Consider the following 187353-nt stretch of genomic DNA (forward strand, 5'->3'; position numbering starts at 1 on the left):
GATCGCGCAACTGGAGCAGAGCCCCTCACTGAAGGCCGAAAAATTTTTCGGATAAGTAATCTACTGTTTTGCGAGATTATTTAGGGTTCCGAGTATTTTTTCTAAGCATTATTCATAGGGAAGCAATACTGTAATAGCGCATATAGTGTCGACATTAACCCGGCCCCATGTCCCGAAGATCTCTGCAATTTTCCATGTTTCATCACTATCACATTGGTCATTACCTGTATTGCACATATTGGTTGTGATAGTAATATTATGATCACCACACGATGTTGAAACGTTCGCGTTAGCTAATATTTGACCACAAATACTATCTGCCGTTTGCGGCTGGCAATGCTGTAGTCCATAGTTTAGATAGATTTCTGCCAGTAGTTCATTATTACCAGAACCCGTAAATTCTTTGCTGGCAGATGTGATGGAAAATTCTGTTTTCGAAAAAGAGGCATCAAGTTGTTCAGGATATAAAGAAACTGTGGTCGCTACGTTCCCGTTCAGATTGAGGCGTCCCGGCAGGGCGCCCGTCGCCGGGCCTGTCTGTGTACCAAAGCTTGATTGGACGATATTGTATTTAGCATAAAAATTAACGTAGGCTAAGACGTCAGGAGTATATCCTTGATTATACACTGCGTAGTCAGAAGGCTGGTAGATTAAGTCGCCGCTGATATTGATTTGCTGTAGAGAAGGTGATGCATTATTCGTAGGCTCGATATGGAGAGTCAGAGATTGTCTTTCAATTGAGGAGATGTTTGTAGAAGGTGAAAAAAACAAGTTAATGTCGAAGTTACTTTCCCAAATACAATCCATCGTATTACTATTTTTCGCTGTACAGCGAGCACGCCTTTTTTCCTGAAATGCAGAAGAACTCAAATTGCCCATATTTGTCAAATTCATGAACGTATGACTGTCCGCAGATATTACAACTTCGATATCTACCCATTGACCGGCAACGCAATCAGCCTGGCTTGCACTGAATTTTCCTCCTGAACATACCATATAAAGCGTCTTTGGCATTATCCCTCCGTTAGAGCGGAGATCGCCATTTAATTCATAATCTGTGTTGGGAGTTCCTTGAAGTGCAATATTGATAGCGCTTGCTTTTACCGGGGAAGAGTCAGATACAGCATCAAACGTGCTGATTAAAAGTATGGTTAAAATGAGCATGTCAATGATGATTCCTGACAAGCGTATATTTTTTCTAACCAAGATGCTTTTTTTTATTTCCATTGCGTTGTAACTCCTTTTTATTCTGGCCAGAGCATCAATGCCTTTTTGTTAAATAACATTATTGGTATTCAAAATTAACCATTGCGCTGGCGTTAAATTCCCCAGGCATAATATTTTCCCCTGATGTTTTTTGTAGCCATGCCTGGAGATTGATAATGGTATTTCCCTCTGCCAACATAAATTCCGTACCTTGAGAAGCGTTGATAATTAACGGGTGCTGATCTGCGGTCTCAATCCCTATAGCAAAACCGTTAGCAATAGAAGACGATTCGAGCGCCAGCAGTCCGGGCAGGGTACTGTCTTCAACACCCTGAAAGGTCACCACCACGCCGTTGGCTAGCGCTGTTTTGCAATCCTGGAGGCTAAGTGTGAATGGAACAGGAGTCGTTTGCCCGCTGGCGTCGAAATTGTCACTGCCAATAGTATGAAAATCCACCGTCGCCATCGTGTCATTATCCACTACCAGGTTACAGGCTCCGGCAACCAGCTTACCGCTGTAGTGCACATTAGGCGTGGCAGCAGGTAGCGTATTGCAAACCGCCCATAACATTACGCCTCCGATCAAATGCCCGGTAGTTTGAAAAATACGGTTCATTGGTAATCCACCTGTAACGTGGCAAAAGCTTCAAAATCGCCTTCGGCAGGCTCTTTACCGGGCTGTTTTACCGGCACGGCTTTTAGTGTGGGAAGCGATGACTCATTGATGGTTAGCGACGTGCCGGGAGGAAACACCGTGCCGTTCTGCTGAAGTTCAATGCCCAGCCCAGGGACATTGGTGGTTAAGGCTTTTGCGGAGTAAGGCGTCGCCGTGCCCAGATAGCTCAACGTAAAAGTTAATGCGTCATCGCGAAAGCTGCTGTCGCAGGTAAGGGTCCACGGGATCTCGGTCAGGTAATTGACGCCGTCAATATTATCAATAATCACGCTACCAAAACTGACCTCCAGCGTTTCACCATTATTGATAGTACAGGCGGGCGGGTTTATCAGTTTGCCGTGAAAGGTCAAATTGTCGGCGCAGGCAAACCGGGTGATTAAAAGCGTCAGGATAAGCACCCTTTTCACTATGAATCTCTCCATCACTGGTAATCCACGACTAACGTCGCACTGGCGTTAAAATCGCCACCCGCTAACTGCGTGGTGGGCTCTTTAACCGGTACGGCTTCCAGCTCCGGCCCATTGCTGCCGCTCAGGGTGAAGTTCAGCCAATCCGTTATGCCAACCGGAACCAGTTGCTTATTGCCCGCCTGCTGAATACGGATGCCTAACCCCTGCACCGAAGTTTGCAGAACCTGCTCCCCGCTGATGGTGGTGGTGGTCCCCTGAATTTGTAGCTTCAGATAGTCACTCGCTCTGCCATCGCAGTTCAGGCTGTAGCCCACAGGTTTCGTTTGAGAAACATCGCCAACTTTGGTGGTCAGGACATCGCCAAACTCTACGGAAGCGCCGCCTACCGTACAGGGCGGTGGTTGAGTGACGACCAGATGCAGCTCCAGTTGCACGGTTTTTGTGCCGGCAGCCTCGGTGCCGGTAACGAATCCACCGCACAGCAGCACCAGTATTTTCCAGCGAGTCAACATCGTCATAGATCTCTTTCGCACAGGATTACTTATTCGCTTTCTTCTCAGCGTCACGGGTTTTTTCCTCATTGACCTTGCAGGTATTCCCTGAGCAGGTAAAAACCAGCAGGCGATGGCCGCCGTAATCATCGACGTAGCCCACCACCGGTGAGCTGCCGAGCGAGGCACCTTTGATGGGAGAGGTCACTTTTTCACGCGGGGCAATCAGCAGGTTTTTAAAGCCGGAGGCGGTCTCGTTCTCTTTGCTACCGGCATTGCTGATGACGAGGTAAAACGGTGTGGGGTTGTCGAAGATCACACCATCGCCCTGGTAGGTCAGCGTGAGCTTCGTCTGCCACGGGTGCGTCTTATCCACCTGCCGGGCTACGGCTACCGGGCGGTAGAAAAACTTAATACGCGTTTGCAGCGCCAGCTGGAGCGTATTAGGCTTATCGCTTTTCGGCGGAATTTCTCGCACGTTGAAATAAAACAGACTTTCCCGGTCCTGCGGTAGGCCAGCCGCGGCTGGTAACGGCTGGACTTTAACCTGCCCGTCGGATTTTGGCTCAATACGCTGCAGCGGCGGCAGGGCGGTAAAATAGCGGGTATCTTTGGCGAACTTATCGTCTTCCAGCCACGCCTGAGCGAGATAGGGCAGAGTGGCGTTGCCGTTTTTCAGCGTGACGGTGATTGAATTTTCATTGCCGTTAAAAATAACGCGGGTACGATCCGGCACAATCGCGCTGTGTGACACCAGCGGCGCAGCCAGTAATACCGTGGCAATAAGCGCCTGGCGATTAAAATGGTTGGTCTTGTTCATTACAGGTTCCCTTTATTCCATATCCTTGCGATTCACCGCATGGTTGTCAGCCAGCGGTATGGGCGGGGTTTGAGTGGTTGTCGCCACCGGCGCGGCCGGTTGGCCATCGGTTTGCGTATGTTCCTGGATTAGCGGTTGCGCAGGCAGCGGAGAACTTTTCTGCGGTGCGGTGGGGGGCTGACCTTCCAGCATTTTGCACGGCAGCAATAGCGCGTTGGCCAATAGCTCTGGTGTAAACGTGGGCGGGAGTGATGCTTCACACTGCGCCGTGCCATCCCAGAAGACTTTCAATGTTTCCCCGGCTTTTACGCCCGCCAGCCAGGCGTTGCCGTCATCGGCCACCAGGCCCAACTGCTGCTGGCGCTCGTTTTTCACTTCGGCGCCGAAAGGTGGGAAGTCGCCGTCTGCTAGCCGGAAAACCGCCATCATTTTCTCGCCGCTGACCACGTCAAAGTGACGGTAGCCGATGGCGCCTTCGGTGAGCGTGATCTGCACAACCGACTTAGTAGCTTCCGCCTTCTCCGGCAATTTGTTCAGATCGATACGCGCCAGGCTGCGCGAATAGCTTCCGACATCCGCAATCACGGCCTTGCCGAAAATGTTGGTTGAGGTTGGCGAGCCGTTACCGCTAACGGGGACGTCCGCAATGCCGTCGGTATCAACCAGCAAACGTGTGCTGCCCGCTAAACTTCCCCGGTGTAGCGCGCCGCCCTGGGTGGTCAGCGTCATGCCGCCGCGCAGCGACATACTCAGCGAACGGTACGATCCTTCTTCATAATCCGCGCTCAGATCGATGTCCGTCAGCGCGCCCTGATGGCTGTAATAACCGTCTGCCTGCGCGCTTTGTTCATCCTGCCCGACGTGAAGCTGCCAGTTATCGCCGTTCTGGCTGTGGCCGGAATAGCCGAGCTGATTACGGTGTTGACTACCGTTAAACGTACCGTTGTAGCTGATGGAATCATTGCCCCAGGGAACAGACAGCGAGATATAGACGCCATCATCTTTATCACCGTTATATTCGCTGCGATAGCCGTTCAGCGACGCACTGAGATTTTTTATCGACCCTAAGTCGAAGTACCAGGAAAGAGACAGGTTATAGTTACTCTGATCCGGGCTGTCCCAGAAGGTACTGCGTGAGTAGCTGAAATAGGCGCTCATGCCCTGTTCACGGAAGTTCTGGTTATAGGTGACCGTATAGCGTTCTTTTTCGTGACCGGCATTGAGATGATGATAGGTTTTCGCATCCAGATAGTCGCTCATGCTCATAAAGTTCTTTTCTGAGAAGCGGTATCCGGCAAAGGTTAGTCGGCTGTCGATTTCATCAAAGTCACGGGAGTAGCTGATGCGATATGAGTTACCCTGCAGCGTTTCGCCGTCAAACCCGTCGTCTTGCGGCATGTGGGCGATGGAGTGCGTAATGTCCACCGCCACCGCGCCCACCACGCCAAGATCCTTACCGCTTCCCAGCGCCACGGCCTGATAGTTGCTTTCTCCAATTGCGCCGCCATAGAGCGACCAGCCGTTGGTGACCCCCCACGAAGCCTCCGCCGAGGCGAATGTGCCGGTAATAGGGTGATGATCCCAGTCCTGCGGGCGGCCCAGCGCCATCTTGTAGCGCACCATGCCGGGGCGCGTCAGGAAGGGAACCGATGCGGTGTTAACGTCAAACTCCTGGGTCTGACCGTTCTGCTCTTCCACGGTGACGTGCAACGTACCGGAAACGGACTGGTTGAGATCCTGAATACGGAACGGTCCTGCGGGCACCTGCGTTTCATACAGTACGCGCCCCTGCCAGGAGACTTTGACTTTTGCATTAGAGCGCGCAATGCCCACGATCTCCGGCGCATAGCCGCGCAGTTTCGGCGGCAGCATCTGATCGTCAGAAACGACGCTGGCACCGATATAGTTAAAGCTGTCGAAAACATCGGACTGGAGATAGCTTTCGCCCAGCGTAAGTTTGGCCCCGAGCGTCGGTAGTGCGCGATAGGCGTAGTAGCGGCTCCAGCTCTGATCGTGGAGGGTGGAAGTGCTCTCGTCATCGTCACGATGGTCGTAGCTGGCCTGCCAGTCGGCCCGTAGTCGCCATGCGCCCAGGTTCGCGCCTAACGTCCCGTTGCCGCTGATGCTTTGCTCTTCGCTGCCGCTTTCTTGATCGTGGCGGAGCTGATTATTAATGTTGTAATCCAGAATGATGCCGGGAATACCATTATCCCAGCGGGCGGGTGGGTCCCAGTCGACATCGCTGTATTCCATATACGCCTGGGGTAAATTCACCAGCAGCGTGGAGTGTCCCAGGTCAGCCTGAAAATCCATGCCTTTCAGTGAATCTGGCGCCAGACATTGTCGTTCACCGTGCGTTATCCAGACGAGTTTTTCCGCGAGTTCCGGCTTTATACCCAATTGCGTAACTAATTCTGGTTCTGCGCAAACCTCACTTCCTTGTGGATCATGTTCTGGAATAACCCAGTTAACAGGAAATTCCTGCGGCAGAGTCTGTCCGTTAATTTTAATTTGTAAAAGGTAGACGCCTGGCAGGATAAAACCCTTACGAGAAAACTGTGCAATGTTGACGTTATCGCGATTTTTTACATCGAGGAAATCGGTATTAAATTCGATGTCTTTGCCTGACGCGCTATAAGGGGAGGCGCTTAGAAGCATTCCCACTCCACACGCTATTGGGCAAAGAACACTTTTCCATGTGTTATTCATCAAATATATTCCGCAATAAAACTCAACAGGAATACCCTACCTAAAGCGGCAGGGTATTTATCGTCGTGACTCTGTTATCTGAATTACAGGTAAGAGATAGTGACGTTGGCGGCGCTGCTGAATTCACCTGTGCCTACGGTGCCGGTTGCTGCGCCAACCAGCCAGGCGGTGAAATTCAGGCTTTGCTTCTCATCAAGGATGGTATCTCTGTCCAGGTCCGCAATGGCCTGTGTATAGGTATCGCCCAGTTTGATATTGTTTTTGCCTGCATCGCCGATTGCCAGGCTTATGTTGCTAATAGCGCCAGTGCCGTCAGTCTTCATCAGCGCGAGATTATCCGTGGCGCCTGTAGCCGCTGTGGTTCCACTACCTGTAGTGAATACCACATTCATATTTTTCTCGGTAGCCTAGGTACAACCCTCAAGATCGATATGAAAGGTACGGGCATTGTTGATGGTCGTTTTACCATTACTCAGCGTGCCATTACCGATACTTGAGCCCATATTGACTGTTTGATCTTCCGTATCCAATGTGACAGAGCAGGGGGAATCAACAATATTACCAAGGAAAGTAACCTTTGCTGTGTTGCTACCCGCGGCTTGAGCGCCGGAGACAATTCCCATAACTAAAGATGCAGTTACTGCCAGTTTACAAAAATGAGATGACTTCATCGTGTTATCCTTAATTAACGTGTTTTATGGCAGCATTTTGTACGCGTATATCAAGGGATATGCGGCATAGAGCCATGCTGCGGGCTTTGGGTAAAAAATATGTAATAATAAAATATTATATTTCTACATTTTTATGAGTATATTCTTATGAACAGAATGGTCGTACAGGTTCATAGAATATTATATGTAATACTTTCAATATATTTATTTCATGTATGTTTCAGAAAAAACAAAAAAGCGGTCTTTTTTGAATATTAAACTGGCGTGCATGCTACTCGTTTTTCCGTAAAAGTGAAATAATTTATTTTTTTTTGAAAGGGAAGGCTCTTTTGGGTGGGGGGCTTATAGTGTTTGCATAATTTTTTTACTTAATTGATGTTATTTATAATGCCTAGTGCAAATATCTGTTTTTTTTTAATAAATTAGTTATATGATTATTATATTGTTGTGTATCGATTAATAATTTTAAAGTTATACGGGAAAGGTAGCATTCAACACCTGTTAACAATATATTTTATTATATAGGCGTTGTCGTAGTGTCTCTGTGCGTGAATGGTTAAGAATAATACGTTACAATTGTCGCTAGTATTTACAACCGATTAAAGACCATGACAACTAACCATCAAATTGACCGTCTTCTCACCCTCATGCAGCGCCTGCGCGACCCGGAAAACGGCTGCCCGTGGGATAAAGAGCAGACCTTCGCCAGCATCGCGCCTTATACACTGGAAGAAACCTATGAAGTACTGGATGCGATTGCGCGTGAGGATTTTGACGATTTGCGCGGCGAACTGGGCGACCTGTTGTTCCAGGTGGTGTTTTACGCGCAGATGGCGCAGGAAGAAGGCCGCTTCGATTTTAATGATATTTGCGCTGCCATCAGCGACAAGCTGGAGCGCCGCCATCCGCATGTTTTTGGCGAGCTTTCCGCGGATAATAGCGAAGAAGCATTAGTTCGCTGGGAGCAAATCAAAACGGAAGAGCGCGCGCAAAAAGCGCAGCATTCCGCGCTGGACGATATTCCGCGCAGCTTACCGGCCTTAATGCGCGCGCAAAAAATCCAGAAACGGTGTTCAAACGTGGGCTTCGACTGGACGACGCTGGGGCCGGTCGTCGATAAGGTCTATGAAGAGATCGATGAGGTGATGTTCGAGGCGCGGCAGGCGGTTGTTGATCAGGCTAAACTGGAAGAGGAAATGGGCGATTTGCTCTTTGCCACGGTCAACATGGCGCGTCATTTAGGTACGAAAGCGGAGATCGCTTTGCAAAAAGCGAACGATAAATTTGAACGTCGTTTTCGCGAAGTTGAACGTATTGTCGCAGCCAGAGGCCTGGAAATGACCGGGGTAGACCTGGAAACAATGGAAGAAGTTTGGCAGGAAGTAAAACGCCAGGAAATTGATCTCTAAAGGTTTTAGGCGGTCAAGAGCGATTTGTGTGATTTTTTAAATAACAAGCGCTTGATTTACGTCAAAAACATTTACCTCAAAGGGGCTATTTTCTCCCTCCCTGTGTGAATGTCAGCCTGGCGAAGAGGAGGAATAATGAAAGTTTGTGGCGTAGGTCATGTTCGGGTATACTGCTTTCCCGTCCTGGTTATTCCATCGTCTTTTAAACCTAACTTCTCAGGTTCCGCATGACAACGAACTATATTTTTGTGACCGGCGGGGTCGTATCCTCTCTGGGTAAAGGCATTGCCGCAGCCTCCCTCGCAGCCATTCTGGAAGCCCGTGGTCTCAACGTGACCATCATGAAACTGGATCCGTACATCAACGTCGATCCGGGTACTATGAGCCCAATCCAACACGGGGAAGTGTTCGTTACTGAAGACGGCGCTGAAACCGACCTGGACCTGGGGCACTACGAGCGTTTCATCCGCACCAAGATGTCTCGCCGCAACAACTTCACGACTGGCCGTATCTACTCCGACGTTCTGCGTAAAGAACGCCGTGGCGACTATCTGGGCGCAACCGTACAGGTCATCCCTCACATCACTAACGCGATTAAAGAGCGCGTGCTGGAAGGTGGCGAAGGCCACGATGTGGTGCTGGTGGAAATCGGCGGTACCGTCGGTGATATCGAATCGCTGCCGTTTCTTGAGGCGATTCGTCAATTGGCGGTAGATATCGGTCGTGAACACGCGCTGTTTATGCACCTGACGCTGGTACCTTACCTGGCGGCTGCGGGCGAAGTGAAAACTAAACCGACTCAGCACTCCGTGAAAGAGCTGCTGTCTATCGGTATTCAGCCCGATATTCTGATTTGTCGTTCCGACCGTGCGGTTCCTGCCAACGAGCGTGCAAAAATTGCATTGTTCTGTAATGTGCCGGAAAAAGCCGTTATTTCAATGAAAGATGTCGATTCCATTTATAAAATTCCAGGCCTGTTGAAATCTCAGGGGCTTGATGATTATATTTGTAAACGATTCAGCTTGAACTGTCCGGAAGCTAACCTGTCTGAATGGGAACAGGTCATTTACGAAGAAGCGAACCCGGCAGGCGAAGTGACTATCGGCATGGTCGGCAAATATATTGAACTGCCGGATGCCTATAAGTCGGTGATCGAAGCGCTGAAACACGGTGGTCTGAAAAACCGCGTTACCGTCAACATCAAATTGATCGATTCGCAAGATGTTGAAACGCGCGGCGTCGAAATTCTGAAAGATTTGGACGCTATCCTGATCCCCGGCGGCTTCGGCTATCGTGGCGTTGAAGGTAAAATCGCCACTGCGCGCTATGCGCGTGAAAACAATATTCCTTATCTGGGCATTTGCCTGGGGATGCAGGTTGCGTTGATTGAGTTCGCTCGTAACGTGGCCGGCATGGACAACGCCAACTCAACGGAATTTGTGCCAGACTGTAAGTACCCGGTTGTGGCGTTAATTACCGAGTGGCGCGATGAAGACGGTAACGTTGAAGTCCGTAGCGAGAAAAGCGATCTGGGCGGCACCATGCGCCTGGGCGCGCAGCAGTGCCAGCTTAGCGATGACAGCCTGGTACGTCAGTTGTACGGCGCGTCGACGATTGTTGAACGTCATCGCCATCGTTACGAAGTCAACAATATGTTGTTGAAACAAATTGAAGCAGCGGGTCTGCGTGTCGCAGGCCGTTCCGGTGATGATCAGTTAGTCGAGATCATTGAGGTACCGAATCATCCGTGGTTCGTGGCCTGTCAGTTCCATCCGGAATTTACTTCCACGCCGCGTGATGGACATCCGTTGTTCGCCGGCTTTGTTAAAGCCGCCAACGAGCATCAGAAACGTCAGGCGAAGTAAAAAAGTTAGAACGGCGGTGCACCCTCAGCGGTGCACCGTTTGTCTGAAGTTTTAGTTTAACTAGTGACTTGAGGAAAACCTAATGTCCAAAATCGTTAAAGTCATCGGTCGTGAAATCATCGACTCCCGTGGTAACCCGACTGTTGAAGCTGAAGTACACCTGGAAGGTGGTTTCGTAGGTATGGCGGCGGCTCCGTCAGGTGCTTCTACTGGTTCCCGCGAAGCGCTGGAACTGCGCGATGGCGACAAATCCCGTTTCCTGGGTAAAGGCGTAACCAAAGCTGTTGGCGCGGTTAACGGCCCGATCGCTCAGGCTATTCTTGGCAAAGACGCTAAAGACCAGGCTGGCATCGACAAAATCATGATCGACCTGGACGGTACTGAAAACAAATCTAACTTCGGTGCAAACGCCATTCTGGCTGTCTCTCTGGCTAACGCCAAAGCTGCTGCTGCCGCTAAAGGTATGCCGCTGTACGAGCACATTGCTGAACTGAACGGCACGCCGGGCAAATACTCCATGCCGGTTCCGATGATGAACATCATCAACGGCGGCGAGCACGCTGACAACAACGTCGACATCCAGGAATTCATGATCCAGCCGGTTGGCGCGAAAACGGTTAAAGAAGCCATCCGTATGGGTTCTGAAGTTTTCCATCACCTGGCAAAAGTGCTGAAAGGCAAAGGCATGAACACCGCTGTGGGTGACGAAGGCGGCTATGCGCCGAACCTGGGTTCCAACGCTGAAGCGCTGGCTGTTATCGCTGAAGCGGTTAAAGCGGCTGGTTACGAGCTGGGTAAAGACATCACCCTGGCGATGGACTGCGCAGCATCTGAATTCTACAAAGACGGTAAATACGTTCTGGCTGGCGAAGGCAACAAAGCATTCACCTCCGAAGAATTCACCCACTTCCTGGAAGAACTGACCAAACAGTACCCGATCGTTTCCATCGAAGATGGTCTGGACGAGTCTGACTGGGACGGTTTTGCATACCAGACCAAAGTACTGGGCGACAAAATCCAGCTGGTTGGTGACGACCTGTTCGTAACCAACACCAAAATCCTGAAAGAAGGCATCGAGAAAGGCATCGCTAACTCCATCCTGATCAAATTCAACCAGATCGGTTCTCTGACCGAAACTCTGGCTGCAATCAAGATGGCGAAAGACGCTGGCTACACTGCTGTCATCTCTCACCGTTCTGGTGAAACTGAAGACGCTACCATTGCTGACCTGGCTGTTGGTACCGCTGCAGGCCAGATCAAAACCGGTTCTATGAGCCGTTCTGACCGTGTTGCTAAATACAACCAGCTGATTCGTATCGAAGAAGCTCTGGGCGAAAAAGCACCGTACAACGGTCGTAAAGAGATCAAAGGCCAGGCGTAATCCTGCTTTTACCTCTTAACGTATAAACCCGCTTCGGCGGGTTTTTTTGTATCTGTTCAATAGCGCAGCCGCTGTGCATGACCGGGCAGACGAAATCTGCAATAATTAACGATTATCCCCTTAACAGAGAACGCTATGCAGTACCCGATTAACGAGATGTTCCAGACCCTACAAGGCGAGGGTTATTTTACCGGCGTCCCCGCTATTTTTATTCGTTTACAGGGATGTCCGGTCGGCTGTGCCTGGTGTGATACTAAGCATACCTGGGATAAACTGAGCGATCGGGAAGTGTCTCTGTTCAGCATTCTGGCAAAAACCAAAGAGAGCGACAAATGGGGTGCTGCGAGCAGTGAAGACTTGCTGGCAGTAATTAATCGTCAGGGCTATACCGCGCGTCACGTTGTCATCACCGGTGGCGAACCCTGTATTCACGACCTCATGCCGCTCACCGATCTGCTTGAAAAGAGTGGTTTTAGTTGCCAGATTGAAACCAGCGGGACGCACGAAGTGCGCTGTACGCCCAATACCTGGGTCACGGTTTCACCAAAAGTGAATATGCGCGGGGGATATGACGTGCTTTCCCAGGCGCTGGAGCGCGCCAATGAAATCAAGCATCCCGTTGGGCGAGTTCGTGATATTGAGGCGCTGGATGAACTGTTAGCCACGTTGAGCGATGATAAACCGCGCGTGATTGCTTTGCAGCCCATTAGCCAGAAAGAAGACGCGACGCGTCTGTGTATTGAAACGTGTATTGCGCGTAACTGGCGGCTGTCTATGCAAACGCATAAATATTTAAATATCGCCTGAGGCATTATTAATCTTACGGACGGCCTGCCGTTGCCGTCTGTGACTCATCCATTACCTTGCATTGTTTATTTTCTCTATGTGAATTTCGATGAGTGTATAAAAGCGCTGATAAATTTTTCCATAGCGATGCACGGATCACGTTATTTTGGTAAATTTAAAGAAAAAATCATTCTATGAACTTTTTTGCATCAAAATCAGCAAATTAGCTGTTCTTTAATAATTTAAATTGTTGCTATTATGTTGGTAGAATGTGGTGCTAATAAAAAGTAGTTTATAAACAATGATATACGTTTAGTGTGTTCCCCGCGCCAGCGGGGATAAACCGTGCGCCAACGACTGGAATTTTTGCGTGTAGCAGTATTCCCCACGTCAACAAGGATAGCCGTTGCATAATCATAATCTGTGTACCAGTAATGGCTGCTACAAACCTGTAAAGTAAAAAGGCCGCGTTTTCCCGGGGAGGCTTTTATACAGGAGAAGGCCATGGCGTTAAGGATCAGGGTATTGCTCGAAAATCATAAGGGAGCTGGAACGGATAAATCGTTGAAGGCCCGGCCAGGATTAAGCCTGTTGGTCGAGGATGAGTCTACGTCGATCTTGTTCGATACCGGCCCTGATGGCAGTTTTATGCAAAACGCGTCGGCGATGGGGATCGACCTGTCCGATGTGTCTGCTGTGGTGCTTTCGCATGGTCATTACGATCATTGCGGCGGCGTGCCGTGGCTTCCTGATAACAGTCGAATCATCTGCCATCCCAATATTGCGCGCGAACGTTATGCGGCAATAACTTTTCTCGGTATTACCCGGAAAATAAAAAAATTGTCGTGTGAGGTGGACTATTCACGCTACCGAATGATGTACACGTGTGGCCCCCTGCCGATTGGCGAAAACTTTATCTGGTCAGGGGAAATACCGGTGGTCGCGCCTGAAGCCTACGGCATTTTTGGCGGCCACGATGCGGAGCCGGACTCTATTTTGGATGAGGGCGTACTGATTTACCAATCGACAAAAGGATTAGTCATCATTATGGGATGCGGGCATCGGGGGATCGCAAATATTGTCCGGCACTGTCAGAACATTACCGGTATAAAGCGGATTTACGCGCTTATCGGCGGATTTCATCTCCGCTGCGCATCACCGTTCACGCTGTGGCGAGTCAGGCGCTTTCTGCAAGAACAAAAACCTGAAAAACTATGCGGTTGTCACTGTACCGGGGCCTGGGGGCGGTTGTGGCTACCGGAAATAACCGCACCTGCAACCGGTGATGTGCTGCGCTTTTAACACCGCGCGCTGGGCAATGTTTTCACTGATAAAACGTCGTGTGGATAGGCTGGAATCAATTTACCATCCAGCCCACGCGTTAATAAACCTTATTCGCCGCGATAGACGCAGCCGGCTGTACAGGTCTCTTTCACCATCACGGCGCTCAGTAGCGGCACGACGGGCTTAACCTGATCCCAAATCCATTTTGCCAGCACTTCGCTGGTGGGATTGGACAGTCCTGGAATATCATTCAGATAGTAGTGATCAAGACGATCGTAAGTAGGTTTAAACGCCGCTTTGAGATCCGCGAAATCCATAATCCAACCGGTATGCGGATCGACTTCACCGGTAATCTCGAGACGCACCATAAATGAGTGTCCGTGCAGGCGGCCGCACTTATGCCCTTCAGGCACGTGAGGCAGGCGGTGAGCGGCTTCAAAGGTGAAATCTTTATACAACGTGGTGGACATGATGAACTCTCAGGCAATAAAAAAACCGCTGTAGGGTACCGGAAAGCGCATTTTTTATCATTAACTAAAACCATTCTCCGCCTTGTAACGGGCAATTAATTTAAGAATTTCCAGAAAATTTAATAATTATCAATCAATTATGAAATCGATTTTGGCGTTAATAACGATAACTAAAACAGGTTAGTTCATTTGGTTATTTGTTATTTCCAACCCTTCTTTAATTGTTATTCCTCTCACCGTTACCCTTATCCTTAGTTTGGGATTTATCGCTTATACACTTCATCCTTCAAGCCGCATTTGTGTTGACTGCGTTTACTCGCCCCAGTCACGTATTTATGTACGCTCCTGGGGCGCGATCAGCTTACAGTCTGGGCTACAGCGAACTTGAATGATTTTGTGTATAGATCCGCTTTGCTTACTGGAACATAACGACGCATGACGACACCGGCTCCACTGACTGGGTTGCTTCCGCTTAATCCGGAGCAACTGGCGCGCCTTCAGGCCGCGACAACCGACCTTACTCCCGAACAGCTTGCCTGGGTCTCCGGCTTTTTTTGGGGCGTACTGAACCCGCGCTCAGGCGCTGTTGCCGTCACGCCTGCTCCTGATGGGAAGATGCCGGGAGTTACGCTTATCTCCGCTTCGCAAACCGGCAATGCGCGTCGTGTGGCGGAAGCGCTGCGTGATGATCTGCTGGCGGCCAACCTTAATGTGACTCTGGTGAACGCCGGCGACTACAAATTCAAACAGATTGCCAGTGAAAAACTGTTGGTGATAGTGACGTCCACCCAGGGAGAAGGCGAGCCGCCGGAAGAGGCTGTCGCGCTGCATAAGTTCCTGTTCTCGAAAAAAGCGCCGAAACTAGAAAACACCGCTTTTGCCGTGTTTAGCCTCGGCGACACCTCTTATGAATTTTTCTGCCAGTCCGGAAAAGATTTCGACAGCAAACTGGCGGAACTGGGCGGTGAGCGTCTGCTCGACCGTGTCGATGCTGACGTTGAATATCAGGCAGCTGCCAGCGAATGGCGCGCCTGCGTGGTTGATGTTCTGAAGTCCCGTGCACCTGTCGCGGTACCTTCGCAATCCGTCGCTACTGGCGCGGTAAACGACATCCACACCAGCCCCTATACCAAAGACGCGCCGCTGACCGCGACCCTCTCCGTGAATCAGAAAATCACCGGTCGCAACTCGGAAAAAGACGTTCGTCATATTGAGATTGATTTAGGCGACTCCGGTCTGCGTTACCAGCCGGGCGATGCGCTGGGCGTCTGGTATCAGAACGATCCGGCTCTGGTGAAGGAACTGGTTGAGTTGCTGTGGCTGAAAGGCGATGAGCCGGTGATGGTTGATGGTAAAACCCTGCCGCTCGCCGAAGCGCTGGAGTGGCACTTCGAGCTGACGGTGAATACCGCCAACATTGTTGAGAACTACGCGACCCTGACGCGCAGTGAGTCGCTGTTGCCATTAGTGGGTGACAAAGCGCAGCTCCAGCATTACGCCGCGACCACGCCGATCGTTGATATGGTGCGTTTCTCTCCGGCGCAGCTGGATGCTCAGGCGCTAATCGACCTGCTGCGCCCGCTGACGCCGCGTCTGTACTCCATCGCCTCCGCACAGGCTGAAGTGGAGAGTGAAGTGCATATCACCGTTGGCGTGGTTCGCTATGATATCGAAGGCCGCGCCCGCGCGGGTGGCGCTTCCAGCTTCCTCGCCGACCGCGTGGAAGAAGAGGGCGAAGTTCGCGTCTTTATTGAGCATAACGATAACTTCCGCCTGCCAGCGAACCCGCAAACGCCGGTGATCATGATTGGCCCCGGCACCGGCATCGCGCCGTTCCGCGCCTTTATGCAACAGCGTGCCGCCGATGGCGCGGAAGGCAAGAACTGGCTGTTCTTCGGCAACCCGCACTTTACCGAAGATTTCCTCTATCAGGTGGAGTGGCAGCGCTACGTGAAAGAGGGACTGTTAAGCCGTATCGATCTCGCCTGGTCCCGCGATCAAAAAGAAAAAATTTACGTACAAGACAAGCTGCGTGAACAGGGCGCGGAGCTGTGGCGCTGGATCAATGATGGCGCCCACATTTATGTCTGCGGCGACGCCAGGCGCATGGCCGCAGATGTCGAAAAAGCATTGCTGGAAGTGATCGCTGAATTCGGCGGTATGGACCTCGAATCGGCAGATGAATATTTAAGTGAGCTGCGCGTAGAGCGCCGTTATCAGCGAGATGTCTACTAATGAGCGAAAAATATCCAGGCCCACTGGTGGTCGAAGGTAAACTGTCCGATGCCGAGCGCATGAAGCTGGAAAGCAACTACCTGCGCGGTACCATTGCGGAAGATCTGAACGACGGTCTCACCGGCGGTTTTAAAGGCGACAACTTCCTGCTAATACGCTTTCATGGCATGTATCAGCAGGATGACCGCGATATTCGCGCCGAGCGTGCGGCGCAGAAGCTGGAGCCGCGCCACGCCATGCTGCTGCGCTGCCGCCTGCCGGGCGGGGTGATTACTACGACGCAATGGCAGGCGATCGATAAATTCGCGGCGGATAACACGATTTATGGCAGTATCCGTCTGACCAACCGTCAGACCTTCCAGTTCCACGGTATTCTGAAGAAGAACGTTAAGCCGGTGCACCAGATGCTGCATTCGGTGGGGCTGGACGCGCTGGCGACCGCCAACGATATGAACCGTAACGTGCTGTGTACCTCTAACCCGTATGAGTCCGAGCTGCACGCGGAAGCCTACGAATGGGCGAAGAAGATCTCCGAACATCTGCTGCCGCGCACTCGTGCGTATGCGGAGATCTGGCTCGATCAGGAGAAGGTGGCGACCACCGATGAAGAGCCGATCCTCGGACAGACCTATCTGCCGCGTAAGTTCAAAACCACGGTAGTGATCCCGCCGCAAAACGATATCGATCTGCACGCCAACGACATGAACTTCGTGGCGATTGCCGAGAACGGCAAGCTGGTCGGCTTTAACCTGCTGGTGGGCGGCGGTCTGTCTATTGAGCACGGTAATAAGAAAACCTACGCTCGTACCGCGAGCGAGTTTGGCTATCTGCCGCTGGAGCACACCCTGGCGGTGGCGGAAGCGGTGGTGACTACGCAGCGCGACTGGGGTAACCGTACCGACCGTAAAAACGCCAAAACCAAATACACCCTTGAGCGTGTGGGACTGGAGACGTTTAAAGCGGAAGTCGAGCGTCGCGCGGGGATCACATTTGAACCCATTCGTCCGTATGAATTTACCGGGCGTGGCGACAGGATTGGCTGGGTGAAAGGCATTGATGATAAATGGCACCTGACGCTGTTTATCGAAAACGGTCGTATCCTGGACTATCCGGGGCGTCCGCTGAAAACCGGCCTGCTGGAGATCGCGAAGATTCATCAGGGCGAGTTCCGTATTACCGCTAACCAGAACCTGATTATTGCCAGCGTGCCGGAAAGCCAGAAAGCGAAGATCGAGAAACTGGCGCGCGATCATGGGCTGATGAATGCGGTGAGCGCGCAGCGTGAAAACTCAATGGCCTGCGTGTCGTTCCCGACCTGCCCGCTGGCGATGGCGGAAGCCGAGCGTTTCCTACCGTCGTTTACTGACAAAGTGGAAGCGATTCTGGAAAAACACGGCATTCCTGATGAGCATATCGTGATGCGCGTGACCGGCTGCCCGAACGGCTGTGGTCGCGCGATGCTGGCGGAAATTGGCTTAGTAGGGAAAGCGCCTGGTCGTTATAACCTGCATCTTGGCGGCAACCGCATCGGGAGTCGTATTCCACGGATGTATCAAGAAAATATCACCGAGCCGGATATTCAGGCTTCGCTGGATGAACTGATTGGGCGCTGGGCGAAAGAGCGTGAAGCGGGTGAAGGCTTCGGCGACTTTACGGTGCGTGCGGGCATCATTCGCCCGGTGCTCGATCCCGCGCGTGATTTCTGGGAATAACCTGAATTGCCGGATGGCGTCTGTGTAGGCCTGATAAGCACAGCGCCATCAGGCAAGGCAAACAGTGAGGAACTTATGTCCCAACTCGATCTCAACGCATTGAATGAACTGCCAAAAGTCGATCGCGTACTGGCGTTGGCGGAAACCAACGCTCAACTGGAAACGCTGACTGCCGAAGAACGCGTGGCTTGGGCGCTGGAAAATCTGCCCGGCGAATACGTGCTCTCCTCAAGCTTTGGTATCCAGGCGGCGGTGAGCCTGCACCTGGTGAACCAGATTCGCCCGGATATCCCGGTGATCCTCACCGATACCGGCTATTTGTTCCCGGAAACCTATCAGTTTATTGATGAGCTAACGGACAAACTCAAACTCAACCTGAAAGTTTACCGCGCGGGCGAAAGTCCGGCCTGGCAGGAAGCGCGCTACGGCAAGCTGTGGGAGCAGGGCGTTGAGGGCATTGAGAAATACAATGAGATCAACAAAGTCGAGCCGATGAACCGGGCGCTCAAAGAGTTAAACGCGCAGACCTGGTTTGCGGGTCTGCGTCGCGAGCAGTCCGGTAGCCGCGCGCATTTACCCGTTCTCGCTATCCAGCGCGGCGTGTTTAAAGTGCTACCGATTATCGACTGGGATAACCGCACGGTTTACCAGTATCTGCAAAAGCACGGTCTGAAATACCATCCGCTGTGGGCTCAGGGCTATCTGTCGGTGGGCGATACGCACACCACCCGCAAATGGGAGCCGGGTATGGCGGAAGAAGAGACACGCTTCTTCGGACTGAAACGTGAGTGCGGGCTGCATGAAGGGTAATTGTCCTTACGCGGTATGATTATACTTGCTGCTATGTAAAATCCGGCAGGCAGCCGGATTTTAAATTGGTTATATTACTGGCTATCTTTATGTCAGTAATATATTACGACTGCACCCATCTTTACCAATGTGCAAAGAACGTTCATGCGTTAGATATAGCTTTTCAAGAATTACATCAATAAACATTTTTTTTGCATGGTAGTCGTTATAATCCTGATTAAGTTTTTTTAAAAAACCGGAATTTGTTGGTTTAAACTCTGCAAACGGTGAATAGGTATGTAGTAAATAGGAGATGCACGGATGCATCATGCTAAAAGCGACTTCACCTTGTACCTCCTGATAACCTATTTTGCAAAACTGAGTTGTAGGCTCAAAGTTACCGGCATTAATACAGGCCAGCATCGATTTTTCATCTTCAGTAAGCGAGTCCTGCCATTCGACAAGCGGGTGGTCTGGAGCCTCTGCGGGACGCATCATCTCATAAACCGCCGCTTTGATTTGTGCATTGCCCGTCACTTCTTTTCGTAGAGTAGAAATCGACTCCTGAAGTAATTCCGGGTGCCAGGTCATCTTCGCACCAATCACCTCGCATATTTGTAAAAATAACTGTCTCTCTTCTCTACTCATAGATTCTATCACTGCATCATCTGATATATTGAGGATGTCCTTAATATTGCTTTGGCTGATCACCGTGTCGCCGACCATAAGTAAAAATTGTGTCTGAGAAGCGTCCATCTTGATAGTAAACAGATCCTGATGAGCCGGGCAGGCCAGATGTTGTAGCCGTTTAAAGGCGTAAATTTTATTGATATCCTCTACGTTAACTTCCATCTCTCCAGGTTCACCACGGCCCTGCCCGTGAATGATGGAGTGTAACACTTCCAGCGCATGGTCCTTTTTTTCCGCTCTAAAATGATCCTGGACTTTATCCCAGCCCCCCATATGGATTGCTTTTTCTTTATCTGCGCTTAACAGATGAGCAAGCCGACTTTCATTAAGCGTATAATTTTGATGATTACCGAAGCTTAAAGTGACTGGCATAATATTTTCCTTCAAATTTATATTATTCAATATCCGGAGTAAAATATATCGTTCAATTCGCTCTTTTTTATTAAACAGACAAGGTTTACTACAGGAGAGAATGTGAACGGCATTATCAATACAGCACATTTATGGTTGGTAATCCTTTGTGGTGACGATAATTCAGACAAAAGGTAGATGATTCGCCGCAAATGGTCGTTTTTTTAAAATTTTGGTTTGTCATGGATGGTGTTGATGCTGAGAGATAAAGTATGATGAAATGAAGTAGTTAAATTTAATTAAGGGTATTCATGGAAATGGATATAGATAGAGAAGCTACAAAGATTTTAGTGAATCTAATGTAATAACTTCTCTATACAACGGAGTTAGAATAATACCCGTTATCCAACCAATCCAAAACGTTTACTGTAATAGCTAGCTTCTCCGGTATCAGATACCAGCACAATCTGTCCGGAAGGGCGATGGTGGCGTTTTCTGAAACAGGCTAATGTTTCCTCATCTGGACATTGGAATGTACCAGAATTTTTTTGCCACCATGATTTTCGGACGGATAAGCGACTTTTTTCCCAGCAGAAATCTATTTCATCAACTAAAGGGCGTAGCTGTCCATCAATGTCTTTTCTGGCGAGATAAACATCAACACTCTCTTCACCCAGACGGGTAGAAAATTCTCTATCTTTATCCCATAAAAAGTCGCTGGCTTCTCGATCGTAACCGAGATCGTAACGTAATAAATTTTGCGCAGCCACTGAACGTTGGCTAAGGACTTTGCCAAAGGCAACGTCAGAGATCGTCTGCAAGCCTGCTGGCGCAGCAATTTTCTGCTCGTATACGCCGTCAACGAGTGCTCTGGCATTATCCGGCATACGGATCTCACCATGTTGACGCAGCAGCGCCTGGGTACGCCACAGGCAGGCATGATCGGTGTAAACAAAGCCGGTACCTTTTAGCTCTTGCCCCAACCAGCCCTCTTCTGCCTGCTCCTGCCAGTGAGGGGCCAGAAATATGCAATACTGGTGGCTGGCGTTCATCCGGAAGCGTAGATTTTCGTTGCCCATGGGCATCGCGGATATGGCGTTGCAGGCGACCGGCGCGCTGGATCAATAAATCAATCGGCGCCAGATCGGTGATCATCCAGTCAAAGTCCAGATCGAGACTTTGTTCAACGACTTGTGTGGCGATTAATACCTTACCACGTCGTTCAGAAACGGGGGCATTGTTACCAAACCAGTTTAACGTTTTATTTTCAATAGCAATACGATCGATAAAAGCAAAACGGCTGTGGAAAAGCAAAAGATCCTGCTCTGGAACGATTCCCTCGTGTAGCAACTGCTGGTAAGTGTCCAGCGCATCATCAACCGTGTTGCGGATCCAACAAATGCACTGTCCGGTTGCCACAACGCGATAAATAATGTCCAGTGCTTCCTGGCGCTGCTGTATCCAATTAACGGCTACAGTCCTTTGGACTTCGGGACGTGTGGCCAGTGGTTGCTCTAACAGACCGGAGGAAGTGAGGTGGCTTAACCATGGATAACCCGCGTTATCGCTACCACCAGCGCTCATAAATTCCGCGCCATCGCTAAACGCATTAAGTAATTTTTCCCGTAAAGCGGCGGGAAGAGTGGCGCTCAGAATAATAGCGCTACCGCCCTGGGCGGCATGGAAGCGCAATAAACCTTCCAGCAATTTAACCATATAACCATCATAGGCGTGCACTTCATCCAGCAGCAGGATTTTGTCGCGCATCCCTAGCAATCGGAGCGATTGATGGCGAAAAGGCATCACCGCCATTAAGAGTTGATCCAGCGTACCTACGCCGACTTCCGCCAGCAGCGCTTTTTTGCGTGAATCTGCAAACCAGGTATGGCACTCAGTAGTCGCGTTGCCATCATCACGGGCATAATCTTCAGCTATATTTTCTGTTGGCTGCCAGATGGATTGTCGGAAAGAGTCCGACATTTCTCGCCCACCGTGTGCCAGGATGAGCGATGGCCTGGACTCATCGGTAAATAGCGCATGATAAGCCGATGCCAGGCGCTGATACATGGCGTTTGCGGTGGCCATTGTCGGCAACCCAACGTAGAGACCGTGGCCTTTATTGGCTGACATTAAGCGGTGAGTCAGAATCAGTGCGGCCTCTGTTTTGCCTGCTCCGGTAACGTCTTCCAGGACAACCAGCTGTGCACCGGGTGCTGAAATATCCAGTTCGCTTGCTCGTTGCTGAAGAGGGGTGAGCGTCTGAATGAACGGAAATAATGCCCGGTGATCTTGATAATGGCTGTGCTGAGATAACGGCGGCATTCGGAGGATGGCCTGTTGGGCTTTTTCACAAGCGAGAGGCCAATAATCTTTCAATGGCATGGCGCTGCTGAGCAGTGGAAACTGGCTTTCATCCGAGCCCATCCAGTCGGCGAGGGTGACAAGCCCAGCGAAAAACCAACTGTGCTGTTTTAAACATTTTCTCCCTGCTTTGGTTTTCCATTCCTGAGGTAGAGTGAAAGGGAATAATTCACTTAATGCTTCCAGATAATGCGTTGCTGCGACAATGTCTTCATCGGTGAATGCCAGCGAGCTTCTATTTTTCATGGTGTCCGGCGGGATGCCATGGTGCCCGGTGCTAATAAGCATCCAGCTATTTAAAGCGCTTTCAAACCTAGCGCGATTTTCTGGTTCAATGCCTGCGATAATTTCATTACTACCTGAACTCCACGCTTCAAATAATTTACCCCATAAATAGAAGCCTAAGGAATCATGTCTCTCAAATGCGGAAACACCGCTAATGGGAGAGACTAAGGGAGAGTCTGGGAATTCGGCGTATTTTTGAAATCCTCTGGCGAATTTTCCGATATCGTGGCTGGCAAGAAACCAGATTATCCAGTTTTCTGCATTTGTACCTGAGATATTACATTCTTTTAATATATTACATGAATTGAATGTATTGTTTTTTATTATGTATTCCCCGCATGCAGCAACGTCCAGGCAATGGTATGCCAGTAAATGATAATTACAGGTTATGTTTTCTGTTGATTTATCTGTTTTCCCCCAATAGCAGAGGTAGTCCAGATATTCTATCTGTGTCATCTTTTTTCTGTAGGAGGGGGATTACAATGAAATCGATAATAAATTGGGATACGGGTAATTGGCCAGTTTTTTTGTCTGGATTAGGTTATCCCCACTGGCGCGGGGAACGCTGCGCTATTAAGACTGCATCTACGGTTTATCCCATAATTTTAGGGAACGTATTAAAGATAACAGATAACTATAAAAAATACATAGTCTGATTTAAGACTGTATCTACTTTTTATTTATATTTTCGTCTTCGAGAAAATGTAGTATAACTCCGATGACAGTATTTAAGAGATACCTCAGGACGGAATCTACCTATAGGTAGGTAATATTCCAAATTGGCTTAATAAATAGCCCTGCAGGAGTAAAGGTATGGATTTAACCAAAGAGAAATGGCTTCCCGTCATATTCTCAAACGGCGATAAAAAGAAAATATCATTACGCGATCTTCTGGATAACCGCATTCAGGATCTTGCCTATCCTCGGGCTGACTTTCAGGGGGCGGCATGGCAAATGCTGATTGGTATTTTACAATGTACCGTCGCGCCGGAAGATAAAGAAGAATGGGCAGATATCTGGCATGAAAGTATCGAATTCGAACAATGGGAGAAGGCGTTAAATACGATTTCTCTGGCTCTACAGTTCGGCGAGCAAAAACCTTCCTTCCTGCAAAGTTTTGATCCTCTCGATAGTGAATATGGTTCTATTGCCGGGCTGCTGGTGGATGCGCCGGGCGGGAATGCGCTCAAGCTCAATAAAGATCATTTTGTAAAACGTGGCAACGTAGAACAAATATGTCCTCACTGCGCGGCGATAGCGCTATTTGCGATTCAAACCAATTCACCTGCCGGCGGGGCGGGTTACCGGGTAGGGATGCGCGGCGGTGGTCCGCTGACTACGCTGGTGGTACCGCAGGAAGAAGATAAATATCCACTATGGAAAAAACTTTGGCTTAACGTTTTGCCGCAGGAAGAGCCGCCGAATGTTACACAGCATCCACTCATTTTTCCCTGGCTTGCGCCGACGAAAACCAGCGAAAAAGCGGGGAATGTGGTCACACCGGATAATGCGCACCCCTTGCAAGCCTACTGGGGGATGCCGCGGCGCATAGAACTGGATTTCACCCACACTGTGGCAGGTATCTGCGATTTGTGCGGGGAGCATCACGAATCACTGCTACTGCAAATGCGTAGTAAAAATTATGGCGTTCAGTACGACAGTTGGCTACATCCCTTCTCCCCATATCGGCAGGCATTGAAAGATCCATCCGCACCCTGGCTGGCGTTTAAAGGGCAGCCGGGCGGGTTAAGTTATAAAGACTGGTTGGGGCTGATGCTCAATCGTGAGGATAAGTTCAACAAAATGCAGCCTGCAAAGGTCGTTCGTGCCGCTGGTCAGCGGAACAAAATGAGCCTGTGGTGCTTTGCCTGGGATATGAATAAGGCCAAGGTCCGCTGCTGGTATCAGCACCGAATTCCGCTCATTAGCGTTTCGCACGAAGAGCAATTTCTCGCTGCGCTTAACATTGTGCTGGTGCTGGCTAGTGAGTCGCTGTCGCTGTTACGGAACGCGTTAAAGAGCGCCAAATTCGATTGTCCGAAAGAAGCCAAAATGGATTTTAGTATGGTGGATATCGCCTTCTGGCAGGAAACCGAACCCGCTTTTCGGACGTTGCAAGAGGCGCTGGCTGTCGATCCGCTTCGGCAGGATACACAGACTCGTCACGCAGTAAGTCAGTGGGAGGCGGAATTAGCACACTATCTATTTCACGTTTTTGACCGTGATGCCCTGACCAACCCCGACTGCCCGGACGATATCCTGCAGCGCCAGCTGACGGCCCGACAGGATTTAGCCAGCAGCTATCGTAAACATAAAGCGCGCAAGGATGTGTTGGCGCTGGTCGAATAACAGAAGGAAGCCAAATATGCTGAATAGCAATACAGCAGTGTTATGCAGAATTCTCCACCCCGATGCGCAGAAGGCACTACTTGACTGGTTTGCTACGCTGTCTGAGCGTTATGAGCGCAAGGATGGTAAACGAGTCAACGGTCGCGCCTGGCGGGCTGAGTTGAAAAGAATGGCGCCGCCATATGGCGTAATGATATGTGAAGGACATGACGCTCTCCGCCAGGCTCTGCTTAAACATATGCGACTGCAACCTCTTGATGAGATGGCTCTGGCTCTGTTTGTCAGCGTCGCTGTGCATATTAAGAGTCATAAGGAGAATATTAGTTTCGCTGCGCAGTTAGGGGAAAAGCTTAAAGGTTCCACGTCGTGCGTTTCTGGTCTGCGTTTTGAACGTTTGCAAAAAGCGTCCGACCCGGAAACATTTTGCCAGTTGTTGATTCAGGCAGTGAAGATTCGCGGTACGGAGGGGGTGAATGTTCTTTCACTTGCCGATGGCATTTTCCTGTGGATGGAAGAGTGGCAACGACGCGAAAACCATCAGCCGGAATTCCGTAACCCCTTTGAACGAAGTCGCATCCGTTGGGCGAACGAATATCTTTCCACGTCGCGTGGCAAATAATCATTTTTAGAAGGATTTGATAATGACAACTTTTATTCAACTGCATTTATTGACTGCTTATGCGCCCGCTAACCTGAATCGTGATGAGTCTGGCAGACCGAAGACCGCGTTTATGGGAGGAGTTGAGCGTTTACGCGTATCGTCGCAAAGTCTGAAGCGTGCCTGGCGGGTGTCGGAAACTTTTGAAGCGGCAATGGATGGCTTTATGGGTAAGCGTACTCGTCGAATTGGCGTGGATTATGTTTATCGTCCGATGAAAGATGCCGGAATTGAAGAAAAAATTGCTAAGAGTTCGTCTGAGTTAATCGCTAAGCAATTTGGCAAGCTTAAAAGTGATAAAGATGCGAAACCGGAAAAAAATCTCGAAATTGAGCAGATCGTTCACGTCAGTAACCATGAAATTAGTTTGATTAAACAACTGGTTGATACGCTAATTGCCGACAAACGCGAACCTAACGATGAAGAAGTGAAGCTTCTGCGCAAAGAACAGCGTAGCGTAGATATGGCGCTGTTTGACCGTATGCTGGCGTCATCGCCTGAGTTCAACGTCGAGGCTGCTTGTCAGGTATCCCATGCGTTGGGCGTAAGTGCCGTGACCGTTGAGTCTGATTTTTTCACCGCCGTTGACGATCTGAATAATAAAGAGGAAGACGCAGGTTCCGGGCATATGGGCGAGCAGGGTTTTGCCTCGGCGCTTTTCTATACCTATGTCTGTATCAGCCGCGATCTGCTGGTGGAAAACCTGGGTGGTAACGAAGAACTGGCGAAGCGTACTATCGCGGCACTCACTGAAACAGCGTTAACCGTCTCGCCAACCGGTAAACAAAACAGCTTCGCTTCTCGTGCCTATGCCACCTATGCGTTGGCCGAAGTCGGGCAAAAACAACCGCGTTCTCTGGCGGCGGCATTTTTCCAGCCGGTACGCGATACCGATCAAATTCCTGCGGCAATAACCCGTTTAAAACAGCAGCGCGCCAGCTTCGATAGCGTATATGGAAACTGTGCAGACGATTATCGTGAGTTGAACGTTCAGGAAGGTACGGGATCTCTGGCGGAATTACTGGCCTTTGTTAGCCAGTAAGGATGAATAATGAAGGAATATCTGGTTTTTCAGCTTTATGCGCCGCTGGCGTCGTGGGGGGAGGAAGCGTCTGGCGAGATTCGCCACTCAGCTACGGTTCCCACGCGCTCTGCGCTATTGGGTCTGCTTGCCGCAGCGTTAGGAATTCGTCGCGACGAAGAAGCGCGGCTGAATAACTTTAACCGGCACTATCATCTGGCGGTGCACGCGTTGGCTTCACAAGATCGCTGGTTGCGGGATTATCACACGGTTAGCGCGCCGCGAGAAAACAAAAAGTATCGTTATTACACGCGCCGGGATGAACTGACTCTCGCGTCGGATGAAGTGGGAACGCTTATCTCGCAGCGAGAGTATCGCTGCGATGGCTACTGGCATGTGGCAATAAGCGCCACGCCTGATGCACCATATTCGCTTAGCGAATTGCGAGAGGCGCTGCTGACACCGCATTTTCCGCTCTATCTGGGGAGAAAATCCTGCCCGCTGGCGTTACCGTTAGCGGCGCGTTTAATGACCGGCACCTTAAAAGAGGTATTCACTCATGCTGTGGAGGAGATTTCCGCAGCGGAATTAAGTGGATTTACCCTGCGTGAGGGTATTTGTTATTGGGATGATCCTGATGAGGAGAGTCTGGTCTGGCAACAAAAGCAGCATAGCAATAACCAGCCAGTTAGCCGCCAACGCTGGCAGTTTGGCGGCTACACCCGCTTCAATGGGCCGTTGCAGGAGAGAACATAATGTATCTTTCTCGTATTCAACTCCGGTTTAATAATTTGCGACCGGAGATGTTGGCAAAGTGGAATTCAGCCAGGCCTTATGCCAGCCACCAGTGGTTATGGCAGCTCTTTCCGGAACAGGAATTGCGTCAGTTTCTGTTTCGCGAAGAGGCGCATGGCGGCTTTTTTATGCTCTCGGCAATACCGCCGTTATTGCAGCACTCCCTGTTTCTTATTGAAACCAAACTATTTAATCCGCAACTGACAAATGGTCTTGAGCTTGATTTTCAACTACGAGCTAACCCGGTGATAACCCGTAACGGTAAGCGCAGTGACGTGATGATGAACGCGAAACATCAGGCGAAGGCGAATGGTGTGGAGAAAGAACGGTGGTGGGAGCTTCAACAGCAGGCCGCGCAGGCGTGGCTGGAACAACAAGGGCAGCAGCATGGTTTCCGGTTGATTGCACCGGAACCTGATGATTTCGCTATGTGGGCTGGTGACGAGTACAGTGAATTGCAGGCGCATTGTGGATGCGTGCAAGCGTATCAGCAACATCGTTTTGTCCGTAAAGACCAGGAAACCCCAATCACTTTCAGTAGCGTTGATTTTAGCGGTGCGCTCTGTATCACCGATGCAGCACTGTTTAAACAGGCTTTATTTTCCGGATTAGGTAAAAGTAAAGCGCTGGGCTGCGGAATGCTGATGGTAAAAAGGAAACGCTGATGAGCTGGCTGCCGCTGAATCCCATCCCGTTGAAAGACCGTGTTTCGATGATATTTCTCCAGTACGGACAAATTGATGTGATCGACGGTGCGTTTGTGCTTATCGATAAAACGGGTGTACGTACCCATATTCCTGTTGGATCGGTGGCCTGCATCATGCTGGAACCGGGGACGCGGGTTTCCCATGCCGCCGTGCGACTTGCGGCAACGGTGGGTACGTTACTGGTGTGGGGGGGGGAAGCGGGCGTACGCGTTTACGCTTCGGGGCAGCCTGGTGGTGCCCGTTCCGACAAATTGCTTTATCAGGCGAAACTTGCACTGGATGAAGATTTGCGGCTGAAGGTCGTGCGTAAAATGTTTGAATTACGTTTTGGCGAACCCGCGCCGAGCCGTCGTTCTGTAGATCAATTGCGTGGTATTGAGGGGAGCCGTGTGCGGGCAACCTATGCACTACTTGCTAAGCAGTATGGCGTGAAATGGCAGGGACGTCGCTACGATCCGAAAGACTGGGAGAAAGGCGATGTCATTAATCAGTGTATCAGCTCGGCAACCTCCTGCCTCTATGGCGTAACGGAGGCGGCAATACTGGCTGCCGGATATGCGCCCGCGATTGGATTTGTGCACACCGGCAAGCCGCTTTCTTTTGTCTATGATATTGCCGATATCATTAAATTTGAGATCGTTGTACCGAAAGCATTTGAAATTGCGCGACGTAATCCTGCCGAGCCCGATCGTGATGTCCGTATTGCCTGCCGGGATATCTTCCGCAGTGGAAAAACATTGGCGAAATTGATTCCTCTTATTGAAGATGTTCTCGCGGCAGGGGAAATTCAACCGCCGTTACCTCCTGAAGATTCACACCCCATAGCGATCCCTCTTCCTGTTGCGTTGGGAGATTCCGGTCATCGGAGTACCTAACGATGAGTATGCTGGTTGTCGTTACCGAAAATGTTCCTCCTCGTCTGCGGGGGAGGCTGGCCGTCTGGTTACTGGAAATTCGAGCTGGTGTGTATGTTGGTGATGTTTCCGCAAAGATCCGCGAGATGATATGGCAACAGGTTTCCGTTCTGGCAGATGAGGGAAATGTTGTTATGGCGTGGGCGACAAATACAGAATCAGGTTTTGAGTTTCAGACTTTTGGTGTAAATCGACGTATTCCGGTAGATCTTGATGGACTGCGATTGGTGTCGTTTCTACCTGTTGAAAATCAATAAGTTAGAGATCTTTAAAAATTAGGAAAAGTTGGTGGGTTTTTTGTGCGCTAAAAAAGTATTTAAATTCAATTGGGTAGATTTAGAGTGTTCCCCGCGCCAGCGGGGATAAACCGATCCCCGCGCCAGCGGGGATAAACCGATCCCCGCGGAGGTTGCGCAACCGGTGTTTTAGTGTTCCCCGCACCAGCGGGGATAAACCGTAAAACTATAACCAACATTAATCTTTTTTAATGTGTTCCCCGCGCCAGCGGGGATAAACCGCGCGCCAAAGAGGGCGACGTAAAGGCGTATCTGTGTTCCCCGCGCCAGCGGGGATAAACCGGCGGTAAAAATCACGGTCGGCATACATCGTGGGTGTTCCCCGCGCCAGCGGGGATAAACCGCAATTCACGCGGCGGCGATTGGCGATTCGCGTGTGTTCCCCGCGCCAGCGGGGATAAACCGATCTGTCTGATATCCGACACGGGTTGCTGTCCGTGTTCCCCGCGCCAGCGGGGATAAACACGTTTCACCAGCATATCAGGACGTTTTTTCCGCCTTCGCCAGCTCTTTTACCAACGGCAGCATTATCCGCACTACATCGCGGCTACGGCGCTCAATCCGCCCTGGCAGCGCCTTGTCTATATGCTGTTGATTATCAAGCCGTACGTCGTGCCAGCTATTGCCGTTCGGGAAGGATGCATTTTTCACACGTTGCTGGTATCCGTCTTTTTTACCCAGATTCCAGTTCGTCGCCTCAACAGAAAGCACCGATATTCCCGCTTTATCGAAAACCTCCGCATCATTACAGCAACCCGTTCCTTTGGGGTAGGATGGATTGCGTCCCGGATTGGTGTTGGCGGCGATGCCATAACGGCGCGCAATCGCTAATGCCCGATCGCGGGTCAGTGTACGCACCGCTTCCGGCGTATTTTTCCCGCTATTAAAATAGAGCTTGTCCCCAACAATCAGGTTATTGAGATTAATCACCAGCAGCGTATTTTTCTTCTCAGCGTCACTCATTCGTTTGAGTAAATTTTCCGCGCCTAGCTTTCCCTCTTCTTCCCCGCTGGTGGCGATAAAACGAATCCCATAATGGGTCGGTATATCTTTCAGACGCGCCGCCAGTTCCAGCATAACGCCTAATCCCGCGGCATTATCATCCATTCCCTGTAACGTTAAACCGCCCAGATTGGCATCGACATCAGCATCGCTCTGCGGAGCGTAGGTATCCAGATGCGCCATAATGATGATCTGCTGCGGCACGCGCCCTTCATGGGCGGCGATGACCGTACTGCCCGTCACGTTATGCCAGTTTTTGCGATTATCCTTCGTGGTATAAATAAATCGGCTATTAAACGTTCGAATATCGCTTTGGTATCCCATCTGGGTAAATTGTTGGCGTAAATAATCGGCAGACAACATCTCGGCGGGGGAGCCAGTCATTCTCCCGGGAAAAAAGGTGGCGATATGTCGTGCCTGAGTATTCGCTATTTCACCAGGCCCTGGTGATGCTGCTTGTGCAGGAAGGATAAAGCCTACGCCGAGCGCCAGAATGACGGCAAAGCGGCGCGTTGCGGAAAACATAATGAGTCCTTAAATACAGAACAAAATTTTACGGGGCTAGTATGAAACCGCGATCGTGTTAATACAATTTCATTTGCTCCTAAATGCTGGCAATCCGGTACGTTAAGCATTTTTTGATATTGGTTTTTGGGCCGCGTTATTCCTTTGAGGAACTACTCATTCCAATTCGTCATTTCATTCACTCTCCCGCGCTCCCTATAGTCGTGTAATCGAAATGTTTAGCAAAAAACGGTATTGCAAAGGAACGGTTATGGATCAAAAACGACTCACCCACCTGCGGCAACTGGAGGCGGAAAGTATCCACATTATCCGTGAAGTAGCAGCGGAATTCGCTAATCCGGTCATGCTGTACTCCATTGGTAAAGACTCCAGCGTCATGCTGCATCTGGCGCGTAAGGCGTTTTATCCGGGTACGTTACCGTTCCCGCTATTGCACGTTGATACCGGTTGGAAATTCCGTGAGATGTACGCCTTTCGCGATCGTACCGCCAACGCATACGGCTGCGAATTGCTGGTACATAAAAATCCAGAAGGCGTGGCGATGGGCATCAATCCGTTCGTTCACGGTAGCGCTAAACACACTGACATTATGAAAACCGAAGGGTTAAAGCAGGCGCTGAATAAGTACGGTTTTGATGCCGCGTTCGGCGGCGCACGGCGCGATGAGGAAAAATCCCGCGCGAAAGAACGTATTTACTCCTTTCGTGACCGTTTCCATCGCTGGGACCCGAAAAATCAGCGGCCAGAGTTGTGGCGTAACTATAACGGTCAGATTAATAAAGGCGAAAGTATACGCGTCTTCCCGCTCTCCAACTGGACAGAGCAGGATATCTGGCAATACATCTGGCTGGAAAACATCGACATCGTGCCGCTGTATTTGGCTGCTGAACGCCCGGTTCTGGAACGTGATGGCATGTTGATGATGGTGGATGACGATCGTATCGACCTCCAACCTGGCGAAGTCATCAAAAAAAGGATGGTGCGCTTCCGTACACTTGGCTGTTGGCCGCTCACCGGGGCGGTGGAATCCCACGCGCAAACGCTGCCGGAAATTATCGAAGAGATGCTGGTTTCTACCACCAGCGAGCGCCAGGGGAGGATGATTGACCGCGATCAGGCGGGGTCGATGGAGCTTAAAAAACGTCAGGGGTATTTCTAAGGAGCCGCCATGAACACCATACTTGCACAACAAATCGCCAGTGAAGGCGGCGTCGAAGCCTGGATGATTGCCCAACAACACAAAAGCCTGCTGCGTTTTTTAACCTGTGGCAGCGTTGATGACGGTAAAAGTACGCTGATAGGTCGTTTGCTGCACGATACCCTGCAAATTTATGAAGATCAGCTCTCTTCTCTGCATAATGACAGTAAACGTCATGGCACGCAGGGAGAAAAACTCGATCTGGCGCTGCTGGTAGATGGGCTGCAGGCCGAGCGTGAGCAGGGCATTACTATTGACGTCGCGTACCGCTATTTCTCCACGGAAAAACGAAAATTTATTATCGCCGACACGCCGGGCCATGAACAATATACCCGTAATATGGCGACCGGAGCGTCCACCTGCGATCTGGCGATCCTACTGATCGACGCGCGTAAAGGCGTGCTGGATCAGACGCGTCGCCATAGCTTTATCTCCACTCTGTTGGGGATCAAACACCTGGTGGTGGCAATCAACAAAATGGATCTCGTTGACTACCGCGAAGAGACCTTCGCCCGTATTCGCGAAGATTACCTGACCTTTGCTGAACAGTTGCCGGGCGATCTGGACATTCGCTTTGTCCCGCTTTCGGCGTTGGAAGGGGATAATGTCGCCGCGCAGAGCGCCAATATGCGCTGGTACAGCGGCCCGACGCTGTTGGAAGTCCTGGAAACGGTAGACATACAGCGTGCGGTAGACCGTCAGCCGATGCGCTTTCCAGTACAATACGTCAATCGCCCGAACCCTGATTTTCGGGGGTATGCCGGCACTCTGGCGTCTGGTAGCGTCAAAGTCGGAGAGCGCATTAAAGTGCTGCCGTCCGGCGTGGAATCCAGCGTGGCGCGTATCGTCACTTTTGATGGCGACAAAGAAGAAGTCTGTGCGGGCGAAGCCATTACCCTGGTACTCAACGACGACATTGATATTAGCCGCGGCGATCTGCTGCTGGCGGCAAACGAGACGCTGGCACCTGCGCGGCACGCCGCGATCGATGTGGTATGGATGGCGGAACAGCCGCTGGCGCCGGGCCAAAGCTACGACGTTAAACTTGCGGGTAAGAAAACCCGCGCGCGTATCGAGGCTATTTGCTATCAGATTGATATCAACAATCTGACTCAACGAGACGTCGAGAGCCTGCCGTTAAACGGTATTGGTCTGGTAGAGATGACATTCGATGAGCCGCTCGCGCTGGATATTTATCAGCAAAATCCGGTGACGGGCGGGCTGATTTTTATCGACCGACTTTCTAACGTTACCGTGGGTGCTGGCATGGTGCGGGAACTGGATGAACGCGGAGCGACGCCGCCCGTGGAATACAGTGCGTTTGAGCTGGAGCTGAATGCGCTGGTACGCCGTCATTTTCCGCACTGGGACGCCCGAGATTTGCTGGGAGATAAACATGGCGCTGCATGATGAGAACGTGGTCTGGCACTCTCATCCCGTTACTGTCGCCGCTCGTGAACAGCTCCACGGCCACCGTGGCGTGGTGCTGTGGTTTACCGGACTCTCCGGTTCGGGAAAATCAACGGTGGCCGGCGCGCTGGAAGAGGCGTTACATCAGCGTGGCGTCAGTACCTACCTGTTGGATGGCGATAATGTGCGCCACGGTTTGTGCCGTGATTTAGGCTTTAGCGATGCCGATCGCCAGGAAAATATTCGGCGGGTAGGCGAAGTGGCCAGTCTGATGGCGGACGCTGGCCTGATTGTTTTGACGGCATTTATTTCTCCGCACCGCGCCGAGCGGCAACTGGTAAAAGAGCGCGTCGGCCACGATCGTTTTATCGAGATTTATGTCAATACGCCGCTGGCTATCTGTGAACAGCGCGATCCTAAAGGATTGTATAAAAAAGCGCGCGCGGGCGAGTTGCGTAACTTTACCGGTATCGACGCCATTTACGAAGCGCCTGACTCGCCCCAGGTTCATCTTAATGGTGAACAATTAGTAACAAATTTGGTTTCCCAATTATTAGACCTGCTGAGACGGCGCGATATTATCAGATCCTGAGACACCACCGGGCTTGTATGCCCGGTATGGTCAAGGTTACAGGATTTAATATGCGTAATAGCCATAACATTACTTTCACAAGGTCAGACGCCTTCATGGTCGACGATGACGCCACCAGTGCATTTCCGGGGGCGGTGGTCGGCTTTGTGTCATGGCTGCTGGCGTTGGGGATCCCTTTTCTGCTTTATGGCCCTAACACGCTGTTTTTTTTCCTCTATACTTGGCCCTTTTTCCTCGCGTTAATGCCGGTATCGGTGATTATCGGCATTGCGTTGCATCTGTTGGTAAAGGGCAAAATACTTTTTAGCATCATGTTTACTCTACTGGCCGTAGGCGCGCTGTTCGGCGCGTTATTCATATGGCTATTAGGGTAGACGGGTTATCACTGCGCCTCCGGTCATAATTCAAACCGTAACCAACAATGAGATTATGTTCTCCTTACTCGGGTATACGTAACATCCGGCAAATGTGGTACATTTGCCGGCGTTGTCGCGGCAATCCCGTCCTGAATGTGGAGTCACAGAGGACGTTATGGGATGATGATGCCGTTTTTCAGGGGGCAGGATGGGTAAACTAACGCTGCTGTTGCTGGCTTTACTGGTCTGGCTACAGTACTCGCTGTGGTTCGGTAAGAACGGCATACATGACTATAGCCGCGTCAACGATGATGTGGTCGCGCAGCAGGCGACAAACGCCAAACTTAAAGCGCGTAACGATCAGCTTTTTGCCGAAATTGACGATCTCAATGGCGGCCAGGAAGCGATTGAGGAGCGCGCGCGCAACGAACTTAGCATGACCAAACCGGGCGAAACCTTCTATCGTCTGGTGCCTGACGCCTCAAAACGCGCGGCAACGGCGGGGCAAACTCATCGATAAACCATCCAGGGATTTAACATGGCAGCCACTTTATTGGACGTTTGCGCCGTGGTGCCGGCGGCCGGATTTGGCCGCCGAATGCAAACAGAATGTCCTAAGCAGTATCTCTCAATCGGTAATAAAACCATTCTGGAGCACTCAGTTCATGCGCTGCTGGCGCATCCTCGGGTGACACGCGTTGTTATTGCTATCAGCCCTGGCGATCATCGCTTTGCCCAACTTCCGCTGGCGAATCATCCGCAAATCACCGTTGTGGATGGCGGCAACGAACGCGCTGATTCCGTTTTGGCCGGGTTACAGGCCGTTGCAAAGGCGCAGTGGGTGCTGGTGCACGACGCGGCAAGACCCTGTTTGCATCAGGATGACCTTGCGCGGTTACTGGCCATCAGCGAAAACAGCCGGGTCGGCGGTATTCTCGCCAGTCCGGTGCGCGACACCATGAAACGCGGCGAACCGGGGAAAAACGCTATTGCCCATACCGTAGAGCGCGCCGATTTATGGCACGCGCTCACCCCGCAGTTTTTCCCCCGCGAACTCTTGCACGATTGTCTGACGCGTGCGCTGAATGAAGGCGCGACCATCACCGACGAGGCGTCAGCGCTGGAGTATTGTGGTTTTCATCCGGCGCTGGTAGAAGGTCGCGCGGATAACATCAAGGTCACCCGTCCGGAAGATCTGGCGCTGGCGGAATTTTATCTGACCCGAACCATCCACCAGGAGAAAGCATAATGCGAATTGGACACGGTTTTGACGTACACGCGTTTGGCGGAGAAGGGCCGATTATTATTGGCGGCGTGCGTATCCCTTATGAAAAAGGGCTATTGGCGCATTCCGATGGCGATGTGGCGTTACATGCGCTGACCGATGCGCTGCTGGGCGCGGCGGCGCTTGGCGATATCGGCAAGCTCTTCCCGGATACCGATCCGGCATTTAAGGGAGCGGATAGCCGCGAACTACTGCGTGAAGCCTGGCGTCGTATTCAGGCCAAGGGATACACCCTCGGCAACGTGGATGTCACCATTATTGCGCAGGCGCCGAAAATGCTGCCGCATATTCCGCAAATGCGCGTCTTTATCGCCGAAGATCTCGGCTGCCATATGGATGATGTTAACGTGAAGGCGACGACGACGGAAAAGCTCGGATTTACCGGACGCGGAGAAGGCATTGCCTGCGAAGCGGTGGCGTTGCTGATGAAGGCGGCGAAATGACAGAGTTTGACAATCTCACCTGGCTGCACGGAAAACCACAAGGTAGCGGATTGCTGAAAGCGAATCCGGAAGATTTTGTGGTGGTTGAAGATTTAGGCTTTACGCCGGATGGTGAAGGCGAGCACATTCTGCTGCGTATTTTGAAAAACGGTTGCAATACCCGTTTTGTCGCTGACGTGCTGGCGAAATTCCTGAAAATTCACGCTCGCGAAGTGAGCTTTGCCGGGCAAAAAGATAAACACGCCGTTACCGAGCAGTGGCTGTGCGCGCGCGTGCCGGGGAAAGAGATGCCCGATTTCAGCGCCTTTCAGCTGGAAGGTTGTAAAGTACTGGAATACGCGCGTCACAAGCGTAAGCTGCGTTTAGGCGCGCTGAAAGGCAATGCCTTTACGCTGGTATTGCGTGAAATAAGCGATCGCCGCGATGTCGAAACACGATTGCAGGCGATTCGCGATGGCGGCGTGCCGAACTATTTTGGCGCACAACGATTCGGCATTGGCGGCAGCAACTTGCAGGGCGCGCTGCGCTGGGCGCAAAGTAACGCGCCGGTGCGCGATCGCAATAAACGCAGTTTTTGGTTGTCGGCGGCGCGTAGCGCGTTGTTTAATCAAATTGTTCACCAGCGGCTGAAGAAACCAGACTTTAATCAAGTTGTTGACGGCGATGCGCTACAATTAGCGGGGCGTGGAAGCTGGTTCGTCGCGACATCTGAAGAACTGCCTGAATTGCAGCGCCGGGTAGACGAAAAAGAGCTGATGATTACAGCGTCGTTGCCGGGCAGCGGAGAGTGGGGAACACAGCGTGCGGCGCTGGCGTTTGAGCAAGATGCCATTGCCCAGGAAACGGTGTTGCAATCGCTGTTGCTGCGCGAAAAAGTAGAGGCGTCGCGCAGAGCGATGCTGCTTTATCCGCAACAATTAAGCTGGAACTGGTGGGATGACGTTACCGTCGAGTTACGTTTCTGGCTGCCCGCAGGCAGTTTTGCCACCAGCGTAGTAAGGGAACTGATCAACACAATGGGTGATTATGCGCATATTGCTGAGTAACGATGACGGGGTTCACGCGCCCGGTATACAAACGCTGGCGAAAGCGCTGCGTGAGTTTGCTGATGTACAGGTCGTAGCCCCGGATCGTAACCGCAGCGGCGCGTCTAATTCCCTCACGCTGGAATCTTCGCTTCGTACTTTTACCTTTGATAATGGCGATATCGCTGTACAGATGGGGACGCCGACCGATTGCGTCTATCTGGGCGTTAATGCCTTAATGCGTCCGCGTCCGGATATTGTCGTTTCCGGTATTAACGCGGGTCCGAATCTGGGCGATGATGTGATCTATTCCGGTACTGTCGCCGCGGCGATGGAAGGTCGTCATCTCGGCTTTCCGGCATTAGCGGTCTCCCTTAACGGCTATCAGCATTATGATACGGCTGCAGCCGTGACTTGCGCGCTTTTGCGAGGGTTAAGCCGGGAGCCGTTGCGTACCGGGCGTATTCTCAACGTGAATGTCCCGGATCTACCGTTAGCGCAGGTTAAAGGCATCCGCGTGACTCGCTGCGGTAGCCGCCATCCAGCGGATAAAGTGATCCCGCAGGAAGATCCACGCGGTAATACATTGTACTGGATTGGCCCGCCGGGTGATAAATACGATGCCGGGCCGGATACCGATTTCGCGGCGGTGGATGAAGGCTACGTCTCCGTCACGCCGTTGCATGTGGATTTAACCGCGCACAGCGCGCATGATGTGGTTTCAGACTGGTTAGACAGCGTGGGAGTTGGCACGCAATGGTAAGTGGACGTGTACAGGCTCTTCTTGAACAATTGCGCGCGCAGGGCATCAGAGATGAGCTGGTGCTTAATGCGCTTGCCGCAGTGCCGCGCGAGAAATTTATTGATGAAGCGTTTGAACATAAGGCCTGGGAAAATATCGCTTTGCCGATAGGCCAGGGTCAGACGATTTCGCAGCCCTATATGGTGGCGCGAATGACGGAACTGCTCGAACTGACGCCGCAATCCAGGGTGTTGGAAATTGGCACCGGTTCCGGCTATCAGACGGCGATTCTAGCGCATCTGGTACATCACGTTTGCTCCGTTGAGCGGATTAAGGGGCTGCAATGGCAGGCGCGCCGCCGCCTGAAGCAGCTCGATTTACATAATGTTTCTACCCGTCATGGCGATGGCTGGCAAGGCTGGCAGGCGCGTGCGCCGTTTGACGCTATCATTGTGACGGCCGCGCCGCCGGAAATTCCTACCGCGCTCATGGCACAGTTGGATGAAGGCGGCATTCTTGTTCTGCCTGTGGGCGATGAGCAGCAGTTTTTGAAACGCGTGCGTCGCCGGGGCGGCGAATTTATTATCGATACCGTGGAGGCCGTTCGCTTCGTCCCGTTAGTCAAGGGAGAGCTGGCCTAGTTTGCCCTGCAAACAGCCACTATTACGCCTGATGAAGCCGAAACGAATACCTGGAGTTTTCCTGGTTATTCCCGGTGGGTTAAGCGTATCGTGAACACATTTTCCCGTGTTCACTTAATGCGTTGCACGGTTCTTACGTCACTGGTTGTTAACCAAATTTTTTCCTGGGGGATAAATGAGCGCGGGAAGCCCAAAATTCACCGTTAGTCGCATTGCGGCACTATCACTGGTTTCACTATGGCTGGCAGGTTGTACCAGTTCGTCAAACCCTCCGGCGCCGGTCACGTCTGTGGACAGTGGGTCGTCATCAAATACCAATTCCGGGATGTTGATCACACCGCCGCCAAAAATGGGCGCGACGCCGCAACAAGCGCCGCAAATTCAACCCGTTCAGCGTCCTGTAACGCAGCCCATGCAAACTCAACCGGTCACGGAACAACCCGTGCAGATGGAAAATGGGCGAATCGTATACAATCGCCAGTATGGGAATATTCCGAAAGGTAGCTATACGGGCGGCAGTACTTACACCGTGAAAAAGGGTGATACGCTTTTTTACATCGCCTGGATTACCGGGAATGATTTCCGCGATCTGGCCCAGAGAAACAGTATTTCTGCCCCGTATAGCCTGAATGTAGGGCAAACTTTGCAAGTTGGTAACGCATCCGGTACGCCAATTACTGGCGGAAATGCGATCACCCAGGCGGATGCAGCACAGCAAGGAGTTGTGACCAGGTCTGCACAAAATTCCACCGTTGCAGTTGCGTCTCAACCAACAATTACGTATTCTGAGGGCTCAGGTGAACAAAGTGCTAACAAAATGTTGCCAAACAACAAGCCTGCTGGGACGGTTGTCACAGCGCCTGTAACGGCACCAACGGTAAGCACGACCGAACCAAATGCAAGCAGTACGTCAACCAGCGCGCCGATTTCCGCATGGCGCTGGCCGACGGATGGCAAAGTGATCGAAAACTTTGGCGCTTCCGAAGGGGGCAATAAAGGGATCGACATTGCAGGCAGTAAGGGACAGGCTATCGTCGCAACCGCTGATGGGCGCGTCGTATATGCCGGTAACGCACTGCGTGGTTACGGTAATCTTATTATCATCAAACATAACGATGATTACCTGAGTGCCTACGCCCATAATGATACGATGCTGGTCCGGGAACAACAGGAAGTTAAGGCGGGGCAAAAAATCGCTACTATGGGTAGCACCGGCACCAGCTCTACACGCTTGCATTTTGAAATTCGTTACAAGGGGAAATCCGTAAACCCGCTGCGTTATTTACCGCAGCGATAAAGCGGCGGAACCAGGCTTTGACTTGCTAGTTCCGTCAAGGGATCACGGGTAGGAGCCACCTTATGAGTCAGAATACGCTGAAAGTTCATGATTTAAATGAAGACGCGGAATTTGATGAGAACGGAGTAGAGGCTTTTGACGAAAAAGCCTTGAGTGAAGAGGAACCCAGTGATAACGACCTGGCTGAAGAAGAGCTGTTATCGCAAGGGGCCACACAGCGTGTGTTGGACGCGACTCAGCTTTACCTTGGTGAGATTGGGTATTCACCACTGTTAACAGCCGAAGAAGAAGTCTATTTTGCGCGTCGCGCACTGCGTGGAGATGTCGCTTCTCGCCGTCGCATGATTGAGAGTAACCTGCGTCTGGTGGTAAAAATTGCCCGCCGTTATGGCAATCGTGGACTGGCGTTGCTGGACCTGATTGAAGAGGGCAACCTGGGGCTTATCCGTGCAGTCGAGAAGTTTGACCCGGAACGCGGGTTCCGCTTCTCAACATACGCAACCTGGTGGATTCGCCAGACAATCGAACGGGCGATTATGAACCAAACCCGTACGATTCGCTTGCCGATTCACATTGTTAAAGAGCTGAACGTATACCTGCGCACCGCACGTGAGTTGTCGCATAAACTGGACCACGAACCGAGTGCGGAAGAAATTGCAGAGCAACTGGATAAACCGGTTGATGACGTCAGCCGTATGCTTCGTCTCAACGAGCGCATTACCTCGGTAGACACCCCGCTGGGCGGTGATTCCGAAAAAGCGTTGCTGGACATCCTGGCCGATGAAAAAGAGAACGGTCCGGAAGACACCACGCAAGATGACGATATGAAACAGAGCATCGTCAAATGGTTGTTCGAACTGAACGCCAAACAGCGTGAAGTGCTGGCGCGCCGTTTCGGTCTGCTGGGATATGAAGCTGCGACACTGGAAGATGTAGGCCGTGAAATCGGTCTTACGCGTGAACGTGTTCGTCAGATTCAGGTTGAAGGCCTGCGCCGTCTGCGCGAAATTCTGCAGACGCAGGGGCTGAATATCGAAGCGCTGTTCCGCGAGTAAGTACCCTTGTCAAAAAAAGGCCAGTCGACAGACTGGCCTTTTTTTTACCGTTTGTCTTCTGCCAGCAACGGCGGGATACTCGGCACCATTGGCGCGTCATCAATATCTTTTTGCGTCATGCGAAACGCTTGTGGATAGTGTTCGCGGCTGGTACGGCGTAACGGTTCGGTATCGCGCCAGGTATACAGACAATGCTGACACTGATATACCGTCCAGACTCCTTTTACCGGCGAAGTCGCCATGAGTTCAATATGTGCATCGGCACAGCGTGGACAAATCATCGGTTACTCCTTATTTACGGTTGGCCAGCATGGCGGTCAGCTTTTCAGCCCAGGCTTTAGTTTCCGGTAAATCCACAACCGGCTGGCTATAGTGACCACGGTTATCTGGCGCAACCGGCGTGGTAGCGTCAATGATCAGTTTGTCGGTAATCCCCGCCGGGCTTGAACCCGGGTCCAGTTCCAGGACGGACATATTCGGTAGCTGTACCAGATCGCCTGCCGGATTCACTTTCGACGACAACGCCCACATCACCTGTGGCAGATTAAATGGATCGACATCTTCATCAACCATGATCACCATCTTCACATATCCCAGACCGTGCGGCGTCGTCATCGCGCGCAGGCCCACCGCACGGGCAAAGCCGCCGTAGCGTTTTTTGGTCGAGATGATGGCCAGCAAGCCGTGGGTGTACATAGCGTTTACCGCCTGCACTTCCGGAAATTCGGCTTTCAGCTGTTGATACAGTGGCACACAGGTCGCCGGCCCCATCAGGTAGTCGATTTCCGTCCACGGCATCCCCAAATAGAGCGATTCAAAAATGGGTTTGCTGTGGTAAGAGACCTTATCGATACGCACCACGGTCATGTTGCGACCGCCGGAATAGTGGCCGGTAAATTCGCCGAACGGCCCTTCAATTTCACGTTTACGGCTTTCGATGACCCCTTCAAGAATGACTTCAGATCCCCACGGTACATCAAAACCGGTCAGCGGCGCGGTGGCGATAGGATAGGGGCTTTCACGCAGCGCGCCTGCCATTTCATACTCTGACTGATCGTATTTCAGCGGCGTTGCGCCCATCAGGGTAATGATCGGATCGTTACCCAACGTGATCGCAATCGGCAGATCTTCCCCGCGCTCTTCGGCTTTGTGCAGGTGCAATGCGATATCATGCATCGGCACTGGTTGCAGACCCAGCTTACGCTTGCCTTTAACTTCCATACGGTAGATGCCGACATTCTGCTTGCCGAAGTTATCGGGATCGAGCGGATCGCGTGATACCACACAGGCTTTATCCAGATAGAATCCGCCGTCGCCGTCGTTCAGACGAAACAGCGGCAGGATATCAAACAGGTTGATCGCGTCGCCGTCGACGGTATTTTCCGCCCAGCCCGGATTCGCCCGTCGTTCCGGCGCTACCGGAAAATTGTCCCAGCGGCGAATAAATTCATCGATCTGTTTTTTAACCGGCGTGTTAGGCGGCAAACCCAGAGAGATGGCATGGTTCTGCCAGGAACCGATGGTATTCATCGCCACGCGGGCGTCGGTAAAACCACGAATATTGTCAAACCACAGCGCGGGCGCGCCATCGCCGATTCGTCCCGTTGCGTTGGCAGCGGCGGCGAGATCCGGCTCCGCATTCACTTCCTCGCTGATTTTCAGCAGTTGTCCCTGCTGATCCAGCGCATGTAAAAAACTGCGCAAATCATCAAATGCCATTATCCATTCTCCTGTGAAAAATTTGCTGCCTGTCGCAGTCCTTGCCAGCGGCGCGCGCGCGTATGCTCCAGACCAAACTGGTCGAGAACGCGCGCCACGATGTGCTGGATAATATCGTCAACGGTTTGCGGCAGGTTGTAGAACGCGGGCATGGGCGGCACTATCGCCACCCCCATACGAGAAAGCGCAAGCATGTTTTCCAGATGAATTGTGCTGAGCGGCATTTCCCGCGGCACAAGCACCAGCTTGCGACCCTCTTTCAACACGACATCGGCAGCGCGTCCCACCAGCCCATCGGCATAGCCGGCGCGAACCCCCGCCAGTGTTTTCATACTGCAGGGGATAATAATCATGCCGTCGGTACGAAATGAGCCGGAGGAAATGGTCGCCGCCTGATCGGCCGGGCTATGACAATAATCTGCCAGGGCGGCTACCTCAGCGGGCGTGTAGGGCGTCTCCAGTTCAATAGTGGTTTTCGCCCACTTTGACATTACCAGATGCGTTTCAACATCAGGTATCGCCCGCAATGCCTGGAGTAGCTCGACGCCAAGCGGCGCGCCGGTCGCACCGGTCATCCCCACAATCAATCTCATTTCTTACCTCAAATATCGTTCGTATACGAACATTTTGATCAAAATACGCCCACACGGCCTTTGCGACAAGATCGCTCCCGATGCCTGCGCACGTTTAGCTAAAGCATTCGTCATTAAAAAACCGTGCATAAGTCGTTATGATAGAAAAAGTTAATTTATCCGGAGCGCTCATGGAGTTACGAAACACCGCGTTTCATCTGTTACGCCAACTTTTTCAGCAACATACCGCACGCTGGCAGCATGAACTACCGGAGCTCACCAAACCTCAATATGCGGTGATGCGCGTTATTGCTGAACATCCGGGTATTGAACAGGTCGATCTGACCGAAGCGGCGGTCAGCACTAAAGCGACGCTGGCGGAGATGTTAAGCCGGATGGAAAATCGTGGGCTGGTAAAGCGAGAAAACGATCCGCTGGATAAACGTCGGCGTTTTGTCTATCTCACCGTTCAGGGCCAAACGTTGCTCGCCGCCGCGATACCACTGGGGGATCGCGTTGACGATGAGTTTTTGGGGCGACTGAGCGCTGAAGAACGCGAACAGTTTACGCAACTGGTTCGCAAGATGATGACGTAAGCGGCTTGCGCCGCTTCGCTATTGTTTGGCCATCAGCAGTGAGATATCCACTTTAGCCAGCGCCCGAATTGCGCTTTCCGGCAGGCCGTCATCGGTGACGATTTGGTTGAATTCCGCCAGCGATAACGCCAGCCACGTCGCGACCTGGCCGTATTTGGTCGCGTCGCACACCAGAATTTTTTGGCGGCTGGCGCTGGCGACGGCCCGTTTCACCGTGACTTTATCTTCTGCCGGCGTTGAAATACCGCGCACGCTCCAGGAAGAGGCGGAAATAAAGGCCTGGTCAATCATCAGCCCGCGCAAAAGCGTCGCCGCGGCTTCACCGACGCACGACCGGTTTTCCCGGCATACCGCCCCGCCAGTGTGAATAATTGTGCAACCGCTATTGTCCATCAGGTAATCGGCGATAACGAAATCATTGGTCACCACCGTAAGTTTATTCATCGTAACCAGCTGCCTGGCGATCGCCAGCGTGGTCGTACCTGCATCAAGGTAGATACAGCTTTCTGGCTGTACCAGGCTGGCGGCCAGTTTGCCAATCGCCGCTTTCTGCGGCGTCGCCAGTTCGGTTTTGATCTGATGCGAGGGTTCGTGCGCCACGCGAGTCGATGATTGCACGCCGCCAGAGACCTGGATTACCGCGCCTTGCTGCTCCAGTTTTTGTAAATCACGGCGGATAGTCATGTGGGATACATGCATGCGCTCGGTCAGTTCAGCGATACTGACGATGCCTTTCTCCGCCACCATATCAAGAATGATTTGTCGACGCTCAGTAGGTATCAACGTCTGCTCCTTTCTTTAGTCCTGTCGCGATTTTACGCGATTTCTCGTCACAGCGTGTGAAGTTCTATGAGGATTGCCTTCACAAAAAATAACATATTTTGTTATTTTTTGTGAAACAACTCACCGCAATTGTTTACAAAAACGCCTATATTCACATAACAAAACATAATATCACGTAAATTAACATGGAGTGATAATGACAACAGGAACTGATTTTCATGTCGGCATTGTGGGGCTTGGCTCAATGGGAATGGGCGCTGCGCGTTCATGCCTGCGCGCCGGGCTTTCCACATGGGGGGCCGATCTTAACCCGCAAGCGTGCGCGAATCTGCTCGCTGAAGGGGCTTGTGGGGCTGCCGCCAGCGCCAGGGAGTTCGCCGGCGTCGTGGATGCGTTAGTCATTCTGGTCGTCAATGCCGCCCAGGTCAGACAGGTGTTATTCGGTGAGGATGGCGTCGCCCATCTGATGAAACCCGGAAGCGCGGTGATGGTTTCGTCTACGATCTCAAGCGCCGACGCGCAAGAGATCGCCGCGGCGTTGACGGCATTGAATCTTAACATGCTGGATGCGCCGGTTTCCGGCGGCGCGGTAAAAGCGGCGCAGGGCGGACGGTGATGGCCTCCGGGCGCGAGGCGGCGTTTACCCGCCTGAAGCCTGTGCTGGACGCCGTTGCCAGCAACGTTTATCGCATCAGCGATACACCGGGCGCAGGCGCAAGGGCGCTGCGGCGTTATTCCGGCTCAGACGCTTGATGAAGGCGTTGCCGCGACCCGTGCGGCGCTGTCGCGTTTACAGCAGGAAGGATATCGCTACGCGGTACTTGACGCGCTCAATGAGCGGCACCTGGAAATCCAGGGCGAGGTTTTGCGTGATGCCCCGCTGGTGACCGGCGGTTCCGGGCTGGCAATGGGGCTGGCGCGTCAGTGGGCGAAGCACGGCGTTTCTCAGGCCCGTTCCGCAGGCTATCCGCTGAGCGGTCGCGCGGTAGTGCTTTCCGGTTCCTGTTCGCAAATGACGAATCAGCAGGTGGCTTTCTATCGACAACATGCTCCCACACGCGACGTTGACGTGGCGCGCTGCCTGTCATCCGAGGCGCGCGAGGCCTACGCCGAAGCGCTGGCGCAGTGGGTGTTCAGTCAGGACAGCGAACTGGCGCCAATGATTAGCGCCACCGCCTCCACGCAGGCGCTGGCTGCCATCCAGCAGCAATATGGCGCTACCGAAGCCAGCTATGCGGTAGAGGCGCTCTTTTCCCTGCTGGCCGCTCGCTTAGCGGAAGGCGGTATCACCCGGTTTATTGTGGCGGGCGGCGAAACCTCGGGCGTGGTGACGCAAAGCCTCGGTATTACCGGTTTCCACATTGGACCGTGCATTTCACCCGGCGTGCCGTGGGTCAACGCGCTCCATGCGCCAGTCTCGCTGGCGCTAAAGTCAGGTAATTTTGGCGATGAATCCTTTTTCATCCGCGCTCAAAGGGAGTTTCAGGTATGACGATACTGGCAAAAGAAGAGCACGCTTTGCGAGAAGAGATGGTCAGGATAGCCGCCTCGTTTTTCCAGCGCGGCTATGCCACCGGCTCGGCAGGCAACCTCTCGCTGTTACTGCCGGACGGCAATATTCTGGCGACGCCCACCGGTTCGTGTCTGGGTAATCTCGACCCGCAGCGGCTATCCAAAGTGGACCCGCAAGGCGAATGGCTCAGCGGCGATAAACCGTCTAAAGAGGTGCGTTTTCATCTGGCGTTGTATCGCAATAACCCTTGCTGCAAGGCCGTGGTACATCTGCACAGCACCTGGTCAACGGCGCTTTCCTGTCTCGAAGGGCTGGACCCGCAAAATGTGATTCGCCCGTTTACCCCCTATGTGGTGATGCGGATGGGAGACATTCCGCTGGTTCCCTACTATCGCCCGGGGGATGACCGAATTGCTCGCGATTTGGCTGCGCTGGCGGCCCGGCATCAGGCCTTTTTACTGGCTAATCATGGGCCGGTCGTGTGCGGGGAGAATTTGCAGGAAGCCGCTAATAATACCGAGGAGCTGGAAGAGACGGCAAAGCTGATTTTTATCCTTGGCGAACGCCCGATTCGTTATTTAACCACCGAAGAAATTGCGCAGTTAAGGAGATAACCCGATGCCGCGTTTTGCCGCCGATTTGTCGATGATGTTTACCGAAGTGCCGTTTATCGAGCGTTTTGCCGCTGCTGCCGAAGCCGGTTTTCAGGCCGTTGAGTTTCTGTTCCCCTACGGCTTTGCCGCCAGCGAGATTAAAGCCCAGCTATCGCGTCATGATCTGACGCTGGCGCTGTTTAATACTTCGGCGGGTGATACCGCGGCGGGCGAGTGGGGACGTGCCGCGCTACCGGGGCGCGAACACGACGCGCGCGCCGATATTGATCTGGCTCTGGAATACGCTCTGGCGCTGGAATGCGAGCAGGTTCACATCATGGCGGGCGTCGTGCCGGATGGCGCTGATGGCGCACGTTATCGCGCCACGTTTATCGATAATTTGCGTTATGCCGCCGGCCGGTTTGCCGCCCACGATAAACGTATTTTGATCGAAGCGCTGAGTCCCGGCGTTAAACCCGGCTACCTCTTTTCCAGCCAATATCAGGCGCTGGGCATCGCAGAAGAGGTTGACCGCCCAAATGTATTCATCCAGCTCGACACTTTCCACGCGCAAAAAGTGGATGGCAATTTGAGTCACCTGATTCGCGAGTACGCGGGCCGCTATGCCCATGTACAAATCGCCTCGCTACCGGACAGACATGAACCGGATGATGGCGAGATCAACTACCCGTGGCTGTTCCGGCTGTTCGATGACGTAGGTTATTGCGGCTGGATAGGCTGCGAATACCAACCACGGAATACCACTCAGGAGGGGCTTGGCTGGTTTAACGCCTGGCGCTAACCCTGAACTACCCTACACAACAATAAAGAGGACATCCGGATGCAGATTATCATTACCGGCGGGGGCGGCTTTTTAGGCCAGAAACTCGCAAGCGCCTTATTAAACTCATCGCTGGCGTTTAACGAACTGCTTCTTGTTGATTTAAAAATGCCTGCACGGTTATCAGATTCCCCTCGTTTACGCTGCCTGGAAGCTGACTTAACCCAGCCGGGCGTACTGGAGAATGTGATTACCGCTAATACCTCTGTTGTTTATCATCTCGCTGCGATTGTCAGCAGTCATGCGGAAGACGATTTCGATCTGGGATGGAAAGTTAACCTGGATCTTACCCGCCAGTTACTTGAGGCGTGTCGTCGGCAACCGCAGAAAATTCGTTTTGTCTTCTCCAGCTCGCTTGCCGTTTATGGCGGTACGCTGCCGGAATGCGTCACCGATACCACCGCGCTCACGCCGCGCTCGTCTTATGGCGCGCAGAAGGCCGCCTGTGAACTGTTGGTCAACGACTATACCCGCAAAGGCTATGTGGATGGGCTGGCGCTGCGTTTGCCGACGATCTGTGTTCGCCCGGGTAAACTAAACCGCGCCGCTTCTTCTTTTGTCAGCGCGATTATTCGTGAACCGTTGCAGGGCGAGACGACCATCTGTCCGGTGTCGGAAAGTTTGCGGCTGTGGATTTCCAGCCCGGCGACGGTGATCCATAACCTGTCGCTGGCCGCAACGTTACCCGCGCCTGGCGAGGCGAGCAGCATCAACTTACCCGGGATCAGCGTAACCGTGGGCGAGATGCTGGAAACGTTGCGTCAGGCGGGCGGTCAGGCGGCGCGCGATCGGGTTACGCATCAGCGCGACGAAGGCGTCGAGAAAATTGTCGCCTCCTGGCCGGGACGTATCGATAACCAGCGTGCGCTGGCGTTAGGTTTTGTCGCCGATAAACGCTTCGATGACATTATCGAACGCTTTCGACAAGATGATATGGAGGGGAGGTCATGACAAGTTTACCGACCCCAATTATCGGCCTGATCGTTGCCGTTTTCGTGCTGGTATGGCTGGTGTTACGCACCCGTGTTCATGCGCTGATCGCGATGCTGGCGGCGGCCTGCATCGCCGGTCTGTTGGGGGGAATGGGCATTGATAAAACGCTCTCTGTCATCACCAGCGGATTCGGTACGACGCTGGGCAGCATTGGCCTGGTGATTGGTCTCGGCGTAATGATGGGGCGCTTGCTGGAGGTTTCCGGCGCGGCGGAGCGTATCGCCTGGAGCTTTATCAAATGGCTGGGGAAACGCCGTGAAGAGTGGGCGCTGGCGATCACGGGTTATATTGTCAGCATCCCCATTTTCGTCGATTCCGCTTTTGTCATTCTTTATCCGGTGGCGAAAGCGCTGGCGAAAAGCGGTAAACGTTCGCTACTGACGCTGGGCGTCGCGCTGGCGGGCGGGCTGGTGGTCACTCACCATACGGTACCTCCCACGCCCGGTCCGCTGGGGGTAGCCGGGATTTTTAACGTCGACATCGGTGCAATGTTATTGACCGGGATGGCGCTGGCGGTGCCCTGTGTGATCGGCATTGTGTTCTATGCGCAGTGGCTGGATAAACGCTACCCTGATTTCGTGCCGCGCACGCTGAACGCCGATGAAGTTAATGCCGCGCTGGAGCAGTACAATAAAGAGAAAGAGCAAAAGGATCTGCCGAGCCTGACGCTCTCTCTGCTGCCTATTGTGGTGCCGATCGTGCTGATCTTCCTGAAGGCTATCTGTTCCACCCTCGCCACTGTAGAAGGATGGTCCGGCCTGGCGACGCATCCGGTGGTACAGGCAATCAACTTTGTGGGAAGTCCAGTGATCGCGTTGGCCATCAGCGTTCTGCTGGCGGTGTATACGCTGGTGCCGCGCATGGATAAACATACCACCGCAGAGCGTCTGGAAGAGGGCTTGCAAAGCGCCGGGATTATCTTACTGGTCACGGGCGCTGGCGGCGCGTTGGGCGCGATCCTGCGCGACAGCGGCGCGGGGCAACAGCTGGCGGAGCAGGTTGCCAACCTGCCGATCTCGCCGATCCTGATCCCGTTTATCGTGGCGACGCTGGTACGTCTGATTCAGGGATCGGGGACGGTGGCGATGATCACTGCCGCCTCGATTTCCGCGCCGATCCTGGCGCAGATCCCCGGCATCAATATGTTGCTTGCCGCTCAGGCCGCAACGATGGGGTCGCTGTTTTTCGGCTACTTCAACGATAGCCTGTTCTGGGTGGTTAACCGCATGATGGGCGTCTCTGATGTCAAACAGCAGATGGTGGTTTGGTCTGTACCGACGACCATTGCCTGGGCGATTGGCGGCACCGGCGTGGCGCTGATTAACCTGCTGTTTGGTTCCGGCGGCAGTTGGCTCGATCCGTTACTGCCAATCGTCGTTCTGGCGGCAATTATGCTGTGGGTGCGTTGGCAGGCGCAGGGGATCAAAGACAAACTGGTAGTTAAGGATTAAGACGGTATTATCCGTCCGGGAGCGCAATGCTCCCGGGCTGGCTACAATGATGGGGCGTGCTCCCCGCAATCCCATTGCGAACGTAAAAAATCAATAAATGCGCGTACTTTTGTCGATACATGGCGGGCGTCTGGATAAACGGCATAAATGCCCTGACGGGGAAAATGATAGTCGGGTAACACGTGAATTAACGTTCCATCCTCCAGTGCGGTGTTGACTAACCATTGCGGCAGTAATGCGACGCCGCTTCCCGCGAGAGCGAAGGCCATCAGCGAGCGCGCGCTGTCGACAGAAATTTTGCCGGCTTTGCTTATCTCCAGGCGTGAGTGTTGGCCATGATTATTCGTTACTGTCCACCGTAGCGGCGTAGGTAATCGCTCATGAATAATCCATTCCGCCTGGGCCAACGACTCCAGTGACGACACGGGGTGGCGGGCGAGCCACTGCGGCGCGGCGACCGGCAGAATGGTAAAGCGGGATATCAGCGCGGCGCGATAGCGGGAGTCCGCCAGCGAGCCAAGCCGAATCGCCACATCAAAGCGCTCGGCAATTAAATCGGCATGATGTGATGAGGACATATGCCGAATACGGAGATCGGGATGGCGCTGACTAAACTGCGCCAGTACCGGAATGACCACCTGTTCGCCAAACTCGGGCGTAGTGGTAATACGTAACTCGCCGCCCAGCCCACTATGGCTGGCACGCACTTCATCCTGCAAATTTTTCGCTGCATTGAGTAAATTCACGCCTTTTTGGTAAAAGAGGACGCCGGCGTCTGTGAGCGTCAGTCGTCGGGTGGAACGTAGCAGTAACGTTACGCCAAGCTCTTTTTCAAGCTGCCGAATATTAAAACTCACTACCGCTTTTGTTTGGCCCGATGCGGCGGCCGCCGCCGTGAAGCTGCCGCTATCTACCACGGCGACAAACAGCGACATACGCTGCAAATTGAGCATGGCGAGCTCCTTTACTGTCAAAATTATTTTGACAGTATATCGTTGAAGCGCGGACTTATCTGGCTTTCTCCGGACGGCTACATTAGCGCCTCTGACGGAGGATGCATAATGACGTATCGCAGTAAAGTGGCAGTGGTTTACCTGCTCGGCTTCTTTCTTGATCTGATTAATCTGTTTATTGCCAGCGTGGCTTTTCCTGCGATGTCCGTGGATCTGCATACGTCCATATCGGCGCTGGCATGGGTGAGTAACGGTTATATCGCAGGATTAACGCTGATCGTTCCGTTTAGCGCGTTTCTTTCACGTTATCTCGGCGCACGACGGCTGATCATATTTTCGCTCATTCTGTTTAGCGTTGCCGCCGCTGCCGCAGGTTTTGCCGATTCCTTACACAGCCTTGTTTTCTGGCGTATTGTGCAGGGGGCGGGCGGTGGCTTATTGATCCCGGTTGGTCAGGCGTTAACCTGGCAACAGTTTAAACCGCATGAACGCGCTGGCGTGTCATCGGTCGTCATGATGGTGGCGCTACTGGCGCCGGCATGTTCGCCTGCGATTGGCGGGCTGCTGGTGGAAACGTGCGGCTGGCGCTGGATATTTTTTGCCACGCTGCCGGTGGCCGTTCTCACTTTATTGCTCGCTTATCGTTGGCTGAACGTCGCTTCGACGACAATGGCGTCAGCAAGATTGCTCCATCTGCCGTTGTTGACGGACAAGCTGCTGCGTTTTGCCATGATCGTCTATCTGTGTGTGCCGGGTATGTTCATTGGTATCAGCGTGGTCGGGATGTTTTATCTACAGAACGTCGCGCAGCTATCGCCTGCGGCGGCGGGGTCGCTGATGCTCCCCTGGTCGATCGCTTCATTTGTCGCCATTATGCTTACCGGACGTTACTTCAATCGGCTTGGGCCGCGTCCGCTGATTATCGTCGGCTGTCTTCTTCAGGCTGCAGGGATACTGCTTTTAACTAACGTTACGCCTGCGACATCGCATCGTGTACTGATGATGATATTCGCCTTAATGGGCGCTGGCGGCAGTTTGTGCAGCAGTACCGCGCAGAGTGGCGCTTTCCTGACTATTGCTCGCCGGGACATGCCTGACGCCAGCGCGCTATGGAATCTTAATCGTCAGCTTAGCTTTTTCCTTGGCGCGACGCTGTTGACGCTGCTGTTAAACGCGCTCCAGCGCGTTATGTCGCTTGAGGTTGCTTATCGCTGGACCTTTATTGCCGCCGCCGGTATCACCCTGCTGCCCCTTATTTACGCTGTCTGTCTAAACAATAGACAGGCGCTTCTGTGCCTGAAAAAGGAAAGATCATGAATCCATATAAAGAAGAAATTATTCATGCCCATGCGGCGATTGAGAACTGGCTTAGTAAGGGGGGGGGGGTAGCCTGGAGGCGTTGATAGCGCGTTTTGCTGTTGATTTTACGATGATAACGCCAGGAGGTATTTGTCTGGATTATCCGGCGCTGGGCGCTTTTTTCCAGGCGCAGCGCGCGTGTCGCCCGGGGCTGGTTATCATGGTTGAGCACATTGATCTTGTGGCGGAGTGGCCGGAAGGCGCCGCGCTGCGTTATCGTGAGCGCCAGCAACTGCCGGGCCAGGCCGAGACGGTACGCTGGTCGACGGTCATTTTAAAAAGGGAAAGAGGACGGATAGTCTGGCGTCATTTACATGAAACGACAGCCACAGCCTGAAAAGCCTGTTCCGGCGCGCAGACCCGATAGCGCGGCGCTATCGGGTCTGACACGTTTACACCAGACTTTTCAGCCGATAGATCCACTCCAGCGCCTGGCGTGGCGTCAGGGAGTCCGGATCGAGATTCTCCAGCGCTTCAACGGCGGGCGATGTCTCCTCCGGGGCGGCAAGCAACGACATTTGCGTGCCGTCCACCTGCGTTGCCGCCGCATTGGGCGAGATGCTTTCCAGCTCGCGGAGTTTTTGGCGCGCGCGTTTGATGACTTCTTTAGGGACGCCCGCAAGCGCCGCGACCGCCAGGCCATAGCTCTTACTTGCCGCGCCGTCCTGCACGCTGTGCATAAACGCGATAGTATCGCCGTGTTCCAGCGCATCCAGGTGGACGTTCGCCACGCCTTCCATTTTCTCCGGTAATTGGGTCAGCTCGAAGTAGTGGGTAGCGAACAGCGTTAACGCTTTAATCTTATTCGCGAGATTCTCCGCGCAGGCCCAGGCCAATGACAGCCCGTCATACGTGGAGGTACCGCGCCCGATTTCATCCATCAATACCAGACTGTTTTCCGTCGCATTATGCAGAATGTTCGCGGTTTCGGTCATCTCCACCATAAAGGTCGAACGCCCGGAAGCCAGGTCGTCCGCTGCGCCGACGCGGGTAAAAATACGGTCGATGGGGCCGATTTCCACGTTTTGCGCCGGAACGTAACTGCCGATATAGGCCAGCAGGGCGATCAATGCCGTTTGTCGCATATAGGTACTTTTACCGCCCATATTGGGGCCGGTAATGATCAACATCCGGCGCTGCGGCGACAGATTGAGCGGGTTAGCGATAAACGGCTCATTCAGTACCTGTTCAACCACCGGGTGGCGACCTTCGGTAATACGGATACCGGGTTTATCGGTAAATGTTGGGCAGGTGTAATTCAGCGTCCAGGCGCGTTCGGCCAGGTTAACCAGCACATCCAGCTCCGCCAGAGCGTTGGCGCTCTGCTGTAAATCGGCCAGATGCGGCAACAGCAGATCAAACAATTCGTCATATAGCTGTTTTTCCAGCGCCAGTGCTTTGCCTTTCGAGGTCAGAACTTTATCTTCGTACTCTTTAAGCTCAGGAATAATGTAGCGTTCGGCATTTTTCAGCGTCTGGCGACGCACATAATTGATGGGCGCCAGATGGCTTTGACCACGGCTAATCTGAATGTAATAACCATGTACCGCGTTATAGCCGACTTTCAGCGTATCCAGCCCGGTACGCTCGCGTTCGCGAATTTCCAGACGATCGAGATAATCGGTGGCGCCGTCCGCCAGCGCGCGCCATTCATCCAGCTCTTCATGGTAGCCGGGCGCAATAACGCCGCCGTCGCGGACCAGTACCGGCGGCGCGTCAATAATGGCGCGCTCCAGGAGGTCGCGCAGTTCGGCGAAATCGCCCATTTTTTTACGCAACGCCTGTACCGGCGCGCTGTCAACGGTTTCAAGCTGAGCGTGCAATTCCGGCAGCTGCTGGAAGGCGTGACGCATTCGGGCGAGATCGCGCGGACGCGCGGTGCGCAGCGCCAGACGCGCAAGGATGCGCTCCAGATCGCCGACCTGACGCAGCACCGGTTGCAGTTCGCTGACGGTATCCTGCAAGGCGCCGATGGTCTGCTGGCGTTCACGTAATATGTCGGTATTTCGTACCGGCATATGCAGCCAGCGTTTAAGCATTCGGCTACCCATTGGCGTCACGGTACAGTCAAGCACCGCGGCGAGGGTATTTTCGACACCGCCGGCCAGGTTCTGGGTAATTTCCAGATTGCGGCGGGTCGCGGCATCCATAATGATGCTGTCCTGCTGGCGTTCCATCGTAATGGAACGAATATGCGGCAGGGAGGTGCGCTGGGTATCTTTTACGTACTGTAACAGGCAGCCTGCCGCACATAATCCACGCGAGGCATTTTCGACGCCGAAACCGACCAGATCCCGCGTACCGAATTGCAGATTTAACTGCTGGCGGGCGGTATCAATCTCAAACTCCCACAACGGGCGACGGCGCAGACCCCGGCGTCCCTCTATTAACGCCATTTCAGCAAAATCTTCGGCATACAACAGTTCGGCGGGATTGGTGCGCTGCAGCTCTGCGGCCATCGTTTCACGGTCGGCGGGTTCGCTCAGACGAAAGCGCCCGGAGCTGATATCCAGCGTGGCGTAACCGTAGCCTTTACCATCCTGCCAGATAGCCGCCAGCAGGTTATCCTGACGCTCCTGTAACAGGGCTTCATCGCTGATGGTGCCAGGCGTAACGATACGCACGACTTTACGTTCAACGGGACCTTTGCTGGTGGCCGGATCGCCAATCTGTTCGCAAATAGCGACGGATTCGCCCTGATTGACCAGTTTCGCGAGGTAGTTTTCTACGGCGTGGTGCGGGATACCCGCCATAGGGATAGGTTCGCCAGCCGATGCGCCGCGTTTGGTCAGCGAAATATCGAGCAACTGCGACGCACGCTTTGCGTCGTCATAAAACAGCTCGTAAAAGTCTCCCATACGATAAAAGAGCAGGATCTCCGGATGCTGGGCTTTCAGCTTGAGATACTGCTGCATCATGGGGGTGTGGTTGGAGAAGTCCTTATCAAATGACTCATTCATATTGATTTTACTCGTTTTTTATTCTTTCAAGTGCTCATGTGGCCATAGGTAAAACCCCTATAAACTCACATAAACCCATAAATTTGTAGCTCATCTGTAGCCTAAAATGTGACAGGTTACATTCTCATCATTCCTGGACTACAACAGGGGTGATACTTTGAAAACAACTCTCAGCCAGCCTTTCATTATCAACAAGTTAAGTATCAATGTTAAGTCTGCGCTCAGTCGCTCTGGAAAAATCGTTTTCGAAGCTAACCCAGCTCAAAAACTCTACATTGTTTTCGATGACCACAGACAAGCTCCTGCTGGTTTCGGGGTAAAAGCCAGTTTGACGAAAAAAACCTACGTAATCCAGCGAAGAGTAGCCTCGTCAGATCGTAATGTCAGTGAGGGTAGGAAGCCAAGTTCTGTCTTGAAAGTAAAAGTTGAAAATGTGTTCGATTTTCCAAATATTGACGAAACAAGGCAATCTGCAGGCAATTAGTTCAGACCATGTTCGCAACAAAGAGAAATCACAACAAAATTAAGAGGGAAACGGATGCTTCCGAACTCAAGACCGTAATCAAGATTGTGTTGCATGAAGGCAAGCCGATCCATTTCGCCACCACGGTTATTGTGCTTTATTCCGATAGGTATCTTGAGCTGTGCGATCTTTACTCTTCTCAGGCGATCGAGTAACTACCTGCGTCGGATTACGGCTTCGTTTTTTGGTCTGCGATCTTAATGATGAAATGGGCGGAAAAACGCGAAATTTAGACGCTATTACGAATGAGCAATGGTACTTATTGAAGGCTATATCATTGCCATAATGCAGGGAGGGTTAATATTATATAATTCTATTTCCAGACTACTTTATTTTAAAAAAAGACAGATTGCCTGAACAGAAAGAACCGGTGTCAATGTAGATTTGATTGGCGAATGTTGTTGTGTAATCAACAATCATATGGCCGAAGATGAAAGTATCCGCACCGCGTATTGGATGGATATTCCCCTGTAACGAACTAAGCAGACGATCGCGTGACCATAGAACGCTATCAATATCAACTTGCTTCCCATAATCGTAGCTGTCATCTGGATAATCGGCATGGGCAATCACGTACTTCTTTGAGGACGTTTTAACCTCTATGATGTGAGGACGCTGCTTAAAAGTTAGTAATAGCTCAGTGGCTTCTTGCCTGTCTTTTTGGGTGACCGAGTCGTACCAGTAACCACCGTTTACATACCAGAAATTGCCATCCTGTGTTTCAAAAGCGTCAAGCGCCATAGCTTCATGATTACCCACTACAGAAATAAACCATGAGGTATTTAACAGTCTCAGTGTTTCAAGGTTTTCTTTTCCTCGATCAATGTTATCTCCAGTGGAGATCAAGAGATCGGTATCAGGAGAGAAATTTAATTGAGCCAGTCTGGTTAACAATAAGGAGTAACATCCATGAATATCACCAACGACCCAAATGTGGCGATAGAGAACGCTGTTGATGTCAGCATAACGAATTAATTCCATGATGTTCCTATAGCACAATTTTGGAGGCTGGTATTATAACAAAGAAGTAGGGTAATATTAATTTTTATTGTTTAAAATACACAGTTATTAAAATAGCCTACAAGCTAGAAATGAACAGATAATATATATTTTATGAATCGGTTAATTAAAGTAGACGATGTGCTTGAAAGATGCGCTATTTCTCGCGCAACACTTTCCTGATTAATTGCAAAGGCATACTTTCCCGCTCAGCGGCACGACAGATGCGCAGGCACTGCCGGGGCTGATTAGCCAGACTCACCGTAAAATCAGGGAAGCCTCGGCTGACGGCGCTTATGACACGCGCTATTGCCATGATGTGTTATTAATCAGGCCGCTAATCCCGCCACGAAGCGGTGCGCGATACTGGCCGGGCAAGTACCATGAGCGTAACCACGCGGTGGCGAATCAACATCTGAGCGGCAGCAATGAGGTCTGGAAAAGAAAGTGGGCTATCACCGTTGTTCAGTAGTGGAAACAGCGATGTTCCGTCTCAAAACCTTGCTGGGCGGCCATCTGAGCCTGCGGAACTATGACGCGCAGGTGGGTGAAGCGATGGCGATGGCGATGGTCAAAGCGCTGAACCGGATGACGTTGTTGGCAATGCTGACCAGCGTCAGGCTCGTATAACGAGTGCTCCGGTGGGAGTCCTGTATCCTTATCGTTGGCCGATTCTGAATTATTCAACAAAGCCTCATGTTGTCATAACCTACCAGATGCAGATAAAGCAGCATAAAGCGTTTTAAACGACAGCAACAAGGAAAGGGGTTGATCGTTTAATGGTACTGCGCCAAATCCTTTGTACCAGTCGCAGACCTGTTTATTTTTGGCATCAATAAGCAGGGCTACGCCACCGACCTGCAAAGCCGCCTGTATGCAACGCTTTCCGGCAGATAACAAAAGTTGTGCTCCCAGCCCTTGCCCCTGCATAGATTTGTCTACGGCTAAACGACCCAGACGAAACACTGGCACATCATATCTCCCTAATCCTTTGCTGATTGCGCCGGGAACCTGTGCATATATCAGTGATGCAGGACTGACTGAGTAAAAGCCGTGGATACGTGTAACATCCGAATTATCAAGCGCAACGTAGGTTTTTGTTGTCCCTTTCTCATGATTTTGTCGTGCATGGCGTTGCAGGAATTGGTTCAGATCGGCATCCCCACAATCAAAATTCATTCGATTGTGGGTTTTCCCTATCGCGGCCTCATGCCAGTCTGTAAACATCATTTCTTCATGTCCGGCAGGGCGAAAGCAGCGGCAAGAAGCTTTTCATTCGGCGCTGGCGGGTTATCTAAAATTTCCATGATCATTTGAGTATCACGCTCCGTCAGATATACCCGTTCGGCGGCATCAACAATCTTCTGTGCGACAGGTAGTACGTTACTGACCACAAAATCCGTCAGGTTGGTTTGCTGGATTGCCGCAGCGCGGACTATCAACTTTTTGGCATCCGTCGATACACGTAACGACAATCTTTCGTTAGATTCTATAGCTATCTGAGGCATGGTTTTCATCCTCCTGTTTATGAACAATATGTACAATTATAATACATATCTGTACGCTTTCAAAGCGTACATGTGAGGCTGATATAGTCCAGACATGGCAAGAAGGTCGTTCACTGTCTTTAAACAGGGCATTAACTTCGGTTTATCGCGATTGCATTATTTTAATCTCACTGATTACGTATCATCAGGGAGTTTGCTAAATATATTCATGATTCTCTTTTTTGCCGTAACTGCTTGATTGATCCTACCCGCGTAGTATGGACACAACCCTAAGCGGCGGACATCTCCTGCTCACGTTCAGAAGAAGAGAGCTGAGTTTGCTGTTTGCTTCGCCAGCTGTAGAGCTGTGATTTATACAGGTTAAGCTCACGGGCGGCAGCGGGCACCCCAATGCGTTCCGCCAGTTTCAGGGCTTCCTGACGAAATTCAGGCGTGTGCTGCTTGCGTGGCTTTTTGGTGGTTGATGCTGGTTTTGTTATGTGAGTCACCTCTTGCTTGAGCGTTTACTCACTTAGTTGTGTGTCCACTATTGCTGGGTAAGTTCAAAAGAACGTTATCCGCGAAAAGTGGATGGGGTATCGTAAGAATGCCAACATGTGGGGCAAGAGGGGGATGTCAGTTTATCGCGATATACGAGACGATAGTTTATCAGTATAAGTTTCGGCTATTTTCCCGAGTTTGGGAGGCCGTTCTTTATCACAAATAAAAAAAGCAGCAGCGAGGTGCTGCTGTATCAAAAAGCAGATTGATAAATGCAACGTAAGAGACAAATGGCCAACCGTAAAAGTGACCATAGCTATAATAATTATATTGATATTAAGTGGCAATGCAAAGTATGGTCTTAATTATATCATGATGAGTTCAGTCAGCGGTGATATGGCCTTATAAGGCTTGCAGTCTTTCATGGGCAGCAAGTAACGTCTGATATATGCTTAAATTCTTACTTCCGGGTTCAAGTAGAACTTTTTTAAATTCGGTCATGAGTTGCTCTTCATCTTCTTTCGAACGCATGTATTGTGGATGTTCCTGGAAGAAGGTAAGCGCCTGTTCTTTGGTTTGTTTATATTTTTCGCAAAAAATGCTTGAGCTGATTGCGCTATTTTTTGATGCGGAATTATCAGCGTTCTGGTTTGATAATGATTTATTCTTCGCAAGGTCTGACGGCACATACGGAAGAGACTGACACTCATCAATACTATTTGCGTTGGCCAGTTGCTCTTTCTGAGCGCCAGGTTGCTGTACCGGTTTGCTCACGGAGGAAGGGAGGGGCACCTGGGCACAGCCGATCAGTAAAAAGACAGGAAGACAGCTATAAAATTTTTTCATATTAACTCCAACTACAGAAGAATGAGGCGCCATGTTTTTACACAACCGTCAGAATGTTATCTGACAATAGTGATAAGGGGCGAATGCGTTTCAGGAATGCTAGCAAAAAAAACTCCTGATATAAATAATTAATTCTCCATCCCGATGACAATATCTGAATTTTTGCTGCTGTAGAACAATAAGCCATAATTTGTATACTATGAGCTGATTTTCTATTTTAAATCAGCAAGCGCTGTGCAAGTTGGCTAATTTAATTAGCGGGTGGCATCAGTTTCATAATGATTGCATCAGGATTTTGCCACCCGCTCCTGGTATTGTTTACATATTAAAATGATTTTTAACTGGTGCTGACAACAATGCTAAATACGCAGGAAGTACTTAAAGAAGGAGAGAAGCGGAAAATCCGCAGCCCGGAAGCATGGTTTATACAGACGTGTTCCGCGCAAAAGCTGCATATGTCATTTTCTGAAAGCCGACACAATGAAAACTGCCTGATTCAGGAAGGCGCGCTGCTTTTTTGCGAGCAGGCCGTTGTCGCACCAGTATCAGGAGACCTGGTTTTTCGACCGTTAAAAATTGAAGTACTCAGCAAATTACTGGCATTTATCGATGGCGCAGGATTAGTGGACACGACATATGCTGAATCCGATAAATGGGTTTTGCTGAGTCCTGAGTTTCGCGCTATTTGGCAAGATCGTAAACGCTGCGAGTACTGGTTTTTGCAGCAAATTATTACGCCTTCTCCGGCCTTCAATAAGGTACTGGCGCTGTTACGAAAAAGCGAGAGTTACTGGTTGGTTGGCTATTTACTCGCTCAGTCAACCAGCGGCAACACGATGAGAATGCTGGGAGAAGACTATGGCGTTTCTTATACCCATTTTCGTCGTTTGTGCAGCAGAGCGTTGGGCGGAAAAGCGAAGAGTGAATTACGAAACTGGCGTATGGCGCAATCGCTGCTGAATAGTGTAGAAGGCCACGAGAACATCACCCAATTAGCCGTTAATCATGGTTACTCATCGCCTTCACATTTTTCTAGTGAGATCAAAGAGCTGATCGGCGTTTCGCCGCGGAAATTATCAAATATTATTCAATTGGCAGACAAATGAAGACACATATTCTTTTGGCCAGAGTGCTGGCATGTGCCGCGCTTGTTCTGGTTGCACCTGGTTATTCTAGTGAAAAAATACCTGTAACGGGAAGTGGGTTTGTTGCGAAAGACGATAGCCTGCGGACATTTTTCGATGCCATGGCGCTACAGCTAAAGGAGCCTGTCATTGTTAGCAAAATGGCGGCACGAAAAAAAATTACGGGCAACTTTGAGTTTCACGATCCTAACGCATTACTGGAGAAGCTTTCCCTACAACTGGGGCTGATTTGGTATTTCGATGGGCAGGCTATCTATATTTATGACGCCAGTGAAATGCGCAATGCCGTGGTTTCTTTACGCAACGTCTCACTCAATGAGTTCAACAATTTTCTAAAACGCTCAGGTTTATATAACAAAAATTACCCGCTACGTGGCGATAACCGTAAAGGAACATTCTATGTTTCAGGGCCACCCGTCTATGTTGATATGGTGGTCAACGCCGCCACCATGATGGACAAGCAAAACGATGGTATTGAGCTGGGACGCCAGAAAATAGGGGTGATGCGTCTGAACAATACCTTCGTGGGCGATCGTACCTACAATCTGCGCGATCAGAAAATGGTTATTCCCGGTATTGCTACGGCCATTGAAAGGTTATTGCAGGGAGAAGAGCAACCCTTAGGTAATATTGTCAGTAGCGAACCCCCGGCGATGCCAGCATTTTCAGCGAATGGAGAAAAAGGTAAAGCAGCAAATTATGCCGGTGGCATGAGTCTGCAGGAAGCTTTAAAGCAAAATGCCGCGGCGGGCAATATTAAAATCGTGGCCTATCCGGATACCAACAGTTTGTTAGTAAAGGGAACGGCTGGGCAGGTGCATTTTATCGAAATGCTGGTTAAAGCGCTGGATGTCGCCAAACGTCACGTAGAATTATCCCTGTGGATTGTCGATCTTAATAAAAGCGATCTGGAGCGTTTGGGCACTTCATGGAGCGGCAGCATAACTATTGGGGACAAACTTGGCGTGTCATTAAACCAGTCTTCAATAAGTACCCTCGATGGCAGTCGATTCATCGCCGCGGTCAATGCGTTAGAAGAGAAGAAACAGGCGACGGTGGTTTCGCGTCCGGTATTACTGACTCAGGAAAATGTTCCCGCTATTTTTGATAACAACAGAACGTTTTACACCAAGCTGATTGGGGAACGTAATGTGGCGCTTGAGCATGTAACATACGGAACAATGATCCGAGTGCTGCCCCGTTTTTCCGCAGATGGTCAGATAGAAATGTCGCTGGACATTGAAGATGGCAACGATAAGACGCCGCAATCCGATACTACCACCTCCGTAGATGCGTTACCCGAAGTCGGGCGAACGTTAATTAGCACTATTGCAAGAGTTCCGCACGGAAAAAGTTTGCTGGTCGGTGGTTATACACGGGATGCAAATACCGATACTGTCCAAAGTATTCCGGTTTTAGGCAAATTACCGCTTATTGGTAGCCTGTTCCGTTATTCCAGTAAGAATAAAAGTAATGTTGTTCGTGTGTTCATGATTGAACCAAAAGAAATTGTCGACCCGTTAACGCCGGATGCCAGCGAATCGGTAAACAATATTCTGAAGCAAAGCGGTGCCTGGAGTGGGGACGATAAGTTACAGAAATGGGTTCGTGTTTATCTGGATAGAGGTCAGGAGGTAATTAAATGATTCCTGGCTCAACCTCTGGTATTTCATTTTCCAGAATATTGTCCCGGCAGGCATCTCATCAGGATGCGACCCAACATACTGATGCGCAACAGGCGGAAATACAACAGGCCGCAGAGGATTCGTCTCCAGGGGCGGAAGTACAAAAATTTGTCCAGTCGACGGACGAAATGTCAGCGGCGCTGGCGCAATTTCGTAACCGTCGCGATTATGAAAAAAAATCCAGTAATTTATCTAACAGTTTTGAACGCGTGCTGGAGGATGAGGCTTTACCGAAGGCGAAGCAAATATTAAAGCTAATTAGCGTACATGGCGGCGCGTTAGAAGATTTTTTACGTCAGGCGCGTAGCTTATTTCCTGACCCCAGTGATTTAGTCCTTGTGTTACGCGAATTGCTTCGTCGTAAAGACCTGGAAGAGATCGTGCGGAAAAAGCTGGAGTCGTTACTTAAGCACGTTGAAGAGCAAACCGATCCGAAGACCCTCAAGGCAGGGATTAATTGTGCGTTGAAGGCCCGGCTTTTTGGGAAAACATTATCGTTAAAACCAGGCTTATTGCGCGCCAGCTATCGGCAATTTATCCAGAGTGAATCACATGAAGTGGAGATTTACTCTGACTGGATAGCCAGTTATGGCTATCAACGTCGACTGGTGGTACTGGATTTTATCGAGGGTTCGCTATTAACCGATATTGACGCGAATGACGCCAGCTGTTCGCGCCTGGAGTTTGGCCAGCTTTTACGACGCCTGACGCAACTTAAAATGTTGCGCTCCGCTGACCTACTGTTTGTGAGTACATTGTTGTCGTATTCGTTTACCAAAGCGTTTAATGCGGAGGAGTCGTCGTGGCTACTACTGATGCTTTCGCTATTGCAACAGCCACATGAAGTGGATTCGCTGTTAGCCGATATTATAGGTTTGAATGCGTTATTGCTTAGTCATAAAGAACATGCATCCTTTTTGCAGATATTTTATCAAGTATGTAAAGCCATACCCTCTTCACTCTTTTATGAAGAATATTGGCAGGAAGAATTGTTAATGGCGTTACGTAGTATGACCGATATTGCCTACAAGCATGAAATGGCAGAACAGCGTCGTACTATTGAAAAGCTGTCTTAATTTAATATTAACAGGATACCTATAGTGCTGCTTTCTCTACTTAACAGTGCTCGTTTACGACCTGAATTACTGATTCTGGTACTAATGGTGATGATCATTTCTATGTTCGTCATTCCATTACCTACCTATCTGGTTGATTTCCTGATCGCACTGAATATCGTACTGGCGATATTGGTGTTTATGGGGTCGTTCTACATTGACAGAATCCTCAGTTTTTCAACGTTTCCTGCGGTACTGTTAATTACCACGCTCTTTCGTCTGGCATTATCGATCAGTACCAGCCGTCTTATCTTGATTGAAGCCGATGCCGGTGAAATTATCGCCACGTTCGGGCAATTCGTTATTGGCGATAGCCTGGCGGTGGGTTTTGTTGTCTTCTCTATTGTCACCGTGGTCCAGTTTATCGTTATTACCAAAGGTTCAGAACGCGTCGCGGAAGTCGCGGCCCGATTTTCTCTGGATGGTATGCCCGGTAAACAGATGAGTATTGATGCCGATTTGAAGGCCGGTATTATTGATGCGGATGCTGCGCGCGAACGGCGAAGCGTACTGGAAAGGGAAAGCCAGCTTTACGGTTCCTTTGACGGTGCGATGAAGTTTATCAAAGGTGACGCTATTGCCGGCATCATTATCATCTTTGTGAACTTTATTGGCGGTATTTCGGTGGGGATGACCCGCCATGGTATGGATTTGTCCTCCGCTCTGTCTACTTATACCATGCTGACCATTGGTGATGGTCTTGTCGCCCAGATCCCCGCATTGTTGATTGCGATTAGTGCCGGTTTTATCGTGACTCGCGTAAATGGCGATAGCGATAATATGGGGCGGAATATCATGACGCAGCTGTTGAACAACCCATTTGTATTGGTTGTTACGGCTATTTTGACCATTTCAATGGGAACTCTGCCGGGATTCCCGCTGCCGGTATTTGTTATTTTATCGGTGGTTTTAAGCGTACTCTTCTATTTTAAATTCCGTGAAGCAAAACGTAGCGCCGCCAAACCTAAAACCAGCAAAGGCGAGCAGCCGCTCAGTATTGAGGAAAAAGAAGGGTCGTCGTTAGGACTGATTGGCGATCTCGATAAAGTCTCTACAGAGACTGTACCGTTGATATTACTTGTGCCGAAGAGCCGGCGTGAAGATCTGGAAAAAGCTCAACTTGCGGAGCGCCTACGTAGTCAGTTCTTTATTGATTATGGCGTGCGCCTGCCGGAAGTATTGTTACGCGATGGCGAGGGCCTGGACGATAACAGCATCGTATTGTTGATTAATGAGATCCGTGTTGAACAATTTACGGTCTATTTTGATTTGATGCGAGTGGTAAATTATTCCGATGAAGTTGTTTCCTTTGGCATTAATCCAACAATCCATCAGCAAGGTAGCAGTCAGTATTTCTGGGTAACGCATGAAGAGGGGGAGAAACTCCGGGAGCTTGGCTATGTGTTGCGGAACGCGCTTGATGAGCTTTACCACTGTCTGGCGGTGACGCTGGCGCGCAACGTCAATGAATATTTCGGTATTCAGGAAACAAAACATATGCTGGACCAACTGGAAGCGAAATTTCCTGATTTACTTAAAGAAGTGCTCAGACATGCCACGGTACAACGTATATCTGAAGTTTTGCAGCGTTTGTTAAGCGAACGTGTTTCCGTGCGTAATATGAAATTAATTATGGAAGCGCTCGCATTGTGGGCGCCAAGAGAAAAAGATGTCATTAACCTTGTGGAGCATATTCGTGGAGCAATGGCGCGTTATATTTGTCATAAATTCGCCAATGGCGGCGAATTACGAGCAGTAATGGTATCTGCTGAAGTTGAGGATGTTATTCGCAAAGGGATCCGTCAGACCTCTGGCAGTACCTTCCTCAGCCTTGACCCGGAAGCCTCCGCTAATTTGATGGATCTCATTACACTTAAGTTGGATGATTTATTGATTGCACATAAAGATCTTGTCCTCCTTACGTCTGTCGATGTCCGTCGATTTATTAAGAAAATGATTGAAGGTCGTTTTCCGGATCTGGAGGTTTTATCTTTCGGTGAGATAGCAGATAGCAAGTCAGTGAATGTTATAAAAACAATATAAGGGCTTAATTAAGGAAAAGATCTATGCAACATTTGGATATCGCTGAATTAGTTCGTTCCGCACTGGAAGTAAGTGGTTGCGATCCTTCATTAATTGGAGGAATAGATAGCCATTCAACAATTGTTCTGGATTTATTTGCATTGCCAAGTATCTGTATCAGCGTCAAGGACGATGATGTATGGATCTGGGCGCAATTGGGTGCTGACAGCATGGTGGTATTACAACAGCGGGCTTATGAAATCTTAATGACCATAATGGAAGGATGCCATTTTGCCCGCGGCGGGCAATTACTACTGGGGGAGCAGAATGGGGAGCTAACGCTTAAAGCCTTAGTGCATCCGGATTTTTTATCTGACGGTGAAAAGTTCTCTACTGCCTTGAATGGGTTTTACAACTATCTGGAAGTTTTTAGTCGGTCGCTAATGAGATGAAAACACCTCGTTTACTGCAATATCTGGCCTACCCACAAAAAATAACCGGCCCAATTATTGAGGCGGAATTGCGCGATGTGGCCATTGGCGAACTGTGTGAAATACGCCGTGGCTGGCACCAAAAACAGGTTGTTGCACGTGCGCAGGTGGTTGGCTTACAGCGGGAACGCACCGTGCTGAGCCTTATCGGCAATGCCCAGGGGCTGAGCCGCGATGTCGTGCTTTATCCCACTGGACGTGCGTTATCGGCGTGGGTGGGATACTCAGTATTAGGCGCGGTGTTGGATCCGACAGGGAAAATCGTTGAGCGTTTTACCCCTGAAGTGGCGCCGATTAGCGAAGAACGCGTTATTGATGTCGCACCGCCGTCTTACGCTTCGCGCGTTGGCGTCCGTGAACCGCTGATTACCGGTGTGCGCGCGATTGACGGGTTATTGACCTGTGGCGTAGGCCAGCGAATGGGCATTTTTGCCTCCGCAGGATGCGGTAAGACCATGCTGATGCATATGCTGATCGAGCAAACGGAGGCGGATGTCTTTGTTATCGGTCTTATCGGTGAACGAGGCCGTGAGGTCACTGAATTCGTGGATATGTTGCGCGCTTCGCATAAGAAAGAAAAATGCGTGCTGGTTTTTGCCACTTCCGATTTCCCCTCGGTCGATCGCTGCAATGCGGCGCAACTGGCGACAACCGTAGCGGAATATTTTCGCGACCAGGGAAAACGGGTCGTGCTTTTTATCGATTCCATGACCCGTTATGCGCGTGCTTTGCGAGATGTGGCACTGGCGTCGGGAGAGCGTCCGGCCCGTCGAGGTTATCCCGCCTCCGTATTCGATAATTTGCCCCGCTTGCTGGAACGCCCCGGGGCGACCAGCGAGGGAAGCATTACTGCCTTTTATACGGTACTGCTGGAAAGCGAGGAAGAGGCGGACCCGATGGCGGATGAAATTCGCTCTATCCTTGACGGTCACCTGTATCTGAGCAGAAAGCTGGCCGGGCAGGGACATTACCCGGCAATCGATGTACTGAAAAGCGTAAGCCGCGTTTTTGGACAAGTCACGACGCCGACACATGCTGAACAGGCATCTGCCGTGCGTAAATTAATGACGCGTCTGGAAGAGCTCCAGCTTTTCATTGACTTGGGAGAATATCGTCCTGGCGAAAATATCGATAACGATCGGGCGATGCAGATGCGGGATAGCCTGAAAGCCTGGTTATGCCAGCCGGTAGCGCAATATTCATCCTTTGATGACACGTTGAGCGGTATGAATGCATTCGCTGACCAGAATTAAAGTTTTACAGCGGCGCTGTACGGTATTTCATTCACAGTGTGAGTCAATATTACTTCGCTATCAGGATGAGGACCGCGGGCTGCAGGCCGAGGAGGAGGCGATCCTTGAACAAATAGCGGGTCTGAAATTGTTATTAGATACGCTGCGTGCAGAAAACAGACAGCTCAGTCGTGAGGAAATTTATACGTTATTACGTAAGCAGTCTATTGTTCGCCGGCAGATAAAAGATTTAGAACTCCAGATTATACAAATTCAGGAAAAACGGAGCGAGCTGGAAAAGAAAAGGGAAGAGTTTCAGAAAAAAAGTAAATATTGGTTGCGCAAAGAAGGGAACTATCAACGCTGGATAATTCGTCAGAAAAGACACTATATCCAGCGAGAGATACAGCAGGAAGAGGCCGAGTCAGAGGAGATAATTTAATGGGCGATGTGTCAGCTGTCAGTTCATCCGGGAACATTTTACTGCCGCAGCAGGATGAGGTTGGCGGTTTATCAGAAGCATTAAAAAAAACGGTGGAAAAACATAAGACAGAATATTCCGGTGATAAAAAAGATCGCGACTATGGCGATGCTTTCGTAATGCATAAAGAAACGGCTTTACCGGTATTACTGGCGGCATGGCGACATTGCGCGCCAGCGAAATCAGAACATCACAATGGCAACGTTTCTGGTCTGCATCATAACGGAAAAGGCGAACTCAGGATTGCTGAAAAACTGTTGAAAGTCACTGCTGAAAAATCTGTCGGTTTGATTTCTGCGGAGGCCAAAGTAGATAAATCCGCAGCGTTGCTATCGCCTAAAAATAGGCCGTTAGAAAGCGTAAGCGGTAAAAAATTATCTGCTGATTTAAAAGCCGTGGAATCCGTTAGTGAAGTAACCGATAATGCCACGGGAATCTCTGACGATAATATCAAGGCATTGCCTGGGGATAATAAAGCCATCGCGGGCGAAGGCGTTCGTAAAGAGGGCGCGCCGCTGGCGCGGGATGTCGCACCTGCCCGAATGGCCGCAGCCAATACCGGTAAGCCTGACGATAAAGATCATAAAAAGGTTAAAGATGTTTCTCAGCTTCCGCTGCAACCAACCACTATCGCCGATCTTAGCCAATTAACCGGCGGCGATGAAAAAATGCCTTTAGCGGCGCAATCAAAGCCGATGATGACTATTTTTCCCACTGCCGATGGCGTGAAAGGAGAGGATAGCTCGCTGACTTACCGTTTTCAGCGCTGGGGAAATGACTATTCCGTCAATATTCAGGCGCGGCAAGCAGGGGAGTTTTCGTTAATACCGTCAAATACGCAGGTTGAACATCGTTTGCATGATCAATGGCAAAACGGTAATCCCCAGCGCTGGCACCTGACGCGAGACGATCAACAAAATCCGCAGCAGCAACAGCACAGACAGCAATCTGGCGAGGAGGATGACGCCTGATGTCATTGCGTGTGAGACAGATTGATCGTCGCGAATGGCTATTGGCGCAAACCGCGACAGAATGCCAGCGCCATGGCCGGGAAGCGACGCTGGAATATCCGACGCGACAGGGAATGTGGGTTCGGTTGAGCGATGCAGAAAAACGGTGGTCGGCCTGGATTAAACCTGGGGGCTGGCTTGAGCATGTCTCTCCCGCTCTGGCGGGGGCGGCGGTTTCTGCCGGTGCTGAGCACCTGGTCGTTCCCTGGCTTGCTGCAACAGAGCGACCGTTTGAGTTGCCCGTGCCGCATTTGTCCTGTCGGCGTTTATGCGTAGAGAACCCCGTACCGGGAAGCGCGCTGCCGGAAGGGAAATTGTTGCACATTATGAGCGATCGGGGCGGCCTGTGGTTTGAGCATCTTCCTGAACTGCCTGCAGTCGGGGGCGGCAGGCCGAAAATGCTGCGTTGGCCGTTGCGCTTTGTAATCGGTAGCAGTGATACGCAGCGTTCTTTGCTGGGCCGAATCGGGATCGGAGATGTACTCCTGATTCGTACTTCCCGTGCGGAAGTTTATTGCTACGCGAAAAAGTTAGGTCATTTCAACCGTGTTGAAGGGGGAATTATTGTGGAAACGTTAGATATTCAACATATCGAAGAAGAAAATAATACAACTGAAACTGCAGAAACTCTGCCTGGCTTGAATCAATTGCCCGTCAAACTGGAATTTGTTTTGTATCGTAAGAACGTTACCCTCGCCGAACTCGAAGCCATGGGGCAGCAACAGCTATTATCACTGCCGACCAATGTTGAACTTAACGTTGAAATTATGGCGAATGGTGTTTTGCTTGGTAATGGCGAACTGGTACAGATGAATGACACCTTAGGCGTTGAGATCCATGAATGGCTGAGCGAGTCTGGTAATGGGGAATGATATCTCATTAATTGCCTTACTGGCATTTTCCACCCTGTTGCCATTTATTATTGCGTCAGGAACCTGTTTCGTTAAATTTTCTATTGTATTTGTCATGGTGCGTAACGCCCTGGGATTGCAGCAGATACCTTCAAATATGACGCTTAACAGCGTCGCATTGCTGCTTTCTATGTTTGTTATGTGGCCAATAATGCATGATGCCTACGTCTATTTTGAGGACGAAGATGTCACCTTTAATGATATTTCGTCATTAAGTAAACACGTTGATGAAGGTCTGGATGGTTATCGCGATTATCTGATCAAATATTCAGATCGCGAGTTAGTTCAGTTTTTTGAAAACGCGCAACTGAAGCGTCAGTATGGAGAAGAGACCGAGACGGTAAAGCGTGACAAAGATGAAATTGAAAAACCATCAATATTTGCGTTATTACCTGCTTATGCGCTGAGCGAAATAAAAAGCGCGTTTAAAATTGGTTTTTATCTCTATTTGCCCTTTGTTGTCGTCGACCTGGTGGTATCCAGCGTGCTACTGGCGCTGGGGATGATGATGATGAGTCCGGTGACGATATCTACACCTATTAAGCTGGTGCTTTTTGTCGCGCTTGATGGCTGGACCTTACTGTCTAAGGGATTGATATTACAGTATATGGACATTGCAACATGACATCATTACGAGACGGGATAGTTAAATGGATGATTTAGTGTTTGCAGGTAATAAGGCGCTCTATCTTGTTTTGATCCTGTCAGGGTGGCCGACGATTGTCGCAACGATTATCGGCCTCCTGGTAGGGTTATTCCAGACGGTAACGCAATTACAGGAACAGACGCTGCCTTTTGGCATTAAATTACTTGGCGTGTGTTTATGCTTGTTTTTACTGTCTGGCTGGTATGGCGAAGTTTTACTCTCTTACGGGCGTCAGGTGATATTCCTGGCGTTGGCTAAGGGGTAAAAAATGCTTTACGCGTTGTACTTTGAAATTCATCACCTGGTTGCGTCTGCGGCACTAGGGTTTGCTCGCGTAGCGCCGATTTTTTTCTTCCTGCCGTTTTTGAATAGCGGGGTATTAAGCGGCGCGCCGAGAAACGCCATTATCATCCTGGTGGCATTGGGAGTATGGCCGCATGCATTGAACGAGGCGCCGCCGTTTTTATCGGTGGCGATGATCCCGTTAGTTCTGCAAGAAGCGGCGGTAGGCGTCATGCTGGGCTGTCTGCTGTCATGGCCTTTTTGGGTTATGCATGCGCTGGGTTGTATTATCGATAACCAGCGAGGGGCAACGCTAAGTAGCAGTATCGATCCGGCAAACGGTATTGATACCTCGGAAATGGCTAATTTCCTGAATATGTTTGCCGCTGTCGTTTATTTACAAAACGGCGGTCTGGTCACGATGGTTGACGTGTTAAATAAAAGCTATCAGCTATGCGATCCGATGAACGAGTGCACGCCTTCATTACCGCCGCTATTAACGTTTATTAATCAGGTGGCTCAAAACGCCTTGGTTCTGGCCAGTCCGGTGGTATTAGTGCTGTTGCTGTCAGAAGTATTCCTGGGTTTATTGTCGCGCTTTGCTCCGCAAATGAACGCTTTTGCGATTTCACTGACGGTAAAAAGCGGCATTGCCGTTTTAATTATGCTGCTTTATTTCTCTCCGGTACTACCGGACAATGTACCGCGACTCTCTTTCCAGGCCACAGGGTTAAGCAGTTGGTTTTACGAGCGAGGGGCGACGCATGTCCTCGAATAAAACAGAAAAACCGACTAAAAAACGGCTGGAAGACTCCGCTAAAAAAGGCCAGTCATTTAAAAGTAAAGATCTCATTATCGCCTGTCTGACGCTGGGAGGAATTGCCTATCTGGTGTCGTATGGCTCATTTAATGAGTTTATGGGGATAATTAAGATCATTATTGCGGATAATTTTGATCAGAGCATGGCTGATTACAGTTTGGCCGTTTTTGGGATAGGATTAAAATATCTGATTCCATTTATGCTGCTCTGTTTAGTGTGTTCCGCATTACCGGCGTTATTACAGGCCGGTTTCGTGCTGGCGACAGAAGCATTAAAACCTAATTTATCGGCGTTAAACCCGGTAGAAGGGGCGAAAAAACTTTTTAGTATGCGCACGGTTAAAGATACGGTCAAAACCCTACTGTATCTCTCATCCTTTGTGGTGGCCGCCATCATTTGCTGGAAGAAATATAAGGTTGAAATCTTTTCTCAGTTAAATGGCAATGTTGTGGATATTGCCGTCATTTGGCGTGAACTTCTCCTCGCATTGGTATTAACTTGCCTTGCTTGCGCATTGATTGTCTTATTATTGGATGCTATTGCGGAATATTTCCTGACCATGAAAGATATGAAAATGGATAAGGAAGAAGTGAAGCGTGAAATGAAGGAGCAGGAAGGGAACCCAGAGGTTAAATCTAAAAGACGTGAAGTTCATATGGAAATTCTGTCTGAACAGGTGAAATCCGATATTGAAAACTCACGCCTGATTGTTGCCAACCCCACGCATATTACGATCGGGATTTATTTTAAACCCGAATTGATGCCGATTCCGATGATCTCGGTGTATGAAACGAATCAGCGCGCACTGGCCGTCCGCGCCTATGCGGAGAAGGTTGGCGTACCTGTGATCGTCGATATCAAACTGGCGCGCAGTCTTTTCAAAACCCATCGCCGTTATGATCTGGTGAGTCTGGAAGAAATTGATGAAGTTTTACGTCTTCTGGTTTGGCTGGAAGAGGTAGAAAACGCGGGCAAAGACGTTATTCAGCCACAAGAAAACGAGGTACGGCATTGAGCCGCGTAAAGCAGTAGCGATGTATTCATTGGGAGTTTTTTGAATGTTCACTAACCACCGTCGGGGTTTAATAACTGCATCAGATAAACGCAGTCGTTAAGTTCTACAAAGTCGGTGACAGATAACAGGAGTAAGTAATGGATTATCAAAATAATGTCAGCGAAGAACGTGTTGCGGAAATGATTTGGGATGCCGTTAGTGAAGGCGCCACGCTAAAAGACGTTCACGGGATCCCTCAAGATATGATGGACGGTTTATATGCTCATGCTTATGAGTTTTATAACCAGGGACGACTGGATGAAGCTGAGACATTCTTTCGTTTCTTATGCATTTATGATTTTTACAATCCCGATTACACCATGGGACTGGCGGCGGTATGCCAACTGAAAAAACAATTTCAGAAAGCATGTGACCTTTATGCAGTAGCGTTTACGTTACTTAAAAATGATTATCGCCCCGTTTTTTTTACCGGGCAGTGTCAATTATTAATGCGTAAGGCGGCAAAAGCCAGACAGTGTTTTGAACTTGTCAATGAACGTACTGAAGATGAGTCTCTGCGGGCAAAAGCGTTGGTCTATCTGGAGGCGCTAAAAACGGCGGAGACAGAGCAGCACAGTGAACAAGAAAAGGAATAATTATGGTAAATGACGCAAGTAGCATTAGCCGTAGCGGATATACCCAAAATCCGCGCCTCGCTGAGGCGGCTTTTGAAGGCGTTCGTAAGAACACGGACTTTTTAAAAGCGGCGGATAAAGCTTTTAAAGATGTGGTGGCAACGAAAGCGGGCGACCTTAAAGCCGGAACAAAGTCCGGCGAGAGCGCTATTAATACGGTGGGTCTAAAGCCGCCTACGGACGCCGCCCGGGAAAAACTCTCCAGCGAAGGGCAATTGACATTACTGCTTGGCAAGTTAATGACACTACTGGGCGATGTTTCGCTGTCTCAACTGGAGTCTCGTCTGGCGGTATGGCAGGCGATGATTGAGTCACAAAAAGAGATGGGGATTCAGGTATCGAAAGAATTCCAGACGGCTCTGGGAGAGGCTCAGGAGGCGACGGATCTCTATGAAGCCAGCATCAAAAAGACGGATACCGCCAAGAGTGTTTATGACGCTGCGGCCAAAAAACTGACGCAGGCGCAAAATAAATTGCAATCGCTGGACCCAGCTGACCCCGGCTATGCACAAGCTGAAGCCGCGGTAGAACAGGCCGGAAAAGAAGCGACAGAGGCGAAAGAGGCCTTAGATAAGGCCACGGATGCGACGGTTAAAGCAGGCACAGACGCCAAAGCGAAAGCCGAGAAAGCGGATAACATTCTGACCAAATTCCAGGGAACGGCTAATGCCGCCTCTCAGAATCAGGTTTCCCAGGGTGAGCAGGATAATCTGTCAAATGTCGCCCGCCTCACTATGCTCATGGCCATGTTTATTGAGATTGTGGGCAAAAATACGGAAGAAAGCCTGCAAAACGATCTTGCGCTTTTCAACGCCTTGCAGGAAGGGCGTCAGGCGGAGATGGAAAAGAAATCGGCTGAATTCCAGGAAGAGACGCGCAAAGCCGAGGAAACGAACCGCATTATGGGATGTATCGGGAAAGTCCTCGGCGCGCTGCTAACCATTGTCAGCGTTGTGGCCGCTGTTTTTACCGGTGGGGCGAGTCTGGCGCTGGCTGCGGTGGGACTTGCGGTAATGGTGGCCGATGAAATTGTGAAGGCGGCGACGGGGGTGTCGTTTATTCAGCAGGCGCTAAACCCGATTATGGAGCATGTGCTGAAGCCGTTAATGGAGCTGATTGGCAAGGCGATTACCAAAGCGCTGGAAGGATTAGGCGTCGATAAGAAAACGGCAGAGATGGCAGGCAGCATTGTTGGTGCGATTGTCGCCGCTATTGCCATGGTAGCGGTCATTGTGGTGGTCGCAGTTGTCGGGAAAGGCGCGGCGGCGAAACTGGGTAACGCGCTGAGCAAAATGATGGGCGAAACGATTAAGAAGTTGGTGCCTAACGTGCTGAAACAGTTGGCACAAAACGGCAGCAAACTCTTTACCCAGGGGATGCAACGTATTACTAGCGGCCTGGGTAATGTGGGTAGCAAGATGGGCCTGCAAACGAATGCCTTAAGTAAAGAGCTGGTAGGTAATACCCTAAATAAAGTGGCGTTGGGCATGGAAGTCACGAATACCGCAGCCCAGTCAGCCGGTGGGGTTGCCGAGGGGGTATTTATTAAAAATGCCAGCGAGGCGCTTGCTGATTTTATGCTCGCCCGTTTTGCCATGGATCAGATTCAGCAGTGGCTTAAACAATCCGTAGAAATATTTGGTGAAAACCAGAAGGTAACGGCGGAACTGCAAAAAGCCATGTCTTCTGCGGTACAGCAAAATGCGGATGCTTCGCGTTTTATTCTGCGCCAGAGTCGCGCATAAAAACTGCCAAAATAAAGGGAGAAAAATATGTTAATTAGTAATGTGGGAATAAATCCCGCCGCTTATTTAAATAATCATTCTGTTGAGAATAGTTCACAGACAGCTTCGCAATCCGTTAGCGCTAAAGATATTCTGAATAGTATTGGTATTAGCAGCAGTAAAGTCAGTGACCTGGGGTTGAGTCCTACACTGAGCGCGCCTGCGCCAGGGGTATTAACGCAAACCCCCGGAACGATCACGTCCTTTTTAAAAGCCAGTATTCAAAATACCGACATGAATCAGGATTTGAATGCCCTGGCAAATAATGTCACGACTAAAGCGAATGAGGTTGTGCAAACCCAGTTACGCGAGCAGCAGGCAGAAGTCGGAAAGTTTTTTGATATTAGCGGAATGTCTTCCAGTGCCGTTGCGCTGTTGGCTGCCGCGAATACGTTAATGCTGACGTTGAACCAGGCTGATAGCAAACTGTCTGGTAAGTTGTCATTAGTCAGTTTTGATGCAGCTAAAACGACGGCAAGCTCCATGATGCGCGAAGGGATGAATGCGTTGTCCGGTAGTATTTCCCAGAGCGCGCTTCAGTTGGGGATCACTGGCGTGGGCGCCAAACTGGAATATAAGGGGCTGCAGAATGAAAGAGGCGCGCTTAAACATAATGCCGCGAAGATCGATAAACTGACCACTGAAAGCCACAGTATTAAAAACGTGCTGAACGGGCAGAATAGCGTCAAACTTGGTGCTGAAGGCGTCGATTCTCTGAAATCGTTAAATATGAAGAAAACCGGTACCGATGCGACGAAAAATCTTAATGATGCGACGCTTAAATCTAATGCCGGAACCAGCGCCACGGAAAGTCTGGGTATTAAAAACAGTAATAAACAAATCTCCCCTGAACATCAGGCTATTCTGTCGAAACGTCTTGAGTCTGTCGAATCCGATATTCGTCTTGAGCAGAATACCATGGATATGACCCGAATCGATGCGCGCAAGATGCAGATGACGGGCGATCTGATTATGAAGAACTCAGTCACGGTCGGTGGTATTGCAGGGGCGTCCAGGCAGTACGCCGCTACTCAGGAACGTTCCGAGCAGCAAATTAGCCAGGTGAATAACCGGGTTGCCAGCACCGCATCGGACGAAGCCCGTGAAAGTTCACGTAAATCGACCAGCCTGATTCAGGAAATGCTGAAAACAATGGAGAGCATTAACCAGTCGAAAGCATCCGCACTCGCTGCTATCGCAGGCAATATTCGCGCTTAATCTGACAGATCAACTATACGCCATCAGGGGGGGATTTAATCGCCCTCCTGATGGCGAACTGGGGATATTATGCTTAATATTCAAAATTATTCCGCTTCTCCTCATCCGGGGATCGTTGCCGAACGGCCGCAGACTCCTTCGGCGAGCGAGCACGCCGAGATTGCCGTGGTACCGTCTACCACAGAACATCGCGGCACAGATATCATTTCATTATCGCAGGCGGCTACTAAAATCCAGCAGGCACAGCAGACGCTGCAGTCAACGCCACCGATTTCTGAAGAGAATAATGACGAGCGCACGCTGGCGCGCCAACAGTTGACCAGCAGCCTGAATGCGCTGGCGAAGTCCGGCGTGTCATTATCCGCAGAACAAAATGAGAACCTGCGGAGCACGTTTTCTGCGCCGACGTCGGCCTTATTTAGCGCTTCGCCTATGGCGCAGCCGAGAACAACCATTTCTGATGCTGAGATTTGGGATATGGTTTCCCAAAATATATCGGCGATAGGTGACAGCTACCTGGGCGTTTATGAAAACGTTGTCGCAGTCTATACCGATTTTTATCAGGCCTTCAGTGATATTCTTTCCAAAATGGGAGGCTGGTTATCGCCTGGTAAGGATGGAAATACCATTAAGCTAAATGTTGACTCACTTAAAAGTGAAATAAGTAGTTTAATTAATAAATACACTCAAATAAATAAAAATACGATTTTATTTCCCTCGCAAACTGGCAGCGGAATGACAACAGCAACGAAAGCGGAAGCTGAGCAGTGGATTAAAGAATTGAATTTACCGGACAGCTGTCTAAAGGCGTCTGGTTCTGGTTATGTCGTACTGGTGGATACGGGGCCACTGAGCAAAATGGTTAGCGATCTTAATGGAATAGGATCGGGTTCAGCCCTTGAACTGGATAACGCCAAATATCAAGCCTGGCAGTCGGGTTTTAAAGCACAGGAAGAAAATCTGAAAACCACATTACAGACGCTGACGCAAAAATATAGCAATGCCAATTCATTGTACGACAACCTGGTAAAAGTGCTGAGCAGTACGATAAGTAGCAGCCTGGAAACCGCCAAAAGCTTCCTGCAAGGATAACAGAAGAGGATATTAATAATGGTTACAAGTGTAAGAACTCAGCCCCCCGTCATAATGCCAGGTATGCAGACCGAGATCAAAACGCAGGCCACGAATCTTGCGGCGAATCTTTCCGCGGTCAGAGAAAGTGCCACAGCAACGCTGTCAGGGGAAATTAAAGGCCAGCAACTGGAAGATTTTCCCGCGCTGATCAAACAGGCGAGTCTGGATGCGTTGTTTAAATGCGGGAAAGACGCCGAGGCGTTAAAAGAAGTTTTTACCAATTCAAATAATGTCGCCGGTAAGAAAGCGATAATGGAGTTTGCCGGCCTCTTTCGTTCAGCGCTCAACGCCACCAGTGATTCTCCTGAGGCGAAGACGCTACTGATGAAGGTGGGGGCAGAGTATACCGCGCAAATCATAAAAGATGGCCTGAAAGAAAAGTCAGCTTTTGGGCCATGGCTGCCAGAAACAAAGAAAGCGGAAGCGAAGCTGGAAAACCTGGAAAAGCAGCTGTTAGATATCATCAAAAATAACACTGGCGGTGAATTAAGTAAATTATCGACGAATCTTGTTATGCAGGAGGTGATGCCCTATATTGCCAGCTGCATTGAACATAACTTTGGCTGTACGTTAGATCCGTTAACCCGCAGCAGTCTTACGCAGCTTGTTGACAAAGCGGCGGCGAAGGCGGTTGAGGCGCTTGATATGTGCCACCAAAAATTAACGCAAGAGCAGGGTACCAGCGTAGGACGGGAAGCCCGGCACCTTGAAATGCAAACGTTGATACCCCTGCTGCTACGTAATGTTTTTGCACAAATTCCTGCAGATAAACTGCCTGACCCTAAAATTCCGGAACCTGCGGCTGGACCAGTACCTGATGGTGGGAAAAAAGCAGAACCTACGGGTATTAATATCAATATTAATATTGATAGCAGTAACCATAGCGTGGATAACAGTAAGCATATTAACAATAGCCGAAGCCATGTCGATAATAGCCAGCGCCATATCGATAATAGCAACCATGATAATAGCCGGAAGACGATTGATAATAGCCGAACATTTATTGATAACAGCCAACGCCATGGCGAGTCACACCATTCGACTAACAGCAGCAACGTAAGTCATAGTCATTCGCGTGTGGATTCGACTACGCATCAAACGGAGACCGCACACAGCGCCAGCACAGGGACAATTGACCATGGCATCGCGGGTAAAATTGACGTCACGGCTCATGCGACGGCAGAGGCTGTGACCAACTCTTCATCCGAAAGTAAAGATGGAAAGGTGGTCACGTCAGAAAAGGGCACTACGGGTGAAACAACCTCTTTTGATGAAGTCGATGGCGTAACCAGCAAGAGCATTATCGGCAAGCCGTTACAGGCCACGGTGCACGGCGTTGATGATAATAAACAGCAAAGCCAGACGGCAGAGATTGTGAATGTGAAGCCGCTTGCCAGTCAACTGGCTGGCGTCGAGAATGTTAAAATCGATACCTTACAATCAGACTCGACGGTAATTACAGGTAATAAAGCCGGTACGACCGATAATGATAATAGCCAGACAGATAAGACTGGCCCATTTTCTGGTTTGAAGTTTAAGCAAAATAGTTTCCTCTCAACAGTACCGAGCGTTACGAATATGCATTCAATACATTTCAACGCCCGTGAGGCGTTTTTGGGTGTGATACGTAAAGCCCTGGAGCCGGATGCCTCTACACCGTTTCCTGTACGCAGAGCGTTTGACGGCTTGCGTGGGGAAATATTACCCAATGACACGATAAAGAGTGCAGCGTTGAAAGCGCAATGTAGCGATATTGACAAGCACCCAGAATTGAAAGCGAAAATGGAGACGCTCAAAGAGGTCATTACTCATCATCCACAAAAAGAAAAACTGGCTGAGATTGCATTGCAGTTTGCCAGAGAGGCGGGGTTGACCAGGCAAAAAGGGGAAACTGACTATGTGTTAAGTAATGTGCTGGACGGCCTTATCGGAGACGGTAGCTGGCGAGCTGGCCCGGCTTACGAGTCATACCTGAATAAACCTGGTGTGGATCGGGTTATTACTACCGTTGATGGCTTGCACATGCAGCGTTAATTAACTGGGAAAGATGCGATGAATATGGATATTGAAGCAAGAGTCAAAAAAGTGATCACCTCCTGTATTGCCGTTGATGTTGATAGTATCAATGGTCAGACCCATCTGGTTGAGGATCTTTACGCTGACTCATTGGATTTAATTGATATTGTATTTGGTCTTAGTGAGGAGTTTGACATTAGTTGTAATGAAAACGATCTTCCTGATATGACGACCTTTGCGGATATATGCCGTGTTGTTAAAAAAAGTCTTGAGTCCAGGGTGTAGTATTTTTCTCTCGCTCGACAACAATTGAACAAGATTAATTGTTATGAAAATCATCACACATGTAGTACCCGGTTCAGGCATGGCTGCAATATATGATGATATTGCTGACAGTTCGCGTTTTGTTATTAAAGGCAAGTTACGTCATGTTGAAAATGATCCGAAGGAACTGCTGATTTGTGTTCCGATGCGTAGTGAATGGCTATTCTACTGGATTAAAGGAGAGAAATATTGCGCTCGGCGATGGGCGCGAAAAAATATCAAGACATTGTGTAACCAGATTAAATTTGAAGAAGCAATCTTGTAAAAGATATAATTAAAGAGGAAAGTAAATTGCAAGCACACCAGGATATTATCGCTAATATTGGTGAGAAATTGGGTTTACCGCTCACTTTTGATGACAACAATCAGTGCTTATTACTACTCGATAGCGATATTTTTACGTCTATTGAAGCTAAAGATGATATCTGGTTATTGAACGGTATGATTATACCGCTATCGCCTGTTTGTGGCGATTCTATCTGGCGGCAGATTATGGTGATTAATGGTGAACTGGCTGCGAATAATGAAGGTACGTTAGCGTATATTGATGCCGCAGAGACGTTGTTGTTTATACATGCAATTACCGATCTGACAAATATTTATCATATCATATCGCAGCTTGAGTCATTTGTGAATAAGCAGGAAGCGCTCAAAAACATACTACAGGAATATGCTAAGGTATGATGAGAGGAAGTTGAATAATTTAACATTGTCTTCATTTTCAAAATCTGGCGTGTCGAGTGATACCCGGCTATATATTGCTAAGGAAAATACTGATAAGGCATATGTTGCGCCTGAAAAATTTTCGTCAAAAGTATTAACCTGGCTTGGAAAAATGCCCTTATTTAAAAACACTGAAGTGGTGCAAAAACACACGGAAAATATCAGAGTACAGAACCAAAAGATTTTACAGACATTTCTCCAGGCATTAACGGAAAAATATGGGGAAAAAGCGGTCAATAATGCTTTGTACATGTCCAGTATAAATATGAACAAACCCCTTACCCAACGTTTAGTAGTGCAGATCACGGAGTGTGTAAAAGGTGCTGACGGAGGGTTTATAAATCTTATTAAGAACAAGGATAATGTTGGTGTCATGAATGCCGCTTTAGTCATAAAAGGCGGCGATACAAAAGTGACAGAACAAAATAACGATGTTGGTGCAGAAAGTAAGCAACCTTTACTCGATATCGCGCTAAAGGGACTTAAGAGAACAATACCGTAACTGGAACAAATGGATGGAAATAGCCTGCGAGAAAACTTCCAGGAGATGGCTTCAGGTAACGGCCCGCTGCGTTCATTAATGACGAATTTACAGAGTTTAAATAAAATTCCAGAGGCTAAACAACTTAATGATTATGTTACAACGTTAAAAAATATTCAGATAGGAGCAGACAGGTTCTCACAATGGGGAACCTGTGGGGGAGAGGTTGAGAGGTGGATTGATAAAGCCTCTACTCATGAATTAACCCAAGCGGTAAAAAAAATTCACGTTATTGCTAAAGAACTGAAAAACGTTACAGCTGAACTTGAGAAAATAAAAGCCGGTGCGTCAATGCCACAGACGATGAGCGGACCGACACTGGGCCTGGCACGGTTTGCGGTCAGCAGCATTCCCATTAATCAGCAAACCCAGGTGAAACTGAGCGATGGAATGCCTGTGCCAGTGAATACGTTAACTTTTGACGGTAAGCCTGTGGCATTAGCCGGTTCGTGCCCAAAAAATACGCCGGATGCGCTGGAAGCGCATATGAAAATGCTTCTTGAAAAAGAATGTTCGTGCCTGGTGGTGTTAACGTCGGAAGATCAGATGCAGGCAAAACAATTACCAGCCTATTTCAGAGGGAGCTACACCTTTGGCGAGGTGCATACCAACAGCCAAAAAGTGAGCTCAGCCAGTCAGGGAGGAGCGATAGACCAATACAATATGCAACTGTCCTGCGGGGAAAAGCGGTATACAATCCCGGTATTGCATGTGAAAAATTGGCCAGATCACCAGCCGTTACCGTCTACTGATCAGTTAGAATACCTGGCGGATAGGGTGAAAAATAGTAACCAAAATGGCGCGCCGGGGCGTAGTTCATCAGATAAGCATTTACCGATGATTCATTGTCTGGGCGGAGTGGGAAGAACCGGAACGATGGCGGCGGCTCTTGTACTTAAGGATAATCCTCATAGTAATCTGGAGCAGGTACGTGCAGATTTCCGGAATTCACGGAACAATAGAATGCTGGAAGACGCCTCACAGTTTGTACAACTAAAAGCAATGCAAGCCCAGTTGCTTATGACGACGGCAAGCTGATAAAAACATAGCTTACTTTTAGAATTATCTGAAAGTAAGCTATTCCTGTATAATTATTTGTTTACCGCGATAGAAAGTCTTTTGTTTTTCTCTTCTGCTGACATCTCTTTTAATTTTCTGTAATTCTCCCAAATTTTTTTAGCATAACGTTTCCTTATATCCGATCGTTTCGGCGACGTCCCGGCATTATAAGCGCCAACGGCCTCCCAGCTAAAACCGTAGATTTTCATCATATCTGATAAAATGGATGCGCCCACAATGACAGAAATGCAGGGATCCTGTAACAACTGTTTTTCACTAATCCCCATTTTTTTCAGCCTTTTCATATGGAAGCTGTTAATTTGCATCAGGCCAAGATCGGTTGAACCATCTCGGTTATGACCAATGGCGCCAGGTTTCATCGCCGATTCCTGCTGGGCGATAGCGTAAAGTAGTTCGGATTCAATATTGAACATTTTTTCAGCCTGAAGCCAGCAATCAGCCCATGCCGTATTTATGCTAAGCAACCAGATTACGATGATAAAAAAATAATGCATATCTCCTCTCTCAGATTTTACCGTAATTTAATCAAGCGGGGATCCTGTTTCCATCTTTTGAACCAAATATTGTCTTCGTTTTTAAATTTATTCCACATTTTCTCGGCAATAGCTTCGCCGTGGGCAACCAGCACTAACGGTAATAATCCCGGATTATTATCTATACGCTGTTCACTTTCCAGAAATTCTCTTATCGTCGGTAAGGCACGCTCACTATTCTGACAATATTCAGCGTAAAGAAGATTAACAGCAATAAGTCCTGTTATTTCCTGCGTGGATATTTCTTTAGTTAATTTTCGTGCCAGTTCATGTTTACCTTTAAGCGAAAGAAACATAACCTGCATACTTAATAATATTGGATTATCCTGCAGGTGTTGTGAGCGTAATTCATCGCCTAAACGTATAGCATCATCAATACCGGTATGATAATAGGTAATCCACAGCTTAGTGATCCCTGCGGCTGCGCGCGTTGGGTCCAATTTTAAACACTCGTTAATCGTTTGTAAGGCCTCCTCCAACTGACCAGCCATGAAAAGATTCCAGCCATAATAATATTTAATATCTGCAGAAATGGGCGAAAGTAAGTTAGCTTGTTTGAATAGCAAACTCCCGACGATGTATTCTGAGTGAATCGTATTAATTAGCCCCAGTAATCCTAAAGCTTGTGGATTATTGTGGTCCAGCTCTGTCGCCTTAATCGCATGTTCTTTAGCTTTGATCATTGCGTTTTGTTTATCAAAAATCCCCATTTGCGCCATGCTGAGGTAGCATTCTGCCAGCGCACAGTAAGGCGCAATGCTGTTTGGCGACATATTAACGCATTGAGTCAGCAATTTAAGCGCTTGCTGTAAGCTATAGGGGGTGTATTGATTTAACTCATGCTTACCGCGTAAGTAGACCATGGTACTGTCAATCGAATTTAGCTCGCTAATTTGCTTTGTGTCCCAGCGAAGTCCGGGAATACATCTGAGCAAAAGATTCGCAATTTTGTTTTGCAAGAGAGAAGCGGGTTGGTGTTCTATCAACTTAATGCTTTCCTGGTGCAGCAGGTGATAACCTTTAACCCGAACTATCTCGATCTGTACAATATTATCATTACCATCGGGTATCATCTGCCCGGAGATATAATAATCGGGGCGTAATTGATCCATGAGCTCAAGAATATCCTTAACACTGCGGCAGTTCTTCGTAATGGTCACCGGCAGCACGCTCAGGCCAAAGGGCGCATACTGCGATAATCCCTTCACGATAGAGTAATGCAGACTCTCGGATTGAACCTGATCCTGCATCTGAAAAGGAAGTATCGCCAATGTATGAGTCGTAGGTTGCGGCGCTGGCGGAGACACCACTACGACCGGACGATTAAACCGATAACCCTGTCCGTACAGTGTTTCAATGTAACGATGCTCTTTATCTTCCGACAGAATACGTCGTAAGGCATAGATACAGCGGGTAAGAGATTCTTCGTTAACTTCCGCGTCGCCCCATACTTGGTCCAATAAGGTGTTTTTACTCACAATCTTGCCGGCGGCTTCGAGCAGGATGACCAGAACGGCATATTCTTTTGGCGGAATATTGACTTTCTTTTCTGAGCGTAGCAGGGAGCCGTCCATGTTGAGTATGAAATCATCAAAGACGAATTTTTTATTCGATACAGGAACAGGATTAAAATGTGGCATGATAATAGTGTATTCTCTTACAGGGTGAAAAGTTATAATAGCTAATACAAGTCGTTAGGATAGAATCTACTGTTTCAGTAATTCTGCTGCTAGTACTAACGGTCAGGTTGAGCTTTTATTATGAGCTTAATGTCATATTGTACGGGCTCGGGTTTATATGTTTTTAACATTTGATTATTTAGCTTATGCCTGTGCTTTAAATAACTGACATGTTGGTAATGATATTGTTATAACTAACCGTGATTGTCGAATGGACGCTGTCGTATATCCTGGTGCCGAGAGTCAGCGCCGGGCATCTAAATATTTACATATTTAACTTGGTCTCATTGCAATAGAGATTAGTTTTGTAGCTATCTTACTGCATTTTTTGGGGGTGTAAATGCTGCTTATTATATCTTCATGGTTAATGGTCTGATAATTACACCATCAGAACCATTTTTCTCGAAGATTTCCACTAAATGACCATTCGTTGAAAGTTTAAGAGTGTAATTTGTCTTAGGTGCCAAAATATAAATGCAAGACTGTTTTTAATGGTGCGCTTATTTTTATATTTTTTTGCAAAATAATGATATCGTCTTTTCTTTACTCCTTCAGCTATAGCGTCAAAAAGGCAGGGGTTTATGAGCAGTATCATCCTCAAGCTGGCCCCCAGGCATTATATCGATATCAGGATGAAGAGAAGATGTATGCCTGGCAGAAAGCTAACAAGCGTGACTGTTTCGGTGTAGACCGTTCAGGCAAATAGTTCTCAGAGGGAACGGATGATGTATAAATATGAATAAAATGCCGGCCTTAATCCATAGGGTTAAAGCCGGAAGGAGATAGTGTCATCTGGACGGATTCTTACGCTGTGAATAAGGCAATATCGGTTTACCAGTCATCATAGCGATGACAAGTTCACAAAAATCGTGTTATATAATCAGCCTTACTTTAAATTACCAGAGATATCAGTATAAGCTGTCTTCCGGACAGAACAATGATGTTGAATAGCCTCCCATCCTGATATAGCGTGTTAATGCACGGTCTGAATTTTAAATTATTAAAATTTTAATAAAAATCTTTACTTGAGTGACTGATACAAAAATGTTAATGGTTCGCCATTTTTATGAATGTCGATGGCGTAGTTTTAAAATATTTTTTGAAACATTGAATGAAGTAGGACGTGCTGTCATAACCACATTTTAATGCTACAGCATTAACATTATGGTTGCCTATGCGTAAAAGTTTTGCTGCCTGATTCATTCTTGCCGATAAGTAGATATCGCTAAAGCTGGTACCTTCTTCTGCAAGTTTCCGTTTGAGCGTTGACGTACTCATAAATATATGATCGGCAACATCCGTAAGCTTCCACTGTCTACTGGGTGACGAAGATATAATGTTGTAAACGCGCTTCTTTAACGTTATCTGAGCCGAGCTAAGGATGATCTCATAACTCTCAGGGAGTCGGAGAAAAGCAGTAAGCAGGAACAGCAGAAAATAAGGAATTAACTCTTCATTTTCAATACAACTTTTGTTGTTACAATTACTGCAACCTTTGCTTGTATCCTTCGTACAGGAGAACGCCGTTTTCAGATGTTCAAATACCTCTCTTCTGGCAGGAAAGTCAGGTGTATAGAAGATTTTCTGCGCTTTCTCTGTGGGTACCGCCATTTTGGTTTGCTGCTCGTTTGGGATAAGTGCATAGAGAGCGCCAAGTCGTTGCGTCGGTATCTCGAGTATATCGAAATCCATGTGGCCATTGACCTCTTCAAGCGTCACGTTAACTACCTGCTCTTTTTTGAGCACCAACATCCCAGGTTCGTCACAGTAAATCGTATCGTGATTATTGCTAATCGTCAGTTTACCGCTCCGAAAGCAAACTAAAGTGAAACTGCTTACATAAAGATTTTTGATGGTAACCTGCTGAGTCTGACTTTTAATTTGCTGCTGGGTATTTGTCAAAAGTGATTTTAATTTCTGTAAGTTATCTGCGGCAGGACGCTGATGACTATTACTTACAAAGGTTACATTTTCCATATTATCCCTTTGTTGATGTTATTTTAATGTTCCTTACTGGTATCCTACTGAAAAAATCTGAGTTGTAAATGCTCTTTATTAGCGTGTGTTGGCAATGGTCTGATTGTTACACCAAAAGAACCCAAATTTGGGTAATTTATCTACAGTAGTTTAAGCCCCAATGGGGATGATGGTTCTTTTAATATGTGTTGAGACGCATTATACAGAATAAATTGATTTTATTTCTCACTTTTCATTCTATTTTCATCAGGAATCCCTGTGTCCTGTGCGGTAATCTGCTGCTATCGAGAACGACAGATATCGCTAACAGTATATATGGAAACATCAAAAGAGAAGACGATAACAAGCCCAGGGCCATACATAGTTCGATTACTTAACAGCTCACTGAACGGCTGTGAGTTTCCATTGCTGACAGGCCGAACACTCTTTGTGGTAGGTCAGAGTGATGCGCTCACTGCTTCAGGCCAACTCCCTGATATACCTGCCGATAGCTTTTTTATCCCGCTGGACCATGGCGGAGTAAATTTTGAAATCCAGGTGGATACGGATGCGACCGAAATTATACTCCATGAGCTGAAAGAAGGAAATCCTGAATCTCGTTCGGTGCAATTAAATACGCCAATACAGGTCGGTGAATTGCTTATCCTGATTCGCCCGGAAAGCGAGCCGTGGGTGCCCGAGCAGCCTGAGAAGTTAGAAACGTCTGCAAAAAAGAACGAGCCGCGTTTTAAAAACGGAATTGTAGCAGCACTGGCCGGGTTTTTTATATTGGGAATTGGGACGGTGGGGACGTTATGGATACTTAACTCGCCGCAGCGGCAGGCCGCAGAGCTCGATTCGTTATTGGGGCAGGAGAAGGAGCGCTTTCAGGTGTTGCCAGGACGGGACAAAATGCTCTATGTCGCTGCGCAAAATGAAAGAGATACGCTGTGGGCTCGTCAGGTTTTAGCGAGGGGCGATTATGATAAAAATGCGCGAGTGATTAACGAAAACGAAGAAAATAAGCGTATCTCTACCTGGCTGGATACCTATTATCCGCAGCTGGCTTATTATCGGCTTCATTTCGATGAGCCGCGTAAACCCGTTTTCTGGCTAAGCCGCCAGCGAAACACGATGAGCAAGAAAGAGCTCGAGGTGTTAAGTCAAAAGCTGAGAGCGCTAATGCCTTACGCGGATTCGGTTAACATCACATTGATGGACGATGTTACCGCCGCAGGCCAGGCGGAAGCGGGGCTAAAACAGCAGGCGTTACCTTATTCCCGCAGGAATCATAAGGGGGGCGTAACGTTTGTTATTCAGGGGGCGCTCGATGATGTAGAAATACTCAGAGCCCGTCAATTTGTCGATAGCTATTACCGCACATGGGGAGGACGCTATGTGCAGTTTGCGATCGAATTAAAAGATGACTGGCTCAAGGGGCGCTCATTTCAGTACGGGGCGGAAGGTTATATCAAAATGAGCCCAGGCCATTGGTATTTCCCAAGCCCACTTTAATTTAACGCAAATAAGGAAGTCATTATGCCAACATCTTGGTCAGGCTATCTGGATGAAGTTTCAGCAAAATTTGATAAGGGCGTTGATAATCTACAAACGCAGGTAACAGAGGCGCTGGATAAATTAGCAGCAAAACCCTCCGATCCGGCGCTACTGGCGGCGTATCAGAGTAAGCTCTCGGAATATAACTTGTACCGTAACGCGCAATCGAACACGGTAAAAGTCTTTAAGGATATTGATGCTGCCATTATTCAGAACTTCCGTTAATCAGTTATAAGGTGGATTATGTCGATTGCAACTATTGTCCCTGAGAATGCCGTTATAGGGCAGGCGGTCAATATCAGGCCTATGGAAACGGACATTGTCTCGCTGGATGACCGGCTACTCCAGGCTTTTTCTGGTTCGGCGATTGCCACGGCTGTGGATAAACAGACGATTACCAACAGGATTGAGGACCCTAATCTGGTGACGGATCCTAATGAGCTGGCTATTTCGCAAGAGATGATTTCAGATTATAACCTGTATGTTTCTATGGTAAGTACCCTTACTCGTAAAGGAGTCGGGGCTGTTGAAACGCTATTACGCTCATGATTCGTCGATATCTATATACCTTTCTGCTGGTAATGACCCTTGCCGGCTGTAAGGATAAGGATCTTTTAAAAGGACTGGACCAGGAACAGGCTAATGAGGTCATTGCCGTTCTGCAAATGCACAATATAGAGGCGAATAAAATTGATAGCGGAAAATTGGGCTATAGCATTACCGTTGCTGAGCCTGATTTTACCGCTGCGGTGTACTGGATTAAAACTTATCAGCTTCCTCCCCGGCCACGGGTGGAAATAGCGCAGATGTTCCCGGCGGATTCGCTGGTATCGTCTCCGCGAGCTGAAAAGGCCAGGTTATATTCGGCTATTGAACAGCGACTGGAACAGTCATTACAGACGATGGAGGGCGTGCTCTCCGCCAGGGTCCATATTAGTTATGATATTGATGCTGGTGAAAATGGCCGTCCGCCAAAACCTGTTCATCTGTCGGCATTAGCCGTATATGAACGAGGTTCGCCGCTTGCGCATCAGATCAGCGATATCAAGCGTTTCTTAAAGAATAGTTTTGCCGATGTGGATTATGACAACATTTCTGTTGTGTTGTCAGAACGTTCTGATGCCCAATTACAGGCTCCCGGCACACCAGTAAAACGTAATTCTTTTGCAACCAGTTGGATTGTGTTGATTATTTTGTTATCCGTGATGTCAGCAGGCTCTGGCGTCTGGTATTACAAAAACCATTATGCCCGCAATAAGAAAGGCATAACGGCTGATGATAAGGCGAAATCGTCAAATGAATAGGCAGCCATTACCCATTATCTGGCAAAGAATCATTTTTGATCCGTTATCGTATATCCATCCTCAGCGGTTGCAGATAGCGCCGGAAATGATTGTCAGACCCGCCGCCAGGGCGGCGGCAAATGAGTTAATACTGGCGACATGGCGGCTTAAGAACGGAGAAAAGGAGTGTATTCAAAACTCACTGACGCAGCTGTGGCTGCGTCAGTGGCGCCGACTGCCGCAAGTAGCGTATTTACTCGGTTGCCATAAACTGAGAGCCGATCTGGCAAGGCAGGGAGCCTTGCTTGGCCTGCCGGATTGGGCGCAAGCATTTTTGGCAATGCATCAGGGAACAAGTTTATCCGTTTGCAATAAGGCGCCGAATCACAGGTTTTTACTTAGCGTCGGGTATGCACAGTTAAATGCCCTGAATGAATTTTTACCTGAATCTTTAGCACAGCGTTTTCCTTTGCTTTTTCCTCCATTTATTGAGGAGGCATTGAAGCAGGATGCTGTAGAAATGTCAATTTTGCTACTGGCCTTACAATATGCTCAAAAATATCCCAATTCCGTCCCCGCTTTCGCCTGTTGAGGGGATACTGATAAAGCGTAAAACGCTGGAACGTTATTTCTCTATTGAAAGATTAGAACAGCAGGCGCACCAACGGGCTAAGCGTATTTTGCGAGAGGCGGAAGAAGAGGCAAAGACCTTGCGGATGTACGCCTATCAGGAAGGTTACGAGCAGGGAATGATAGACGCGTTACAGCAGGTCGCCGCTTATCTTACTGATAATCAGACAATGGCCTGGAAGTGGATGGAAAAAATACAGATTTATGCCCGCGAGTTATTTTCAGCAGCGGTCGACCATCCCGAAACGCTTTTAACCGTCCTGGATGAGTGGCTAAGGGATTTCGATAAGCCGGAGGGGCAACTTTTTTTAACACTGCCAGTTAATGCGAAAAAAGAACACCAAAAACTGATGGTGTTGCTTATGGAGAACTGGCCTGGCACTTTTAATCTTAAATATCATCAGGAACAGCGCTTTATCATGAGTTGCGGCGATCAGATCGCAGAATTTTCACCTGAACAATTTGTTGAAACAGCAGTAGGCGTCATTAAGCATCATCTTGATGAACTTCCACAAGACTGCCGGACGATTTCTGATAACGCCATTAACGCACTTATTGATGAATGGAAGACAAAAACGCAAGCATTGTAAAATGGAGGTTATAAGGTGATACCGGGTACGATTCCGACTTCTTATTTGGTCCCGACAGCGGATACTGAAGTGACGGGTGTGGTTTCGTTGAGTGCCAGGGCCGCTATGCTGAATAATGTGGATAGCGCGCCTTTAAGCAATGGCGGCGACGTTGATCTTTATGATGCATTCTACCAACGACTTTTGGCGCTTCCTGAGTCAGCCTCTTCTGAAACGCTTAAAGATAGCATTTATCAAGAGATGAATGCCTTCAAAGATCCTAAAAGTGGTGATTCGGCTTTTGTTTCTTTTGAGCAGCAAACGGCTATGCTACAAAACATGTTAGCAAAAGTTGAACCGGGCACCCATTTATATGAGGCTTTAAACGGGGTATTAGTTGGTACAATGAATGCACAGTCACAAATGACCTCCTGGATGCAGGAGATTATTTTATCGGGCGGGGAAAACAAAGAGGCAATTGACTGGTGAACCCCCCATTGCTGGCGATTTGTGATAAGGTATGGTGTATATATCAGCAAATAATGCAGAAAATGCACCATGCCAGTGTATCTATCTTATTGATGTATATGGATTATTAAGGTATCTGCCAGGCGTTTTATTCTGAAAGGATTATATTAATATTGTAAGCTTTTATTACAAAATTGTGCATAAAGTTTGTAAGGGTATCTTTTTGTGACGAAATGAACGCGCTTTGGAATGTAATTATTGGCTATAATAATAAAAAAATCGGATTTAAATCATCTCTGTGAGTTTTAATTATTTGTTTATAAGAATATAACGATTTTGAGTTCCTTATAGCACACAGGATAAAATATGGTATTGCCTTCAATGAATAAATCAGTTGAGGCCATTAGCAATAATCACCTTCAACAACCGAACAAATTTCCATTAATAAATGGATTAGCTGACGTAAGAGACTATTATGTCGCAAACTGCTTATTGTTTAAACTTAATAAAGGCAGTTTGCGAATTGAAAACGAATTTGGGGAGTTCATCGAACAATCTGCGCTGTGTTTATTTTTATTGGAAAAAGATCAAACAATCACGCTTAGTATGAGCGAAATAGAAGGACATATTGATTTTTCTTCACTGGAAGTTTCCTATGACTTAATGCAAAAATTCTACAAAGTTTTTTACAGTACAAGAAACTATAATGATCGAGAGCTATCATTAAAAACGAAACCAAAGTATTTTTTTCATGCGGACTTGTTGCCAGGGATGAGTGATACTTTTGACTCTATTTTGCATGGTGTCGCATGTCCACGGGTTTGTAGTAATGTGAGTATTGATGATCATGATTATTCATATTTCTCATTGATGTATCTTATATCGGCATTTGTACGTAAGCCCGGTGGGTTTGATTTCCTTGAGCGAGCAATAAAAATTACAACAAAAGAGAAAGTTTATAACATTATTATCAGCGATCTCACCCGCAAATGGTCACAGGCTGAGGTGGCAGGAAAGCTGTTTATGAGCGTATCAAGTCTGAAGCGAAAACTGGCCGCTGAAGAGGTGAGTTTTAGCAAAATATACTTGGATGCTCGTATGAATCAGGCTATAAAATTATTACGTATGGGTGCTGGAAATATTTCACAAGTCGCGACGATGTGTGGCTATGATACGCCTTCTTATTTTATCGCTATTTTTAAACGGCATTTTAAGATTACACCGCTTAGCTTTATGCGTACAATGAACCATTGATTTGTGAAATTATTTTAAACGTTACTATCTGTTTGCGTTACAGATACCAAATATTTTTTTAATCGTAGTGTATATTTCAGTATCGCTACACCAGTGATATGTAGCTAATGAAAGGGAACCGAAAGCGTTCATTGTCAGACATACATGGCCACAAGGCGTCAGGCAATCGTTGTACTCTAAGAGATTACAGTAAAGTAAAACAGCAAATTTAATCATTATCAGATTTGTAAAAGGAATTCATTTCGGTAACGACATTGCGCATGTAATAACGTATCTGGTCTTATTACCTTTGTAGTAAGAGGGCGTTATCTACTTGCGCAGTAGTCGCCCAGGAAGAAAAATCATTACCGAAGCTGTGGTCAGTTTTCAAAAAAGGATAAATAAATGAGAAATGTAATTATATACGGTATTAACTGGACTAATTGTTATGCCCTACAGTCTATTTTTAAGCAAAAATATCCGGAAAAGTGCGTTAAAACGTGTAACTCATTAACCGCACTTTTGCATTCTCTATCCGATATGCCGGACGCCGGGCTGATTTTAGCTTTGAACCCGCATGAGCATGTTTATCTTTTTCATGCGTTGCAGGCGCGGTTGCAGAACCGTAAAGTTTTGGTAGTGGCAGATCGCTTGTATTATATCGATCGCTGTGTGCTGCAATATTTTGGCGTTATGGATTATGTTTTAAAAGACGAACTATCCTGCGCTATCCGCTCGGAGCGAGAGAAGCTCCGTCTTCCGGAAGCCTGGCTGCGTTTCTGCCACAGGCCACAAAAGAAAACCGTGGCTGCTACGTATGCTTTTAATGCCGGCGAGACGCCGGAAGAGGTATTGTTTAATATCAATCAATACGCCTGGTGGAATCTACCTCCCGGTGTCACGCAGGCGAAATATGCGCTGCTGATATTATTATCCTCCGGACATCCGGCAATTGAACTGGCGAAAAAATTTGGTCTGGGAACAAAAACCGTCAGTATTTATCGTAAGAAGGTTATGTATCGTTTGGGGATGGACTCTTCACCGCTATCTCTGTTTCGGGGACTGAAACTAGACGCGCATTTACAGCGCACTGCTTTTGCACATAACCCTGCTGTACCTGACGATAATTGCGCGTTACCGATTGCAGTAGGAATGAATTAAACTATTTTTTATGTGACAATCACTCTCTTGTATTACGTGTAGTTATAAATTTATTTTTTGCTGGGATATTACAGATCTTGTGAGTAATAATCACATTATGCTGGGTTAGCCAAACTCTGAAAAAATTTCGAAACAGGAAAAACATGGGGAGTAAAGCAGCTTATCTTTACGCTTGTTGTAAAGAAATTTAAAGATAGCTGCTTACCATACTGACCAACAACAGATATAGGGTGGCTTTCTACTACAACTGTCGTATTTATTTTCTGAACGCTGCTGTTAACCTTGCGCCTCTGGTACGATTTCATTACGCCTGTCGCGCCATGTTGCGTAAATAAATACCGCAATAAACACGATGGCAAATAATACCACGATGGTCGGCGCTGGCGCGCTATCAAGATAAAAAGACAGATAGACGCCCGCAAAAGCGGTAATAACTGACAGACTCACCGCTAATCCCAGCGCGCGCGCAAAGCGTCGCGTCAGCAAAATGGCAATTGCGCCGGGGGCGATAAGCAATGAAATCGACAGAATAATGCCCACCGATTTCAGCGTGGCGACGATAGTCAGCGCAATCATACATAGCAGGCCATAATGCAGTAGCGTCGTATTCAGCCCGCTGGCTTTCGCCTGGTGCGGGTCAAAAGCGTGTAGCAGGAGATCTTTCCATTTCAGCCCTATGATTAACGCAATACCCAGTGCAATAACCGACGTTTGTACGATATCCCCCAGCGATACGCCCAGCATATCCCCAAACAGGATGTGATCCAGATGCACTTCCGATTGAATAGAAACATAGAGCACCAGACCTGCGCCAAACATCCCGGAAAAGACGATGCCCATCACCGTATCACGTTTGATGCGGCTGTTATCGTCCAGATAACCGGTGGCGATAGCGCAAAATAATCCGGCAATGAAAGCGCCAATCGCCAGGGGAATCCCCACAATATATGCCAGCACGACCCCGGGGAATACCGCATGACTCATTGCGTCGCCCATTAACGCCCAGCCTTTTAACACTAAAAACACGGACAGCAAGGCGCAGGGAATCGCCACAATGACCGAAACCATAAGGGCGTTCACCATAAAATCAAACTGAAAGGGTTCCAGTAACGTTGCTAAGAACATGTCGGCTCCTTCTGCAGGCGGGCGCGTCGACGGTTGGCTAACAGACCGTGTTTCGGGGCGAAAATAAAGGCCGTGATGAACAGTAAGGTTTGCATGACGACAATAATTCCGCCAGTGGCGCCATCCAGCCAGTAGCTAAGCCATGCGCCCAGAAAACTGGTCAGGCTGCCAATCACGACGGCAATCATGAGCAGACGTGGAAAACGGTCGGTGAGTAACCAGGCCGTCGCGCCCGGCGTGACGACGAGACAGATCACCAGGAACGCCCCAACGGTTTGCAGGGCCGCCACGGTAGAGACGGACAATAGAGTGAAAAACAACAATTTTAGTCGACCCGGATTAAGCCCGATAGAACGCGCATGGGTCTCATCGAAAAAGACGACCATCAGATCTTTCCACTTTAACAGCAGAATCGTCAGCGAGACTGCGCCGATAATCGCCAGTTGCGTAATATCCGCTGGCGCGATCGCCAGCACGTTGCCGAGAATAATCGTCTGGATATTCACCGACATCGGATTGAGCGACACCATAAAAAGGCCGACGCCAAAAAAAGAGGAGAAGATAAGCCCGATAATCGCGTCTTCTTTCAGGCGTGAGCGTTGGTTAAGAAAGAGCATACTGCCTGCCGCCAGTCCGCCGGAAAGAAACGCGCCGAGCGAGAAGGGCAGCCCTAACATCCAGGCGCCAGCGACGCCAGGCACAATAGAGTGAGATAGCGCATCGCCAATGAGCGACCAGCCTTTGAGCATCAAATAGCAGGAGAGAAACGCGCAAAGACCGCCCACCATCGCGGAGACCCACATCGCGTTGAGCATATACTGGTAGCCAAACGGCTCAACAAGCCAGTTCATGACGATTTTCCTCCGCTGGCCACGCGTCGGGAAATAAAGGGGCGCTCGTCATCGGTGATGATGTGCTCTTCACCTCCGCTTAGCGCGATATGACGTAGAACGCCGCTAAACGCCAGTTCCAGATTCGCGGCGGTAAACGTGGTTTCGGTAGGGCCGCTGGCCAGTACGGTTCCTTTAATCATTACCGTATAGTCGCAAAATTCGGTGACGGAGCCGAGATTATGCGTTGAGACCAGCATCGTGCGGCCTTCATCGCGCAGTTCCCGCAGTAGATCGATGATTCGCGCTTCGGTTTTTACATCCACGCCGGTAAAAGGTTCATCCAGCAGGATTACCTGTCCATCCTGAGCGATGGCCCTGGCAAGAAACACACGTTTTTTCTGCCCGCCGGACAGCTCGCCAATCTGCCTGTGACGATATTCCTGCATATCCACCCGCGCCAGCGCGGCGTCAACACAGGCGTGATCATGCGCTGTGGGACGGCGTAGCCAGCCCATATGACCGTAGCGTCCCATCATCACCACATCTTCTACCAGTACCGGAAATGACCAGTCCACTTCTTCCGATTGTGGAACATAAGCAATGAGGTTTTTTTTCAGCGCCTGGTTGACTGACTGTTGCAGGATAGTGATATCGCCCCGCGCAAGATGCACAAAGCCCATTAACGCTTTAAATAACGTAGACTTACCGGAACCATTTACGCCTACCAGCGCGGCGATTGAACCGCCAGGCACCTGAAAAGTAGCGTCCCGTAGGGCGGTATGACCGTTGCGATACGTCACCGTGACTTGATCAACGGTAATCGCAGATTGACTCATTGTTGACTCCTCAGTCCGTCGTTAATGCCGTTGACGATGGTTTCGGTCGTGACGCGCAGCAGATCCAGATAGGTTGGCACAGGGCCGTCAGCGGCGCTCAGAGAATCGACATACAGTACGCCGCCATAATGCGCGCCGGATTCACGCGCGACCTGGCGGGCGGGTTTATCGGAAACCGTACTCTCGCTAAAGATGGCGGGAATATGGTGCTTTTTAATGGTATCAATCACTTTACGCACCTGTTTTGGCGTCCCCTGTTGATCGGCGTTAATTGGCCAGAGATAAAGCTCTTTCATGTCGTTATCGCGCGCCAGGTAAGAGAACGCGCCTTCACTGGTGACCAGCCAGCGCTGATCGGCGGGAATTTTTTCCAGCTCGGCACGCAACGGATCGGCCATCTGGCGAATTTTCGCTTTATAGCGTTCGGCATTTTGCTTATAGATCTGCGCATTATCCGGATCGTACTTCACCAGGGCGTCGCGAATGTTATCGACATAAATCAGCGCGTTTTCTGCCGACATCCAGGCGTGCGGGTTCGGTTTACCGTTATACGGGCCTTCGGTAATGCCCATCGGTTTGACGCCGGTGGAGACGACGACTTCCGGTACACCGGAAAGGTGCTGATAAAAGCGGGCGAACCATCGCTCCAGGTTCAGACCATTCGCGAGGATAAGCTGTGCCCCCTGCGCTCGTTTAATATCGCCGGGCGTTGGCTGATACTCATGGATTTCAGCGCCGGGCTTGGTAATCGAGCTGACTTCCGCTGCGTCGCCCGCCACGTTTTTCGCCATGTCGGCAATAACGGTAAACGTGGTGATGACTTTAAATTTCTCTTTTGCATAGGCTGGCGATAGCGCGAGTATCGCGACAATACCGGCAATCAGGAGTGTTTTTAGACGATGTAGATTCGTCATAGTATCCCTCGCAACAATGTGGTTAATTAATCATCGAATATAGCCTTTGCTATGTTATATAGCACAAGGCATGAATAAATGAAAATAATTCTTATTTGCGTAATGGCGACGATATGCAGTGATAGTGCTAAAGAGGGATAAGGTGTAAAATAAATGCATCTTAATGTTCGGAGAGAGCACGATGCCTGGTAAACGTATCGCTCGTGAAAAACTGACGATCAAAAAAATGATCGCGCTGTATGAAAGCCAGTGTCCACAGGCGTCAGCGGTGCAGGGGCATTACGACGCGCTGTTCGCCTACGCGCAAAAACGTCTTGATAAATGCGTATTTGGCGAGGAAAAACCCGCCTGTAAGCAGTGCCCGGTGCACTGCTATCAGCCGGCTAAACGCGAGGAGATGAAGCAGATTATGCGTTGGGCAGGTCCGCGAATGCTTTGGCGGCATCCTGTCCTGACCGTGCGGCACCTTATCGACGATAAGCGCCCCGTTCCAGAATTGCCGGAAAAATATCAGCGCAAGAAGTGAAGGGGAAGCGCCAGGCCTACGGCGCGCATCATCTCCAGGCCGGATCAGATCCGGCAACCCGTTACGCTAACGCGTCTTTATCAATACCCAATCGCTTCATACGCGACAGCAGGGGGGTTCGTTTAAGCCCCAGACGCTGCGCCGCGCCTTTTGGTCCAGCCACTACGCCATTGGTCTCTTTCAGCACGCGTATAATAAGCTGATATTCATCTTCGCCTTCTTTGGCGCTTTCAGTCGCAACAGGCGAGGTATCGGGCGTTACGGCAGTCATATCCGGCAGCGACAGTTGTAGCACATTGCCGCGCGTCAGCAGCACGGCGCGCTCGACGACATTCTCCAGTTCGCGAACGTTCCCCGGCCATTCCATACCGCTGAGCGTGCGCAGCGTTTCGGCGGGAATGCTGTCGATATTACGCCCCATTCGGCGGGCGATTTTGAAGGTAAACGCTTTGACCAGCAGTGGAATATCTTCCGGACGTTCGCGTAACGGAGGAAGCTGAATCGGAAAAACATTCAGCCGATAGTAGAGATCGTTATGGAATTCGCGATCGGCGACCATTTTTTTCAGATCGCGGTTAGTCGCGGCGATCAGCCGCACGTCGGTCTGGATCAGTTTATTGCTGCCGAGACGTTCAAACTCTTGCTCCTGAAGGACGCGCAGCAGCTTAGGCTGTAGCTCCAGCGGCATGTCGCCCACTTCATCCAGAAACAGCGAGCTTTTATCCGCCAGCTCGAAACGGCCAATCCGCTGCGCGCTGGCGCCGGTAAACGCGCCGCGCTCATGACCAAACAGATCGCTTTCCAGCAGCCCCGCCGGCATCGCGGCGCAGTTCATCTTTACCATTCTGCGCCCGCTACGTCCGCTCAGGTTGTGAATGGCGCGGGCAATCAACTCTTTACTGGTTCCCGTTTCGCCCAGAATCAGCACGGTACTGTCGCTCTGCGCCACCATCTCAACCTGCTTTAGCACGTTGTACATCGCTTCGCTGCGCCCGATGATCTCGCCAAACTCGCTGTCGACGTTATTAAGCTGCTCCGTGAGCGCCAGATTTTCGTCGACCAGGCGTTCCTTCAGACGGTGGATTTCCTGATAGGCCAGCGCATTATCCACGGCAATGGCTACCCGTTCGGCAATCTGACGTAGCAGCTTGAGGTTGGCGGTGGTAAACACTTTTTCTTCGCACTGGGCCAGTTTGAGCACGCCAAGCATCGTCTTGCCGGACATCAACGGCAGCAGGCAAAGCGTCTGGATCTGATTGCCCCAGGTATCGAACAGCATTCGTTCGTAGGGGGCAAGCGGATCGCGTTCGTTGAGGTTGATAAGCAGCATCTCTTTACTTTTAAAGACGCGCTCCGTGAGCGTGCCGGCTTCGTCGACTTCGCTCTGTTCGTGCGCCGGATGATGCTCATCAAGGTAGTGAGTGGAGTAGATATTCAGCTTATTTTTGCGATGGCTGCGCAACACGATGCTGATCGCGTCGATATTGAAATAGTGGTGGATCTCTTTTGCGACTTCGCTTACCAGCTCATTAATATCCAGACGCGACAGGACGGCGTTGGTAATCGCAACCAGAATACGGAAGTTATCGCGTTCGCGGCACAACAGATCATAATCGACATTATTGTTTACCCGGTTTTGAATTTGCTCGGCGACCACGCCGACAATTTGGGTAAACGTATGCAGACGGTCATATTCCTTTTCACTCCAGGGGCGATCTTCCTGACGGATGAATTCGCAGCCGCCGAAAATACGGCCCTCCGCGGCTAAAGGAAGCAGACAGTAATGACCAAATTCAGGGTAGAGGCCGCTCGCGGCAAGCTGCGGCCAGGTTTCGGTAAACTCATGGAAATTACAGTGCAATGCATCGGGGCGAGAAAGGATGCGACGTACCGGGCCGTGCGCCAGTACGGTTTCATCTTCATATTCAACAGGACGGCCATTTTCTCGCGTCGCATAATATTGTGCGCGTTGCGACTGCGCCTGCCATAGCACAATGCCGGCGCTGTCGGCGAGCGCTGAACGCTTTACCAGTTGCGAAAGCGCTTCACTGAGCGACGCCAAATCGGGCTGCTGCAATAAGGTACGAGTGATATCGAACAAGCCTTGCTGTCCAAGATCGCTCATGGGTGTATACGACATGTTGCTTTTCCAGGAAAATACCGCAAAACGGTGCGAAAACGGTAAATGAATTATAGGTATAAGTCGTAAGTTATTGCCGGATGGCTGACCGCAAACTCGCTGGTCACACACTCCGTAGGCCTGATAAGCAAAGCGCCATCAGGCGTTAATGCAGCGTTAATGCCGGATCTCGCCGCAAATGCGTCTTATCCGGCCTACAGTATGCTGCCAACAGGCTGCTAGCATATACGAGGTAATGGTTCGGCGTGTGGCAAATCAAGGGTTCGCTTCACGCCATAGAGTCCGGCTAAGCGAACGCCTTTGCGTTCCACGACTTCGCCAATCAGCGCCGCATCACGTCCCAGCGGATGCGCGCGTAATGCCGCCAACGCCCGATCTGCGGCCTGCCGTTCAACGGCAATCACCAGTTTTCCTTCGTTGGCAAAGTTCAGGGCATCCAGCCCCAACAGCTCGCAGACGCCGCGCACGGCAGGTTTGAGCGGCAGTGCGGATTCGGACAATTCAATACCGTAACCGCAGGACGCCGCAAACTCATGGGCGACCGCATTCACGCCGCCGCGCGTGGCGTCACGCAATGCCTTCACTCCGTCAATATGACGCAACGTCTGAATAAGCGGCGTTAATACTGCGCAGTCGCTCGCCAGCTCGCCATCCAGTCCCAGTTGCTCACGCAGGTTGAGGATAGTGGCGCCGTGATCGCCAAGCGTACCGCTGACTAACAGCACATCGCCAACGCTCAGCGTTTGCGCGCCCCAGTGAATATCGGCGGGAATCGCCCCCATGCCGGCAGTGTTGATAAACAATTTATCCGCCGCGCCGCGCTGCACAACTTTGGTGTCGCCGGTTACAATGGCGATACCCGCTTCCCGTGCGGTCGCCGCCATGCTATTGACCACGCTTTTTAACGTCTCCATCGGCAGCCCTTCTTCAAGGATAAAGCCGCAGGAGAGATAGCGGGGGATCGCGCCGCTCACCGCAACGTCGTTCGCCGTACCGCAAATCGCCAGTTTGCCGATATTGCCGCCGGGGAAAAAGAGCGGATCGATCACATAGCTATCGGTAGAAAACGCCAGACGGTCGCCCTCCGCCGTCAGTTGCGCCAGCTCCAGACGCGCCTGATCTTCTTGTTCCGCCAGCCACGGGTTGGCAAAGGCCTCCATAAACAGGCTATTAATCAACTGTTGCATAGCCTGGCCGCCGCTGCCGTGGGCGAGTTGTATATTGTTCAAACTTCACACTCCTGCTGACGATACTGATACCAGGCGGCGCATGCGCCTTCGGAAGAGACCATCAGCGCGCCGAACGCGGTCTCTGGATTACATGTTTTACCAAATAGCGGGCACTGATGCGGCTTGCATCTGCCGGTCAGCACTTCGCCGCAGCGGGCGCGCGGATCGTCATAGACCTGCTGTGGCGCTGGGCGGAAATGCGCTTCGGCGTCAAAGCGCTGATACTCCGGCGTCAGGTGGACGCCGGAGGATTCAATCACGCCCAGGCCGCGCCACTCGCTGTCGCCATTAACGCAGAACACATCGGCGATGGCCTGCTGCGCCAGCATGTTTCCGGCATCCGGCACCACGCGACGGTATTGGTTTTCAACCTGGCTTAGGGCCGCTATTTTCTGCTCAACCAGCATGACCACGCCTTGCAGTAGATCAAGCGGTTCGAATCCAGCCACCACCAGCGGGCGATGAAAATCGGCGGCGATAAACTGGTACGCCTCGGTGCCGATGACCATGCTGACGTGGCCTGGCGCAAGAAAGGCGTCAATGCCGTTGTCCGGCTGCTCCAGTAGGCTACGCAGCGTCGGGATCAGTGTAATGTGCTGGCAGAAAAAGTAGAAGTTTCGCACGTCACGCTGTTTTGCCTGCTGTAGCGTGATGGCGGTGGTCGGCATGGTGGTTTCAAAGCCCAGCCCGAAAAATACCACTTTGCGGGTCGGGTTATCCTGCGCCAGCTTCAGCGCGTCCATCGGAGAATAAACAATACGCACATCCGCGCCGCGCGCTTTAGCCTGCAACAGAGAACCCTGTTTCCCCGGCACGCGCATGGCATCGCCAAAGGTGCAGAAAATCACCTCCGGATGGCTGGCGATTTCCACGCAACTGTCGATGCGTCCCATTGGCAGCACGCAGACCGGACAACCGGGGCCGTGAATAAACTCCACGTTTTCGGGCAGTAACTGATCGAGACCAAATTTAAAAATCGCGTGGGTATGACCCCCGCAGACTTCCATAATGCGCAGCGGTCGTTCAGCAGTGTAAGGAAGAAGGGCGGCGCGTTCACGCAGGTGTTCAATGAGCTGCATTACCTGTTCCGGCGCACGGTACTCGTCAACAAAACGCATTATCTCTCCTCACCATACAGCAGTGCGCCGACGTCCGGCTCAACATCAAACATATTTTGTAGCGCGTCGAGCGTGTCGCGCGCTTCCGCTTCGTTAATGACGCTCATGGCGAATCCGACATGAACCAGCACCCACTGACCCAGACGCGGCTGACCGTTTTCATCACAACTGCCGACTAATGTGAGATCGACGTCGCGCTGAATGCCGCAGACGTCAACTTTTGCCTGATTGCCGTCAATGGCGCGGATTTGACCCGGAACGCCTATGCACATCGCTGCGCCTCCAGCCAGGCCAGCCACTGATCCATGCCTTCGCCGCTGGTGGCGGAAATCAGGATAATTTCAATCTCCGGGTTCACTTCACGCGCGCTGGCGATGCACTTCTCAACGTCAAAATTGAGGTAGGGCAGCAGATCGACTTTATTGAGCAGCATGAGCGACGCCGCGGCAAACATATGGGGATACTTCAGCGGCTTATCTTCACCTTCGGTCACGGAAAGCACTGCGACTTTATGCTTTTCGCCCAGATCGAAGCTGGCCGGGCAGACAAGATTTCCGACGTTTTCGATAAACAGAATACCGTGGTCATCCAGCGGCAGGCGCGGCGCGGCGTCGGCGATCATTTGCGCGTCAAGATGGCAGCCTTTACCGGTGTTGACCTGAATGGCGGGCGTGCCGGTAGCGCGGATGCGGGCGGCGTCGTTCACTGTCTGCTGGTCGCCTTCAATCACCGCGCACGGTACACGGTCTTTCAATTTCATCAGCGTTTCGGTCAGCAGAGTGGTTTTACCGGACCCGGGGCTGGACACCAGGTTGAGCACCAGTTGCTGGCGGGCGGCGAAACGGGCGCGGTTGCGCTCAGCCAGACGATTATTTTTGTCCAGCACGTCGATTTCAACCTCCAGCATCCGCCGCTGACTCATACCAGGCGCGTGGGTTCCGGCTTCGCCGTGGCCGTAATGCAGATCGCCTTCTGCGGTCTGACTTGGGGTAAAGTCAGGCGTTTTAATGCCGGTAATATTCAGCGCCGGGCGAGCCGCTGGGGCAAAGGGCGCGCTACGAAACGCTGAGTGCGGATTATGTTCATCGCCTTCTATATAAAGGTTGCCTTCAGCGCAACCGCAAGTCGTACACATCGCTTACTCCTGATCTTCTTCTTGTTACAGGCTTTCTGCCGGATGGCGACGCGAGCGTCTTATCCGGCATTAATCTTCAGTTTCATCAATCTCTATGCGCCGAATTTGTAAGCCGTCATCGGCCACAATTCGCAGCGTATCGCTATGACATTGCGGACAACGACGTACACGGTGGGTTAACAACGTGACATATTGTTGACAATGCTCACACCAGCATTCGGCTTCCTGTTCTTCGAGGTGCAGTTTACAACCTTCTGCTATCGTGCCGCGGCATACCAGATCAAAACAAAAGGAAAGAGCGCTGGTTTCCACGCAAGAAAATGCGCCAATTTTGATCCAGACGGCTGTCACACGTTTTGCACCGTATGCTGAAGCCTGTTGTTCAATCAATTCCAGTGCCCGTTGGCAGAGGGTGATTTCGTGCATATCGCCTCCCGTAGTGGTTGCCCCTGTAAAGCAATATTTATGCCAATATTTGTATCCCCTGGCAGGTTAATGTCGACGATGACGAAATGACATGTCGTCACCGCGTCGAAACGGCAGTAACTGTGCGCGTCTTCCATTAAAAACAATAAGTTAAAAATTGGCATGGAAAATGCTTAACGCAGGCATCTCTGTTAAACGGGTAACCTGACATGACTATTTGGGAAATAAGCGAAAAGGCCGATTACATCGCGCAACGGCATCGTCGCCTACAGGACCAGTGGCATATTTACTGCAACTCGCTGGTTCAGGGGATCACCCTCTCGAAAGCGCGCCTGCATCACGCAATGAGCTGCGCGCCGGAAAGGGATCTTTGCTTTGTCCTGTTTGAGCACTTTCGTATTTACGTTGCGTTGGCGGATGGTTTTAACAGCCACACCATTGAGTACTACGTTGAAACCAAAGATGGCGAAGATAAGCAATTGATTGCACAGGCGCAGCTCGATATCGACGGCAAGGTTGACGAACGGGTTAACAACCGCGATCGCGAGCAGGTGCTGGAGCACTATCTGGAAAAAATCGCCAGCGTTTACGACAGCCTCTATACCGCTGTAGAAACCAACTCGCCGGTTAATTTGCGCCAATTGGTAAAGGGACACAGCCCGGCTGTATAAGCCTGAGGCGTTGCCCGCTTTGATTCGCGATGTGGCGTTGCGCCATGTCATGAATGTTTTGGGGATGGGCGTGTCGATAAGTGTCGAAAATGACATTTCAACGGCATGTTTTCGTCAAAAATGACAATCACCTGAGGAATGCCTGGTGAATCGTTTTGTAATTGCTGACTCCACTCTCTGTATCGGCTGCCACACCTGTGAGGCCGCCTGTTCAGAGACGCATCGCCAGCATGGCCTGCAGTCAATGCCGCGCCTGAAAGTGATGCTGAATGAAAAAGAATCTGCGCCGCAGCTCTGTCACCACTGTGAAGATGCGCCATGCGCCACGGTATGCCCGGTTAACGCGATTAATCGCGTTGACGGCGCTGTCCAGCTTAATGAAAGCCTGTGCGTGAGCTGCAAACTGTGCGGTATTGCCTGTCCGTTTGGCGCTATTGAGTTTTCCGGCAGCCGTCCGCTGCATATTCCGGCGAACGCCAATACGCCGAAAGCGCCGCCCGCGCCGCCAGCGCCTGCGCGCGTCAGTACGTTGCTCGACTGGGTGCCGGGCGTGCGCGCTATCGCGGTGAAATGCGACCTGTGCAGCTTTGACGAGCAAGGCCCGGCCTGTGTGCGGATGTGCCCGACTAAAGCGCTACACCTGGTGGAGAACACGGATATCGCCCGCGCCAGCAAACGTAAACGTGAGCTGACGTTTAATACCGATTTTGGCGATCTCACCTTGTTTCAGCAGGCTCAGAGTGGGGATGCATAATGAGTTCACTTTCACTGATTACTAGCGGCGTCGCGTGGTTTGCCGCCGCCGCCGTTCTGGCGTTTCTGTTTTCGTTTCATAAAGCGCTGAGCGGCTGGATTGCCGGTATCGGCGGCGCGGTCGGCAGCCTGTGTACGGCAGGCGCGGGGTTCACCGCGCTGACCAGCGCCGTTACGGTTAGCGGCGTGATGCCGTTTACCGGTCACATGCTGCAAATTACGCCGCTGAATGCTATCTGGCTGATTACGCTGGGGCTGTGCGGTCTGTTCGTCAGCCTGTTCAATATCGACTGGCATCGCCATCCACAGGTAAAAGCCAACGGACTGTTGATCAACCTGCTGATGGCGGCAGCCGTCTGCGCTGTGGTCGCCAGTAATCTGGGGACGATGGTGGTGATGGCTGAAATCATGGCGCTCTGCGCCGTGTTCCTTACCGGCGGTAGCAAAGAGGGCAAACTGTGGTTTGCGCTGGGCCGTCTCGGTACGCTGCTGCTGGCAATCGCCTGCTGGCTGGTGTGGCAGCGCTACGGCACGCTGGATCTGGGGCTGCTGGATCAACGCGCTCAGCAACTGCCGCTGGGCTCCGATATCTGGCTGCTCGGCGTTATCGGTTTTGGTCTGCTGGCCGGGATTATCCCGCTACACGGTTGGGTGCCGCAGGCGCACGCCAACGCCAGCGCTCCCGCCGCCGCGCTGTTCTCGACCGTGGTGATGAAAATCGGGCTGCTGGGCATTCTCTCGCTATCTCTGCTTGGCGGCAATGCGCCACTGTGGTGGGGCGTGGCGCTGTTGGTGCTTGGGATGATCACCGCCTTTGTCGGCGGTCTGTACGCGCTGATGGAGCATAACATTCAGCGCCTGCTGGCCTATCACACGCTGGAAAATATCGGCATCATTTTGCTCGGTCTGGGCGCAGGCGTTACCGGGATTGCTCTCAATCAGCCGGTACTGATCGCGCTGGGTCTGACCGGCGGGCTCTATCATCTGCTGAACCATAGCCTGTTCAAAAGCGTGCTGTTACTGGGCGCGGGCAGCATCTGGTTCCGTACCGGTCATCGCGACATCGAAAAACTGGGCGGTATTGGTAAACGGATGCCGGTTATTTCTATCGCCATGCTGGTCGGTCTGATGGCGATGGCGGCGCTGCCGCCGCTGAACGGCTTTGCCGGCGAGTGGGTGATTTACCAGTCCTTCTTCAAACTGGGCAACAGCGGCGCGTTTGTTGGTCGTCTGTTAGGACCGCTGCTGGCGGTTGGCCTGGCGATTACCGGCGCGCTGGCGGTGATGTGTATGGCGAAAGTTTACGGCGTGACGTTCCTTGGCGCGCCGCGCACGAAGGAAGCTGAAAATGCCAGCTGCGCGCCGATCCTGATGGGCGTCAGCGTGGTGGCATTGGCGGTTTGCTGCGTACTGGGCGGGGTTGCCGCGCCGTGGCTGCTGCCGATGATTTCCACTGCGGTACCGTTGCCGCTGGAAACCGCGCACACCACCGTATCGCAGCCGATGATCACGCTGCTGTTGGTCGCCTGTCCGCTACTGCCATTCATCATTATGGCGATGTTCAAAGGCAACCGTCTGCCGTCGCGTTCTCGCGGCGCGGCCTGGGTGTGCGGCTACGACCATGAGCAGTCGATGGTGATTACCGCGCACGGTTTCGCCATGCCGGTGAAAGAGGCCTTTGCCCCGGTACTCAAACTGCGTAAATGGCTGAACCCGGTATCGCTGGTGCCGGGCTGGCAGAACGCGGCGGCCGCGGGGCTGTTCCGTCGTCTGGCGCTGATTGAGCTGGCGGTGCTGGTGGTGATTGTGGTTTCACGAGGAGCCTGAAAATGAGTGTGTTTTATCCGTTAATTCAGGCGCTGGTGCTATTTGCCGTTGCGCCATTGCTGTCCGGTATTACTCGCGTGGCGCGCGCCCGTCTACACAATCGCCGTGGGCCGGGCGTGTTGCAGGAGTACCGCGACATTATCAAACTGCTCGGTCGTCAGAGTATTGCGCCCGCTGATTCCGGCTGGGTTTTTCGCCTGACGCCGTTTGTGATGGTCGGCGTGATGCTGACTATCGCCACCGCGCTGCCGGTCGTCACCGTTGGATCTCCGTTGCCGCAACTGGGTGATTTAATCACCCTGATTTATCTGTTCGCGATTGCGCGCTTCTTCTTCTCTATTGCAGGCCTGGATACCGGCAGTCCGTTCACTGCGATCGGCGCCAGCCGTGAAGCGATGCTCGGCGTGCTGGTGGAGCCGATTCTGCTGCTGGGTCTGTGGGTAGCCGCGCAGGTGGCGGGTTCAACTCATATCAGCAATATCGCCGATACCATTTATCACTGGCCTGTCGCGCGCAGTATTCCGCTGATTCTGGCGCTGTGCGCCTGCGCCTTTGCCACCTTTATCGAAATGGGCAAGCTGCCGTTCGACCTGGCGGAAGCGGAGCAGGAGTTGCAGGAAGGGCCGTTGACCGAATACAGCGGTAGCGGCTTTGCGGTGCTGAAATGGGGCATCAGCCTGAAACAACTGGTGGTGCTGCAAATGTTCGTCGGCGTGTTTTTGCCGTGGGGACAGATGGAAACCTTCAGCGCAGGCGGACTGTTACTGGCGCTGGTGATTGCCGTCGTCAAGCTGATTGTCGGCGTACTGGTGATCGCCCTGTTTGAAAACAGCATGGCGCGACTGCGTTTTTGCGCCACTTCACGCGTGACCTGGGCCGGTTTTGGGTTTGCGTTTTTAGCCTTCGTCTCCTTGCTGGCGGCGTGATTTAAGAGAGTTTGAGCATGTTTGAAGAAAAATTAGGTCAACAATACCTTGCGGCGCTGCACCAGGCGTTTCCGGGCGTCGTGATGGACGAAGCCTGGCAGACCAAAGATCAGCTGACTATTACGGTAAAAGTGAACTATCTGCCGGAAGTGGTGGAGTTTCTTTACTACCAGCAGGGTGGGTGGCTGTCGGTGCTGTTCGGTAATGACGAACGCCAGTTGTGCGGCCACTATGCCGTTTATTACGTGCTGTCGATGGAGCAGGGCACCAAGTGCTGGATTACCGTCCGTGTTGAAGTGGATGCCAATAAGCTGGAATTCCCATCCGTTACGCCGCGCGTGCCGGCTGCCGTGTGGGGTGAGCGCGAAGTACGCGACATGTACGGTTTAATCCCGGTCGGTCTGCCGGACGAGCGCCGTCTGGTGCTGCCGGACGACTGGCCGGATGAACTCTATCCGCTGCGTAAAGACAGCATGGATTATCGTCAGCGCCCGGCGCCGACCACCGATGCGGAAACCTACGAGTTCATTAACGAGCTGGGTGACAAGAAAAATAACGTGGTGCCGATTGGCCCGCTGCATGTCACTTCCGATGAACCGGGCCACTTCCGTCTGTTCGTCGATGGCGAAAACATTATCGATGCCGACTACCGCCTGTTCTACGTCCACCGTGGTATGGAAAAACTGGCGGAAACCCGCATGGGTTATAACGAAGTCACCTTCCTGTCGGATCGCGTGTGTGGAATCTGCGGTTTCGCGCACAGCACTGCCTACACCACTTCCGTGGAAAACGCGATGGGCATTCAGGTGCCGGAGCGTGCGCAGATGATCCGCGCCATTCTGCTGGAAGTGGAGCGTCTGCACTCGCACCTGCTGAACCTAGGCCTCGCCTGCCACTTTACCGGCTTTGACTCCGGCTTTATGCAGTTCTTCCGCGTGCGTGAAACCTCCATGAAGATGGCGGAAATACTGACCGGGGCGCGCAAAACTTACGGTCTGAACCTGATCGGCGGGATTCGCCGCGATCTGCTCAAAGAGGACATGATCCAGACCCGTCAACTGGCGCAGCAGATGCGTCGTGACGTGCAGGAGCTGGTGGACATGCTGCTGAGCACGCCGAATATGGAACAGCGTACCGTGGGTATCGGCCGTCTGGACCCGGAAATTGCCCGCGACTTCAGTAATGTCGGCCCGATGGTGCGCGCCAGCGGTCACGCCCGCGACACCCGCGCCGACCACCCGTTTGTCGGCTACGGTCTGCTGCCGATGGAAGTACATAGCGAGCAGGGCTGCGACGTGATTTCTCGTCTGAAAGTCCGTATCAACGAAGTCTACACCTCGCTGAATATGATCGATTTCGGTCTGGATAATCTACCGGGCGGCCCGCTGATGGTGGAAGGCTTTACCTATATTCCGCACCGTTTTGCGCTCGGCTTCGCTGAAGCGCCGCGTGGTGACGATATCCACTGGAGCATGACCGGCGACAACCAGAAGCTTTACCGCTGGCGCTGCCGTGCGGCAACCTACGCCAACTGGCCGACCCTGCGTTATATGCTGCGTGGCAACACCGTCTCCGACGCGCCGCTGATCATCGGTAGCCTCGATCCTTGCTACTCCTGTACCGACCGGATGACCGTGGTCGATGTACGTAAGAAGAAGAGCAAAGTCGTGCCGTACAAAGAACTTGAGCGCTACAGCATTGAGCGTAAAAACTCGCCGCTGAAATAAGGAATCGCCATGTTTACCTTTATCAAAAAAGTTATCAAAACCGGCACGGCGACCTCGTCTTATCCGCTGGAGCCGATTGCGGTTGATAAAAACTTCCGCGGCAAGCCGGAACATAATCCGCAGCAGTGCATCGGCTGCGCCGCCTGCGTTAATGCCTGCCCGTCGAACGCGCTGACGGTGGAAACCGATCTTGCGACCAATGAGCTGGCGTGGCAGTTCAATCTTGGCCGCTGCATCTTCTGCGGTCGCTGCGAAGAGGTGTGCCCGACGGCGGCGATCAAACTGTCGCAAGAGTACGAACTGGCAGTGTGGAAGAAAGAAGACTTCCTGCAACAGTCCCGCTTCGCGCTGTGCAACTGCCGCGTGTGCAATCGTCCTTTCGCGGTACAGAAAGAGATCGACTACGCCATTGCGCTGCTTGCGCACAACGGCGACAGCCGAGCAGAAAACCACCGCGAAAGCTTTGAGACCTGCCCGGACTGTAAGCGTCAGAAATGCCTGGTGCCGTCCGACCGTATTGAACTGACTCGCCATATGAAAGAGGTCAGCTAATGAGCAATTTATTAGGCCCGCGTGACGCCAACGGCATTCCGGTACCGATGACGGTGGATGAATCCATCGCCAGCATGAAGGCGTCTCTACTGAAAAATATTAAGCGTTCGGCATACGTTTACCGCGTGGACTGCGGCGGCTGTAACGGCTGTGAAATCGAAATCTTTGCGACGCTTTCGCCGCTGTTTGATGCCGAGCGTTTCGGCATCAAAGTAGTACCGTCGCCGCGTCATGCCGATATTCTGCTGTTTACCGGCGCGGTGACCCGCGCCATGCGCTCTCCGGCGCTGCGCGCCTGGCAGTCGGCGCCGGACCCGAAAATTTGTATCTCTTACGGCGCCTGCGGCAACAGCGGCGGCATCTTCCATGATCTGTACTGCGTCTGGGGCGGTACCGACAAAATCGTCCCGGTGGATGTGTACATTCCAGGCTGCCCGCCAACGCCTGCCGCCACGCTGTATGGCTTTGCAATGGCGCTTGGCCTGCTGGAGCAGAAAATCCACGCCCGCGCGCCGGGTGAGCTGGACGATCAGCCCGCAGAGATCCTGCATCCGGATATGGTGCAGCCGCTGCGCGTGAAGGTGGATCGCGCGGCGTGCCGGCTGGCGGGTTATCGCTATGGTCGTCAGATCGCCGATGATTACCTGACACAGTTGGGGCAGGGCGAGCAGCAAGTGGCGCGTTGGCTGGAAGCGGAAAACGATCCGCGTTTAACCGAAATTGTCATCCATCTCAATCATGTTGTTGAAGAGGCGCGTATCCGATGAGCGAACAGGTGGTGTTCAGTCAACTGAGCCGTAAGTTTATTGATGAGAACGATGCGACGCCCGCCGAGGCGCAGCAGGTTGTCTATTACAGCCTGGCGATTGGTCACCACCTGGGGGTTATCGATTGCCTGGAGGCCGCGCTCACCTGCCCATGGGATGAGTATCTGGCGTGGATCGCCACCCTGGAAGCCGGTAGCGATGCCCGGCGTAAAATGGAAGGCGTGCCGAAGTATGGCGAGATCGTCATCGATTTCAACCATGTGCAAATGCTGGCGCGCGCGTTTGATGAGGCGCGCGCCGCGCAGACCCCGCAGCAGCAAGAATGGAGCAAACTGATGCTCAGTATGCTGCATGACATTCATCAGGAAAGCGCCATCTACCTGATGGTGAGGAGGCTTCGTGACTGACGTTTTACTCTGTGTCGGCAACAGCATGATGGGCGACGACGGCGCAGGCCCATTACTGGCGGAAATGTGCGCGGCGCAGCCGAAGGGCAACTGGGTTGTCATCGATGGCGGCAGCGCGCCGGAAAACGACATTGTGGCGATTCGCGAACTGCGCCCGCAGCGTCTGTTGATTGTCGACGCCACCGATATGGGACTTAATCCGGGCGAGATCCGCATCATCGATCCGGATGATATCGCCGAAATGTTTATGATGACCACCCACAATATGCCGCTGAACTACCTTATCGATCTGCTGAAAGAGGATGTCGGCGAGGTGATTTTTGTTGGTATCCAGCCGGATATCGTCGGGTTTTATTATCCGATGACTCAACCGATTAAGGACGCGGTAAACATCGTCTATCAGCGCCTGGAAGGCTGGCAGGGAAACGGCGGATTTGCCGCGCTGGACGCGCCGGAGGCGTAAAATGCGTACTCATTCTGGATGGATTTGTGTTACCCGGCATAGGCGGTAAGAAGAACGTGAAGATTATCGTATGGAGCGGACTGCTATTTCTCTGCCTCGCCGCACGCGCACTGGCTACCGGTGTTGTCGGTTACCTGCCGATGAGCGACGGTGAATATGCGCAAAAGCGTGCGCTGAAGCCGCTTTTGATCCTGCCTTATTCTGTATCGCCCGACCAGACCTGGCATTTTCGCCAGGTCGGAGTCAGTAGCGTGACGCTACTGCCGGAGCCGAAAAAAGATAACGAATGGCGGATTAGCGGAAAAGACAGAGCCGGTAATTCGTGGGTTGTCCCGGTGGGAAGGCTGATTAATTTGGCGGGTAATGCGCAATTTTATCGCGCTGACCTCGATCGTAACGGCATTCAGGACTTGGTTATCTGGTTGGGCAATCCTGGGTTGGGCCTGGCGCCGAGCGCGCAATACATCATTTTCACCTTTCTCAAGAATGGCCGCCCCTGCGTCTTTGAACCGTGGGGGTTTTATACCGCCACCGATACTGGCGTCGATGATTTGCTTGATTTACAGGGCAATGGTCGCACGCAACTGTTGGATATGCAGTTTGACTCAGGCTACTGGATAACCAATTTATATCAGGTGAAGGACGCCCGCTGGCAGCGCGTACACGGCTGGTTTGGCCGGTTGAGTTATCCGGCGCTGACCCGCTTTAATCACTATCCTGGCCGTAAATTAATTATCAAACCTATTGCCGGAAGGAATCCGCAAACGGACGATCTTTCCCTTACGCAGCGCTGTTTAATACGCGGTAACGTATTGCCAGGCGTTAATCAGGATTGATGCCAGTTTCTGTGCAGAGTTGGCTGGCTATCACTGCAAATCTTGACCACCACTGGCGACATTACGTGTCATCGACACTTGTGACGATGACACGTAAATGCTCACGAAAATAGAAAGAATATTCTTAAATAACAATGAAATAAAAATTGGCACGATTCGTGTATATATCGGCACATCATCTGTTATTGCTGGAGAATTTGATGAACCGTTTCATCATTGCAGACGCGAGTAAGTGCATTGGTTGCCGTACCTGTGAAGTGGCTTGCGTCGTATCCCATCAGGAAAATCAGGATTGCGCATCGCTGACCCCTGAAACCTTTTTACCTCGTATCCATGTTATCAAAGGCGTGAACGTTTCCACGGCAACGCTGTGTCGCCAGTGTGAAGATGCGCCGTGCGCCAACGTTTGCCCGAATGGTGCCATCAGCCGTGACAAAGGCTTTGTTCATGTGATGCAGGAACGCTGCATTGGCTGTAAAACTTGCGTAGTGGCATGTCCTTACGGCGCCATGGAAGTGGTGGTTCGTCCGGTGGTTCGCAATAGCGGCGCGGGGCTAAACGTGCGTGCCGAAAAAGCCGAAGCCAACAAGTGCGATCTGTGTCACCACCGTGAAGCCGGTCCGGCCTGTATGGCCGCTTGCCCAACGCACGCCCTCATCTGCGTGGACCGCAATAAGCTTGAACAGCTGAGCGCGGAAAAACGCCGTCGTGCGGCGCTGGATTCAACGGCATCGCTGCTTTTCTGATTTCTGCGATTGCGCGTAGAATACGCCACAAAGCATTGCCGGATGGCGGCATCAATGCCTTATCCGGTCTACGGTCCGTGCGGTTGTAGGCCTGATAAGCGTCGCGCCATCAGGCATCCGGGTTCGATGATGGCGGGAAAATAAGATGGCGATAGACACACCTTCCGGCGTACAGCTACGCATTCGGGGCAAAGTACAGGGCGTCGGTTTTCGTCCTTTTGTCTGGCAGCTGGCGCAGCAGTTGCAATTACACGGCGACGTGTGTAATGACGGCGACGGCGTCGTCGTTCGGCTGCTGGAAGATCCGTCGCAATTTATTGCCGCGCTCTATCAGGATTGCCCGCCGCTGGCGCGCATTGACAGCGTTGAACACGCGTCGTTGGTATGGGAGCGCGCACCGACGGATTTCACCATTCGTCAGAGCGCAGGCGGTTCGATGAACACGCAAATCGTGCCGGATGCGGCGACCTGCCCGGCATGTCTTGCCGAGATGAATACCCCAGGCGAGCGGCGCTACCGTTATCCTTTCATCAATTGCACCCACTGCGGACCACGCTTCACCATTATTCGCGCTATGCCCTATGACCGGCCATTTACGGTGATGGCGGCGTTTCCCTTGTGTCCGGAATGCGACAGCGAATACCGCGATCCGTACGATCGCCGTTTTCATGCCCAGCCCGTTGCCTGTCCGTCATGCGGGCCGCATCTTGAGTGGCGGAGCCAACATGAACGAGCGGAAAAAGAGGCGGCTTTGCAGGCGGCGGTCGCCCAACTGAACGCCGGAGGCATTATTGCCGTTAAAGGGCTGGGTGGTTTTCATCTGGCCTGCGACGCGCGCAACGATAACGCAGTGGCGATGCTGCGGGCGCGTAAACATCGTCCGGCGAAACCATTGGCGGTGATGTTGCCCACGGCGCAAACGCTGCCGACCGCGGCGCGTTCGCTGCTGACCACGCCAGCGGCCCCGATTGTACTGGTGGATAAGCAGTATGTACCTTCGCTGAGTGAGGGCATCGCGCCAGGACTTACGGAAGTGGGCGTGATGCTGCCAGCCAACCCATTGCAACATCTCTTGTTGCAGGCACTCAATTACCCGCTGGTGATGACATCCGGCAACCTGAGCGGCAAACCGCCCGCCATCACCAACGAACAGGCGCTGGACGATTTACACGATATTGCCGATGGTTTTCTGTTGCACAATCGCGACATTGTACAGCGCATGGACGACTCTGTCGTGCGCGACAGCGGCGAAATGCTGCGTCGTTCGCGGGGATACGTGCCGGACGCGATTGCGTTGCCGCCCGGATTTCGCGATGTGCCGCCGATACTTTGTCTGGGCGCGGATCTGAAAAACACGTTCTGTCTGGTACGCGGCGAACAGGCGGTTGTCAGCCAACATTTAGGCGATCTCAGCGATGACGGTATCCAGGCGCAGTGGCGCGAGGCATTGCGTTTGATCCAGTCAATCTACGATTTTACGCCAGAGCGTATCGTCTGTGATGCGCATCCGGGCTATGTTTCCAGTCAGTGGGCCAGTGAGATGCGTCTGCCGACAGAGACGGTGTTACACCATCATGCCCATGCGGCGGCTTGCCTGGCCGAGCATGGTTGGCCGCTGGACGGCGGAGAGGTGATTGCCCTGACGGTAGACGGTATCGGCATGGGTGAGAATGGCGCGCTATGGGGCGGAGAATGTTTGCGGGTCAATTATCGCGAATGCGAACATTTAGGCGGTTTACCCGCCGTGGCGCTGCCGGGAGGCGATCTGGCTGCCAAACAGCCGTGGCGTAATCTGTTAGCGCAGTGCCTGCGCTTTGTGCCGGACTGGCAGAATTACCCGGAGACAGCGGGGCTGCAACAGCAAAACTGGAGTGTCCTGGCGCGCGCCATTGAGCGCGGCGTCAATGCCCCGTTGGCCTCTTCCTGCGGGCGGTTGTTTGACGCGGTGGCTGCCGCGCTTCGCTGCGCGCCAGCATCGCTTAGCTATGAGGGCGAGGCCGCCTGCGCGCTGGAGGCGCTGGCCTCTCAATGCGCTAACGTTGAGTATCCGGTAACGATGCCGCTTAACGGCGCTCAACTGGACGTCGCTGTTTTCTGGCGGCAATGGTTGAACTGGCAGGCCACGCCCGCGCAACGCGCCTGGGCTTTTCATGATGCGCTGGCGTGCGGGTTTGCCACGCTAATGCGCCAACAGGCTACGGCGCGGGGGATAACCACTCTGGTCTTCAGCGGCGGGGTGATACACAACCGCTTACTGCGCGCGCGTCTTGCCTTTTATCTTTCTGATTTTAAATTGTTATTTCCGCAGCGGTTACCGGCGGGCGACGGCGGACTGTCGTTTGGACAGGGCGTGATTGCCGCAGCGCGAGCGTTAAGGGAAGTGTAGGGCGCCGGATGGCGGCTGCGCCTTATCCGGCGTGTAAACAGATGCTCACTCGTAGGCCGGATAAGACGCGAAGCGGCGCTATCCGGCATCACAGGCTTATACCGACAACGTTTTCAGCAGTGCAAAGGCCTCTTTCATGCGGTCTTCACTCACCACAAAGGCGCGTAGCTGGCCTTCTCCACTCATGCCTTTGGCAATCATACCGTCAGATTCTGCGGTAATCTGCCAGCTTAAATCGCGGCGCTGAGTTTCTCCCGCCAGATGCAGCGGCAGTTCCGGCGTTTTGACTTTGACCAGCATCGCCGGTAGCTTCAGCGGCGCGTTGCCGCCGAGCAGATTTTTCGCCAGGTACATCGCGCTTAACTGGATCGGTTGCAGGAAGGGCAGCACCTGACCATTGATTTCCGCGCAATCGCCGATCGCATAAATATCCGGGTGACTGGTCTGTAGATAGCTATCCACGCAGACGCCGCGGTTGACGGCTACCCCGGCGCGGCGCGCCAGAGCGGTCTCCGGGCGTAAGCCGGTGGCGGCAATCACCGCATCGACCTCAATACTATGCTGGCTTACCAGCGTAGCGCGGATACCGGCTTCGGTTTTCTCCAGTTTTTGCAACTGCGATTTCAGCAGCAGATGCACCCCCATATCGGTCAGGTGATGCTGTAAGCGACTGCTCACTTCCGGTGGCATCAGTGAGGCGAGAAGGCTGGCGGCGTTATCCATCAGCGTTACCGTTTTCCCGGCGCGGCAGAAATCCATTGCTAATTCACTGCCAATGAGACCGCCGCCGACAATCAGCACTCGCTGCGCGTCGCGCAGTGGTGTCTCACAGGCGCGGTACTCCTGCTGGCTATTCAAAGTAAGCATTAACTCACGTCCTGCAATCGGCGGCACAAAGGCTGTCGCCCCGGTCGTCAGTACCAGCTTGTCGTACTGCCACTGCTTATCCTGACTTTTCACCACATGGGCATCGGCATCAATGTCAGTAACCCAGGTATGCGGGAACAGTCGTAGATTAAACTGTTCAGCAAATTCCCCCGCTAACTGGCGGGTGAGATCATCGGCGCGCTGCGACTGGCTGATAACGTGGCTGAGATCGGGCTTGTTGTACTCATCCATGCTGTCCGCCGCAATCAGAGTTAACGGCACATGCGCATCTTGTTTACGGATATTTTTGACGAGCTGGCGGGCGGCGAAGCCCGACCCAATAATGATGATCCCCCGACTCATTTTGCCTCCGTCGCCAGTACGTCGAACACGTCTTTACCTAATGAACATTCCGGGCACAGGAAGTTATCCGGCACGTCGCTCCACGGCGTACCCGGCGCGACATCCTGCAACGGCTCGCCCAGCGCAGGGTCGTAAATCCACTGGCATACGCTGCATTGCATTTTGGGGCCGAGGTCTGCGGCGGTGCAGGTTGTGGTTTCTTCGACTGGCGCGGTTTTCTGTGTGGTTTCCGGCAGCGGAGCAAGCGCCCACTGACGGGCGATGTCGCGACCATGCTGACGGCACAACTCCAGCGCATCCAGATCCGGACGCCATTTCGCTTTCAGACTCAGGGACATTTCAAAACCGGCATCCTGTAAGCGCGTGGACAGTCGATCCACCGCGCCGCCGCTCCAGCCATGAGAACCGAAGGCGCTGGCGCGTTTGTTGCGAAAGCGCAGGCCGGTCATCTCTTCCACCAGACCAGCGATTTTCGGCATCATCACGTTGTTCATGGTAGAAGTGCCGACCAGCACGCCTTTCGAACGGAAGACGTTGGTCAATATTTCATTTTTATCGCTGCGGGCGACGTTAAAGATTTTGACCGCCACGTTGGGGTCCACTTCATTGATACCCTGTGCGATGGCATCCGCCATCATGCGAGTATTGTTCGACATGGTATCGTAGAAAATAGTGATACGATCTTCCTGATAATCTGCCGCCCATTTCAGATACAGCTCCACGATTTGCGTTGGGTTGTCGCGCCATACCACGCCGTGTGAGGTGGCAATCATATCCACCGGCAGGTTGAAGCCGAGGATTTCGGTAATTTTTGGCGTTACCAGACGGCTGAACGGCGTCAGGATATTGGCGTAGTAGCGCTGGCATTGTTCAAACAGTTCAGTTTGGTCCACTTCATCATTGAACAGGTGCTCGTCGCAGTAGTGCTGACCAAAGGCGTCGTTGCTGAATAACACCGCGTCGCCGGTCATATAGGTCATCATGCTGTCCGGCCAGTGCAGCATCGGCGTTTCCACGAAGATCAACTGCTTGCCGTCGCCGATATCCAGCGTATCGCCGGTTTTCACCACCTTAAAATTCCATTCCGGGTGATGGTGATGGCCGTTGATAGAGTCAATGGCGTTGGCGGTACAGTAGATAGGCGTGTCCGGGATCTGCGCCATCAGTTCGGTCAGCGCGCCTGCATGGTCTTCTTCGGCATGGTTAATGATGATGTAGTCGATGTCCGCGAGGTCGATTTCACTGCGCAGATTTTGCACAAACTCACGGCTAAACTTATGATCGACGGTATCGATCAGCACATTCTTTTCTTCACGAATGAGATAGCTGTTATAGCTGCTGCCACGCAGCGTTTTGTATTCAGTGCCGTGAAAATCACGTACTTCCCAGTCGCGTTGGCCAACCCAATGAATATTATTTTTAACCAGAATAGACATAACCACCTCAATTCATTCAACGTTTGCAAAAAGTTGTTTTGCTTATTGCAGGTAGTGTGCCAACTTTACATCTTATTGATTTATATGAAATTATAATAATTTTGTATTTTTGGTATAGTCAAAAAGACTATAAATGATGCTGTCAATATGACACTATAGATTGTCAAAATGACAATGAGGTAACCATGAGTTTTTCCGTGGAGGTATTGGCGGGCATCGCCATTGAGTTACAACGCGGCATTGGGCATCAGGATCGTTTTCAGCGGCTGATTACTACGCTGCGTCAGGTGCTGGCGTGCGACGCCTCGGCGCTGCTGCGTTATGAATCACGACAATTTATTCCACTGGCGATTGATGGCCTGGCGCAGGACGTCCTCGGCAGACGTTTTACCCTGGAAGGGCATCCGCGCCTGGAAGCCATCGCCCGCGCGGGGGACGTGGTGCGTTTTCCGGCTGATAGCGATTTACCCGATCCATATGACGGGTTAATTCCCGGACAGGAAAGCCTGAAAGTCCACGCCTGTGTTGGTCTGCCGCTGTTTGCCGGACAGAACCTCATCGGTGCGCTGACCCTTGATGCTATGACGCCGGAGCAGTTCGAGGTATTTAGCGATGAAGAACTACGGCTTGTCGCCGCGCTGGCCGCCGGGGCATTGAGTAATGCGCTGTTAATTGAACAACTGGAAAGCCAGAACATGCTGCCGGGGTCGTCAGGCGTGTTTGAACCGATAAAAGAGACGCACATGATCGGTCTGTCGCCGGCGATGACGCAGTTGAAAAAAGAGATCGAGATTGTGGCGGGCTCCGATCTTAACGTGCTGATCGGCGGTGAAACGGGGACCGGTAAAGAGCTGGTGGCGAAAGCTATTCACCAGGGCTCCCCCAGAGCGGTCAATCCGCTGGTCTATCTCAACTGCGCCGCGCTGCCGGAAAGCGTGGCGGAGAGCGAGTTGTTTGGTCATGTAAAAGGGGCTTTTACCGGGGCTATCAGTAATCGTAGCGGTAAGTTTGAAATGGCGGATAACGGTACGCTGTTTCTGGATGAGATTGGCGAACTGTCGCTGGCGCTACAGGCCAAGCTACTTCGCGTGTTGCAGTATGGCGATATTCAGCGCGTCGGCGACGATCGTAGCCTGCGCGTGGATGTGCGGGTGTTGGCGGCGACCAACCGTGACCTGCGTGAAGAGGTGCTGGCGGGGCGTTTTCGCGCCGACCTGTTCCATCGCCTGAGCGTTTTCCCGCTCTTTGTGCCGCCGCTGCGCGAGCGCGGCGATGATGTGGTGTTGCTGGCGGGCTATTTTTGCGAGCAGTGCCGACTGCGGCTGGGGCTGTCCCGCGTGGTACTGAGTCCCGGCGCGCGCCGCCATTTGCTCAACTATGGCTGGCCGGGCAACGTCCGGGAGCTGGAACATGCCATTCACCGTGCGGTTGTACTGGCGAGAGCGACCCGGGCAGGGGATGAGGTGGTACTGGAGGAGCAGCATTTTGCCTTGTCAGAGGACGTTTTACCCGCGCCGTCTGCGGAAAGCTTTCTGGCGTTGCCGGCCTGCCGCAATTTGCGCGAATCGACGGAGAACTTCCAGCGAGAGATGATTCGCCAGGCGCTGGCGCAAAATAATCACAACTGGGCGGCCAGTGCGCGGGCGCTGGAAACCGACGTCGCCAACCTGCATCGGCTGGCGAAGCGTCTGGGACTGAAGGATTAGATAATCCCCGCCTGGTAGAAATCCTGCAGGTTAATGGCGCCGGTGAGTTTGCCGTTTTCATCGACCACTGGCGCGGCGGTAATTTTGCGTTTCATCAGGAGCTCTTTGGCGTCAATGGCGCGGCTTTGCGCCTGGAGCGTAATACCGTTGGGCGTCATGGCTTCGCTTACTGGCGTGGTGAGCGCGCCGCCGCCTACCAGCCAGCGACGCAGGTCGCCGTCGGTAAAGACGCCTTTCACAACATGTTGCTCATCGCAAACCGCCACCAGCCCCAGCCCGGTACGGCTAAGTTCCAGCATGGCATCCATCACGCTGGTGGCGAGCATCACCTGCGGTATTGCATCGCCCTGGCGCATCAGGTGATGCACATTATTGAGCAAACGCGCGCCCAGTGCGCCAGCCGGATGCGAACGGGCGAAATCTTCTTCGTTAAAACCGCGCGCCTGCATGACCGCCATCGCCAGCGCATCGCCCATCATCAGCGTATTGACGGTACTGGATGTCGGCGCCAGATGCATCGGACAGGCTTCACGCTCGACGGAAATATCCAGAACGGCTTTTGCCGCTCGCCCCAGCGGAGAGTGAGGTTTACCGGTCATCGCCAGCAGCGCGACGGATTTATCTTCCAGACGCGGGATGATGAGGTCGAGTTCTTTTGCGCCGCCGGAATAGGAGATAAATAACATCACGTCGCGGCTTTCAATCATCCCCAGATCGCCATGCAGTGCTTCCGCCGGATGAACAAAAAAAGCGGGAGTACCGGTACTGGCAAGCGTCGCGGCGATTTTTTTACCAATATGACCTGATTTACCAATACCGGAAACGATCACTTTGCCTTCACAGTGAATAATGATATTGGCGGCGCGGACAAAATCATCGCCCAGACGCTCCGGCAGACGGCTGGCTTCCTGTAGCTCCAGCATTAAGGTCTGACGGCCCGCGTTTAGTAGTGCATCACTCATTGCTTTCTCCGGTTATGATTACTTCAATCCCTTTTGCTTCCAGCGCCTGACGAAATGCCGGATCGATCCCCGCGTCCGTGATCAGTTTGTCGACGGTTTCCAGACTGCACACCACATTGGGGCTTTTACGACCAAATTTTGAGGAGTCCGCCATCAGAATCACCTCGCGTGCTGCATTGCACATTGCGTTACTGACGGTGTAAACCTCATTGAACGTGGTCACACCGACATTCAGGTCAATACCGTCAGTTCCCATGAAAAGTTTATCAAAGCTGAATTGCTCAAAGGCGTTTTCCGCCAGTTGACCGTGAAACGACGCCGATTTTTTACGGAAGGTGCCGCCGGGCATCAGGATAGTTTGTTCGTTGTCCAGTTCCGATAGCGCGTTAACAATATGGAGGCTGTTGGTCATCACCGTGATGTTGCTAAAACGCGAAAGCAACGGCACCATCTGTAACACGGTACTTCCGGCGTCCAGAATAATGGAATCGCCATCATGGATATATTTCACAGCGGCTGCGGCTATCAGCGCTTTTTTGTGGGTGTTGATAAGCGTTTTGTGATCAATAGGCGGATCGGACTCTTCTTTATTCAACACCACGCCGCCATAGGTGCGGATGACGGTTCCGGCATTTTCCAGAATGACCAGATCTTTACGGATAGTGGTGCCTGTCGTGTCAAAGTACTGGGCCAGTTCTTCAACCGAGCATTTTCCCTGTTTTTGCAGGTGCTCCAGAATCGCGGCCTGACGCTGACGAGGTTTCATAGGCGTGATTACCCTGACTTATGTATTTACCCGTAATACTTCACGCTGCATGTGCGTTGGCTTTCCTCGCTCACCCCGGTCACGTATTGATGTACGTTCCAGGGGATTCGCTGCGTCGCCGCCTTCCTGCAACTCGAATTATTTAGGGTATAGGTTGCAAAATGATAATTTCGCAAGCTATTCGCATTCACAACGAAATTACCCATGTTTCAGTTTAAGCGCCAATGATAGTGCATTCTGCGCGAGCGAATCATGGGGAAAGATCACATCAGGCTGTAATTCATGCAAATGTTTTCCTTGCATTGCGGCAATTTTAACCGGTCTGGCGAATACCGTAAGGCCTTTCATCAATAAAGTGTCCGTCACCCGCTGCTGTTCGTCCAGCGCCACGGCAACCACCACCCGGGGCTTAAAACGCCCGCCGGAGCGCCCGACGCCGACCCGTCCCTGTTGGCTAAGTTTATCGAAAGCCCGATTAAAGCGGGAAATCTGCCAGCCGCCCAGCGCCAGTTGTGCACACCAGGCGATAACGGCGACGGTAATCAGAGTGGAAACCATAATGTGCTCCTGTTGTTTTGCCTGATGGCGGCGTAACCGTCTTATCCGGCCTACGGCGCCATCCGGCAATTCACGGTCAGAACATCACTTGACCGCCGGTTACGTTGATCGACTGCCCGGTGCAATAAGACGCTTTCGGGCTGGCATAAAATAGCAGCATGTTCAGCACATCCTGATAATCACACCCGCGTTTGAGCGGTACTTTATCAATGTAATACTGTTCCACCTCGTCGGGCTTAATGCACAGTTTAGTGGCGTATTGCGGCAGCAATGACTGGAACATCGGCGATTTCAACAGGTTGCCGAGCATCAGCGAGTGTACGGTAATGCCGTATTCCGCCAGGTCCAGCGCCAGAGACTGGGTTAACCCCACGCCGCCGAATTTCGCCGCGCTGTAGCCGGAGTTGTGTTTACTGCCCACTTTGCCGGATTTAGAGTTAATCTGAATAATGCGCCCCTGAATGCCGTCGCGGATCATCAGGCGGGAAAACTCACGGGCGCAGAGGAAATAGCCCACCAGATTCACCTGTAGCGAGCGGTCAAAATCGCCCAACTGGAAATCGCTGATAAACGCCGCTTTGGCGATACCCGCGCTGTAAACCAGCAGATCGACGCGCCCGAAAATCTCGTCTACGCCGCGGGACAGCGCCAGCACGCTCTGCTCGCTGGTGGCGTCGGCGCCAAAACCGTAGGCCATACCTTCGCCAAAATCGGCGTTAATTTCCTGGGCGACATTCGCGGCTTTATCGCTTTGAATATCAACGACCGCCACGCGGTATCCTTCTTCTGCAAGCCCACGGCAAAGGAATGCCCCCAGGGTCTGGCCTCCGCCAATGACAACGGCAACTTGATTCATGTTTTTTCTCCTTAAGCGACAAACGTCAAAATACAGCCCGGCGCGATATCGTCCGGTACAGGCCCCGCAACGTGTACGGTGCCGGGAAATTCCGCTTCGCGCAGACCATCAAAGCGCAAGGTGATATGCCCCAGTTCACGCAGGTTTTGCTCGGCTACGCTGCCGACCGCCGTGACCGGATAGCAATGTTGGCCCAGTTCACACCGCGCGCCAGGCTGCAGCGCGCCGGTCAGTTCGCCATGACAATGGATGAAGCAAAATTCTTCGATATCCGCCGGCGCGCCTTCCCGAAACGTAATCAGCATCTTTTCGCCGAGCGCCTCCATCGCGCTCTGGCCGATGCGGGTGATGGTGGTTTGATAAATCACGCTCATGTCTGAACCTCTTATTGATAGATAAAGCCGGAAACAAACCAGGCGATAAGTACCGTGGGCGCGCCGGTCAGGAAGCGTCCGACCAGCACAGAAGGTACGCCGACGCGAACGGTGTCTTGTTTCGCTTCCGCCAGTGACAGGCCGACCGGGATAAAGTCGCAGGCCGCCTGCGCGTTAATCGCGAACAGGGCGGGCAGCGCCAGATGCGGGGGGATATTGCCCAGACCTATCTGAACGCCGATCAGAACGCCAATAACCTGAGCGATAACCGCGCCTGGGCCGAGAAAGGGCGACAGCAGCGGGAAAGAGCAGATCAATGCCAGCGTCACCAGCCCCAGTGGATGGCTGGCTAATGGCGCCAGGCCGTGGGCGATCCAGTCGCCAAGACCTGAGGCCATAATGATGCCGATTAGCGCCGAAACGAACGCCATAAACGGCAGAATTGTTTTCAGGACCGTATCAATGGTGTCGCGACCGGACTGGAACAGTACCGCCACGGCAGAACCCATTCCCATACCGACTTTTGCCAGCAGCCCGTCGCTCTGCTCGGTGATTTTTTTGCTGGTGTCGTAGTCACGTCCTAATGTCGTTTTGGCAGGCTGGGGTCTGGCAGATGTTTCGCCGACTAGAGTAATGTTTTCTTCTTTTACGCCGGAGACATAAATATCTTCAACAATATACTGCGCCAGTGGGCCGGACTTACCCGTCGAGTGAATATTAATGGTTGGAATCCGGCGTTTCGGGTAGATACCGCAGCGCAGCGTACCGCCGCAGTCGATAATGGCCGCGCCGATCTCCGCTTCCGGCGGTTCGCCTTCTTTAAAGCCGTCCACCGCTTGCCAGCCTGTTAGTTGCGCCAGTTTGTCGACGATCGCCGGGCGCGTACCGGCTGTGATATAGACGATCTTTTTGCCTGGCGTAACGTCCAGTTCAAGCGGGCCGCCCCAGCCGCCGGCACCTTTCTCAATGCGAACCCGTGTCATGATACCGCTCCTGTCAGATGAACTTTCTGCTCAAGTTGAATCCCCATTTTTTTCTCAAAAATAGCGGTGGTGAGATCGGTGACCCAACCGCGGAAGAAGTTCGTCACCAGACCTACCAGCAGATAGCTCACCGCGAGCGGGCCGAGAGGAAGCCCTAACGTGGTGAGTCCGCTGGCGATACCCAGATAAACAAACAGTTCGCCGGGATTGATATGCGGAAACAGACCGTTCATGGAGTGACAGCTATAGGAGGCCGCCGCGTAATAGCTCGGCTTGTACTTCTCCGGCATAAAGCGTCCCAGACTCAGGGTCATCGGATTACAAAAAACAAACGTCCCGATAAACGGTAAAAGCAGGTAGCGGGATAGCGGATTTCCGGCGCAGCGTTGGGCAAAACGCTCAATACGCTGCTGGCCGATAAAATTGATGAGCGCATTCATGATAACCAGCAGGCTTATCAGTAGCGGAAGAATACCTGTCACCATACCGGTAAACACCTCACCGCCTTTCTGGAATAACCCGATGAACCACTCCGCACCATGTGTAATGGTTTCGATCATTGTTCTCTCCTGTAGGGTTTTTAGTTTTCTTGCTAACTTCCTGCTCATTGTAATCATGTTGAAAGGTATAAAAGTGTTATTTTGATCTCAAAATAAAAGAAAAATATTTTAACTTGAAAGATTGAGGGAGTGGAGGAGCAGATACAAACTGGAGAGAGGGGAAAGGTGATTTATTCTCTTGTGCCGCTTCCTTGTGCGGCGGGGGGATGCTTTACCATACTTCTCCCTGGCTGAATTTGTTTAATGGATGTCTCATGTTCAAGCGTCGTTATGTAGCGTTACTTCCACTTTGCGTATTGCTTGCTGCCTGTAGCAGCACGCCAAAATCTTCCGAGACTCAAGCGACGACGGGCACGCCTTCCGGCGGCTTCCTGCTTGAGCCGCAGCATAACGTCATGCAAATGGGCGGCGACTTCGCCAACAACCCTAATGCGCAGCAGTTCATTGATAAAATGGTCAGTAAACACGGTTTCGACCGTCAGCAGCTGCAAGAGATCCTCTCGCAGTCTAAAAGACTGGATTACGTTCTGCGTCTGATGGACAGACAAGCGCCGACCACTCAGCCGCCCGCCGGACCAAATGGCGCCTGGTTGCGCTACCGCAAACAATTTATTACGCCGGATAACGTGCAAAACGGCGTCGCGTTCTGGAATCAGTATGAAGACGCGCTGAACCGCGCCTGGCAGGTATACGGCGTACCGCCGGAAATCATTGTGGGCATCATCGGCGTGGAAACCCGCTGGGGACGTATCATGGGGAAAACACGGATTCTGGACGCGCTGGCGACGCTGTCATTTAACTATCCGCGCCGGGCGGAATATTTCTCCGGCGAGCTGGAAACCTTCCTGCTCATGGCGCGCGATGAGCAAGACGATCCGCTCAATCTGAAAGGTTCCTTTGCCGGCGCGATGGGCTACGGCCAGTTTATGCCGTCTTCCTATAAAGAATATGCGGTCGATTTCAATGGCGATGGGCACATTAACTTGTGGGATCCGGTAGATGCCATCGGCAGCGTGGCGAACTATTTCAAGGCGCATGGTTGGGTGAAAGGCGATATGGTTGCGGTGCCGGCGAGTGGTCAGGCGCCTGGGTTGGCGAATGGTTTCAAAACAAAATACAGCATCTCTCAGCTTGCCGCCGCAGGCTTAACGCCGCAGCAATCGTTGGGCAATCATCAGGAAGCCAGCCTGCTGCGTCTGGATATCGGTACGGGATACCAGTACTGGTACGGCCTGCCGAACTTCTACACCATTACCCGATATAACCACAGCACGCATTATGCGATGGCGGTTTGGCAACTGGGGCAGGCGGTAGCGCTGGCGCGGGTGCGCTAATTTACGCTTAGGGAGGGGAGCCCCCCTCCGCTATTACTATGGCTTTTTGGGCTTGCAAGTGGGATATCTTTTTTGATAGTGCCAGACTATAACCCAGACATCCCAGGCCTAAGATAATTTGACCGCCGTCATACGGTTCAAAATAGCCTGACGACAATATATTCAGTACTCCCATTCCTAATGAACATACTCCACCCACAATTAACCACAGCCGTAGTTGACAGGTTTGTTTCAGTTTGTGCTGTGCGCTTTCCGTTTTTTTGAGTGACATCCTTGCTTTCTCTCCGTGCGTGTAAATTTAGCGACATAGTACTGCTATTTAGTCATGTGCTACCTCTTTCATTCTGCATAAATAACCTGCTGGCATTTTTTCGGAATCCGACTCGTAAAATCGACAGCTCGTCCCCATCTCTGGTGAGAAAGTGCTATCTTGTGCGGCAGGATTTCTAACTGACAGAGGTCATGATGACTGACAGTGAACTGATGCGGCTTAGCGAACAGGTCGGGCTGGCGTTAAAAGCGCGCGGGGCGACCGTAACGACAGCGGAGTCCTGTACCGGCGGCTGGCTGGCGAAAGCCATTACCGACATCGCCGGAAGTTCCGCCTGGTTTGAACGCGGCTTTGTCACCTATAGTAATGAAGCCAAAGCGCAGATGATTGGCGTGCGTGAAGAGACGCTGGCGCAGCATGGCGCGGTCAGCGAATCCGTAGTGGTCGAAATGGCGATCGGGGCGCTGAAGGCCGCTCGCGCCGATTTTGCTGTCGCTATTAGCGGGATTGCCGGGCCGGATGGCGGCAGTGAAGAAAAGCCGGTTGGTACGGTGTGGTTTGCTTTCGCCAGCGTCAGTGGAGAAGGGATTACGCGTCGGGAATGCTTCAGCGGCGACCGTGAATCGGTGCGTCGACAGGCGACGACATACGCGCTACAAACCCTGTGGCAACAATTTCTACAAAACACTTGATACTGTATGAGCATACAGTATAATTGCTTCAACAGTACGAATTCACTATCCGGTTCAATACCAAGTTGCATGACAGGAGTAATAATGGCTATCGACGAAAACAAACAGAAAGCGTTGGCGGCAGCACTGGGCCAAATTGAAAAGCAATTTGGTAAAGGCTCCATCATGCGTCTGGGTGAAGACCGTTCTATGGATGTGGAAACTATCTCCACCGGTTCGCTTTCACTGGATATCGCACTCGGTGCGGGCGGTCTGCCGATGGGGCGTATCGTCGAAATTTACGGGCCGGAATCTTCCGGTAAAACGACCCTGACGCTGCAGGTGATTGCCGCTGCGCAGCGTGAAGGTAAAACCTGTGCGTTTATCGATGCGGAACACGCGCTTGACCCTGTTTACGCACGCAAGCTGGGCGTCGATATCGATAACCTGCTCTGTTCTCAGCCGGATACCGGCGAGCAGGCGCTGGAAATCTGTGACGCGCTGGCGCGTTCAGGCGCGGTGGACGTCATTGTGGTCGACTCCGTAGCGGCGCTAACGCCGAAAGCGGAAATCGAAGGCGAAATCGGCGACTCTCACATGGGCCTCGCGGCGCGTATGATGAGCCAGGCGATGCGTAAGCTGGCGGGGAACCTGAAACAGTCCAATACGCTGCTGATCTTCATCAACCAGATCCGTATGAAAATTGGCGTGATGTTTGGTAACCCGGAAACCACCACCGGCGGTAACGCGCTGAAATTCTACGCCTCCGTTCGTCTTGATATCCGTCGTATTGGCGCGGTGAAAGAAGGCGATAATGTCGTGGGTAGCGAAACGCGTGTGAAAGTGGTGAAAAACAAAATCGCCGCGCCGTTTAAGCAGGCCGAGTTCCAGATCCTCTACGGCGAAGGCATCAACTTCTATGGCGAACTGGTTGACCTGGGCGTGAAAGAGAAGCTGATCGAGAAAGCGGGCGCATGGTACAGCTACAACGGCGAGAAGATTGGCCAGGGTAAAGCGAACGCGACTACCTGGCTGAAAGAGAACCCGGCAACAGCGAAAGAGATCGAGAAAAGAGTGCGTGAATTACTGTTGAGTAATCAGAATGCCACGCCCGATTTCGCCGTTGACGATAGCGAAGGCGTTGCAGAAACCAACGAAGATTTTTAATCATCAGGTGATGGTGGGTCGGACAAAACGAAGCCGCCATTCAGCAAAACGTTAAATTACCATCAAGGGCTGCATTTATGCGGCCCTTTTGGCATTTACCCCTGTTAAGGTTTTTTATGAGTGAACCCACATCGCGCCGTCCCGCTTATGCTCGTCTCCTTGATCGTGCGGTACGTATTCTTGCTGTCCGCGATCACAGCGAGCAGGAACTACGGCGTAAACTCTCCGCGCCGGTGATGGGCAAAAATGGGCCGGAAGAGATTGATGCGACGGCAGACGATTATGAACGCGTGATCGCCTGGTGCCACGAACACCACTATCTTGATGACGAGCGCTTCGTGATGCGCTTTATCGCCAGTCGTAGCCGCAAAGGCTATGGCCCGGCGCGTATTCGCCAGGAGTTGAATCAGAAAGGCATTTCCCGTGAATCGACTGAAAAAGCGATGCGAGAATGTGAAATTGACTGGAGTGAAATGGCACGTGAACAGGCCGTTCGCAAATATGGCGAGCCGCTCCCTTCAAACTTTTCAGAAAAGGTTAAGGTACAGCGCTTTTTGCTCTATCGCGGGTATCTGATGGACGATATCCAGCAAATATGGCGAAATTTTGCAGATTGAGCGCATACGGGATTTTACTTCCCGGTAAAGAAAACTTATCTTATTCCCACTTTTTCCGTCTGGACGCGGGTTGCTTAACGGCGAACAGCGTCTGCGACGAATATTCCTTAAATACACAAAATCATTCAAGCCGCATTAAAGCGGCAAGTGAGCCTCGGGAACGCGTGACCGGGAAACTCGCAGCCAACGCAGAGGCGGCCTGAAGGATGGAGTGTAGCTTGATTTCAGGATAATTATGAGCAAGAGCACCGCTGAGATCCGTCAGGCGTTTCTCGACTTTTTCCATAGTAAAGGGCATCAGGTAGTTGCCAGCAGTTCCCTGGTGCCTAACAATGACCCCACTCTGTTGTTTACCAATGCCGGGATGAACCAGTTCAAGGATGTTTTCCTTGGGCTCGATAAACGTAATTATTCCCGTGCAACCACTTCCCAGCGTTGCGTACGCGCGGGGGGTAAACACAACGATCTGGAAAACGTCGGATACACTGCACGTCACCATACTTTCTTCGAAATGCTGGGCAACTTCAGCTTCGGCGATTATTTCAAACACGACGCCATTCAGTTCGCATGGGAATTACTGACCGGCGAAAACTGGTTTGCTCTGCCAAAAGAGCGCTTATGGGTCACCGTCTATGAAACCGACGACGAAGCCTATGAGATCTGGGAAAAAGAAGTCGGCATCCCGCGCGAGCGTATCATCCGTATCGGTGACAATAAAGGCGCGCCATACGCATCGGATAACTTCTGGCAGATGGGCGACACCGGTCCCTGCGGTCCGTGCACCGAAATCTTCTACGATCATGGCGACCACATCTGGGGCGGCCCTCCGGGAAGCCCGGAAGAAGACGGCGATCGCTATATTGAAATCTGGAACATCGTCTTTATGCAGTTCAACCGTCAGGCTGACGGGACGATGGAACCATTGCCGAAACCGTCTGTAGATACCGGTATGGGGCTGGAGCGTATTGCCGCGGTACTGCAACACGTTAACTCTAACTATGACATCGACCTGTTCCGCACGTTGATTGAAGCGGTAGCGAAAGTCACCGGCTCCACCGATTTGGGTAATAAATCGCTGCGCGTTATCGCCGACCACATCCGTTCTTGCGCATTCCTGGTTGCCGATGGCGTGCTGCCGTCGAATGAAAACCGTGGCTATGTGCTGCGTCGCATTATTCGTCGCGCGGTTCGTCACGGCAACATGCTGGGCGCAAAAGAGACCTTCTTCTACAAGCTGGTTGGGCCGCTGATTGAGGTAATGGGCTCCGCAGGCGAAGAGTTGAAACGTCAGCAGGCGCAGGTCGAGCAGGTTCTGAAAACGGAAGAAGAGCAGTTCGCTCGTACGCTGGAGCGCGGTCTGGCGCTGCTGGATGAAGAACTGGCGAAATTGCAGGGCGACACCCTGGACGGCGAAACCGCTTTCCGTCTGTATGATACTTATGGTTTCCCGGTCGATCTAACGGCGGACGTCTGCCGTGAGCGCAACATCAAAGTCGACGAAGCCGGTTTTGAAGCCGCCATGGAAGAGCAACGCCGTCGCGCGCGCGAAGCTAGCGGTTTTGGCGCGGACTACAACGCGATGATCCGCGTTGACAGCGCTTCTGAATTTAAAGGTTATGACCATCTGGAACTGAACGGCAAAGTGACTGCGCTGTTTGTCGATGGTAAAGCGGTTGAAGCGATTAACGCGGGACAGGAAGCTGTTGTCGTGCTGGATCAGACCCCATTCTATGCGGAATCAGGCGGTCAGGTTGGCGATAAAGGCGAGCTGAAAGGCGCTGGATTTACTTTCGCTGTGGACGACACGCAAAAATATGGTCAGGCGATTGGTCACCTCGGCAAATTGTCTGCGGGCGCTCTGAAAGTGGGCGATGCGGTACAGGCTGACGTAGATGAAGCGCGCCGCGCACGTATCCGTCTGAACCACTCCGCCACGCACCTGATGCACGCGGCGTTGCGCCAGGTGCTTGGGACACACGTTGCGCAGAAAGGTTCGCTGGTTAGCGATAAAGTGCTGCGCTTCGACTTCTCGCACAATGAAGCGATGAAGCCGTCGGAGATTCGTGAGGTTGAAGATTTGGTGAATGCGCAAATTCGCCGCAACCTGCCGATTGAAACGAACATCATGGATCTCGACGCGGCGAAGGCGAAAGGGGCCATGGCGCTGTTTGGCGAGAAATACGACGAACGTGTACGCGTTCTGAGCATGGGCGATTTCTCTACCGAACTGTGCGGCGGTACTCACGCCAGTCGTACCGGTGATATCGGTCTATTCCGTATTATCTCTGAGTCCGGCACCGCAGCGGGCATTCGTCGTATTGAGGCGGTAACCGGTGAAGGCGCTATGGCCACCGTTCACGCGCAAAGCGATCGCTTAAACGATATTGCGCATCTGCTGAAGGGCGACAGCCAGAATCTGGGCGACAAAGTGCGTGCCGTGCTGGAACGTACGCGTCAGCTGGAAAAAGAGTTGCAGCAGTTGAAGGACCAGGCCGCAGCGCAGGAGAGTGCAAATCTTTCCAGTAAAGCGGTCGATCTCAACGGCGTGAAGCTCCTGGTCAGCGAGCTTGCTGGTATTGAGCCGAAAATGCTGCGAACCATGGTTGATGATCTGAAAAATCAACTGGGGTCTACCGTTATCGTACTGGCAACGGTTGTTGAAGGTAAGGTTTCTCTGATTGCGGGCGTGTCGAAGGATGTGACCGACCGGGTTAAAGCAGGGGAATTGATTGGTATGGTCGCTCAGCAGGTGGGCGGTAAGGGTGGCGGTCGTCCGGACATGGCGCAAGCCGGTGGTACGGATGCGGCAGCTCTGCCTGCAGCGTTAGCCAGTGTACAAGGCTGGGTCAGCGCAAAATTGCAATAATTATAAGCGTTCGTTGGCGCCGCAGCTCGTGCTGCGGCGTTTACGTCAACGCTATCGACAACGATAAAGTCAGGTTGAAGTTTTGTATATCGGCTAAACTTAGGTTTAACAGAATGTAATGCCATGACTGCTTACACCTAAGGTGTTTGTCATCGCTTACTTTTTGGCGTTATATGATGGATAATGCCGGGATACAGAGAGACCCGACTCTTTTAATCTTTCAAGGAGCAAAGAATGCTGATTCTGACTCGTCGAGTTGGTGAGACCCTCATGATTGGCGATGAGGTCACCGTGACAGTTTTAGGGGTGAAGGGCAACCAGGTGCGTATTGGCGTGAACGCCCCGAAAGAAGTTTCTGTCCATCGTGAAGAGATCTACCAGCGTATCCAGGCTGAAAAATCCCAGCAGTCCAGTTACTAAGGTTTTCGCGTCTCACTTTTCGGGTGAGACGCAGCCTCTCTTCTCGCTCGCCCGCGTTGTCCCCTCATGACTTTTTTCAACCTCACTGTTGATATGGTGCGCTTTTGGCGGCCAGCGTGTCATCAAATTATCTGTTGATAAAACACTCTTTTTGGCTTTTTTATAGACTAATTGAGCGTGAAGTGTGCAAACGATAAAAGCTCTGGAAAAATTGTTTGACTTATAAGTCCCAGAAAGTAATATGTGCGCCACGCAGCGACGATGAGCAGAACAAGTTCTTCGAAGCACTCGTAAGAGGCGTGTGGTGAGGTGGCCGAGAGGCTGAAGGCGCTCCCCTGCTAAGGGAGTATGCGGTCAAAAGCTGCATCCGGGGTTCGAATCCCCGCCTCACCGCCATTTGCATCCGTAGCTTCAGCTGGATAGAGTACTCGGCTACGAACCGAGCGGTCGGAGGTTCGAATCCTCCCGGATGCACCATCTCTTACTTGATACGGCTTTCACCGCGGTATCAAAATCTGCAGTAAAGTAAGTTTCCCGATGCATCCGTAGCTCAGCTGGATAGAGTACTCGGCTACGAACCGAGCGGTCGGAGGTTCGAATCCTCCCGGATGCACCATCTCTTACTTGATACGGCTTTCACCGCGGTATCAATATCGGCAGTAAAGCAAGTTTTCCGATGCATCCGTAGCTCAGCTGGATAGAGTACTCGGCTACGAACCGAGCGGTCGGAGGTTCGAATCCTCCCGGATGCACCATATTCTCCGTACTTTCAGCGATGAAGATACGGATAAGATAGCGGTAATCACCGCTGGCACCAGGAAGGATAACGTTGCGTTAGCAACGGCCCGAAGGGCGAGCCGTAAGGCGAGTAATCCTNTAGCGGTAATCACCGCTGGCACCAGGAAGGATAACGTTGCGTTAGCAACGGCCCGAAGGGCGAGCCGTAAGGCGAGTAATCCTCCCGGATACACCATCTCTTAATTGATACGGCTTTCACCGCGGTATCAATATCAGCAGTAAAGCAAGTTTCCCAATGCATCCGTAGCTCAGCTGGATAGAGTACTCGGCTACGAACCGAGCGGTCGGAGGTTCGAATCCTCCCGGATGCACCATATTCTCCATACTTTCAGCGATAAAGATGCGGATAAGATAGCGGTAATCACCGCAGGCACCAGGAAGGATAACGTTGCGTCAGCAACGGCCCGAAGGGCGAGCCGTAAGGCGAGTAATCCTCCCGGATGCACCATATTCTCCATACTTTCAGCGATGAAGATGCAGATAAGATAGCGGTAATCACCGCTGGCATCAGAAGGATAACGTTGCATCAGCAACGGCCCGAAGGGCGAGTAATCCTCCCGGATACGTTACTGCCCTGCAATCGCTTTTCCCCCTTATCCTGAATATACCTCTTCATCTCTATTAGCGACAAAATCAACCAATTGCGATAAAGTACTGTCTGGTTATTCGGTTTGCGAGAACACGATGTACGCACGTTATGCTGGTTTGATTTTTGATATGGACGGTACTCTCCTGGATACCGAACCCACGCATCGCAAAGCGTGGCGTGAGGTTTTGGGGCGCTATGGTCTTCGTTTTGATGAACAGGCAATGGTCGCGCTTAACGGTTCGCCAACCTGGCTTATCGCCCAGTCAATCATTGAGCTTAACCATGCCGATCTTGATCCCCTGTCACTGGCGCGTGAGAAAACCGACGCGGTAAAAAGCATCCTGCTGGACTGCGTAGAACCGCTGCCGCTGGTTGAGGTGGTCAAAGCGTGGCATGGGCGGCGTCCCATGTCGGTCGGTACCGGTAGCGAAAGCGCTATCGCGGAAGCCTTGTTAGCGCATCTGGGGCTGCGTCGTTATTTTGATGCGGTTGTGGCGGCAGATCACGTACAGCATCACAAACCTGCGCCTGACACCTTCCTATTGTGCGCCCAGCGGATGGGCGTCATGCCGACGCAGTGCGTGGTATTTGAAGATGCCGATTTTGGTTTACAGGCGGCGCGGGCGGCGGGAATGGATGCCGTGGATGTCCGACTATTGTGAGTGACGGACTGTCGCTCCTGTCTCTGTTTGCCAGTAGTTTTCTCAGCGCGACGCTGTTACCCGGTAATTCTGAGGTGGTTTTGGTTGCTATGCTGGTCTCCGGCGTCAGTCATCCCTGGGTCTTAGTCTTAACAGCAACAATGGGTAATAGCCTTGGAGGGGTAACTAACGTTATTCTTGGGCGTTTCTTTCCGCTGCGCAAAACGTCGCGTTGGCAGGAAAAAGCGACTGGCTGGCTAAAGCGTTATGGCGCAGCCACACTATTATTAAGCTGGATGCCGGTCATCGGTGATTTGTTGTGCCTGTTAGCGGGATGGATGCGCATCCCGTGGGGGCGGACGATCTTTTTTTTGTGTCTTGGTAAGGCGCTGCGCTATGTTGCGCTCGCAGCGGCGACGGTTCAGGGCATGATGTGGTGGTAATAATTGTAGGTTTGGCATGTATGGCCGCCATTACAGTTATGCTTATTAAAACGATTTGGACAGGCGGGAGGTCAATTTGATCCCGGACGTATCACAGGCTCTGGCCTGGCTGGAAAAACATCCTCAGGCGTTAAAGGGGATACAGCGCGGGTTAGAGCGCGAAACGCTGCGTGTCAATGCTGATGGCACGCTGGCGACAACAGTTCATCCTGAAGCGTTAGGTTCAGCGCTGACCCATAAATGGATTACCACAGATTTTGCGGAAGCCCTACTGGAGTTTATTACGCCAGTCGATGGCGATATCCAGCATATGCTCACCTTTATGCGCGATCTCCATCGGTATACGGCCAGGAAACTGGGCGATGAGCGGATGTGGCCATTAAGTATGCCCTGCTATATTGCGGAAGGGCAGGACATAGAGCTGGCGCAGTACGGCACATCAAATACCGGGCGCTTTAAGACGCTCTATCGCGAAGGGCTGAAAAATCGTTATGGCGCTTTGATGCAAACCATTTCCGGCGTACATTACAATTTTTCATTACCGATGGCGTTCTGGCAGGCGAAATGCGGCGTTACGGAAGGCGAAGCGGCAAAAGAAAAAATTTCTGCCGGCTATTTTCGTCTGATTCGCAACTATTACCGTTTTGGCTGGGTCATCCCCTATCTGTTTGGCGCGTCTCCGGCCATTTGTTCCTCTTTCCTGCAAGGGAAGCCAACCACATTACCGTTTGAAAAAACGGACTGCGGCATGTACTACCTGCCATATGCGACGTCGCTGCGTTTGAGTGATTTGGGCTATACCAATAAGTCGCAAAGCAATCTGGGTATTACGTTTAACGATCTACATGAATACGTTGCAGGTCTGAAACGGGCGATTAAAACGCCGTCAGAAGAGTACGCGCGGATTGGTGTGGAAAAAGACGGTAAGCGGCTACAGATTAACAGCAACGTTCTGCAAATTGAAAATGAGCTGTACGCGCCCATTCGTCCCAAGCGCGTGACGCGCAGCGGCGAATCGCCTTCAGATGCGCTTCTGCGTGGTGGTATTGAGTACATCGAAGTTCGTTCTCTCGATATTAATCCGTTCTCACCGATCGGCGTAGACGAGCAACAGGTGCGCTTCCTCGATCTGTTTATGGTCTGGTGCGTATTGGCCGATGCGCCGGAAATGAGTAGCGATGAGCTGTTATGTACGCGTACTAACTGGAATCGCGTTATTCTGGAAGGGCGTAAGCCGGGCCTTACCCTGGGGATTGGCTGTGAAACCGCGCAGTTCCCGCTGCCTAAAGTAGGGAAAGATCTCTTCCGCGATCTGAAACGCGTGGCGCAAACGCTGGACAGTATCCACGGGGGAGAGGAGTATCAAAAGGTGTGTGATGAGTTGGTCGCCTGCTTTGATAATCCTGAACTGACATTCTCTGCCCGAATCTTACGGTCTATGATTGATGAAGGCATTGGCGGCACTGGGAAAGCGTTCGGTGAGGCTTACCGTAATCTGTTACGCGAAGAGCCGCTGGAGATTTTACAGGAAGAAGAGTTTATTGCTGAACGTGACGCTTCAGTACGTCGTCAGCAGGAGATTGAGGCGGCGGATACCGAGCCGTTTGCCGCGTGGCTTGCGAAACACGCCTGACCCAAAAGAAAAAGGCCACTCACGGAGTGGCCAAAATTTCATCGCTGAAAACAGGGATGATGATAACAAATGCGCGTCTTTCATATACTCAGACTCGCCCCGGAACAAAGAGTTCAGTTTATTTTTAAAAAATTATCGGAGGTGACTAAATGCCATTATTAGATAGCTTCGCAGTCGATCATACCCGGATGCAAGCGCCGGCGGTCCGGGTTGCAAAAACGATGAACACCCCGCATGGCGACGCAATCACCGTGTTTGATCTGCGTTTTTGCATTCCGAACAAAGAAGTGATGCCGGAAAAAGGGATTCATACGCTTGAGCATCTGTTTGCTGGCTTTATGCGCGACCACCTCAACGGTAACGGCGTTGAGATTATCGATATCTCGCCGATGGGCTGCCGCACCGGCTTTTACATGAGCCTGATTGGCACGCCGGACGAGCAGCGTGTTGCCGACGCTTGGAAAGCGGCGATGGCGGATGTGCTGAAAGTGCAGGATCAAAACCAGATCCCGGAGCTGAACGTTTACCAGTGCGGTACGTATCAGATGCACTCGCTCAGTGAAGCGCAGGACATTGCCCGTCATATTCTGGAGCGTGATGTGCGCGTGAACAGCAATAAAGAGCTGGCGCTGCCGAAAGAAAAACTGCAGGAATTGCATATTTAGTCTTATTGGTAAGCGGTTCCAGTATTTAAATTAACCCCGGTTTATGGCCGGGGTTTTTTATTGCTTAATATAATTTGCGTTTATTATATTTGCGGCGAGAATACATTTTAAATTAAGTAATGCCTGGCCTGTTAAATAATAAAATGTGATCTGGTAAACAGAAAAGGCGGATAACTCACGATGCCAGAGTGTATTGATCACATAAACTAAAAATCATAAATAATTAATAGAAAAACATAATGGAATGCGCCAGATATCCAGGTAATAACAAGACTCTACTAATAGCCGGTCGATGGGGTTTTTAGCAAATCTTATCTGGTATACATCAAACTTAAGGGATAAAAAATGAAGGCTAAATATTTGGCGCTGATGATCGGTGCTTGCTTTTCTCATAACCTTTGGGCAGCGAATGATATCACTATTGAGCAGCGTCTGGCTGAACTGGAGCAACGTGTTGTTAATGCTGAAAAACGGGCATCCGATGCCGAGGCGCAAATTCGCTCGCTGAAACAGCAGCAGGTCGCCGCTACACCGACGGTGAATGTCCAGTCCGCCGAGCCCATTGCAGCAGATAAAACGCCGCCGAAGCTGACCTTATCCGGATTCAGCGATATTAAGTTCTATGGCGATGTCGAATTTAATATGGATGCGGCAAGCCGTTCCGGTAGCCTGACCTCGATGAGAACGTCAGCGAATAAAGATTGGGCATCAGGAACCAATGAACGCTGGGATATTAACGGGCGCCTGTTGCTGGGCTTTGATGGCTACCAGCGGCTGGACAACGGTAATTTTGCCGGATTCTCTGTACAGCCTCTGGCGGATCTGACCGGGAAAATGAACCTTGATGATGCCGTTTTCTTCTTTGGTCGTGAGAATGACTGGAAAATTAAGGTTGGTCGTTTTGAAGCCTACGATATGTTCCCGCTGAATCAGGATACATTTATTGAATATTCGGGGAATACAGCGAACGATCTTTACAGTGACGGTTACGGCTATATCTATATGATGAAAGAAGGACGGGGACGTAGCGACAGTGGGGGTAACTTCCTGCTGAGCAAAACCATCGACAACTGGTATTTCGAAGTTAACACATTGCTGGAAAATGGCAGTACGTTATATACCGAGAAGCAGTACCACGGAATGGATTTAACCAACGATAAAAACGTGGCTTACGTCCGTCCGGTTATTGCCTGGCAAAACGGGCGTTTTTCAACGGCGATAGCGATGGAAAGTAACGTCGTTAACAACGCCTATGGCTATTATGAGAATGGGAAGTGGATCGATCAGTCAGATCGTACGGGCTATGGTTTTACCATGACCTGGAATGGTCAAAAAACTGACCCGGAAGATGGCGCAGTTATTAACCTGAATACCGCTTATATGGATGCGACCGATGAGACAGATTTTACCGCTGGGGTGAATGCGCTGTGGCATCGATTTGAACTGGGTTATATCTATGCGCATAACAAAATCGAAGCCTTTAATGCTACCAATATCGATGCCGTTTGTGAGGACGATTGCTGGATCACCGATCCCGGCAATTATGACATCCACACTATTCATGCCTCATATTTATTCCCCAACGTGATGGATATGAAAAACTTTAACATCTACCTCGGCGCCTATGCTTCATGGGTAGAGGCCAATCCGAATAATGGCGATAACAGTGAAGATGCGCGTTACGGCGGGCGTCTGAGATTCAAATATTTCTTCTGATTGTTGGTCTACTAAAAAAGGGATCCGTAGATCCCTTTTATCAGATAGTTAGTGCGCGCCACCGCCGCCGCCGCCCGCACCGAAGGGCGGTTTGGCGAACCACACCAGGCCGAGCAGCACCAGGAAGATCCCCGCCGACATCCAGAAGATTTCGTTGGCGGAAATAATCAGCCCCTGATTCGTGATTTGCTGGGCTATCCAGCCTGACGCCTGTTGGTGCGTCATCCCTAAGCCTTCCAGTTTATCGTACATAGCCTGAGCGTTTGGATTATACGCCGTAACCGACTCGGTGAGCTGCGCATGGTGTAGCGACTCACGATCGGTCCACATAGTGGTGGTAATCGAGGTGCCAATGGAGCCCGCCAGCGTTCGCGTGAAGTTCGACAGGCTTGATGCCGCCGCCAGCCGTTCGGGCGGTAACCCGGAGAGCGTAATGGTGGTCAGCGGCATAAAGAAGCAGGCGACGGCAAATCCTTGAATAAACTGCGGCCATGCGGAAGCGCCGAAATCCATACCCGGTTCGAACGTCCAGGCGCGCCAGTAAAAACAGACGGCGTACATAATGAAGCTGAATGTGACCAGCCTGCGCATATCCAGTTTATGCGCGAAGCGTCCGATAATCGGCGACAAAATTACCGGAATAATACCGACTGGCGCCGACGCCAGACCTGCCCACGTTGCGGTATAGCCGTACACCTCTTGCAAAAGCTGCGGCAATAGAACAATGGCGCCGAAATAGAGCATATAGGCAAGGCTGATGCACAGGCAGCCAATAGTGAAGTTACGCGATTTAAAAAGAGAAAGATCGACGATAGGGTGATCGTCGGTCAGTTCCCAGACGATCAGGAAACTGATGGCGATGACGGCGACCACGGTCAGGATGATAATTTCCTGCGAGGAGAACCAGTCCAGCTCTTTACCGCGGTCGAGCATAATTTGCAGGCTGCTGATGCCAATCACCAGTAACGCCAGCCCGACGGCGTCAATACGTCGCCGTTCGGTATGAGTTTCACGTCCGCGCAGCGTGTGTAACGTCATCAGGACGACGGCGATGCCAATCGGCACGTTGATGAAGAAAATCCATCCCCAGTGGTAATTATCACTGATGTAGCCCCCCAGAATCGGGCCGCAAATCGGCGCGACAATGACGGTCATTGACCAGAGCGCCAGCGCAATGGAGCGCTTTGCAGGCGGATAGTTATTCAGCAACAGGCTTTGCGAGAGCGGAATCAGCGGCCCGGCGACCACGCCCTGCACCACGCGGAAGAAGATCAGCATGTTCAGGCTGCTGGATACGCCACAGGCCCAGGAGGCCGCGGCAAAGGCGACCGTCGACCACATGAACAGTTTGACTTCGCCAAAACGCTTCGCCAGCCAGCCGGTTAAGGGAATCGAGATAGCGTTCGCCACCCCGAAAGAGGTGATAACCCATGTCCCCTGGCTTAGGGAAGAACCCAGGTTCCCGGCGATGGTCGGAATCGCCACGTTGGCAATGGTGGAGTCCAGCACCTGCATGAATGTCGCCAGCGACAGCGCGATCGTCATGATGATGAGCTGCGCGCCTTCCAGCGGTTTTTGCTGTTGCATCACACGCACCTCAGGATTAACCCGCGTTAGCCTGTACGATGTCGTCGATCAGTTTATTGACCGGCGCGAGATTAATTTCGCGTGCGTTACTTTCGGCAACCGGCGTCGTTCGTACCTGGCTGGCCAGTACCTGACCGTCGCGATTAGCGGTATCCACGGTGACCAGCGTCGATAAACCAATGCGCAGCGGATGTTGTTCTAACTGGCGGGCGTCCAGTTCGACGCGTACCGGCAGACGTTGAACCACTTTAATCCAGTTACCCGTCGCATTTTGCGCGGGCAGCAGGGAGAAGGCGCTACCTGTCCCCATATCCAGACCGACGACTTTACCGGTGTATTTTACGTCGTCGCCATAAATGTCAGTAATAATCGTCACTGGCTGCCCAATGCGCATATTCGCTAATTGGGTCTCTTTAAAGTTAGCGTCCACCCACAGATCGGTTGCAGGCACCACGGCCATCAGCGGCGTGGTGGGGCTGATCTGCGCGCCAGGCTGGACGGCGCGGCGGGAGACATAACCGGTCATTGGACTGACGATGCGAGTACGCTCCAGCGCCAGCCAGGCGTTACGCACTTCGGTCGCCGCTTGTTGAACCGCAGGCTGATCTTCCAGATTACTGTTAAGTATCATTGCCTGGTTGGCATTGTACTGTTGAATGGCGACATCAAGCTGTGCCTGCGCGCTGGCGACGGCATCGCGGGCGTGTTGCAGCTCTTCCCGGCCAATAAGATTGGCATTACCCAGCGGCACACGACGGTTAAGGTCGCTCTGCGCTTGCGCCAGGGCGGTTTTTTGCACGTCGATATTCGCCTGCAACTGCTTACTGTTAATCATCAACTGGTGCGTCTGGCGCACGCTGGAGGCCAGCGCCGTTTTGGCTCTTTCAAACGCTTGTTTGGCGTCAGTCTGATCGAGCGTGACCAGAACATCGCCCTCTTTTACAAAGTCGGTGTTATCAGCCCAGACTTTCGTCACGCTGCCTGACACCTGCGCCATGATTTGAACCTGGTTCCCTGCCACGTAAGCATCATCTGTCTCTTCAATATGACGCAATACTAAAAACCAATAAATTCCATATGCCACGGCAATAATAACAAAGAGCAAGGTAAGAAGTAGCAGCGCTGTTTTGCGTTTGCCTTTCTTCTTAGCCGGTTGCTGCGGGGGTTGGATCTCCGCATTTGCGCTCATGTTGTTCTCCACGATCTTATTATTCACATCGGCTGAGCCGACCTGTTGTCAGAAAGGCCAGCAGTAACGCGTGCCGGCCTGTCCGCTTTCCTGTTATTAATCTGGATTTTTGAGCGGGTCGGCGCTTTAGCGCAGCGCCTCAAGAACAGTGCCTTCCTGCTCCATTTGATCAAGACGCGTCAGGAGTTTACGAGTGATGTGCTCAAGTTGATCTTTTTCGGCTGTGCTAAGTGATGACCAGAGTTGATGCAGACAATGATGCTGAGGCGGAAGCACTTCTTGCAAAAATGCCTGGCCTTTCTCCGTTAATTGCAGATGCAGGCAACGGCGGTCGTTATCGCTCTCACGACGCTCAATCCAGCCGCGTTTTTCCAGCTCATCTGCAATGCGTGTCGCATTGGTGCGAGATGAACCCAGCGCGCAGCTTAATTCAGACGGCTGAATACTGTGGTTTTCCTGAGACTCCAGCGTAATCAACGCCATAAACAACGTCTCGTTAATCCCTTGAGCCTTCAGCATTTTATTGCGGTTTTCCAGGAGCTTGCCTTGCATGTGCATACAAAGACGAGTCAAAAGAATTTCCTGGTAAGGAAAGTCTTCGTGACGGCTGGCGCGAAATTTTAGCATTTGTTCAATGGGCGTAAACGAACTATCCATTTGGGCATGACCTCATTAATTTCAGCCGATATAGTAACGACAGTGACAAATAAAGTAAATGTATTATTAATACAAAATCATTCTTTCAGGCTATAAAGCAACCAATGATACGCAGACTGAGACGTCAGCGGGAACATTGGGCCCGGTAAAGCGCCGCCTGCGGCAAATCCAGGAATGACGAGAAAAGCGTGAGTGCCTGCATGAAAAAATCAGGAGAGAACGATAAGCGGGAGGGGCGAAAGCCGGGTAAACGGCCTTACAACCCGATGCAAAAGCCACCGGAATATCACGAATAGCTATCGGTGAACGACCTTCGAATCCTTGAACGGGCGCTATTGGCCTGGGAGCAGATGGGGATGCAGGGCTTTCCATAGAATTATATTATTCTTCACCGGTATAAAAATAACCATGATAAATGAATAGCATAACCTTAACAGACTGGGGAGCTCCTTAACACCCTAAGGAGCTTAAACAAAGGTAAACGCTCACTATCCGCTTAATTTACGGCTTCCTGTCGGTGAAAACCTCGCCACCAGACCAGTAAATTAAGTAAGGCTACCGTGACACCCGCCAGACAAACGCCGGCCCAGCCGGCATGTTGCCAGGCGGAGGCGGAAATCAGCGACCCCGCGGCGCCACCGATAAAGTAGCTGGTCATATAGCCGGCGGTGAGCCGGTTACGCGCATCCGGATGCAAACGATAGATGACCGTCTGATTGGTGATATGTACCCCCTGAACGGTGAGGTCCAGTACCAGAATACCAATAATCAGCGCCAGTACCGAGGTGCGCCCAAGCCAGATAGCCAGCCAGGAGAGTAACAGCAGCAGTAAGCCGAACGTGGTGGTGAGGTGAGATTTACCTTTATCGGCAAATCCGCCAGCCGGACGCGCGCCTAAAGCGCCGGCGGCCCCCGCCAGGCCAAACAGGCCAATCATCCCCTCGGAATAGCTAAACGGCGGCGCGGCGAGCAAAAAGGCCATTGACGTCCAGAGGATGCTGAAATTAGCAAAGGTCAGACAGCCCAGCAGCGCGCGGGTACGCAGCAGCTTATCGTGAATAAACAGGCTGAATACAGAACCCAACAGTTGCGGGTAGTTAAGATGGGTGTCGGATTTGAGCTTTGGCAGTCCGCGCCACAACGCGACGGCCATCAGCGCCATCAGCGCCGACGCTACCCAAAATACGGTGCGCCAACCGCCGAGGTTTGCCAGCAGTCCGGCGACCGTTCGCGCCAGCAGGATCCCCAGCAACAGGCCGCTCATAATGGTGCCGACCACTTTACCGCGGGTGGCGGGCGTCGCAAGCGTGGCGGCCAGCGGAACCAGAATCTGCGCCACCACGGAGAACAGTCCGGTTAAGGCCGTTCCGAGTATCATCATGCTAAGCGACTGACTGCTGGCAGTGATCAGCATTCCGCCAGCCGCCAGCAACGTCATGGAGACAATCAGCGTTCGGCGTTCAAACATGTCGCCGAGCGGCACCAGAAACAACAGGCCAGCGGCATAGCCCAACTGCGCGGCGGTAACGATAAACCCTGCGGAGCTGGCGGAAAGCGAAAAGTGATGCGCGATGGTATCAAGCAGCGGCTGGGCATAGTAGTTGCTGGCGACCGCCAGACCCGTGGCCACAGACATTAAAACGATCAGCGCCGGGCTAAGCCCATGAGTGGGTTTCGTCATTATGGTAATCGTGATTTAGATAATTATTTCCTGGGAAAACAATCATAGCGGATGTTGATGAATAAAGGGGAACAGTGACGTGATGAATCGTGCGCTTTGAGGAGAGATTGCGTTGGCCGGATAGCGGCGCATGAACTGCGCCTTATCCGGCATAAAAAACGATATTATTTCTGCGCGGCCAGCGCTTCTTTCACCCAGCCGTCAAACTGCTGCTGGTGGGCGTTGATCCAGCCGTCTACGTGGCCCTGAACATCGGCTTCAGACGATTTACCGGCATGCATCATGGCGTTCTGCGCGTTGATATCCGCCAGCGGCAGCTTCATGATGGCGAACAGTTTCGCCGCCGCCGGATTTTTCTCCGCCCATGCCTTATTGGCGACAATATGCATAGTATTGACCGGGAACCCATAGTTCGCGCCGTTCGGCAGTTTAGTATCAATATTTTTCTGTTCGCCCGGCAGGGAGGAGAACGGCACCTGTAGCCAGACGACATCTTTACCCGGCTTCATTACGTCGCTCACCCAGTACGGGGTCCAGGTGTAATACAGCACCGGCTTGCCTTCTTTAAAACGGGTAATGGTATCAGCCATCATCGCCGCATAGTTACCGTGGCTGACCTCAACGGTTTTTTGCAGATCAAACGCTTTATTCTGGTGATTGATTACGGCTTCGCAGCCCCAGCCCGGCGAGCAGCCCATCATGTCCGCTTTTCCGTCGCCATTGGTATCGAAGATTTTGGCGATTTTCGGATCTTTTAGTTGAGCGATATTAGTGATGTTGTACTGCTCGGCGGTTTTTTTATCGATCAGATAGCCCTGCGCAGCGCCGGAGACGAAGACGCCCTCGCGGTAAAACTTTTTGTCTCCGCCTGCTGCGGCATACATATCATCATGCAGCGGCTGCCAGTTCACGGCGGTAAACGTCGCATCGCCAGAGGCGATGGAGGTATAGCCTACGTTGTAATCGACTTCACTCGGCTTATTTACGGTATAACCCAACTTTTCCAGCGCCCGGCTGACCAGTAACGTCTGGAAGGACTCTTCAGAAATCGTGCTTTGGATAGGTTGGACGGTAATGCCTTTGCCAGGCAGGTCGGCAGCGAAAGCGCTGGCGGTGACAAGGGTGGCAAACGCTGAGGCAAATATCACAGTATGTCGCATCGTTGTTCCTTTAATTATGGTAGGGAGTTGTAAGCCCGGTAAGCGCAATGTCACCGGGCGTCAGGAGAGTTACTTAACGAAAGGGCGGGTGATTAGCCCAACAGGACCGGTGGTATACCAGCGACGGTTACCGCGGCTACGCGAGTCGCGCCCGACGGCCTGCGTCAGACGGTCCAGAATGATGGCGAGAATCACAATGCCGACGCCGCCGACGGTTGCCAGCCCCATATCAAGACGACCAATGCCGCGTAGTACCATCTGGCCAAGCCCACCGACCGCAATCATCGAGGCGATGACGACCATTGAGAGAGCCAGCATCAGCGTCTGATTAACGCCTGCCATAATGGTGGGCATCGCCAGCGGTAGTTGCACTTTGAACAACATTTGGCGCGGGCTGGCGCCGAACGAGCGCGACGCTTCAATTAAGTCGGCAGGCACCTGGTTAATGCCCAGGATCGTCAGGCGTATAATCGGCGGTAGAGCAAAAATAATCGTCACCACCACGCCCGGCACGTTACCGATGCCGAATAACATGACAATCGGCACCAGATAGACAAACGCGGGCGTGGTCTGCATCGCATCCAGCAGCGGACGAACTATTTTGGCCGCGCGCGGGCTGCGCGCCAGCCAGATTCCCATCGGTAATCCGATCACGACGCAGAACAACAGGGCGGTCAGCACCAGCGCCAGGGTAATCATCGCCTGCGACCAGGCGCCGATCGCGCCGATGGCGATCAGCGATATCAGCGCCGCGATCCCCATGCCCACACCGGAAACCTGCCAGGCAATCAGCGCAAAGAGAATAATCGCCACAGGGGCGGGCATTCCCAGCAGCAGTTGCTGAAAGCCGTTAAGGATGTAATCCACCGGCACACGAATCCCCTGAAAAAGGGGACGGAAATGGGTGACGACCCAGTCGATTCCCTCTGTGACCCAGCTATCCAGCGGGATAAGCGTCTTATGGAACGGGTCCAGAAGAGAAAAGTGTTCAGGGGCTGGCGCGGGCGCGCTGTTCAACCAGTCGGTACTGCCGCCGTCCGTGGCTACGCCTGCCGGTGTTCCCCAGGCATCAGCCGTTTGCGTCGTCGTATCGGCCACCTGTGCGGTATCCCACGGATTCGTTTGATCAGCCATTGTTACCCCCCTCGCGATCTAAAGCCTGTAGCAACATACGTTTTGAAATAATGCCAACATACTGGTGTTCTTCATCGACAACCGGCACCGCGCAGGGCGCCTGGCCGACGTGAGAGAGCAACTCGCTGAGTGGGGTTTGCGCATCAACGACTAAAGGGTCGTCGATAAGCGCCGCTTCAATCCCTTGCGCCTGGCTTAATGCCGCTTTTAATGAGTCGATGGACACGACGCCCACGAATTTATTGCCACGCTCAATGACGTAACCATATTCACGGTCTTCATCCTGTAATAATTTCAGTGCCGAACGGGGACCAAAACCTGGCGTTTTACGAATTAAGCCGACCGGACTGCGACGGGCAATATCTTTGGCGCTAAAGACCTGACTAATATCCACGCCACGGAAGAACGTGCGGACATAATCATTTGCCGGATTATTCAGGATCTCATCCGGCGTACCAACCTGTACGACCTCGCCATTTTGCATAATGGCAATCCTGTCGCCAATACGCATAGCCTCATCAAGATCGTGGGAAATAAAGACAATGGTGCGCTGATGTTTCGCCTGTAATTTCACCAGCTCATCCTGCATTTCGGTACGAATTAATGGATCGAGGGCGGAAAACGCTTCATCCATTAATAAGATATCAGGGTTGATTGCCAGCGCGCGGGCAAGCCCAACACGCTGACGCATCCCACCGGAAAGTTCATCCGGATAGGCGTGAGCGTAATTCTCAAGCCCCACCTGACGCAAGGCGTCCAGCGCTTTTCGCGACGCTCTTGCGCCGCGATGCCCGCTAATTCCATACCGAATGCCGTATTATCCAGCACGGTCATATGCGGCATGAGCGCAAATGACTGGAAGACCATCGCAATCTTTTTCCTGCGCACCTCGCGAAGCTCAGCGTCTGATATTTTGGCAATATCAACACCGTCAATCAGTACCTGCCCGCGGGTGGGTTCAATCAGGCGATTGAGAAGGCGTACCATTGTGGATTTACCCGAGCCGGATAATCCCATGATGACAAATATCTCGCCTTCTTCAATGGCCAGACTGGCGTCTTTAACGCCAAGCGATAGCCCCGTTTTTTCCAGTATTTGCTCTTTCGATAGTCCCTTTTCAATATATTTGAAGGCACGCTGCGGATGCTCTCCAAATATTTTATACAGATTCTTCACTTCTAATTTAATTGCCATGCAATAGAATGATTCCTGTTATTTACTTATGTCGATATGTTACCTGATAGAAATAGTTACCTTTTTCTACCCTAACATACTCAGAATCTGAGACAACCCTGAATTTGCTTCTGGCATGAATATTGCGAGGTGCTATCGGCTGTGATTTCCCATGATATAAGGGCTGAACGCGAATGGGGAGGGAGAGATATTTTTTGAGACAACCAGCAAAAATCCACCTGAATTGGAGGAATCCAGGTGAATAATGTCACTCGTATTGAGTGTAGGACATGTTGTAATATTTGCGCGATTTAACCCGGTATTGCTTGAAATAAAGGCATGGAAAATGTAACGTTATTTCCCATGCCCGCAAGGTTAAAAATTCCAGTCTTCGTCTTCGGTTTCGACCGTTTTCCCCATCACATAAGATGAACCTGAGCCGGAAAAGAAATCATGGTTTTCGTCGGCATTCGGCGAGAGCGCGGCAAGGATTGCGGGATTCACGTCTGCCATCTCCGGCGGAAATAACGCCTCATAACCCAGGTTCATTAAGGCTTTATTGGCGTTGTAGCACAAGAAGGCTTTGACGTCGTTAACCCAGCCGGTTTCCGCATATAACGCTTCTGTGTAGCAGATTTCGTTGTCGTACAGTTCCATCAATAAATCCAGCGCGAAAAGCTTTAACTCTTCACGCTCGATTGCCGATAGTTTTTGTAGCGCTATCTGATGCTTATAGCCAATATAATAACCGTGAACCGCTTCATCGCGAATGATTAAACGAATCAGGTCGGCAGTGTTCGTGAGCTTACCGCGGCTGGAGAAATACATCGGCAACCAGAAGCCGGAATAGAACAGAAAAGACTCTAAAAAGACGCTGGCAATCTTTTTCTTTAGCGGTTCATCGCTGACGTAATGAGCTAAAATAATCTGCGCCTTACGCTGAAGCGGTGGGTTTTCTTCGCTCCAGGCGTAGGCGGCATCAACCTCTTTCGTCTGGCACAGCGTGGAGAAAATAGAACTGTAAGAGCGGGCGTGTACCGCTTCCATAAAGCTGATGTTCGACAGTACGGCCTCTTCATGCGGCGTGATGGCATCTGCCATTAACGACGGCGCGCCTGCGATGTTCTGGATAGTGTCGAGCAGCGTAAGACCCGTAAACACGCGAATGGTGAGCTGCTGTTCGGCGGCGCTCAGCGTCTGCCAGGCCGGAATATCATTCGATAACGGCACTTTTTCCGGCAGCCAGAAGTTACTGGTCAGCCGGTTCCACACCTCCAGATCTTTGTCGTCCTGGATCTTGTTCCAGTTGATGGCGCTAATACGAGATAATTTCATATGGCTTTCCTTATAGCGCGCAGGATACGCAGCCTTCAATTTCAGTACTTTCCAGCGCCAACTGGCGAAGTCGGATGTAATACAGTGACTTAATACCTTTTCGCCAGGCATAGATCTGCGCTTTGTTGATATCGCGGGTCGTGGCGGTATCGGGGAAAAACAGGGTGAGCGACAGTCCTTGATCGACGTGGCGCGTGGCCTCGGCATAGGTATCAATAATTTTTTCCGGACCGATATCGTAAGCATCCTGATACATGTCCAGGTTTTCATTAGTCATAAACGGCGCGGGGTAATACACACGCCCGGTTTTGCCCTCTTTGCGAATCTCAATTTTGGCCACAATCGGATGAATGCTGGAGGTCGCATGATTAATGTAAGAAATCGAACCGGTCGGCGGCACCGCCTGCAAATTTTGGTTATAGATGCCATAGCGCATCACATCGTCGCGCAGCTTTAGCCACATTTCGCGTGTGGGCAGCGTAATGCCGCTGCGGGCAAATAGCGCCCTGACTTTCGCCGTTTTCGGTTGCCAGTCGTCCTGTAAATACTGCGTAAAATAGTCGCCGCTGGCATAGCGCGACTGCGCAAATCCGGCGAAGGTTTTGCCGCGTTCGCGGGCCAGCCGCATTGAAGTATGCACGGCATGCCAGGTAATGGTGTAAAAATAGAAATTGGTGAAATCCAACGCCTCCGGCGAACCGTAGGCAATACCTTCCCTCGCCAGATAGCCATGCAGATTCATCTGGCCCAGACCGATGGCATGAGAGGCGGCATTACCGGCGGCTATTGAGGGCACGCTGCGTATATGGCTCATGTCCGACACCGCCGTCAGGCCGCGAATAGCGGTTTCTACGGTACGGCCAATGTCCGGTGAATCCATGACGTGAGCGATATTCAGCGAGCCGAGATTGCAGGAGATGTCATGCCCGATGTGGGTATAGTCAAGGTTATCGTCGTAACGAGAGGCGCTATTGACCTGTAAAATTTCCGAGCACAGGTTGCTCATATTAATGCGACCAGCAATAGGATTCGCGCGGTTTACCGTATCTTCAAACATGATGTAGAGATACCCGGATTCGAACTGAATTTCCGCCAGTGTTTGAAAAAAGTCACGGGCGTTAATATAGGTTTTGCGCACGTGCGGATCGGCAATTAATTCATCGTACCGTTCGCTAATGGCGATATCGCCAAACGGTTTGCCGTAGCGTCGTTGTATGTCATAGGGCGAAAAGAGCGCCATTTGCGCGTTTTCTTTCGCCAGCCGGAAGGTGATGTCCGGGATCACCACGCCGAGAGAGAGCGTTTTGATCCGGATTTTTTCGTCGGCATTTTCCCGTTTGGTATCCAGAAAACGCAGAATATCCGGATGGTGCGCATGGAGATAAACCGCGCCGGCCCCTTGGCGCGCGCCAAGCTGGTTGGCATACGAAAACGCGTCTTCCAGCATTTTCATCACCGGGATCACGCCGGAAGACTGATTCTCAATGCGTTTGATCGGCGCGCCCGCCTCGCGCAGATTGGAGAGTAAAAATGCGACGCCGCCGCCGCGTTTGGAGAGTTGCAGCGCCGAATTCACCGCTCGCCCGATCGATTCCATATTGTCTTCGATACGGAGCAGGAAGCAGGAGACCAGTTCCCCACGCTGCTGTTTACCGCAATTTAAAAAAGTCGGGGTAGCGGGCTGAAAGCGACCAGAAAGCATTTCATCGGTCAGTTGGGTGGCCAGCGTTTCGTCACCCTGCGCCAGCGTCAACGCCACCATTGTCACCCGATCTTCAAAGTGTTCCAGATAACGTTTGCCGTCGAAGGTTTTCAGCGTGTAACTGGTATAGAACTTCCAGGCGCCAAGAAACGTCTGGAAGCGAAAGCCGCTGGCGTGGGCGTGCTCGAACAGGCGGAAGACGAAGGCGCGGTCGTAACGCGCGAGGACGGCGTCATCGTAATACCCTTCCCGAACCAGCGTCTCCAGACGTTCATGCTGGCTGGCAAACTTCACGGAATGCGGGCGGACGTGGGCGGCAAAGAAGGCGTCGATCGCCTGCTGGTCCTTGTCGAACTGAATATGGCCTGCTTTATCGTAAAGATTCAGCATCGCGTTCAGGGCGTGGTAATCCATGGTTTCCTGCATTACGCGCTCCGGGGTGATTGTTGCCAAAATTCATTTACTCCTTTTCGGACGTTATCGATGTCGCGTTGTGTGCCCATGAGCTCAAAGCGGTACAGCCAGGGGACGCCGCATTTTTGTGCTATCACATCGCCAGCGCATCCCCAGGCATCGCCGAAATTGCGGTTACCGGAGGCGATGACGCCGCGAATGCGCGCCCGGTTGTGTTCATCATTTAAAAAGCGGATCACCTGTCGCGGCACCGCACCGGCCATCCCGCCGCCGCCGTATGACGGCACAACCAGAATGTACGGTTCGTCTACCTGAATTCGCTCCCGTTCATTGAGCGGAATACGCGTGGCGGGCAGCCCCAGACGCTGCATAAAACGGTGCGTATTTTCAGAGCTGCTGGAGAAGTAGACGAGCGCGCTCATGCGTTTGCCGCGTGGGGCGTCGGGGGCAGACGGTTAATCATGTCCGGACGGAAGCCAGACCAGCTCAAATCGCCCGCCATCACCACCGGTAATTGACGAAACCCTTGCGCCCGGAGCGTATCCGCTGCATCCGGCACCAGATCGACGTTCACCATCTCAAATTCAAATCCACGGCTTTCCATCGCCCGCTTTGTGGCGTGGCACTGAACACAGTTATTGCGAGTGTAAATAGTAATGCTCATGATTCGTATTTCCATTTAAAATGAGAAAACGGCGCGATGAAACGCGTCGGATTGTCGTGTGTTGATACACGAAATACTAGATGTAGTTGAATTAAGATTCAACCATACAAGATATGGGAATTTTCGATTGATTTTAACGCCGCTGATGAACGCAGCGGGGTAGGGGCGGCATGGCTAATTTTTGCCGGATGGCGGCGTGAACGCCCGATCCGGCCTGCAGGTTCACGCATAACAGAGTTGGCTGACATCAGCGCTATCCGGCAACAATGCGTCACATTCGCATACCGATCGCCAGACGGTTAAAGCAGTTCATTAAACCAATAGCGAAGGTCAGATCGCTGATTTCACGCGCGCTGAAATGATCGAGCAGCGGCAGGTAAACATTATCTTCGGCGTGGGTTTCAGCAATGTGCGTCACCGATTCCGCCCAGGCTAACGCCGCGCACTCTTGCTCGTTGAAATGGTGGCTTACCCGCCATCCTGCCAGCGCATCTAATTTAGCTTGATTCACGCCAGCCTTACGCAGCGCTTTACTGTGCATCTCCAGGAAAAATGCACAACCATTTATTTGCGAAACACGCAGGTAAATCAGCTCCATCAGAGTGGGGTCAATCGTGCTCTTTTCCAGCGCGTTTTTCGCCTGCACCAGAGCGCTGTAAACCTCCGGGCTCAGTTCATAATAGGGTTGGCGTAACGTCGTCATTATGTTTCTCCTCGTGTTGATGACGAGCACTGTAGCACTATAATGGTCTGTAAAAGAGAGCCATATTTTTACAGAAAAAGCAGACCATATGCCGCGCTATCAGTACATCGCTCGTCAGTTAAAAACGGCCATTGAGCAAGGAGAACTCGCGCCCGGAACGCGTTTGCCTTCCAGTCGGACGTGGGCGCAGGAACTGGGCGTTTCTCGCGCCACGGTGGAAAATGCCTATGGCGAGCTGGTAGCGCAGGGCTGGCTGGAGCGACGTGGCCAGGCAGGCACGTTTGTGAGCAACGCTCTACGGTTTGAGACGGCGCCGCCGATACCCGCTGTTTTTGCCGGAGAAAGTCCGGAACCGAAACCCTTTCAGATGGGGTTACCGGCGCTGGATCTCTTTCCACGCGAGAAGTGGGCGCGAGTAATGGGGCGTCGGTTGCGCACGCAGACACGCTTCGATCTGGCATTAGGCGACGTCTGCGGCGAGGCGATTTTGCGCTAGGCGATAGTCGATTACCTGCGGGTTTCGCGTAGCATTGAATGTCTGCCGGAACAGGTATTTATTACCTCCGGATATGCGGATTCTATGCGGCTAATCCTGCGTACATTGTCTGTGCCGGGAGACAGCATGTGGGTGGAAGATCCCGGCTTTCCGTTAATTCGCCCGGTGATAACGCAGGAGGGGATTACGCTGGCGCCGATTCCGGTCGATGCCGATGGGCTGAATGTCGCAGCGGGGATGCGGGATTGCCCGCAGGGACGCTTTGCATTGGTGACGCCCGCCCATCAAAGTCCGTTGGGGGTGGCGCTGTCGTTAACTCGCCGACGGCAACTTCTGGCATGGGCGGCGAATGTGCAGGCCTGGATTATTGAAGATGACTACGACAGCGAATTTCGTTATCACGGTAAACCGCTTCCGCCGCTCAAGAGTCTGGATGCCCCGCAGCGAGTGATTTACGCCGGAACGTTCAGTAAGTCGCTCTTTCCGGCATTACGTACCGCCTGGCTGGTGGTGCCGATAAAGCAGATTGAGCATTTCCGCCAGCAGGCGTCGCTGATGCCCTGTAGCGTACCGTTGTTATGGCAGCACACGCTGGCTGATTTTATCCGTGATGGCCATTTCTGGCGGCATCTGAAAAAGATGCGTCAACATTATGCTCAGCGACGGTTATGGATTGAAGAGGCGCTGGCAGAACAGGGATTTGTCGTGACATTACAGAAAGGCGGTATTCAATTGGTTATTGAGGTTGAAGGTGATGATAAAGCGCTGGTAGCAAAAGCGAATCAGGCCGGACTGGCGGTACAGGCGCTAAGTCGTTGGCGAGTGGTTTCGTCAGGAAAGGGGGGCATTTTACTGTCGTTTACCAATATTACTTCCGCTGGCATGGCGAAACAGGTAGCATGTCAGCTTCGACAGGCGATACAGTAACCGTTTCGCCGAATGGCGCGACCTGGGCCTGCGGCAATGATGCAGGCCCCATAAAGTATGTCGCCATCCGGCAGCGCACGTCGTTAGCGACGCAGGCTAAGCAGCGCCCCGATAAAAATCCCCACCGCTGCGGCGGTTCCTACGCTACACCAGGGTTTTTCACGCACAAACGTATCCGCGCACCCCATCGCATCACAGGCGGCTTGTTTTACGCGAGTACGACCCTGCATCCGCGCCCGGGTCTCTTTCAGCAACGCCTGTGCTTTACGTCGCGCAGCCTCGGCTTCGTCTTTCGCATCGCTTCCCCAGGATTTAAGGACATCTTCCAGACTGTCGGCTAATCGATTGACATCATTCTGAATATCCTGAACACCATCATCGACGTCGTTTCGGTTCGGTTTGTTAAGCATATGATCCTCCATTGATTTCGATGTAGCTTTCAGTGTAGTTCATATTTTTACCTGCTGAGGCTTGTTACGGCGATATCATGCGTTTCTGGACTTTTCTGAAAGCGTTGATAACGCGCTATCGGGTAAGGTAAGCCCGCAGTAAAAGAGAATGAGGATAAAACATGTATTTACGACCTGACGAGGTGGCGCGGGTACTGGAAAAGGCAGGGTTTACCGTCGATGTGGTGACGAATAAGACGTATGGTTATCGACGCGGCGAGAATTATGTTTATGTTAACCGCGAGGCGCGTATGGGGCGTACCGCGCTGATCATTCACCCCAGATTAAAAGACCGTAGCTCATCACTGGCTGACCCGGCTTCGGATATTAAAACCTGCGATCACTACCAAAATTTTCCGCTCTATTTAGGCGGCGAGACCCACGAACATTACGGTATTCCCCACGGCTTTAGCTCCCGAATAGCGTTAGAACGTTATCTGAATGGGCTTTTTGGCGACGAAAAAAGCGACTAAAAGCGCGACTGGCAAAGCCAGTCGCGACGTTAACTTATGCCTTAGCCTGATGATAGCTGCTCACTTTAAACAGGCGACGACAATAATTCAGGAAGTAGCCATAAACCGCGCCCATTAACATTGAAACAACAATGTTTGAACTCACGGCGGCCACTATCTGATGCCAGCCGGCGCCGACGGTCAGCAAGATGATAATATAAACGGGTGACTGAAAGGTGACATAAGCCAATACATCCGCCAGGTTTTTGGCCCATCCCGCCGGGCTTGCCTTACGCGCGACGCGCATAATCAGATCGCGGTAAACGCCGTATGGCCATGCAATCAAAATGTTGACAGGTATCGCCACCAGCCTGGAAGAAAGCGACTGCTCAAAGCTCATTCCGGAGAGGAATATCTCGATCAACATGTTCACAACAGAACAGTGAACAACCATCGCAAACGTGTCTGCTACGGCATGACGCAAGCGTGACTGTGGAGAGAACATGTTAATGCTCCTTGTAGCGTATCGATCAGAATGAGGTGATAGTTGGTAGTGAAATTATAAAGCGCTTTTGTCTTTTCATAGAGTATATCCCTATATAATAACTATCAACTAGCGTAATATTTTTATTTATAGGCTTTTTGTCGATAAAATACTCTGTGATTGTGTGTTTTTTTGCTCGCGGCGAGATTTTCGTTGTTGTTAGTCATTAATTACTTTTAAATCAATACATTATAATGCATTGTTTTTCTGGCGATTTTCAGCCACATTCCAAATGTTGTCAGATGCGATGTATTCTCGGCTAACGGCACGCGCTCTGCTTTTCTCAGCATAATTATAGCTATTACAGGGTGATTTTTAGCATAAAGCTCTGATGATAATTTTTGAATGATTAATCTATTATTGTGCTGAAATATTCACTTCTGTATAAGGTCAGCCACCGTGAGGGTCACCGCGGTTACTGAGATACGCAATACGCTATAAACAGCCGAACGGGAAACCTACAGATATACCGTAGGCAGAATAACCTGAAACACACAGGGGGTAATGAATATAATCTTCTGGTTAACAGATTAATATAATTAATCGAGTTATGCTGTGTATATCTGTATGAACTTTAGGATCTGGAAATATAATCAATAATCGCATACAATACCGCCTGTAATAGTTTTTGTTTTCTGCGTTAAAAGGTTTTTATTGATATGAATTTGATGTTACAGAACTTAAATAATATCCGCACGCTGCGCGCTATGGCTCGCGAATTCTCCATTGATGTTCTTGAAGAAATGCTCGAAAAATTCAGGGTTGTCACTAAAGAAAGACGCGAAGAAGAAGAATTGCAGCAACGCCAGCTTGCCGAGAAGCAGGAGAAAATTAATGCCTTTCTGGAGCTGATGAAAGCAGACGGTATTAACCCGGAAGAGTTATTTGCCATGGATTCAGCAATGCCGCGTTCTGCTAAAAAGCGCCAACCGCGTCCGGCAAAATATCGTTTTACTGATTTCAATGGCGAAGAAAAAACCTGGACCGGACAAGGTCGTACGCCTAAACCGATTGCCCAGGCGCTGGCGGCGGGGAAATCTCTGGATGATTTCTTAATCTAATCACGGATAACCTTTAACAGATGGCGCTGCGTTTCCTGTCTCTATTAACCGGGATTCAGGGAACGTTGCGCCATGCTCATTTTGATAAATCAGCACACGCCAAAATCGCCCTTTTCGCAATAGGGGGTGACATCTGCCGCTTTGAGGATCAATTTTTCGCCCGGCTCATTACCGACCTGTACCGCGACAATATGATCCTCGTTGACTTCAATCACTTTCAGTTTCGGCCCCCCCCATTCGGGGCTGTACGATATCGCCTGGTGTGAACATCACGTCCTCCCGTTGAACAATGGTATAAACCCGCCTTCAGTCTACTACACACTTACCGACGCGCGGTGAAAGTACCGCTTAATGAGTACGGGTATTCCAGGGCATTTTTTCCAGTAGTCGCGCCATTCCGCAGAAGCCGGTTATGCCTGCCAGCATTAACCCGGCCCCGACAAAACCGCTAATGAGGAAAAAGCCGCCGTGGACCGTATAGCCCAGAATCACCCCAAGCAACGTCAACCCGCCGGCGGCGATTTGCACCTGACGCATCAGCGGCAACGGTTGCGATTTGTCTTCTGTGACGGGCAATCCTGCCGCTTTCCATCCGTCGATACCGCCTTCCAGTAAACTGACTTGAGCAGGGGCGGCAATGGCCTGTAGTTTTGCTGCATTGCTGCTGGTTCGTTTACCTGACTGACAGTGAAAAATAATCTGTTCCGCTCGCAGGTTGGCGGGCAAATCGCCCTGTTCAAGCCGGGAAAGCGGCGCCAGTTGCGCATGTGGAATATGCTCGCGCAGATATTCATCGGCGTCGCGCACATCAATCAGTTTCGCGCCTTGCGCTATCAGCGCTTGCGCCTCACGGGGGGAAACTATCCCAATGGACATCGTGCCTCCTTATGGACAATAGAGATTCTTTAACGTGGCGATAAGCGTATTAACCGCCTCATTTTTAATGAAATAGTGAATGCGCTGGGCATCGCGTTGACTATCAATCAGCCCTTCTTCCCGCATCCGCGCCAGATGCTGCGACGTCGCGGAGGGGCTTAGCCCGGTAATGCGCGCCAGTTCGCCTGCGCTGGTTTTTGGTGAACCGCAAAGCATACATAAAATCAGTAATCTTTTTGGGTGGCTCATCGCTTTGAGCAGGGCCGCTGCCTGTTCTGCGCTGGCCTGAAGTTTTTCAAGCTCTGTCATAGTTATTTAAGTGTTTTCTAAATTTAGTTAATTCTAAAATAAACGTCAACCTGATGCCAGCGTAAAAAGCGTAAAGGAGGGTAAAAGCGCGGCGCGCGACTGGCAGGCTCAGGTAAACTGACTATGCTTAGAGATAAAATCTCTTTTTAAACAATGACTAATTTTGCTTGTATGGAGTGTATATGGGTTTCTGGAGAATTGTATTTACGATTATTTTGCCTCCGCTCGGCGTACTTTTAGGAAAAGGGTTCGGTTGGGCATTTATCCTTAATATCCTGCTGACATTACTCGGATATATTCCGGGGCTTATCCATGCATTTTGGGTTCAGATGCGTCATTAATTACCGGCCACCGGCGGCGCATAAGCGCCGCTTATCAGGATAACCTCATTCCCTCTGCTACACTTTTCTTTGTGTGTATTTTTGACAAGCGAGGTGAATATGGGACTTTTCAATTTTGTAAAAGATGCAGGTGAAAAACTCTGGGACGCGGTAACCGCTAATCATGATAAGGACGATCAGGCGAAAAAAGTCTAGGAACATTTAAATAAAACGGGAATACCCGACGCTGACAAAGTGAATGTGCAAATTGCTGATGGAAAAGCGACAGTGACGGGTGATGGGCTGAGTCAGGAGGCAAAAGAAAAAATTCTGGTTGCCGTGGGGAATATCGCCGGGATTAGCAGCGTTGACGATCAGGTTAAAACCACGACGCCAGCGGCTGAAAGTCAGTTTTATACCGTAAAATCAGGCGACACCCTGAGCGCTATTTCAAAGCAAGTGTATGGTAACGCCAATCTGTATAATAAAATCTTCGAGGCAAATAAACCGATGCTGAAAAGCCCGGAAAAAATATATCCGGGACAAGTGTTGCGTATTCCTGAAGAATAATGGCTATCAGGCCGTGCCTGGCTACATTTTTCCTGCCATCGCCTGGCGAATAATGGGAATCGGCGTCAGCAAATGCTGACGCATTAATTCGCTGGCGCGTGCCGCCTCGCGCGCCAGTATCGCTTCGGTTAGCGTGTGATGCTGGATATGTTTATCTTCCAGCATCTCGACGGACAGAACGGTTTCACGTAACCAAATAAAGCGGTAGCGGGCCGCCAGGTCAAATAAGCGTTCGCGCATCTGTAGCAGATAGTGGGAGCCGCACCCGGCGACAATGGCGGAATGAAACGCCTGGTGGCGCTGATCCCATTCATCGAGCATATGTTCACTGGCATCGCTGGCTTCCAGTTTACTGAGCATATGCGCTCGCGCCAGGATCTCCGCCTCCCACGCATCATCGCCGCGTTCAATCGCCAGGCGCACCAGCATCGCTTCCATATTGGCGCGCGCGTCAAAAATATCGAGGAGTTCCGCCTCTGACATGGATGCCACGCGATAGCCTTTTTGATTCACCACGGTGACCAGCCGTTCCGCCACCAGTTGTGACAGCGCCTCACGCAGCGGCCCTACGCCGAGCGCATAGCGGGCGGTTAATAAACTCATCCGCAGTTTCTCATCCGGCTGATAAGTGCCGCGAATAATGTCATTTTTAAGCCAGCGATAGCCATCTATGGCCGTCGGTTGGGAAAGGGCGGTCATCTTTTACTCCTGAGAAGCTTCCCGGCTGACGCCGGGAATAACTAACGTAGGTTTTGCAGGGGGGCTTTTTGCCACCTTATCAGTTTTTTCCAGCGAGACATAATGGGGACAGTACCTATTATGCCCAGCCCTAACAGCCCCGTTGAAATGACTTCTAGTTGCTGTGCCGGTCGAAATAGCATCACCACCAGAACAAAGCAGATAAAGCCGATAACCAGCCAGGTGAGCCACGGATAAAGCCACATTTTCAACTTAATTTCTCCGCCCTGCGCCAGCAGAATTTTACGCATCCGCAATTGCGAAATCGCAATCACCAGATAGACCAGCAGCGCGATGGCGCCGGAACTGTCGATAAGAAATTTAAACACTTTTGCCGGGGCGTAATAATTGACGATAACGGTTAAAAAGGCCGCGCCGGTAGAGAGGAGAACCGCCACCCAGGGCGTTTTGCTACGGTTAGTTTTTCCCATTATCGCAGGCGCATCGCCGCGGCGGCTAAGGGAATAGAGCATCCGGGAGGCGGTATATAATGCGGAGTTCAGACAACTGGTCACCGACAATAAAATCACGCAGTCCATAATGAATTTTGCGTGCGGAATATGAAGCAGCTCCAGTACCGAACGGTACGAACCTACGCTTTTCAGACCCGGCATATTCCACGGGATCAGCGCCACTACCACAAAAATGGAACACAGGTAAAAGATGGAAATTCACCAGATAACAGAATTGGTGGCGCGTACGATATGTTTATCCGGCGTATCGGATTCCGCGGCAGCAATAGTGACGATTTCCGCGCCCATAAAAGAGAACATGGTGATCAACATGGCGCTTAACACCGCACCGAAGCCGTTAGGCATAAAACCGCCGTGATCCCAGAGCCGGGAAATACCGCTTACCTCGGCATACGGATAAAAACCGCTAATCGCCGCCGCGCCCAGCGCGATAAACGCCAGAATGGCAATTACTTTAGATAGCGCCAGCCAGAATTCGAATTCACCGTAATTTTTGACGCTCAATAAATTGCTTCCGGTTAAGGCAAGCGTAATCACTAATGAAAATAGCCACACCGGAATACCCGGTATCCATGAATTCAGAATAATGGCGGCAATATTGGCCTCCAGCGGAATAACCAGCACCCAAAACCACCAGTATAACCAGCCGATGGTATACCCGGCCCAGGGGCCGATCGCTTTATCCGCATAGGTGGAAAAAGAACCGGTATCCGGTGTGGCGACGGCCATTTCAGCCAGCATTCGCATAATCATGACGACTAAAAGTCCTGCGAACAGATAGGCCAGCAGTACCGCAGGGCCGGCCTCCGCAATCGCCACGCTGGAACCGACAAACAGGCTGGCGCCGATGACGCCGGCGATCGATAACATGGTGACGTGGCGTGATTTCAGCCCGCCCCCTAATGCATGTGATTCTGACAATTGCCCCATCCTAAAACCTCTTTATTGTTATTGCGCTCGTTTACCGGATGGTGCCTGGCTTATTCGGCCTACAATCGAAACGGTTTTTGTAGGCCGGATAAGACAGTTACGTCGCCATCCGACGCTGCTTATTGGACATTACGCTTGTTTCGCCTCATCAAAGCACTGGGCGATAATCTCCAGGCCTTGCCGAATCTGCGAGGCCTCAATAGTGAGTGGAACGAGGATGCGCAAGATGTTGTAGTAAGGACCGCAGGAGAGCAGAATTAACCCTTTCTCGCGGGCGCGGGCCACAATGTCGGCGGTCAGAGTCGCGTTCGGTTTGCCGGGGTCGCCATTTTCGAACAACTCAATGGCGATCATGGCGCCCAGTCCGCGCACGTCGCCAATCTCACGGTGCGTTTCCGCTATCTCCATCAGGCCATCGCGCAGCGTTTTGCCAAGCGTATTCGCCTTTTGCAGTAGATTTTCCTGCTCGAAAATGTCCAGTACCGCCAGCGCGGCGACGCAGGCAATCGGGTTTCCGGCATAGGTGCCGCCCAGACCGCCCGGCGCGATAGCGTCCATCACGTCTGCCCGGCCGGTAACGCCTGCCAGCGGAAAGCCGCCGGCGATCGATTTCGCAAACGTGGTAATATCTGCCGCAACGCCCATCTGTTCCATGGCGAACAGCGTACCGGTCCGGCCCGCGCCGCTTTGCACTTCGTCGGCAATCAACATAATGCCGTGTTGGTCGCATAGCGCGCGCAGTCGCTGCATAAACGCGGGAGAGGCGGCGTAAAATCCGCCTTCGCCCTGTACCGGCTCAATAATAATGGCGGCGATATCTTCCGGCGCGGCATCATTTTTAAAGATGCGTTCAATGCTGGCGATCGCGTCGTCGTCGCTGATGTTGTGTAGCGGGCAAGGATAAAGCGCGCGGTAGACATGGCCTGGCATCAATCCCATACCCGCAGAGTACGGGTGTACTTTCCCGGTCAGAGAGAGCGTGTAGTGGGTACGACCGTGGTAAGCGCCGCTAAACGCGATAGCGCCGCTGCGTTTTGTCGCCGCGCGGGCGATTTTCACCGCGTTTTCAACTGCTTCTGAACCGGTCGTGACCAGCAACGTTTTTTTGGCGAAATCGCCCGGTACCTTCTGGTTCATGCGTTCGCACAGCGCCAGGTACGGTTCATAGGCCAGCACCTGAAAACAGGTATGCGACAATTTCTTCAACTGCGCTTCGACCGCTGAAACAATGCCCGGATGTAAATGACCGGTGTTCAGGACGGCAATGCCGCCCGCGAAATCGAGATACTCACGGCCTTCGACATCCCAGACCCGACAATTTTCCGCCCGCTCGGCGAAAATCGGGTGAATCTGGCCCACGCCGCGAGGAACGGCGTTATGACAGCGCTGCATTAAAGTGTTATTGGTATTCATTAGCGACTCTCCTGTTAAAGGCCGATGCACATATATTTGATTTCTAAATAATCTTCGATGCCGTATTTGGAACCTTCACGGCCTAATCCGGAGGCCTTAATACCGCCGAAAGGCGCGACTTCGTTGGAGATAATGCCGGTATTAATACCGACGATGCCGTATTCCAGCGCTTCGCCGACGCGGAAAACGCGGCTTAAATCGCGTGCATAAAAATAGGCTGCCAGGCCGAACTCGGTATCGTTAGCCTGCCTGATGACATCCGCCTCGTCGCTGAAGCGGAACAGAGGCGCGAGCGGCCCGAATGTCTCTTCTTTGGCGACTTTCGCGTTATCAGGAACATCCGCCAGAATGGTCGGTTGAAAGAAGTTGCCGCCTAATTTGTGCGCTTCACCGCCCGTAATTACGCGGGCGCCTTTTTCCAGCGCGTCGGCGATATGCTCCTGGACTTTAGCCACGGCTTTTTCATCAATCAGCGGCCCGATAGCGACGTCGGCTTGCAGGCCGTCGCCGACCGCGAGCTTATTTACCGCCTGGTTGAGTTTTTCCGCAAAACGATCGTAAACGCCGTCCTGAACATACAATCTATTGGCGCAGACACAGGTCTGCCCGGCGTTGCGAAACTTCGAAGCCAGCGCGCCCTCGACGGCTTTATCCAGATCGGCATCGTCAAAGACGATAAACGGCGCATTGCCGCCCAACTCCAGCGATACTTTTTTAATGTCTTTGGCGCATTGTTCCATTAGCTGGCGGCCAATCTCCGTCGAGCCGGTAAACGACAGTTTGCGTACCAGCGGGTTGCTGGTCAGCTCGCCGCCGATATCGCCTGCCGAACCGGTAACGACGTTAAATACGCCTGCGAGAATTCCGGCGCGCTGGGCCAGTTCCGCCAGCGCCAGCGCGGAAAACGGCGTCTGGCTGGCGGGTTTGAGTACCATTGTGCAGCCTGCGGCCAGCGCGGGGCCGGCTTTACGGGTGATCATTGCCGAGGGAAAGTTCCACGGGGTAATCGCGGCGGTGACGCCGATGGGCTGTTTAATCACCAGCAGCCGTTTATCGGTCTGATGACCTGGAATCGTGTCGCCATAGATACGCTTCCCCTCTTCGGCGAACCATTCAATAAACGAGGCGGCGTAGCTAATTTCGCCTTTCGCTTCCGCCAGCGGTTTGCCCTGTTCCAGCGTCATCAGACGCGCCAAATCGTCCTGATGTTCCATCATCAGATTGAACCAGCGACGCAGGATATTGGCTCGCTCTTTGGCGGTGAGCGCGCGCCAGGCGGGCAGGGCGCGATTGGCGGCGTTGATGGCGTCGCGCGTCTCTTCCGCCCCCATTTTGGGCACATTGCCAAGCGGTTTCCCGTTGGCGGGGTTGCTCACGGGGATGACATCGCCGCCGCGCGCGTCGCGCCAGTCGCCATCGATAAAGGCCTGCTGGCGGAACAGGGTAGAGTCGTTAAGTTGCATAATTGCTTCCTGTCTGAAGGGTTAACGGGTAAATGCGGCGTGTAATGCGTCCACGCTGCGTGCCGCACGCAGCGTACGTCCGGGGTTGCTCTGGCTTGCGCGTAGCGCCTGAACTTTACTGACGATATGCGCGCCGATAGGTATCGCTGATGTCGCCGCCGGGGAGGGTGCGTTACAGGTGTGAATGGAACGCGGCGTCGTGACAAACAGAAAATCATCAATCAGTTTGCCGTCCGGCGAAACCGCCTGCGCCCGCACGCCTGCCGGCCAGGGCTGGAGATCGTTGACGGTCAGGCTGGGGCAATACTTTTGTACTCGCCGCAAATAGCCGCTTTTGCACAGCGAGTTTTTCATCTCGCCCAGTCCGGAAAGCAGATGGTTTTGCAGTACGCGGCGAATGCCGGCGGAGCGGAAAATCTCCAGGGTGTCGGTGAAGGAAACGTCGCGCTTACGGTAGCCTTCGCGTTTAAGCGCCAGCACCGCATTCGGCCCGACCGTGACGCTGCCGTCGATCATGCGGGTAAGGTGGACGCCGAGAAACGGCATTGCCGGATCGGGGATCGGGTAGATCAAATGGTTAACGATCCGGTTGTGTCGCGGGGCCAGACGAAAGTACTCGCCGCGGAAAGGGCAGATAATAAAACCGGGCTCCACGCCCAGCATTTTGACCAGCCGATCCGCCATCAGCCCTGCACAGCCGATAAGCGTAGCGGTTTCGATTTCTCGGCCTTGCGAAGTGCGAATGATAACGCCAGCGGCATGTTCTGTTAGCGCGCTGACCTCGGCATGGTAGATGATCTCGCCGCCTTTGGCCTGAAAGCGGTTCGCCATGGCCGTCGCGACATCGCGATAGCTGACAATCCCGCTGGAAGGGACAAAAATCCCGCCCAGGCCAATGATATTGGGTTCGCGTTCACGCAGCTCCGCCGCGTTTAACCACTCGCGCTCTAAGCCGTTGGCCGCCGTCCGCTCCCATAGCGCGCGCATCCGCGCCATTTCCAGCTCCGAGGTGGCGACCAACATTTTGCCGCAGGTGTCGTAGCGGATGTTGTTTTGATCGCAAAAGGTTTTGGTCGCCTGATTGCCCGCCAGACAAAACCGCGCTTTGAGGCTGCCGGGCGTGTAGTACACCCCGGCATGGATCACGCCGCTGTTATGCCCGGTCTGGTGGCAGGCTGGCGCGGACTCTTTTTCCAGCAACGCGATGCGCGCATCCGGGTAGACATCAATAAGTTGCATGGCGGTCGACATGCCGATAATGCCGCCGCCGATAATCACAAAATCATACATCCGCGTAATTCCTTCGCCGTGGCGCTTATTGGTGAGTTTGATAATGGCTGGCGGCGTAGGCGAAGTAACCGCGCTGGCGCATCAGCTCGCGACGCAAGTCAGGATGCGGCGTAAAACGATCGCGTCCATGTAGCCAGAACAGATTGTTAATCAGCAGGAATTTGCCGACCGGTACCGGCACGGAGAGGATGTTTTGACTGGTTTCCAGCGCGTCTGAAAGCTCGCTGAGCCAGACGCCTTCTTCAAAGTCTTTTGGCTGGACGAACTGGTCGATATAACGCATGACCGGGCGGCCTTGTTGGTCGACATCAAACACCGGGTGCCAGACGTCATGGCTAACATTCTTGCTTGGCGGCGCCGCCCAGCGCATGACGCGACGCGCCAGCGGATGGGTAAAAAACGACTCCAGATGTTCCCAGTCATCAAGGTGCAGCAGCAGCGAATTACCGCCTTCCATATTTTGTTCGTCGATTTTCATCATCAGCACGTAGTCGGTCACCTCCTCAACATAGGTACCGTCATTGTGCAGTTCCATTACGCGGTGGGGCTGGCGCAGATAACTGTCGGAGTTGTCGACGTTTTTGACCACGAAACGCGCGTAATACTGGCCGCTCATCGCATCGTAGTTGGAGCGACCAATAAGATGCGCCACCGCCGTCGCCAGTTTGACCATCTCTTCTGCCTGTGCGACATCATCGATCCCTTCGGCGCTGATCAACAGCGCGCCTTGTGCACGGTTGAGGAGCGTTTTGATCAACAGCGGTTGTAGCTGATTGCCGCACAGATCGTCGAGGATCTTGCCGATTTTGAAACGTAAGAAAGATTTGTATTCCAGCGCCTGCACCGGCCACTGCGCAACCTGATGGAGAAATTGTCTTGTGGTATCCGCCGTAAACGTTAACGCCAGCAGGCGCGGCGACTGCGCCGAAGGGGCAAGGATGAAACCAGTATGGCGTTGGGCTAAATCATCTGTGTTCGCTTTTACGGCAGTCAGTGCATTCATCAGAATCATTCCTCTCGGTAGATGGTCAGGGAGACATGGCGATGCTCATTTCGTAGCCATAAATTAAAAATATCGACATTTTCCAGGAACGCGTATGAAATAACCGCTTTTGTTTAATTATTGTGATCAAAAACAACAAATATTTAACAATGCGAAAGGTGAGGTTAACGGCGCCACGAGCCTGACAACGGCAAGAAGGGGTGTAAAATGAGCGAGTTATGGAAAGAGTGATGCTGGCGGGGTTGCCCGGCCTGGCACATGAGCGCGTAGGCCGGACAAGTACAACGTATTTCAGCAGTCAATTAACTGGCGTCAACCTGCGGTTTACGGCTGTGTTTACGGATCAGACGTAACACTGGCGGTACGACAATGACTATGATCGCCATGATCAGCAGGGCTTTGGCAACGCCGCTTTGCCACAAAATCGCCATATTGCCGTTACTGATGGAGAGTGCGCGACGCAGGTTCTGCTCCAGCATTTCCCCCAGTACGCATCCCAGGATCAGCGGCGACATGGGGAAGTGCATTTTACGTAAAATGTACCCTAACACGCCAAGCGCGACCATCAGCACCAGATCGAAGGTGGGGCTGTGTACCGCATATACCCCTACCGCCGATACGGCAGCGATGGCGGGTACCAGGAACCACAGCGGAATGGTGAGCATACGGGTGAACAGACCGATCAACGGGATATTCATGATCAGCAGCATCACGTTCGCAATCAGCAGCGCAGCGATGAGTCCCCAGACGATATCCGGCTGTTCGGTGAACATCGCCGGGCCTGGCGTGATGTTATACAGCGTCAGCGCCCCCATCATCACTGCCGTAGTGCCGGAACCGGGAACGCCCAGCGTCAGCATCGGGATGAAGGAGCCGCAGGCAGAGGCGTTGTTTGCCGCCTCCGGCGCCGCGACGCCGCGAATATCCCCTTTGCCGAAGCTATCGCTGTTGCCGCTGAGTTTTTTCTCGGTCATATAGGTAATGGCGCTGGCAATGGTCGCCCCGGCGCCGGGCAATACGCCGACAAAAAAGCCGATTACCGAAGAACGCAGGGTGGTGCCGATACACTGCGCGCCTTCTTTCAGGTTGAACAACATTCGACCCGTTTTGCGGACCATTGTTTGCCCGCTGCTGGTATGTTCCAGCATTAAAAGTATTTCTGATACCGAGAACAGGCCGATCACCACGACGATAAACTGTACGCCGTCGGAAAGATGAACGCTGTCAAAGGTAAAGCGATAAACCCCGGTGTTGGCGTCCACGCCGACGGTCGCAAGGCCAAGACCGATCAGAGCTGCCAGAAATGATTTAAGCGGGTTTTGCGCCATCATGCTGCCAAGACAGGCGATAGCAAAAACCATTAAGGCGAAATATTCCGCCGGACCGAAGGCCAGCGACCATTGCGCCAGTAAAGGGGCGAACAGAATGATGCCGCCGATAGCGATTAATGAACCGAAAAATGAGCTGACTGCGGAAATCGACAGCGCTACGCCGCCTTTCCCTTGCTGCGCCATTGGGTAACCGTCCAGCGCCGTCATGATCGCCGCCGCATCGCCGGGGACGTTGAGCAATATGGAGGAGATCCTGCCGCCATACTCACAGCCAATGTACACCGTCGCCAGCAGAATTAGCGCCGACTCCGCAGGCAGATGCAACGCAAAGGCCAGCGGCAGTAAGATTGCCACGCCGTTGATCGGTCCCAGGCCCGGCAGCAGACCGACGATCGTGCCCACGAAGCAGCCAATCAACGCGATAACCAGGTTTTCCGGCGTCATTGCCACCGCAAAGCCCTGAGAAAGACATATCCAGGTATCCATCGTTGCTCCGTTAACTCAGCCAGGCGCCGAGAGGTAAGGTGACATCAAGCAGCCGGTCAAAGGCATACCACAGCAGAATGCCTAATACCGCGCCGGAGATACCCGCCGCCGGAATCGTGGCGCCGAACAGCATCCCGATAACCATGGTGAGAAGCGCGGTGGCGATGGGAAAACCCAGCCATTCGAATCCCCAGGCATACATCAACAGGATGATGATCATGGTAATTAGCTTTTGCAGAACATGGCGGCGCGGCCAGCTCACCGTGTCGGGATGGCGCAATAACAGCGCCAGCGCGCAGAGCGCCATCAGGCCGATAATCCCCAGCGGAAAAGGGCGGGGGCCGACGGGTTCATAGCTGTATTCGCTTTGGATCTGCCAGGCGATGAATAGCCCGGCGATACAGAGCAACAGCCAGATACCCGCAAAGATACGATCGCTCATCATTGCCTCCGCGATTATTTCGCGAGTCCGAAGGCTTTCGCCTGTTCACGGTAATCAGTAACCTGTTTTTTCACGTAGTCATCGAGCTGCTGGCCGGTCATGTCGAACTCAAACAGGCCGCGCAGATCGCGCTGCTTTTTAAACTCGTCGGTTTGCTGGAGCTTCTTGAAGGTATCCACCCACCACTGGTAATCGGCATCGCTGACTTTGGGCCCGACATAGAAGCCGCGAATAATCGGCCACACTAGGTCGTAGCCCTGTTCTTTAGCGGTAGGGACATTGGCAAGCTGGCCCAGCAGACGATTTTCTGAAAAGACGGCAAGGACGCGGATTTTGTCGCCGCCCAGATAAGGCACCATTTCACTGAGATCGCCGGAGACAACCTGAACATGGTTGCCCATTAATGCCGTCACCGGCTCGCCGCCGCCCTCAAAGGCAACGTAGCGCATCTTGTGCGGATCGACGTTCGCCTTTTGCGCCAGCAACGCCGACTTCATCCAGTCCTGGCTGCCAATAGAGGCGCCAGCGCCGATGACCACGCTGTTGGGATCTTTTTCCATCGCCGTCATCAGATCTTTCAGCGTCTTCCACGGGGAATCCGCACGCACGGCGATCATGCCGTAATCAGTGCCCACGCTTGCCAGCCAGCGCACATCATCCACGCCGTAGCGACCAAATTTCCCCTGCGACAGGTTGAGCAGCGAACCGCCGCCAGGTTTGGCTGGCGCGATACATTCCGTTCGCGACGGCGCCTCCTGTGCCAGAACAGAGGTACTCATTAATAAAATGCTTGCAGTAAGGGTACGAAGTAATTGTTTTTTCATTTTTTATCCTCACGCCGGACGTCCGGATTTTTCAGGTTCGGAAGAAGATTTTTGTGATTATGTGAGCCGACATGTAGCAGTTCGGTTGCGTGATTGTTAAAACAATAACCTTTCAATTCCCTTTCAATGCGGCAGAAACTTTACAGGATGTGATATGCGTCTCTTATTGGCGGAAGATAACCGTGAGCTGGCTCACTGGCTGGAGAAAGCGCTGGTGCAAAACGGCTTTGCCGTGGACTGCGTATTTGACGGCCTGGCGGCTGACCATCTTCTGCACAGTGAAATGTATGCGCTGATGGTGCTGGATATCAATATGCCGGGAATGGATGGACTGGAGGTGGTGCAACGGCTGCGTAAACGCGGTCAGACCTTGCCCGTTTTGCTGCTCACGGCGCGAAGCGCGGTGGCGGATCGCGTAAAAGGTCTCAACGTCGGCGCGGATGACTATCTGCCGAAACCCTTTGAACTGGAAGAGCTGGATGCCCGTTTACGGGCCTTGCTCCGACGCAGCGCTGGGCTGGTTCATGAAGTTCAGCAACTGGGTGAATTGATCTTTCATGATGAAGGGTATTTTCTGTTACAGGGACAGCCGTTAGCGCTGACGCCGCGTGAGCAGGCGCTCTTAACCGTATTGATGTACCGACGAACGCGGCCTGTCTCGCGTCAGCAGCTTTTTGAACAGGTGTTCAGCCTGAACGATGAGGTAAGCCCTGAAAGCATCGAACTTTATATTCATCGACTGCGTAAAAAACTTCAGGGAAGCGATGTACGAATTACGACGCTGCGCGGCCTGGGTTATGTGCTGGAGCGCGGCGATGAAGTGGGTTAAGCCGCAATCGTTGTACCTGCAACTCTTACTGTTCCTGGGGTTGCCGCTGATTCTGCTATGGGGGCTGTCGGCGTTTAACAGTTATGTCAATGCGCTACAGGCCGCCACTCAGGCTTATGATCGTACGTTGCTCTCCTCGGCGCGAACGGTATCGGAACGGCTGGTGGTGCGCAATAACCATCTGGAAGTTAACGTGCCCTGGGTGGTGCTGGATAGCTTCGAGCTTAATATGAATGATCGACTCTATTACAAAGTCGTCGACCCTTCCGGGAAGGTCATTTCCGGTTATGACGATCTGCCTGCCATGCCGCCCGCTACGCCCCGTACCCGGCTTTATCCGGCGCTGGCGTGGTTCTATCATACCGAGTATCGCGGCGAGGCGATCCGCGTAGCGCGTTTGCTACAGCCGGTCAACGAAGGCGGCATTATCGGCATGGCGGAGGTTTATGTCGCAGAAACGCTGCAGTCCCGTCGTTATCTGGCGGGCCAACTGCTGTTCTCTTCCTGGATCTCACAGGGGCTGCTGGTGTTGCTGACCCTGGTGCTGGTTGGCTGGTTATTACGCCGGATCCTGCGCCCTATGCGTCAACTTTCGTCATTAATGGTACGCCGCGAACCGGGTCTGTTAACGCCGCTGCCGGAACTGCTGCCGTGGTCGGAAACACGCTTGTTAATCGTGGCGTTTAATCGCTACATTGACAGGCTCCGCGGCATCCTTTCCCGGCAGGAACGCTTTAGCGCCGATGCTTCTCACCAGTTAAAAACGCCGCTGGCGGTGTTAAAAACGCAGGCGGCGGTGGCGTTAGCCAGCCAGCACCCTCATCACTGGTACGAAAGTCTGCAGGCGATGAGCGTAACGCTGGATAGCACCATTCAGCTCACGGAAAGATTGTTGCAACTTTCTGCGGTAAAGCATAAAGAGCAGGGCGAGAGGCGTTTTTCCCCGGTGAATCTGTACGATATCGTACAGAGCGGCTGCTTTACCCGCCTGGCGCAGGCGCGCAGTAAACATATCGACCTGGGCTACGAAGGCGAACAGGAAGCGATGTGGATCGAGGGGGATGAGGTACTGCTTAGCGAGCTGTGCGGAAACTTGCTGGATAATGCGCTGAAATACACGCCTGAGCAAGGCATTGTCACCGCGCGGCTTGAACGGGATGGCGATGCCGTGACGCTGGTTGTCGAAGATAGCGGCCCCGGCATTGATAATGAACACATCCATCTGGCGCTACAGCCGTTCCACCGGCTCGATAACGTAGGAAATGTGGCCGGGGCGGGCATTGGTCTGGCTTTGGTCAATGATATCGCACGCTTGCACCGTACTCATCCCCATTTTTCCCGTAGCGAAGCGTTGGGAGGGTTATACGTTCGGATACGCTTTTTAAGCCTTGTCCCGCAGTAATGCGCACAAATGTGTCAGCGGTAAAGCACGTTTACAAAAAGTCGCATCTTGAGGTGTGACGTTTTAATCAAATGATCATACATTCCCCCTACAAACCGTAGCGTTAATTAAAACTATAGTGGGTGCAGGGGCATGAATAATCATACTAAACGACGGGGAATAGCATTAACCGTCTTTCTTGTCGGGGTTAACATCCTGGCCTAGATTTGGGCGTTCTGTGTTTTTCATCACCATGCAGTCATGCTAAGCGCAGCCATACTGGCGTATAGCTTTGGGCTGCGTCATGCGGTTGATGCCGATCATATCGCAGCCATCGATACCGTCACCCGTAAACTGATGCAGCAGGGTAAAACGCCTTTAGGCGTGGGGGCGTTTTTTTCATTGGGTCATTCGACCATTGTCGTTCTGGCATGTCTGGCGATTGTTGTGACGTCGATGGCATTTCGCGATCGTATTGATGTTTTGCATCAATATGGTTCGTTGATTGGTACGGCTGTTTCCGCTTTTTTTCTGCTGGCGATGGCCCTGCTCAACCTGTTTATTTTGTTCAACGTCTGGCGGCAATTTCGCTCGGTTACCCGCGGCGAGTCAGTGGGGGCGCATGACGAGGCGATACCTGGCGGGCTGATGACGCGTATATTTCAGCGTACGTTTCGTTTGGTCACTTCCAGTTGGCATATGTATTTTGTCGGTTTTCTGTTTGGCTTGGGATTTGATACCGCAACCGAGGTTGGGTTGCTGGGCATTTCCGCTTCAGCAGCTAACCAGGGGCTATCTCTCTGGTCAATGATGATTTTTCCTGTGCTGTTTACCGCCGGGATGGCGCTGGTAGATTCCCTGGATAACTTTGTCATGGTCGGCGCTTACGGTTGGGCTTTCTCGCATCCATTACGTAAGCTTTATTATAATATAACCATTACCGCCGCATCCGTCATTGTCGCGCTGGCGATTGGCGGGCTTGAAGCGCTGGGGTTGATTGATGATGCGTTACAGTTAAGCGGAACATTTTGGCAGACCGTCAGCACGCTTAACGATCATATGGGGAATGTGGGCTTCTGGGTAGTGGGTGCTTTTGTGCTATTCTGGCTGCTCTCGTTGTTGAATTATCGCTGGCGCGGCTATGATAAAATCACCCTCAATACCTGATTGATTTCTGTAAAAATAGCATTTCGGCAGTGGTGTCATATCATTGCCGAAGCATTTTATCTCCTGAGAGTATATTCTTCCCGGTAAGTGCGTTATTTTTCATGCTTGCCTTTCGTTATCAATTTAAGCAATCCGATATAACATACAATACCAAAAATAATAATAACAGTTGTATACCCAAGAATCAGCCAGTCTGCATGTGTCATAATATAATCCAGTTATCAGGTATCCCGTGTTAAGACGATCTTTAAGCCTGTTGTCAGCAAGAACCACTGTACCCGTTCAGTGCTGTTGGCAATAACGTATTGTTTATGCACAAGAGCGTTGTTACAAATAACGTATACATTGAGCATAGACCTCACCCACATTTTTGTAATGCCATAAAGCAAGGCTACACCTTTAATCTACTGACGGTATGCCAGGCCAGAAGAGATAAAATGGTAGTTGTCATCATCATCTGTTCCTGACGCCAGGTTAATGACACACACATATGAAAATGTATAACCGCTGCACGCTTTTTAGCACGTTATCTGTAACATACCGTGTTAATCAATTCCATAAAACCGAGCATAGTGTAAGTGAATTTCGAGTAATTGTCATTATGATTATATGGTGGTTAACTTATTTTTTAAATTCTGATTAAATTTTCGTTTTTTATCATTTTATCAGGGTTTATGAAAAACCTGGGCGTAAAAAACATATTTACGTCCAGGCTTTCTTTTTAGCAAATCGATTTCCCGGTAAAATAGGGGGTCGACCACATGCGCTTATATTCCCATTCAGGCTTTAGTATGCCGATGGAGAAAAGCAATTTTTTTTGTCTTTCCTGGCAGTAATGTCTGGCACGGCTAATATTTAGCCACATTAGTATGCTGCCGGGACTGAGTGGCCTGCATTCATTTTTAATTGCACCATTAGATACGTCAAAGTAGACGTTCATCTGGCTTTCAGATTTCAGTACGATATCAAATGCACAGGGTATCCCTTCAATATAAAGAATATGCCCAAACAGAAGGTGATGCAGTTGACTAAAAAAGTTGGCAAGGTTATCAGCGGGATAGCAGGATGAAGTATTGCCGAAACGAGACCGAAATAACTCGATAAAAATATGAGTCAGTTCATCAGAAGAACAATCAGCAACGCTTTTTACACTTCCGCCTTTTTTAAGAAACCGCTGATATTCATTACGGCGTGTTTTTTCAAACTTAGAAGAGAACGTTTCTTTGACCAGACAATTTTGTTTCTTTCTGGCGAGTTTCCATATGGCATTGCGTATTTGTGGCTGATGCAACGCCGAAAGTCGGTTAGTACGATCGGGCAAGAAGCAGCGTAAATCTGGCGCCATCGGAATAAGTATCTCATCTGAAGATAGCGGGAAGGTTCTGCGCGTCAGGATGCCAATATTCTGATCATTACAGATAAAGTAGGCGCCTTTAATCTTATCATCTTCTTTATAGTGGAAGAATTTAAAATGCCAGTTATGGCGCTTCATAAAATAATCCACAATATCTGGGTGCATATTGATACTACCGCCGTATTGCGTAAACACCTCCCGGTATAGGGTAAAGGAAGACGGCTGCCAGCGGGTTAATATACGCTTAACTTCTTGTATTTTCACTAAAACTCCTGACTTAGCTTACTGAAAATTCTATTTTGTATTATTTTTTTGCTCAACCAAATAAAAATGTGACAAATGTTTAGCTTGTATTTAATGGTTAACATGCTAATCGATGACGTTATGGTGAAGGGAATAAGATTAAGATGTTGATCATAGCATGAATGAAAGCGACGGTTTAATGCCGCGCTTTTCACTCGCAAGCCATTCTGTATTTAACCATCCAGTAGCGATACAGATTTCAAAGAGATCCGCTGAACGGTAGCAGGATCTGCACATCCGCGTATGAAATAGTTCTACCGGGAGAGGCTGTTAACCTCTTGTATTATTGTATCCAGAATATGATAGCGCTTCCGATACTCTGCGCGTTTTTTGCTGGGGATACTTTCAGGCGCTTTACGCATCACCTGTGATGGCAGATGATATAAGGCACCTTTCTTAACGCCGTTTAGCGACTCCCAGAATTCACTATAGCTGGCCACAAAAGTTTTTTTCTTCTGGAATAAGTACCTGAGTTGACGATAAACATGGTTGTTTTCACTTACCGCGTAAATCTCGTCGACATTACAGGCCTGCATCAATGTCGCAAATGCTTCATACAGCATCCGTTTAGGAAAGAGACCGTAACAATCTTTGGTGGCGTTACGTATGACTTGTGGGCCGATATGTTTACTGGGCCCCTGTAACCCGGCAACCAGCGCTATTTGCTTCCCTTCATGGCGGATAAAGGAAAATGATAAACGTGCCAACGGCGTATCATTGAAGCACAGCGTTAATGTCAGTTCACCTTCTCTGTCATAGCCACAGGGACCGCAGTAGATATCTACCAGAGCACCGTTTTTTCCTTCCAGGTGAGCGAGTAAGATTTGTTCCTCGGACAGAAGGATCTTTTTAATTTTACTTTCCGGAAAGGACTGAACGAACTGGTAGTGTTCCAGAATAGCCTTTGCCCGGCAACGTATGCTAAGTCCGGTATACAAATAGGGCCGCTGGATTTTTGCCGGCAACAGTGGACGATGAATAATCAGCGTTCTGGGCTGAGACAGATGGCATAATTCATTGAAGTATTTAATTGTCGTTACGGGGTTAATAAGGCAACGTAATACAAATTTATAGCGAAACTTACGCTCTCCCCAGCGTTTATGGCGATAAGGCGTCTGCGCCATGACTTCTTTTAACATTAATAATGGATTATATCTTTCCATATCACTTTGCTGCATCGTCATACTACGTCCCTACTACTCGATAGACTTATAACCGAGACGGTAGCCTGATTGAGTTAAACGTAAAGGCAACGAAGAAGGCCTGTACAGACGACGTTGTTAAACAGTTTATCAATGGCAGCAATAAAACGCCTGAACGCGCTTTTTAATAGATTTTCTGCTAATGAGTGGGATGAGTCCTGAACGTAGTATTAAAACGAATGCCGTGTTTATTATTTTAAATAATGTTTATACTCTAAATAATTCGAGTTGCAGGAAGGCGGCAAGCGAGCGAATCCCCAGGAGCTTACTAAAGTAAGTGACTGGGGTGAGGGAACGCAGCCGCAGCACATGCAACTTGAAGTATGACGAGTATAAGCCAATATATTTATTTGGCTGGTATTGTGTAAGTCAGACAGCAACGCGTCGTGATGCGTGATTATGTAACCAGACGCAAAGGGGGTATTCACCTTATTTCTAAATGCAAATCTAATGATAAATTTTATCATGTACTGTGTTGCTCTCTCTGGGAGAAAATATATGCAGCGTTCACTCGATAGTCTGGCTGGTATGGCTACATCTGCTTTTGGCGCGGGGACTTCTGCTGCTATGCGGCAAGCTACCTCGCCCAAAACCATTCTGCAACATATCATTAACTTTTTTACCTGTGGTGGGATACGTCGGAGAAATGAAACACAATATCAGGAATTGATAGAGACTATGGCTGAAACATTGAAAAGTTCAATGTCTGACAGAGGTGCTCCGTTGCCAGAAAACATCATCCTGGATGATGTGGATGGGTGTCGTGTCGAATTTAATCTTCCTGGTGAGAATAACGAAGCTGGACAAGTTATTGTACGAGTCAGTAAAGGCGACAATTCTGAGACAAGAGAAATTCCGCTTGCCTCTTTTGAAAAAATATGTCGAGCTTTACTATTCAGATGCGAATTTTCTCTTCCTCAGGATTCTGTAATATTAACTGCCCAGGGAGGCATGAATCTTAAAGGCGCTGTCCTTACCGGAGCAAATCTGACGGCAGAAAATTTATGTGACGCAGACTTAAGCGGCGCAGATTTAGAGGGGGCAATACTGTTTATGGCGGATTGTGACGGTGCAAATTTTAAGGGCGCAAATCTATCGGGAGCATCATTAGGCGACAGTAACTTAACGAACGCCTGTCTGGAAGATAGTATTATGTGTGGCGCTACCCTCGATCGCGCTAATCTTACTGGCGCCAATTTACAACACACAAGTCTGTTAGGCTGTAGCATGGTAGAATGTAATTGTTCCGGTGCGAATATGGATCACGCTAATGTTTCAGGCTCAACCCTTATACGTGCCGATATGAGCGGTGCGACATTAAAGGGTGCTACTATAATGGCTGCTATTATGGAAGGCGCTGTCTTAACTCGGGCAAACCTGCAAAAGGCTAGTTTTACTGCTACGAACCTGGACGGGGCTGATTTGTCTGAGGCTAATTTAAGAAATACCAGTTTTAAAGATTGTACACTAACCGATTTGCGTACCGAAGACGCCACAATGTCTACAAGTACACAAACACTTTTTAACGTATTTTATAGTGAAAATATTTAGCCCTATTTGACGTAAATCTGAAATAAAAGCAATGTAAGAATAACAATCTGCTACTGAATAGTAGCTGAGAGTTAATTATTTACAGTATCTTTTATTATTACAGGAGTATGCGCCGGTAAAAATATCTGAATAACCATTTCTATTTTCTCAAGTAGAACTTCCAACTAAAGCGAATTGTTTGAAAAGGAAAACGTTATGCCTGGATGTATAAGTGCCTGTTCGTGCGTTGCCAGCCCGACGCCTCCCGATCCTAAGGCCCCCCCCTAAGCCTAAGTGGATAGAGTTAAAAGGTTATTGTGTTACATGTACTAGTCAGGAGGATATTCGTCCACCTAAAGAGGGTGAACCAAAGCAAAAAATGACACCCAGCGAGTTAGTGCTGTTACGAGGTCTTTTAAAAGACCTGGGGGTAACACAACATCCCTGGCAAGACCCGACAGTAAAATCCACTAACTGTGGGTTGCCATATTTTCCAGTAGATCCTGGAGAACGAGAAACCGATGTTTGATGGTTTTCTGTCTGCAAAGCGCCTGATAATTATTACCAGGCGCTTTGTATTTTGGCGCCAACATCACTTTCATTGTCATATATCGAATGACTACAATCGTATCCGATCCCGCCATTACCCTGACGGCAAACTGTAAGAACGGTTTGCCGTCGACAGGGAAGCGCCGGTGAACTCTGAACCGCACTATACCATCTTACCTGGGTGTTTATTATCATTAACGCTTTGAAAAATAGTTTTATTTTATCTATTCCTGTTTTGTAAAACCTCCGCTCAGTAGGCGCATTCTGCCACCCTTCCCGGATTTATTGGCAAAGCGGAGCCCGGACAGAGAGTCATATTGCAAAATCCCGTTTCTGTTTTCTTATGACCAGATTTTGCGGTCGAAAGATTGCCTTTTTCTTAATTGAATGATAATTATTATCATTAGCATATGATAATAATTACTATATAGCCGTAACCTGGCAAGGATGTGAGCTTGAGGGCAACAGCGCTACTTTAGACATTATTTAGGGAATGGGTATGAGAGTTAAGAAGTTCATCTGGTTAATAACCGTGGTTTCTACAGGGATTAATAGTCCATTATCAGCAGCAGAATCTACAGACGACAACGGCGAAACGATAGTGGTTGAATCCACTGCCGAGCAAGTATTAAAGCAACAGCCGGGCGTTTCGATTATTACTCGTGACGATATTCAGAAGAATCCTCCCGTTAACGATCTTGCCGATATTATTCGTAAGATGCCTGGGGTTAATCTTACCAGCAATAGCGCCTCGGGGACGCGCGGAAATAACCGACAAATTGATATTCGTGGTATGGGGCCGGAAAATACCTTAGTGCTGATTGACGGCGTGCCGGTGACGTCGCGAAATTCGGTTCGCTATAGCTGGCGCGGAGAACGCGACACCCGTGGCGATACGAACTGGGTGCCGCCGGAGATGGTAGAACGTATTGAAATGATCCGTGGGCCCGCCGCCGCGCGCTATGGCTCCGGTGCCGCAGGCGGGGTGGTGAACATCATCACCAAACGCCCCACTAACGACTGGCATGGCTCGCTGTCGCTTTATACCAACTACCCGGAAAGCAGCAAAGAAGGTGACACCCGGCGGGGTAACTTTAGCCTTAGCGGCCCGTTGGCTGGTGATACGTTGACGATGCGCCTGTACGGTAATCTCAACAGAACCGATGCCGACAGCTGGGATATTAACTCCTCCGCCGGTACCAAAAATGCCGCCGGACGGGAGGGGGTCACCAATAAAGATATTAATAGCGTCTTCTCATGGAAAATGACCCCGCAGCAAATCCTTGATTTTGAAGCGGGATACAGTCGGCAGGGGAATATCTATGCCGGCGATACGCAAAACAGTAATTCAAACGCGGTTACCAAAAGTCTGGCGCAGTCCGGGCGGGAGACCAATCGCCTGTACCGGCAGAATTACGGTCTAACTCATAACGGCATCTGGGGCTGGGGGCAAAGCCGCCTGGGGTTCTACTATGAAAAAACCGATAATACCCGCATGAATGAGGGACTCTCCGGCGGCGGCGAGGGGCGTATTACCAACGACCAGACGTTCACCACTAACCGCCTGACCTCGTATCGCACCAGCGGCGAGGTGAATGTCCCGGTGATATGGCTATTTGAGCAAACGCTCACCGTCGGCGCGGAGTGGAACCGCGATGAGCTGAACGATCCTTCCTCTACCAGTCTGACGGTTAAGGATAGCAATATCGCCGGGATTCCCGGTTCGGCGGCTAACCGTAGCAGTAAAAATAAATCGGAAATCAGTGCGCTGTACGTTGAAGATAATATCGAACCCATGGCCGGTACCAATATTATTCCGGGTCTGCGTTTTGACTATTTGAGCGAATCCGGGAGTAATTTTAGTCCCAGTCTTAACCTTTCCCAGGAGTTAGGTGAATTCGTCAAGGTGAAAGCCGGTATTGCCCGGGCCTTTAAGGCACCGAACTTGTATCAAACCAGTGAGGGGTATTTACTCTATTCGAAAGGCAACGGTTGTCCAAAAGATATTACGTCGGGCGGCTGTTACCTGGTTGGTAATAAGAACCTCGATCCTGAAATTAGTATCAATAAAGAGATTGGGCTGGAATTTACCGTAGACGATTATCACGCAAGCGTAACGTATTTCCGTAACGATTATCAGAATAAGATTGTCGCAGGTGATCAGATTATTGGCAGAAGCGCATCTGGCGCTTATGTATTGCAGTGGCAGAACGGCGGTAAAGCGCTGATTGAAGGTATTGAAGCCAGCATGGCTGTTCCGCTGATGCCGGACCGTCTGAACTGGAATACCAATGCGACTTATATGATCACTTCTGAGCAAAAAGATACCGGTAATCCCTTATCGATAATCCCGAAATATACGGTGAATACCTTCCTCGACTGGACTATCACCAACGCGCTCTCCGCTAACGTCAACTGGACGTTATACGGCAAGCAAAAACCGCGAACACATGCGGAGTCGCGTAGTGAAGAGACCAAAGGATTGTCCGGGAAAGCGCTGGGGGCTTACTCACTGGTCGGCGCTAACGTTAACTACGATATCAATAAGAACCTGCGTCTTAATGTCGGTATCAGCAATATCTTCGATAAACAGATCTATCGCTCCGCCGAAGGGGCAAATACCTATAACGAACCGGGTCGGGCTTATTATGCCGGTGTGACGGCCTCGTTTTGATGGGTTATGCCCGCCGCTGGCGGGCATATTCTGGCGACGGGTTAATGGCAGCGTGGTTCTTAGCTTGCCGGTTCGCGACTGATACCCAGCAATGCACTACGAAAAGAGGCGTTAAACATGGGCCCGTGGCCCAGGCCCGGGTAATGCTGCAGGGCCGCGTTAACGCCGTTGTTCTCAAGCGTTCTCACGGTCTCCTGAACTTTTTGCAGGAGCTCGGCCATCTGGCGTTGCCTGCTATCCCCATTCGACGCTGAACCTTCCATTATGATGAGTTTTTTATGGCAGAACGGCGACGGCTTCACTGCCGTAAGGCGATTCAACAGGGCAAAGTTATCCCTGCTGAGTGACGGGCTGGCGCTGTAATAGATATGAAAGAAGGATGACGACAGCCAGGAGTCCAAAACGAACAGGCCGCCATAAGAATGTCCCCATATCCCGCGCCGTTCGGGGTTGATGGTTATTCCTTGTTCCACCTGCGGCGCGATATGTCTCTCCAGTAGCTGGCGGAACGCTGGCCCGCCGCCGGTCTTACGATGAAAACGCGGGTTATTTTCACTGTCATCGCGATCGATTCCCGGCGCCGGCGTATAGTCATAAGCTCTGCCGTTAAGATCAAACGGCAGGTTAGTCTGATAGCCAATCGCCACAATCACCGGCGGCGAGTGGTCTGCCAGTTGTTTGAGCAGCGTCTCCGGCAGCCTGTCCATCACTGCGTTGCCGTCCAGCATATATAAGACAGGATAACCCGACGGCGGGGCGGCTTTATTGGGAATAGCGGTCCATACCCGGTAATGTCTTGCGCCATCGGCAGATTGAAAGTCATTGACCCTAAAATGGTAATATCCCGAACCTTTATCAGCCATATTCGGCCCTAATGGCTGCATATCCGGCTGCGCATAACTCAGCGCGCTAAAACAAAAACTCACTAAAAATAGCGCCACGCGATAGCACTTGTTGTGGTACTGGCGACCATACATCGGATGTTATTCCTTTTTGGCAGGTGAAGTTTTATCGGGGCAGTAGACGTAATCCGTCAATCAGCGCGCCGCGCCACCAGGCATAATCGTGACCGCCGGTGTACACGCAGCAATGGCTTTCAACACCGGCGGCGCGCAATTTTTCATGCAACTGTTTGACCTGCGGGACCGTCGAACCTTCCAGCGATCCCACGCACAGATGCGTACGTACGGCTGGCGAGGGCGCGGATAACACATGTTCGCTGACCCATGAGCGCTCTTCTGCGCTGAAATGGGGCGGGCGATTGCGGTTGTCCGGCGTCCACCACATTGAGGGGGAGTGGCTCAGCACCAGGCCGAAGCTCTCTGGCGCGTGGCGGGCCGCCATCAGCGCGGTCACGCCGCCGAGGCTTTGCCCTGCCAGCACCGTTTGTGTACGGTCCGCCCACTGTCGTTCCGGGTATTTGGCGCGAAGGGTTGGCAGCAGGCGTTCGGCAATGTCGAGCACCAGCTCGCGGCGACCGCCGAGGATTGCGACGCGTTCACGCGCATTGATATTATCAACGCCGAGTACGGCCACCGGCGCGATGCGTCCGCTGCGGATGGCGGCGTCAATGGCGGCGCTTACCCCAAGATGGTCGAACCAGATCTCGCCATCCGTGAGTACCAGCAAGCCCAGCGGTTGTTCGACAGGAACGTCAGGAAGATACAGCCGCACACGGCGACGTTGTCCGGCGAGCCGATGTTCTGAGGTGAAAAGCTGCCCGGCGTAAGCGCGACAGCCTGACCACTCCTCCTGTGCCGGGGCATGATCCAACGCCAGAACGGACTCCTGCGCATTGCCCCGAACATTTATTCCCGGCGTGCTGTTCAGTGGGTCCGCCTTCCCGACAAGGGAGGCGAAACGGCTTCCAAGCTGCAACACCGTCTCGTCCGGGGTTTTCGGTGGTATTTCGACCATCGTATAGGAACCGCAGTAGGACGCCGGTAAGCGAAGCGTCAGATGCCAGATATCCGTTGTGGGCAGTTGCGTCATCATACCTTTCGCCACGTTATCTTTATCGGTGACACGGTTCAGGCGAACATAAACCCCCCGCAGAGGAGAGGCGGCACGCCACAGGAAGGTGACTTCCCGTTCATCGTCTGCGCCGTTAATGGCTGTCACCAGCGGCAGCGCGAGCGAGTTTGCTTCTCGCCAGAAGTGAGAAGCGTCAACCTGGCTTCCGGCGGCGAGTTGACGGCGAAGGCGCGTAGCGGTCTGTATAGCGACAGGAGCGACGGGCGGGCTCAGTCTCATTCTTTGTATTCCATCTCGTTTATATTTCGGTCAGTATCAATAGCTAAAGCGGCTGTTACAGGAACAGCCGCTTGCGGGCTTTCTTTTGCGTAAATCGTGGCGATAAAAACTATCCTACGACCTCTCCTTGCGTATCGCGTGTCTGGCCGACGCTGGCCCGCCACAGACGAGCATACAGGCCATGAGCCGCTATCAACTGCTCATGGCTGCCATATTCAGCGATACATCCTTTATCGATTACGACAATAACATCGCAGCGGCGAGCGGTGGTCAGTCGGTGCGCGACGATAAGCGCGATGCGTTTCTCGGTATGCGTCACTCCGGTAAGCGAGGTTATTAAGCGCTCCTCGGCGCTGCGGTCGATACGTGCTGTCGCCTCGTCGAGCAGCAGAATGTGCGCCTGTGCCAGTTGGGCGCGCGCGAGGGCAATCAACTGACGCTGGCCCGCGGACAGATCCGTGCCGCCGTTATTGACCGGAGTACGAAACCCCAGCGGCAGATGTTGCACAGTTTCAAAGAGTCCCGCCTGTCGCGCCGCGATCTCCACCTCCGTGTCGCTGCTGTCTGGCCGCGAATAGCGGATATTTTCGGCAATATCGCCGCTAAATAATGCGACATCCTGGGTGACCAGCCCCGTCTGGCGACGATAATCACTAAGCGACGCGGCATCAATTAGGCGCTCACCGACACGGATTTGCCCGCTGCCGGGAGAGTAGAGCCCGGCCAGCAGCTTGATCAGCGTCGATTTGCCGGCGCCGCTACGTCCGACCACCGCGACTACCGTTCCTGGCGGAATGGTGAGCGAGAGATTATCAAGCACAGGTTGCGTTTTTTCGGGATAGCGGAATGTCAATGCCTCCAGACGTAGCGCGCCGCCAGTGCCAGGCGTTATGGAGGACGGTTCAATATTCTCCGTTTCCTCAGTCGCCAATAGCGCATTGATATGTTTGCCGCTGGCGGTCGCCTGCTGCCAGGAATCAACAATGCCTGACAACTGCTGTACCGGGCCATAAAATTGTCCCAATAGCAGGAAGAACGCCGCCAGTATCCCGGGCGTCATTTCGCCTTCGGCGACCCGGGTCGCTCCGATTAAAAGCACGGCGGCATAGGCAGCCTCGGTGCAGAAGGTCAGGAACGGAAAATAGACAGCAAGGTATTTTTGCGCCCGCACGCGGGTGGCGCGGAAGTTGTCTGATAACGCCCGTAGCCTGGCGGCTTCCTGCTTCTGTTGACCGTGTGACTGCACTACCCGCATACCGGAGACCTTTTCCTGAAGCGTACTGTTCACCTTACCAATTTCCAGCCGTGCCTGGGCGTAAGCAGGCGAGCTCAAACGGCGGTAAATCCACGTCGCCAGTATCACTACAGGTACGGCGCTTAATGCCGTTAACGCAAGAATGGGGTCAAGCCAGAACATTGCCGCGGCGATAGCGACCATCGTCACGATGCTGGTGGCCGCGCTGGCAAGACCGTTTTGCAGAAATCGGGCGAGTGAATCAACGTCGACGGTCATGCGAGTAAGACGCGAGTCGATGTGCTTCTCGTGCCAGGGAAGACTCAGGCGTAGCAGGTGGCTGAAGCTGCGTAAGCGTACCGTATGCTGTACCGACTCTGCCGCGCGGGCGGCGAAGATCGTTTGCAGCGCATAGCAGCACCAACCGATCGCCACCAGGCACAGCGCGAGCAGGGCGCATATGCCAATAGTCGACATATCCCCTGCGGCAACGCCTGAGTCAATACCGCGCTGCAAAAGCACCAGCACGCCAACGCCTGCGGCGGAATCAAGCGCGATAAGCAGGGCGGCGATGACGAACATCCAGGCTACTGGCGTCAGCAGCGATGAGACTTGACTCCCGTGGCCTGCCAGCGCCATCTGTACGGCGCGTTCCGGAACGCGCGTCATCCGGTCGACAAAACCTTTTCCGGCGGTTGTCTGGCGCTCATGCGCGTCGTCGGATTTTACCGCCTGCGTTGTTGGCCATAGCGTACGTTGTTCTGCCGGGGCAAGGGCGAGAAAATCCCCCTCGCCGCTCATCAGCGAGCGAAACGTCGGACACCTTGCATCCAGCTCCGCCTGGGTACCGATATCCACGACGCGGCCTTTATCCAGCACGACGATCCGATCGGCTAACTGCAGTGTTGAACGGCGGCGTGCAATCACCAGCAGCATATGCTCATTATCGGCATAACGACCAAGAGCCGTGTTAATTTCCGCTTCAGTACCGGCATCGACCGCCGAGGTGGTGTCATCGAGAATCAGCAGTTCCGGCGCGGTAATCAGTGCCCGGGCTAGCGCAATACGCTGGCGTTGGCCGCCGGAGAGGTTGCTTCCGCGTTCGGTCAGTCGGGTGTTGAACCCCTGCGGTAGCGCATTGATGAACCCGCTGGCGCCTGCGGCATCGGCGGCGCGTCGAATGTCGTCCTGAGTCGCTTGCGGGTGCCCATAGGCGATGTTTTCCGCCACCGTACCGGCAAACAGAAACGCGTCTTCAAAAACTACGCCAACGCGACGACGAAGCGCCGTCAGTTTCAGGTCGCGAATATTCTGTTGACCCGTAGTGGTGTTGAGCCATACTCCGCCGGAGGTGGGATCGTAAAAGCGCGCCAGCAACATCAGCAATGTTGATTTCCCGGAGCCGGATGCGCCAACCACCGCCACGGTTTCACCGGCGTGAATGGAAAACGAGATCTCATTGAGGATACGGTTACCGTTGTCGTAGTGGAAACTCATCTTCTCCACGTCCAGCCCGATAATCTGACCCTCAACCGACTCAGTACCGTCTTCCATGCGAGAACGCGTGTCGATAAGCGCGAAGACGCGCTCTACCGACGCCTGTGTGCGCTGTGCGATAACCAAAAACGATGCCAGTACGCGGGTAGGGCCGGTCAACATAGCGAGAAAACTCGCGAACGCTACGAAGGTTCCCAGATCGATGCGCCCGTTCATCACCGACCAGCCGCCATAGCACAGCAGGACGATCTGCCCTATCACCGGTAGCGCCAGCATGGTTGCGCCCGGCATCGCCTGCGAGATAGCGGCACCGATCCGTACCCGCACCATCTGCCGCGACTGACCATCGAGCCAACGCGTTTCGCGTAACTCCGCCACGCAGGACTTCACCACTGAGATCTGTTCCAATACTTCGCGCATATGTTCCGTCATGTGCGCCAGCCGGTCTGAGGCAAGCCCCGTTTGCGCGAAAACACGGCGACGGGCGCGCAGGGCGGTAATAGCAAGGGCGGCCAGTACGCAAATCACGATAAGCGTCATGGATGGCGACATCCATAGCATCACCGCGATACCGGCCACATAGTAAGTGAGCACCGCCAGCGGCACCGGACACATCTGTAGCAAGGTGTGTACCTGTTGAAGATCGCTGTTGGTACGCGAAATGACCTGCCCGGTACGCAAGGCGTCCTGGCCTGCGCCGTCCAGTTTTTGAATACTGTCGAACGCACGGCTACGTAACGTATGCTGAACCCACAACGAGAGTTCTCCGGCATAGCCGCGGCGCACGTAATTCCCGATAAAATCAAAAAGGGCAATTAACAGCAGGCCGCAGGCAAGTAACGGCAGGCGGGTCGTATCGCCTGCTATCGCGTCATTGACGGCCTGACGCGTTATTAGCGGCGTCAGCGCAGCCAGTAAAATGGTCGATACTGATGCTACGATGACAATGATGCTCAGTGTTTTACGTTCCCAACACACGCGGGCAAGGCGAACTATCCAGGCACGAGCGGGCATGGGGGAATGAGTCGCGGGCATTAAGCCTCCTTATCGGTGAAAGATGAGTTATGGCGACACAGTCTGGGCTCAGCCGCCATATTGTCATTGCGCTGCCGCGGTTAGCCGTGTTGCAGCATGGCGATCAGTTTTTTTGCCACCTCGGTCGGGCAAGGCTGGGCCGCCATTTCCGCCGCGACTTCCTGCGACGTCTCGCGAAGCGCGCGATTACCGAGAAAGGTATTGATCATGCTGCTCGTAAGTCCGCTCTTACCGGGAATAATGCCGCATCCGCGCTCGACCACGGCGCGGGCATTGACAGGTCTGTCGGCACCCTGGCCAAAGACTATCTGCGGAATGCCGGCATGCAGCGCCGTCAGAGTGTTGCCTGCGCCGCCATGGTGGATAAAACCGTCGGCGCCGTTAAGGAAAATGCCCATCGGAAGCCAGTCGACCAGACGGACATTCGGCGGCAGAGAACGTAAATCCGAGCGGGCGTTTGCCGGAAGATGCAGAATGATTTCGGCATCTACTTCGCTGGCAGAATCCATTACCCAGGAAATCAGATCCAGGCCATCCACCATCGGTTTGACGGTGCCGAGGCTAACCAGAAGACGCTTGCGATCAGGTGTACGTTCCCACCATTCTTCCCAGACGGCGCCGCCGTTATACGGGACGTATTGCATGGAGATAACCGGCTCTCCGTCATTTTGCAGTATGCTCATGCTGGGCGGTGTGACGTCTATCCACGCCAGATCTCTTGGTGGCGCGCTGACCCCATGGCGGCGGTAGGCGTTAGAAAGTGATTTCGTCACGCCTTTGATGTGCCAGGGCGTATGACCGAAGCCGACGGTTTGCATTACTACCGGAATGTCATACTTAGCGGCAATCAGTGGTCCAACGACCCCAAGGGGAGGATAGACGATGAGATCTGGCCGCCACTGTCCGGCGAACGCGACCAGCGGGTCGGTCATCTCTTCGCTGAAAAATGAGAAGTTCCCCATTTTTGTTCCAATGTTATTTTCTTTTCGCAATGCCTCCTGACGGCGATAACCCGCTTCCGAATCGAAACCAGGCGCAGCGTCAAATACCACCAACCCAGCTTCTGCTGCTTTCTGTGCAAATTTTCCACCGCTTGCAATCAGCACTTCATGGCCATTAACACGAAACGCTTGCGCCAGGGACAGCACAGGGTATAGCAGTCCATACAGTGGTGGACCGACAAACAGAATACGCATGAGAAATCCTCTCTCTCCACGTCATAAATCGAATAAGTCGTTAATGAGAATGATAATAATTACCAATATCATTTGAAAAATGCAATAATAAATACGACCCTTGATCATGTGATGATTTTTTGCGTAAAAATCGGGGAAGAGGAGAGCGTTAAGCGGTGAAGTTTGGTTTCAGGCTTATTTACGCGCGTATGGTCGAGAAGGCAAAACGCCAGGATTGGGGAACTGGATTCGCATACCAGACGCCCGTGGATTATTAATGATAACTTCGCAAATAACCTTTCAGACAATGCGGTAAACGTACCGACAGCAAGGTAACGGGAAACGCAGGGAGTAGTATTGATAACACGTTGCGGGGCAATTTAATGGTGTCCGGCGGCAGATCGTGTCTGTGCAGACTTTCCGGCGTTAAATCCCGTATCACCTGCGAACCTGGACTATCTCTGTGGTATCAACTCTGTAGTAATTTTGTCCCCTTCGTCTTCATTAGCCAATGAAACCGGCTTTAACGTCACCGTTCGAATGTTGCGAACGAACAGCTCCTTATGCGGACTATCGTCACCGCTCTGCGATTTTTATAGCGCACCAGCCACACGATTTATTGGTTCTTGAAAACCAACGTTTATGAAAATGCAGAGATAACGGCTAACTGGCATCATCTCCGGTTTTTATTCAGGGGGATGATCATGCTTATTGGCTATGTACGCGTGTCAACAAATGACCAGAACACCG

167 protein-coding genes, 5 tRNA genes, 16 pseudogenes and 1 CRISPR repeat array are annotated in these 187353 nt (G+C 51.5%); of the genes and pseudogenes, 110 read left to right on the forward strand and 78 right to left on the reverse strand.

Going from position 1 to position 187353, the window contains the following annotated elements; translation table 11 throughout:
• Positions 1-108: 108 nt before the first annotated feature.
• From AAYN39_RS11965 to AAYN39_RS11995, 7 genes and pseudogenes are all read right to left on the reverse strand, one after another.
• Positions 109-1227, reverse strand: coding sequence for a hypothetical protein (locus tag AAYN39_RS11965; RefSeq protein ID WP_000403444.1), 1119 nt, complete (start codon positions 1225-1227; stop codon positions 109-111).
• Positions 1228-1285: 58 nt separating this feature from the next.
• Positions 1286-1822 (reverse strand): fimbrial protein, encoded by a 537-nt coding sequence (locus AAYN39_RS11970; protein WP_001079652.1) that lies wholly within the window; start codon positions 1820-1822, stop codon positions 1286-1288.
• The gene (locus AAYN39_RS11975) at positions 1819-2289 is read right to left on the reverse strand and encodes a fimbrial protein (RefSeq protein WP_000832400.1); all 471 of its coding nucleotides are present in this window, start codon (positions 2287-2289) and stop codon (positions 1819-1821) included. The genes AAYN39_RS11970 and AAYN39_RS11975 overlap by 4 nt, the downstream gene beginning before the upstream one ends.
• A 14-nt stretch (positions 2290-2303) precedes the next feature.
• Positions 2304-2810 (reverse strand): fimbrial protein, encoded by a 507-nt coding sequence (locus tag AAYN39_RS11980; protein WP_000178263.1) that lies wholly within the window; start codon positions 2808-2810, stop codon positions 2304-2306.
• Positions 2811-2829: 19 nt separating this feature from the next.
• Positions 2830-3603 carry a fimbria/pilus periplasmic chaperone gene (locus AAYN39_RS11985; protein WP_001044464.1) on the reverse strand — a complete coding sequence of 258 codons (774 nt, stop codon included), beginning with the start codon at positions 3601-3603 and terminating at the stop codon, positions 2830-2832.
• A gap of 12 nt (positions 3604-3615) precedes the next feature.
• On the reverse strand, positions 3616-6312 hold the full coding sequence (locus AAYN39_RS11990; RefSeq protein WP_024131208.1) for a fimbrial biogenesis outer membrane usher protein: 2697 nt from the start codon (positions 6310-6312) through the stop codon (positions 3616-3618).
• Between the two features lie 83 nt (positions 6313-6395).
• Positions 6396-6983, reverse strand: a pseudogene (locus AAYN39_RS11995) (fimbrial protein).
• A 608-nt stretch (positions 6984-7591) separates the two neighbouring features.
• Here AAYN39_RS11995 and mazG point away from each other — a divergent pair.
• The 5 genes from mazG (at position 7592) to AAYN39_RS12020 (ending at position 13726) form a co-directional block, all read left to right on the forward strand.
• On the forward strand, positions 7592-8392 hold the full coding sequence (gene mazG, locus AAYN39_RS12000; RefSeq protein WP_000210450.1) for a nucleoside triphosphate pyrophosphohydrolase: 801 nt from the start codon (positions 7592-7594) through the stop codon (positions 8390-8392).
• A 227-nt stretch (positions 8393-8619) separates the two neighbouring features.
• A complete protein-coding gene (pyrG, locus tag AAYN39_RS12005) occupies positions 8620-10257 on the forward strand; it encodes a CTP synthase (glutamine hydrolyzing) (RefSeq protein WP_000210863.1) in 1638 nt (545 codons plus the stop codon).
• Positions 10258-10339: 82 nt separating this feature from the next.
• Positions 10340-11638, forward strand: a complete 1299-nt coding sequence (eno, locus tag AAYN39_RS12010) for a phosphopyruvate hydratase (protein ID WP_000036734.1) — start codon at positions 10340-10342, stop codon at positions 11636-11638.
• Positions 11639-11773: 135 nt separating this feature from the next.
• On the forward strand, positions 11774-12445 hold the full coding sequence (gene queE / locus AAYN39_RS12015; protein WP_001199961.1) for a 7-carboxy-7-deazaguanine synthase QueE: 672 nt from the start codon (positions 11774-11776) through the stop codon (positions 12443-12445).
• A 483-nt stretch (positions 12446-12928) separates the two neighbouring features.
• Positions 12929-13726, forward strand: coding sequence for an MBL fold metallo-hydrolase (locus tag AAYN39_RS12020; protein ID WP_001208015.1), 798 nt, complete (start codon positions 12929-12931; stop codon positions 13724-13726).
• A gap of 89 nt (positions 13727-13815) precedes the next feature.
• Here AAYN39_RS12020 and queD read toward each other — a convergent pair whose 3' ends face one another.
• Positions 13816-14178: a 6-carboxytetrahydropterin synthase QueD gene (queD, locus tag AAYN39_RS12025; protein WP_000108313.1), complete on the reverse strand. Its 363-nt coding sequence runs from the start codon at positions 14176-14178 to the stop codon at positions 13816-13818.
• Between the two features lie 435 nt (positions 14179-14613).
• Between queD and cysJ the strand changes: the two genes are divergently transcribed.
• From cysJ to cysH, 3 genes are all read left to right on the forward strand, one after another.
• The gene (gene cysJ / locus AAYN39_RS12030) at positions 14614-16413 is read left to right on the forward strand and encodes an NADPH-dependent assimilatory sulfite reductase flavoprotein subunit (protein ID WP_000210901.1); all 1800 of its coding nucleotides are present in this window, start codon (positions 14614-14616) and stop codon (positions 16411-16413) included.
• Positions 16413-18125, forward strand: a complete 1713-nt coding sequence (cysI, locus tag AAYN39_RS12035) for an assimilatory sulfite reductase (NADPH) hemoprotein subunit (RefSeq protein ID WP_001291998.1) — start codon at positions 16413-16415, stop codon at positions 18123-18125. Before cysJ ends, cysI begins: the two co-directional genes overlap by 1 nt.
• Before the next feature lie 75 nt (positions 18126-18200).
• Positions 18201-18935 (forward strand): phosphoadenosine phosphosulfate reductase, encoded by a 735-nt coding sequence (gene cysH, locus AAYN39_RS12040; protein WP_000080392.1) that lies wholly within the window; start codon positions 18201-18203, stop codon positions 18933-18935.
• An 87-nt stretch (positions 18936-19022) separates the two neighbouring features.
• Here cysH and sopD read toward each other — a convergent pair whose 3' ends face one another.
• A complete protein-coding gene (gene sopD, locus AAYN39_RS12045) occupies positions 19023-19976 on the reverse strand; it encodes an SPI-1 type III secretion system effector SopD (RefSeq protein ID WP_001145541.1) in 954 nt (317 codons plus the stop codon).
• A gap of 380 nt (positions 19977-20356) precedes the next feature.
• Positions 20357-23057, reverse strand: a pseudogene (locus tag AAYN39_RS12050) (CRISPR-associated helicase/endonuclease Cas3).
• Between the two features lie 357 nt (positions 23058-23414).
• Here AAYN39_RS12050 and casA point away from each other — a divergent pair.
• Genes casA through cas2e form a run of 7 tightly spaced genes read left to right on the forward strand, consistent with a single transcriptional unit; the run spans position 23415 to position 29302 of the window.
• Positions 23415-24950: a type I-E CRISPR-associated protein Cse1/CasA gene (gene casA / locus AAYN39_RS12055; RefSeq protein ID WP_000366321.1), complete on the forward strand. Its 1536-nt coding sequence runs from the start codon at positions 23415-23417 to the stop codon at positions 24948-24950.
• Positions 24951-24966: 16 nt separating this feature from the next.
• A complete protein-coding gene (casB, locus tag AAYN39_RS12060; protein WP_000935107.1) occupies positions 24967-25569 on the forward strand; it encodes a type I-E CRISPR-associated protein Cse2/CasB in 603 nt (200 codons plus the stop codon).
• Positions 25570-25591: 22 nt separating this feature from the next.
• Positions 25592-26650: a type I-E CRISPR-associated protein Cas7/Cse4/CasC gene (gene cas7e / locus AAYN39_RS12065; RefSeq protein WP_001681565.1), complete on the forward strand. Its 1059-nt coding sequence runs from the start codon at positions 25592-25594 to the stop codon at positions 26648-26650.
• A gap of 9 nt (positions 26651-26659) precedes the next feature.
• Entirely contained in the window at positions 26660-27385 is a 726-nt protein-coding gene (gene cas5e, locus AAYN39_RS12070; RefSeq protein ID WP_000666425.1) for a type I-E CRISPR-associated protein Cas5/CasD, read from the forward strand.
• Entirely contained in the window at positions 27385-28089 is a 705-nt protein-coding gene (gene cas6e / locus AAYN39_RS12075) for a type I-E CRISPR-associated protein Cas6/Cse3/CasE (RefSeq protein ID WP_000281411.1), read from the forward strand. Before cas5e ends, cas6e begins: the two co-directional genes overlap by 1 nt.
• Positions 28089-29006 (forward strand): type I-E CRISPR-associated endonuclease Cas1e, encoded by a 918-nt coding sequence (gene cas1e, locus AAYN39_RS12080; RefSeq protein ID WP_000118669.1) that lies wholly within the window; start codon positions 28089-28091, stop codon positions 29004-29006. The genes cas6e and cas1e overlap by 1 nt, the downstream gene beginning before the upstream one ends.
• Positions 29007-29008: 2 nt before the next feature.
• Positions 29009-29302, forward strand: a complete 294-nt coding sequence (gene cas2e, locus AAYN39_RS12085; RefSeq protein ID WP_000062282.1) for a type I-E CRISPR-associated endoribonuclease Cas2e — start codon at positions 29009-29011, stop codon at positions 29300-29302.
• Positions 29303-29412: 110 nt separating this feature from the next.
• A CRISPR array of direct repeats spans positions 29413-29807; the repeat unit is 29 nt; unit sequence GTGTTCCCCGCGCCAGCGGGGATAAACCG.
• Positions 29808-29821: 14 nt separating this feature from the next.
• Here the strand turns inward: cas2e and AAYN39_RS12090 are convergent.
• Entirely contained in the window at positions 29822-30868 is a 1047-nt protein-coding gene (locus AAYN39_RS12090; protein ID WP_000490486.1) for an aminopeptidase, read from the reverse strand.
• Positions 30869-31118: 250 nt separating this feature from the next.
• Between AAYN39_RS12090 and cysD the strand changes: the two genes are divergently transcribed.
• From cysD to AAYN39_RS12140, 10 genes are all read left to right on the forward strand, one after another.
• Positions 31119-32027 carry a sulfate adenylyltransferase subunit CysD gene (cysD, locus tag AAYN39_RS12095; protein ID WP_000372384.1) on the forward strand — a complete coding sequence of 303 codons (909 nt, stop codon included), beginning with the start codon at positions 31119-31121 and terminating at the stop codon, positions 32025-32027.
• A gap of 9 nt (positions 32028-32036) precedes the next feature.
• On the forward strand, positions 32037-33476 hold the full coding sequence (cysN, locus tag AAYN39_RS12100) for a sulfate adenylyltransferase subunit CysN (RefSeq protein WP_001092273.1): 1440 nt from the start codon (positions 32037-32039) through the stop codon (positions 33474-33476).
• Complete coding sequence (gene cysC / locus AAYN39_RS12105; protein WP_001173663.1) at positions 33463-34068, forward strand: adenylyl-sulfate kinase; 606 nt, start codon at positions 33463-33465, stop codon at positions 34066-34068. The genes cysN and cysC overlap by 14 nt, the downstream gene beginning before the upstream one ends.
• Before the next feature lie 50 nt (positions 34069-34118).
• Positions 34119-34442: a DUF3561 family protein gene (locus AAYN39_RS12110; protein WP_001537530.1), complete on the forward strand. Its 324-nt coding sequence runs from the start codon at positions 34119-34121 to the stop codon at positions 34440-34442.
• A gap of 190 nt (positions 34443-34632) precedes the next feature.
• Entirely contained in the window at positions 34633-34944 is a 312-nt protein-coding gene (ftsB, locus tag AAYN39_RS12115) for a cell division protein FtsB (protein WP_000517480.1), read from the forward strand.
• Between the two features lie 18 nt (positions 34945-34962).
• Complete coding sequence (gene ispD / locus AAYN39_RS12120) at positions 34963-35673, forward strand: 2-C-methyl-D-erythritol 4-phosphate cytidylyltransferase (RefSeq protein WP_000741649.1); 711 nt, start codon at positions 34963-34965, stop codon at positions 35671-35673.
• On the forward strand, positions 35673-36152 hold the full coding sequence (gene ispF / locus AAYN39_RS12125) for a 2-C-methyl-D-erythritol 2,4-cyclodiphosphate synthase (RefSeq protein WP_001219244.1): 480 nt from the start codon (positions 35673-35675) through the stop codon (positions 36150-36152). The genes ispD and ispF overlap by 1 nt, the downstream gene beginning before the upstream one ends.
• Positions 36149-37198, forward strand: a complete 1050-nt coding sequence (truD, locus tag AAYN39_RS12130) for a tRNA pseudouridine(13) synthase TruD (protein ID WP_000134253.1) — start codon at positions 36149-36151, stop codon at positions 37196-37198. Before ispF ends, truD begins: the two co-directional genes overlap by 4 nt.
• Positions 37179-37940 carry a 5'/3'-nucleotidase SurE gene (gene surE, locus AAYN39_RS12135; RefSeq protein ID WP_001221538.1) on the forward strand — a complete coding sequence of 254 codons (762 nt, stop codon included), beginning with the start codon at positions 37179-37181 and terminating at the stop codon, positions 37938-37940. The genes truD and surE overlap by 20 nt, the downstream gene beginning before the upstream one ends.
• The gene (locus AAYN39_RS12140; protein ID WP_000253542.1) at positions 37934-38560 is read left to right on the forward strand and encodes a protein-L-isoaspartate(D-aspartate) O-methyltransferase; all 627 of its coding nucleotides are present in this window, start codon (positions 37934-37936) and stop codon (positions 38558-38560) included. Before surE ends, AAYN39_RS12140 begins: the two co-directional genes overlap by 7 nt.
• A 138-nt stretch (positions 38561-38698) precedes the next feature.
• On the opposite strand, the gene AAYN39_RS12145 is transcribed toward AAYN39_RS12140, so the two are convergent.
• On the reverse strand, positions 38699-38857 hold the full coding sequence (locus AAYN39_RS12145; protein WP_223148970.1) for a peptidase: 159 nt from the start codon (positions 38855-38857) through the stop codon (positions 38699-38701).
• On the opposite strand from AAYN39_RS12145, the gene nlpD reads away from it, so the two are divergent.
• Positions 38787-39857 (forward strand): murein hydrolase activator NlpD, encoded by a 1071-nt coding sequence (gene nlpD / locus AAYN39_RS12150; protein WP_223151137.1) that lies wholly within the window; start codon positions 38787-38789, stop codon positions 39855-39857. The two genes, AAYN39_RS12145 and nlpD, sit on opposite strands and share 71 nt — an antisense overlap.
• A 62-nt stretch (positions 39858-39919) precedes the next feature.
• Positions 39920-40912, forward strand: coding sequence for an RNA polymerase sigma factor RpoS (gene rpoS, locus AAYN39_RS12155; protein ID WP_000081498.1), 993 nt, complete (start codon positions 39920-39922; stop codon positions 40910-40912).
• A gap of 44 nt (positions 40913-40956) precedes the next feature.
• Here the strand turns inward: rpoS and AAYN39_RS12160 are convergent, their stop codons facing one another.
• Genes AAYN39_RS12160 through AAYN39_RS12170 form a run of 3 tightly spaced genes read right to left on the reverse strand, consistent with a single transcriptional unit; the run spans position 40957 to position 43224 of the window.
• Complete coding sequence (locus AAYN39_RS12160) at positions 40957-41193, reverse strand: non-oxidative hydroxyarylic acid decarboxylases subunit D (protein WP_000562964.1); 237 nt, start codon at positions 41191-41193, stop codon at positions 40957-40959.
• A 10-nt stretch (positions 41194-41203) separates the two neighbouring features.
• Positions 41204-42631 (reverse strand): non-oxidative hydroxyarylic acid decarboxylases subunit C, encoded by a 1428-nt coding sequence (locus AAYN39_RS12165; protein ID WP_000863165.1) that lies wholly within the window; start codon positions 42629-42631, stop codon positions 41204-41206.
• On the reverse strand, positions 42631-43224 hold the full coding sequence (locus tag AAYN39_RS12170) for a non-oxidative hydroxyarylic acid decarboxylases subunit B (RefSeq protein ID WP_001764801.1): 594 nt from the start codon (positions 43222-43224) through the stop codon (positions 42631-42633). The genes AAYN39_RS12165 and AAYN39_RS12170 overlap by 1 nt, the downstream gene beginning before the upstream one ends.
• Before the next feature lie 170 nt (positions 43225-43394).
• On the opposite strand from AAYN39_RS12170, the gene AAYN39_RS12175 reads away from it, so the two are divergent.
• The gene (locus tag AAYN39_RS12175) at positions 43395-43799 is read left to right on the forward strand and encodes a MarR family winged helix-turn-helix transcriptional regulator (RefSeq protein ID WP_000423338.1); all 405 of its coding nucleotides are present in this window, start codon (positions 43395-43397) and stop codon (positions 43797-43799) included.
• A gap of 18 nt (positions 43800-43817) precedes the next feature.
• Here the strand turns inward: AAYN39_RS12175 and ygbI are convergent, their stop codons facing one another.
• Complete coding sequence (gene ygbI, locus AAYN39_RS12180) at positions 43818-44582, reverse strand: DNA-binding transcriptional repressor YgbI (protein WP_000613182.1); 765 nt, start codon at positions 44580-44582, stop codon at positions 43818-43820.
• Between the two features lie 196 nt (positions 44583-44778).
• Between ygbI and AAYN39_RS12185 the strand changes: the two are divergent.
• The 6 genes and pseudogenes from AAYN39_RS12185 to AAYN39_RS12210 form a co-directional block, all read left to right on the forward strand.
• A pseudogene (locus AAYN39_RS12185) lies at positions 44779-45299 on the forward strand (NAD(P)-dependent oxidoreductase); the annotation flags it as partial.
• Positions 45289-46074, forward strand: a pseudogene (locus AAYN39_RS12190) (four-carbon acid sugar kinase family protein); the annotation flags it as partial. The pseudogenes AAYN39_RS12185 and AAYN39_RS12190, both read left to right, overlap by 11 nt.
• Positions 46071-46709 (forward strand): aldolase, encoded by a 639-nt coding sequence (locus AAYN39_RS12195; protein WP_000153636.1) that lies wholly within the window; start codon positions 46071-46073, stop codon positions 46707-46709. The pseudogene AAYN39_RS12190 and the gene AAYN39_RS12195, both read left to right, overlap by 4 nt.
• 4 nt (positions 46710-46713) lie before the next feature.
• Positions 46714-47490: an HPr family phosphocarrier protein gene (locus AAYN39_RS12200; RefSeq protein WP_001136884.1), complete on the forward strand. Its 777-nt coding sequence runs from the start codon at positions 46714-46716 to the stop codon at positions 47488-47490.
• Between the two features lie 39 nt (positions 47491-47529).
• Positions 47530-48480, forward strand: coding sequence for a D-erythronate dehydrogenase (gene denD, locus AAYN39_RS12205; protein WP_001165723.1), 951 nt, complete (start codon positions 47530-47532; stop codon positions 48478-48480).
• Complete coding sequence (locus AAYN39_RS12210) at positions 48477-49973, forward strand: gluconate:H+ symporter (protein WP_000202725.1); 1497 nt, start codon at positions 48477-48479, stop codon at positions 49971-49973. Before denD ends, AAYN39_RS12210 begins: the two co-directional genes overlap by 4 nt.
• 41 nt (positions 49974-50014) lie before the next feature.
• Here AAYN39_RS12210 and AAYN39_RS12215 read toward each other — a convergent pair whose 3' ends face one another.
• Positions 50015-50947: a LysR family transcriptional regulator gene (locus tag AAYN39_RS12215; protein ID WP_000216318.1), complete on the reverse strand. Its 933-nt coding sequence runs from the start codon at positions 50945-50947 to the stop codon at positions 50015-50017.
• An 87-nt stretch (positions 50948-51034) separates the two neighbouring features.
• Between AAYN39_RS12215 and AAYN39_RS12220 the strand changes: the two genes are divergently transcribed.
• Positions 51035-52243: an MFS transporter gene (locus AAYN39_RS12220; RefSeq protein WP_000222405.1), complete on the forward strand. Its 1209-nt coding sequence runs from the start codon at positions 51035-51037 to the stop codon at positions 52241-52243.
• Positions 52240-52622: pseudogene (locus tag AAYN39_RS12225) on the forward strand (DUF4440 domain-containing protein). The gene AAYN39_RS12220 and the pseudogene AAYN39_RS12225 overlap by 4 nt, the downstream one beginning before the upstream one ends.
• Positions 52623-52677: 55 nt before the next feature.
• On the opposite strand, the gene mutS reads toward AAYN39_RS12225, so the two are convergent.
• On the reverse strand, positions 52678-55245 hold the full coding sequence (gene mutS / locus AAYN39_RS12230) for a DNA mismatch repair protein MutS (RefSeq protein ID WP_001005807.1): 2568 nt from the start codon (positions 55243-55245) through the stop codon (positions 52678-52680).
• Between the two features lie 157 nt (positions 55246-55402).
• Here mutS and AAYN39_RS12235 point away from each other — a divergent pair.
• A pseudogene (locus AAYN39_RS12235) lies at positions 55403-55923 on the forward strand (cytoplasmic protein).
• A 169-nt stretch (positions 55924-56092) separates the two neighbouring features.
• On the opposite strand, the gene pphB reads toward AAYN39_RS12235, so the two are convergent.
• Positions 56093-56749, reverse strand: coding sequence for a protein-serine/threonine phosphatase (pphB, locus tag AAYN39_RS12240; protein WP_000420463.1), 657 nt, complete (start codon positions 56747-56749; stop codon positions 56093-56095).
• Positions 56750-56975: 226 nt separating this feature from the next.
• Between pphB and AAYN39_RS12245 the strand changes: the two are divergent.
• A pseudogene (locus AAYN39_RS12245) lies at positions 56976-57397 on the forward strand (IS5/IS1182 family transposase); the annotation flags it as partial.
• A 72-nt stretch (positions 57398-57469) separates the two neighbouring features.
• On the opposite strand, the gene AAYN39_RS12250 reads toward AAYN39_RS12245, so the two are convergent.
• The 4 genes and pseudogenes from AAYN39_RS12250 to invH all read right to left on the reverse strand — a co-directional run bounded on the left by AAYN39_RS12250 (position 57470) and on the right by invH (position 59601).
• Complete coding sequence (locus AAYN39_RS12250; RefSeq protein WP_000971655.1) at positions 57470-57997, reverse strand: GNAT family N-acetyltransferase; 528 nt, start codon at positions 57995-57997, stop codon at positions 57470-57472.
• Entirely contained in the window at positions 57994-58284 is a 291-nt protein-coding gene (locus AAYN39_RS12255) for a DUF1778 domain-containing protein (protein WP_000855694.1), read from the reverse strand. Before AAYN39_RS12255 ends, AAYN39_RS12250 begins: the two co-directional genes overlap by 4 nt.
• A gap of 269 nt (positions 58285-58553) precedes the next feature.
• A pseudogene (locus tag AAYN39_RS12260) lies at positions 58554-58754 on the reverse strand (transposase); the annotation flags it as partial.
• 403 nt (positions 58755-59157) lie between these two features.
• The gene (invH, locus tag AAYN39_RS12265; RefSeq protein ID WP_000715096.1) at positions 59158-59601 is read right to left on the reverse strand and encodes an SPI-1 type III secretion system invasion lipoprotein InvH; all 444 of its coding nucleotides are present in this window, start codon (positions 59599-59601) and stop codon (positions 59158-59160) included.
• A 455-nt stretch (positions 59602-60056) separates the two neighbouring features.
• On the opposite strand from invH, the gene invF reads away from it, so the two are divergent.
• The 22 genes and pseudogenes from invF (at position 60057) to sptP (ending at position 81908) form a co-directional block, all read left to right on the forward strand.
• On the forward strand, positions 60057-60707 hold the full coding sequence (invF, locus tag AAYN39_RS12270) for a type III secretion system transcriptional activator InvF (protein ID WP_001674874.1): 651 nt from the start codon (positions 60057-60059) through the stop codon (positions 60705-60707).
• Positions 60704-62392, forward strand: coding sequence for a type III secretion system outer membrane ring protein InvG (gene invG, locus AAYN39_RS12275; protein WP_000848103.1), 1689 nt, complete (start codon positions 60704-60706; stop codon positions 62390-62392). Before invF ends, invG begins: the two co-directional genes overlap by 4 nt.
• On the forward strand, positions 62389-63507 hold the full coding sequence (invE, locus tag AAYN39_RS12280; RefSeq protein ID WP_000612166.1) for a type III secretion system gatekeeper InvE: 1119 nt from the start codon (positions 62389-62391) through the stop codon (positions 63505-63507). Before invG ends, invE begins: the two co-directional genes overlap by 4 nt.
• Positions 63508-63531: 24 nt before the next feature.
• Positions 63532-65589 (forward strand): type III secretion system export apparatus protein InvA, encoded by a 2058-nt coding sequence (invA, locus tag AAYN39_RS12285; RefSeq protein ID WP_000927219.1) that lies wholly within the window; start codon positions 63532-63534, stop codon positions 65587-65589.
• A 23-nt stretch (positions 65590-65612) separates the two neighbouring features.
• Positions 65613-66020, forward strand: a complete 408-nt coding sequence (gene spaK / locus AAYN39_RS12290) for an SPI-1 type III secretion system chaperone SpaK (protein WP_001164066.1) — start codon at positions 65613-65615, stop codon at positions 66018-66020.
• Complete coding sequence (invC, locus tag AAYN39_RS12295; RefSeq protein WP_000856766.1) at positions 66017-67312, forward strand: SctN family type III secretion system ATPase InvC; 1296 nt, start codon at positions 66017-66019, stop codon at positions 67310-67312. Before spaK ends, invC begins: the two co-directional genes overlap by 4 nt.
• The gene (gene spaM / locus AAYN39_RS12300; protein ID WP_000555884.1) at positions 67290-67733 is read left to right on the forward strand and encodes an SPI-1 type III secretion system protein SpaM; all 444 of its coding nucleotides are present in this window, start codon (positions 67290-67292) and stop codon (positions 67731-67733) included. Before invC ends, spaM begins: the two co-directional genes overlap by 23 nt.
• A complete protein-coding gene (gene spaN / locus AAYN39_RS12305; RefSeq protein ID WP_000503113.1) occupies positions 67733-68743 on the forward strand; it encodes an SPI-1 type III secretion system protein SpaN in 1011 nt (336 codons plus the stop codon). The genes spaM and spaN overlap by 1 nt, the downstream gene beginning before the upstream one ends.
• The gene (gene spaO / locus AAYN39_RS12310) at positions 68743-69654 is read left to right on the forward strand and encodes an SPI-1 type III secretion system protein SpaO (RefSeq protein ID WP_000058738.1); all 912 of its coding nucleotides are present in this window, start codon (positions 68743-68745) and stop codon (positions 69652-69654) included. The genes spaN and spaO overlap by 1 nt, the downstream gene beginning before the upstream one ends.
• Positions 69644-70318, forward strand: coding sequence for an SPI-1 type III secretion system export apparatus protein SpaP (spaP, locus tag AAYN39_RS12315; protein WP_000526019.1), 675 nt, complete (start codon positions 69644-69646; stop codon positions 70316-70318). Before spaO ends, spaP begins: the two co-directional genes overlap by 11 nt.
• 25 nt (positions 70319-70343) lie before the next feature.
• Positions 70344-70604, forward strand: coding sequence for an SPI-1 type III secretion system export apparatus protein SpaQ (spaQ, locus tag AAYN39_RS12320; RefSeq protein ID WP_000342503.1), 261 nt, complete (start codon positions 70344-70346; stop codon positions 70602-70604).
• A 3-nt stretch (positions 70605-70607) separates the two neighbouring features.
• Positions 70608-71399, forward strand: a complete 792-nt coding sequence (gene spaR, locus AAYN39_RS12325) for an SPI-1 type III secretion system export apparatus protein SpaR (protein WP_000964941.1) — start codon at positions 70608-70610, stop codon at positions 71397-71399.
• Entirely contained in the window at positions 71386-72456 is a 1071-nt protein-coding gene (gene spaS, locus AAYN39_RS12330; protein ID WP_000097721.1) for an SPI-1 type III secretion system export apparatus protein SpaS, read from the forward strand. Before spaR ends, spaS begins: the two co-directional genes overlap by 14 nt.
• Before the next feature lie 137 nt (positions 72457-72593).
• Entirely contained in the window at positions 72594-73091 is a 498-nt protein-coding gene (gene sicA / locus AAYN39_RS12335) for a SycD/LcrH family type III secretion system chaperone SicA (protein WP_000386309.1), read from the forward strand.
• 2 nt (positions 73092-73093) lie between these two features.
• Positions 73094-74875, forward strand: coding sequence for an SPI-1 type III secretion system needle tip complex protein SipB (gene sipB, locus AAYN39_RS12340; protein WP_000245782.1), 1782 nt, complete (start codon positions 73094-73096; stop codon positions 74873-74875).
• Positions 74876-74902: 27 nt separating this feature from the next.
• A complete protein-coding gene (gene sipC, locus AAYN39_RS12345) occupies positions 74903-76132 on the forward strand; it encodes an SPI-1 type III secretion system needle tip complex protein SipC (protein ID WP_000909023.1) in 1230 nt (409 codons plus the stop codon).
• Positions 76133-76201: 69 nt separating this feature from the next.
• Positions 76202-77224, forward strand: coding sequence for an SPI-1 type III secretion system needle tip complex protein SipD (gene sipD / locus AAYN39_RS12350; protein WP_000932243.1), 1023 nt, complete (start codon positions 76202-76204; stop codon positions 77222-77224).
• Between the two features lie 18 nt (positions 77225-77242).
• Positions 77243-79300, forward strand: coding sequence for an SPI-1 type III secretion system effector SipA (gene sipA, locus AAYN39_RS12355; RefSeq protein WP_000258814.1), 2058 nt, complete (start codon positions 77243-77245; stop codon positions 79298-79300).
• Between the two features lie 18 nt (positions 79301-79318).
• A complete protein-coding gene (locus tag AAYN39_RS12360) occupies positions 79319-79567 on the forward strand; it encodes an acyl carrier protein (RefSeq protein ID WP_001055579.1) in 249 nt (82 codons plus the stop codon).
• Positions 79568-79610: 43 nt separating this feature from the next.
• Positions 79611-79871: a hypothetical protein gene (locus AAYN39_RS12365; RefSeq protein ID WP_000692253.1), complete on the forward strand. Its 261-nt coding sequence runs from the start codon at positions 79611-79613 to the stop codon at positions 79869-79871.
• Positions 79872-79897: 26 nt separating this feature from the next.
• Positions 79898-80290 carry a chaperone SicP gene (gene sicP / locus AAYN39_RS12370; RefSeq protein ID WP_001147850.1) on the forward strand — a complete coding sequence of 131 codons (393 nt, stop codon included), beginning with the start codon at positions 79898-79900 and terminating at the stop codon, positions 80288-80290.
• Positions 80277-81908, forward strand: a pseudogene (gene sptP / locus AAYN39_RS12375) (SPI-1 type III secretion system effector GTPase-activating protein SptP). Before sicP ends, sptP begins: the two are co-directional and overlap by 14 nt.
• 53 nt (positions 81909-81961) lie before the next feature.
• Here the strand turns inward: sptP and iagB are convergent.
• The 3 genes from iagB to hilD form a co-directional block, all read right to left on the reverse strand.
• Positions 81962-82444 (reverse strand): SPI-1 type III secretion system invasion protein IagB, encoded by a 483-nt coding sequence (gene iagB, locus AAYN39_RS12380; protein WP_000558926.1) that lies wholly within the window; start codon positions 82442-82444, stop codon positions 81962-81964.
• Between the two features lie 17 nt (positions 82445-82461).
• On the reverse strand, positions 82462-84123 hold the full coding sequence (gene hilA, locus AAYN39_RS12385) for a transcriptional regulator HilA (protein WP_001120092.1): 1662 nt from the start codon (positions 84121-84123) through the stop codon (positions 82462-82464).
• 1086 nt (positions 84124-85209) lie between these two features.
• A complete protein-coding gene (hilD, locus tag AAYN39_RS12390; RefSeq protein ID WP_000432696.1) occupies positions 85210-86139 on the reverse strand; it encodes a transcriptional regulator HilD in 930 nt (309 codons plus the stop codon).
• 315 nt (positions 86140-86454) lie between these two features.
• On the opposite strand from hilD, the gene prgH reads away from it, so the two are divergent.
• The 9 genes from prgH (at position 86455) to sprB (ending at position 93019) form a co-directional block, all read left to right on the forward strand.
• Positions 86455-87633: a type III secretion system inner membrane ring protein PrgH gene (gene prgH / locus AAYN39_RS12395; RefSeq protein WP_000450189.1), complete on the forward strand. Its 1179-nt coding sequence runs from the start codon at positions 86455-86457 to the stop codon at positions 87631-87633.
• A 24-nt stretch (positions 87634-87657) separates the two neighbouring features.
• Entirely contained in the window at positions 87658-87900 is a 243-nt protein-coding gene (prgI, locus tag AAYN39_RS12400; protein WP_001143299.1) for a type III secretion system needle filament protein PrgI, read from the forward strand.
• A gap of 18 nt (positions 87901-87918) precedes the next feature.
• Positions 87919-88224: a type III secretion system inner rod protein PrgJ gene (prgJ, locus tag AAYN39_RS12405; RefSeq protein WP_000020428.1), complete on the forward strand. Its 306-nt coding sequence runs from the start codon at positions 87919-87921 to the stop codon at positions 88222-88224.
• Positions 88221-88979, forward strand: a complete 759-nt coding sequence (gene prgK / locus AAYN39_RS12410) for a type III secretion system inner membrane ring lipoprotein PrgK (RefSeq protein WP_000621241.1) — start codon at positions 88221-88223, stop codon at positions 88977-88979. The genes prgJ and prgK overlap by 4 nt, the downstream gene beginning before the upstream one ends.
• Positions 88951-89550, forward strand: coding sequence for an oxygen-regulated invasion protein OrgA (gene orgA / locus AAYN39_RS12415; protein WP_077905072.1), 600 nt, complete (start codon positions 88951-88953; stop codon positions 89548-89550). Before prgK ends, orgA begins: the two co-directional genes overlap by 29 nt.
• Positions 89507-90178: a type III secretion system linker protein OrgB gene (gene orgB, locus AAYN39_RS12420; protein WP_000916657.1), complete on the forward strand. Its 672-nt coding sequence runs from the start codon at positions 89507-89509 to the stop codon at positions 90176-90178. The genes orgA and orgB overlap by 44 nt, the downstream gene beginning before the upstream one ends.
• A 15-nt stretch (positions 90179-90193) precedes the next feature.
• Positions 90194-90646, forward strand: coding sequence for a type III secretion system effector protein OrgC (locus AAYN39_RS12425; RefSeq protein ID WP_000612184.1), 453 nt, complete (start codon positions 90194-90196; stop codon positions 90644-90646).
• 345 nt (positions 90647-90991) lie between these two features.
• Positions 90992-91879: an invasion transcriptional regulator HilC gene (hilC, locus tag AAYN39_RS12430; protein ID WP_000243995.1), complete on the forward strand. Its 888-nt coding sequence runs from the start codon at positions 90992-90994 to the stop codon at positions 91877-91879.
• A gap of 384 nt (positions 91880-92263) precedes the next feature.
• On the forward strand, positions 92264-93019 hold the full coding sequence (gene sprB / locus AAYN39_RS12435; protein ID WP_001246664.1) for a transcriptional regulator SprB: 756 nt from the start codon (positions 92264-92266) through the stop codon (positions 93017-93019).
• 276 nt (positions 93020-93295) lie between these two features.
• Here the strand turns inward: sprB and sitD are convergent, their stop codons facing one another.
• From sitD to sitA, 4 genes are read right to left on the reverse strand one after another with little or no spacing between them, the layout of a single operon-like run.
• Positions 93296-94144 (reverse strand): iron/manganese ABC transporter permease subunit SitD, encoded by an 849-nt coding sequence (gene sitD / locus AAYN39_RS12440; RefSeq protein ID WP_000477918.1) that lies wholly within the window; start codon positions 94142-94144, stop codon positions 93296-93298.
• A complete protein-coding gene (gene sitC / locus AAYN39_RS12445; RefSeq protein ID WP_001104338.1) occupies positions 94135-94995 on the reverse strand; it encodes an iron/manganese ABC transporter permease subunit SitC in 861 nt (286 codons plus the stop codon). The genes sitD and sitC overlap by 10 nt, the downstream gene beginning before the upstream one ends.
• A complete protein-coding gene (gene sitB / locus AAYN39_RS12450; protein WP_000083163.1) occupies positions 94992-95813 on the reverse strand; it encodes an iron/manganese ABC transporter ATP-binding protein SitB in 822 nt (273 codons plus the stop codon). The genes sitC and sitB overlap by 4 nt, the downstream gene beginning before the upstream one ends.
• Positions 95810-96727 carry an iron/manganese ABC transporter substrate-binding protein SitA gene (gene sitA / locus AAYN39_RS12455; RefSeq protein ID WP_000182930.1) on the reverse strand — a complete coding sequence of 306 codons (918 nt, stop codon included), beginning with the start codon at positions 96725-96727 and terminating at the stop codon, positions 95810-95812. Before sitA ends, sitB begins: the two co-directional genes overlap by 4 nt.
• Before the next feature lie 181 nt (positions 96728-96908).
• On the opposite strand from sitA, the gene AAYN39_RS12460 reads away from it, so the two are divergent.
• A complete protein-coding gene (locus tag AAYN39_RS12460) occupies positions 96909-97253 on the forward strand; it encodes a nitrous oxide-stimulated promoter family protein (protein WP_001117938.1) in 345 nt (114 codons plus the stop codon).
• Between the two features lie 61 nt (positions 97254-97314).
• Here the strand turns inward: AAYN39_RS12460 and flhA are convergent, their stop codons facing one another.
• The 6 genes from flhA to hypA all read right to left on the reverse strand — a co-directional run bounded on the left by flhA (position 97315) and on the right by hypA (position 103301).
• A complete protein-coding gene (gene flhA / locus AAYN39_RS12465; protein ID WP_000122695.1) occupies positions 97315-99393 on the reverse strand; it encodes a formate hydrogenlyase transcriptional activator FlhA in 2079 nt (692 codons plus the stop codon).
• Positions 99394-99611: 218 nt separating this feature from the next.
• On the reverse strand, positions 99612-100622 hold the full coding sequence (gene hypE, locus AAYN39_RS12470; RefSeq protein ID WP_001059959.1) for a hydrogenase expression/formation protein HypE: 1011 nt from the start codon (positions 100620-100622) through the stop codon (positions 99612-99614).
• Complete coding sequence (hypD, locus tag AAYN39_RS12475) at positions 100619-101740, reverse strand: hydrogenase formation protein HypD (RefSeq protein ID WP_001212958.1); 1122 nt, start codon at positions 101738-101740, stop codon at positions 100619-100621. Before hypD ends, hypE begins: the two co-directional genes overlap by 4 nt.
• Entirely contained in the window at positions 101740-102012 is a 273-nt protein-coding gene (gene hypC / locus AAYN39_RS12480) for a hydrogenase 3 maturation protein HypC (RefSeq protein ID WP_000334871.1), read from the reverse strand. Before hypC ends, hypD begins: the two co-directional genes overlap by 1 nt.
• Positions 102003-102875: a hydrogenase nickel incorporation protein HypB gene (hypB, locus tag AAYN39_RS12485; protein ID WP_000337646.1), complete on the reverse strand. Its 873-nt coding sequence runs from the start codon at positions 102873-102875 to the stop codon at positions 102003-102005. Before hypB ends, hypC begins: the two co-directional genes overlap by 10 nt.
• 69 nt (positions 102876-102944) lie before the next feature.
• A complete protein-coding gene (gene hypA, locus AAYN39_RS12490; RefSeq protein ID WP_000544461.1) occupies positions 102945-103301 on the reverse strand; it encodes a hydrogenase maturation nickel metallochaperone HypA in 357 nt (118 codons plus the stop codon).
• A gap of 209 nt (positions 103302-103510) precedes the next feature.
• On the opposite strand from hypA, the gene hycA reads away from it, so the two are divergent.
• The 12 genes from hycA (at position 103511) to hypF (ending at position 115362) form a co-directional block, all read left to right on the forward strand.
• Complete coding sequence (hycA, locus tag AAYN39_RS12495; RefSeq protein WP_000158074.1) at positions 103511-103972, forward strand: formate hydrogenlyase regulator HycA; 462 nt, start codon at positions 103511-103513, stop codon at positions 103970-103972.
• 145 nt (positions 103973-104117) lie between these two features.
• Positions 104118-104726 carry a formate hydrogenlyase subunit HycB gene (gene hycB, locus AAYN39_RS12500; RefSeq protein WP_001079164.1) on the forward strand — a complete coding sequence of 203 codons (609 nt, stop codon included), beginning with the start codon at positions 104118-104120 and terminating at the stop codon, positions 104724-104726.
• The gene (gene hycC / locus AAYN39_RS12505) at positions 104726-106552 is read left to right on the forward strand and encodes a formate hydrogenlyase subunit 3 (protein ID WP_000097032.1); all 1827 of its coding nucleotides are present in this window, start codon (positions 104726-104728) and stop codon (positions 106550-106552) included. The genes hycB and hycC overlap by 1 nt, the downstream gene beginning before the upstream one ends.
• Positions 106553-106554: 2 nt before the next feature.
• Complete coding sequence (locus AAYN39_RS12510; protein ID WP_000110563.1) at positions 106555-107478, forward strand: respiratory chain complex I subunit 1 family protein; 924 nt, start codon at positions 106555-106557, stop codon at positions 107476-107478.
• A 17-nt stretch (positions 107479-107495) separates the two neighbouring features.
• A complete protein-coding gene (hycE, locus tag AAYN39_RS12515) occupies positions 107496-109205 on the forward strand; it encodes a formate hydrogenlyase subunit HycE (RefSeq protein WP_000461354.1) in 1710 nt (569 codons plus the stop codon).
• A 9-nt stretch (positions 109206-109214) separates the two neighbouring features.
• Positions 109215-109757, forward strand: a complete 543-nt coding sequence (gene hycF, locus AAYN39_RS12520) for a formate hydrogenlyase subunit HycF (RefSeq protein WP_000493767.1) — start codon at positions 109215-109217, stop codon at positions 109755-109757.
• Positions 109757-110524: a formate hydrogenlyase subunit HycG gene (hycG, locus tag AAYN39_RS12525; protein ID WP_000067418.1), complete on the forward strand. Its 768-nt coding sequence runs from the start codon at positions 109757-109759 to the stop codon at positions 110522-110524. The genes hycF and hycG overlap by 1 nt, the downstream gene beginning before the upstream one ends.
• Complete coding sequence (locus AAYN39_RS12530; RefSeq protein WP_000003725.1) at positions 110521-110931, forward strand: formate hydrogenlyase maturation HycH family protein; 411 nt, start codon at positions 110521-110523, stop codon at positions 110929-110931. Before hycG ends, AAYN39_RS12530 begins: the two co-directional genes overlap by 4 nt.
• Entirely contained in the window at positions 110924-111394 is a 471-nt protein-coding gene (gene hycI, locus AAYN39_RS12535) for a hydrogenase maturation peptidase HycI (protein WP_000132980.1), read from the forward strand. Before AAYN39_RS12530 ends, hycI begins: the two co-directional genes overlap by 8 nt.
• A 26-nt stretch (positions 111395-111420) precedes the next feature.
• Positions 111421-112230 carry a hypothetical protein gene (locus AAYN39_RS12540; protein ID WP_000936688.1) on the forward strand — a complete coding sequence of 270 codons (810 nt, stop codon included), beginning with the start codon at positions 111421-111423 and terminating at the stop codon, positions 112228-112230.
• A 200-nt stretch (positions 112231-112430) separates the two neighbouring features.
• Positions 112431-112976 (forward strand): electron transport protein HydN, encoded by a 546-nt coding sequence (gene hydN / locus AAYN39_RS12545; protein ID WP_001078791.1) that lies wholly within the window; start codon positions 112431-112433, stop codon positions 112974-112976.
• Positions 112977-113121: 145 nt separating this feature from the next.
• Positions 113122-115362, forward strand: coding sequence for a carbamoyltransferase HypF (gene hypF, locus AAYN39_RS12550; RefSeq protein WP_000963417.1), 2241 nt, complete (start codon positions 113122-113124; stop codon positions 115360-115362).
• Positions 115363-115458: 96 nt separating this feature from the next.
• Here hypF and norW read toward each other — a convergent pair whose 3' ends face one another.
• On the reverse strand, positions 115459-116592 hold the full coding sequence (gene norW / locus AAYN39_RS12555; RefSeq protein WP_000086352.1) for an NADH:flavorubredoxin reductase NorW: 1134 nt from the start codon (positions 116590-116592) through the stop codon (positions 115459-115461).
• Positions 116589-118028: an anaerobic nitric oxide reductase flavorubredoxin gene (gene norV, locus AAYN39_RS12560; RefSeq protein ID WP_000025997.1), complete on the reverse strand. Its 1440-nt coding sequence runs from the start codon at positions 118026-118028 to the stop codon at positions 116589-116591. The genes norW and norV overlap by 4 nt, the downstream gene beginning before the upstream one ends.
• Before the next feature lie 185 nt (positions 118029-118213).
• Here norV and norR point away from each other — a divergent pair, with 185 nt between their 5' ends.
• Positions 118214-119734 (forward strand): nitric oxide reductase transcriptional regulator NorR, encoded by a 1521-nt coding sequence (gene norR / locus AAYN39_RS12565; RefSeq protein WP_000010816.1) that lies wholly within the window; start codon positions 118214-118216, stop codon positions 119732-119734.
• On the opposite strand, the gene gutQ is transcribed toward norR, so the two are convergent.
• The 7 genes from gutQ to srlA all read right to left on the reverse strand — a co-directional run bounded on the left by gutQ (position 119731) and on the right by srlA (position 124793).
• Positions 119731-120696 carry an arabinose-5-phosphate isomerase GutQ gene (gene gutQ, locus AAYN39_RS12570; RefSeq protein ID WP_001278206.1) on the reverse strand — a complete coding sequence of 322 codons (966 nt, stop codon included), beginning with the start codon at positions 120694-120696 and terminating at the stop codon, positions 119731-119733. The genes norR and gutQ overlap by 4 nt on opposite strands.
• Positions 120689-121462 carry a glucitol operon DNA-binding transcriptional repressor SrlR gene (gene srlR / locus AAYN39_RS12575; protein WP_000804536.1) on the reverse strand — a complete coding sequence of 258 codons (774 nt, stop codon included), beginning with the start codon at positions 121460-121462 and terminating at the stop codon, positions 120689-120691. Before srlR ends, gutQ begins: the two co-directional genes overlap by 8 nt.
• Before the next feature lie 198 nt (positions 121463-121660).
• Positions 121661-122020 carry a transcriptional regulator GutM gene (gene gutM / locus AAYN39_RS12580; protein WP_000255198.1) on the reverse strand — a complete coding sequence of 120 codons (360 nt, stop codon included), beginning with the start codon at positions 122018-122020 and terminating at the stop codon, positions 121661-121663.
• A gap of 76 nt (positions 122021-122096) precedes the next feature.
• Positions 122097-122876, reverse strand: coding sequence for a sorbitol-6-phosphate dehydrogenase (gene srlD / locus AAYN39_RS12585; protein ID WP_001077371.1), 780 nt, complete (start codon positions 122874-122876; stop codon positions 122097-122099).
• Positions 122877-122887: 11 nt separating this feature from the next.
• Positions 122888-123250, reverse strand: coding sequence for a PTS glucitol/sorbitol transporter subunit IIA (gene srlB, locus AAYN39_RS12590; protein WP_000111554.1), 363 nt, complete (start codon positions 123248-123250; stop codon positions 122888-122890).
• A gap of 11 nt (positions 123251-123261) precedes the next feature.
• Positions 123262-124233 (reverse strand): PTS glucitol/sorbitol transporter subunit IIB, encoded by a 972-nt coding sequence (locus AAYN39_RS12595; protein ID WP_000199043.1) that lies wholly within the window; start codon positions 124231-124233, stop codon positions 123262-123264.
• The gene (srlA, locus tag AAYN39_RS12600; protein ID WP_000573335.1) at positions 124230-124793 is read right to left on the reverse strand and encodes a PTS glucitol/sorbitol transporter subunit IIC; all 564 of its coding nucleotides are present in this window, start codon (positions 124791-124793) and stop codon (positions 124230-124232) included. Before srlA ends, AAYN39_RS12595 begins: the two co-directional genes overlap by 4 nt.
• A 254-nt stretch (positions 124794-125047) precedes the next feature.
• Between srlA and mltB the strand changes: the two genes are divergently transcribed.
• The gene (mltB, locus tag AAYN39_RS12605) at positions 125048-126127 is read left to right on the forward strand and encodes a lytic murein transglycosylase B (protein WP_000476820.1); all 1080 of its coding nucleotides are present in this window, start codon (positions 125048-125050) and stop codon (positions 126125-126127) included.
• 7 nt (positions 126128-126134) lie between these two features.
• Here mltB and AAYN39_RS12610 read toward each other — a convergent pair whose 3' ends face one another.
• Positions 126135-126398: a hypothetical protein gene (locus tag AAYN39_RS12610; protein WP_001772536.1), complete on the reverse strand. Its 264-nt coding sequence runs from the start codon at positions 126396-126398 to the stop codon at positions 126135-126137.
• Between the two features lie 194 nt (positions 126399-126592).
• Here AAYN39_RS12610 and pncC point away from each other — a divergent pair, with 194 nt between their 5' ends.
• From pncC to AAYN39_RS12685, 15 genes are all read left to right on the forward strand, one after another.
• Positions 126593-127090, forward strand: a complete 498-nt coding sequence (gene pncC / locus AAYN39_RS12615; protein ID WP_000132240.1) for a nicotinamide-nucleotide amidase — start codon at positions 126593-126595, stop codon at positions 127088-127090.
• A gap of 84 nt (positions 127091-127174) precedes the next feature.
• Positions 127175-128236, forward strand: a complete 1062-nt coding sequence (gene recA / locus AAYN39_RS12620) for a recombinase RecA (RefSeq protein ID WP_000963150.1) — start codon at positions 127175-127177, stop codon at positions 128234-128236.
• Between the two features lie 116 nt (positions 128237-128352).
• Entirely contained in the window at positions 128353-128853 is a 501-nt protein-coding gene (gene recX, locus AAYN39_RS12625; RefSeq protein WP_001294863.1) for a recombination regulator RecX, read from the forward strand.
• 235 nt (positions 128854-129088) lie between these two features.
• Positions 129089-131719, forward strand: coding sequence for an alanine--tRNA ligase (gene alaS, locus AAYN39_RS12630; protein WP_000047238.1), 2631 nt, complete (start codon positions 129089-129091; stop codon positions 131717-131719).
• 234 nt (positions 131720-131953) lie between these two features.
• Positions 131954-132139 carry a carbon storage regulator CsrA gene (gene csrA / locus AAYN39_RS12635; RefSeq protein ID WP_000906486.1) on the forward strand — a complete coding sequence of 62 codons (186 nt, stop codon included), beginning with the start codon at positions 131954-131956 and terminating at the stop codon, positions 132137-132139.
• Positions 132140-132442: 303 nt separating this feature from the next.
• A tRNA-Ser gene (locus tag AAYN39_RS12640) sits at positions 132443-132535 on the forward strand.
• A 3-nt stretch (positions 132536-132538) separates the two neighbouring features.
• Positions 132539-132616 (forward strand) — tRNA-Arg (locus AAYN39_RS12645).
• A 62-nt stretch (positions 132617-132678) separates the two neighbouring features.
• Positions 132679-132755, forward strand: a tRNA-Arg gene (locus AAYN39_RS12650).
• 62 nt (positions 132756-132817) lie between these two features.
• Positions 132818-132894, forward strand: a tRNA-Arg gene (locus AAYN39_RS12655).
• 280 nt (positions 132895-133174) lie between these two features.
• A tRNA-Arg gene (locus AAYN39_RS12660) sits at positions 133175-133251 on the forward strand.
• Between the two features lie 370 nt (positions 133252-133621).
• Positions 133622-134188, forward strand: coding sequence for a fructose-1-phosphate/6-phosphogluconate phosphatase (gene yqaB, locus AAYN39_RS12665; protein WP_000271296.1), 567 nt, complete (start codon positions 133622-133624; stop codon positions 134186-134188).
• A complete protein-coding gene (locus AAYN39_RS12670; RefSeq protein ID WP_001279499.1) occupies positions 134185-134610 on the forward strand; it encodes a YqaA family protein in 426 nt (141 codons plus the stop codon). The genes yqaB and AAYN39_RS12670 overlap by 4 nt, the downstream gene beginning before the upstream one ends.
• Before the next feature lie 76 nt (positions 134611-134686).
• Complete coding sequence (gene gshA / locus AAYN39_RS12675; RefSeq protein ID WP_000611827.1) at positions 134687-136243, forward strand: glutamate--cysteine ligase; 1557 nt, start codon at positions 134687-134689, stop codon at positions 136241-136243.
• 149 nt (positions 136244-136392) lie between these two features.
• Positions 136393-136908, forward strand: coding sequence for an S-ribosylhomocysteine lyase (gene luxS, locus AAYN39_RS12680; protein WP_001130194.1), 516 nt, complete (start codon positions 136393-136395; stop codon positions 136906-136908).
• A gap of 345 nt (positions 136909-137253) precedes the next feature.
• Positions 137254-138624 (forward strand): carbohydrate porin, encoded by a 1371-nt coding sequence (locus AAYN39_RS12685; RefSeq protein ID WP_000645128.1) that lies wholly within the window; start codon positions 137254-137256, stop codon positions 138622-138624.
• 48 nt (positions 138625-138672) lie between these two features.
• Here the strand turns inward: AAYN39_RS12685 and emrB are convergent, their stop codons facing one another.
• From emrB to AAYN39_RS12745, 12 genes and pseudogenes are all read right to left on the reverse strand, one after another.
• Positions 138673-140211, reverse strand: coding sequence for a multidrug efflux MFS transporter permease subunit EmrB (gene emrB, locus AAYN39_RS12690; protein WP_001187289.1), 1539 nt, complete (start codon positions 140209-140211; stop codon positions 138673-138675).
• Between the two features lie 16 nt (positions 140212-140227).
• Positions 140228-141400 carry a multidrug efflux MFS transporter periplasmic adaptor subunit EmrA gene (gene emrA, locus AAYN39_RS12695; RefSeq protein ID WP_001275597.1) on the reverse strand — a complete coding sequence of 391 codons (1173 nt, stop codon included), beginning with the start codon at positions 141398-141400 and terminating at the stop codon, positions 140228-140230.
• Positions 141401-141526: 126 nt separating this feature from the next.
• The gene (mprA, locus tag AAYN39_RS12700) at positions 141527-142057 is read right to left on the reverse strand and encodes a transcriptional repressor MprA (RefSeq protein WP_000378431.1); all 531 of its coding nucleotides are present in this window, start codon (positions 142055-142057) and stop codon (positions 141527-141529) included.
• 496 nt (positions 142058-142553) lie between these two features.
• Positions 142554-143738 carry an MFS transporter gene (locus AAYN39_RS12705; protein ID WP_000165770.1) on the reverse strand — a complete coding sequence of 395 codons (1185 nt, stop codon included), beginning with the start codon at positions 143736-143738 and terminating at the stop codon, positions 142554-142556.
• 164 nt (positions 143739-143902) lie between these two features.
• Complete coding sequence (gene proX / locus AAYN39_RS12710) at positions 143903-144898, reverse strand: glycine betaine/L-proline ABC transporter substrate-binding protein ProX (RefSeq protein WP_001216613.1); 996 nt, start codon at positions 144896-144898, stop codon at positions 143903-143905.
• Between the two features lie 69 nt (positions 144899-144967).
• Positions 144968-146032 (reverse strand): glycine betaine/L-proline ABC transporter permease ProW, encoded by a 1065-nt coding sequence (gene proW, locus AAYN39_RS12715; protein WP_000775015.1) that lies wholly within the window; start codon positions 146030-146032, stop codon positions 144968-144970.
• Positions 146025-147226, reverse strand: a pseudogene (gene proV / locus AAYN39_RS12720) (glycine betaine/L-proline ABC transporter ATP-binding protein ProV). Before proV ends, proW begins: the two are co-directional and overlap by 8 nt.
• Before the next feature lie 354 nt (positions 147227-147580).
• Complete coding sequence (gene nrdF / locus AAYN39_RS12725; protein ID WP_000777898.1) at positions 147581-148540, reverse strand: class 1b ribonucleoside-diphosphate reductase subunit beta; 960 nt, start codon at positions 148538-148540, stop codon at positions 147581-147583.
• 10 nt (positions 148541-148550) lie between these two features.
• Positions 148551-150695, reverse strand: coding sequence for a class 1b ribonucleoside-diphosphate reductase subunit alpha (gene nrdE / locus AAYN39_RS12730; RefSeq protein WP_000201426.1), 2145 nt, complete (start codon positions 150693-150695; stop codon positions 148551-148553).
• Positions 150668-151078: a class Ib ribonucleoside-diphosphate reductase assembly flavoprotein NrdI gene (nrdI, locus tag AAYN39_RS12735; RefSeq protein ID WP_001275403.1), complete on the reverse strand. Its 411-nt coding sequence runs from the start codon at positions 151076-151078 to the stop codon at positions 150668-150670. Before nrdI ends, nrdE begins: the two co-directional genes overlap by 28 nt.
• Positions 151075-151320 carry a glutaredoxin-like protein NrdH gene (nrdH, locus tag AAYN39_RS12740; protein WP_000028873.1) on the reverse strand — a complete coding sequence of 82 codons (246 nt, stop codon included), beginning with the start codon at positions 151318-151320 and terminating at the stop codon, positions 151075-151077. Before nrdH ends, nrdI begins: the two co-directional genes overlap by 4 nt.
• Positions 151321-151591: 271 nt before the next feature.
• Positions 151592-152023, reverse strand: coding sequence for a carboxymuconolactone decarboxylase family protein (locus AAYN39_RS12745; RefSeq protein WP_000209805.1), 432 nt, complete (start codon positions 152021-152023; stop codon positions 151592-151594).
• A gap of 88 nt (positions 152024-152111) precedes the next feature.
• Here AAYN39_RS12745 and AAYN39_RS12750 point away from each other — a divergent pair.
• Positions 152112-153446 (forward strand): annotated as a pseudogene (locus tag AAYN39_RS12750) (PLP-dependent aminotransferase family protein).
• Positions 153447-153529: 83 nt separating this feature from the next.
• On the opposite strand, the gene AAYN39_RS12755 reads toward AAYN39_RS12750, so the two are convergent.
• A complete protein-coding gene (locus AAYN39_RS12755) occupies positions 153530-153856 on the reverse strand; it encodes a DUF883 domain-containing protein (RefSeq protein WP_001519557.1) in 327 nt (108 codons plus the stop codon).
• Between the two features lie 161 nt (positions 153857-154017).
• Between AAYN39_RS12755 and AAYN39_RS12760 the strand changes: the two genes are divergently transcribed.
• The gene (locus AAYN39_RS12760; RefSeq protein WP_000281304.1) at positions 154018-154368 is read left to right on the forward strand and encodes a DUF2002 family protein; all 351 of its coding nucleotides are present in this window, start codon (positions 154018-154020) and stop codon (positions 154366-154368) included.
• Between the two features lie 34 nt (positions 154369-154402).
• Here the strand turns inward: AAYN39_RS12760 and alaE are convergent, their stop codons facing one another.
• Positions 154403-154852, reverse strand: coding sequence for an L-alanine exporter AlaE (alaE, locus tag AAYN39_RS12765; RefSeq protein WP_000492647.1), 450 nt, complete (start codon positions 154850-154852; stop codon positions 154403-154405).
• 698 nt (positions 154853-155550) lie between these two features.
• On the opposite strand from alaE, the gene stpA reads away from it, so the two are divergent.
• Positions 155551-155952, forward strand: a complete 402-nt coding sequence (gene stpA / locus AAYN39_RS12770) for a DNA-binding protein StpA (protein WP_001051100.1) — start codon at positions 155551-155553, stop codon at positions 155950-155952.
• Between the two features lie 89 nt (positions 155953-156041).
• Here stpA and AAYN39_RS12775 read toward each other — a convergent pair.
• From AAYN39_RS12775 to AAYN39_RS12785, 3 genes and pseudogenes are all read right to left on the reverse strand, one after another.
• A pseudogene (locus tag AAYN39_RS12775) lies at positions 156042-156222 on the reverse strand (hypothetical protein).
• Between the two features lie 78 nt (positions 156223-156300).
• A complete protein-coding gene (locus AAYN39_RS12780; RefSeq protein WP_000022010.1) occupies positions 156301-156828 on the reverse strand; it encodes a rhodanese family protein in 528 nt (175 codons plus the stop codon).
• A 9-nt stretch (positions 156829-156837) separates the two neighbouring features.
• Complete coding sequence (locus AAYN39_RS12785; RefSeq protein WP_000137417.1) at positions 156838-157137, reverse strand: metalloregulator ArsR/SmtB family transcription factor; 300 nt, start codon at positions 157135-157137, stop codon at positions 156838-156840.
• Positions 157138-157319: 182 nt separating this feature from the next.
• Between AAYN39_RS12785 and AAYN39_RS12790 the strand changes: the two genes are divergently transcribed.
• Together AAYN39_RS12790 and lysM are read left to right on the forward strand one after the other, a co-directional pair.
• A complete protein-coding gene (locus tag AAYN39_RS12790) occupies positions 157320-157478 on the forward strand; it encodes a YqaE/Pmp3 family membrane protein (RefSeq protein ID WP_000508175.1) in 159 nt (52 codons plus the stop codon).
• A 99-nt stretch (positions 157479-157577) separates the two neighbouring features.
• Positions 157578-158027 (forward strand): annotated as a pseudogene (gene lysM, locus AAYN39_RS12795) (peptidoglycan-binding protein LysM).
• A gap of 21 nt (positions 158028-158048) precedes the next feature.
• On the opposite strand, the gene csiR reads toward lysM, so the two are convergent.
• From csiR to AAYN39_RS12840, 9 genes and pseudogenes are all read right to left on the reverse strand, one after another.
• Positions 158049-158726: a DNA-binding transcriptional regulator CsiR gene (csiR, locus tag AAYN39_RS12800; protein ID WP_000126152.1), complete on the reverse strand. Its 678-nt coding sequence runs from the start codon at positions 158724-158726 to the stop codon at positions 158049-158051.
• Between the two features lie 41 nt (positions 158727-158767).
• Positions 158768-160168 (reverse strand): annotated as a pseudogene (gabP, locus tag AAYN39_RS12805) (GABA permease).
• A gap of 129 nt (positions 160169-160297) precedes the next feature.
• A complete protein-coding gene (gene gabT, locus AAYN39_RS12810; RefSeq protein ID WP_001095643.1) occupies positions 160298-161581 on the reverse strand; it encodes a 4-aminobutyrate--2-oxoglutarate transaminase in 1284 nt (427 codons plus the stop codon).
• A 14-nt stretch (positions 161582-161595) separates the two neighbouring features.
• A complete protein-coding gene (gene gabD, locus AAYN39_RS12815; RefSeq protein WP_001176534.1) occupies positions 161596-163044 on the reverse strand; it encodes an NADP-dependent succinate-semialdehyde dehydrogenase in 1449 nt (482 codons plus the stop codon).
• Positions 163045-163065: 21 nt separating this feature from the next.
• Positions 163066-164334, reverse strand: a complete 1269-nt coding sequence (gene lhgO / locus AAYN39_RS12820; RefSeq protein WP_000271916.1) for an L-2-hydroxyglutarate oxidase — start codon at positions 164332-164334, stop codon at positions 163066-163068.
• Positions 164335-164359: 25 nt separating this feature from the next.
• Positions 164360-165337, reverse strand: a complete 978-nt coding sequence (gene glaH / locus AAYN39_RS12825) for a glutarate dioxygenase GlaH (RefSeq protein ID WP_000993092.1) — start codon at positions 165335-165337, stop codon at positions 164360-164362.
• Between the two features lie 302 nt (positions 165338-165639).
• Positions 165640-167154: a tripartite tricarboxylate transporter permease gene (locus AAYN39_RS12830; RefSeq protein WP_000382024.1), complete on the reverse strand. Its 1515-nt coding sequence runs from the start codon at positions 167152-167154 to the stop codon at positions 165640-165642.
• Positions 167155-167164: 10 nt separating this feature from the next.
• On the reverse strand, positions 167165-167599 hold the full coding sequence (locus tag AAYN39_RS12835) for a tripartite tricarboxylate transporter TctB family protein (RefSeq protein WP_001574835.1): 435 nt from the start codon (positions 167597-167599) through the stop codon (positions 167165-167167).
• A gap of 11 nt (positions 167600-167610) precedes the next feature.
• Positions 167611-168420, reverse strand: coding sequence for a tripartite tricarboxylate transporter substrate-binding protein (locus AAYN39_RS12840; protein ID WP_000744418.1), 810 nt, complete (start codon positions 168418-168420; stop codon positions 167611-167613).
• 154 nt (positions 168421-168574) lie between these two features.
• Here AAYN39_RS12840 and tctD point away from each other — a divergent pair, with 154 nt between their 5' ends.
• The 3 genes and pseudogenes from tctD (at position 168575) to AAYN39_RS12855 (ending at position 171797) form a co-directional block, all read left to right on the forward strand.
• Positions 168575-169249: a transcriptional regulator TctD gene (gene tctD, locus AAYN39_RS12845; RefSeq protein ID WP_001237936.1), complete on the forward strand. Its 675-nt coding sequence runs from the start codon at positions 168575-168577 to the stop codon at positions 169247-169249.
• Positions 169236-170651 carry a sensor histidine kinase gene (locus tag AAYN39_RS12850; RefSeq protein ID WP_000872343.1) on the forward strand — a complete coding sequence of 472 codons (1416 nt, stop codon included), beginning with the start codon at positions 169236-169238 and terminating at the stop codon, positions 170649-170651. Before tctD ends, AAYN39_RS12850 begins: the two co-directional genes overlap by 14 nt.
• Positions 170652-170783: 132 nt before the next feature.
• A pseudogene (locus AAYN39_RS12855) lies at positions 170784-171797 on the forward strand (HoxN/HupN/NixA family nickel/cobalt transporter).
• A 721-nt stretch (positions 171798-172518) separates the two neighbouring features.
• Here the strand turns inward: AAYN39_RS12855 and AAYN39_RS12860 are convergent.
• Both AAYN39_RS12860 and AAYN39_RS12865 read right to left on the reverse strand, forming a co-directional pair.
• The gene (locus tag AAYN39_RS12860; protein WP_000701509.1) at positions 172519-173415 is read right to left on the reverse strand and encodes an antimicrobial resistance protein Mig-14; all 897 of its coding nucleotides are present in this window, start codon (positions 173413-173415) and stop codon (positions 172519-172521) included.
• A gap of 293 nt (positions 173416-173708) precedes the next feature.
• Positions 173709-174638 carry a VirK family antimicrobial peptide resistance protein gene (locus AAYN39_RS12865; RefSeq protein ID WP_000178741.1) on the reverse strand — a complete coding sequence of 310 codons (930 nt, stop codon included), beginning with the start codon at positions 174636-174638 and terminating at the stop codon, positions 173709-173711.
• Between the two features lie 516 nt (positions 174639-175154).
• Here AAYN39_RS12865 and pipB2 point away from each other — a divergent pair.
• The 3 genes and pseudogenes from pipB2 (at position 175155) to AAYN39_RS12880 (ending at position 179409) form a co-directional block, all read left to right on the forward strand.
• Positions 175155-176207 (forward strand): SPI-2 type III secretion system effector PipB2, encoded by a 1053-nt coding sequence (pipB2, locus tag AAYN39_RS12870; protein ID WP_001801692.1) that lies wholly within the window; start codon positions 175155-175157, stop codon positions 176205-176207.
• 174 nt (positions 176208-176381) lie between these two features.
• Positions 176382-176715 (forward strand): annotated as a pseudogene (locus AAYN39_RS12875) (hypothetical protein).
• Positions 176716-177234: 519 nt separating this feature from the next.
• Complete coding sequence (locus AAYN39_RS12880) at positions 177235-179409, forward strand: TonB-dependent siderophore receptor (RefSeq protein ID WP_001264105.1); 2175 nt, start codon at positions 177235-177237, stop codon at positions 179407-179409.
• A gap of 59 nt (positions 179410-179468) precedes the next feature.
• Here AAYN39_RS12880 and AAYN39_RS12885 read toward each other — a convergent pair whose 3' ends face one another.
• From AAYN39_RS12885 to iroB, 4 genes are all read right to left on the reverse strand, one after another.
• Positions 179469-180386, reverse strand: a complete 918-nt coding sequence (locus AAYN39_RS12885; RefSeq protein WP_000274373.1) for an alpha/beta hydrolase — start codon at positions 180384-180386, stop codon at positions 179469-179471.
• Between the two features lie 31 nt (positions 180387-180417).
• The gene (locus tag AAYN39_RS12890; RefSeq protein WP_001239947.1) at positions 180418-181662 is read right to left on the reverse strand and encodes an esterase family protein; all 1245 of its coding nucleotides are present in this window, start codon (positions 181660-181662) and stop codon (positions 180418-180420) included.
• A 109-nt stretch (positions 181663-181771) separates the two neighbouring features.
• Positions 181772-185428: a salmochelin/enterobactin export ABC transporter IroC gene (gene iroC, locus AAYN39_RS12895; RefSeq protein WP_001111827.1), complete on the reverse strand. Its 3657-nt coding sequence runs from the start codon at positions 185426-185428 to the stop codon at positions 181772-181774.
• A gap of 80 nt (positions 185429-185508) precedes the next feature.
• Positions 185509-186624, reverse strand: coding sequence for a salmochelin biosynthesis C-glycosyltransferase IroB (gene iroB / locus AAYN39_RS12900; protein ID WP_001221113.1), 1116 nt, complete (start codon positions 186622-186624; stop codon positions 185509-185511).
• Between the last annotated feature and the right edge of the window lie 729 nt (positions 186625-187353).

Origin of the sequence: Salmonella sp. K21076, from assembly GCF_039650795.1 — a bacterium.
GTDB lineage: Bacteria > Pseudomonadota > Gammaproteobacteria > Enterobacterales > Enterobacteriaceae > Salmonella > Salmonella enterica.

Coding starts and splice junctions, on each gene's coding strand:
- sitD (WP_000477918.1), bottom strand. CDS start 94,144: ATGTTCTTAGCAACGTTACTGGAACCCTTTCAGTTTGATTTTATGGTG.
- sprB (WP_001246664.1), top strand. CDS start 92,264: ATGAGAAATGTAATTATATACGGTATTAACTGGACTAATTGTTATGCC.
- ftsB (WP_000517480.1), top strand. CDS start 34,633: ATGGGTAAACTAACGCTGCTGTTGCTGGCTTTACTGGTCTGGCTACAG.
- luxS (WP_001130194.1), top strand. CDS start 136,393: ATGCCATTATTAGATAGCTTCGCAGTCGATCATACCCGGATGCAAGCG.
- cas5e (WP_000666425.1), top strand. CDS start 26,660: ATGAAGGAATATCTGGTTTTTCAGCTTTATGCGCCGCTGGCGTCGTGG.
- srlD (WP_001077371.1), bottom strand. CDS start 122,876: ATGAATCAAGTTGCCGTTGTCATTGGCGGAGGCCAGACCCTGGGGGCA.
- gutM (WP_000255198.1), bottom strand. CDS start 122,020: ATGGTTTCCACTCTGATTACCGTCGCCGTTATCGCCTGGTGTGCACAA.
- cas6e (WP_000281411.1), top strand. CDS start 27,385: ATGTATCTTTCTCGTATTCAACTCCGGTTTAATAATTTGCGACCGGAG.
- glaH (WP_000993092.1), bottom strand. CDS start 165,337: ATGAATGCACTGACTGCCGTAAAAGCGAACACAGATGATTTAGCCCAA.
- prgH (WP_000450189.1), top strand. CDS start 86,455: ATGGAAACATCAAAAGAGAAGACGATAACAAGCCCAGGGCCATACATA.
- hydN (WP_001078791.1), top strand. CDS start 112,431: ATGAACCGTTTCATCATTGCAGACGCGAGTAAGTGCATTGGTTGCCGT.
- spaR (WP_000964941.1), top strand. CDS start 70,608: ATGCTTTACGCGTTGTACTTTGAAATTCATCACCTGGTTGCGTCTGCG.
- invF (WP_001674874.1), top strand. CDS start 60,057: ATGTCATTTTCTGAAAGCCGACACAATGAAAACTGCCTGATTCAGGAA.
- surE (WP_001221538.1), top strand. CDS start 37,179: ATGCGCATATTGCTGAGTAACGATGACGGGGTTCACGCGCCCGGTATA.
- AAYN39_RS12220 (WP_000222405.1), top strand. CDS start 51,035: ATGACGTATCGCAGTAAAGTGGCAGTGGTTTACCTGCTCGGCTTCTTT.
- mutS (WP_001005807.1), bottom strand. CDS start 55,245: ATGAATGAGTCATTTGATAAGGACTTCTCCAACCACACCCCCATGATG.
- AAYN39_RS12760 (WP_000281304.1), top strand. CDS start 154,018: ATGTATTTACGACCTGACGAGGTGGCGCGGGTACTGGAAAAGGCAGGG.
- AAYN39_RS11965 (WP_000403444.1), bottom strand. CDS start 1,227: ATGGAAATAAAAAAAAGCATCTTGGTTAGAAAAAATATACGCTTGTCA.
- tctD (WP_001237936.1), top strand. CDS start 168,575: ATGCGTCTCTTATTGGCGGAAGATAACCGTGAGCTGGCTCACTGGCTG.
- AAYN39_RS12850 (WP_000872343.1), top strand. CDS start 169,236: ATGAAGTGGGTTAAGCCGCAATCGTTGTACCTGCAACTCTTACTGTTC.
- yqaB (WP_000271296.1), top strand. CDS start 133,622: ATGTACGCACGTTATGCTGGTTTGATTTTTGATATGGACGGTACTCTC.
- proX (WP_001216613.1), bottom strand. CDS start 144,898: ATGCGACATACTGTGATATTTGCCTCAGCGTTTGCCACCCTTGTCACC.
- AAYN39_RS12365 (WP_000692253.1), top strand. CDS start 79,611: ATGAAAATCATCACACATGTAGTACCCGGTTCAGGCATGGCTGCAATA.
- spaK (WP_001164066.1), top strand. CDS start 65,613: ATGCAACATTTGGATATCGCTGAATTAGTTCGTTCCGCACTGGAAGTA.
- sicA (WP_000386309.1), top strand. CDS start 72,594: ATGGATTATCAAAATAATGTCAGCGAAGAACGTGTTGCGGAAATGATT.
- cysN (WP_001092273.1), top strand. CDS start 32,037: ATGAACACCATACTTGCACAACAAATCGCCAGTGAAGGCGGCGTCGAA.
- AAYN39_RS12840 (WP_000744418.1), bottom strand. CDS start 168,420: ATGAAAAAACAATTACTTCGTACCCTTACTGCAAGCATTTTATTAATG.
- pipB2 (WP_001801692.1), top strand. CDS start 175,155: ATGCAGCGTTCACTCGATAGTCTGGCTGGTATGGCTACATCTGCTTTT.
- spaQ (WP_000342503.1), top strand. CDS start 70,344: ATGGATGATTTAGTGTTTGCAGGTAATAAGGCGCTCTATCTTGTTTTG.
- alaE (WP_000492647.1), bottom strand. CDS start 154,852: ATGTTCTCTCCACAGTCACGCTTGCGTCATGCCGTAGCAGACACGTTT.
- AAYN39_RS11980 (WP_000178263.1), bottom strand. CDS start 2,810: ATGACGATGTTGACTCGCTGGAAAATACTGGTGCTGCTGTGCGGTGGA.
- AAYN39_RS12595 (WP_000199043.1), bottom strand. CDS start 124,233: ATGACACGGGTTCGCATTGAGAAAGGTGCCGGCGGCTGGGGCGGCCCG.
- srlB (WP_000111554.1), bottom strand. CDS start 123,250: ATGAGCGTGATTTATCAAACCACCATCACCCGCATCGGCCAGAGCGCG.
- AAYN39_RS12705 (WP_000165770.1), bottom strand. CDS start 143,738: ATGACGAAACCCACTCATGGGCTTAGCCCGGCGCTGATCGTTTTAATG.
- emrB (WP_001187289.1), bottom strand. CDS start 140,211: ATGCAACAGCAAAAACCGCTGGAAGGCGCGCAGCTCATCATCATGACG.
- cysH (WP_000080392.1), top strand. CDS start 18,201: ATGTCCCAACTCGATCTCAACGCATTGAATGAACTGCCAAAAGTCGAT.
- AAYN39_RS12140 (WP_000253542.1), top strand. CDS start 37,934: ATGGTAAGTGGACGTGTACAGGCTCTTCTTGAACAATTGCGCGCGCAG.
- AAYN39_RS12880 (WP_001264105.1), top strand. CDS start 177,235: ATGAGAGTTAAGAAGTTCATCTGGTTAATAACCGTGGTTTCTACAGGG.
- pphB (WP_000420463.1), bottom strand. CDS start 56,749: ATGGAATTAATTCGTTATGCTGACATCAACAGCGTTCTCTATCGCCAC.
- srlA (WP_000573335.1), bottom strand. CDS start 124,793: ATGATCGAAACCATTACACATGGTGCGGAGTGGTTCATCGGGTTATTC.
- hycA (WP_000158074.1), top strand. CDS start 103,511: ATGACTATTTGGGAAATAAGCGAAAAGGCCGATTACATCGCGCAACGG.
- sopD (WP_001145541.1), bottom strand. CDS start 19,976: ATGCCAGTCACTTTAAGCTTCGGTAATCATCAAAATTATACGCTTAAT.
- prgI (WP_001143299.1), top strand. CDS start 87,658: ATGCCAACATCTTGGTCAGGCTATCTGGATGAAGTTTCAGCAAAATTT.
- mltB (WP_000476820.1), top strand. CDS start 125,048: ATGTTCAAGCGTCGTTATGTAGCGTTACTTCCACTTTGCGTATTGCTT.
- queE (WP_001199961.1), top strand. CDS start 11,774: ATGCAGTACCCGATTAACGAGATGTTCCAGACCCTACAAGGCGAGGGT.
- spaP (WP_000526019.1), top strand. CDS start 69,644: ATGGGGAATGATATCTCATTAATTGCCTTACTGGCATTTTCCACCCTG.
- AAYN39_RS11970 (WP_001079652.1), bottom strand. CDS start 1,822: ATGAACCGTATTTTTCAAACTACCGGGCATTTGATCGGAGGCGTAATG.
- cas7e (WP_001681565.1), top strand. CDS start 25,592: ATGACAACTTTTATTCAACTGCATTTATTGACTGCTTATGCGCCCGCT.
- AAYN39_RS12755 (WP_001519557.1), bottom strand. CDS start 153,856: ATGCTTAACAAACCGAACCGAAACGACGTCGATGATGGTGTTCAGGAT.
- hycG (WP_000067418.1), top strand. CDS start 109,757: ATGAGCAATTTATTAGGCCCGCGTGACGCCAACGGCATTCCGGTACCG.
- flhA (WP_000122695.1), bottom strand. CDS start 99,393: ATGTCGTATACACCCATGAGCGATCTTGGACAGCAAGGCTTGTTCGAT.
- casA (WP_000366321.1), top strand. CDS start 23,415: ATGGATTTAACCAAAGAGAAATGGCTTCCCGTCATATTCTCAAACGGC.
- AAYN39_RS12020 (WP_001208015.1), top strand. CDS start 12,929: ATGGCGTTAAGGATCAGGGTATTGCTCGAAAATCATAAGGGAGCTGGA.
- queD (WP_000108313.1), bottom strand. CDS start 14,178: ATGTCCACCACGTTGTATAAAGATTTCACCTTTGAAGCCGCTCACCGC.
- AAYN39_RS12210 (WP_000202725.1), top strand. CDS start 48,477: ATGACAAGTTTACCGACCCCAATTATCGGCCTGATCGTTGCCGTTTTC.
- eno (WP_000036734.1), top strand. CDS start 10,340: ATGTCCAAAATCGTTAAAGTCATCGGTCGTGAAATCATCGACTCCCGT.
- AAYN39_RS12160 (WP_000562964.1), bottom strand. CDS start 41,193: ATGATTTGTCCACGCTGTGCCGATGCACATATTGAACTCATGGCGACT.
- spaS (WP_000097721.1), top strand. CDS start 71,386: ATGTCCTCGAATAAAACAGAAAAACCGACTAAAAAACGGCTGGAAGAC.
- nrdI (WP_001275403.1), bottom strand. CDS start 151,078: ATGAGCGCGCTCGTCTACTTCTCCAGCAGCTCTGAAAATACGCACCGT.
- hypC (WP_000334871.1), bottom strand. CDS start 102,012: ATGTGCATAGGCGTTCCGGGTCAAATCCGCGCCATTGACGGCAATCAG.
- sitB (WP_000083163.1), bottom strand. CDS start 95,813: ATGAGTCAATCTGCGATTACCGTTGATCAAGTCACGGTGACGTATCGC.
- hypD (WP_001212958.1), bottom strand. CDS start 101,740: ATGCGTTTTGTTGACGAGTACCGTGCGCCGGAACAGGTAATGCAGCTC.
- spaM (WP_000555884.1), top strand. CDS start 67,290: ATGCATTCGCTGACCAGAATTAAAGTTTTACAGCGGCGCTGTACGGTA.
- recX (WP_001294863.1), top strand. CDS start 128,353: ATGAGTGAACCCACATCGCGCCGTCCCGCTTATGCTCGTCTCCTTGAT.
- prgK (WP_000621241.1), top strand. CDS start 88,221: ATGATTCGTCGATATCTATATACCTTTCTGCTGGTAATGACCCTTGCC.
- hypF (WP_000963417.1), top strand. CDS start 113,122: ATGGCGATAGACACACCTTCCGGCGTACAGCTACGCATTCGGGGCAAA.
- AAYN39_RS12175 (WP_000423338.1), top strand. CDS start 43,395: ATGGAGTTACGAAACACCGCGTTTCATCTGTTACGCCAACTTTTTCAG.
- AAYN39_RS12200 (WP_001136884.1), top strand. CDS start 46,714: ATGCCGCGTTTTGCCGCCGATTTGTCGATGATGTTTACCGAAGTGCCG.
- AAYN39_RS12110 (WP_001537530.1), top strand. CDS start 34,119: ATGCGTAATAGCCATAACATTACTTTCACAAGGTCAGACGCCTTCATG.
- mprA (WP_000378431.1), bottom strand. CDS start 142,057: ATGGATAGTTCGTTTACGCCCATTGAACAAATGCTAAAATTTCGCGCC.
- hycE (WP_000461354.1), top strand. CDS start 107,496: ATGTTTGAAGAAAAATTAGGTCAACAATACCTTGCGGCGCTGCACCAG.
- AAYN39_RS12785 (WP_000137417.1), bottom strand. CDS start 157,137: ATGACAGAGCTTGAAAAACTTCAGGCCAGCGCAGAACAGGCAGCGGCC.
- pncC (WP_000132240.1), top strand. CDS start 126,593: ATGACTGACAGTGAACTGATGCGGCTTAGCGAACAGGTCGGGCTGGCG.
- proW (WP_000775015.1), bottom strand. CDS start 146,032: ATGGCTGATCAAACGAATCCGTGGGATACCGCACAGGTGGCCGATACG.
- cysD (WP_000372384.1), top strand. CDS start 31,119: ATGGATCAAAAACGACTCACCCACCTGCGGCAACTGGAGGCGGAAAGT.
- cysJ (WP_000210901.1), top strand. CDS start 14,614: ATGACGACACCGGCTCCACTGACTGGGTTGCTTCCGCTTAATCCGGAG.
- recA (WP_000963150.1), top strand. CDS start 127,175: ATGGCTATCGACGAAAACAAACAGAAAGCGTTGGCGGCAGCACTGGGC.
- lhgO (WP_000271916.1), bottom strand. CDS start 164,334: ATGTATGATTTTGTGATTATCGGCGGCGGCATTATCGGCATGTCGACC.
- AAYN39_RS12780 (WP_000022010.1), bottom strand. CDS start 156,828: ATGTCCATTGGGATAGTTTCCCCCCGTGAGGCGCAAGCGCTGATAGCG.
- AAYN39_RS11990 (WP_024131208.1), bottom strand. CDS start 6,312: ATGAATAACACATGGAAAAGTGTTCTTTGCCCAATAGCGTGTGGAGTG.
- gabT (WP_001095643.1), bottom strand. CDS start 161,581: ATGAATACCAATAACACTTTAATGCAGCGCTGTCATAACGCCGTTCCT.
- truD (WP_000134253.1), top strand. CDS start 36,149: ATGACAGAGTTTGACAATCTCACCTGGCTGCACGGAAAACCACAAGGT.
- iagB (WP_000558926.1), bottom strand. CDS start 82,444: ATGCATTATTTTTTTATCATCGTAATCTGGTTGCTTAGCATAAATACG.
- spaN (WP_000503113.1), top strand. CDS start 67,733: ATGGGCGATGTGTCAGCTGTCAGTTCATCCGGGAACATTTTACTGCCG.
- ispD (WP_000741649.1), top strand. CDS start 34,963: ATGGCAGCCACTTTATTGGACGTTTGCGCCGTGGTGCCGGCGGCCGGA.
- ispF (WP_001219244.1), top strand. CDS start 35,673: ATGCGAATTGGACACGGTTTTGACGTACACGCGTTTGGCGGAGAAGGG.
- cysI (WP_001291998.1), top strand. CDS start 16,413: ATGAGCGAAAAATATCCAGGCCCACTGGTGGTCGAAGGTAAACTGTCC.
- AAYN39_RS12835 (WP_001574835.1), bottom strand. CDS start 167,599: ATGATGAGCGATCGTATCTTTGCGGGTATCTGGCTGTTGCTCTGTATC.
- AAYN39_RS12090 (WP_000490486.1), bottom strand. CDS start 30,868: ATGTTTTCCGCAACGCGCCGCTTTGCCGTCATTCTGGCGCTCGGCGTA.
- AAYN39_RS12255 (WP_000855694.1), bottom strand. CDS start 58,284: ATGAAAACCATGCCTCAGATAGCTATAGAATCTAACGAAAGATTGTCG.
- hypB (WP_000337646.1), bottom strand. CDS start 102,875: ATGTGTACGACTTGCGGTTGCGCTGAAGGCAACCTTTATATAGAAGGC.
- orgA (WP_077905072.1), top strand. CDS start 88,951: ATGATAAGGCGAAATCGTCAAATGAATAGGCAGCCATTACCCATTATC.
- sipC (WP_000909023.1), top strand. CDS start 74,903: ATGTTAATTAGTAATGTGGGAATAAATCCCGCCGCTTATTTAAATAAT.
- AAYN39_RS12510 (WP_000110563.1), top strand. CDS start 106,555: ATGAGTGTGTTTTATCCGTTAATTCAGGCGCTGGTGCTATTTGCCGTT.
- hilA (WP_001120092.1), bottom strand. CDS start 84,123: ATGCCACATTTTAATCCTGTTCCTGTATCGAATAAAAAATTCGTCTTT.
- cas1e (WP_000118669.1), top strand. CDS start 28,089: ATGAGCTGGCTGCCGCTGAATCCCATCCCGTTGAAAGACCGTGTTTCG.
- AAYN39_RS12195 (WP_000153636.1), top strand. CDS start 46,071: ATGACGATACTGGCAAAAGAAGAGCACGCTTTGCGAGAAGAGATGGTC.
- nrdF (WP_000777898.1), bottom strand. CDS start 148,540: ATGAAATTATCTCGTATTAGCGCCATCAACTGGAACAAGATCCAGGAC.
- csrA (WP_000906486.1), top strand. CDS start 131,954: ATGCTGATTCTGACTCGTCGAGTTGGTGAGACCCTCATGATTGGCGAT.
- spaO (WP_000058738.1), top strand. CDS start 68,743: ATGTCATTGCGTGTGAGACAGATTGATCGTCGCGAATGGCTATTGGCG.
- AAYN39_RS12745 (WP_000209805.1), bottom strand. CDS start 152,023: ATGACGACGTTACGCCAACCCTATTATGAACTGAGCCCGGAGGTTTAC.
- AAYN39_RS12170 (WP_001764801.1), bottom strand. CDS start 43,224: ATGAGATTGATTGTGGGGATGACCGGTGCGACCGGCGCGCCGCTTGGC.
- sipD (WP_000932243.1), top strand. CDS start 76,202: ATGCTTAATATTCAAAATTATTCCGCTTCTCCTCATCCGGGGATCGTT.
- AAYN39_RS12685 (WP_000645128.1), top strand. CDS start 137,254: ATGAAGGCTAAATATTTGGCGCTGATGATCGGTGCTTGCTTTTCTCAT.
- gutQ (WP_001278206.1), bottom strand. CDS start 120,696: ATGAGTGATGCACTACTAAACGCGGGCCGTCAGACCTTAATGCTGGAG.
- iroC (WP_001111827.1), bottom strand. CDS start 185,428: ATGCCCGCGACTCATTCCCCCATGCCCGCTCGTGCCTGGATAGTTCGC.
- invC (WP_000856766.1), top strand. CDS start 66,017: ATGAAAACACCTCGTTTACTGCAATATCTGGCCTACCCACAAAAAATA.
- rpoS (WP_000081498.1), top strand. CDS start 39,920: ATGAGTCAGAATACGCTGAAAGTTCATGATTTAAATGAAGACGCGGAA.
- AAYN39_RS12460 (WP_001117938.1), top strand. CDS start 96,909: ATGCCTGGTAAACGTATCGCTCGTGAAAAACTGACGATCAAAAAAATG.
- gabD (WP_001176534.1), bottom strand. CDS start 163,044: ATGCAACTTAACGACTCTACCCTGTTCCGCCAGCAGGCCTTTATCGAT.
- casB (WP_000935107.1), top strand. CDS start 24,967: ATGCTGAATAGCAATACAGCAGTGTTATGCAGAATTCTCCACCCCGAT.
- norV (WP_000025997.1), bottom strand. CDS start 118,028: ATGTCTATTCTGGTTAAAAATAATATTCATTGGGTTGGCCAACGCGAC.
- orgB (WP_000916657.1), top strand. CDS start 89,507: ATGCTCAAAAATATCCCAATTCCGTCCCCGCTTTCGCCTGTTGAGGGG.
- norW (WP_000086352.1), bottom strand. CDS start 116,592: ATGAGTCGGGGGATCATCATTATTGGGTCGGGCTTCGCCGCCCGCCAG.
- sipA (WP_000258814.1), top strand. CDS start 77,243: ATGGTTACAAGTGTAAGAACTCAGCCCCCCGTCATAATGCCAGGTATG.
- AAYN39_RS12360 (WP_001055579.1), top strand. CDS start 79,319: ATGAATATGGATATTGAAGCAAGAGTCAAAAAAGTGATCACCTCCTGT.
- hilC (WP_000243995.1), top strand. CDS start 90,992: ATGGTATTGCCTTCAATGAATAAATCAGTTGAGGCCATTAGCAATAAT.
- csiR (WP_000126152.1), bottom strand. CDS start 158,726: ATGACCGCCCTTTCCCAACCGACGGCCATAGATGGCTATCGCTGGCTT.
- invE (WP_000612166.1), top strand. CDS start 62,389: ATGATTCCTGGCTCAACCTCTGGTATTTCATTTTCCAGAATATTGTCC.
- prgJ (WP_000020428.1), top strand. CDS start 87,919: ATGTCGATTGCAACTATTGTCCCTGAGAATGCCGTTATAGGGCAGGCG.
- AAYN39_RS12165 (WP_000863165.1), bottom strand. CDS start 42,631: ATGGCATTTGATGATTTGCGCAGTTTTTTACATGCGCTGGATCAGCAG.
- emrA (WP_001275597.1), bottom strand. CDS start 141,400: ATGAGCGCAAATGCGGAGATCCAACCCCCGCAGCAACCGGCTAAGAAG.
- invH (WP_000715096.1), bottom strand. CDS start 59,601: ATGAAAAAATTTTATAGCTGTCTTCCTGTCTTTTTACTGATCGGCTGT.
- AAYN39_RS12790 (WP_000508175.1), top strand. CDS start 157,320: ATGGGTTTCTGGAGAATTGTATTTACGATTATTTTGCCTCCGCTCGGC.
- pyrG (WP_000210863.1), top strand. CDS start 8,620: ATGACAACGAACTATATTTTTGTGACCGGCGGGGTCGTATCCTCTCTG.
- sitC (WP_001104338.1), bottom strand. CDS start 94,995: ATGAACTGGCTTGTTGAGCCGTTTGGCTACCAGTATATGCTCAACGCG.
- AAYN39_RS12885 (WP_000274373.1), bottom strand. CDS start 180,386: ATGTATGGTCGCCAGTACCACAACAAGTGCTATCGCGTGGCGCTATTT.
- cysC (WP_001173663.1), top strand. CDS start 33,463: ATGGCGCTGCATGATGAGAACGTGGTCTGGCACTCTCATCCCGTTACT.
- srlR (WP_000804536.1), bottom strand. CDS start 121,462: ATGAAACCTCGTCAGCGTCAGGCCGCGATTCTGGAGCACCTGCAAAAA.
- iroB (WP_001221113.1), bottom strand. CDS start 186,624: ATGCGTATTCTGTTTGTCGGTCCACCACTGTATGGACTGCTATACCCT.
- cas2e (WP_000062282.1), top strand. CDS start 29,009: ATGAGTATGCTGGTTGTCGTTACCGAAAATGTTCCTCCTCGTCTGCGG.
- AAYN39_RS11985 (WP_001044464.1), bottom strand. CDS start 3,603: ATGAACAAGACCAACCATTTTAATCGCCAGGCGCTTATTGCCACGGTA.
- AAYN39_RS12610 (WP_001772536.1), bottom strand. CDS start 126,398: ATGTCACTCAAAAAAACGGAAAGCGCACAGCACAAACTGAAACAAACC.
- mazG (WP_000210450.1), top strand. CDS start 7,592: ATGACAACTAACCATCAAATTGACCGTCTTCTCACCCTCATGCAGCGC.
- sitA (WP_000182930.1), bottom strand. CDS start 96,727: ATGACGAATCTACATCGTCTAAAAACACTCCTGATTGCCGGTATTGTC.
- hycC (WP_000097032.1), top strand. CDS start 104,726: ATGAGTTCACTTTCACTGATTACTAGCGGCGTCGCGTGGTTTGCCGCC.
- nrdH (WP_000028873.1), bottom strand. CDS start 151,320: ATGAGCATTACTATTTACACTCGCAATAACTGTGTTCAGTGCCACGCC.
- denD (WP_001165723.1), top strand. CDS start 47,530: ATGCAGATTATCATTACCGGCGGGGGCGGCTTTTTAGGCCAGAAACTC.
- AAYN39_RS12830 (WP_000382024.1), bottom strand. CDS start 167,154: ATGGATACCTGGATATGTCTTTCTCAGGGCTTTGCGGTGGCAATGACG.
- AAYN39_RS12250 (WP_000971655.1), bottom strand. CDS start 57,997: ATGATGTTTACAGACTGGCATGAGGCCGCGATAGGGAAAACCCACAAT.
- invG (WP_000848103.1), top strand. CDS start 60,704: ATGAAGACACATATTCTTTTGGCCAGAGTGCTGGCATGTGCCGCGCTT.
- hypA (WP_000544461.1), bottom strand. CDS start 103,301: ATGCACGAAATCACCCTCTGCCAACGGGCACTGGAATTGATTGAACAA.
- AAYN39_RS12530 (WP_000003725.1), top strand. CDS start 110,521: ATGAGCGAACAGGTGGTGTTCAGTCAACTGAGCCGTAAGTTTATTGAT.
- stpA (WP_001051100.1), top strand. CDS start 155,551: ATGAATTTGATGTTACAGAACTTAAATAATATCCGCACGCTGCGCGCT.
- sipB (WP_000245782.1), top strand. CDS start 73,094: ATGGTAAATGACGCAAGTAGCATTAGCCGTAGCGGATATACCCAAAAT.
- AAYN39_RS12865 (WP_000178741.1), bottom strand. CDS start 174,638: ATGACGATGCAGCAAAGTGATATGGAAAGATATAATCCATTATTAATG.
- hycF (WP_000493767.1), top strand. CDS start 109,215: ATGTTTACCTTTATCAAAAAAGTTATCAAAACCGGCACGGCGACCTCG.
- alaS (WP_000047238.1), top strand. CDS start 129,089: ATGAGCAAGAGCACCGCTGAGATCCGTCAGGCGTTTCTCGACTTTTTC.
- norR (WP_000010816.1), top strand. CDS start 118,214: ATGAGTTTTTCCGTGGAGGTATTGGCGGGCATCGCCATTGAGTTACAA.
- hilD (WP_000432696.1), bottom strand. CDS start 86,139: ATGGAAAATGTAACCTTTGTAAGTAATAGTCATCAGCGTCCTGCCGCA.
- AAYN39_RS12890 (WP_001239947.1), bottom strand. CDS start 181,662: ATGAGACTGAGCCCGCCCGTCGCTCCTGTCGCTATACAGACCGCTACG.